The organism is Colwellia sp. PAMC 21821, from assembly GCF_002077175.1.
In the GTDB taxonomy this organism is placed as follows: Bacteria; Pseudomonadota; Gammaproteobacteria; order Enterobacterales; family Alteromonadaceae; genus Cognaticolwellia.
In genome coordinates, this window is the sequence record NZ_CP014943.1 from 4,210,018 (window position 1) to 4,440,703 (window position 230,686).

Sequence of the window (230,686 nt, forward strand, 5' to 3'; positions counted from 1 at the left end):
CAGATACAATTGGCCCATGGTTAGCCATAATAACGCCTGCATGCGCTGCTGCTATGTTGCCTACTGCAACGGCTAAACCTGTATCACCAGGAGCAAAATAAGGTACACATGCAATAGCCCCTAAGCGCATAGTCAGATACGGGGTATAAGTAGGGACACAATCAGCTAGGTTATCTAGAGGTAAGCATGACCATGCTGTAGCATAAGTGGAATGTAAATGAATAATGCAGTTATCTTGAGGGCGTTTATCGTACATAGCCTTGTGTAAGGTAAACTCTTTAGAGGCCTTACTACCGCGGATTAAATTACCATCATTATCGATAACTGACAGTTCGTCTTCTTGTAAAAATCCGAAACAAGTATTAGTCGGTGTGATGACCCAACCGTTATCAATACGAACACTCATATTGGCTGAGGCTCCAGAGGTTAAACCGCGATCGAAAATAGATCGTGCGTATTTAACAATTTTTTCTTTTGCGGTTTTTTCGTTTATCGACATGTAAGTTTCTCCAGTGCAGTTTGAAAGAATGTTTGATCACCAAAATTACCCGACTTCAATGCGAGATTGATGATAGGAGGTGTTATAGAATGTAAAATAGGAACGCCAGGGCTCACACTCTGACCAATTTCGAAAGCGGTTATGTCTAAATTATTCACAATGGCACCCGAAGTTTCTCCGCCAGCAACAATAATGTTTTTAAAGCCAGCTTTAATACAATCTTCGCCCAATTTAGCTAAGGTGCCTTCTAATAGGGCTTGTGATTTTTCAAAACCTATTTCCCTTTGTACCTTGCTCACGACTTCTTTAGAAGATGTGGTGTAAATTAACGGTGCTGCAGATTGGTTTTGCAGTGCCCAATCTAGTATTTGTTCGTAGGTTTGCGTTTTATTAAGTAGTTTAAATGGGTCGATATAAAGCGATGGGTGTTCTCGTTTATATTCAGACACTTGCAGCTGTGTCATAGCTGAACAGCTACCACTAAGTATAAGTGTTGGACCTTCAGACATCCGCGTTGATTTTTTCGATAAATCAGTGACGTATCCATATTTTGAAAATTCACTTGTTAGGTTAGTTGCTAAGCCTGAACCACCTGTTATGAGCGTGAATGCTTCTATATTTCGGCCAATAATTTCTAAATGCTCAGTGCTTAAGGTATCAAGTACTATATATCGATACTTTTGCGCCGCTTCTACTAGAGCTTGATTAAAAGATTTCTCATCTCCTTCGATACAATGATAGGGAATATTCATTGCTTTACCTTTCCCTTGAGCTTCAATGAGGCGTATCAAAGAGGAGTCTAACATGGGTGTTAAAGGGTGATCTTTTAGCGGACTCTCATTTAAGGGAGCATCGCCAACAAAAAGATGGCCCATATAAACGGTTCTACCATTAACAGGCAGCGCAGGGCAAACAATCGTGCTTTTTAGTTGTAATGCATCAAGCAGTGCGTCTATTACTGGGCCAATGTTCCCATAAGGTGTTGAGTCAAAAGTTGAGCAGTATTTAAAGTAGAACTTTTGGCATCCCACCCCTTGAAGCCAATGCAAAGCGGCGAGTGACGTTTCAACGGCACTATCAGCACTTACAGTACGAGTTTTTAGCGCAATGACTATGGCGTCATAGTCATCTAACGCAAGGTCAAAGTTATCAGGAATGCGGTTGAGCTGTAGGGTTTTTAAACCACTGTTAAGAAGAAAACTAGCTAAATCTGATGCTCCCGTGAAGTCATCAGCTATACAACCAAGAATGGGTTTCTTTAAGTAATTATTCATAAGGCTTTATTCCATCTAAATGACGATTACTAAAAAAACATATTGACTTAGTAACGCCAGTAAACTTAAATACAATGTATACATTAACTGTAGGTTAACTTATACGTTATTCATTTTGCAATACTTATATCTACTAAAATTAAGCGGTATAAAGATCAACGAGCTAGGGATGGGTCGATCAGCTTAGAACGCAAGTAATTAAGTGTGATAGCAAAATATGGGTATTCCTGATGATTAACTTAAGATTAGCAAAGTAAGTGATGGATAAATGAAGTGTCATACACGACAGCGATAAAATTTTCAAAATACATTGTTGAGATGACGATGAAATTCTAATTACGATGTTTGAATCGTCGCAATTAGCAAGCATAAATATTTAATAACTTACGATGATTGAGGCTAATATGAGCGGTAAAACACAATTTACGATTACAGTATTTCCAGGGGACGGTATTGGACATGAGGTTACGCCTCCTTGTCTTGATTTACTGAGCAAAGTTGCTGAAAAAACGGGTGGTTTTTCGTTAGATTTCATCTCTTTTGAGGCAGGGGCAGCTTACTACAAAGAAACGGGCGTATCTCTTCCTGAAAAAGCCCTTGAACACGCTAGAAAATCCGATGCGACATTATTAGCTTGCATGGGTATGCCGAGCATTCGCTATCCAGATGGCCGTGAAATTGCGCCTCAGTTGGAATTACGAGAAAAACTCGATCTCTTCGCTGGTGTTAGGCCGGTAAAAACACTCCCTGGATTACCTTTACCGTTGCAAGACGCGCGAGCTAAAAATCTAGACTTTGTATTAATTCGTGAAAGTACTGAAGGACTTTTTGCCAGTCGTAGTAACTTCACTATTAAAGGTGAGGGCGCCACTGAAGCTGCTTTTGATACACAAAAAATAAGCCGTAAAGGGTGCGAGCGCTTGTTCGATTTTGCGTTTGATTTTGCAAGAAGAAGAAAACTTAAAGGCTATGAAGGTAAGGTAACCTGCGTAGACAAAGCGAATGTATTAGGTTCGTTTTATTATATGCGTCAAATATTCGATGAAATGGCAAAAAACCACTCTGATATAGAGGCTGATCATGTATATGTTGATGCTGCTGCTCTACAGATGGTGAGTAAACCGTGGATTTTTGATGTAATGGTAACTGAGAACATGTTTGGTGACATTTTATCTGATCTGGGTGCTGGTTTGATGGGGGGATGGGTATGGCTCCATCTGCAGATATTGGTGAAAATAACGCTGTTTTTCAACCATGTCATGGCAGTGCTCCAGACATTATTGGACAGGGCAAGGCCAATCCTACAGCCATGTTTCTCTCAGGTGCATTAATGCTAGATTGGTTGGGAAGTCAATACAATAATCCAGCGGCAATTGAGGCAGGGCAATTAATAAATACCGCAGTAGAAAATGCTTATGCTAGTTCAAATATCCTTCCCTTTGAACTAGGTGGAACCTGTGGAACTGATGAAATCACGCGAAGTATTATGATAGAGTTAGATAAGCTATAAATTGCTGTTGTGGTTAACTATTGATTATTCGCATACGTCAGCAGCTATTGGTATAGCAGACTATTTATTTAGCAGTGACACGGAGAATTATTATGCTAAGAGCGTTACTTATATCTTTATTGTTTTTTATATTTATCAGCAATAAAGCCGATGCAAAACAGGTGTATCCAAAGCGACCTATTACAACAACTGTTGTTTGGTCTGCTGGCGGTGGTACTGATGCGGTAAATCGTGTGATCATGGCTGAAATGTCGAAGGAACTCGGTGTACGTATTAATGTAACTAATAAATCGGGAGGTGTGTCTGGATCAATCGGCATGAGTTCAACTTTAAGAAAGCGCCCTGATGGATATAATTTGGTTGGCATCGCAAGTTCAAATGTATCCGCAGCGGTTAATGGTGGTTGGGGAGAGAAATTCGAGGTGTGGTATCCCTTCATAGTGGGTAGTTCTCCAGACGTAATATCCGTTAAAATGGACTCTCCTTACCATTCACTTGCCGAGCTAATCGCAGCGGCTAAAAGTTCTCCTGGGAGTCTTAAAGTAGGTGCTGGGGGGTTGGGCAGTAATCATCATTTGCATTTACTTGAGCTCAATAAAGTAGCAGGTACTGATATGAGCTTTATTCCTTATCCGGGATCGGCTCCATCACAAACGGCAGCGATCACAGGAGAGGTTGATTTAGTTATAACCTCAATGGCTGAACAAGTTCAACTCATTCGAGGTAATAAACTTAGACCCTTAGCTATGTTGCATCCAGAAAAATTTAAGATGCTAGATGGAAGAGAAATTCCGAGTATTGTTGTTGATTTTCCTGAGTTAACTGATCACTTGCCTATTAGCCAAGCTATTGGTTTTGCTGTTAATAACAAAGCTTCAGCAGAGGTTAAACGCCAACTTGTTGATGCTTTTAATAAAGCAATGATCTCTAAAGAAGTGAAAGACTGGGCACAACTGAATTATTATCAGTTAAGCGGCGAATACGGAGAGGCAGCACAGCAAGTTTTTTCTCGCTTAGAGTCGCGCTTTGCTTGGTCTTTGGAAGCGCTCAATGCTAATAAGGTATCACCTGAATCGCTCAATATAGCGCGACCAAACTAATATGAAACAAGAAATTCTTATTGATGCAGATAAGGACAACAAACGCCGTGCATTATCTCGTTCGAATTTTAAAGTTGGCGTAGTGTTACTGATAATTTGTGCAGCATTTTTTGTGCATACTTTATCGTTTCCAATGACGGGGTCGTATGGTGGAGTGGAAAATCAGTGGTATGTTTCACCTGCCTTATTTCCACTAGCGGTGCTTAGTATATTAATGATATTGAGCGGAATTCTGATCATAAAGGTTTGGAAGGAGTGTGATTATTTCAATGTACGAATGGGGCATAGCGATAAAGAAACCATTGATAATAGAAAGAACCTAGATAAATGGTACGTTATCGTACTTTTGTGCCTGTATGTTTATGTATATATTCCCTCAGCAGATTTCTATTTAGTTACTTGTTTATTTGTGCTATCGCTCATTCTTCGATTTTACTTGCAACTCAGGGGTATATGGCGAGGGGTATTATATATTCATATCCCGCTGACTATTTTGCTACTAAGTATTCGAAGTATGCACAGTGAAGTTTTCAGTTGGTTTTTAAAAGAAAGTATTGTTGATGAGCCACTTATTCTTATCAATGATCTATGTTGTGCCGCGACGTTATTTTTATTACTGATCGCGAGTGTGATTAATTTAAAAAATAACCCGGCTAAATTGGTCAGAGTGTTGGTATATGGCATGTTAATACCTTTAATCTTAATCTGTATTTTTAGTTTTGTACTCTATGTACCAATGCCTGTTGAATATGGCAGTGTGTCGAGTTTTCTTAATTATTTCGTTTACGATGTTTTGGGTGTTTGATAACTATGATTGATCAGTTTTTACAATTCTTTAGTATTCTTTTTGACTTAGTTTCACAACCTAGCAATTTACTTATACTATTTGCCTCTAGTTTTATCGGGATTTTGTTTGGTGCGATGCCTGGGTTAACCGCTACTTTAGGTATCGCACTGTTGACTACTTTAACGTATAACCTAAACACCGACACTGCACTTATATCGCTGTTAGGTATGTATGTGGGTGCGGTATACGGAGGATCTTATCCTGCTATTCTTTTGAATATACCGGGTACTCCTGCAGCGGCTGCAACAGCTTTAGATGGATATCCAATGGCTAAACGTGGAGAAGGTGCAAAGGCGTTAGGCTTAACTACTACAGCATCGCTTATTGGTACACTTATTGGACTCATTTTTTTAGTCGTTTTATCCCCTGCTATTGCCGCTGTTGCTCTTCAGTTTACGTCTTGGGAATTTTTCTTATTAGCTTTATTCGGCATTATTATTAGCGGCTCAATTACCAGTCAAGACCTTGTTATAAAAGGTTGGATAGCGGGTTTCTTAGGATTGTTTTTATCCACAATAGGGCGCGATTCATTGCAATATTTTCCAAGATATACATTCGAACAAAGTCAGCTCGATAGTGGTCTAGAAGTTGTTCCTGTGTTGATTGGAGTATTTGGTATACCGCAAGTTATACGAGTATTGAGTGATCGAGAGACATTAGGTAAGCTATCGAATCTATCCCGAGTGCTACCTGAGCTTTCTACTATTAAACGTAATATTAAGCATATTTTTCGCTCTGCCTGTATCGGCGTTGGTATTGGCTCGGTGCCAGGAATTGGAGAAGATATTGCTGGGTGGGTAAGCTATAGCGCAGCTAAAAAAACATCAACTCCAGAAGAGCAAAAGAAATTTGGGAAGGGATCAGAAGCTGCTATTGTTTCATCCGAGACAGCTAATAACGCGTGTGTAGGCGGTGCATTGATCCCGCTTCTAACTTTAGGAATACCTGGCAGTCCGCCAGCAGCAATGCTATTGGGTGCTTTACTTTTACATGGTATTACCCCTGGGCCTACGGTTGAAATCGACCATCCTAATTTCTTGTTAGAGGTAACTGCTATTCTTGTTTTGGCGTCTTTTGCCATGTGGGCAAATGGGATGTTGCTAGCAAAACAAGTGTTAAAACTATTACAGGTACCTCCGCCATTATTTATTCCAGTGGTTGGTCTGCTATGTGTAATGGGTGCGTACTCTTTAGGTATTAATATTTTTAACCTTTACATTATGTTGCCCGTAGGAATTTGTGCCTATTTTTTAAGTGAAATGAAGTTCCCTTTAGCACCGCTTGTGATTGGGTTAGTGCTAGGTAGTATGGCAGATGATAGCCTCAGACGCGCTTTAATGTTATCTGAGGGGTCATTTTTACCTTTATTCGAACGACCTGTTGCCGTTCTTCTACTATTGATAATTTTGTCCTTTTGCTTAATTCAGGTTCCTTTGGTTCGACGAAGTGTAAAGGCATTTATGAGCCGCTTTTTTAAAGGTATGAATAGTCAGTAAGCGATAAAAAAATTCAAGGTGTTTTAAATAATGAATAATGTATTACGAGTAGCTTGTTCTGGTACTGGGTATTTTAGTAAGTTTCACTACGAAGCTTGGAGTAGACTCGATAATGTCGAGCTTATCGGTGTCTGTAACCGAGATATAGAGAAAGCAAAAAGTTTCGCAGAAACTTACAAGATCGAACATTATTATCAAAATTTAGAGCTGATGTTACTGGAACTTAAGCCAGATTTTTTGGATATTATTACCCCACCAGTAACACACCTTGACGCGGTGACTATAGCAGCCAAACTAGGAATAGATGTATGTTGTCAGAAACCATTTGGAGAGAACCTTGAACAGGCTCAGCAAATGGTAAAAATGGCAAAGAATGCAGGAATTAAATTAGTTATCCATGAAAACTTCCGCTTTATGCCCTGGATCCGAAAAGCTAAAGAGGAGCTTGACAGTGGGGTTTTAGGAGAGGTATTAAATGTTCAATTTAATCTTAGACCGGGCGATGGTCAAGGTAATGATGCTTATTTAGCACGGCAAGCTTATTTTCAAGATATGCCTAAGTTTTTAATCCACGAAACAGGTATACATATCGTTGATGTTTTCCGATATTTTTTCGGTGAACCATATTCTGTTTACGCTCAACTGCGTCGTTGTAATCCTGTAATAAAAGGGGAAGACGCGGGGACAGTCATCTTTCAATTCGCTGAAAACTTGCAAGCTATTTTAGATGGTAATCGGCTATTAGATCATAATAGTTCGAATACACGCCGTACCATGGGGGAATGCCAAGTTGAAGGAACACAGGGTACGTTAAATATAGATGGTGAAGGGCGTATGTGGCTTAGAAAAATAGGAGAGCAAATCAATAATGAAATACATTACGACTGGCAAGATAAAAACTTTGGTGGTGATTGTGTTTACCAAACGATAAAGCATATTGTGCAGCACTACCATCAAGACACTCCGTTAGAAAATCAAGGGTTTGAATATTTACACAATATTTTAGTTGAACAGGCTATTTATCGCTCTAATGAACAGCGCATGTGTATTGATTTAGATTTGCAGCCAAGTACTGAGGTAACACCATGAGTAGTTTATCGATAAATGATGTGACGTTTGTAGGTTCTGAACTTGTTCGGCCTGAATGTGTACTAGCAACGAAAGCAGGTAATTTATATGTCTCTGATTTTCGCGGCGGAGTTACAAAAATATCACCTGATGGACATATTCAATTTATGGGTGGTGAAGATGTGAAAGGGTTAGGTAAACTTAAACCCAACGGTATTTGTATGCTAGCCGACGGTAGTTTTTTGGTTGCTCACCTTGGAGATGATAGTGGTGGAATATACCGTGTCTATCGAGATAACAAGATAGAAGCTTTTTTAACTGAAATAGAAGGGCAACCTCTACCTCCTACCAATTTTATTATGCTTGATCATCAAGAACGTCTTTGGATTACTGTTTCTACACGTAAGTCTCCTAGGGCTAAAGGATACAATCGTGATGTTGCCGACGGTTTTATCGCCTTAGTAGATGCAGATGGGGCGCGAATTGTTGCTGATAACATTGGATACACTAATGAGGTCTATGTTACACCCGATGGAAAAACGCTTTATGCTAACGCGACGTTTGCTCGACAAACACTAGCTTTTGATATTGACGAACAAAATAACCTCTGTAATAGGCGTATTGTGGCTCAGTATGAAAAAGGAATTTATCCAGATGGTCTGACGATGGATGAAAATGGAGATCTTTGGATAACCAGTATTGTCAGTAATAGTATTTTAAAGGTTGTTCCAAAAACATCTCAAGTAGAGCTTATTGTTCAAGATGTTGAAGAAAATCATGTTGATTGGGTTGAAGATGCCTTTACTCGAGGAGAAATGAACAGTAGCCACCTTAGTACCTCAAAGAGTCTTGTTTTCAAGAATATTAGTTCGTTGGCATTTGGTGGTTTAAATCGACGCACTTTGTATCTTGGGTGTTTACTGGGGGAGTCAGTCGCTGTTTTAAATGGTACTGTGGCTGGAGTACCTCCAGCACATTGGAATTTTGACTCGGACACTGAGTAACTTATTTCTAAAAAGCTAAATTAGGCGTCTTGGTAGATAAGTAACCAGACGCTTTTGCTGTGAGGTTTCTTACTCGCTTTATCATTCTACCTTCCTTAATCTCTATTTATTACTCTTAAATACCTGGCAGATTCAAGTCTGAAGTGCATAGCCTTTAATGTGTAATGTGAACCTTGATTAATAATCCGATATAAAAATCTTTGTTTATTTGCACATTACTTGTGATGTAAAAGTCATAACATTGCAGGTTTATAGTAACCTGCAATGAGTCATGTTTTTCTGAGAAGAGTTAATTATTTAGGGGGTTGTGTTGAATTTAGTAAAAAATTGGTCAACTGTGTCGACGCCTTTGATGTCTAAAATCGAGATTACTTCTGATAGATCTGAAAAGTCAGCTCCACCGTAGTGAATACTATCGTTCTGGTATCGTCCATTCACACCATTATATTTGCTACTAATGGCGTTAGCCATTGTCCATACTTGTGATGACGGTAGATTGGCCGCTTCAAGTTTCTTCACAGAATAAGAGGTGTTATTATAACCTGGCGAGCCATTTTCTGCAGCATTTCCATCAGGAATTTTAATATAAGTCGTTTGAGCTTTAACAAAGGCTAGCGCATCTTTGCTGGTCTCTTTTTCATTCCAGGTACTATGTTGAACAACAATGAATTGCTCTTTAGTTATCGGGTTACCCATTTGAGCTAAATGGTTAAGTAAATCTTGAGTAAAATCACTTTGACCAGCTTCTGCAGCCCATACACGTCCACCTGATAAAATAGTTTTTTCAACTCGTTTTGATGTATCGGTAAGTGCCTTTTTACGTGCCATATGAGCATCGGTCCAATCGTTTTTGAACACTAAATCAAATAAAGAATTTGCAGGAACATATAAACCCGCTTGAATACCATAAGTTCCACTAACTGCAAAATAGTTAAGGTCTTTAAAAGGTTTAGCTTTTAAAATAAGATCTAGCGCGGCAATAGTATGAATATCATCAACATCAGTTTTAAGGTCAAAATTTAACAAAAGTAAATCTTTAGCTTTATCAAATTTAGGTGTATCAGCAGCATGGCTTAATAGTGAGAATAAAACAGAGGTAGTAAATAGAGTGAGTAAGTAAAGCTTCTTCATTTTTAAATTCCTTGAGGTAATGGGTTATGTATATTGTTATTAAGGCCATAAAATGGAGAGCCTAAAAACCAATATGATTTTCTAAATCTGACTTACTCGGTTACTTTCGAGTTGAAACGGCCGAATAACTCAGTGAACATGTCGTTTTAATTAAATAACGTTAATGTATACATTAATAAGTTACCAGTAACATTGGTTTGAATCAACAGTTTATTCAGTAGATTGCTGTGAGTGGATAACACTGTTGATATAAAATGTTAATGCCTGAGACCTATGAATAAAAACAAAATAAAAATAGGCCCATTACAATACATTACTGATGTTGCTCGAATGCCGAAAGTAGCTTTAATGCATAATATAAAGAATTCGAATATGGCTAAAGTATTTTCTCACATTCAAATTCAGTCAGTGCTAAGTAAACAAGACTAGATTCCTAGTGAGCGTAAAATCTTTTATAAAAAGGTAAATGTTATGCGAGCGTTGTATTTTATCATCAATATTTAATTATATTTTTTGTGAAGCAATACGTAGTTGGCTGACCTAGCTATTAAGCCGTACGTATTTAAGCCCTTGTGTTTTATTCTTCGGATGTATGTATATTCGCTTATATTTGGAAATACTGGATAGTATTCTTAGCGCAGATACTAAAGGAGATACCACTACTTTTAGCAATGACGATGTGATCATGAGAGTGTTAATTACCTGTAAGAAAATATTATTATTGTCCAATAATAATATTGCGGTTTTAGGGATACATGGAACCGCTTTATTCTTCCAGGTGTTATTACGCCAAGATTTAAGGTTGGTTAAACCGCAGCAAAGGAACTACTGTCTGATATAAATAGGGTACAACTTATCGATGCGTGTATCGATCTGGATTTGAAATTATCGATGGAGATAATATTTAAATACGTTGGTATAGACTCCTGTATTATAAATTATCAAACCTATACTTTTCGATAATACTGAGTAGATTATGCTTACCCTTCTGGCGGTGTAAACTATGTATTTCGGCTGCTTTTTTCGCATCACCAGCTCGAATAGCCGCGACTACTGCTTTATGATCATCGGTTGAATCTGTAGGCTTATCACGTAATGCAAGTGTGAAATAGCGAACTCGATGTGCCTGCCCCCAAAATTGAAGAACGACTTGTTTCAATCGAATGCTGCCGCATAAATCTAATAGACAAAGATGAAACTCTTCATCAGCTTCAGCCCACTCTTTTAGGTTGTCTTGTTGTAATGCTTTTTCCATTTTTAATGTAGGAAGTTCAAGCTGTTTAATTTCTTGTTCCGTAATCGTTTTTTGCGCTACCTTTTCAGCTAGTATTTTAGCTGCTTGGGCTTCCAGCGCGGTAATTATGTCATAAATTTCGTTCATGTCTGCAGCTGAGATAGGATTAATAAATATTCCTCTTCTAGGCCTTATTGTTATCAAACCTTCTTTTTCAAGTTGTACACACGCTTCGCGAATGGGGGTACGGCTAATATTGAGTTTTTCTACCAATACTTTCTCTAGTATTTGCTCACCCGCTCGGAACTCATTGTCCAAAATCAAAGCCCGAATTGTCTGATAGGCCTTTTCAGAAAGAGGCATAACACTGATTTTTTTTGGTTTATTCATACATGTCTTCTTTTACTAGATTCAGATGATCATTTTAATTAGATAAGTAGCTATCTACTTAGAAATCCCAAGTGCATTAGCCTTACTTTCTACTTTCGTCATTTATTATATGGAAATTTACACAAAAAATTAGAGCGTGTTTCATGATTTAATTCATCTTATCCTCATTAAACCCTGTATTACAAGGGTTTTGCGTACAGAACTGTTCTGTTAGTACCTTTGCATAATCAATCCTTACCGTGCTCTCAAGGTAGGTTATTTATAGTATGTACTTATTTTACAAGATGTGTAATTTTTTATTACTTGTAATTAGTTGTTGATTTTTAGCGTTGACATGTTAGCTATTCAATATTAATGTATGCATTAATTAATGAGTAATGTATGCATTAATTATAATATATACGCAATGGTGTGCAAGCTCTTTAGTCTAGTGTTACACATCATCCAATTAACAGTAATAAGATTAAAAGGCTTAAAACATGAATCCACATAATAAGTTTAAAAAGTCACTGTTGACAAAGAGCATATCGCTATTGCTAAGCTCATCAGTCATCATGCCGAGCATTGCACAAGAGACTCCAACCAAAGAAGGACTTGAAGTCATTTCAGTTACAGGGATCCGCGGTAGTTTATTTAACTCTATGAATCTTAAAAGAGATTCAGAAGGGGTAGTTGACGCTATTTCGTCGGAAGATATTGGTAAATTCCCCTCTACAAATTTAGCTGAATCATTACAACGTATTCCTGGTGTATCTATCGACCGAGTAAATGGAGAAGGTTCACAGATCACCGTGCGTGGTTTTGGTGCCGACTTTAATCAGGTGACACTTAATGGTCGTACCATGCCCACTGCGAATGTGCCAATTGTTGGGGCAGGTAGTAGTGGCAGTGCGTCTGGTGCTTCAGGTCGAGCGTTTGATTTTTCAAATTTATCCTCTGATGGGGTACAGATACTTGAAGTATTTAAAACCGGTCGTGCCGATATTTCTTCTGGTGGTATTGGAGCAACCGTTAATGTTGTGACACGACGTCCTTTGGGCACTTCGGGTGTGCAAGGCTCAATAAGCGCCAAAGCAATACATGATACATCGGTGGATGGAGGAAGTAGTATTACTCCTGAAATTGGTGGCTCTTTTAGTTGGGCAAATGAAGAAAATACGTTTGGTATTGGATTTTTTGGTGGTATATCAAATCGAGATAGTGCAGCAGCAGGAGCTACATCATCATCATGGAATGTTATCCCATACTCTGAGTTTCTAGGGCTAACTACCGAAGATACTATTATTACTAATGCACCGACTTCTTTAGACCAATACGTGACTTTACCAAGAGATAGCCGATACCAGTTTTCGGAATTTGAGCGCGAGCGTAGTAATGGTCAGTTAGTATTGCAGTTTGCCCCAAGTGAGAATTTGTCTCTGACAGCCGATTACACTTTTGCTGTCAATAAAGGTGTGGAAGAAAAAGTAGAATTTTATAATTGGTTCAATCGTCCTTTTACTGAGGTGGTATTTGATGATAGTCCGGTTCCAAGTACTATTTTCATAAAAGAAAGAGCAATTAATAAAGGCGGCGGAATGCCTCAGGTTATGCGAGCAACCAAAGATGAGTTAAGTTCTTTTGGCTTCAACGCAGAATACTATTTAAATGATTCACTTACGTTAACCTTTGATGGTCACTCTTCGAAGGCTGAAGTAACGCCTGATGCACCAATGGGATATACTGAATTTAACGTTGGTTTAGATCATAAATACGGTAACTCGTCGACAGATTCAGCATTTCAAGCAGTTGACTATAGTGGTGCAATTCCTGTACGTACAGTTGAGACCATATCAGGATCGACAGTTATTCGTCCTGAAATAGTAGCAAGTCAAGTTGCTAGTATGCGTAAGGTCACACAAATTAACGAAATTGATCAATACGATTTTCGTGCTGACTGGGTTTTAGATGATGGAGCAAACCTAACGGTTGGTGCCAATTATCGGACTCAGAAGAATGTTGCCGATAGAACTGACTACCAACAAACTTTAGGAAATTGGGGGTCTGAAAACCCTGGAGACGTAGAAGATTTAGCTCCTGGTTCGCTTGAAACCTTTTGTTTATCTTGTAAATTTAATGATCACACAATAGGTGGTGGAACAACTTCTGTTGGCGGATCAACTAACAATCAAGTTTATGCTGTACGAGGAAATGCTGCGGATATTTTTTCTGCACTATCGCCAGCTTATGAAGCCGGATACTCAGGAGCATCTTCTAGACCTCTTCGCGTAACAGGTAGTGCTTATGATGTGATTGAAGAGGATGTTACATCTATCTTTATTCAGCTAACGAATGAATTTCAAATTGCTGGCTTAGACGCATATTTGAATGTAGGGCTTAGATACGAACAAACCGATGTTAATGCAACAACTGAATCATCTCCAACATCTGCCATTATTTGGCAAGGCGATAATGACTTTGCTAAGTCTTCGGCGGCATCGAGTTCGGGATTCTCTTCAGATTCATCATACAGCAATTTGTTACCAAACATTGATCTTGCGATTGATCTAAATGATGAAATTAAAGTACGAGCGTCATACAGTAAAACACTTGCGAGAGCGACATATAACAATCTATACGCTAGTGACAATGCAAATGCCCCTTCAGGTCCAACAGCATTAGGAAACGTGGTAACAGGCAGTAAAGGTAATCCAGGGTTAAAACCGTTAGAATCAGATAACTATGATGTGTCTGTAGAATGGTACTTCGATGAAACTAGTTATGTTTCAGCAGGCTTGTTTTCTAAGCGTGTAAGTAATTTTGTTGGTCGAGAAACGGTGAATGGTAACTTATTTGGTTTACGCGATGCTACTTCTGGCGCACCGGGTACTCGTTCAGGTATGGCATTAGATATACTTGATAATTTAGGCGTGTTAGCAGACGAAATTAACCTATTCGCGGCAACAGTATATGTTGACCAGTTAGGCAATATGGATGATGCGATGGCCATGTTTGTGGCGAATCAAGATGCTAATGGGAATATTGATGATGCTGAATACGACCGTCTTGAAGGCAGTTTTGAGATAGTACCAAACAGCGATGATCCGTTATTTAACTTTGCTTTGAATCAACCAATCAACAATGAATCAGCTAAAATTAATGGGCTAGAGCTTCAAGCTCAGCACTTTTTTGGTGAATCAGGATTTGGCGTTGTGGGCAGTTATACTGTAGTTAACGGAGATGTTGGGTACAATATTTCTGGTGCTCCAAATATATCTCAATTTGCACTACAAGGTTTAAGTGATACGGCAAACGTCACCTTGATTTACGAAAAAGATGGTTGGTCAAGTCGCTTAGCTTATAATTGGAGAGATGAATTTCTTGCTTCAGCCAATGATGGCAGCGGATTTAACAATCCTGTCTTTGTCGAAGAATATGGCCAGTTAGATTTTAACGTTAGTTATTCGTTTAATGACCAATTAGCAGTATCTTTTGATGCAATCAATTTAAATGAAGAAAGCTCTAGATCGTTTTCGCGTTCGGAAACAGATTTACACTTTATACGTGAAAATGCAGCGCGTTATTACGCAGGCATAAGATACAAGTTTTAATAAAAGGTCAGTCAAACCGCTATTACTAGCGGTTTGACTATTTTATTCAAACGATACATATCATGTTTTTCAGTACAATAAATATTATTTAAGTGTCTTATTTGATGTAATAAAAATAAATAGGTGTTAAATGTCGAATTATATAGCATTAGATTGTGTGGCTCACCAAAACCTGAAAGTACAGAATCAATATGGTGAGGTATTTGGGGGCAACATCAATCATGCACTCGTTTATCCTACCGAAATTGAAATCCTGCACAGAGAATATCCGATTTTCTTCCGCCATAATGAAACTTCAGGTTATTACGCTGTTTGTATTTTAGGATTTGATAAAAATGAAAATCTTTTTCTAGAGAATGGTCATTGGGCAGCACGTGCTATCCCCGCTATATGTATGCAAGGGCCATTTGCACTAAAACTCACACATTACGAAAATGCTCTCCAGACCGAGGCTGACCCTATAGTTATGGTTGACCTTGATAACGTGCGCATAAATCCAAATGTTGGCGAGTCAATATTCCAAGCTCATGGCGGTTATACTCCATATTTTAAGAAGATACTTCAAGCCATGCGCAAGATCCATGTTGGAAATCAAAGTACAGAATATTTTTTTGCCACTTTAGATAAATTTAAACTGATAGAGCCTATTGAAATAAAAGTAGATTTGGCAGAGAAAGGTACTTATAACATAGCCGATCTGTTCTCGATAAGTCGTGAACGCTTGGCAGAATTATCTTCTGATGAATTGCATGAATTAAATAGTTTGGGATTGCTCGAACATTGTTTTTCTGTGGTATCCTCCGCTGGCAACATGTCGCACCTAGTGAATATGAAAATGCGCTGCCCTGTATCGCCCAAATCATAGGTAAAGACAATGAACTATGATAATACCCTTCATACAATTAAAGCGTGTCAGTTTAATGAAATAGACTTTAATGCCCTGACTGAATTAGGTCGACCGTGTTTAATAAAAGGCGCGATTGCTGACTCTCCTTTAGTACTTAAAGGCAACCAATCATTAAGCTTGGCACAAGAGTACTTACAAACTTTTTATACGCAAAAGCCTATGTTGGTTTATCAATGCGAAGCTGAGGCAAAAGGCCGATTTTTCTATAACGCACAATTTGATGGAATGAACTTCACAACAAATTTTGCGCAATTAACAGATTTTTTTAACGATATAGAACAGGATCAGCAGACTCATAGTAACAAGGCTTTTTATATCGGCTCAGCTAGACTGAATGACTACTTTCCAAGAATGCTAGAGGCTAACTTACCTATCGATAATGCCAATCTTGCTGGGCATTCAGCCCAAGCTGGAATTTGGCTTGGTAATAAAACTACAGCGGTTACTCACTTTGATACTTCAAATAATATTGCTGCCTGTATGCTTGGGCGGCGTAGATTTACTTTGTTTCCACCAGCCCAGAGTGGCAACTTATATCCAGGGCCTTTAGAACCAACACCCGGTGGACAAGTTTTAAGTATGGTAGATATCTCAGCACCCGATTTTGAACGCTACCCCAAGGCACGCGAGGCGCTTAAACATGCAATCGTAGTAGACTTAGAGCCAGGCGACTTGTTAGTTTATCCTGCATTGTGGTGGCATCAAGTTGAAGCATTAGATGACTTTAACGTGATGATCAACTACTGGTGGAATAGCACTCCTGCTTACGTCGACGATCCAATGACTACCTTATTACATGGCATGCTGAGTTTGCGTGATCGGCCACAAAGTGAAAAAGACGCATGGCAGGCGTTGTTTCAATATTACATTTTTGAAGACAAGCAGCAGGCACGACAACATTTACCTCAGCATACATGGGGAGCTTTACGAGATTTAGATGAATTAGGTGCTCGGGTATTACGTAATAAAGTGTTAAAAAAGATTAATCGATAACAATGTAAACACTTAATATTTTTGGTTTGCAGATAGGAGTTTTAGATGCAAAAGGTACAAAAGGTGGTCATCGCTGGTGGTGGTACTGCAGGTTGGGTAACAGCTGCTACGCTATCGAGTCAATTGGGCAGCCTGATTGATATCACGCTCGTTGAATCTGCAGATATTGGAACTGTTGGTGTAGGAGAGGCAACGATACCTACACACAAAGCCTTTCATCGTCTTATTGGCGTAGACGAGCAAGAGTTTATGCGAAAAACTCAGGCGACGTTCAAATTGGGTATCGAATTTAGCAATTGGGGGGATATAGGCGAGCGCTACTTCCATGCCTTTGGTCAGATTGGTCGTTCCACTTGGATGGGTGACTTTCAGCACCTTTGGCAACATGCAAGCTCACTAGGCTGGGGGGGCGAACTGCAAGATTACTGCTTCGAACTTCAAGCAGCTAAAGCAGGAAAATTTGATAAAGATAAAGCTAACTATGCCTATCATTTAGATGCAGGTTTATACGCCTCATTTTTGAGCGAATTGAGTCAAAAACGAGGTGTTAAGCGAATAGAGGGCACAATTGAAAGCATAGCTATGGATAGTGAAAATGGGCACATTAGCAACCTTGTTTTAAAAAATGGCACGAGTGTTCAGGGGGATTTATTTATAGATTGTACTGGCTTCAAAGGATTACTGATCAATGGTGCCTTGGGAGTAGGTTTTGAAGATTGGTCACATTGGTTACCTATGAACAGTGCTTGGGCAGTACAAACCGAAGGTAAAAAGGAAATTCCGCCGTATACAAAATCTATTGCGCATGATGCCAGTTGGCAATGGCGGATCCCACTACAAAATAGAGTGGGAAATGGCTTGGTTTTTTGCAGTGACTATACTTCCGAACAAGACGCGCTTCAGTTATTAACCGACAATCTTGAGGGAGATATGGTCTCCCAGCCGCGCTTACTAAAATTTAAAACAGGTAAACGTAATAAAACATGGTTTAAGAATTGTGTGGCTATCGGTCTTTCTAGTGGATTTCTTGAACCTCTTGAATCCACCAGTATTCATCTTAGTCAAATTTCAGCAACACGCTTAGTTCAAATGTTTCCTTTTAATGGCATGGACGAAGTGTTGCAAACGCATTTCAACAACTATGTTGATGGTGAGGTAGATAGCATTAGAGACTTCATCATTTTGCATTACAACTTGAATCGACGGTCGGAGCCTTTTTGGCAACACGTTGCAACGATGGACATTCCTGACTCACTTCAACATAGGTTGGAGCTATACAAAAGAACCTCTATAGCGTTTAAAAATGATCTCGATCTCTTTCGTGTTGATTCTTGGAATCAAGTCATGTTGGGACAGGGCATTAAAGTTGAAGGGTATCATCAAATGGGTCGCTTAATTAAAGATGATAACTTACGTCAAGCGTTTAACGACTTACAAGAGCACATCAATTCGACGGTAGAAGGTTTACCAATGCACGCTGACTTTTTGCGTCAATATGGAGTACTTGATCTTCACCGAAAACCGTAGATATTTTTTGCAGCTTTGAATCAACTTATAACACCCTATTTTTTGACTATAAAAGCGTAAAAATGAAAATGATAAATTAACGCAAACACGGAAGCCACTACTTGATAAAAACTTATATGGAAGATAGATATGAGTAAATATACCTCAACAAAAAGTCTGCAAGAAGCAAAATATACAGAATATTAAGTAGAACATGGTGACGCTAAGTTGGCTTTAGGGTTAAATAATATCTCAAGGATGTATTAACGTTATAGATATAAACGGGCAGCCTGTGCTGCATAATTAGTGGAGAGATTTATGCTGGAATTAACACTATAGCGTACTAAAAGATTATCACTTGAGCTTTCAAATGAAATGGGGAAAGAGAAAGTGGGCCTCGATAAATAAAAAACTCGAGACTGTTGATTGCTATTCCATTACCTAGGTGAACAAGACGTTTGCTTTAAAATATTGATGTTATGTTAAGAGTTCAAAGTATAAGAAAAAACTTAGAGAACTCTTCCGTTAGGAAATAGAAAATGATTAAAATCTGAAAATTTGTTGTTTCTCAAAGAGAATAACTTGCACAATATTAAGTACAAGTTATTTCAGGCTCATCTGTTTTATTATTCAATTGATAATAAAGTTACAGCTCTCCAACGTCCTCTTGCCCAAGCATAACCACCGTCTTCTGGTATTAAACCATTAGAAGCGACAATTGCTTCAACTTTAATTTCGTCGCCTGCTTGTAAAGAAAACACTTTCCCTGTTTTGAAATACACTTCATGAAAATCTAGCTCTGTTCTTGGGTTGGTAAAATCGCCTACTAATTTATCATTTAAAAACAACTTGTAGTGACTTTCGCCATCAAATTCAGATAAAGATACAAAACCAAGCTCAAAGTCGCCTTCTTCTTCTGCGCCTAAGGTGTAACTCGCTATTGCATATTGCGTACGAAAATCTAAATTAGCGGCATCTATGCCTAGTGAGTCAGTTTTTGGGTCATCATAAAATATAGCATTGCTTGAGTTTTGTTCATGTAAAGTAAAATCACTATTGGCGAGGAGTACTTTTTCTACATTGGGTAGATGTATAATGTCACTTGGATCCGTCAGCGCCTGACTATTCATTGTGAAAACACTTGAAGGTTTTATTGTACTTGCTTGGGTTTTCGCTTCAATAACTTCAGACTTTACTGTGTTAGCCTGCAAACTAAGTGTCGATTCTTCTGTTGCTTTATCGGCTTGAGAACAACCAAAACCAGCTAAAACAAGTGCAGCCATTAAAAGTGAATTCTTCATATGTGTTCCTTGTGTTTTATTAAAATAAATCATTCGCTGATCTCGCCTAAATAAGCATCAACTGTTTGAATAGTCCCGTCAAGGTTATGAATTAACTCAACCATTTTAATGTTACGTAAATGGGTTTTTCCGTCACTTAGCGAGGTATCATGGAAGAATAAATACCATTTACCTTTGAACTCTGCGATTGAGTGATGATTAGTCCAACCTAAAACCGGTTCAAGTACTTTGCCTTTCCAAGTAAATGGTCCGTACGGGCTTTTTGACGTGCCATATTGAATAAAGCGTGAATGACCTGTTGAATAACTAAAGTAGTAAGTATCTTTAATTTTATGTACCCAAGCAGCTTCAAAAAACTTCCGGTCAAAATCACCTTGTAGAATAGGTTGTCCAAATTCATCTTGTAGTACAACGTCTTGTAATGGTTGCGCTAAGCTTTTCATATCAGCATTTAATCTAGCTATTTTAGGCATGTAAACAGGTTCGTCATCAGCAGGGTATTTATCTTCTTCTATGTAACTACCGGTTTGCCAACGTTGTAATTGTCCTCCCATAATGCCGCCAACGTATAAGTAATATGATCCATCGTCATCTTGAAATACCGATGGGTCAATACTGTAAGCATTCTCTATTGGCTTAGCTTCAGGCAAAAAAGGTCCGGTTGGTGTATCAGCAATAGCTACACCTATTCTAAAAATGTCGTCTTTGTCTTTAGCTGGAAAATATAAATAATACTTTCCATCTTTTTCGGCAGCATCTGGCGCCCACATTTGTTTGGTTGCCCATGGAACTTGATCTACATGCAATGCTTGTCCGTGATCAACAACTTTAGGTTGAGTGTTTTCATTCACTTCATCAATTGAGAATACATGATAATCGCGCATGTCAAAATGTCCGCCAGATGAGTTTCTAACAACACCACTTTCAATATCGTGAGACGGGTAAATATACAATTTTCCATTAAATACATGAGCTGAAGGATCAGCTGTGTACATGTGCGTAACTAACGGTTTTTGAGGAAATAAAGCTTCAGGTAAATGACTTTTAAGCTCAAGGGGCATGATTTCTCTACGTTCTTTATTTGCTTTTACTAGCTGTTTTTCAGTGCTCATATCGTTTGAATTAACACTTAAGCTTATTGTCAAAGCTAATGTCAGCCCAACAGCTAACTTAACAGGATGTGTTTTAATTTTCATATGTTTCTCCGATTTTTGGGCGAAAAATCTAGTAGACATAAAAATGGATTTAAGCATTTTTATGTCTTACTAAGTTATTTAATAAGAAATTTAATAGGGTGGTAAAGCTAAATAAATAGGTTACAAACCATCCATTTGTTCTAGCTCTTTACCTTTGGTTTCGTTCACAAATTTAAGAACGAAGATTATTGAAAGGCCGGCAAACAGAGCATAAAAGCTATACGCTGCTGCTAAGCCAATTGAACCAAGCATGATAGGAAACATCATGGTAACAGCGAAGTTGGCTGTCCACTGAGTAAAGCCACTTACCGCTAAACCTAATCCTCGTATTTGGTTAGGGAACATTTCACCAAGCAACACCCACATTACCGGGCCCCATGAAAGGTTAAAAAAGAACACATAAGCGTTTGCTGAAATCAATGCAACAACACCCATAGAGCCTAAAATTAAGTTACCTGATGCATCTACATCAGCTGTCATGAAAGAAGCAACTAAAGTAGCTAGCGTAATTGTCATCCCGATTGAGCCGATAAGTAGTAAAGGTTTTCTGCCTATTTTGTCTATGTAATACATAGTGACAAAACATGCGGCAATACTTACACCACCGCTTAAGATGTTAATAAGTAGGGCGTCTGATTCTGAAAAACCAACGGCTTGCCAAAGTATCGCACCATAATAAAATACAATGTTAATACCTACTAGCTGCTGTAATGTGGCTAAACCAATACCTACCCAAACGACTTTGCGAACTTCACCGGTTTTTTTATTTAATAAGTCTTTAAAAGTTGGTTGATGATTATGTTGATTGAATGACGCTTGAATTTCGCTAAGTTTACTTTGTGCATACTCCGCACCATATAAACGTTTAAGTACGGCTAGGGCTTGATCTTCACGTTGTTTTAATACTAAAAATCTAGGGCTTTCAGGTATGAATAATAAAGCGATCAAAAATACTAAAGCAGGTAATAATTCTATCCAAAACATCCAACGCCAAGCTTCAAAATCCATCCATAAAACTGCTGTTGAAATACCCGCTATATCAGCTAAATAATAGTTACTAACAAATGCTGAAAACAAACCAGAAATAATAGCGACTTGCTGAATAGTTGCTAACGTACCACGATACTTAGCAGGTGCAATTTCACTGATATAAGCAGGCGCTAAAACAGATGCCGCACCAACAGAAAAACCACCAATAATGCGGTAAATAACAAACTCGAAAGAGCTAATTGAAACACCTGAACCATATGCACTTACGATAAATAAGACAGCTGTAATAATCAGTATAGTTTTACGACCTAGTTTATCGGCTAAACTACCAGCAACAAAAGCACCTATAGCGCAACCAAGCAACATGCTAGCTACGTTAAAACCTGTACCTACGCTATCTGAATTAAAGGCAAGCCTTAAGCCGTCAACTGTACCGTTAATTACACCACTGTCGAAACCAAATAGAAAACCACCTATGGTTGCAACAACACAAATTAAGAAGATAAATAACTTATTTTCTTTCATGGTAAGTTCTTCACTGACAACGCCTTGTGCGCCGTTATCCGTTTGATTACTGTTTAACATTTTAATCCCCCCGATCGTTAATCGATCTTTTTTATACTTTTTTAATTGTTATTAGTGGCTGATAGCGCCAGTTTATTTTTATGATCTGTTTATTAGTGTTTTTTATATGTACTTCTTATAGCTTCCATTTGTTTTTGTAATTGTTGGCTAACCGCATGAGGCATATTTGGATGTTCTAACTTATGAGCTAAAACTGCTTCACCCGCTGCTTGTGCTTCGTAATTTAAGCCGATACTTTGTCGGTTATCTTGGAAGCTCTCAACTAAATCGTCTGAATGATAGAGCTCACAACTTTTAGCACGCCAAAAATCAGGAATAACTACCGAACCTTTTTCGCCAATAATAATTGCCCAATTATGTAGTTTACATTGGAACGATGTACCTAACGTAAGATGAACATCACCCGCAGTTGCTAATATCGCTAAATCATCTTCAACGCCATTCGGTGCAAACTGTGGTTTAACATAAAAATTATCTAGCTCAGCGTCTGTAAATAAGGTCGAAATAGCTAAAGGATAAATCCCCATATCTAACAAACAACCGCCAGCTAAATCTTCTCTATAGACACGCGACTCAAGTTGATAAGGCATTGGATAACCAAAGTCAGCTTTGATCTGTTTAACTTTACCAATGCGTCCTTGTGCTACCCACTGTTGTGCTTTAATAATGGCAGGTAAAAAATATGTCCACATAGCTTCCATCAAAAATAGTTGTTTTTGCTTTGCTAAATCAAATAGTTGCTGGCTTTCTTCACTGCTAATGGTAATTGGTTTTTCACACACAACGTGTTTACCTGCCATTAATGCGTCACGTACATTCTCAAAATGAAAATTATGCGGCGTTGCTACATAAATAATATCGACATTGCGATCATCATAAACAGATTGGTAATCGCCGTAGGCATTAGTAATATTAAACTTGTCGGCAAAAGCATGTGCGTTTTCTATATTTCTTGAACCTACAGCAACAAGCTCACCGTTATCAACAAAAGTCATGTCAGCGCAAAAATCATTGGCTATGTTGCCTGTACTGATAATTCCCCAACGTAATTTTTCACCTTGCATCCCCATCTCCTCTGTTGAAATAAATAGAATTTCAATAGTTAACTCAAATAATCGTTAACCTAAAATCTTTAAAATATATATTTAATTATTAACAATGACTTGATTTAAAAGCTATGTTATTGTCAAATTAACTATATCATCATTTATTAAATAAGAAAGTATAAGGTACTAAAAAATATGAAAACAAGTACGAGAAAAGCTCAATGTCGAATACTCGTCTTTATGTTTGTGAGCCTGTTTTGTGCTGTAACAGTGGCTCAACAATTTAACGTATTGCTTTTTACTAAAACTAGTGGCTGGCACCATAAAGCAATACCTGCAGGTGTCGCCAATATTGAAGCACTCGCTAAAGAACATCACTTTAATATGGTTTGGCATGAAGAAGCATCGTACTTTAATGATAAATTTTTAGCTGATATAGATGTAGTTATATTTATGATGACCACAGGTGATGTACTTAACGAAGAGCAACAAGCGGCTTTTAAACGTTTCATACAATCAGGAAAAGGTTTTGTGGGGATTCATAGCGCTTCAGATACTGAATACGAGTGGCCTTGGTTTCATAAATTAGTCGGCAGAACTTTTGTCATTCACCCTGAAGTTCAAACGGCAAGAATGCAAGTGGTTAACACTACATTCCCTGGGATGAACCAAGTACCTAATAATATTTTATGGACAGATGAATGGTACGATTTTGGCGATGAAAACAGCAAAAATTTAAACTACCTTCTAACGGTTGATGAGAACAGTTACAGCACTCACTCTGATTGGGGAAATGGTAGAACAGGCAATGGCATGGGAGAGTTTCATCCTATTGCTTGGTATCAAAATTTTGATGGTGGACGTTCATTCTATACGGCTTTAGGACACATAAACTCAGTACATAGTAATCCTATTTTTAAACAACATTTATACGGTGGGATATATTGGGCAGCAACAGGTAAGGGGATATTAGAATAAGGACATGAGTAGTTAATTCAATAAGTCTGGTTTTATAATTCAAGTTAAATTGAAGTGAAACTAAAACCAGAACTTTATATCGATACTAGAACCATCATTATTAATAGAATAATTCGACCCAAAATACCTCTTAGGTTTTATAATTGAGTAATAAGTGCTTTTTATTGACTATTTTTAACCAAAAAACATAGAGTTCAAATAATTAAACTTTTTCTTTCATTTGAATCTTCCTTAATTTTAGTCATTATCATAATCAAGTTTTGTCGTGGTGGGATTTACCTGCTCAGAAAGTTTATAGATAAAGACTATTACCGGTAAAGGATAGAAGATATTTACAGCCGTAAAGTGGGGGGCCGATGTAATCTCTTAATCATGGTGTAAACTATTCTTTAATGATGACGATAAATAACCTTTATCGCCTGAAAATATAGTTGACGTATGCCTTTGGTTACAGACTAGCTTTTAGCATAAGAAATAGGTACTAATATATTTTCGTAATGCTAATAAAGACTCTAAATATAATTGAAATCTTTTCCGAATATTAATCAAGCTTATTACGGTTATATTGGCCTGAAAAGCCGCTTGTTATTCGGAATAAAATCACTAACTCATTGAATTTAAAGATGTAGGTGTCGGTCTTGAAAACCGGCAAGGGTTTGTAGCCCTTCTAGAGTTCAAATCTCTATCTCACCGCCACATTATAGAGAAGCCCGTTAATTCGAAAGAGTTAACGGGTTTTTTGCTATCTCAGTGTTTAGTTTTATAAAAAGGGTTTGTAGCGCTAATCCTTCGAGTAGAGTTAAAATCTCTATCTCACCGCCACATTAAGAAAAGGCGCTAATCGAAAGATTAGCGCCTTTTTGCTTTTTTGGGTTTATAAAGTGGAATTTTAGCGCTAATCCTTCGAGTAGAGCTCAAATCTCTATCTCCAGGTTTTTATTACATCCCTGTAAAACCACATAACTTCATCCTTGAAGTTAACCGACACATTAAGAGAAGCCCGCTAATTCGTAAGAGTTAGCGGGTTTTTTGCATTTATAGCCTTTATCTAAGTAAAAAAATGTCAGAAATAAGTTAAGAACTAATTTTTAGCTACTTCAAGTGAAGTAAGGTAGTTATCCCACCAAATTAAATAATCTTCGTTACTTATGCCGGTTGATAAGCCACGAAGTGCCATTTGTGTTGTGTAGTGTTTTTCAAAAAATTCGTCCCAATAAGCGATTACTTTAGGATCTTCATCTATCATACCTAGATCTTTAGTTTCTAATTGCCATCTCTCAAGCTCGGCTCTCATTCGAAGTAAGTTTGATTGGTATTTAGGATTTGCAGCTAAGTTAGTCGTTTCTTCAGGATCGTTTTTAATATCGTAAAGCTCTTCAATAGGGCGTGTTTTAGCAAAAAACTGATCTTGCATTGGCGATAGCTCACCTGCGTCGTGCATTTTCTGCATTAAGGTCAATACAGGGTAGTTAAGCTTTTTATAGGCATTAAATTGCGTATACGGCTGTTCAGGCTTGAAGTTTTTGATGTATTTAAACTGTGTATCTCGAACGGCTCTTATACGGTCATCTGTTTCATCACAGCGGTCTCGTTGTGCATAAATGTATTCTCTAGTAATTTTATCTTTACCTAAAATTACTTTGCCATCCATATAGGCTGGAACAGGTTCGCCAATTAAAGACAAGCTGGTTGGTGCTAAGTCAATTAAACTGACTAAGTCATTATTTACTGTGTTGGCTTCAATGCCTTTACCCCAAGCAATTAATGGTACTTGAATACCACCATCGTATAGCCATTGTTTATCTCTTAGCATTGCGCGACCGTGATCACCAAATATAAATACTATGGTATTCTCTAATGCACCTGCTTGTTCAAGTTCGTTGAAAAGGACGCCTATTTTTTTATCAACATGTTGAACGGTTTCAAGATAAAGCGCCCAATCACGTTTTACTATATCGTGGTCAGGGTAATAACTTGGTGGCTTAACTAATGATACATCTATTGGGTCTTCAACATCGTTAATAAAAGTACGGTGTGTTTCGCTGTAATTAATTTGAGCAAAAAACGGTTTACCTTCTCCCTGTTTTAAATATTTTTGCCAAGCAGGTTTATTTAAAATACTTTCTTTAACAGGGCCATGGGTATAAGCACCGCCTGAATATTGTATTTCACCATCCATTGCATCAAACGGCTCTACACGAGTAGCAAAATTAAAATCAGTTTTTTGTTTAGGTCCCATCAATAAATTGAAATATCCCGCTTCGCGCGTATATTCGGACAACATCTTTACCTGCTCTGGTAATTGATAGTTATCGGTTAAATGACTACGGTGATGATGAGCACCTATCGAAGTAGGGTGCATGCCAGTAAAAAATGCTGAACGAGTGGTAGAACAAACAGACGAGGTGGCAAAGGCATTATTAAAGCGCATGCCTTCCTTAGCAATTTTGTCTAAATTAGGGGTTTTAACTAATGGGTGGCCGTAAGCGCCAAGATCTAAACTAATGTCTTCTAGTACAACCCAAATAACATTAGGTTTACCTGCTTTATTTACGGCTTGCTGAGTTATAGCCTTTTTTTCAACGGTAGTTTCATTCATTGGCTTACTGGCATTATTATCGGCATAGTTACCGGCAAAGTTACATGCGGTTAAAGCACTTAATGTGATTGTTGTACAGATCAATAAAGCACTAGTCTTTGCTAAACGCTGTAGTATATTTTTTTTAGTTTTCATTTCTATTCTTCCTTAAATCATCATAACCAAATTACTTGGTTATAATGGTTATGCTGCTTAAAGATCATTAACTCGTTTACTTTGGTTTTCAATATTTACCATCTTTTGTTCTAATCTGGCGACAATGTCAGGGTGTTTGTGAGCTATATTGCTTTGTTCACTAGGATCAATGTCTAAGTTGTATAGTTGAACACCTGTAGAGGTACCGCTGTTTATATTCTTTTTGGTTTTAATAAATTTAGGCACACGATTCGCTGGGCGAATGTATTTCCAGTTATTTTCTCTAATGGCTAAGGTAAAAGGGGTTTCTTCAATTAACACATCACGGGCTTCTTCGTTAGCGTTGAAAAAACCGTTAAGTTTTTTCTGGCTATCAATAGCTTCATCGTTACCTAATTCAATATTGAGTAGTTGTGAAATAGAGGCATAAATATCAATTTGACTGGTCAATGAATCACTTACGCCAGCTTTAACTTGCTTAGGATAATATAGAATTAAGGGCACGCGAGTACCGCCTTCAAAAGCACTATATTTTCCGCCATTGTATACACCATTCGCTTTATGGTCGCCAATGAGTTTGAGTGCATCATCATCATAACCGTCAGTTAACACCGCGCCGTTATCCGAGGTAAAAATAACCAGGGTGTTATCTAATAAATCGAGTGCTTTAAGGTGATTAACAACTTCACCTGTTATCCAGTCCATTTGCACAATGGCATCGCCACGTACGCCCATTTTTGTTGCACCTTTAAATTTCTCATTGGGTACTCTTGGCACATGAATATCGTGGAATGAAAAAAATAAGAAAAAGGGTTTTTCTTGGTTGTTACTAATAAAGTTATTAGCTCTCTCTGTCAGCACTAATGGGAAATCTTCATCAACCCACTCAGCTGATTTTCCACCTTTCATCCAGCCTATTCTGCTAATACCGTTTATGATGCTTTTATCGTGTTGGCTATCGGCATTTTGGCGAAGTAGTTCTCTATTTTCGTAGCCGGTAGGGCGGTTACCTATTTTTTCTTGGTAATTGACATAAAGGGGATCATCCTTCGATAAATTTAGTACCTGATGATTTTCTAAGTACACGGTAGGAACACGATCGCCTGTTGCCGGTAGTAAAAAGCTATAGTCAAAGCCTATTTCTAAAGGCCCAGGTAACACATTACTATTCCAATCAATATCTTTTTTACCATCACCTAGCCCTAAATGCCATTTACCAACAACCGCCGTTTGATAGCCATTGTTTTTTAACATTTTAGGTAAAGTATTTTGTTCAGGAGAGATGACCATCGCAGCATCACCTTTTAATATTTTTACGTTTTTTCTAAAGGCATGTTCGCCTGTTAATAATGAATATCTTGATGGCGTACACGTTGCTGACGATGAATGTGCATCTGTAAAACGAATACCGTTTGCAGCAAGGGCATCAACATTAGGGGTGTTGACCTGTGTAGCGCCATAGCTACTTAAGTCACCCCAACCTAAATCATCAACATAAAAAATAACAATGTTAGGTTTATCCGTTGATTTTTGTTGGTTATCTTGCACTACTTCTGCTGAACAAGCACAAAGAACGCTTAATGATATGGCTAGAATTGAGGAGACTTTTACTTTGTTTAAATTAGTTAAATTAGTTAAATTTGACATGAGAAATCATTCTTATTTAGCGAGATTTAAAAGAGAGTTCTAAAATAATGTGCTTTAAATAGAGAAGGATCTCAATGTGAGATCCTTCTATTTAATTTACATATTATTTCGCATCACGGTATCAATTATTTAATTGGGCAATTGAAACATCATCAATATAAACATCAATAGGAGTGCTACCGTCAGTTGCGCTTGGCACAAAAATAATATCCCATTTCGCGCGGTCATTACCCCCAAAAGCAGCTACACCGAGAACATCTAATTCAACCAATTGCCAATCAGCATTTGCCGCTATCTCGATAGCATCAATACCTTGTTGGTCTAATAATGTATCAGTGAAGTCTCCACTTTCAGGTAAGAAGGTTTTTGTGGTATTTTTCATAATAGCATTTTCAATTTTAAATGAAGTTGCATTATTATTTTTAATCCAAAAAGAAACTTTAAAATCACCGCCTGCGGCTAACGATATATTGCCAATATTTCTTGCTGGGTTTTTATCGTATGCAACTAATACTGCATTAGTCCCTGTTGCAGCATCAGCTGTAAACTGTATTCCATCACTACCATGCTTACCGATACCTGCAATAACGTTGAATGCGCCTGTTCCATCAACAGTACCATCAGCGCCCGCACCGTTTCGCGCAAAACCATTAAGACTCTTAAACATATCTCTATTTTGCTGTGGAGCAGCCATTTTGAAGTTTTCATTCATCATTGGAGCATCTGCGCACATAGCATTTGTAAGCGTATTTATATCAACATCAACAGAGCTTGGCGGTGTAGAGCCATTTAATAATACTTCAGCCGCTTCTGAACTACCTTCGTTTACAGGAGAGAAATAAGCCTTTGCCTGTTTGGTAGTATCATCCAAAGTATCTAAAACATAATCAACCACGCTAGATGCTTCTGTACTGTTGTAGCTGTAAACAAAATCTCCACTAAAAGGTTGTGCATCATCTTGTTTAATTGGAGTGACAATAAAATTATATGATGTACAGGTTGGCACTGAAACTGTTCCTGTAACATTAGCTCCATTAAGTGTATTTAGCATAATGCTAGCGACATTTTTTGGTGGGTTGGTTACTGTGATAGTTACCGTTTCAGTTAAGCTAGGCATTTCAACAGACGTTACTGTTAATGTGGTTGAACCTAGTGCTAAACCGGTTAACATACCACTGTCATCAACACTTGCTATGCCGTTACTATCTGGAACAGACCAAGTAAAGTCTGTTCTCAAGTCTTGTCTTGCTGCATAGCTAGGTAAAATAGCAAGTGGCGCAACAATTGTGTCATCTAATGGCACATTAAAATCACTTAAGCTAATCGATTCAATAGGGTCGGGTAGCGCATTTATTTCTAATGTTAAAGTACGGCGATTTGGGTTTGCCTGCTTTTCTTCATCTGTACAATTTAAAGGATGTTGAGCCATGTTTGCACAGACGAATTGAAAACCATTATTTATCCAATAGCTAAGCGTGTAAACAGCGGCTTCACCACTGCGAATTTCTTCGTCAAATAAATAAGTATCAACAACTAATTTATTGTCATTTAAAAGAATAGGTGAATCGTTACTGCCAAAGCTTAAATTACGGTCTGCAGGGGTAACAGTCCATAATTCAGCAGTATCTTGAATGAATATTCCGGTAGAATCATCGGTGAGGGTAACGCCTCTAGAGCTGACACCTTGTAATAATTCTACTATTAAATAACGGTTTTCATCATTTTCATTATCGGTTTCAGTTGTACTGATTGTAAATGAGCGGCTTTGCATTTCTACTGCTTCATTTGAATCAAGATTGTAATTTAAACCTTCGTCAGCTCCGCAGCCAGCGAGAACTGTGCTAACAAAGGATGCTAAAATAGCTTTTTTTAGTAAGTTATTCTTCATCTTACTTCTCCAAATTTTTTTGCGTTAACTGCTTATACAAAGCAGGTACTTAATTTTATTACCCTTTATTTTTAGTGAGAAATATATTTTCATCGCTAAATAATAAAGGGTATTGGCGTATGACTAAAAAGAACCACGGATCCCAAGTCTGAACTGACGTCCAGTTTTGAATAGTTGTGTTGTTCTACTTGTATTTACGTTGTCCGTCATAGCGTTGCCTTCATCTAGTACTTCACCATTTATTACAAAGCCAGTGCTGGTTAAAAAGTTACGATTGGTGTCATCAGTTAAATTCAATGCTTGGAACGTTAAAGAAATTGTTTTATTTAACTTATAGCTAGAACTGAAATCTAAACGGCTTGTTGCATCTGACCATTCTGCCGCATTGCCATCGGCAATGTTTCTGTTAACCAGTTGAATTGAATTGTAACGATGTGCTAAACGCATCATAAAGCCATCTTTTTCCCAAAAAAGGGTGGTGTTGGCAGAATGTCTAGGTGTGTAGGGTTGTGGTAACGGGCTAACAGTTTTACCGGTTGTTACTGAGGTTTCTTTGTCAGACTCAGAATCAGCAAAAGTATAATTAACGCTTAGACCTAAACCTGAAAGAGCGCCAGGGAGAAAGTCATAAACTTGGGTGTAATTAAACTCTATACCTTGAGTTAATGCGCCTTTACCATTTCTTTTAACATCTAAAATTAGCGTGTGACAATTAAAGGTCCAAGCTTCAGAAAGGTTAGAGTGTGAACTACGATCTGGCATACAGGTTGAGCCATCAGCTAACTCTGTATATGGGGTCTCTTCCCACATTGGTAAGCCAGTAAATTCGTCAACTTTTTGTTCACCATCGTCCCCAAGTAGCGGTGTTGGTGTGAGCAATACATCGTCTAAGTTTTCTACACCTTCTAAATCATAGTTTGTTCTTAAATCCTTCCAAAGGTAGGTTTCAGCGATACTTTCAGTAAAGTTTTTCATGTCTTTACGAAAATAAGCAAAAGAAAGCAACCCAGACTCATTGAAGTACCATTCAAGCGATAAATCTAAGTTTTTTGATTCTAAAGGTTTAAGTGCTGTGTTGTTTATTTGTCCTGAACCGTTAACTTTAAAAATATCTTCATTAATATTTCCACTGGGTCTAGTATCGTCAAATCCAGGCCTAGCCATAGTTTTTGATGCAGAGAAACGACCGATTAGATCATCACTAAGTGCAAAGTTTAAATTTAAACTAGGCAAAAAAACATTATTACTTGCGCTGTCTTGATTTATTACACTTCGTTGTGAAGCATCAGTCCCTATAGGTTGTCCATTTAAAGTATTGTTAATGTTAGTAGAGCGATCAGCCCATGCTTTGATAGGATTTGTGGCATTGTTAGGAAAACGTCCATTTCTTCCGTTAGAATTTGAACTATTGTTATTAATACCAATTACATTACCTTGTGCATCATATACAACATCTAATATCTGATTGCCAAATGCTTGTAACTCGGGAGGTAAAATACCATTAACTAAATCACTTTTATGGAAGTCATAAAGAAATAACGCTTCGTAACAGGTACCCGGAGCAGGTAAATTGATTGGATATTCATTTTGATTGCCATTTGGGTAATCAAGTGGATTATCACCGCCATTTGTACTTAAGGTACAAGCTGGCAAATTTGTATTGGCAAGTTGTTGATTATAAATTAAACCACTAACATCATAAACATTGGCGTTACCTGGGTAATTAATTTTGGTATACGCTTCTGCCGCTGTTTTTGTTTTTACATAACGTAAGCCGACATTACCTGTCATAAAACCATCAAAATATTCAAAATTTAATTTTGTATATAATGCACTCACATCTTGTTCGATAACTCTTGAACCGGTTGAATCTTCTTTTGTACGAACGTCACGTCCATCGCCACTTGCATAAGCTAAAGCTTTGAATGGGTCTACTACGCCCCAACCATTTAGAAAGTCTTGACGGTTGCTTACAATGCCATCCATAAAATTATCTACTGGAAATGCACCACCACCTAAAACATCAACCATGCGTAAACTTGAAAGGCCACCCGGAATACTAATTTCTTCGCCGTTATCGTCAAGTAAACTTGTTGCGTCTGTAATGATCGTTCTTAATGAACTAACATCTTTTACTCTATTGGTGTATTTACCACCAAACTCTATTCTATTTACCCCTAAAAATTCAACATCCCAATCAAAATCTAAGAAAATTGATTTATTCGTGTCAGAGTTTTTATCAAGGTCTTGACTAACGTTTTGTACACTAAATAAGAAAGGGTCAAGTGGGTTAGTGGTATTCGGTGCTAAAGCGTTATTCGCTTGAATTGTGCCAGGTTGATAAAAAGAAAGCTGTTCGGCCACAACCAGATTACAAACACCAGATGAACAGTCAACACCAGATGGCTCTAAACTTGGAATATTAGGGGAGTTAGACACTAAAGGGGTATCTCGAGTATTCCCTTTTGGAATAAGTACTATATTCGCATTTTCTTTAGAGCCACTAGTTGTTCGTGAGTAGCCCATAGTTAAGTCAGCACTTAGTGTATCTGTTATTATTTGTTTTATGTTAAATGAAGCAAGCTTATTCTCAACTTCCTGCCCATCTAATTGACGATAAATACGGCCTTTTGAACGACGCATTAAACGTTTTTCTTGGGTATGTGTTTCTTGGTTTATTGTCCACCAATCTTCTTGTGGATCAGTATCTAAGTTTGGATCAGTCAAACCAAACTGCATGTTGTATCTGTGGTTATCTAGATCAATATCTTGTTTAGAATAATTTAAGTCAATTTGTACTTCTGTTGTTTCTGTTGGCAAAAATTGGATACCAGCAGTGGCTGATAAACGATCACGTTTATTAGAATTTAACTTATATTCAGCACTTGCTGGGGTTATAAATTCCGTTTCTGTGGTTATTAATTCACCAGTTCTAGAGTCGCGTGCTTTATTAGCAGCAGCAGAATGAACTTCATCATCCCATTCCATTTTGAATTCATCTACGCGCGTGCTTTGGGTTTCATCAGCGATAGTAAATATAAAACCTAAGTTGTCGTCCATAAATTTATCAGAGAAACTTGCTGAAATTTTACGATTAAACTCACCTGAGTAATCATTATAACGACCTTGTACTTCCACTGTTCGTTTAGGAGATTTGATAGATAAAGGTCTAACTGTTCTCAACACTATATTTGCGCCAAGTGAGCCTTCATCTTGGTCAGCAGAAGCTGTTTTTTGAACATCAATAGAAGATAAAATATCAGAAGAAAAAGAACTAAGGTCAACACTTTGGTCAGCAACTGCACCATCACCACTACCGCTTAAACCACTGGTTAATGCGATGCCATTCATTGATATTTGATTTAAAGCAGGGCCTGCACCACGTACTGATATTTTAGTGCCTTCTCCATCTTGCTCTTGAACCGTAACACCGGTAACACGCGATAGCGCATCGGCAATATTTTGATCTGTTGACTTACCTACATCTTCAGCATGAATGGAATCAACGACACCGTCAGAATAACGTTTTGCATTGATGGATTTTTTTAGACTGCTTTTGAACCCTGTTACTTCAATAACTTCAACTGCACTTTTTGGTTCTTTTTTCTCTTCATTCTCAGCAGCATTTGCGATAGGCAAAGCTAAAGATGCCAAGATTGAAATTGAAATGGCGTTCAACTTCATATATTTCATATCATATCTCCCCTCGTGAATTTTAAGTTCAAGCTTAATTCCACTTTACTTTTTATTGTTTAACTATAGCTGATTTATATATCCAACTTTTCAGATTAACCTTAAAGGTGGTTTAGCGCATTCCTTTGATTGATAATCGCACAAAGTTAAAAAAATATCTAGTTTTATTTAAAATCATATGATTTAACATATAATTAAATTAAATCTCTGTTATTTAAGGTTTATATTGTTATTTGTTGAGTTTTTCAATTTAAGCCCCAACTGTTAATATCCTTATTAGCTGGTCTTTATTGGTGTTTTTTTTAGAATTTAAGAGGTTTTTCGGTTTCCCTATTTATTTGTTTGTGTCATTATTCACTCATAGTAAGGTTTTCCTCTATTGAGGATAAATATAATTAGGTAACAAAAGATGGGTATGAACTACAAGTTAAAAGAATATAAGTTTTACAAGGTGTATAGTGCTACGCTTTTATTGTTATTTTCATTTAATTGCCTTTCTGTGCAAGATGTAACGACTAAACAGAGCTTTAATGATGGTTGGAAGTTTGCCAAAGGCGCAATAGCTGACGCAGAAAAAGAAAGCTTTAAAGATAGCAACTGGCAAGGTATTAAATTACCGCATGACTTAGCAATATTTGGTCCTTTTGATACAAAATATAATGCACGTACAGGTGGCTTACCTGTTTTTGGTACTTCGTGGTATCGAAAATCTTTTAATTTACCAACATTTGCGCAAGATAAATTTGTCACAATTACATTCGATGGGGTAATGGATAACTCTGAAGTTTATATAAATGGTCATTTTGTCGGAAAGCGTCCTTTTGGCTATATTGGATTTGCCTATGACATAACCCCCTTTTTAAATCCAATTGGGGATAATAATTTAATCGCGGTAAAGGTAGCTCCTGAAAACAATGCCGCTCGTTGGTACTCTGGCGCAGGTATTTATCGAAATACATGGATAGAAATTGACGATCAAGTTCATGTAGCAAAGTGGGGGACTTTTGTCTCAACTCCTGAAGTATCTAGAGATAAAGCAAAAGTAAATTTAAAAACTAAAGTTGTAAATAAAGGCGATGATGTTTCTATTACTTTAGTTCACACCGTAAAAAGTGAATTGGGTGATGTAGTTAAAAAAGTATCGCAAAACTATGAAATCAAAGCAAATAAAACAACTGAGTTAGCGCAAGAATTTATAATTTCAAATCCTATTTTGTGGGATGTTAATAATCCCCACAGATACCAAATTAGCACTGCCGTTATCAAAAATAATAAAACAGTGGATATCTACTCAACTCCACTAGGTGTTAGGCATATTGAGTATAAGCCTGATGATGGTTTTTGGTTGAATTGGCGACGAGTTCAAATTCAAGGGGTAAGCTTACATCATGATAATGGCCCTTTAGGTGCGGTTGTTAATAAGCGTGCAATTGAGAGAAAATTTGAAATAATGCAGGACATGGGCGCGAACTCTGTGCGTACTACACATAATCCACCATCACCTGAGTTAGTTGAGTTAGCCGATAAGATGGGTATTTTATTGCAAGTTGAAGCGTTTGATATGTGGAAAATTCAAAAACCAACTATAGATAATGGCTACCAAAAATACTTCGATGAATGGCATGAGCGTGATTTGCGCGATATGATCATTCAACATCGCAATAATCCCTCTGTAATCATGTGGAGCTCAGGTAATGAAGTGATGGAGCAAAGGGAGAGTGACGGTGCTGTAATCACAAAACATTTAACCGATATTATGCATGATGAAGACCCTACACGTTTAGTGACCAATGGTTTAAGTATGTACCCTGATTTTCTAGATAATAAGCTGGGTGACGAACTCGATATTGTTGGTTTAAATTACAAGGCTTATAAATATGCGGAAATTAAAAAGCAACATCCAGATTGGATTCTATTAGGTACTGAAACATCTTCTGTTGTGAGCACTCGAGGCGTTTATCACCTACCCATTGAAAAATACAAAAAACACGAATCAAAGTATGTTTCTAGCTATGATGTGATAACCCCACCTTGGGCTTATATCCCTGATATTGAATTTGAAAACTTAAAGAATAACCCTGCCGTTATGGGAGAGTATATCTGGACAGGATTTGATTATTTAGGTGAACCAACACCGTATGGCGGCAGAGACCATAGCAATAAAGGTTATTGGAATGGTGATTGGCCTGCTAGAAGCTCTTCTTTTGGTGCAGTGGATTTAGTTGGATTACCTAAAGATAGATTTTACTTATATCAAAGTGAGTGGACTAAAAAACCTATGGTTCATTTATTGCCTCATTGGAATTGGGAACATAAAATGGGTGAAGAAATCCCTGTTGTTGCTTATACCAATGCTGAATCTGTTGAGTTATTTGTTAATGGTAAATCTATGGGGAAAAAAGTTAAAGGTGTTGATACCGTAACGTTACCTGTTAAATTAAAGCATGATAAATCAGTGACACATTTTGAGTCTAAATATAGAGTGATGTGGAATGTGAAGTATCAACCAGGAGCCATTAAAGTTATTGCGTACAACGGTGATGAAGCTGTAGCTGAGAAAGAAATAAAAACGGCAGGTTTACCATATCAGATAGAATTAGTACCCGATCGTCATGAAATTAATGCAGATGGTGAAGATTTATCTTATGTTACTGTTTTAATCAAAGATAAAGACGGAAATTTATGCCCCAATGCTGACAATAAAGTAATCTTTACTGTTGAAGGCGCAGCGGTTATTGAAGGGGTAGGTAATGGTGATTCTGCAACGGTTGAGCCTTTTAAAGCAGACTATAGAAGAGCTTTTTATGGTAAAGCGATGCTTATTATTAAAAGTAAAGAAGAAGAGCAGGGGGTTATTAAAATAAGAGCCTATTCAGATCGATTAGTAGCGGCCGAGATCAACTTAAAAAGTATTTAATTTTAAATAAAGACCCTGTAACAGATTTCATGACAGGGTCTTATTAAACGTTGTAATAGTTGGTGCTTATCAAATCGAACCTATAACTGATTTTGTATAACTGCCCGCTCGATAGATAGCTTGATGTCGAGCAGGTATAAACTAGTATCTATAAGTTTCTAAGCTTAAGTAATTTATTTTATATAAATTTCTGCCATTCCTCGCTATATTTAATCTATATCAATTGCACACACACTCTTTTTTTATTTATGAATGAGCTTATGCCAGTCCAAGAAAAATCAGTAAAGCTTCAACAAAGAATCATTTTAGGCTTTGGCTTTTTAGCTATATTCTTTTCTCACCAGGGCTTGAGTATTTTTGCCACCCCTTATTATCAAATGACGCTGGGTGTTGATCCCATGTGGCTTGCCCTCGGCATAAAGTTACCTGCTATTGTTGTTATTTTTTTTGCACCCTATATTGGCAATCTTTCAGATATATGTCGTTCTAGGTATGGACGCAGAAGACCATTTTTAATGGTGTTTCCTTGGCTTAGTTGTGTATGTTTTGGTTGTATTTGGATGGTCCCAACGTCTTGGAGTATTAATACACAAGTTAGCTATTTTTTAGTCATGGTTACGCTATTTTATTTCGCTAATTCGTTATGGGTGATCCCACTTAAGTGTTTAACCTATGAAGCGTCGACAAACAGTCAGGAAAGAACGTCGATACTAGCATTTGTAGCTTACTTCTTTAAATTTGGAGGTATTACCTATCAATGGTTATTTCCACTGGCACAACTCAGTATTTTTGGCGGGGTAGTAATTGGTATTAAGTATGTCGGCTGGGGAATAGCGCTTATTTGTATCGGATTATTCGGCATGCTTCCTGGGCTTTTTATAAAAGAACGAAGCTATAAAAGCCAAAAGAAGAATAAGTCAATTTCAATTATGGCGAGTATAAAAGCAGTGCTCGAAATGCGGAATATGCGTATATTATTATTGATCATTATAACGCAGTTTATGCTCGGCTCTTTAGCAGCAAATATTGATTATTATGTGTTAGTTTATTACATGAACGATGGTGATATAGCTCAAGGTGCTATTTCAAAAGGCATATTATCTAGTAGTTATGCTGTAATGGGATTTGTTTCTGTAGCGGTGATAACCAAGTTATCTGCTAAATATGGCAAGCGACAAACACTCATTTGGGTTTATACATTAGGTGTTTTTGGCGGAATCATGAAATGGTTTATTTATCAGCCAGGCCAAGAATGGTTTTTAATTTTAGACGCATTGTTATGTGTTAGTGTCTGGCCTTCATTAGGGGTACTTGTTTCCTCTATGATCACTGACTTAATTGACTCAGATGAAAAAAAGCATGATTTAAGAAGAGAAGGTATATTTGTTTCTGTGCAAATGTGGACTTTACAAATCACTATAGCGATATCAGCTATTTTTTCAGGAGCAGCATTAAACTGGATTGGTTTTGATGCTGAATTAGCTAGTGCTCAAACAGATTCGAGTATTATGTGGATGAGAATATTATTAGCTGGAGGGACTATTCTATCAGCCTTAATATGTTTAATTCTTGCTAAGCAATACGATTTAGATGAACGTAAAGTATAAATCGGTAGGTAGTTAATTAGTTAATTAGTTAATTAGTTAATTAGTTAATTAGTTAATTAGTTAGTTAGGTAAATTTGGTTTTACCTAACTACACAAGCAATCATTTCGACAATGATAACCAACAGAAGAGTAATTAAGATATATCTTTTACTGAATCTCTTTCAACTAATGTTGCCATAAATTGATGAGATTGATTTACCGGCTTTTTATCATTATGAGTTAATTGTATGGACAATTGAGTGGCGTATTGTCCCATGTCATAAATTGGGTAGTGCATTGTCGTCAGACCTGGTCTGCTTGTGGATGCAATTAGCACGTCATCAAAACCCATTACTGATACATCTTCAGGGACCTTAATACCCATATCTTGTAATTCATTCATCGCCCCAACAGCCATCATGTCATTGTAGGCAATAAGCGCGGTAAATTCTGCTTTACTATTAATTAACTCTCTAGCCAATTTTTTCCCACCGTCTAATGATGGAATTCCTTCTTTAATGCAGTCAGCACTTATTTGTATGCCTTTACTAGCATAAAAATGTGTGATCCCAAAAAGTCGATCGAACGCATCAGAAATGCCTCTATCACTATTGATGATAGCAATTTTTCTATGTCCTTTATTATATAAAAACTCTGCGGCAGTGCGTCCTGCAGAAGAATTGTCTAACCAGACACAACGTGAAGATACTTCACTGATATGACGGTTGATAACAACTAATCCTGGGGTGTCTTCAACAAGGGTTAAAATTTCTTTTTGCGGTAACATTTTATTGTGTAGAATTATATTCTCACAGCCGAGTTCTTTTAAAGAGTCTATTGCATTGAACACGGTGTTTTTATCGTTAGAGTTACTCATTAGTACTCTATATTTTTCACTTAAGGCGGCATCTGAAACGCCTGTAGATAAACTCCCATAAAAAGGACTTGAAAAGTTAGGCGTAACTATGCCCATAAGTTCAGTCTTTTGACCCGCTAATGCACGGGCATTAATGTTAGGGCGATAGCCTACTTCATCAATTATTTTCTGAACTTGTTTACGACATTTATTACCTACTTTTCCTTTACCATTAATCACTCGAGATACTGTCGTAGGTGATACATTAGCAATTTTCGCTATCTCTTTTATTGTGATCATAATAACCTTTGATATTTGCAAATTTAGGGGTTTATCTAACTAATTTGGATATATAACAAAATTAACAAGATAAGTCGATATAAAGAGTAGATTTAAGTAATTTTTAGTTAAATTTCATTAACATTTTAGCAAATTCTTTACCTAGCCTAACTTGGCCTTCAGTGTTGTAGTGAACATTGTCATGTTTAGGATAATCTAACCAATTAGAATTTATACTGGTATTAACTATATCAACGTTTACATCTTCATCAGCAATAACTTGCATGGCATTTCGTACAATTTCAGGTCCTTGCTTGAATTTACCGTAAGTTGAATTTATTTGGCCTATAACAAAAGGTTTAAAATTAAATTTATGTCGAAGTTCTTTAATTAGATCCGTTAGATTTTGTTGATAACCTATGGCTGAAAACTCTTTCGATGCGTCATTCTCACCTTGTAGCCAAACCATACCGATAATTTTATAAGGCTGCTTTTGATTATCTAAAAGGGTAAGTTGTTTATTAATGTTTTCACTGAACATGGAAAATAAAGGTAAATTTTCTTTATAACCTTTCTCTGCTTTTATTGCGTTAGCTTTAGTCCAATATGGGTTCCAGGCACCATAAAGCGAAGTGCCACCATAAGCCGTTTTTAGTAATAAAAAACGTTTATTAGGGTAGGCCTCTGCAAGTGTTAAACCTATTAGCATTTCAGGTCCAAATGTTTTATATGCACCGTACTTTTTCTTATGATAATCAGATGTTTTATAGGTTAATGGTCCCGCTTCTTCATCTCTTAAGGCATATTGAACTCTGTTCTTAGTGGCGGTGATTCTGTTTTTAATCGCTTGTGATAACTCATCATAGTTGCCAGCTCCTTCCATATTTGATTGCCCCGCTAATAAAACCACATTAATTACTTGGCTGGTTTTATCTACTTCAACATTGGAGTTATTAGTGCAGGCAACAGTGGTAAAAAGTAACCCTAAACAGAAAAATATATAATTATTTTTTATATAACACACCATAAAAAAAGCCTTTTTAACATTTAAAACATAATTCAATTAAACAATATATCATTTTTAATATATGTTTTAAATACCCATTTAGGTTTATCGTTAAACTTAATTGCTTTTGGTTTATCTGTTTATTACACTTATGTATAAATATTTATTCCTAAATTATATCAATGTCTTATGGTTTTTATTTTGTTTTGTTATATTTTTTAATTTATTTTGTTTCTGATGTATTTGATTTTATATTACTGAAAACACTAAAAAGGGAAAGCGGTTGACCTTGTGTTATAAATAACCAATAATGCAAATAGTAAGTTATACCAAGGGAACAAAATTTACAAAATTTAAAAAACCTAAATAAGCTTAAAAGCATAATTATTATAATGAAGGGTTCAATATGAAAAAAATAGCAATATTGGTGACAGCACTTGCAAGTATGACTTGCCAGGCCGAGAGGTTAGCAGACAACGAAAATCGATTTTATAATCCAGCATTAATTCCTATCAATGAATTACCTATTACCTTAACGGGAGACAACTCTGCTTTAGACAGTGATTTACTGAATCAACAAATTATGCAACTTTCCGCTGATGGTGGTGGCACTATAAAAATTAGTGACGGTCAATACTACTTAAAAGACATTCGCTTGAAATCTAATGTGCACTTAGCATTTACATCTAATTCAACGCTATTACCTTTCTTGGACGAAAGTGCGACAGGTAAAAATATTATTATGTTTCATATGGGTAACCAGCAACATGTAGAAAATGTTGCGGTTACCACTACGGCTGAAGACTCTGAAGATAGTAGTCAATGGTTGAGCGTGAATATACCTAAAGGCGATTATAACGGTGTTAAAGTTTTTGAGGTGAGTGATGCAAAAAACTTTAAAATATCAGGCATAAAAATTAACGATACTTATTCTAAATTTTCAGGCGTTGTATTGAATTTACCTGACAGTTTACAGATTGCTGATATACCAACCAATGGCATAGTTAAAAATGTCAGCATAGAGAATGCACATGTTGGTTATGGGTTGGTGCAAACGCAAACAGGTAGAACGGTGCTCTTTAAAAACTTAGCAGGTAAGGGCGGTGTAACGCTAAGATTAGAAACAGGTGTTAGAGAAGTTAACCTAGTAAATATTGGCACGCTTAACGACATTGTAGGTCGTAATATTAAGATTGTTAATGGCGATACTGCCATGGTTACTTCGCCGCATAGAGTTGATCAAGGTATTATTGATGTTGAAGGTATTACGGCAATTAACTCTACTTATGCCGTGCGTGTTGCAAAAGGTTTTTTAGATAATAAACCGGGTACCGTTGACAATTTAGGTAGTTTTGATAGCCGCTCTTATATTGGCGGTATAACCGTTCAAGGTGGAGAGTTAGCGCAAGTTAAAGGTAAAGATTTACCCTTTTTTGCTTGTGAAGAAAGAAATGAAATTCGTACTAGCTGTCGTTATCCAGATTTTGAATCGTATTCAGGTCGTTCTATTGGTGTAATTAACGATATTGCCAATGTAGCCTCTGGTTGTATTGGCGGTGAAGATAATGGTTGTTATGAAATTAATTATGGTCCAATCACGCGGTTAAATGATGCATTTTTACACAGTGAAAATTTCACTTTAAATAGCATGAAAATAAGAGGCTGTAGCTTAGCCGACTTACCTGTGCCTGAGGTGTCGTGTCCAATTTTTGATGATCAAGATGGCGATGGATTTTCTGATGTTTTGGATAATTGTGTGTCGACCTTTAACCCGATGCAAAAAGATTCAGATAACAACGGTGTTGGCGATCTTTGTCAAGTTGATGCAACAGATACTGATGGCGATGGTGTATTAGATGTAGATGACGCTTTCCCAGAAAACCCTGATGAAACACTCGATACGGATAACGATGGTATTGGAAATAATGCAGATCCTGATGATGATAATGACGGTCGAAAAGATACGGTAGATGCCTTCCCACTTGACCCGACAGAAAAGTTTGATTCTGATGGTGATGGTATTGGTAATAAAGCTGACAAAGACGATGATAATGATGGTGTTCTCGATAAGGATGATGCTTTCTATTTAGATGCAACCGAATGGCTTGATACCGATGGTGATGGTATAGGTAATAATGCAGATACCGATGATGATAATGACGGTGTTGAAGATGCCTTAGATGCTTTTCCGTTAGATCCGACTCGAAGTGAAATTGCAATTATTGATGCCGATGGTGATTTAGTTGCTGATGAATCTGATAATTGTCCTGCTATTGCAAATGCAGATCAACTTGATACTGATTCAGATGGTTTAGGTGATGTTTGTGATCCAGACGATGACAATGATGGTACTGACGATGCGCTTGATGCCTTTCCGCGTGATGCCTCTGAAACTGTAGATACCGATCTTGATGGCATCGGAAATAATGCTGATCCTGATGATGATAACGATGGTCGTAAAGATACCTTAGATGCCTTCCCATTAGACCCTAATGAAAAATTTGATAATGACGGTGATGGTATTGGCAATAAAGCCGACAAAGACGATGATAATGACGGCGTATTAGATAAGGATGATGCCTTCTATTTAGATGCTTCAGAATGGCTTGATACCGATGGTGATGGTATAGGAAATAATGCTGATACTGATGATGATAATGACGGTGTATTAGATAAGGATGATACATTCTCTTTAGATGCCTCTGAATGGCTTGATACCGATGGTGATGGCATGGGCAATAATGCAGACACCGATGATGATAATGACGGTGTAGAAGATAACATGGACGATTTCCCATTTGATCCTGTTTACGGTGTTTTAGGTGATTTTGATGGCGATAACGACGTTGACCGTAAAGATATTTCATATTTTGTGCGCGCCATAGGAAACCCTGCGCTTGTTCGAATCGAGTTTGATTTTAACGGTGATGGCAGAGTACATCAAAGTGATGTTAGCCGATTACGCAGCTTGTGTACCCGAACTCGTTGTTCTGAATAGTCATTAACCAGGGATTTTATTATGAAAAATGTAATGTTAACTTTCTGTTTGCTTGTGTGTAGTTTTCATAGCGTTGCTGGGCTTATTGTTAATTCAGACGCTGACAATTATGCCATTGGGGACACCATTAACATCAACCTGAGTTTAGAAAAAAATGAACCGATAAGTAATTTGCTCGATAAAAATTTCGATATGGCTACTTACTTTATGTTTTCAGACAACAAGGGCACTTTTGATTCAGCGTATTTATCTGGTCTATACACTACCGATGTAGATGCTGATCCAATTGTATCATTTGACAGTTTATTTAAGGAATGGACCTATAGCTTAAGCACTTATGGCAGCCAAGCTCCTTTTTCACTGACCGATATGGTGCTTGGTTTGGGGACATTAAGTTTTGTTGCTACTGAAATAGGAAGGTTCGATTTTAATGTTTCTTATTTCTTTATCAGTGATTCACCAGGTTACTTTGACCAGGCTTTTGACATCCAACACTCAGTACAAATTGTTGCGAATGAAGTTCCAGAGCCTGCGAGTATTGCTTTGTTTGCTTTTGCGTTTGCTGCTTTATATAGGAAACCTAAAAAGCACTCGTTTTAGCATTAATTGAATAATTCAAACGATAATATCCAACCTAGCGCTTTGATAAGCGTTAGGTTTTATTTTTTCCTACAGGCTCAATTTTATTTACTTTATTAGAATATAAAAAACCTCTAATAAGGCTAAAAGCTCAAAGTAACAATAAGAAAGGGTACAATATGAAAACTATTGCGATATTGGCAACAGCGTTGGTAAGCATGACGTGCCAAGCGGAACGATTAACAGACAACGAAGAGCGTTTTTATACCGATCTGATCCCGACCTATGAGTTATCTGTAGAGTTAAGTGGAGACAATTCATTTCTTGATAGTGAGTTACTGAATCAACAAATCATTCAACTGTCGGCCGATGGTGGTGGTACTTTACAAATAGGTGACGGTCAATATTACTTAAAAGACATTCGCTTGAAATCTAATGTGCACTTAGCATTTACATCCAATTCAACGCTATTACCTTTCTTGGACGAAAGTGCGACTGGTAAAAATATTATTATGTTCCATATGGGTAACCAGCAGCATGTAGAAAATGTAGCTGTTACCACTACTGCTGAAGACTCTGAAGACTCTGAAGATAGTAGTCAATGGTTGAGCGTTAATATACCCAAAGGCGATTATAACGGTGTTAAAGTTTTTGAGGTGAGTGATGCAAAAAACTTTAAAATATCAGGCATAAAAATTAACGATACTTATTCTAAATTTTCAGGCGTTGTTTTGAATTTACCTGACAGTTTACATATTGCTGATATACCGACCAATGGCATAGTTAAAAATATCAGCATAGAGAATGCACATGTTGGTTATGGGTTGGTGCAAACGCAAACAGGTAGAACGGTGCTCTTTAAAAACTTAGCAGGTAAGGGCGGTGTAACGCTAAGATTAGAAACAGGTGTTAGAGAAGTTAACCTTGTAAATATTGGCACGCTTAACGACATTGTAGGTCGTAACATTAAGATTGTTAATGGCGATACTGCCATGGTTACTTCGCCGCATAGAGTTGATCAAGGCATTATTGATGTTGAAGGTATAACAGCAATTAACTCTACTTATGCTGTGCGTGTTGCAAAAGGTTTTTTAGATGATAAACCAGGTACCGTTGATAATTTAGGTAGTTTTGATAGTCGCTCTTATATTGGCGGTATAACCGTTCAAGGTGGAGAGTTAGCGCAAGTTAAAGGTAAAGATTTACCCTTTTTTGCTTGTGAAGAAAGGAATAAAATTCGTACTAGCTGTCGTTATCCAGATTTTGAATCGTATTCAGGTCGTTCTATTGGTGTAATTAACGATATTGCCAATGTAGCCTCTGGTTGTATTGGCGGTGAAGATAATGGTTGTTATGAAATTAATTATGGTCCAATCACGCGATTAAATGATGCATTTTTACACAGTGAAAATTTCACTTTAAATAGCATGAAAATAAGAGGCTGTAGCTTAGCCGACTTACCTGTGCCTGAGGTATCGTGTCCAATTTTTGATGATCAAGATGGCGATGGATTTTCTGATGTTTTAGATAATTGTGTGTCGACCTTTAACCCGATGCAAAAAGATTCAGATAACAACGGTGTTGGCGATCTCTGCCAAGTTGATGCAACAGACACTGGCGGCAATATTGAAGTTTTAGCAGGAGAGGTTATTGAAGTGGTTAAAGAGGATGAATCGTCGGCAGGAACAATGTCAGTATTATTCACAGGATTATTATTGTTATCATTGTTTCGTCGGCTAAACGGCTAAAACTATTTTAGATTGATTAATATACAGAATTTTAAAATAGCGATAGAGCTATATTTATATTGAGCTTATACTCATATTTTCCTACAAATGTTAAATGCCTTAGGAGGCAGCTGTGATCACTCATCAACCTAACTCAATTTATGCAGCTAACATAGATAGATACAAAAACATGCCTTATCTACGCTGTGGAAACAGTGGTATAAAACTACCAAGGTTATCTTTGGGATTATGGCAAAATTTCGGCTCCTGCAACGCTTATGAAAATGCCCGTGGCATGATACAAACCGCTTTCGATTCAGGGATTAATCATTTTGATTTAGCGAATAATTATGGTCCACCTTATGGCGCAGCTGAGTCAACATTTGGGCAGGTATTTAAACAAGATTTAAGCCCTTACAGAGATGAGTTATTTATCTCAAGTAAAGCTGGGTATGATATGTGGCCAGGTCCTTTTGGCGATGGCGGGTCACGTAAGTATTTAGTGTCAAGTTGCGATCAAAGCTTAAAACGCACAGGACTTGATTACTTCGATGTTTTCTATCACCACAGAATGGATATTGAAACGCCACTTGAAGAGACGATGCAAGCCCTAGACTATATTGTCCGTTCAGGTCGAGCGCTTTATGTAGGTATTTCTAATTACCAACCAGCGCAAACAAAAAAAGCCATAGAGATATTAAATAGTCTAGGTACGCCATTATTAATTCATCAGCCAAGATATAATATGTTCGATCGTTGGATTGAAAATGGATTAACTGATGTATTAAAAGAAAATGGCATTGGCTCTATTGTTTTCTCTCCGCTTGCTCAAGGGTTATTAACCAATAAGTACCTTAATGACATTCCAAAAAATTCAAGAGCTCACAGTAAAGACATCATCCACTTAAGTGAAGAGCATATTACTGCAGAAAAAATGACTAAGGTACGGGCGCTGAATGAACTGGCTATACTGCGTGGGCAAAGTTTAGCTCAAATGGCAATCGCATGGACGTTAAATAATGACGCAGTAACGACGTGTTTAATCGGCGCAAGTTCGAAAGAACAAATTATTGATTCCGTAAAAGCAATGAGTAAATTAGATTTTACCATGGATGAGTTAACAGCTATTGAGGGCATTATTAAAGAATAGAATATGAGCGCAATTATGTCCTTTGGGACCCTTTAACAAAATCTGTTACAGGGTCACTATTGGTCTTTATATATTATATTTCAAGGTGGTTATTGTGTGTTTATATTTTTACAAAGTAGAACTTTTCATGCGGTGTAACGAATTACATGCCTTAGGATATTAATTTTACCGCTCTGTTTTGTTTAATATTTGTTGTATTATTTTTTTCATTTTTATTGAGCGTTTAGGATCTTGTTTCGCAAGGTTTATCGTTTCTTCAACATCAGTCTCTAAATTAAATAATTGCACTTCAGCTAAATAGCCACGTTCAACATTATTACCGTTAACCGGCCTCATTTTTCTTTTAGATTTTTTGCCTTTCTTCGCTCTTTTACTGATTTGAATGTACTTCCAATTGTTTTCCCTTAACGATAAAGCACCGGGGGACTCTTCAATTAATAGCCTACGTGCAGATTTACTTGCATCAAAAAAAGCAGCTAAATGGTTTTCACTGTCAATTGCTTCATCTTTTGCTAGGTCTACTTTAACTAACTTTGCTAATGAAGCATAAATATCAATTTGGCTCATCAAGGCATCACTTACACCCGGTTTAACTGCATTAGGGTAATGAATGATTGTAGGAACGCGGGTGCCGGCTTCATAAGCACTGTACTTTGAGCCTCTGTATATGCCGTTCGGCTTATGATCGCCAAGTAATCTAATAGAATCATCATAATAACCATCATGTACAACAGCACCGTTATCACTGGTAAAGATAACCAAGGTGTTATCTAAAATACCGACTGATTTTAGTTTATTGACAATTTGACCTGTGATCCAATCCATTTGAACAATGGCATCGCCTCTTGGTCCCATATCCGTTTTTCCCTGAAATATTTTATTAGGTAATCGAGGAACATGAATGTCATGAAAAGAAAAAAATAAGAAGAAAGGGGACTTTTTATTTTTTTCTATAAATTGATTGGCTTTATTGGTAAAAACTGAATAAAAATCTTCATCTTTCCATTCAGCGCTTTTACCACCTTTCATCCATCCCATGCGGCTAACACCATTAATAATCGACTTATTATGTATAGTATCGGAAGTTTGTTGTTTTAAAAGTGCAGGGTAATTTTCGCCTGTAGGACGTTCGCCTATCTTTTTTATATAACTAACAGATAGAGGGTCTTCTTTAGATAAATTAAGCACATGATGATTTTCTAAATACACAGTAGGCGTTCGGTCACCTGTGGCAGGTAACAAAAAGCTGTAATCAAATCCTATTTCTAAAGGACCTGGTGATACCTTATTATTCCAATCAACGTTGCCATCACCCAGTCCTAAATGCCACTTGCCAATAACCGCATTGGTATAGCCAGCTTTACTTAGCATTTTAGGCAGTGTTGGTTTCTCTACCGAGATTATTAACGGTGCATCTCCCTTTAATATTTGCGCTTTATTTCTAATCGCATGCTCACCGGTTAATAATGAATACCGTGAAGGTGTGCATGTTGAAGATGAACTATGAGCATCAGTAAAGCGTATGCCATTTTTTGCAAGCTCATCAATATTAGGTGTATTCACGCTTGTTGCGCCATACGAACTAATATCACCATAACCTAAATCGTCTACATAAAAGATTACAATATTAGGTTTAGTTTGTACCGAAATATCATCTTTAGCTAAAGCGAAATTAGTACTTAACGCTATCGTTGCAATAAGTACATTTATACACATGCTTTTTATTGGTATATTCATTAATGGGTCCATCTACAGATTTTCGATGAGTTTACTTTCTGTTTTATAAAGTCTTTTATTTATTTGGTTTAAGTGCTCTTGCTCTTTTTTAGATAGTTTTTTTCCTTTATCTAAAACCGTGTTATAACGCTTGTATTTATTAAGCGATACATTATCTAAATCTATATTTGGAAATAATATATTGATGTTAATGTTTATTTTATAAGACTCTTCATTACTAGTATTTTTGGCTAAAATAGTTAAAGGGTAACTTCTTTTTGTTTTCAATACTCTGTTCGATATATTACGTAAATAGACTTCTTTAAAGTGAAAAACTATATCTCCCGTTTGCGCATCAATTGAAAACAGCTTGCTATATACCGACGATATAATGCTATAACTTAACTGCTTGGCATCTGCTGCATCTATATCAGGAATAAAGCCTTTACCAACGTTTTGCTTCTTTTTACTATATTGGTAAACATAATCAAGAGACTGTTTGAAAGCAGATAAGTTAGTTTTATCTTCGCTGTCTAACTGCTGTAAAAAAGCAAGTAATTCGTTTTTCTCAACCTTATTAAGCTGATTGAATATATTGTGTGCCTTTGCTGGTTCACCTTTACCTGCTTGAAATACATCATTTAAGGTTTTAGCTGAACCATCATGTAAATAGGGGGCGCTTTGCCATAGGCTGATTAAACTAGGCGTATCGAAACCATCTAAACCTTCCCCTAATCGATTACCTGAAGATTGGCTTTTTGTGCCTATATCATGCCTAACACCACTCATGCTGTCAGTATACGTTGAGCCCACATGACAAGTATTACACTGCAAATTAATAAAGTGTTTTTTCCCTTCTATGGCTTCTGACGTATAAGTACCATTAGGTTTTTTATAGGGACTTCTTGGGTATTTATCTAACGATGAAACGTATTTTGCAAGATTATCTAGCTCAATATTAATGCCGGCTTTACTTGGAAATAAATGCATATTGCTAGGTTTTACCGCATCAAATAAAAAACCGGTACCGCCATTTAGGTTAACTATTTGATCGTTAAAATCTTGTACTTCATCAAAGTTACCTGTCCAATGTAATAAACCGTGTTTCATACCTGATTTACCCCGTAAATCTATGGTGTTTCTTAACCCTTCACCCAAGTTAGATAAATCCCAGATGCGTCCATCATGGCTACCATCACTGTGGCAACTAGCGCAGCTCATATAACCTTCGCGGGATAAATGACTTTGTGTTGAATTATGAAAAATACGCTTACCTTGCAAAATATCGCTAGAAAGCAATTCATGATTAACGGTTTTCCATTGATTTTCAAATTGTAAATGGCCGTTAGCTTTGCTATTAAATACTGAAATGGATCGAGACAATTGGTTATGAGCAAATAGCTTAGAACCATCTTTACTTGGTATTAACGAAATGGTGCCTTCACCATAACTATTAAATGTAGATTGTTTATTAGGTTGATACGCATCAATCGCGGTTATTGTTTGGCTGCCCATGGTGGCAATATAAAGGATATTACCTAGCTTGTTGTAGGTGGCAGCAGAGGCAAAATCACTGTTATCAAAATCTATTTGGTAGGCTTTAATTTCTTCTTTTTTATCAAGGCTAAATGCTGAAGCAATGCTTCTAACGGTATGATCAAAGGTTAAGGCATTACCATCACGATTAAGTCCTCTAAATAAATTGTCTTTTTTACCTGGAAGCCAAAATGTATTTTGTTCAGGGTTTACTGCAATAGGCCCTAAATAATTTAGGTAACCACGGCCATTAGATAAACCGTCAGGGTCCATAATAGGAGACAAGCGTTGTTGATATTCAATACTCCATTTATCCGTGTTTACCCATTGAACAAAAGCACCTTGTTGGTTGCTTGCGATAAACTGTGGAGCGATCAATAGGTTATTATGCGGGAGAAATGCTAGGTTTCTTAAAGGGCCTTTTAATTTGATATTTCGTGTTAATTTTAATGAGCGACTATCAATTTCTTGAACCTTAGCTGCTCCACTTAACGCAACATAAACACGTTTTTTTATTTTATTAAAGGTAATGCCGTGAGGCGTGGATGCATAACCTAATGGTAGTGTTTTAAATAATTCACCTGTTTTTTTGTTGTGAATACTTAAGCTGTCGTCATCTTTATTACTTACCCATAATTGGTCATCTATTTGTATTAAAGCAACGGGATTCTTTCCTGTTGGTTGCTCATAAATAACTTTTCCAGAATCAGTGCTTATGGCTGTTAGGGTATTATTATCGGGGTTAACGACATAAAGTTGTGCTATGTGCTCGTCTAGTACCATTGTTGAACTTGAAAGAGGGCGCTCATTTGGAACGGGGTTATAAATAACTTGTATCGCTGAATTTTTAATTGTTTTCTTAGTCTTTTTATTTTTAACGATGAGCGTAACGTTATAATTATTGGCTTTATCGAATGTTGTTTTAATAGATGCAGAGCCACTAAACTCTGTATTTGGTGTGTTATTACCAAAGTTCCATGCATAGCTGAAATCTGCTGTGCTATTCATGCTTTTGACTGAAGCGGTAAACGTGACGTTATCACCCACTTTTTTAGGCTCATCAACGATTAATTCACTACTAAATTCATTTAACTGATCACCAGTAGAAAAGTAAGTAACAATTTCTTCACCTTGGTAAGCGTTGCCAACAGTATCTTTTAAGTTTGAAGTAATGATAACTTCATACGATGTATTAGTTTTTAAAGGTGCCTTAGGAACGATGTGCACTATTCCCATGCCATGACTAAAACTACTTGGCACGACTTGCTTTGTGGCTTTTTCAATAAGGTAAGTTGCGCCAAACTCTAGGCTGCCATTATCAATAAAATCTGAGAATGAAATACCAATTTTTGAAAGCAAAGATACGTTTTTCTCACCTTTTTTCGGTAAAATATAGTTAACTTTAGGGGCTGTAGTATCAGGGGGTATACTGGCAGCAGCAATGCTTAATTTGCTCCTTACATTATGGTCTGAGGTAATAACGGTTAGGTTGCCTAGCGATGAAATAAAGGCATAATCGTCAGCAGGTGGGTATTGTGGCTCTGCTCTGGTTTCTAAAGTCGCTTTATCCTGATTAACTGACCATTTTGTTAAACCAGGGTAATGGCCAATATATAAATCATCATCTTTCACATAAATGTATTCAGGCTTGAATAATTGATCGGTAGTGGCAAGTTCAATTGTTTTAATGTTTTCAACATCAGAAAAATCATAGGTGATGATTTCAGATGTTTTCGCGGTACCTCTATCACCCGAAAATGCACCATTGTAAAAACGAGAACCATAAAGTATGCCTTGATATCCTACTTTAATAGTATGTCGGTTAATCAGGAATGGGTTACTGGGATCACTTATATCAAGCAACACCATATCACCTGTTGTGCTTGCAATTGCCGTAGGTGATAAAATTAATAAGTCGCCTATCGCATGAGCAGATCGTAATACTTGATTGTATAATTTATCTTTGGTTAAGTGTTTAAGTAATCTCGGTTTTTCTAAGTTAGTTGTATCTATAATATACAAACCAGTAGAACCTGTAGGGGCAAAAGCATATTTCCCGCCTACCCAAACAGGTGAAAAACTAAAGCCGTCATAAACGGTAGATTTTTCAACCCCTGGAAAATAAAAACGAGATATAACTTTAGGTAACGTTTTAGGGTCGTCATCAAATAAAGGCCCTAAATCTAAAATTATAAAGCCGTTGCGGTTTTTACCTCTATCAGTCAAATATAAATAATCTTTATGAAAATATAGTGTATGTACTTCTCCTAAATCACCTAAATAATGTTTGTCTGACTCATTGTTGTGGTAAATATTAGGGTAGTCTCGTGAGTCGAAAACGGTTTTAGGGTTGGTAGGATCATCAACATTGTAAGCCGCTAAAGCGCCTTCACCAATACCACCACCAAAGTCAAAGCTTAACGGGGTTATTAAAAGCCCTTTATGATAAGCAACAGCACTGATGGCTTTTTCGGGATCGATCCACGAAAGAATATCCCCTGCTTTAGCGTTTAGGATCGGCTTATTAAAAGGGGCATGTACTTTATAGTCTTCTGCATATGAATTAAGTGATATAACGTTAAATACACTACAGAGTAAAACAGCGAGAAATAGGGGCATATTCTTCATAAATATATAACTGCTTATTTTTTATTAATTGTTTATTAATTTTTTTGTCAAAAATTGATGAAGTATTTTGTGTTCTTCATCCCCTCTGAAAAAGTCGTGCTTTGAACCTTCTACGATATAAAATTCACTGGATACTTGGTTATCTGTTAAGCTTTGATGCAAAATTTTGCTTTGATCCAGAGGGACAATGGGATCTTTATTTGCGTGCATAATTAAAAAGGGTGGGTCATTGGGCGTTACATAATTAATAGCACTACCTTGGCGATATAGTTGCCCATGTGTTTCAGGTGTACCGCCGAAGAGTTTAGGCACCGGAAATCTCAATAAATTCGTCCCAATAGGCTGCGAGTTTTTTCGTCGTTCAAACATTTTTAACATGTCACTAGGGCCATACCAAATAACTGCAGCTTGAACTTTACTAGAAGCATTAGTTACGCCTAAGCTTCCTTCTAAGCTAGCATCATCACCCGTTGTAGCGGCTAAAGCAGCTAGATGCCCACCCGCTGAAGCTCCCCAAATACCTATTCTATTGGGATCAATGCCATAGGTTTTAGCATTGTGTCTTAAAAAGCGTATAGCCGCTTTTACATCGTGCAATTGTGCTGGGTAGGTGTCGTGACGACTCAATCTATAATTGATTGACGCTAAAATAAAACCTTGTTCAAGTAACGCTATTTGTTTACCTAAAAGCAGTTTAGTGCCTCTTTTCCAACCACCGCCGTGAATCCAAATAACTAAGGGCATAGGTTTAGTTTGTAGATTGTCGGGAATATACAAATCGAGTTTTTGTCGCCTATGTCCGTTTTCAACATAAGCTATGTTCAGGTGTGCTTGTTCATTTTTTATATTTTTACGTTCTTTAATTATTCTATTTTGATAAATAAAGTAGGCTTTAAATTCTTTACTCGAAAGTTTGTTATCAAGATTTATATCCACATGTTCGAATATATCCCTATTCTGGGCTTTGAATTCAAACACCTCTAACAGTTTGTTTTTATTCGTATCGAGTAGATCAAATGTGTTTATTAATTCGTTCGGCGTATAGTTAATGTGATCAGCCATGGCATGCCATGAATAAGATAAAGCGAATAATAATAAATAGTTGATTTTTATTTTTTTAAACATGAAATGGCCTGCTTTATTAGCGATTAGAATTTTATTTTTTTAATATAAGCCATGTGTTCAAGGGCTTTAGCCGCACTTTGATCGAGTGCTATTTGTGAACTTACTAGCGCTTGTTGAATTTTTGAATAATCAGACGCATCGATAAGCGGGTCATATTCGTTAGGGCGTACACCCATTCCTTCCAATACAGAATACCAACTATCTGTGGCAAACAAATCATCAGTATCATGAAATAATTGACCTTGCGAACGAAATAAGTCGAGTTTTGTTTCGAGGGAATCAGGTATTGCTAAGTTTTGCCACATTTGCCAAAAAGGGGAATCAGTACGCTTGGTTTCACTGTAATGCAATACAATGAAGTCGCGAATACATTCATATTCATGATCCATTTTACGATTAAATTCATCTATCGGTGCTTGATGCAATTTTTTACTGGGTATTGTTTGCACAAAGTTAAGCATGGCTTTCATTATCAAGTAAATGCTGGTGGACTCTAATGGCTCTAAAAAACCTGATGACAAGCCAACAGCTAGACAGTTTTTATGCCACATTTTGTGTCGTTTACCCGTTGTAAATGAAATAATTCTGGGCTCTGTTATAAAATCACCAACATTTTTTGCAAGTAGATCTTGAGCTTGTTGATCACTGCAATATTGGTCGCAATATACATAGCCATTACCTGTGCGATTTTGTAATGGTATCTGCCATCTCCATCCGTGTTCATGTGCAAATGAAGAGGTAAAAGAGGGCAGAGGGCGCATCACTTTAGATTGTGCAGCCACTGCTTTATTTACTGGTAAATAATGTTGCCAATTTTCGTAGCCAATTCTTAAGGCTTTGCCTAATAAAAGCGATTGTTGGCCACTGCAGTCGATAAAAAAGTCGCCGTCGACTAGCGCTCCATTTTCTAGCGTTAATTGGCTGATATTACCCTGTGTATCTAACACAACATTTTGGACATGGCCCTTGATATGCTCAACGCTGTTATTTTGACAGTATTGAGATAAAAACTCAGCCACTAAGGTTGCATCAAAATGTAATGCATACGTGGATGCTGATAAATTAGTGGGATTTTGTGGATCAGGTATGAAAAATCGGTTTTGTTTGGCTAATGCAATAGCAGGAGAAAAATCAGTAAATTCAGACGTCCCCCCATTTAACTTGTTTTTCAGCCAATGTTGATAAAAGGGTTTACCCTCTATTTTATTGCCAACATGACCAAATGGATGCCAGTAATGACTGCCTAATTTATGCCAATCACAAAACTTAATACCGAGTTTAAATGTTGCATTGGTTTTTAATATAAATTCAGCTAGAGGAATTTTTAAGTATTCGAGCATATCTACTATAGAAGGAATGGTAGCTTCGCCAACACCAATAGTTGGTACATGAGGTGACTCTATTAAACGGATTTTGCAAGGCAGATTCAATAAGGCTCTGGATAAAATAGCCGCTGATATCCAACCAGCGGTTCCTCCTCCGACAATCACAAAGGTTTTTATTTGCTGTTCGTTAGACATTACCATCCTCTTATACTTTTCAAAAAAACAAGCTCTATACTAACACCTAGAGCTTGTTTGATTATTTAACATTATTTCAATTTTAAAACCTAAAACTTTGCAGAGACACCAATTTGGTATCGACGACCAGAATAAGCTAAATTAACCACACGCTCTCTTACATCAGCATAACGTAAGTTACTTTCATCGGTTAAGTTAATCACTTCAGCATTTATAGTGAAGTTTTCATTGATGTCATATGATGTACTAAAGTCAAATTGACCATAGTCTTCAACATGTTGAGGAATGCCATTACTGCCTAAAATAGGACCTTGACGAAATTCTAAGAAACTTTCACGCCAGTTGTAAGCAATACGTGCTTGAAAGGCATCTTTATCGTAAAAGGCGATAATATTATAAGCATTTTCAGACAAGCCTTCTAAGCCATTACCTGGTGCGACGACACCGTCTTGCGTAAATGTATCAGCATTGTCATCGCTACTGTCAGTGAAGGTATAGTTTGCTTGAATACCGAAACCACTAAGGAAGCCAGGTAAGTAATCAAAGTAATGCAAACCTGCAATTTCAATTCCGTTTACCGTACCACCGTCACGATTATTTTTTTCAGTAATTGTTTCTACTAGCGGTACTTGTATAACATTATCGTTAGCATCGAGCTTATCAATGATAAATTGATCATTTCTTTGAACAGTATTAGTAGAGATGTATGTTGCAATATCTTTACGGAAGAACGCGAGACTATATGCGTCACCATTTTCTGCGTAGTACTCTAGCGACAGGTCAAACTGAGTTGCTTCATACGGTTCAAGCGTTGGGTTACCACCCGTTTGGAATGCATCAGTTGCGCGTTCGTAGTTATATGAACGGTTTACACCGATATCTTCTATAGCTGGGCGTGTCATAACTTTAGCTGCCCCTGCTTTGAGGAAATAACCATTGTTAAAATCAAGGCTGACATTAGCGCTAGGCAAGAAATTTGAATAGTCATTTTCTTTGGTTAAAAACGCAGGTTCAGTATAGGTTGCATCAATTAAACCTCCTTCAGAGCCACCTAAAACTGAAACTACTTCCAACAGTTCAATAGCATTACCAACTGAAGAGACTTTAGTTTTTACTTGTCGGAAGCCAACATTGCCACTCCAGTTAAATAATGAATGCTCACCTTCCATATTTAGTTGCACATATAGTGCCGCAATATCTTCGGTGTTTGAAACAGTTTCATTTGGTCGAACTGACGTTTCATTCCAATTAGACTCTTTACGAATTTGGCCAATAGCATCTGTAAAAGCATTTAAATCGTTAATTAAGACAAAGTCACGAGGAAAGTTACCTGCTACATCGCTTAAAAAACCATTGTTACTGTTTATAGCAAATATACTGTCATCTAAGTCGGCACTTGAGTTACAAGTACGTACTTGCTCAGCTTCAGGCAAGGCAAGGTTCACACAACTGTCTGCAATACGATATGCCGTTTGTGACTTTTTACGCTCGCTGATTGCTATACCTGCATCAATAGAAGTAAAAATACCCTTATCTAACTGGTAATTAACATCAAATTTAATTGACTTGATTTCATCTTCTCTTTCCATTTGTGCAACGTCATTCCAATGCGCTCGAACTGCTGCGGGATCAGACCAGTCTAGGGTTGATTCCACATTAATTACATCACCTCCACGACTGTCGTAACGAATATAATCTTCATCTAAAATAAGACCAAATTCTTGATTAGCTTGGTAGCCTGGATCGCCCGGAAGTACACTTTGGTCTACACTTGCGTTAACGATATGTGGAATATAGGCACCGCGATTCTCTGTTGCTTCAGCTTTCGAGTAAGATAAATCGAGCTCAAATGTCCACTCGTCATGGAAAAGCTTACTATTAAAGCCTGTTGCTATTTGTTCAGATTCTTGACCTTCAACTTGAAAGCGGCCATCAATAGGACTTGCTGCTTTTGTTGCTGCTAAGGCTGTACCGTACTGAGATACAATAACATCAGTGAAACCATCACGTTGAGTAGGTACTTGGATCCCATTACCAAACGCTTCACGATCTAGCTTTGAATACAAAACGTCAAATGTATGAGTGAGATCATCGTTTTGAGCCCACTGTATGGTTGAGTTAGCACTCGTGCGTTTTCTAGACTCGGTATCCATTGAGTACCATGCGCGACCTGGAAACCAAATACTGCCACTAGTAACGGCATTGCCTGCTTCATCAGTAATAGGACCTGGAGCAAAAACGGTGTCGGCGGCATCAAAAAAAGCCCAACGGTTAGCGCCTGCGCTGTCTATACGGTTGGTAACATCTAATTGAGAAAGACCAAATAACACACCAACAGTATCATCTACAAAAGTATTACTCACAATTGCTGATATTTTAGGATCAACTTCTTCAGCTAGGTCATTATATTTTGCGTTAATAGACCCCGCGGCTTGAAAGCCAGCTTTATCTAAAGGTCGAGCTGTTCTGATATTTACATAGGCACCTAAACTACCTTCAGCAATATTCGCTCTCGACGCTTTAACTACATCAGCACCCGAAATGAGTTCAGAAGGTAAAGATTGGAAGTCAAACTCCCGGCCTCTGTCAGTTGTCGCAACAACACGATTATTAAGGTGAACTGAGTTAAATTTAGGGCCAAATCCACGTACGGTAACTTTTGCACCTTCACCGTTGGTACGAGAAATCATTACACCTGTGATGCGTTGTAATGATTCTGCAACGTTTTGATCGGGAAATTTACCGATATCTTCAGCAACAATACTATCTTGTATAGATGACGCGTTTTTCTTTAAATCCATTGATTCAATCAAACTGCTACGGATACCAGAAACTTCAATCACTTCAATTGATTTATTTTCCTGAGCAAAACCATACTGAGTAAATAGCGCGCTGGATATTGCTAACGCAAGAGGTAATACCTTAGTATTAATTGATTTTTTCATTATTTCCTTCCCTTAGTAAGTCCATGTAAATATTTTTTTAACAGTATTTACACTGCTAAATATTATATTTTTATTATGTATTACTAACTTTTAATAGGTATCACCCCTATTGAAAGTTAGCAACCTATTAGAGGTTATGCGCAACCATTTTGCAATGATTTTGTTGTATTATAATATTTTATTTATCAATTCATTTAAGTGTAATTTTAATGTATCTAGTTAAATTACTATTGTATCAATAACTTGTAGTGTTTTCGATGGTGGGTCTGTGGTTTTGTTGCTCTCTTTTATTGGGTTTTGCGCTATCCTTAGTCGGAGGTTTCAATGGGTGACTCTGTCCCAGAGTAAACTTATCACTCATAAGTTTCGACCAATCTCTGCTGTTTATCATGCATTACGTTTTTTTGTTTAAAACACGCAAGGTTGATCTGTTTTAATGGCATGTAACACTTCAAAATAGAAATGTATTTTAATTAATGGAGGTGTGGACTTAGCACACTCTACTAGAAACCAATTGAGTTTAAAGCGACCACTATAAATATGTCTTATTATTCTGCTTTACCAGAACATTCTATATCTTAGTTTGATATAGAACAGACAATAAATTTATCAACAGGTATGTATTAATATCTAAATTTCAGGTTGAATTTTAGTTGTGAACTAGATGCATAGTCACCTTTGTTTCTAATCAAGAGTTACCATTTATAAAAAGATGCACCTTGTACATCGTTCGCTCAGGTATCTGTAAACTCGCATTTTATCAACGTAAAATCAGAAAAAAGGTACGATACACTACGTGAAAAGGTGTTGCGTTACACGTTAGAGTTTTAAAGTTCTGGATTACAGCTTTATTGCCTATGTTTAAACGTAATATATAAGTTATATCGCTTGCCTCTAAATTTTAATTTACATGGTTAACTTTGTTTAATTGACATTTAAATCAACGGTATAACTTTTATTTTTGTGTTTTCCTTTAACCTTATGGATATTTAGTTACTATTTATTCATCACTTTTTATAGCTAATTGTTGCTTTTAATATTAAATCGAGTATCTTTACCTGTAGGTGTTGCGCGTTCCCGTCTTGCAATAAAACACGAAAAACATAAACAGATTAAATGGGATTAATAGAATGAAGAATGAAGATTTTGATCCAACAGAACACCCTCATAGAAGATACAACCCCTTAATAAATGAATGGGTACTCGTATCTCCACACAGGGCTAAACGGCCATGGCAGGGTCAAGTTGAAACATTGGATGAAGATGAAAAGCCGACTTATGATGAAAGTTGTTTTTTATGTGCTGGTAATACGCGCATTAATGGCGAAGTTAATGATCATTATGAAAAGACCTTTGTATTCACTAATGATTTTGCTGCATTAAAACAAGACACGCCAACAGTTGTTAACAATGACCCTTTATTTAAGATGGCGACAGAGCAGGGTGAAAGCCGTGTAATTTGTTTCTCTCCTGATCACAGTAAAACTTTACCACAACTTAGCGTTGGTGAAATTAAAGCCGTTGTTGATACGTGGCAAGTACAATGTCATGAACTTGGGCAAACCTATCAGTGGGTACAAGTTTTTGAAAACAAAGGTAGTGTAATGGGGTGTTCAAATCCTCATCCACATGGACAAATTTGGTCACAACAGCAATTACCTACCTTGGTTGAAAAAAAGCAAAACGCTCAACTGGCTTATCTGCAGCTTCATGGCGGTAATTTATTACAAGATTATGTTAAAAAAGAAATCGACAACGAAGAGCGCATTGTTGTCAGTAATGACGATTGGTTAGTGGTTGTGCCTTATTGGGCAGCATGGCCATTTGAAACCCTACTGTTACCAAAATTTAATGTTGCCAGAATGACTGAGTTAACGGATGCTCAAAAAGTGTCGCTGGCGGATATTCTTAAACAAATAACCATTAAATATGACAATTTATTTAATTGCTCTTTCCCATATTCAATGGGCTGGCATGGTGCACCTTACGATGGTGAAACACATGAAGAATGGACCTTACATGCGAGCTTTTTCCCACCATTACTGCGTTCATCTACCGTCCGTAAATTTATGGTAGGTTACGAAATGATGGCTGAAGCACAACGTGATTTAACCGCAGAACAAGCCGCCGAAAGATTAAAAGGCTTATCCAATGTTCATTACAAGGACAGCATATAATGAGCCAACAAGGTTTGATTAAACGATTGTTTGAAGAACAGTTTTCAATAGCACCGCATGTACTTTGTCATGCGCCGGGTCGAGTAAATGTAATTGGTGATCATACTGATTATAACGATGGTTTTGTTTTTCCTGCCGCCATTAATTACGGCACTTACATTGCTGCATCTAAACGCGATGATATGTCAGTAAATGTTTATGCTCATGACTGCGACCAAGAATCAACTTCATTTAAGCTCGATCAATTAAAATTTGATGAAGAAAAAATGTGGAGTAATTATGTTCAAGGCACCTTACAGGCATTAATGACGGTTTATCCTGATATCAAAGGAGCAAATATTGCGGTTACAGGCAATGTACCCCAGGGTGCAGGCTTAAGCTCTTCTGCAAGTTTTGAAATAGCAATTCTTAAAACATTTGCACAGCTTTATGAATTAGATTTAGATGGTATTAATGCGGCTAAATTAGGTCAAAAAGCTGAAAATAATTTTGTCGGCTGTAATTGCGGCATTATGGACCAATTAATTTCTGCCATGGGTCAAAAAGGCCATGCAATGCTACTTGATTGTAAAAATCTGTCGTTTGAAGATGCACCGATCCCTAGTAATTTATCACTGTTTATAGTTAATTCTAATGTTAAACGAGGATTGGTTGATAGTGCATACAACTTACGCAGAGAACAATGTGAGCAAGTAGCCAAACATTTTGGCAAGTCTGCACTTCGAGAAGTAACGATAGAGCAACTTGAAGCTGATAAATCGATTATAGACCTTGAACTGTATAAACGTGCACGACATGTTATCACTGAAAATACACGTACTGTTTCAGCCTTAGCAGCGTTACAAAATAACGATATAGAATCCCTCAGCGCGCTAATGAAAGCGTCTCATGCTTCATTGAGAGATGATTTTGAAGTAACGACTAAAGAAATGGATGGCTTAGTTGAGATTATCGACAATGTTATTGGTCTTAATGGTGGTGTAAGAATGACAGGTGGCGGTTTTGGTGGTTGTATTGTTGCTTTAGTACCCGAGGAAATGGTGACTAAACTGACTGAAGTTGTGAATAAAGATTATCCAGAAAAGTTTGGGTTGGCAGCAACAATTTATAACTGTAAAGCGAGTCAGGGTGCTTTTAGATAAGCTATTAAAATAGAAATTATAAAAATTATAATTAAAAATAAGAGGTGGGGGAATTATGGATTTTGCAAACAAATTGGGCACGATAGACAGCACAATTTTTATTGTTTACGTTATAGGGCTGTTATGTGTTGCATTGTGGATTTCTCGCAGTGAGAAAGCAGAAGGAGCGAGCACAGAAGATTACTTTTTAGCAGGTAAATCATTACCGTGGTGGGCTATTGGCGCTTCTTTAATTGCCGCAAATATTTCAGCGGAACAGATAATAGGCATGTCTGGCTCAGGTTATGCCATAGGTATCGCTATTGCTTCTTATGAGTGGATGGCAGCGATTACCTTGATCATAGTTGGCAAATATATGCTACCTATTTTCTTAGATAATAAAATTTTCACCATGCCACAATATTTAGAGCAGCGCTTTGATAGTAAGGTAAAAACGACCTTATCAATTTTTTGGCTAGCGGTTTATACCTTTGTTAACTTAACCGCCGTTTTATGGTTAGGTGGCTTAGCCATTGAAACCGTTGCGGGTGTTGATTGGATGTTCGGCATGATTTTCTTAGCCGTTTTCTCTGTTGCTTACTCGTTATACGGTGGTTTAAAAGCCGTTGCCTATACTGATATATTTCAAGTTGTGTTATTAGTATTTGGCGGACTATTCTTAAGTTACTTAGCACTTGATGCAGTGTCAGATGGACAAGGTGTTTTAGCTGGTTTCGGGATTCTTACCGATCAAATGCCTGAGCATTTTGACATGATTTTAAGTCCTGAAAATGAGCATTACATGAGCTTGCCGGGTATTTCGGTATTAATCGGCGGTATGTTAGTGATGAACTTCAGTTATTGGGGCTTCAATCAATATATTATTCAACGTGCTTTAGCGGCTAAAGATATAAAAGAAGCGCAAAAAGGTATCGCTTTTGCGGCCTACCTTAAATTATTGATGCCTGTTATTGTCGTCCTGCCTGGTATTGCTGCCGTTGTTTTATATCCTTCATTAACAACGCCAGACCAAGCTTACCCGTCAATGATGGCATTAATGCCAGTTGGTATTAAAGGGTTGGTATTTGCGGCCTTAGTTGCTGCTATCGTTTCTTCTCTTGCCTCAATGACCAATAGTATTTCAACTATTTTTACTATGGATTTATATACGCGTTTTAAGCCAAACAAAAGTCAACGCCATTACGTGCATGTGGGTCGTATTGCTGCATTAATTTCTTTGTGTATCGCTTTGGTTGTAGCTGAACCATTATTGGGTAAATTTGATCAAGCATTCCAATACATACAAGAGTTTACCGGCTTCTTTACACCAGGCATTGTGGTGATATTTGTGATGGGTATGTTCTGGAAACGCGCTACGTCAATGGGTGCACTTGCGGCTGCATTCGGTTCAGCTGTCTTTTCTTTTGCCTTAATGCAACTTTGGCCTGAGTTACCGTTTATGGACCGAGTTGGCTTAGTTTTCTTGCTTTGTTTGGGCCTTTGTTACCTTGTATCAATTATGGGTAAGCCAAATACACAAGATAGCAGCGTTAGTTTAGATACCGTGAGCTTTACTACGGCTAAATCTTTTAATGTGGCTAGCCTTGGCGTGATATTTATCCTTGTCGCTTTATACGCAACTTGGTGGTAATGGTATTAACTCAACAGAGATAAACCTACTTATTTATCTCTGTTTAAGTTTAATGAAGTAATCAAATAAAGGTCAACTGGGTATCCGTTGGCCTTTGTTTAATTAAAGGAATAAAGATGCAAGTATTAGTAACAGGTGGCGCAGGTTATATTGGCTCTCATAGCGTTTTAACTTTATTGGAAAATGACTATGAGGTTATTGTCTATGATAACTTATGTAATTCGAGTGCTGAGTCGATTGAGCGTGTAAAACGTTTAACAGGTAAATCAGTTGACTTTATTGAAGGCGATATTCGCGATAAAGACAAACTAATGGAAGTTTTTGAGCACCATAACATCAGTGTTGTTATTCATTTTGCCGCGTTAAAAGCGGTGGGTGAATCAACGACAATCCCCTTAAGTTATTTTCAAAGTAATGTATATGGTACGGTTTGCGTATTAGAAGTGATGAAAGAGTTTGGCGTAAATAACTTTATTTTTAGCTCTTCTGCCACTGTATATGGCGAAGAAAACGACGTTCCTTATGATGAGAATATGAAACTGGGCACGCCTTCTAGTCCTTATGGTGCTAATAAGGTAATGGTTGAGCGAATTTTACAAGATTTAGCTATTTCTGATCCTCAATTTAGAGCCGTTTCGTTGCGCTATTTTAATCCCATTGGTGCTCACGAAAGTGGTGAAATAGGGGAGGACCCAAGTGGTATTCCTAATAACTTACTCCCTTACGTAGCTCAAGTCGCGGTAGGAAAAAGAGCTAAACTCAATATTTTTGGCGGCGATTATCCTACGCAAGATGGTAGTTGTGAACGTGACTATTTACATGTGATGGATTTAGCGGAAGGTCACCTAGCTGCACTTGAATGGCTAAATAAAAATGAGTCATTTAGAGGTGTTGAAGCATTTAATTTAGGTACGGGTAATGGTGTTTCTGTTTTTGCTATTGTAAAAGCCTTTGAAAGCGCAACATCGAAAGCTATTCCTTTTGATGTTGCACCTCGACGATCAGGCGATTTACCTGCTTTTTGGGCTAATGCAAATAAAGCGAATACCCAATTGAATTGGCAAGCTACAAGAAGCTTAACGCAAATGATGAAAGATACGTGGCATTGGCAATCAAACAATCCAAATGGGTATGCAAAATAAAATGAACACCAAAAAACTATTAACGCCACAAGAAGAGCAGGCTTTAAAGCCATACCAGCTAAGCGATGGAAAAGGGCTAACAATAAAAGTGCTTGCGTTTGGTGGTATCATTTCGAGCATCACCTTAAAAGAACAAGAGTTATCGTTAGGTTATGATGATTTATCATTATATTTAGACGACCCCTTTTATTTAGGTGCCTCTGTCGGACGTTATGCCAATAGAATTAATCAAGGTGTTTTTTCTTTAAATAATCATGAATACACAGTAACAAAAACGCCTGGAGAGCATTGTCTTCATGGAGGAGAACAAGGTTTTAATAAGTGTATTTGGCAGGTCATTTATCATCATAAAGATGAGATAAAACTATATTTACATACGCCTGATGGCGATGGCGGTTTTCCTGGCAATGTCGATGTATGGCAAACTATTTCTGTAGCGGATAATCAAATAAAAATATCATTTGAGGCATCGTCTGATAAAGATACTGTGCTCAATTTAACGAATCATTGCTATTTCAATTTAAATAATGACGAGAGCTTAATTGACAATCATTATTTACAGCTATTCTCACAACATTATCTCCCGACTGATAAGGAAGGTATCCCGACAGGGGATATTAAACCGACCTTTGGAAGTTGTTTAAATTTCAACGAGCCTACACAATTAAAAGCGGTTTTATCTGATCAACATGAGCAAATTCTACTAGCAAATGGCATCGATCACTGTTTCACTTTAGATAATGATGAATCTACTCATAATCTAAATGGCAAGGTTGGAATTAATAATCGTTTAGCAGCAAAATTAACATCACCACAAAGTAATATTACTTTGTCTTTGTTTACTTCACTTCCCGGTGTACAGGTTTACACTGGCAATTACTTGGCAACACCCTTTAAGAAAAACCAAGGCGTTTGCTTAGAAGCGCAGTTTTGGCCAGATGCTCCTAATAATGATAGTTTTCCTTCGACAGTTTTATTGGCTAATGAAAAATTCAATCAAGAAATTATCTATGCTTTTAATAATTAGCGATAACTTTTTTAATATACACGTCTAAACAATAGGTTACCTCTGAAAATTATGCTTGGGTAATGAATAAATTTTATAATCTAGGATAAGTATTAATGTAAATATATGTAAGTTTTGTTTACATAAATTTATATTTACAATAAGGTTTAACGCAACACCTTGTTTGTGCCATAATGATTATGTGTTCAATTTTAAAATAAGAACGAGTAATAAAAAATGAATTTAATAAAAAGACATAAAAACACCATTATCTTAGCTGCCTTTCTTGGTACTTTAAGTACGTCGGCTGCTGCTGAACAGATTATAAAATTACAACCCTCGTCTGCAGATATGACACCGGTATTACGTGCAGCATTAGAATCTGTTACAGATGATGAGATTAAAATTATTTTAGAAAAGGGGACTTATAAGTTTCTACCTGATTATGCCGTATCAAGATATAGCACTGTAACTAATCATGGTAATGGGATGAAAAATATTATTTTCCCTTTAGACAATTTTAAATCAGTTGAAATTGAAGGCAATGGCGCTGATCTTATTTTCCACGGCCAAGTTGCTCCATTTCAGTTATACAACAATAAAAAAATTAGTATCAAAGATTTAACCATTGATTGGGATATTCCTTTTACTTTTTTATCTGAAGTTGTTGCTGTTAATGAAAAAGAAAACTGGAGAGATGTTAAACCAGCAAGTGGCAGCCACCATTGGAAATTGGTAAAAGACCAAATACAATTTCCATTAGTAGACGGTTTTTCTTTCAATGAACTAGGTAGCTCAATGGTGTGGGATAAAGCGCATAAACGTGTTTATCACAATACATCTGGCTTTAAAAGTAGACCGACTAAAGTTGAGAAACGTCCAAATGGTGTTTTAAGGATTTATGAAGAATTAAAAAATATGCCACCGGTTGGTAGCTTAATTAGTTCAAAAGGTGATAGAGATAAACACAGATATGCACCTGCTTTTCAAGTTAAGGATTCATCAAATGTTACGATTAACAATGTAAAAGTTCATCATGCTTTAGGTATGGGCTTTTTATTTGAACGTACGACCGATATCAATTTACTTAACTCTGGCGTTCATTTATCTGATGGTAGTGACCGAGTAATATCGACAATTGCAGATGCTTCTCATTTTGCCAACTGTAAAGGGCATGTATTAATTGACAATGCACGATTTGAAAACATGTTAGACGATGGTGTTAACCTTCGTGGTACTTACGTTAAAGTTGATAAAATTATTGACGAAAATACCCTTATATTAGAATTAGTTCATTATGAACAGCTGGGTTATGAATTTGCGGCTAAAAATGATGCTGTATGGTTTATTAAACAACCTAGTCCTGCACGCCAAGAAACAGGCATCGTTAAAAATGTACGTGTTCTTAACGAAAAATATACCGAATTAACTTTCAACGATAATATACCTGCAGATTTGAAAGCGGGTGATATTTTAGAAAATAAAACCTGGTATCCAACATTTACTATTCGTAATTCAACCATTATGGATCATAGAGCCAGAAACATTGTAGTCAAAACACCTTTGAAAACGGTTATTGAAAACAACTATTTATCTTCAATGATGGCGAGTATTCTATTTCGCGGCGAGACCTTTAATTGGTTTGAAGCAGGCGCTGTTGGTGACATATTAATTCAAAATAATACTTTTGAATACAATTCCTATTCGGCTGCTGAGCAAGCGGTGATGTATATCACACCAAAATTAGGAAAGACTTTTGATCAAACCGCGAGTTATGACAAAAACATTCGTTTTATCAATAATAAAATCTCTTCACATGGCGGTCGTATAGTTTGGGCTGACCGTGTAGACGGTTTATTGATCGAAGGTAATGAAATCACGCGTGATATTGATAAGCCTTCTCTTTACCCAGACGCACCTGTTTTTGATTTAGTAAATAGTAAAAATGTAATAATCAAAAATAATAGTTACAAAGGTGAATATAAACAAGTAATTAAAGCTGATAAACAATCTAAAAAATCGTTAATTAATGATCATTCTATTAAGTAATAGTCATTAATCGGTGAGGGTGAGGGTGAGGAATATAACCATGATTAAATTAGCAACAAGTTTAAGTGTAACATTATCTTTAATAGCCACTATAGGTTGTGCAGACGTTAGTAAAAATAAAACGGCAAGCACGGTAGTAAACGCAGCAAAAAAAACAGTAAATGAGCCAAATAAAAAGCCCAATATTGTGTTGTTTTTTGTTGATGATATGGGCTGGGCATCTCGTACAAGTAAAAATAGTCATTACGAAACACCTAATATAGAAAAGCTGGCAGGCGATGGTGTCGATTTTAATAGTATGTATATACCAACACCTACCTGTAGTCCAAGTCGGGCAACGTTAGTGACAGGGCAGCATCCAGCCAGAATAAAAATGGTAAGGCATATACCGCATAAACCGCAATATGGCTTTGATGAATATGGCCGCACTGAACAACGCTTTCATTATTGGGAAAAAGATCCCGCAAAGGTGCCTAGTGTTAATTGGCTAGATACTGAATATACGACTTATGCAGAAGCCTTAAAAGAGCAAGGTTATTATAATATGTTTGTCGGTAAATGGCATTTAGGTCATGAAGGGTATTTACCAACAGATCAAGGTTTTGATCAGCAACGCGGTACAACAAATTGGGGTCACCCTAAAAGTTATTATGCACCATTTTTTAAAAATAGTGATGTTTATAAAGACGTTAAAGAAGGCTACTTAACTGATAAATTAACTGATGATGCCGTTGAGTTTATTGAAGAGTTTGATCAAGATAAGCCTTTTATGTTGTCTATGTGGTATTACGGTATACACAGTCCTTTGCAGGGCAGAAAGGATTTATATGAACATTATAAACAAAAAGGTCTTTCTGATAAGGAAGCACATCATGCCGCTTTAGTGGGGGGTGTTGATGAATCTATTGGTCGAATTAGACAAGCACTTTCAGATAAAAATATTGATAAGAACACCATTGTTATCTTTTTATCTGATCAAGGGGGCTTGTTAGACAATGCACCTTTACAGGGTGGGAAAAAAATCGATACCTTATTTGAAGGCGGCGCTAGAGTACCTTTCATTGTAAGTTGGCCTGGCGTAACACAAGCTGGAAAAACCAATGATAGCGTTGTTCAATCAACTGACTTGTTTCCGACCTTAATCGAAATTAGCGGCGGTAATGTTGAAAAATACCAAAACCTTGATGGTATTTCTCTTGTTGAGACAATCAAGAATAACTCAAAACTAACACGTACTGAACCTATCTATGGTTATCGTGCATATGAAGATTTATATGCATCTGTGCGTGAAGGCGATTGGAAGTTACTTGCCTATCGAAGTGGTAAATTAAAGCTTTTTAATATTGAAAATGATATGTCAGAGAAAGTTGATTTAGCCACTGAAAATCCAATCATTGTCACAAAACTTAAAGCTAAGCTTGTGAATTGGGAAAAAGAAATGGAAGTTGAGCAGTATTCTGGTGTGCAATAACTAAAGTTAACTGTCGTTTGTTATCGACTTAATTAAAGGTTAAGTCGATGTAAACATTATTTTTTATTAACCGTAAAGGTTGATTGAAAAAGCTATGAGTGTTTGTATGTTTAAAAAATTTAGTATGATATTGATTTTATGTTCAGCAGGAACAAATTTTGTTTTTGCAGCTAATACCGATAAAGTTGATGTTACTAACGTTGAGAAAAAGCCAAACTTTTTATGGCTAATATCGGAAGATAATTCCAAGCACTTTTTAAAGCTTTATAATGAGCATGGTGCAGCAATGCCTAATGTTGAAAAGTTAGCCCAGCATGGACTTATTTTCGATAACGCTTTATCTAATGCCCCGGTTTGTTCAACAGCAAGAACCACCTTAGCAACAGGCGCTTATGGGCCTAGAATAGGTACGCAATTTCATCGTCCAGCACAAAAGGTAAACTTACCCCAAGGGCTAACGGTATTTAGCACTCAGTTAAAAAATGCGGGCTATTACACAACGAATAATGCAAAGCTTGATTATAATTTTATTGAAGATAGTAAAGAGTGGGATGAGTCTTCAAAAAAAGCACAATGGCAGAATCGCAAACCTAACCAACCATTTTTCCATATGCAAACATGGAAGGATACGCATGAACATAAATTACATTTTCCGTTAACCGACCTAGAGACTGTTGCAACAAAACACGATCCAAATTCAGTTGAATTATTTCCAATTTACCCTAATACCGAATTATTTCGCTACACTCAAGCCCGCTACTTAGATGCGCATCAAATTGTTGATAAGAAAATTGGTGAGGTTATGGCTAAACTTGAGCAGGAAGGCGAGCTTGAAAATACCTTTGTTTTCTATTTTGGTGACCACGGCGGTGTAATGCCAGCAAGTAAAGGATATATATATGAACGTGGCCTTTCAGTACCGTTAGTCGTGCGCATTCCAAAAAACTTTCAGCATTTGGTTGCTCAAGATATGCAAAATGTCAGTAATAAGCGTGTTTCGGGTATCGTAAATTTTATCGATTTTGGACCAACCTTACTAAAACTTGCGGGTTTAAATAAAGCAACGCAGCATGATGGTAGCGCCTTTATAGGCAAAAATATTAGTTTAGCGAGTGTTAACAAAAGAGACACCAGTTTTAGTTATGAAGACCGTATGGATGAAAAATATGACTTTGTTCGCGCTATTCGTGTAGGTAAGTTTAAATACGTTCGTCGTTATTTACCGCATTATCCTGATGCACTCTTTAGTGAATATCGCTACAAACAAGCAGCGGCATTAGAATGGAAAGACTTATATCGCCAAGGTAAACTTAATGCTAACCAGTCAGCATTTTATGAACCTAAAAGTGCTGAACAGTTATTTAATATTGAAACTGATCCCCATGAGATGAACAACCTTGCCAATGAACCTGCTTATAAAAATACACTTGTCTCTTTACGTACAAAATTGAACGTGCAATTAAAATCAATGCCAGATTTAAGTTTTTACCCTGAGTCTTTCTTAGCAAAAGAAGCCTTTAATGATACGGAAACTTTTGGTCATGATAACAAATCTCAGATCAGCGAATTGATTGATATTGCAAATATGCAGTATCAGCCGGTAAGTGAGTCAAAAAAAGAATTAACTACCTTACTTAATTCAAAGAATGAATGGAAACGCTATTGGGTATTAATGGTTTTAACATCTTATGGTGAGCAGGCCGCAATGTTTATACCCGATATTAAAGCATTATATAAATCTGAATTAAACCTGCTTAACAAAGCTAAAGCAATTGAGTTTCTTACACTATTTAATGAAATTGACACCGTTAAAGCTTTGACTGCAATTATCAATCAGAGCCAATCCGATATTGAAACTTTAGAGATATTAAATAGTGCTAATTATTTACACGACATGTTTTCTCTACAGTTTAATCCGCCAGAGAACACTACAGCAGATGCGGCAAAACAAAACCCTTGGATGAAACGATGGTTATCATCTCGTTGGAATCATTTACAAAGCGATAGTTTTCTTACGCCTTACTCAAAATAGTTAGTTTTATGTTGTCGATAAACTTAATAGGCAATTTTAGTTAAATATAAAAATACATAGTTATCATTGTATTATTTATAACTTTTATATTTGAATTGCCTTTTATAGATTTTTATGTGATATTTGGGTTTAGCGTTAAACCTTATTTTTTGATTGTACTTTGGAGTGTTAAAGGTGAGAAAAAACAAATTATATTTGTCGGGAATATGTTTTTCATTATTAGGGCTGTTAGCTTGTAGTGAACAAGTAACAACTGAGCCGACTAAAGAAGCAACAGCAAATATTCAAAAGCCGAATGTTGTGATTTTTTATGTTGATGATCTGGGCTATGGTGATTTATCAAGTTATGGGGCTACCAGTGTTTCAACACCTAATATTGATGCCTTAGCACAAGATGGTATTCGCTTTACTGATGCACATAGTTCTGCATCTACCTGCACGCCTTCACGTTTTTCATTGTTAACTGGAAGATATGCTTTTCGCAATAAAGCCGCTATTTTGCCGGGTGATGCACCATTAATTATTGATCATACAAAACCCACGCTCCCAAAAGTGTTTAAAGAGGCTGGGTATAAAACGGCCGTGGTGGGTAAATGGCATTTAGGGTTAGGTGATGGCTTCGTTGATTGGAATAAAGCGGTTAAGCCAGGTCCAATAGAGTTAGGTTTCGACTATAGCTTTCTACTACCAGCAACAGGGGACCGTGTACCTACCGTTTACTTAGAAAACCACCATGTAGTGGGATTAGATCCTAATGACCCAATTAAAGTAAGTTATGCAGAAGATATTAGTGATCGACCGTTAGGCACAGAAGCACCTGAGTTATTGAAAATGGGTGCTGATCTACAACATAGCGCGACCATTGTTAATGGAATTAGTCGAATAGGCTGGATGTCAGGTGGTAAAGCCGCTGAATGGGTTGATGAAGACTTCCCGTTTGTTTTTACTGATAAAGCGAAAACCTTTATGCAAGAAAGCAAAGATGAACCCTTTATGCTTTTCTTTCCGTTTTCAGATATTCACGTCCCTAGAGCGCCGAACAAAATGTTTGTTGGCAAAACTAGTATGGGTCGCCGTGGTGATGCCATTGTACAAATGGACTGGATGACAGGGCAGATTGTAGATGAGTTAAAAAAACTTGGCTTATATGAAAACACGCTCATTATTTTTTCAAGTGATAACGGCCCAGTGCTCGATGATGGCTATGATGATGCTGCAGTAGAAATGCTAGGTGATCATGATCCTTCAGGAGCTTTTAGAGGCGGAAAATACAGTGCCTATGAAGCAGGTACACGTGTACCTATGATTGTTACTTACCCAAATGGAATAAAAGTTAATGGCGATAGTGATGCGTTAGTCAGTCAAATTGATTTCTATCGCTCATTAGCTACCTTGGTTGGTGTTGACGTTCCTTCAACCGAAGCCATTGATAGCCAAGATATTTTACCTGCACTATTAAATGTTGATGGCGAAGGCCGAAGCGTTATGTTGGAAGAGTCATTTACTTTGTCACTTCGTGAAAACAACTGGAAATATATTGCACCATTCTCTGGTGAAACACCGGACTGGTTGTCTAATAAGACCGTAGAAAATGGTTTATCTAGCGAAGCGCAATTGTTTGACTTATCAAAGGATTTAAAAGAACAGCATAATGTTATTGCGCAATATCCTGACATCGCAACACGCTTAGCAGCCACGCTGACCAACATTATTAATAAAGAATAAGTTATTTGATAGCTATTAGTCTAATCACTAACACGATGATGGTTAAGGCTATAACAGCAATTAGCACTAGCTCTCTCAATTAAAAATTATAGGAGTGTTTAATTTGAAATTACATAAAATTTGCAGTATCAAATTAATCACTTTTATTTTTTTATTGCTGAGCTTTTTTGTCTTTAGTTATGAAGCGAAAGCAAATGTCAGTATTGATAGTGAAGAGTATGGTGAACTGAGCAATGGTAACAAAGTTGATTTGTATACATTAAAGGCCGGTAGTATCACCGTTAAAGTGATTAACTATGGCGGGATCATCACCGAGATTTTGGTTCCAGATAAGCAAGGTAAATTAGCGGATGTTGTGCTTGGTTTTGATAATTTAGCTGATTATGAAACTAAAAATCGTTATTTTGGTGCCATTGTTGGTCGTTTTGCTAATCGTCTTCGCGATGGAAATATCAGTATTTCGGGTATAAAACATCAGCTTTCTCTTAATCGACCGCCTCATCAAATACATGGAGGCAATAAAGGCTTTGATAAAGTCTTGTGGAATGCAAAAACTCAACAAAATGATGATAGTGCTAGCTTAACATTAAGTTATTTAAGCCCTGATGGAGAAGAAGGTTACCCAGGGAATTTACTTGTTCATGTTCGTTATACGGTTAATCAACAAAATGAATTAGTCATAAATTATAAAGCCAATACAGATAAAAAAACGGTTATAAACTTAACACAACACAGTTATTTTAATTTAGCTGCTAAAAAGAATAACAATGTATTAAAACATGATTTAATCGTACATGCCGATTCATATTTACCACTGGCAAACGATGGATTTCCTACAGGGGAAATTAAATCTGTTGCTAATACACCGTTTGACTTTAGAAAAGCTAAAGCCATTGCAAAAGATATTAATAAAAATCATACGCAATTAGAAATTGCGCAGGGTTATGACCATTATTGGTTAATAGATAAAAGCATGATTAAAATAAGGAAGCATGAATATCATGCTATAAAATCTTCACTTAATTTAGTCGCCGAATTGTCAGAAAAACAATCTGGCCGGTCGTTGCAAGTGTGGTCAACAGAAGATGGTTTACAGATATACAGCGCAAATTATTTGAATGAAAATGTTATAGGGAAATATCAACAGGCTTACTCACCACAATATGGTATTTGTTTGGAAACAGGTCAGTTACCTAATTCGCCAGCCGAAGTTGAATTTCCAACCTATGTGTTAACGCCAAATAGTACTTATACATCTACCACAGTTTATAAATTTTTAAGCCAATAAACCGTAACAACTTTGGGTTGGCTTTTTTAATTGAAAGTTGAAATTAAATAAGGTTAAAAAATGAATTTTCACCATAAAGCAGTAATTTTATTAAGTACGCTGATATGTTGTTCTAGTGTCAGTGCTTTGGCTGCCAACCAAGACCAAATAAAAACAGCCCCTGACAAAGCGCCTAATATCGTTTTCTTTATTGCTGATGATCATGGCCGCGAAGCGCTAGGGGCATACGGTAACAATACCATCAGAACACCTAATTTAGATCAGCTAGCTTCTGAAGGTTTATTGTTTGAAAATGCCTATGCAACAACAGCAAGTTGTAGTGCTAGTCGTTCTGTTATTTTAACGGGCTTGCACAACCATGCTAACGGCCAGTATGGGCATGACCATGGTATTCATCATTTTAGAACCTTTGATAAAATTAAAAGTTTGCCTGTTCGACTTGCTAAAGCAGGATATCGCACAGCTCGCGTGGGTAAATATCATGTAGGACCTGAAAAAGTTTATCATTTTGATGAAGTCTTAGAAGATTTCAAAGTATATAAGCCTGATGGTTCAAGAAATACGGTTGGCATGGCCTTAGCGTCACAAAGCTTTATTGCCAAAAAAGACAGTAAACCTTTTTTCTTATACTTAGCGACTAATGACCCGCATAGAAGCGGAAAAACCAATACGTTGGGCGATAACGTATTTGGTAATAAAAAAGATCTTGGTGAGGGAATGGCTAGGCTAAATTATGAGCCAAGCAAAGTTACCGTGCCGGATTACTTAAATGATACCCCAGCTACAAGACGCGAACTTGCAGAGCAATACGAGTCAATTTCACGTGTAGATAATACCATGGGTGTGCTGGTGCAGTCTTTAAAAGATGCAGGCGTTTATGACAATACCATAATTTTCTATTTTTCAGACAATGGCTCAGCCATGCCTGGCGCTAAAACAACCATTTATGAGCCAGGTGTTAAATTGCCATTAATTGTTAAATTACCTAAGGCTTATGCGCAACGTGCAGGCGAAAAAGTCACTGAGCTTATTTCTTGGACTGACTTAACCCCAACAGCGCTAGACTTTGCCGATGCTGATTATGATAAAGCTGATTTTAATGGCCGTACATTTAAACCGGTATTAACAAACACGAATACGAAACATGAAGACTGGAACACCATTTATGGCTCACACAGTTTTCATGAAATTACCATGTATTACCCAATGCGTATGATAAGAAGCGGTAAGTACAAATTGGTTTGGAATATCGCTAGCGGTTTAGATTACCCGTTTGCTAATGACTTATACAAATCAAGTACATGGCAAAGTACGTTAAAGGCAAATATAAATGTTTTAGGTAGCAAAACTATCGACAATTTTATTCATCGTCCTGCTTTTGAATTATTTGATTTATCGGCTGACCCCAGTGAAAGTAAAAACTTAGCTGATGATCCTGACTACTTAGCGGTTAAAGAAAGTTTAATGGCCAAATTAATGCAATTTCAAAAAGAAACGAAAGACCCTTGGGTAGTAAAGTGGTTACACGAATAAGCCTGTAGTCGGATTAAATGTACTAAATAATCTTTAATGATAAGAGCTAACAAGAGATAAGAGAAATACCTGATGAAAAAACTGTTGTTTTCAGTATTGAGTTTAACTTTTTTAATAAATGGCGCAAATGCCAAAGACTACAATGTAGCTGATTATGGCATTGTGCCCGGAGAAGACGCGAGTTATAAGCTCAATTTATTGATTAATAAAATTGGTGATGAAACCAATGCAACTATCATTTTTCCTAAAGGCCAGTATGACTTTTATCCAGAAAATGCCACTGAAAAATACCGTTATGTTGCTAACCATGACAACGGTTTAAAACGAATGGCTTTTCCACTGTATAACGCTAAAAATGTTACCGTGGACGGCGGTGGGTCTACATTCATGTTTCACGGTCGTATTGTGCCTTTCACATTAGAAAGTGTTGAAGGCGCAACATTAAAGAACTTTAGTATTGATTTTATTCGTTCATATCATGCTGAACTATCGATTGTCGAACGCAATGAGAAAGATAAAAGTTTTATTGTTGAAATCGACCCGCAGTTATATCCCTATAAAATTGAGGCTGGTCAAATTTTATTTGAACGATTTGGTCAATGGGATCCAATCGGCTCAAATATTGTCTTTGACCCTAAAACACGCTCGCCTATTTTTAACACTAACCGTTACTCAATAAGCGGCTTAACAACCCAAGTGACTAAATTAAATGAACAACGTTTAAAGTTTGAAAATATTGGCAAAGGATCACCACCACCTATTGGCAGCGTTTTAGTCGTATATGGTGTGCATCCTACGAGTCGTCTAGTTCCTGGTATTCATATTACTAACTCAAGTGATATTCATATTGAAAATGTTACGGTACTTGACGCTGGGGGCATGGCACTTATTGTTGAACGCACAAATAACATTGATTTAAATAACTTTAACGTTACGTCAGCAGAAGGGCGCTATGTCGCCACGCGTGCTGATGCAACACACTTTGTTGGTTGTAAAGGACTTATTAAAGTAGAAAACAGTATATTAGAGCACATGCTAGATGACGGCATTAACGTACATGGTGCTTATGTTAACGTCGATAGTTACTTAGGCAATAAAGAATTTATTGCCTCTATTAGTCACTTTCAACAAATGGGGCTAGTTTTTGGTGAAGCGGGCGATGAAATTGCTATTTTATCACGTGAAACAGTCTTACCCTTTTTTAAAACCTCAATCAAAAGCGTTCGCGAGATAAATGAAAAACGCTTTGTTATTACTTTAAATGATGTCCCTAAAAACATGCCTAGCGGTCCATTATCATTTGAAAACCTTACGTGGAATCCTGATGTTGTTATTCGTAATAATAAATTTAGAGAAAACCGCGCTCGCGGTGCGTTAATCACCACGAAAGGAAAAGTGTTAATTGAAAATAATTATTTTAATTCACAAATGCACGGAATTTTAATCGAAGGCGATAACAAAAAATGGTATGAATCAGGCGCGGTTCAAGACGTTACTATTCGAAATAATACTTTTGATAATATTGGGTTTTCTGGCAAAGACGCCTATCCGTTATTTGCAGCACCTATGCTAACGCCACAACAACGAATTGGCGAAGGGCAATATCATAAAAACATAACGTTTACCGGCAATACCATACACAGCTTTAATGGTTTAATGGTGCATGCACTTTCAGTTGATGGTTTAACGGTAGCCGATAACACCATTGTTTTTAGTGATACTTATCCTTCAATTGATAAATACCCAAGTATCGATTTACATTACTCAAAAAATAGTAAATTAACGGATAATACCGCTAAAGGATTTAAACGTCCGCTCATCGTATTAGTATCAAGTGACAGTGAAAATGTTATTGAAAAAAATAATACCGGCTTCAGTGATATCAATGTCAGTCACTGAGTAAAGCAGAAAAATAAATAAATCAGAACAAATAAATATTTGAGTATAAGACTCAATGTAGGATGTTAAAAATGAAAACTATAATCAATAAAATGTCATTCCTTGTATTAAGTACATTGGTAACAAGTGCCTGCACTGTTGCTAGTCCAAGTAGATTAACACCTGATGTAACGTCAGCGTTGTACAGTATTGAAACCCCATACACCATCAGTAAAGTGAGATCAGCCAACCAAAAGTCAGGTTCATACATCGTAGGCTCTAGTTACGAAGGGACTTTATTAGCGGTAGATTATGACGGTAAAGTTTTATGGGAAAATAAATTATCTGGTTACATGAATCATGACGTTTGGACACAAGATATTAACGGTGACGGTAATGACGAAATATTAACCGCCAATGCTGATGGTCATGTGTATTGTTTATCAGACAAAGGTCAATTGAAATGGTCATTTAAAGTTAACGATGCACCTATGTACTCAGTTACCACCATAAAAAAAGATAATACCTCTTATGTGGTTGCCGGTGGTTTTGATAATAATTTTTATTATTTAGACACTCAGGGTAAATTAATAAAGACCATTGCTTCGTCAACTTATTCTATTGAACAAGCGCGTCCAAACAAAGCGACCAAAGATAACCCCAAAGCACGTTCTCAACCAGCTAAACGTCATTCAATCAACTTTTTAAGAGCCCTTAAACAGGCCGATGGTAGTGAGATTTTAGCGGTGCAAGGTGTTGTTAACTCAATGCAAGGCACTGGCGCTATCTATTTATTTAACCCACTTGACGATAAGCCATTTGTTTCTAATTCATTAAAAGCAACGCGTTCACCTATTGGTGATTTACGTGTAGTGGATGTTAATGACGACGGAAATCAAGAGATACTTTTAGGCAGCACTAAAATGCAAAGCCAAGGCATCGCCTTATATGATCCTAAAACAAAGTCTCAAACAGTTATTTCATTAAAGAAACTATCACCTATATTTGCTAAATTTGGCTATCGTGTCGCACAAACTGAACTTGTTGAGTATCAAGGTGAAAAAAGTATACTTATTCTTTATGGCAATAGTTTAACTATTATTCCTGCCACCATGAAAAAAACTAAAAGTAGTGTGGTAACTGGCAAGTATTCGTTTAACGATATGTGGAAAGACCCCGCAACTAATAAAATTATTTTAGCGAGTAGTCAAAGTGGTGGTAGCAGCATTCACGTTTTAGATCTAGCGAAGCAAGGCTGGGACAAACAATTTGAAAACTTAAATCCTCCTGGAAAAATTACCGCTATTTTAAATAATATTGACAAGGTAAACCAACAGTTAACGCATTACCAAGAAACAAAATATAACCATAAACCATTACCTGTATATTTAATGTCAGATGTAAATAAGACATCAAAACAAGTGGTTAAAAAAATCACCAAAGAATACGATAGTCCGATATTCCTTGATTCAGGTAATCTGGGTACTGAAGAGTGGGACCGTTCGATTATACCGACTAAGGTTTATCAAAAAAAACGTGACCGAAGAAAAAAATATGATTTATCACAAAATGAAATATTAGAAAAAGCCAAAAAACTCTACCGTGGTGATGTTGGCGCCGCCTATTGGGGTGGCCATGGTAACGATCCATACTACCGGAGTTTAGACACCCATATTAAAACCTTAAAAGTGGCTGATGGGAAAAAATCAGTATTAATTTTTCCTGAAGTGGCTCACTACGATAAAGACTTTGAAATAATGCTAGAGGACTTTATGTTCCCTTTGGCAGAAGCGGCTCAAGAGCTCAACGGCAACTTGTTTTTAAGAAACAAACACACGTTCTGGCAATCAATGATTTATAAAAAAGGCTGGTCAAGATTACTTTCAGGTGAATTTGCCGATGTTTTTGTACCAGCAATGGAAGAAACTACCGATAAATCAATGGAATTAAGCGTTGCCGCTAGAACTGGTTTATGGGCGAGTGGGTCGGTTAATAATTGGGGTGCGCGTTTAGCTCGCGATAACACCAGTTATGATCGATTAAGACAGCATTCACATCAAATGCTGCCTAACCATGCTTTACGTCAATACATATACAGCGTAGCGAACGGCGCCACCTATATTAATAACTTCCCGGTTGACCAAGCACATATGAAAACCTTCTGGGATTTAATTGGCAAAGGCGCACTGTATGTACCTAAACCTCATGAAATATTGAGTTACTCACCGGTAAATATTGGTATGTTACCGCCAGATGATCATTACCTGGATGAAGGCAGTAATGTTAAAACAACGTCATTATTCGATCAAAAGGTTGAAGATGAAAACCCAATGGTATTCAGCCGACTTAATGGCTCATGGCCAGGGGCTCCTGTTACTGAATGGGACTTTTCACGCTATGCTGCAGGTGTTAAAGAAAGACGTTTAGGTTTCTTACCTGAATACCCGAATGGCTTAGTGTTAATCACGCCGCCACAACAGGGTGTTTTTGCTGATCACAAAGCTGCTCGAGGTGCTTTAGTTGATCATCTACACCCGATTTATAAAAATATTATGCAAGAGTATTTAACTGACGGTAGAGAGTATGTTTCTGCAGATGGTAAACAACGTTTTCCAGCAAAAGAATTTTATAAAACGGTAGAAAAAAGTATTAAGGATAAATCAAAGCTATTACCCATTACAGTTAAGGGCAATGTAGCTTGGGTTGTCGCGCAAACCTCACCGACTAACTTACGTTTAACTTTGGTTGATGGTGGTTACATTAATCCACAATCAGCATTAGCTGAGGTAACTTTTAATACAATATCACCTAAAGCCATTAAAGATATTTTGGCTGGCGATGAATTTAAAGCAACAAATGGCAAGTTGAATATTCAGTTACCAACAGGTGGATTTAGGTTTTTCGATATTACTTTAGATAAACCATTATCAGATTAACCTATTGATTAACTGCATAATTACACACGTTTCTTGTCGTTAGTTATAAGAACGCTTGGGTCTTGTAGTTTAAGGCCCAAGGAAACAGTGACAAAGAAACAGTTATAAAAAATAGTAATAGTCAATTATCAGCAATTAAAAAGTATAATCACTAAAATAATCATTTATATAAGGTAATTAGAATTTGATTTAACTTAAATTGCCGATATTTTATGGCTTTATGTGTAATATACTTTTTGATTTTTAGTCTTGATTAAAGGTACTATGTTTATAAATATCAGTTGTTTGTTGTTTGTTGTTTGTTGTGTGGTAAGTGCTCAGTTTACAAGAATCAACCGTGGATTTTTATGACAAAACGTTATGCATGAGTGATTGATGCAGCAATAAAATAAACCGACAATTGAATGGAATCATTGGATTTTAATACGTTATATATTGAAAAATATTAGTAAAATAGTCGCAACTATAGAAATTAGGTATATGTATTTTAAAGTTTTATTTATTATCCTCATGTTATCGTCTTGCACACTAACAAATGATGTTGTGCTTGAAGACATTGACTATTCAACCTCTTTTATCAACGAAGGGCAGCAGAAACTTGATATCAATTGGTGGAATAGTTTTAATAACGACGAACTGTCTCAATTGGTTTCCCAAGGTCTTAAAGATAACCTCTCTCTCAAAGCGCAAGATCTTCGGTTAAAAAACAGCGCGATTAATACCAACATTGCAGAAGCTGAGTTTTATCCTACGTTAAATTTTAATGCCAGCGCATCTTCCAGTTTTGATGATTTTGGCGATATTAGTAACTCATCTGTTGGGCTAAGCTCAAGTTGGGAACTTGATATTTGGGGTGGCATAATAGCAGTTGAAAATAAAGCGGTTTGGGATTATAAATCGCAAGAGGCTATATATCGTGCACGTGCAAACCTGGTTGCTGGTAATATCACTAATGCTTGGCTCGGCTTAGTTTCAGAGCAACAGAAAAAAATTGTCTTAGCTAATCAATTTCAACGTACACATGATGCGTTAACGATTATTTCTCGGCGTTTTGCCATGGGTAAAAATTCTGTTACTAATATTTGGCAGCAACAAAATTTATTAAAAAGCATTGAAGTGCAGCAGGAGAAAAACATTGCTGAGCTTTATATTAATCAACAAACATTAGCGCTTTGGTTAGGCATAACAACAGATAAATTAATTGAGGTAGACCTCAGTATTTTACCTCACTTACCTTCACTACCTGCAATGGGCATCCCGATGGAGGTGCTAAAGTTTCGTCCTGATATTGAACAAGCATTTGCTAAAATTCAAGCGGCTAATGAAAATTTAGCGGTTGCCATTACTGATCAATACCCTCGCATTACACTCAGGGCTAATTATTCAACTTCAAACACCTCGATAAAAGAAGTACTGGACGATTGGTCAGGAAATTTAATTGCTGCACTTACTTTGCCACTCTTTGATTCAGGGATAAAAAAATCAATTGTTGAGCAACGAAAATTAATTGTAGAAGCACTAATATTCGACTACCAACAGGTGTGGTTAGAAGCCATTGCTGCGGTGAACCAAGTCCTTGTAAACGAAGCTCAATTATCTAAAGTAGCTATAAACCTATCATCCCAGTTAGATTTGGCTAAACGGACTGAAAAACTAACCACCATTAAATATTTAAATGGTAAAACGAATTACTTAAACCTGCTTAAAGCACAAGAGAGTATTTTGTTACTGGAAAGACAAATTATCGACGCAAATAAAAAGGTCATGGTAAATCGGGTTTTATTATACAGAGAGTTAAGTCATGGCGATTTCTCACCTGAAATACTGACCAAAGATAATAATCATATTAATATAGGAAAACAGTCTTAATGGGCTTTTTAGTAGTTAAAAACAAATTATTGCCGATATGTATTCTCTTACTCGGTGGTGTAGTTGGTTACTTTATTTTAAATGCGGATGCTCAAACCTCAACTAACTTTAAAAAAAATAAAGCTAAGGGTTTACGTACTGTGCAAACCAGTGAGTTAGTTAAGGGGTCGGTTGTGCCTTTTTGGCAAGCATCTGGCTTTGTTATTCCTGCAGAGTCAGTAAACGTCTATGGGCGTGTATCAGGAAATATTGAAGCCATTAACCCGTTAGCTCTACCCGGTGGGCATCTTAAAAAAGGCCAGTGGTTAGCTAAACTTGAAGCGATAGATTTTGAATTAGCGCTGCAGTCGCAACAAGCTCAGCTAGCCCAAGCCCAAGCGAGCTTTAAACTTGAAGAAGCGGATCAAATAATAGCAAAAGAAGAGTTGTCGTTACTCAATCATCATAAAAACTTGGGTGTAGATGAATCTTTAGTTCTGCGAGAGCCACAATTGACGGTGGCTAAAGCAAAAGTATCAGTAGCAATGAATAATGTTGCAACAGCCGAGTTAAACTTAAAAAGGACAACGGTTTTAATGCCTTTTGACGGTAGTATTATGAGCAAATCTGTAGGCCTTGCGAGTAAAGTATCGAACAATACGTTGCTATTTTCAGTGGTTAATACCGACACTTATTGGATAGAAGTTAAAATACCCCATAAATTTTTACCTTTGCTTGATCGAGGACAACCTGCTGAAATATCTCAAACACGCCTTTGGGGCGAAGGGAAAACACGCCAAGCACGCTTTATTTCAATTTTACCTGAGTTAGACAGCAAAGACAGGCAAGTTAAAGTGTTACTTGCCATCGACTCTCCTAAAATTGCAGACAACAATAGCCCTCAAGTATTTATTAATGACTTTTTAAATGTAGAGCTTAAAGGTAAGCCAATTAAAAATGCTTGGGTGATTAAGCACCCTTGGCTACAACCCGACAATACTATTTGGGTAGTGGATAAAAACAGTACATTACAAAAAAGAGCGGTTGAGGTGTTGTTTAAAGGACGTGAGGTTATTTATATTAAATCGACCTTTGAAATAGGTGATAAAGCGTTAACAGAAAAACCTGGGATTGCCGCTATCGGTTTACAAGTCAAAACAAGAGAAAACAGAGGAAATAGAGTAAAAAAAGTAGCACTAGAGACAAAAGTAAAGGGCCTAACTGATGAGCGTTAATCCCATAACGTGGATGATCAAGCATAAGGTAGCACCACATTTATTGATGCTGACCTTAATCTTTGGTGGCTTGGTCATGTCGTTTATGATCCGCAAAGAATACATGCCAGAAACCTCTCGTGACACGGTTTCTGTCAGGATATCTTATCCAGGTGCTGCGCCCAGTGAAATGGAAATAGGGATAGCAGCACCGGTAGAATCTGCTCTGCAAAATATTGATGGTATTAGTCGAGTCGATACCTTTATTGGTACCGGGTGGATCAGAGTTACGGCAGAATTAGAGGCGGGTTCACATCCTCAGAAAATTTATCAAGATGCACAGCAAGCGGTAAACCGTATATCTTCTTTTCCAGCCAGTATAGAAAGGCCCAGTGTTAAGTTAGATACGCGTATTGCTGATGTTATGGAGCTTATTGTTCATGCTGATTTAGATCGTTTTGCCCTGAAACGTCTTACTGAACAAATCCGTGATCGTATTTTACAATCGCCCTACATTTCACAAGTTAAGCTTAGAGGTATTCCAAGTGAAGAAATTCATGTAGAAGTCGCTCAAACAGATTTACAAGCCTATAACTTAACCTTAAATCAAATTGCGACCATACTAAAAAAGAATGTTGTAGAGCAGTCTGCGGGTAAAATAAAAGGCGATAATGGTGATATTCTTGTCTCTGTTGATCAACGCGAGTTTTGGGCAGAAGATTTAGCCAAAGTGCCGCTTATTTCAGATAAATCTGGCGATCAAGTTACACTGGGTGAAATAGCGAATGTGACTGAAGGTTTTGCCGATATTCGTGATTTAGTGACCTACAATGGGCAATTATCGGTACAGTTAAATATTTATCGCATGGGTGAGCAAACACCGTCACAAATTGCCGATGCCATTGAAAACATGTGGCCAGAAATACTGGTTATGCTGCCACCTAATGCGGGCATTGCGATAGTTGATGACGATGCAAAAAATTATCAAAAACGCTTAAGTTTATTATTAAGTAATGCCTTTATAGGTTTGCTATTAATTTTAATAATTATGAGCATCTTCCTACAATTTAAACTCGCCTTTTGGGTTGTCGCCGGCATCCCCAGTGCTTTTTTAGGCGCAATGTTATTTTTACCCAGTTTTGATGTCTCTATCAATATGGTGTCAATGTTTGGTTTTATTGTGGCATTAGGCATTGTTGTTGATGATGCGATTATTGCCGGTGAAAATATTTATTCGCATATGCAAGACGGTATGTCATTTGAGCAAGCTGCAATCAAAGGGGCAAATGAAGTTGCTAAGCCGCTCACCTACGCTATTTTAACCAACATTGTCGCCTTTTTACCGCTGTTGTTACTGCCGGGCAGCATGAAGTTATTATTTGGCGCAATTCCTATTGTTGTTGTACTTTGCTTTGCGGTTTCTTGGGTTGAGGCGTTATTTATTCTTCCGTCACATTTGGCCCATATTAAAGAAAAAAGACCCAATAAATTTGAACAATGGTTTAGTGGTATACAAAACACATGCAATAGTAAATTAAACCATTTTATTGAAAATATTTACTTTCCACTGCTTAACAAATGTTTGAATTGGCCTAGTTTAGTTTTATCTATTGCCAGTTTTATTTTCTGCATCGTGATTGCCTATGCGCTTAGCGGAAAAATGGGCTTTAGTTTATATCCTAAATTAGATGGACGTTGGGTAAAAGCTAGTTATGTGATTTCTGAAACGACGACAGAAAAAGAAGCGTTTATATTAAGAGATGCACTCGAGAAAAGTGCGCAGTCTATGATCAAAGATAGAGCACTGCAAAGCAGCGTGGTGAGCACTCGAAGCATCATTCGCGAGAATAGTGTTGAAGTGGCTTTGTTGTTAGTTGAGAGTGAAGAGCGTGAATACGCGACAAGTGATATAAAAGAATTTTGGCGTGAACATGCAAAGCCTTTAGCTAAACTGGGCAAGTTAAGCTTTAGCGGCGCAAGGCGTGGCTCTAGTGCATTAGCTACAGCCTCGTTAACCATAGAACTTCGTCACAGTGATAGCGGTGTACTTGCACTGGCGGCTCAAGAGACCGTCGACTTTCTTGATACTAATGAATATGTTGTTGCCACCGTTAATTCAATGGAAGAAGGTAAACCTCAGTGGAAATTAACGCTTAATCAAAACGGCAGGGCCTTGGGTTTAGATGCCGCTGATTTATCAGCTCAAATGCGCGCATCTTTATACGGCGCAAGAGCGCAAAGACAACATCGCCTACGTAATGAAGTGACGACGTTAGTGAGATTACCTGAACACGAACGTACAGATGTAAATAAAATAGAGTCAATGCTAGTGCGCACTAAAGCAGGTGGTTACGCACCGCTTGGCAGCGTAGCAACCATAAATAAAGTCTTAGCACCGGGTTTTATTCTGCGTCGCAAGGGGCAACGTGTAGAAAAAGTAGGGGCTGAAATACTGCCTGAAGAAAATATACCCGCCGTAACCAAACTGGTGAGAAATCATTTGGTACCTGAACTAGAAGGGCGCTACCCAGGCATTAACGTTGTCTTTGGTGGTGATCAAGAAGAAATAGCCAACAGTGTTTCTAGGCTAGAGCTAGGAACAGGGTTTGCGTTAGCAGGGATATATATGTTATTGGCAATTGCCTTTAGAAGTTATTCTCAACCATTAATTATTATGGCTATTATTCCTTTTGGTGCTGTGGGCGCTATTCTAGGACATATGGCACTGGGGTTTGGCTTAAGTGTGGTGAGTTTAATGGGGATGCTAGCACTCGCTGGCGTGGTGGTTAACGACAGTTTGATCCTCGTGGAGTATGCGAATAAAAAAATGGCTCAAGGTCTCTCTGCAATGGAGTCTATTAAAGAAGCCTGTAGAAGGCGCATTAGGCCGATTTTACTCACGACTATTACTACGTTTTTTGGCTTAGCGCCGATGGTGTTTGAAACATCACGACAAGCTCAGTTTGTTGTTCCTATGGCGGTATCGTTAGGTTTTGGTATTTTATTCACTACGATTGTGTGTTTATTAGTCTTACCGGCTTTGTGTCTTGTTATCAATCAAGATATTAAAGAAATTAAACGTGAGGCGGCGAACCTGCCACTCATTAAAGATCAAAGCGCGCAAGACACTATTAAGGGGTAATTCATCCTAGGTGGGGGCACTAAAAACCTGATGAGCGGTTAGCATAATCAGACTTTATACATACTTTGATAGTTTTGGTTAAATTGACAATGTATTATCAATCTATTATCAAAGTATTGAGGCTTGAATAAGCAGCTGATTAATCATCATTACGACGTTAATTATTTAAGTAAGTTATTTTGTTAAATTATTTTAAGGTAAGTAAAATTTTGAAGTTTTATCATTCTTTTTATCTGGTGTTACTCGGTTTGTTCTCGGCATTTTCTATACAAGCTTTTGAGGTCGAAGAGCACAGTTTTCAAAAGGCTAACGCTATATCAAATCAGCAGTGCATTTCATGCCATGAGCAATCACAACATGATTGGCAACAATCTGATCACAGTAAAGCGATGGCGCTTGCCGATAAAACGACAGTTTTAGCTGATTTTGATAATAAACAGGTTGAGCATTATGGACAAAAAGCTAATTTTTTTATTAAAGATAATCGTTATCAAGTCACTATTTCCTATGATGATAAAACAGATACTTATCCAATAAAATACACCTTTGGTCATTTTCCACTGCAACAATATTTAGTTGAAACTGAGCCAGGGAAGTTACAGGTGTTACCCTTTGCTTGGGACGCAAGAGAAAAATCTGACGGCGGGCAGCGGTGGTATCACAACTATAGCCATGAAGAAATTCAACCTGAAGATAGGTTACATTGGCGTCAACCATTACAAAATTGGAATGGCATGTGTGCCGATTGTCATTCTGATGGCTTAGTAAGAAACTATGAGACAAAAGACAACAGTTTTGACACACTGTTCGATAATATCAACGTTGGTTGCTTATCTTGTCATGATGATATGTCTACTCATGCAAAAAAAGCGATAAAACCAAAGACGGGTACTAATTTTACAGCGTCTAATCACCGCACTGGGGTATGGCTAAGAAGTATTGGCGACAAAACTGCACATTGGCAGGGTGAAAAACGTGATAATGAGTTTATGGATGGTTGTTTTGCTTGTCATTCATTACGTGCACCATTAAACGATGGTATTAAACCTAACACGCCGTTTTTAGATCAATTTACCCCACAACTATTAGCATCACCCAATTACTATGCAGATGGTCAAATCAAAGAAGAAGTGTATGTTTATGGCTCATTTTTACAAAGTAAAATGTTTGCAGCAGGGGTTAATTGCCTCGATTGTCATGATAAACACACCATGAAATTAAAGGTAGAAGGTAACGGTTTATGCCTGCAGTGTCATGGCAGCGAGGTTTATAATGTAAAAGAACATCATCAACATGAGGATAATACGAGTGGCGCACAGTGTGTTAATTGCCATATGCCTGAAAACACCTATATGGGCGTTGATGACAGGCGTGATCATAGTTTTAAAATTCCTCGCCCTGATATTTCTCAAGCGTATAACACGCCTAATGCCTGTACAAAGTGTCATGAAGATAAATCGAATCAATGGGCAAGTGAGAGTTTAGAAAAATGGCATGGTCAACCTAAGCCATTACTGACGAGCAAAGAATATTTAATGGCATTAAATTCAGGACAAGCCATCGATATTGAGCAGCATTTAGCGATTATTGCTGATGTTCAACTTGATGTCATCAGTAGAGCCACCGCTCTACAATTACTGAGTTACACTACGCAAACAATAACGGCCGAAATTCTAGAGCCTTATCTCAGCCATTCTGAAGGGTTAATCAGGTTAAGTGCTGCGAATATCGCTACATTATTACCTCCTAACGATAAGGTGAAATACCTTTCGCCAGTGTTACAAGATCAATACAAATCAATAAGAATTGCTGCGGCACGAGGTTTAATTACCAGTGAAATATCCGCTATTGATCAACCGCTGTTCGATAAAGCATTCAAAGCATTAATTCATTCGAATGAAATTAGTAGTTGGCGCGGTGAAGGCCTTGCTAATCAAGGTGTCATTGCGATTGAATTGAATAGATTAAGTGATGCAGAGAAATCATTTATAAAGGCAATTAAAATAGATCCCTACTTTTTAACAGGTTACATTAATCTGGCCGATATTTACCGTGCTCAACAAAAGCCATTTCAAGTAGCTTCAGTGTTGTCAAAGGGGATCAAAAACAATCCTAAATCAGCCGATTTACATTACTCTTACGGATTGCACTTTGTACGTCAGAAACAGTTAGATAAAGGGATCGAACATTTTGACAAAGCCATGACCTTAATGCCTGATAATGCGCAATATGCTTATACTTATATACTGGCGTTAGATGGTGCAGGGCAGAGTGAAGAAGCCTTAACAAAATTAAAAACGTTAATCGTAAGTTATCAAAATAAGGCGCAACTGAAAGAACTAGGCTTGTACTTATCGCAAAAATTACGCAATAAAGCCTACTATGATTTCTTTTTATCTATTTAAGTTCATTTAAGGCTTCTCAGTTGTCTAAGGTGTTTTAATTGTTTACGAGATAGCAATTATATGGGAATTAATTAAATGATTGCTAGACAATCGACGGTGGTAAATTTCTGAAAGCCAAAGTTATTTATTTTAACCATTTAGAATGAGCAGTTAATTAATCTACTTATAAAGCCCGTTAATCGAAAGATTATCGGGCTTTTATCAATCTCAGTGTTTAGTTTTAGGAAAAGGGTTTGTAGTGCTAACCCATCGAGTAGAATCCAAATCTCTATCTCCAGGTTTTATTGCATCCCTGTCAAACCACATAACTTTATCCTTGAAGTTAACCGTCACATTAAAAGAAGTTCGATAACCGAAAAAGTTTTTTGTTAGATGAGTTCATTTAAATTTTATTCAATAGTTAATAAATAAGTTAAAAAGCGCTCAACCTCATAGTTTGATGCGGTTCAGTAAATTAGTATCCAGATAGTAGGGTTTGTTATTTATCACTCTACTATCTAGCCTTCAATTGACTAACCCAGCCTAAAATATGTTGGTGACTTCTAGGATTAGTTTATAAGCACTTCGCAAATATATTCTTTGAGTTTTCAATATTAAATTTATTTTCATGAGTCAGTACGAGAATTAATGTTTACCTTAGTTGATATTTCAAGATAAAAGCACCGACATTTTGTTTGTAATCTTTCTGTCATCTTTAAGTCATTATTTTGCCACATAAACTCCCTAGTCTTGTTTCATTTTTAAATGACGAGACCAAATGATGTTAAAAATTAACAAGTATAAAATAGGGCTGCTTACTGTTGCATTATCAATGGGGCTAAGCGGATGTAATTTCGACGGCGATAATGGCGAACAAGGTGTTCATGGCGCACAAGGCATTTCGGGTGTTGTTGGAACTGATGGCTCTAATGGTAGTGACGGTAAGAGTTTACCTCGTGCATTAAATGTTGAAGTGGTAGGCCGTTTTGCTACGGGTATTTACGGTAAAAGCGCCGCAGAAATTGTTCAGTTTCATAAAAATTCAAACGCTGCTTTCGCCATTAATGGCGCTGCTAATCAAATAGAAGTTATCAACTTAGCTAACCTTTCGACTACTGAAGTAGGCGATCCTGTCGCTGATGAAAGCTTAAGCTCAAGTGCTTTTACTTTTCCATTAAGCGTTTTGGTAAAGAACACCTCAGGCGTTGAGAATACCATTTTGTTAGGTGCGGTTAACTCAATTGCCATTAAAGATGATTTATTAGCCATTGCTATTGAAGGTGAGGTTAAACAAGCACCCGGCGCTATTCTATTTTATAGTCTAAATGCGCTTGGAGAAGGCACGTTCATTAAAGCGGTAGAAGCTGGCGCGTTGCCTGATATGGTTACTTTTACGCCCGACGGTAATAAGGTATTAGTTGCCAATGAAGGCGAACCAAATGCTGATTACTCAAATGACCCAGAAGGTTCAATCTCAGTTATTGCTGTTGTTGATATGGTTCCAGCAGATGTTGCAGTCTCAATTAATTTGAGCTCAGATATTGTCTTTAGTGATGATAACTTATCTCCTGAAGATTATGATACCGATGAAAAACGACTCACTATTTTAACGAAAGCAGGTGTTAAGTTTGCTGGGCCGATAGGTAATACGGTCGCGAAAGATTTAGAACCAGAATATATTACCACTGCCAGTAACAGCGAAATAGCGTATGTGTCTCTGCAAGAAAATAATGCAATCGGCATTATTAACCTTAAAGATTTAACCATTGAAGTAAAAGCGTTGGGTTATAAAGATTGGGGTAAGTATCAATTAGATTTTACTAATAAAGACCAAGTCCCTGAGTTTAAGAGTATTCAAGGTCTATATGGCATGTATCAACCTGATACTATTGCTTCATATTCGTGGAATGGTTCGACATTTATTGTTTCTGCCAATGAAGGTGATGCCAGAGATTACGACGGATATTCTGAAGAAGTGCGCGTTAAAGATATTATTGATCCCGATGAACTTAATCAAACACTGTCAACAGCGTTACAAAGCCAGTATGACGAAACGGGTGGTAGCGACTATTTAGGACGCTTAAAAGTAACCACTGCTTTAGGTGATAAAGACCAAGATGGTGAGTTTGAAAAATTATTTTCTTATGGCGCGCGCTCATTCTCCATTTGGGATAAAAACGTTAATTTAGTTTTTGATTCTGGCGATGATTTCGGCAAAATTTCATCAGCTATTCTTGGCAACAATTTTAATGCTGCACATACTGAAAATAAAGGCGATAACCGCTCGGATGATAAGGGTGGCGAGCCTGAAGCGATTGATGTTGGAGAAATAGCAGGAAGAACTTACGCCTTTATTTCCCAAGAACGCGCAGGGGACTTATTTGTATACGACATTACAAACCCTTTTAATACGGCTTTTGTTACCCACTACAATAACCGTGATTTTACTGTTGATTACGAAATGGATGATGATTTAGCTGATCCTTGTGATAGCAATGAAGGCATGGATTGCACCAAGGTGAATATGGCCGGTGATTTAGGCCCTGAAAGTATTAAATTTATATCAGCAGCAGACAGCCCAACTAATACGCCATTATTAGTGATTGGTAATGAAGTATCTGGAACCGTTACGGTTTACCAAGTAACAGAGCAATAACAAATAAAATTGCTAACGGGGTTTCAATTGATTGTGACCCTGTTACGCAATGTTAAGTGCAATGTAAAATCAACAGCAAATTAACAGGGCACTCACTTTAAATTAAATAAGCTTTACCTGTGTACTCAGGCCTTTGTTAAAATAGGTGTATCCACTAAAATATTTTAATTCAAGTATTGCCGCAATTGTTCAAGACATATTTATTAATGAACTATAACCTTCACCAGACTTTTACCAAAAGAGAAGACAACGCCTAAAATTTAAATGTCATAAAATGACAGCCTTTTTATTTTTCAATATCTCTTTGCCATATAAATACTAAATAATCAGTGTTTTATATTTTTTATATGGCCGGCCACACTAAGTCGCATATATTTTGTCTATTTTTCTACTGTTTTTCAATCGCCACCACGGCTTTAATGTCTGCGCTGTGCACTTTAATACAGATATTATTCAACTTAAATGCAATGGTCGGGTTCGCCAGTTTCTCACCCTCTGCATGCGGTGCAGAGCGTTTTACTTGAATCGCAGGGTTCGCTGCCAATACCGCTGTAATATTCGGGTTAATTGTATTTAGTGACTGCTCTAATTCAGCCATTGTTACGGCATTACCCGGCAACACTAATTCAATATGTTCCCAACCTTGTTGTGGATAAGGTTTGCTAGGAAAAGGCAGTTCAACGCAGGCAATTTTCCAGTCTCCGAGTTGTAAGGGTTCGTTCAGTGCGATGATATAAATAGGACGACCGTTAATAATACTGTCTGAGATAATGTCTCCTTTTTCTCGCCACTGTGCTAACAACGTCTGAGCGGTGGTAAGCTCATTCAATCGCAAAGCAGCATGATCACAAACAAGCGGTACGTCTTTTAGTCCTAACAGGGTTGCAAAATTGAGGATTGCTTGAGAGAAGTCTGGCCACTGAATTTTAAGTTGTTGATATTGCATAGCAATTCCTTGATGTTAATATTTGCTGATAATAGCACAGCCAAGTAGAAAATATGCGATGGTTGCCCTAACCATACCCTAACCATACCCTAACCATAGGCTCTATTTAAGCTCATTGGCTTTGCGATATTTACCTTGATAGTCAAAAAGACGGTCTTTAATACGCCAGTAATATTTTTGTTTCCTGGCAATAACAAAGTCTGGGCACGGTAGTATGTTAGCTAACTTTAATGCTTGCTCAAGCGTAGTGACTTCATACGACTCAGTAGCGCCAAGTTGTACACTTATTTTAGCGCTAAGGCGTTTAGAAAAAATATCGTTGAAGGCTTTTACTTGATTTGGCTTAGAAAAATCAAATGATTCATTGAGCTGGGTGCCTTCCTCATCATGGTAAGTGATTTTTAACTTATCAGATCCCTTCTCATTGGCCTTAGCGATAGCCTTGCCAGTAACTCTGCTTAGATTAAAGCCTGCGCAGCGTATAACTTTTGAATCTTTAAGTTTTAGTGCCTTTTTTAACATATCATCAGGGTCAACCAAGACCTCAAGGCATTGTAAACAGTTACGAGCCGCTATGTCATTTTCACCACCGCAATGTGGACATTCTTTAAATACAAAACGATAGTCACATTGGCGCTGGCTTTCTACACGATGTGCTTGCTCGTCAGAGGGATCATCAACAAGACCTTTGCATCGTCGACCGTAGTGCTCAACTAAATAACCGTCATCATCACAAATGCCCCAAAATACATTGGGAAATTCACAACTTGGGCAAACAACTTGCACAGGCTGGCTTTTACTATTGGGCTTTTTCTCACCAACTTCGGGGTGATAAAGGTCAAAATCATTGCCGGTATAGTCAATCACCAAACAATCTTTTTTGTTCTCACTCAAACGCAAACCGCGACCGATGATTTGTTGATAAAGACTAACCGATTGTGTTGGGCGTAATATGGCGATCATATCAACATGGGGAGCGTCAAAGCCGGTGGTTAATACAGAAACATTCACCAGAAACTTAATCTCTTTGTGCTTGAATGCTTTAATTAACTTGTCGCGTTCGGCGTTGTCGGTAGCGCCGGTAATTAACGCACTTATCTGCAAGGGTAAATAACTAAAAACTTCATTTGCATGTTCAACGGTGGCGGCAAATATCATAACACCTTGACGTTGATCGCTTAACTCAACAACCTGCTCAATAATACTTTGAGTCACTCGAGGATTTTTGTTTAACAGATGATTCATATCCGCAGGACTATAATCGCCAGAGGCGTTTGCACGTAGGCTACTAAAATCGTAATGCTCTATGGTGGCATCAACGAGTTTAGGCTCGGTTAAATACTCGCGTTTAATTAAGTAACGAATAGGGAGCTCATAAATGCAGTGCTCGAAAGGCCGTTTTTCTTCACTGCGCATAAAACCACGGTAATGCTTTTTATAAATCCAGCCCATACCTAAACGATAAGGCGTGGCGGTTAACCCCAATAATTTTACATCCGGATTAACTTGCATCAACTTTTCAATAATTTGTTGATACTGATTACTATTAGACTGCTTGTTTGTTGTTTCTGGTGATTGTGCTTCGGGCTGTAATTTATCTTGAGGTGGTTGATTCGGTTTTGCGTTCAACAGAGCCTTCGAGTGTTCATCAGACAAGTCAGGGCTAGGCACATTAACTCGATGACATTCGTCAATAATAATTAACGAGTAGGGCTCATTAAAATCGTCAAGGTTACGCGCTGCTGATTGTATGCTAGCGAATGTGACTTGGTGTTGAGTCTCTTTGAGTTTTAAGCCAGCAGAATAAATACCGGCAGCAACGCCGTAGCTTTCAAATTTTTGATGGTTTTGCTCGACCAATTCTTTTACATGGGTCAGCACGAGTATTTTTCGCTTGGCTAAACGTGCAAGTTCAGCAATGACCAAACTTTTACCTGAGCCGGTTGGTAAAACAATCACCGCAGATTCGTTGGTTTTTCGAAAGTGTTTAAGCACCGAAGAAACAGCTTCTTGTTGATAATCTCTAAGTTGAAAAACTTCCACGCAGTGCTGATACCTTAATAGGGAAAACAAAAGCCGTCATAATAGCAAAGTAGATGAGAAGTCCAAAACTTAAAACAAGCTTTCAAATTTATATCTCTGTTTTATATAAGAGAAACCCGTTAATCGTAAAATTAGCGGGCGTTTTTCACTTAAGATTTTTAAAAAGCGCTTGAGTCGTGCTAAACCTTCCAATAAATATAATTTTCTATTTCAACGCAACATAAATAAGCCAGATATATTAATGTTTTGTAATCTCGTTTCTGCACAGCCTAAAGCAAATTAGTTGGAAGTATTCCTGCCTTTTAAAATACCACAGGGTATGTATACACTTGTAAGCAATGGCAAACTCTAATAAGCGAATTAACCTTGCTTGGTTAATTCATTTTACTACCAAGGTGTATGGTTTATTTATTTGATTGATAGAAAAGTCTAACGATTCACCTGAAGACCAAGTTACGTGAGCACTTTCAACTTGTTTACAACTACCCAAGCCAAAATGCAGCTTAGTATTGTTACCTTGTGAAAATGGTGAAGAGGTTGCTCCAACCACTTTCTTGTAAAAGTTATTACAGGCTTTTAATGTAACAGTGGCGCCGAGCGATGTTTTCTTATTCGGAGATAAAGTAACATTTACAGCTACATAATTATTATCTTGGGCGCTCTTAGTATGGTTCATGTTGTTTTCAAACAAGTGCCAACGACCACGTTCATTTGCGTAAATAATGTCAATATCGCCATCATTATCAAAATCTACAACTTCTGCACCACCGCCTGTTGCACCCAGTTCTTTGGAAATAATGCCATGATCGTTAACGGCAGAAAAAGACGTGCCGTTTTGGTTAAGTAAAAGCAGTTGTTCAGTTTGCATTGCAGGGTTGCCATATCGAACAATGAATAGATCAGACCAGCCATTGTTGTCAAAATCAGCTACTGTTGCACTCGTTGTTTGTTCATTGATATTAAAGTTAAACTTGTCTGATACATCAACAAATTTGCCCTGCTTATTTTCTAGCAAGTAAACGGGTAACTGTTCTAGCGCTTTAGTGGTTGGAGCAGACTCTACATTATGAATAACACCGGCAGTTGGTGATTTGGTTTCTCCGGCTATTTTCCACGTGTCATTGCCTATATAGCCAATGTATAGGCCTTTTTTAGACATTTTTTTCGGCCAACCTTGGGCTTGTTGTTGGGTTAACTCAAGGTTTTTTTCACCATGTCGATCAACGTTAAATTCGACTTTTTGTTTTTTATTACCTAAGAAAACATCAAAGTGAGGGAAAGCCATTTGTAAATTTTCTAGTTTAAAATTACCTTTGATTTTTAATTCGGGAAACTCAAACTTTTCATTACGAGCAAAAAATGCGAAGCGTTTTTCTATTGGATCAAAAAAAGTTTGCTGTTCAAATTGATGTTTTGCTCGCGTTAAAAATAAGTCAAAATCGCCATCGTTATCAAAATCTATTTCTGTAATAGCACTAATGTTATTAATATTTTTTAACGGTCCAAAAACATGATTACTTATGTCGGTGAATTGATTATTACCATCGCCTCTAATAGCAACCATGTTGGCGCCACCGTAAAATAAAACATCAGCGATATTATCGTTATTAAAGTCGGTAATTAACGTTTTATAACCTAGCCATTTAGCGCGAGGTAATTTGCTATTTAATTCGAAATTGCCTTTATTATTTAGATATAAGTTGTTTGCACCTTGTGTTTGGGATTTTAATGGGAAAGCAGAAAGCAGTAAATCTAATTCACCATTGTTATCACTGTCTATAAACTTAACAGCACGACCTCTTGTTCTTTCAAAATGAGTAAATTCTCCGTGGCGAACAATATTTCTTTTTTTATCGATGCTAAAAGAAACTGGGTTACGAGGTTTTTTTCCGCCACCACCGCCTTGTGCAACAATTAAGTCTATTTTTCCATCCTGATTATAATCACTGGCCGAAATACCATGGGTATCACCGTTAATTAAATAAATAGGTGCTGAAAATTTGCCTGCATTATTCCAATAGAGCTCAGCCCTTAACGAATGCTCGGTTAAAATTAAGTCTGGCCAGCCGTCTTGGTCTAAATCTGAAACTAAGGCACTGTCCCATTTTCTTCGAGATACACCTTCTGTAGGTAAAACAGTGGTTGTTTCAGAAAATAATGTAGTTGCAGGGAGACTATTATCTGTTAATGAAATTTTAGAAGATTCACAAGCAGATAACCCAATAGCTAACAAAATTGTGCTTAGCTTTAAGTAAGTAACCGTTGTGTTATTGTTGAATGTAGCGTGCATGTTTACTCACTTTATTTTATTAAATTAAATATTGGCTAACTAAAACTAAATCTAAAACCAGAGCTATGGCTTAATAAACCGAAAAGCCTGATACTAAAAAAATATATAGGCCTGCTTTAATTACGATGACTTATATCAACGTAATTAATATTTATTGCCAATTTTAGCTTTAGCTGTTGATTGAGAAATTATAAAAATTTATAAGTGATATACAACAGAACGTCCGCCATCAATAATCAAGCTTTGCCCAGTCATAAAACTAGATTCTTTTGAGGCAAGAAATAATGCAGGGTAAGCAATTTCCTCACATGATGCATTGCGTCTTAAAGGGTGGATATCACCTAATTCCTTTCTCGCTGCTTCAGGATCTTCAGATTCATCAAACCACTTAAACGCGGCAGGGGTTTCAACCATGCCCGGGCAAAGTGCGTTTACCCTAATATTGTTTTCACCTAACTCTACAGCTAAGTTTTTAGTGAGTCCTATTATCGCGTGCTTGGTTACAGCATAAGGGAAATGATTAGGTACTATTTTAAATGAATGCACCGAACCCACGTTAACAATTGTGCCAAACCCAGCTTCTTTCATATAAGGAATAACTTGTTTACAGCAATGCCACATGCCATCTAAATTCACCGCAAAGCTCTTATCCCATTGCTCAGTCGGTGTTTCTAAAAAGCTTTTGTTTTGATAGATAATACCCGCGTTGTTTATTAAAACTGAAGGTTTACCAAGCTGGGTAACGGTTTGTTCAACCATATTTTTAACTGAATCTATACAAGAAACATCAGTCTTAACAAAAATAGCGTTAAAGCCTTGTTCGTTAAGCTTGTTAACTACCTCTGTACCTGCAACTTCATTTATATCTGCAACACAAACGCTTGCACCTTCTTGGCAAAATAATTCAGCAATTGCACGGCCAATACCGTCTGCAGCACCAGTTACAATGGCTATTTGATCTTTTAAACGTGTATTCATAAAAGCCTACTTTAGTTAATTGCATGAAATAATTGAATTAATTATATTTTCAGTACAAGTTGTCATTTATATTATGACTAGATAGTAATATAAATATTTAGAAATATAAACATCATATGTTTATATTTATTGTATCTTTGTGCTTTCGATGCTAAATTTCTAATATTAACGAGTCAAAAAATAACTTCAAAGTTAAATAATTATAATTACAGGTAAAGGTAAAAAGATGTCATTAATCGATAAGAACGTCGCTTTTTATTCACTCATTGCCGCTTTTGGTGGCTTTGTTTTTGGTTTAGATGCCGCTAACATTTCTGGTGCAATTCGTTTTATTAGCTCTCAATTTGAGTTAACGAGCTCTCAAACGGGTACCGTAGCAGGTATCGCTTTGATCGGGGTTATTTGTGCTTTATTTATTACTGGCCCTTTATGTGAACGTTTTGGTCGTAAAAAAGTATTGCTTGCTATAGCGCTAGCATATTCTGTTTCTACTATTTTATCGTCAACCGCTGTGAGCTACGAAATGCTTGTTATTGGGCGTTTTATTGGTGGTGTTGCTTTCGCATCGATTACGGTTTCAGCCATGTATATAGGCGAAATTGCTCCGGCAGACAAACGCGGTAAGTTTGTATCCACTAATCAATTAATGATCGCAGTAGGTTTATTGCTAGCTTTTGTTATTAATTATTTTTTAATTAAAATGATGGATGATATTAGCTGGATAAATAATGAAAATGTTTGGCGTTATATGTTGGGCGCTGAACTCATTGCTAATGTAATTTGGGTTTCACTACTACTTTGTATTCCTGAGTCTCCTCGTTGGTTAATAATAAAAGGGCGTAATGAAGAAGCAAAAGCTATTTTGGCAAAAATATCGTTAGATGCTGACATTGAGCCAACCATAGCTGAAGTTACAGCAAGTATAAATCTTGATAAGAAAAATTCTATTTTAGATCAACTTAAAACACTTTTTAGTATAAGAATGAGATTCGTACTTTTTCTTGCCGTAGTTTATGCGGTAGTACAGGGCGCAACCGGTATGAATGCTGTGTTGTTTTTTGCTCCGTTAGTTTTTGAGCAAGTAGGTATGAGTGTTCAAGATACTTTTATGCAAACCATCATCATGGGGCTTATTGGTGTTATTTCTACCATTATTGCGATACTTTTTGTTGAAAAATTAGGCCGCCGCTTCCTAACGCTTGGTGGCTTGTTACTTGTTGTTATTGCACATAGTTCCACGTGGTATGGCTTTAGCCAGGTCACTTATGAATTCGACGATGCTACTATGGCGAAAATAACGCAGCAACTTGCACCAGACAATATCGATACGGCCAGATTACAACCCTTGTCAGGTAAAGTTTTTAGTAGCGACGTTGATTTAAAAGCACAATTAGCTGAAATATTTGATAACAAAGAATTACCCTTAGTCAGTGGTGTGGTAATCAATGCCAGTATTAACGGCATAAATGCAGCTATGGTTTTGTTTGGAATATTTGCCTTTTTAGCAGCGTTTAATTTATCTATTGGGCCTATTCTTTGGGTAATATTCTCTGAAGTATTCCCAAACAATGTTCGAAGTGTCGCTTTACCTTTTGCTGCCTTAGTGCAAACGATTGCTTCTTGGTCAGTCAGTGAGTTTTTCCCGTGGCAATTAGAGCACTTAGGTGTGTCTAATATCTTCCTTATTTATGCTGGTATTGGCTTAATTGGCTTAGTGTTGATGAGCTTTATATTGCCAGAAACAAAAGGTAAGACGATTGAAGCCATTGAAAAAGAATTAGTGCGTAGTTAATAAACTTCAGAAATTAATTGAATAAATACATAGAGCGAAAGAAATGAATAAAAACTTATTATCGAAAGGTTATCTAATTGTCGATTGGGGAACAACTAACTTCCGCGTATTTTTGATGAATAAGCAGGGCGAGTTGGTAAAAAACAAAGAACTTGGCCTTGGTTTGTTACAGGTAAAAGATAATGATTTTGCCAATGCGCTTGAGGGGGTTTTATCTCAATGGTTAGACAACTATAAATCTCTTCCAATTATCATGGCCGGTATGGTCGGCTCGATGCAAGGTTGGTTTAACGTCGACTATGTGGAAACAGATGTAGATACAAACTTACTCGCTCAAAACTCATATCGATTCGAACTTCCTTGGGGAGCTCAAGCGATAATTATTCCAGGTGTTATGCATAAGTTATCTGCAGATCGCTTTGATGTTATGCGTGGTGAAGAAGTACAGATTTTTGGCGCAGCCAAATTAATCAATAAACGGTTATTCAGTGTTGTATTACCGGGTACGCATAGTAAACATGTGCGGGTAGTCAATGGCAAAATAACCGAAGTTTTATCATTTATGACAGGGGAGCTATTTTCGGTAATAACTGAACATACCATCCTAGGCAAAGGTTTACCTGAACAAAAATATAATCCAGAAGTTTTTTTACTTGGCGTAAAAGAAAGTAAATCAGCTAAATTAACCAATGTTCTTTTTGCTGCTCGAACCCACCGACTTTTTAAAAATATTGATGATAGTGATGTACATAGCTATATATCAGGACTACTAATTGGACATGAATTACATAGTCTAAGTGGTGGGCATATTTATATCGTCGGTGGCGAGAGTTTATGTGAAAAATATAAGCTTGCATGTAGCGCATTAACTATTGCTTTTACCTACGTAAATGGCGACGAGTGCTTTCTTGCAGGCATGACAGATTTAATCAAGGTGTTACATCAAAATGAAAAAATTTAATATAAAAAAACAATTCCCATTAATCGCTATCATTCGTGGTGTACTGCCAGAAGATGTTGTTCGTATTGCTCACATATTAATTGATGAAGGCTTTACGATGGTTGAGGTGCCACTGAACAGTCCTGATGCGCTTAATAGTATTAAGCGTTTAGTAGATGAGTTTATAACCGACAAAAATACGCAATATTATGTTGGTGCTGGTACAGTTACTACTGCGCAAAAAGCGAAAGATGTTATTGCAACAGGTGCAAACTTAATGGTTACACCTAATATGAATAAAGAGGTTATTAAACTTTCTGTTGCAGCGGGCTGTGCAACTTTTCCAGGTATTGTAACGCCAACTGAAGCATTTGATGCGCTAGAAGCAGGCGCAACAGGCATTAAAATATTCCCTGTTTCTGCCTTAGGTTTAGATGGCTTTAAAGCCTTAAACTCTGTGTTGCCAAAAGGTACTTTATGTTTTCCTGTCGGTGGCATTGATCCAACCGTTGAAAGCATGAAACCATACATAGATTTAGGTGCACAAGGATTTGGTTTAGGTTCTGCTTTATATAAACCAACCATGTCTGATGATGAAATTCGTAAGTCAGCTAAAGCATTTTTTGCTACATTTAACACGCTTGTAAACGCATAAATTAAGCGTTGTAGACCTTAATTTAATCTTTTTTCAAGATAAATTTAAGTGTTTCACCTGTTTTTTATAAAGGTATAAAATATGAAAATTACCGCTATTAGGCCTTATGTAATATGGGTTGGTACTCGCAATCAACTGATTGTAAAAGTGGAAACTGATGAAGGGTTATACGGTTGGGGCGAAGCTGGTTTTTCATTTCGTGAACAAGCCGTAGCTATGATGATAGAGCACTTCTCAAAGTTTATTATCGGTCAAGATCCGATGAATATCGGTCGTATTTGGCAAGAATGTTATCGTAGCCATTACTTTGAAGGTGGTCGAGTTGTTACCGCAGCAATGGCTGCAATAGATATCGCGCTACATGACATTAAAGGCAAAGCCCTTGGTGTTCCTGTTTATCAACTTATTGGTGGTAAACAACGTGATGTAGTGCCAGCTTTTGCAACTGTGCCGGCAGAGCCCGGTGAATTAATGATTGAACAAGCACTTCAACTTAAAGCAATGGGCTGGAAATGTATTCGTTTTATTGCTGATGGTATGGGGGCTGCTTACTCTTCATCTGGAGTTGCGCGTTTTGAACCTCGAGAGTCTATCAATAATACCGTACCTTGGCTGATAAAAGCTCGTGAAGCTTTAGGTCACGACGTGGTAATTGGATTAGAGTTTCATCACAGATTAAGTATTGGAGAAGCGGCTTCATTGTGTCAAAAAATACCGTCGGGCACTTTAGACTTTTTAGAAGAGCCTATTCGTGATGAAACCCCTGAAGCTTATGAAACCTTAAGAAAATTAACCAATATTCCTTTTGCCATTGGCGAAGAGTTTTCTTCAAAATGGCAATTTATGCCTTATATTGAACGCGAGTTAATGCAATATAATCGTTTAGATATTTGTAATGTTGGTGGCTTTACTGAAGCACTTAAAGTAGCAGGCTGGTCTGAAGCACATTATATTGATTTAGTAATGCACAACCCATTAGGGCCAATTTGTACGGCTGCTTCAATTCATTTAGCTGCTGCGGTGCCTAACTTTAGTTGGTTAGAATGTCGTTCTTCACCTTTTGAGCAATTGGGTTTTGATAACCCTGAACTCTTTCCTGTGCAGGCAACTATGGATGGAGCTAACTTTGTTATTCCAGAATTGCCTGGTTTAGGGGTAGAAGTAAATGAAGAGAAGATTGCTGAACAAAGTGCCACTTTCACCGAAGCGCCTCATCTGACAAGAGACGACGGCAGTGTAACGAATTGGTAATATTGGTAATAGCGATATAAAAGAAGGTAATGCTATTACTTTCTTTTTGTATTGCATAAGATCAAGCTGATTAATTAGCTGCTTATTTTTAAGAGTTAACATGAATAATTACCGCGCTATAAAATTTAAAAGTAGCGTAACTACTGACTAAACTTTACGCTTTATAGTTATACATTTTTACTCATGAAAAAGTAGACCGGCTAATTAATCAAATTTGTACGAAAAACCAACTTATTTTGCTGATTAAGGTAATTAATAAGGACTTAACATTGTGTTTTTTCAATGTTTAACGTAAAATTTTAATAACCTTCCTATTATTTTTATAAACGTATAACGTTTGTGTACCTATTATTATGAGTGAATTAGTTTATTACGATTTAAAGCGCGCCGCGACTATGACGCCAAGTATGCCAATACAGGTAGCTCGTGAGTTGGGTCGAAGAATTGTCGCTGGAACAATAGAAGAAGGCACGTTAATTGATGACGAAGCTTCTTTAACCGAGCGCTATCAAGTAAGTCGTGTTGTCATTAGAGACGCGGTAAAAATACTGGTAGGAAAAGGGTTGTTGGATGTTCGTCGTGGTATAGGCACCCGTGTTAAACCTCGCAGTCAATGGGTGCTTTGGGATGACGATGTACTTGCATGGCATGTTAGTGCTCCACCAAATAAAGATTTTATACGACAGCTGATGGATATTCGCTTAGCGTTTGAACCTAAAGCTGCTCGCTGGGCTGCAGAAAGAGCAACCCCAGAAGCCTTGGCTGAAATTGAATCAGCGTGCATAGGTATGGAGCTAGAAAAAGGTTCAGTTGAAAAGTTTATTATTGCTGATGCCTTATTTCACCGTTCTGTATTAAGGGCGGCTCGTAACGATTATTTAACTGCAATGGAAGGCGTTATTTACTCAGCATTACTTATAAGTGTGCAATTAACAAATAAAGATCCACGAACAAACAGCTCTTCTGTTTCTTTTCATCGAGAAGTGTATCAAGCAATTGCTGATAAAAACGGCGCCCTTGCAGAGCAGTTAACAGAGAAGTTATTAAACGATGCAATAAGACGTTTAAAAGAAGCATTTGGTAACGATTATTAAATAATAATTTACTTTGTTCATGACCCAAACTACTTTCAAATTAATTTGTCAGTTTGAAGTTGTTTGGGTTAATTTATAAGTTTTATTAGTATGAGTTATTTCTAAATTCCCTCCTAAATAGGCCCTGAGTCTTTTTCTTATTCTTTCGCGGCTATTAACCTGTTTATAAATTCATCATGAGTTAATGTTTTAGCAACATTGTTCGATAGGGCTGAAATACTTTGTCTAAATGCTTGTTCAATTTGATTAAAACTCGAAGCATCTATAAGAGGATCATAACTATTTGGTCTCACACCCATACCTTCTAAAACTGAATACCAACTATCAGCTGAGAATAAATCATACTGATTTTCGTATAACTTTCCTTGGCATGTAAATAATTCAATTTTTGTCTGTAGTGTTTTTGGGATCTCTAAATGCTGCCACATTTGCCAAAAGGGCGAATCTGTTCGTTTTGTCGTGCAATAATGTAAAACAATAAAGTCTCTAATCGCGATGTATTCATCATCTATTAATCGATTAAATTCATCTATAGGCGCCTGATATAGTTTTTTATTAGGCATGTTTTGAACAAAATTAAGCATGGTTTTCATGATCAGATAAATGCTTGTAGACTCTAAAGGCTCAAGAAACCCAGAAGACAATCCTACCGCCAAACAGTTTTTATACCAAATTTTATCACGTTTTCCTGTGGTAAAAGACAGGAACCGTGGTTCAGTTATAAAGGGCGCACTATTGCTTTTCAGTAAAGCTAACGCAGCATCGTCGCTACAATAATCACTGCAATAAACATAACCATTTCCAATTCTATTTTGCAGTGGTATTTTCCAGCGCCAACCGTGTTCATGTGCCGTGGCTTGGGTATAAGGCGGAGTAGGGTGTTCAATAGCTGTTTGAGCCGTTACGGCTTTATTTACCGGTAAATAATGCTGCCAGTTTTCATAACCAACACGAAGTGCTTTATGCATTATTAACGCTTGTTGCCCGCTACAATCAATAAAAAAGTCTCCTGATATGGCTTGACCATCAGCTAATATAAGTTTATCAACTTGGCCATTTTCATTAAGATTTGTTGCTTGGATATGGCCTTTGATTAAATTAACCCCTTTATTTTTACAGTAATCTGCTAAATATTTTGCGACTAAGGAAGCGTCAAAATGTAGCGCATAAGTTGATGATGAAAGATTGTTTTTTACCTTGGGGTCAGGGATATAAAATTTGTTTTGTTTTGCCAAAGCTATTGCAGGGGAAAAATCGGTAAACTCAAACTGTGGGTTTTCAAATTGATGTTTTAGCCAATGTTGATAGAAAAGTTTTCCTTCAATTTTGTTGCCAACAAAACCAAAAGGATGCCAGTAATGATGACCTTTTTCTTTCCAATCAATAAACTTAATACCTAATTTAAAAGTAGAGTTAGTCGCTAAAATAAACTCTTTTAGAGGGATGCGAAGATATTCTAGCAAATCTACAATAGAAGGAATGGTTGCTTCACCAACACCTATTGTGGGTACATGGGGTGATTCAACCACGGTGATTTTTACATCGGTATTTGTTAATGCTCTTGCTAATACTGCCGCTGAAATCCAACCAGCAGTGCCACCACCAACAACAACATATGATTTAATCTGTTCAGTTTTTACTTTGTCCATGTGTAATACCTGGGTTAATAATGGCTTATATCAATTAAAGTTATAAATTAAACACTGTAGAATAAATATTATAGGAAAGCCTCGCCTTATAAAAATAAAACGAGGCTTAATTGCTTTATAACAATGGCACTTAAAATCTAGCTGTAATACCCACTTGGTATCGTCTGCCAGAATATTCAAGCTTTGTTACACGTTCTCTAACATCAGCATATTCTAAAATATTAGCGTTAGTGGCGTTAACTACTTCTGCAGAAATTGTTAAATTTTCATTAATATCATAAGAAGTACTTAGATCAAGTTGACCATAATCATCAACATGTTGAGGTAAGCCGTTGCTGCCTATTCTTGGTCCTGAACGATACTCTAAAAACCCTTCACGCCAGTTATATGCCGCTCGAGCTTGAAAGCCATCGATTTCGTAAAATGCAATAACATTGTATGAATTTTCAGAGAACCCTTCTAAGCCACTACCAGGTGATTGAACATTTGGGCGTTCAAACTCACTTGCATCATCATCTTTACTATCTGTGAAGGTATAGTTAGCTTGCATACCAAAGCCACTGAGCCAGCCAGGTAAGTAGTCAAAATAATGAAGGGCTGCTATTTCAAAGCCGCTAACTGTTCCGCCACTACGATTAGACTTTTGAGTGATGGCTTCAAACACAGGGCCCCAACCGTCTATATTTAAGCCCGTATCAACACTGGTTGTTTGAGTAGAAATGAAACTGGTAATATCTTTATAGAATAAACCTAATGAATAGGCGTTACCTGACTCATCATAATATTCAAATGAGGTATCAAACTGTTTTGCTTCATAAGGTTGTAAATAAGGATTACCACCACTGGTGGCTAAATCACCTGCACGGGGGTTTTGTTGATAACTTTTATTAACGCCAGTATCTTCAAGTGCGGGTCTAGATATTACTTTTGCTGCCGCTGCTTTAATAAAAAAGCCTTCGCCAAAATCCATGTTAACGTTAAAGCTTGGTAACCATTTTTGATAATCAGACGCGACTTCTATAACAGCAGGCTCTGAATAGGTGGCTTCTAGCGCTAAACCACCGCCATCTTGTACGGGTTTCTCTATTAACGCCAAACGTTCGATGCTGTGGCCTGATGAAGCAACCTGTGTATCTACATATCGTAAACCTACATTGCCGCTCCAAGAAAAAACATCTAATTCACCCATTAAATTGACTTGGGCATAAGCGGCAAAAATTTCTTCAGTATTTTTTACTGAACTCTCAGGTCGTAATACTTCGTCAGTCCAATTGGGTTCGCCGCGAATATTACCTATTGCCGCTTTATAATCGTTAATATCATTAATTAAAACAAATTCTCGAGGAAAATTACCACTGACTTCACTTAGGAAACTGCTGTTGTTATTAATAGAGAATAAACTATCATCAAGATCTAAGAAGTTACCACACGTATTTACTACGCTACCACAACCATCTACACCAAATGATTTTTGAGATTTTTCTCTGTCAGTATAGGAAAATCCAAAATCAACAGAACTAATGAAACCGTCATCTACATCGTAGTTTGTGTCAAATTTCACCTCTAAAATTTCATCTTCAATTTCTTGATGTTGTATATCATTCCAGTGGGTACGAACTGAAGCAGGATCAGCGTAATCAATACTAGAATCTATTTGAATGACATCGCCGTTACTGCTGTCAAATTCAATATAATCTTGACCAACAATTAACCCATTTTGTTGGTCTGGCAAATAACCAGGGTCACCGGGTTTTACACTTTGATCAACATTGTTATTAACAAAGTTTGTCACTAGCGTGTTACCGCGTGGGTCAGCTGTTGCTTTTGAATAAGAGATGTCGGTGGCGAATGTCCATTTATCGACTAAATATATGCTATTAAGGCCTAAAGCTATTGTTTCTGAATCTTGTCCACGCTCCTGAAATAAACCGTCAATAGGGCTTGCTGATTTAGTCGCTTTGATTGCCGTCATGTTTTCTGAAACGATAACATCTTGCCAACCAGAAAAGTGTAGAGGAACTTGCATACCATTACTTAATGCTTGTCGACTTAAGTCGGAATATAAAACATCAAAGGTATGTGTAATATCATCATTTTGTGCCCACTGTAAGGTTAAGTTCGCACTTGTACGTTCGCGCTCTTCAGTGTCCATGGTATATGTAGCACGGCCAGGGTACCAAACTGTACCTTCTGTAACGGCATTGCCGGCTTCATCAGTAATTGGACCTGGTGCTACCGTTGTATTATCTGCTTGGAATGATGACCAATGAGTTGTACCAGCAGCATCAATTCTGTTAGTTGTTTTTTGTTTTGCAAAACCGAGTAAAACACCAAAGCTATCGTCTAAAAAGGTATTACTGATAATAACAGAGCCTTTAGGATCGTATTCTTCAGCGAGGTCGTTATATACAAAATCAAATGAGCCAACGGCTTGTAAACCGGGGCTATTGAGAGGGCGAGCAGTATTTACGTTAATATAAGCACCTAAACTGCCTTCAGCAATATTCGCTCTCGATGCTTTAATTACATCGGCACCAGAAATTAGATCAGATGGTAGGGTTTGAAAATCAAACTCTCGACCAAAATCTGTTGTGGCTATTGTTCTGTTGTTTACTTTTACAGCATTAAATTTTGGTCCCATACCTCGAACGGTAACTTTAGAGCCTTCACCGTTATTACGAGATATCATTACACCACTGATCCGCTGTAAAGACTCGGCTACGTTTTGATCAGGAAATTTACCAATGTCTTCAGCAACAATACTATCTTGGATAGAGGATGCATTTTTTTTCTTATCCATCGACTCGGTTAAACTGCTACGAATCCCTGTAACGCTAATAACTTCTATAGCTCCATCTTTTTGCTCTTGGGCAATGGTAACGTTAGAACTGAGTGCTGCGGTAATCGCAATACCGAGTGGCAATAATCTAAATTTATTTGGTTGTTTCATGTTCTTCCTTAACTTTCTTTTATCAAACGGTGTATGTCCAATAATATAAACATATGATGTATCGGTTTATGTGATGAGAGCATTATTTGCACAAGAGATCAACCTATTTACGTTGTTAATTTATCTTTAAAGTGGTTAAAAATAATAATTGATATTATATATTGCATGTCAAAACATCATATGTTTATATATGTACTACATAAATTATTGTTTTATGAATAAGTGCCGAGTTCATTGGACGATTCAACATAAAACGACAAAGTACCGTTTGGGGGCGTGAATACATGAAGAATTTTATATTTAGTGGCAGTTTACCTTTACTTGCTATTTCTGCACTGGCACTTGCTGGATGTAGTGAAACAATATCTACAGACAAATCATCGACAGAAAAAGCACTAGAAACAATTGAAGTTAAACAATCTGATAATTTTTTACCTTTGTCAGATCCTCAAAATAAAGCGGGTTGGACTTTAAATAAAGAAGTTAGCGATGAGTTTGATAGTAAATCGTTAGATGAAGATAAGTGGTATATTGTCGGTAAGCTTGATGAGAATGGCAAGCCTATATATAAAGATCCTGATCACCCAGAACGTGAAGTATGGATTGGCCGTGCACCCGCACAGTTTTCTGGACGTAATGTACGATTAGAAGATGGTATGTTAAAAATATCTACCCGTTGGGAACCTGATTTTCCTTTTGAAACGGCGCAAGGGATAGATAACGTAAAATACAAATACGAAAACTTTACCACGGCAGCAATTATCAACCGTAAACTATTTCGTTACGGCTATATAGAAGTGAGTGCAAAAGCCGCTGATGCTGAAGTATCGAGTGCGTTATGGTTTACCCGCCATGAAGAAAAAAATGGCCAGCGTAACGATACGTCATTAGAACTTGATGTTTTTGAGCATTTCGGTAGTCACCGTTTACCAGGCAAAAGTCATCGTGACCGTGATCTTTGGTGGACGGTTCATGATTGGGATCCAAAATATGGTCATGAAAATGGCAAGAACGTAACTTACACCGAAACAAAAGACTTAGGCTTTAGAGTTGCAGAAACATTCCACACTTATGGTTTTGAATGGTCAGAAACAGGACTTCGTTATTTTGTTGATGGCAAATTGTTTTCTGATGTGTCTATTGCTGATGTAGAAGCCTTTGCTAAAACAAAAGGCCGTGATAAAGGTTGGGTAATTGATAAAGCTATGCACCTTTGGTTAGATTCAGAATCTTTCCCTTGGAGAGGCTTCCCTGATTCTAAAGAAGATTTAGAAGCTAACAGTCCTGAGGGCGAAAAAGACGACGGTATTGTCGACTTTGAAATTGAATACTTAAGAGTTTGGCAAAAACCTGAGCACATGACTTATAAAGTAGATCACTAAATAATTATCGCTAGCAGTATTTGCTGTAAACATAAGTAGTTAACATCATTAGAAAACACGAGTATCAATGACTCATTAAAATTGTATCAATCCTATTGTTTGGGGTTGATACAATTTTAGACCTTATGTTTAAGCGTTATATTTAGGCCTTATCTTTAGACATAATATATTTATTTGTATTCGTGTATTAATTTTGGCCATCCACGTTATGTTTTAGATTAACAATGCCAACAGCTCAACAAAATATTTGAGGTGAAAATGAACTTTTCTCTAAAAAAACTCCTTTCTACACAAGGTTTCTCTAACGAGTTAACCAAATCAATAAAAACCGTTAATTTAACTTTTGCTAAGAAAGCTAACCTGCTTGCTTTAACCGCCAGTTTTTCTGTGCTATTTACTTCTCTGTCAGCCTATAGTGACCAAGCTACTGATAAAGCATTAAATACTAAAGAGAATGTGCTTGTTATTATGTTTGACGACATGCGTTTTGATACGTTTTCATACCGTGGTGGTCCAGTTAATACGCCTAATATTGACGCGTTAGCAAATCAGTCAGTTCGGTTTGATAATGCCATGACAACAACAGGACTTTGTTCGCCTTCTAGAGCGGCTATGTTTACGGGTCGTTGGGGACACAAAACAGGTTTAGACGATAATGTTGAACTTTATCATTCACGCTTATCCGAACTCGATCAAAAAGAGGGCGGCATAATGCGCAAAGCATCAGAAGCTGGTTACTTAGTCGGTTATGTTGGTAAATGGCATTTAGGGGCTCAGGGCACTAAATTACGTGGTGCTGAAATAGATTTAGGTCAAGGTCACGAACCTCGCGAACGCTTCACTCGCCCTTGGACTCCATATGAAAAAGTACCACAAGTTAAAGGTTATTATGAGGGTAAGTTAGACGCTAATGACGAAAAGCATGAATACTTTATGACTTTGCCTGGCGGATATGAAGATACTCAAGCCTATAGCAAAGTTGTTTATGGTAAAAACATGATAAAACAGGCGGCCAAAGACAAGCGGCCATTTTTTGGCGTGGTGAGTTTCAACCAACCGCATCCTGCTTATCGTGTGCCTGAGCCTTACGCCAGTATGTTTGACCCTATGGCCCTTAAATTACCCAAAAATCATTTAATAGAGCGGGTAAATAAACCCCTGGCGCAAGATGGAATATGGTGGCCATGGCATGATGTAGGCCATATGTCTGATTTAGATTGGCGTAGATCTCGTGCGTTTTATTATGGCGCTATCGCCATGGTTGACCGTATTGTAGGTGACTTAATTCAAACCGCAAAAGATGAAGGCATGTATGATGACCTAACGATTCTTTTGGTCGGTGACCAAGGCAGCATGCTAGGTGAACATGGCCTTTATGACAAAGGACCTTATGCTTATGACGAATTAATGCGTATGCCGCTACTGATCCGCACACCAGCACTTGCGCCGAAAATCGTTAATCGACAAGTATCTATTATTGATATTGCCCCAACCTTAACTGAAATTATGGGACTAAAGGCTGATGAAGATATAGATGGTCGTACTTTACTACCGCTAATGACAAAAGGTGATGTCGCTGATAAGGGTAAAGTAGACTCTGCGCTTTATGCTTATGAATGGTACAACGGTTCTTGGTTCGGTATTAGAGCAATTAGAACGCCAGAAATGAAGTTTGTTTGGAATCCAGGCGATACCCGAGATGAGTTTTATGATCTTGTTAAAGACCCGATTGAAAAAGACAATCAAATTAACAATAAGTTATACCGTAAAAAATTAAAAACGATGGTTGCACTATTAGAACAAGAATTAGTAAGAGTTAGCGACCCATCTGTTGAGCGTTTTCGACACCACATGAACGCCCGTGGATTACTTTAGTTCTCGCGATTATACACAATTAATATGTAGTTTTTATGCAGGAATGTTTAAGGAAAAATAATGAAAAGTAATATATCACTCAGTAAGATAGTTTTAGCGTGTTTTTGTGTCATTGCCAGTCAAGCATCGTATGCAGCTGAAGACTCACTCAACACAACTGAGAATAAAAGGCCCAATATTTTGGTTATTTTAACCGATGATATGGGCTATGCCGATGTTGGTTTTAATGGTTCAACTGATATTAAAACGCCAAGTTTAGATCAGTTAGCAGCAGAAGGCGTGGTATTAACCTCTGCCTATAACGCACACCCATTTTGTGGACCTAGTCGTGCGGGCATTATGACAGGTCGATACCCACATAAATTTGGATCGCAATTTAACTTACCAACAAGTAATCGTTCAGGCGGTTTAGGTGTACCAACAGAAGAAGTTTTTATCAGCAAAGTATTACAAGATGCGGGTTATAAAACGGGTGCTATTGGTAAATGGCATTTAGGCGAAGAAGCTGAGTTTCATCCGAATAACCGTGGCTTTGATGACTTTTATGGCTTTTTAAATGGTGGGCATGATTATTTCCCATCGAAATATAAACCTCAATATGAACGTCAGCGTAAGCAAGGTTTAAATCATAGTATCTTTCATTATCTCAGACCCCTTGAGCATAACGGCAAAGAAGTTGATGAAAAAGAATACGTAACCGATGGTTTATCACGAGAAGCGGTCAATTTTATTGAAAAATCAGCTACCAATAAAGACCAGCCTTTCTTTTTATACATGTCTTACAATGCGCCGCATTCACCGATGCAAGCTAAAGAAGAAGACATGGCAGAGTTTCCAGAAATAAAAGACCAGAAACGAAAAATCTATGCAGGTATGGTTTATGCTGTCGACCGTGGTGTTAATAACATTGTAAAAGCGCTTAAAGCAACAGGTCAATACGACAACACGTTAATTGTATTTTTTAGTGACAATGGCGGTAAGCCAAATCTTGGTGCCAATAACTCTCCATTAAGAGGGCGTAAAGGTAGCGTATTAGAAGGGGGATACAGAACGCCAATGTTTTTCCATTGGCCTAAAAACGTTCCTGAAGGAAAAACCTTTAGTTACCCAATATCTACTTTAGATTTATACCCAACATTTGCAAAGCTTGCTGGCGCTAAAATACCGGATAATAAAAAGTTAGACGGAAAAGATGTTATGCACGATTTAATTGCAGGTTCTAATCCTAGACCAGGTGAAATGATCTACGCAGTGAGACATAGAAAAGGCTTTTCAGAAGCTGCTGCTCGCAGAGACAATTGGAAAATTGTTAATACAGGTAAAGAATGGCAACTGTTTGATGTAGATAAAGACAAAAGTGAAAGTAATGATGTGAGTAGCAAACATCCGTTCATTGTTAGAGAAATGATCGCTGAAATGGAAGTTTGGAGTTGGACCAATCCACAACCTTTATGGTTTCATCATCATGAAGAAGGCACTATGTGGAGAGAAATGGGTATGCCAAGGTTTCATGAAACTTTTAATTTAAAAGGTGATGAAAAAGCGCATTAACTCTTTGAGAAATTAACTTGAGAGCTATATAGCAATGAGTAGCTTACAGTTGCCTGATTAAATCAGGTAACTGTAAGATTTTTTAAGTAAATAATTCTTTTGTATATATGAGGCAAAGAGATGAGTGTTATAAAACCGCTACTATTGTTCACTATGGTTGCACTTTCAGCATGCGCCTATCAACCAACCCCTTATAAAGTTGTACAACAAGAAAAATATGAGCAAGGAGCTTTAGCCGGTTTATATCAGTTAGGTGTTACAGAAGAGCGTATTAGTCAAAGCGAATATGTTATTACCGTTAAACTCGACGGAGGTAGTGACCCACAAAGAGCAAGAAACATGTTAATGCTACATGCATCTAAATTAGCGTTAACCAGCGGTTATAAACATTTTAAAAAGAGTCAGCTAAAAGCTGGTAGTTGGTGTAACAAAAGTCGTAATAAGGTAACAAACAAAATTTCTTTTGCAGAAGGTGGGCCTTCAGCAAAAGCAAAAGTCTCCTTTGTTCATGCCAATGAATCAAATTTCAAAAAGAATAAAACACATTTCAATGCCGAAAAACTTATTGAAAGACTAGAGCCCATTGTTAATAAGGTTATCACTCAAGAAGTGGCTGACTCTAATGCCAATAAACGCATGCGAATTTGCTGGAATAAAAGGTAATAGCTCAGAATCTAAGGCTTCTCATAACTCAATACATTATCTATCTATCAATCTATCTAACGTTACGTACATCGTCTAAAAAGCATAAAACTTATGCAAACCAATGTTTTACCTTCTCGCCTTAAACGTTATCATTATAACTACTCAATAGTAGAAATATTCTTTTTTTAGCTGATAAATAATTATTTCATCATAATAATTGTTGATATTTATAGAGTTAAAACTTTTTTAATTAAATGTTGGTCAATTTTTAATATATTTTGTTGTAAATCGAAACATCATATGTTTAACTATGTATTACTTTTACAAATATAATTTATGTGGCTGAGTTAATTTGTGTTGTGTTAATACAATTAAACTAACTATTTCCCATTGGCCAAACAAGCAGGTTAAAGACAAATGAAAATAGAATGCATAAGAACTCACCATATAAGATGCGAATTAAAAAAACCTTTTGGTTTTTCTCAGTGGTTCTATAACCAGCGTAATGTTCTACTCATCGAAGTTATTGCTGATGATGGTACATCTGGCTGGGGAGAGTGTTACGGTCCTGCTGATGTTATTCAAGCCGCGGTTGAAAAATTTTACGCACCAAGACTTATGGGAATGGATGCCCAATCTACAGAAGCTATTTGGCACCATATGTGGCGGTCGTCATTAGATTTCGCTCGTTCAGGTATCATGATGGCAGCAATGTCGGGTATTGATATGGCATTGTGGGATTTAAAAGGCAAAGCATTAAATTTAAGTGTAAGCCAATTAATGGGCGGGGCAGTTAGAAACACCGTTCCTTGTTATGCCACGGGTATGTACTTCCAAGATCTCCCTGAAGATAAATTACTCGATACCTTAGTGTCAGAAGCTGTTACCTACGCAGAGGAAGGCTTCAAGGCAATGAAAATAAAGGTTGGTAAGAACTTAGCCTTTGATGAAAAGCTTATTAAAGCCATGCGTAAAGCACTGCCAAATACTGTTTTAGCCGCTGATTCAAATCATGCTTATGATCTACCAGAAGCACTTAAAATAGCAAAAATACTCGAAGATAATGATTATCATTGGTTTGAAGAGCCTTTATCGCCAGAACATCCTGACTTATTCAGACAACTACAAGATAAAACCAATATCGCTATAGCAACCGGTGAATGTGAGCAAACACGTTACGGTTTTAAAAGACTTATTGAGCAGGGCGGTGTTCAATTAGTACAAGCCGATTTAGCTTATTGTGGTGGTCCAAGCGAAGCACTTAAAATACGCGCATTAGCATCAGCTAGTGGTTTAAACATGATACCGCATGTGTGGGGTACGCAATTAAACTTAGCAGCAGCGACACATTTCTTAGCCACAGCTTATTCTGAACCAGGGCGTGCTGAATCTAAACCCTTATATTTAGAGTATGACCGTACCGAAAACCCTTTAAGAGACAATCTTTACAAAGTTAATGTTGAAGTTAAGCAAGGTGAAGCCATTGTTCCTTCTGCACCAGGACTCGGTGTTGAAATAGATAACGACGCTTTAAACGAATTTACTATCTGTATGACGGAATCAAAATGAACGATATTCAATATAAAATGATTATAAATGGCGAACGTGTCAGTTCGGCTACTACTTTTCCAGTGATCAACCCTGATAACGAACAAACGGTTGCACACGTACCTCAAATTGAAGCCCAACAAGTTGAAGCTGTTTTAGCTGCAGCAGAACAAGGCTTCAAGCTTTGGTCTAAAGTTTCTGTAGCAGACAGAGAAAAACTCATTTTAGCTTATGCCAATTTATTGGAACAACACAAAGACGAAATTGTCGATATTCTTATTAGCGAATCAGGTAAGCCCATTGATAATGCTGAATACGATTTTGGTATGTTAGTGACTTGTTTACGTTACTTTGTTGAAGAAGCTAAACGTGTTGAACAGCCTGTTATTGTAGACCCTGATGGAAGATTTCATCATTACATTCAACGTCAACCTATTGGGGTTGCGGTAGGATTTTTAGCTTGGAACTTTCCATTACTAAACTTCGGTTACAAACTAGCGCCAGTACTTGCCACAGGTTGTAGTAGCATTATAAAACCATCACAAGTAACGCCACTTGCCACTTTAAGATGTGCCGAGTTAGCCCTAGAAGTTGGTTTTCCTGCTGGTGTTATTAATGTTATTACCAGTAATGACTATGATGTAACAAATCCATTATTAACCAGTAAAATCCCTGCTTTATTTACCATGATTGGCTCAACCAATTCAGGTGTTAAAGCGATGCAAACAGCTTGTACTAGCGTGAAACATTTTTCAGTTGAACTTGGCGGTAATGCACCTGTAATTGTTTATGATGATGCTGAAGTTAAAAAAGCAGCACACAATATTATTGACCTTAAATACGGTAACAGTGGTCAAGTTTGTGTTTCACCCAACCGTTGTTTTGTTCACGAGTCGGTTTATCAAGAGTTTATTGCTGAAGCCAAAGCGCACGCAGAAGGTCTTGTACTTGGCGCTGGACGCGGCGAAGGTCGTCAAATGGGACCTGTTATTAATGCAAAAGAACGTAAACGCATTCTTTCACTGGTAGATGATGCAGTTACAAAAGGTGCCACTTTAACTTTAGGCGGCAAAGTGCCAGCTTCTCGTACTAAAGGCTTTTACATGGAGCCTACAATTTTGACAAACGTTAGCGTTGATATGTCGGTTGCTCGAGAAGAAATATTTGGTCCTGTTTTACCTATTATTCAATTTAGTGATGCTGACGATATTATCGCTTTAGCCAATGATTGCGAATATGGCCTATCGGCCTATGTTTATACCACTAACTTAAAACGTGGCATGCAAGCAGCCAATGAAATTCAAGCGGGTAGCGTTTGTATCAATGAAGTTCATTATGCCGTGCATTTACCTCATGGTGGTTTAAAGCAAAGTGGTGTTGGTAAAGATTGTTCACGCTATAGCCTTGAAGAATACTTAACCAATAAACGCGTTTCAATTTTAGTGAATGACTAATATGAATATTTCAATTAAATCTTTATTTACTTGTGTCGCTTTTATTACTGCTTTAGCACCGTTAAGTCATGCGATGGCAGTCACTGCGGATGAAAGCAATACTAATAAGTCAGTTAAACAGCCTAATATCGTTTTACTGTTTTCTGACGATGCTGGTTATGCAGACTTTGGTTTTCATGGTAGTAAAATCATGCAAACGCCTAATTTAGACAAGCTTGCTCAACAAGGCGTTAAATTTCAACAGGCTTATGTAACGGATCCTACATGTGGTCCTTCACGAGCGGGCCTTATCACTGGTAAATATCAACAAAGATTTGGTTTTGAAGAGAATAACGTGCCTGGTTATATGAGTGAGAACTCTGCAGCAGATGGCAGTGATATGGGTATTCCTGTTGAAGAAGTTACCATGGCTGATTACCTTAAAAAACTCGGTTATACCAACGGTTTTTATGGTAAATGGCATGTTGGTGGCGCAGATAAGTTTCACCCATTAAAAAGAGGCTTTGACGAATTTTACGGGTTCAGAGGTGGTGCACGTAGCTACTTTGCTTATTCAAAAGCACCAGCGAGTAAACTAGATCTTAACGAGCGTAACTTTGGTAACTTTGAAGAACCTAAAGGTTATTACACCGATGTACTTGCTGAAGAAACTATACAATTTATAGAAAAAAACGCTAAAGAAGATAAACCATTTTTTGCCTTTGTTTCTTTTAATGCGGTTCATACACCTATGGACGCTCAACCAGAAGATCTTGCTAAATTTCCTGCCCTTAAAGGCAAGTTAAAAACATTAGCTGCGATGACTCTGGCATTAGACCGAGCTTCTGGAAAAATAATGGATAAGTTGGCCGAACTGGGTATTGATGACAACACCATTGTTATTTTTACCAACGACAATGGCGGACCAAGCGATAAAAATGCTTCAAGCAATGCACCGTTTAGTGGGACAAAATCTAATCACTTAGAAGGTGGTCTTAGAGTACCTTTCTTAATGAAGTGGCCTAATCATATTCAAGCTAACTCTACTTATGAATACCCGGTTAGCCTATTTGATCTACTACCAACTTTTTATTCGGCTGGTGGCGGTTTAACGAAAGACTTACCAGGTATAGATGGTGTAGATCTTATGCCATATATCCAACAAGACAATAACAACCGTCCACACGACGTTCTTTATTGGAAAAAAGATACCAGAGCGACAATTCGTGAAGGAGATTGGAAGTTAATACGTTTTCCTGACCGCCCAGCAGAACTTTACTATGTTCCTGAAGATATTAGAGAAGTTCATAACGTGGCGAGTAAACATCCTGAAAAAGTAAAAAAAATGTTTAAGCAGTTATTTGCTTGGGAATCAACTTTAGAACGACCGCGTTGGTTACTTAAACGTGAATTTGAAAACTACGATATTGACCGAATGGATAAGTACAGAAAAGTAGATTTAGAAAATAAAGATTAAGTAACTACGATTGAATTTAAGAATAAAAAGGGCGTTTAATTAAGTAGTAAAGCCTATACAACATAAAGAACTGGGGAGATTACATGAATAAGCATTTTAAATTGAAAGCTTTATCTGTTGCTATAATAACAACATTTATTACTTCACCGTATGCAATGGCAGCTGAAGAGGTTAGCACTGCAGTTGAAGTAAAAAAAGCTGAAGAAGTTGCAAAGAAACAAAAACCAACTCAAAACATTGAAGTGATTGAAGTTACTGGCTTTAAGGGTAGTTTACGAAAGTCGATGAATTCTAAACGTTTCTCTGACAGTGTTAGTGATTCGATATTTGCTGAAGATGTTGGTAAATCTACGGATCAAAATATTGGTGACGCATTATCACGTGTTACCGGTGTTACTGTTCAGGAAGAAGATGGTGAAGGTACAAGAATCTCTGTGCGTGGTGCCGGTCCAAGTTTAAACCAAATAACGCTTAATGGTGTTTCTTTAACCAGCGGCTTATCAGGTGGTGGCAATAATCCTTCGGCTGATCAAAGTGTTGATTTAAGCTCTTTTTCTTCAGATATATTGTCATCAATTGACGTTGTTAAAACATCATCAGCAGATCAAGATGAAGGTTCATTAGGTGCAAGTGTTATTTTACGCACCGTTAAACCACTTTCATTAAACGCGCCACGTCGTTCGTTTAATGTTGAAGGTCGTTATAATGACTTTTCACAAGAAAATGATGGCCGTATTGGTGCGAGTTTTGCTGACAAATTTCTCGATGATACCTTAGGCTTTGTTATCACGCTTTCGCATGACAAACAGAAAACCCGTCAAGATAGTTTAAATACCGACTGGGTCGATTCTACTGTACCTATTGTTGACTTATTTGCCAGTAGTGGCAGAACGGCCCATGATTTAGCTACAGGCAAAGCAATCCGCCTATTAAGTGAAGGTCAAACCGTTGAAGACCTAGCTAATTGGGATCCAGACACGCAAATAGCTGTAGATGGACCATTAGATGTTTTAGCAAGAAATTCGAGCGATTTTTCAGTTACTTCAAATGAACGTGAAAGATTTTCAGTTTCTACTGGCCTTGAATGGCAGGCTTCAGATTTTACAAATATTCAACTTGACGTTACTCACACTAAGCAAACCGTTACGACTGATTATCATAACTTTCGTCTGAACTTTGCACCATTAACCGGTGTTTCTTCAAATGATCCAGTAACCGATTGGAATGGAGTAAATTTAGATACACGTACTCTTGATAAGTCTTACAGTCGCTCATCATCTGGCTTTTTTAATCGTAACCAAGGTGAACGAGAATTAGAAACAAATGTTGTTTCATTAACGCTTGATCACGAATTTAGCGACACTTTCCGTATGGCGATAGCTGCAGGTTATTCTGGTACTGACGATGTTACTGACAACTTTGTGGGGTTAACCACGGCGACTTGGAATACAACGGGTCGTCAACTTATTGATGGTATGCCTGCTGAAATCATTGAACCTATTGGTTTAGACTGTACATTCAGTGGTGGAGATTGTACTTTTGCAATGGGTCAAACTGCGGCAGTAATTGATCCTTTCGATGGCAGTGTAACTCAAGCGACTAGTCGTTTTAATCCTTTTGATTTAGAAGCAAACCATCTTGGTGGCTTAACCTTCAGAGATAACAATCAATCAGATACCAATAAACAAATTAAAGTAGATTTCGATTGGGATGTAGACGTTCTAGATACCATAACAAAAGTTGAATTTGGTTTTAAATACTCAAACCGTAATAAAGATGTTTATACGCAAAATCAAACCGTTAACACGGGTACAGCCTTAGTTGATCGCAGCGATCCTAATATTAACTACAGTACGGTAGGTATGGGCTCTATTGGCGTTATTGACATGATGTCAGGTGAAGCCTTTCCTTACGATAATTTTGCTGAAGATTTAGTTGGAGACCGAAGCAGTGAGTTTTTTGGTGGTTGGCCAATGCTTGACGCAAATAAAGCCATTGCTGCTTTTGCAGGCAGAGACCCAGGCACTGTTGGTGTTAGTGCCAATGCACTCGGAACACGTGAAATTGAAACAGAATCGAACTCTGCTTATGTTAAAGTCAATTTTGAAGGTTTTGATGGTCGTTTAACGGGTAATATTGGTCTTCGCTATGTTAAAGACAAAAATACTGCATCGGGTGTAGGTGGTATTAACTACTATCGTAACCCTCATTTACTTGACCCGTATGATTTACTTATTGCACGTCGTTTAGGTGATATAAATGGTTCACAACCTTGTGCTGAACCAACGGCAAATATTAACCCTGATACAGGAGTTCCAGATACTCGATTTGGTTCAACTAACCAAGATCAACTAACGGGTTGTTGGGATTGGGCACTGACTCATGGTTATGATTTAAATAATTCAGACACTATTCCTTATGTTAATGGTAGCTGGGTTTTACCAGGCGGGATTAACACCAATAACTTAACCAATATTGATTATTCTGGTGCTACTCCTTTTGTTAATGAACTATTACCTTTGCCAAATCAAATTGTTGATATTAATGGTAATTTAGTTGATGTAACGAGAAGTAATCACAGAAGATTTAGTTCTAATGGCGCTATTTGGCAGTATCTAGATTTATCTACTGCTTGGACAGGTCCAAATGGCAATGTTGACTCATCAAGTCGTCGTGAAGCCTCTGTTGGTGGTTCAAATTCTGAGACACTATTACTCCCAAGTATAAATCTTAACTACATGATTAATGATGAGATGATTGGTCGTTTTGCTGCTTCAAAAACAATGGCAAGACCACAATTTGATTCATTAAACCCACGTTTACAAATTAATGAAAATATTTGGGGTCCTAATGCTGCAGGTAGTGCTGGCAACTCCGATCTGAAGCCACTTGAATCTAAAAACTTAGATTTATCATTTGAATGGTATTTCGACGAAGCTAGCCTTGTCTCTGCTGCTTTATTTTATAAAAAAATGTCTAACTTTGAAGAAACAGTTGCCACACCATTTCACTATAAAGACGTACGTTCAGAATACGACTTAACTGATGCTAATTTATTGCTTGATTATGATGAAAATCGTCAGCCTGGTGATGCAGACAACTGTATGCCACATCGTTATCCAGGTGGTTCATTAGCCAGTGAATGGAAGATTGAATGTCACACGGCCATTATTGACATCGTTAAAAATGGTAAGGGTGCAGAAATTAAAGGTTTAGAGCTTGGTTACACCCAAACCTATGACTTTTTACCTGGTATTTGGTCTGGTTTAGGTTTAAGCCTTAATTACACTTATCAAGACTCTGAAAAAGAAATTGAAACTATCGGAACAACTGGTTTAGTTACTCAACCGTTACCGCAAGCTTTTACGCCTAAGCATTCAGCTAACGCGACAATTTTCTATGAGAAAGATGGTTTACAACTGCGCTTAGCTAACCGTTTCACTGATGTACAGTTAGTTGATGATGGTGTACCAGGTGGTGCTATTTGGCAAGAATCTACCAACAGACTCGACTTTAGTTCAAGTTATGCTTTTAACAAGACATACAGCTTAACCTTTCAAGTAAGTAACCTTACCGATGAAGTGCGTCGTAACTTTTACACAAGCTATGACACACAGAATCAAGCGGGCGAAGTTGTATTCGATGAAGGTGATGCTACTGATGGCGGTGTAACTCAAGATCGTACAGTATCTGTTTATAAAAGTGGTCGTCAATACCGTTTGGGTATTAGAGCTACATTTTAATAAACGCTATAAACCATTAAAAAATAACTATAAATCTTGGTTAAATTAAACGCCGAATTATGAATTTATAAATTCAGGAAAATAATTTAATCAAGTAATAAATTGGAGTTGTAAGATGCAAACTAACTTACTTAAAAAAACAATGCTATTAACGATGATTTCTGCAGCGTTAATTGGCTGTGGTGGCGCTGACGAAGGTAAAGACTATAACTTTAAGTCGAAAAATCCTGTGCAGTTTCCTGAAGAATCATTAGTCGTAAATATTGATGAAGTTATCGGCGTGATAGAAATAGATTTATTATTCGGCGCAACAGTAGATAGCCAACCAATTGATCCAGCAGAATCAACAGTGTATGTTCGAAATTTTCGGTTCGCACCGCTTAATGATAATTTCGTAACACCACAAGCTGCTGGTAATGTAGCGAGTCAAGGTGTCTCGCCATTTTTTGTTTCAGAAGATAAAACAAAGTTAATTGTTGTTACCGATGCTTTTGACCAAGCACTTCGCATGTGTGATACCACAGATGTTCGTGGCGCCGTTGATGCTGATGGCAATAACATTGGTGATGGTGTGCGAGATTTTCCGCAATCTATTACTTACAGTGTGCATTATGTAATTGATAATGGCTTTGATTTAGCACCGGGGGTTGAGCATCCAGAACGCGAATTATTATTAACCATTAATGCCATATCAGATCCTGTTATTGAAGTTCAAGCATTTAATACTGAAGTTGCCTCAGGTGATACTACACCGATGTTATCAGCCACTTTACCTTCTTACGCTTGTAACAGTAATTTAACTTACGAAATTGTTGAGCAAACCATTGCCAGTATCGATGATGACGGCATTATAATGGGTAACAACAAAGGTGAAACTACCATTACAGTAACGAGTGAAGAAAACTCTGAACTCAATGCTACTGCTACCATCACTGTGACACCAGGATTTAACTTAGCTATCACTAATCAAGATGTTAATGATTTAGGCGCACCATTAGGCACTAAATCGGTTCCTACTTGTTCAGCGATAGGTATTACTGTTGAACCGTCTATTGTTGCTGACACGTTATCGGGTGATTACAGCTATAGTTGGATGTCTGGTACTCAGACCTTCTCTAATGAACATAGCGATGGTGCTTTCGGTGCTACTGGTCAATTCACTAACAGTTTAGCTAGTGGTGAAATGGCTACTGTAACTGTGGGTTATGATGCTGGTTATACTGGTGCAACGAGTTCAGATGACGTGCAAGAGCAAATGGTCACTGTTACTGCAGAAAGAAACTATGCCTGTGAACCGGGTGAACTGCCAAATGGCCCTACAGATCTTCTATTAAATGCTGGTAACTGGGGTCCTAATGCTACGCATGTTGCTGGTGGCCTAGATGGAACAAGTTTGTTAGTTACCTCAAATAATGATGACGCTGCACAGTTCGGTAATACGACTCGACAAGTTTGGAATGCAAATAATAACTTTCATAGCCTTACCTTTGGTCGAGGTGGTGAATCAGTTGGTAGAGTATTTAAGTTTGCTGTTTGGGCAAAGCTTTCGCAGTTACCTGCTGAATCTACTGACGAACTTAAATTAGACCATACCTTGTTGGCTTGGAACTGTGATGGTTGTGGAGTAACAGACGGTTTCCCAGGTCGTTATACAGATGGCGTTACAGGTTCTGTATCCGCTGTACTTAAGCATACTACTGATTGGCAGTTAGTTGAGTTTATTAACCCACTTACTGGCACTACAGAGTGGACAGTTCCTGCAAATTGGAACGTAAATACAGCTGCATTTCAATTCTGGGATCTATATGGTTTCGGCAATGGTGATTCAATCGAGCTCGATAACTATTCTATTGTAGAAGTTGAAGTAGAGTAATTTCTTTAACTATTAATAAATAGCCATCTTTACGGATGGCTTTTTTATAGGACTCAATAATGTTAAATAATCTTAAAGTATCGATATTACTGGTGACTTTGTTAACAGGGTGTCAGGCAACAGAAGTAAAAAAAACAAGCGCAATTAAGCCAACTATTAACAATACAGATCTAAATCAATGGGTTTATGTTGAGCCGTTGTCAGATGAGTTTAACGATAAAAGTATTAATAAAAATAAATGGGATAATGATCCAAACGACTGGGGTCCATGGTCGTGGGAGCAAGAAAATACTCAAGTAAGCGAAGGGAATTTGAATATTTCTCTAACTTATGAAGAACATGTAGCTAAACGTTGGTCTGGAAAAAAACAAAAAGTCGCTGTTAATTTGTTTTATAAGTCAGGCATTTTACGTAGCCATCAATATCAAACTTACGGCTATTACGAAGTAAGAATGAAGGGCATTCCAACATTTCCAGGTTCAAGTCCCGCATTTTGGATTTATAGTCTAAATGAAGAAATCAACGCGATGGGCCTTAAAAAATCTGAGGAAGGTAACGTCACGTATTCTGAAGTTGATATTGTCGAATTACAGCAATCAGAATGGATTCACGGCAGTTACAAAAAATATGATAGTGCCAATGTTATTGATATGAATTTGCATACTCGAGTAATTGAAAACGGTAAAGAAATTTGGAAAAGACCCGGGAAATATCCAGAGCTAACGCGTAATAAAATTCAAGCTGATTTTGACGCTCGTGACGACTTTCATGTTTATGGCGCAGAAGTTTCTAAAGAAAAAATCATTTGGTACATTGACGGGGAAAAAGTGGCCGAAAAGCCTAATGTTTACTGGCATTTACCTATGCACGTTACGTTATCTTTAGGGTTAAGACGACCACATGTTACCTATAACAATTGCCCGGATGGACTCGAACGATGTCCCGTACCAGAAGAGGCTACATCTGAAGGCTACCCAAGTGCAATGCAAGTTGACTGGGTCAGAGTTTATAAAAAACGTTAACTGAATTGAACTGAACTGAGCTGAATTAAGCTGAAATGAACTTAGCTAAACTTAGCAAGTTTTACACTATAACCATCAGTAGAAAGTATAAAATTATGTTGAATAAAGTACTTATCACAACAAGCTTGTTGTCAATTGTTTCAGCTTGCCAAGTGCAGGGTGATAATAAATTCAGCGTTGAAAAAACGCCAATTAATGCAGCCCAAACGTTAATAACTAGTACGTTAGCGCCTGCGTCGGATCAAAAAAACCAAGAGGGCTGGTTATTAAATACGAAAGTCAGCGATGAGTTTAACGCTAAAGTAATAGATGAATCAAAGTGGTACGTTCAAGGTAAAAACAAAGAATTCTATTTATGGAAAGGTCGAGCACCTTCACAATTTGCGCCTCATAATGTTAGTCAAAAAGACGGTAAATTAATATTAACCACACAGTGGCAACCAGACTATGAATTTGTCGGCCAACCTCCTAAAAAGCAAGCGGCGGAAGGTTATAAGTATGAAAACATAACCACTGCAGCTGTTATTGCACAAAACTCCTTTTTATATGGTTATATGGAAGTAAAAGTTAAAATACCAAAAGCGGCAATGACCGGCGCTTTTTGGGCGACCGGATATCATTCCGAAATTGATATTTTTGAGCATATTGGCAAGGTAAATAAAGGTAATGCAGATGTGGAAAAGAAATTTACTACTTCTATTCACGATTGGCGTCCTGGCCACCCAGCTAAAAATAAAGTTTGGAAAACAACTAAAAAAATTGATTTTAATATGACCGAAGATTTCCATGTTTTTGGTGTTGAATGGTCAGATGAATTTTTAAAAGTTTACATTGATGGGGAATTAGTCAGTAACACGCCTAAAGCTGAAATAGGAGATGCATGGGTACTGAATAACCCACTAGAGTTATGGTTTGACTCTGAAGTATTTCCTTGGCATGGCATACCTAAAGCAGAAAATTTGCCAGCAACATTTGAAGTTGATTATGTCAGAGTGTGGCAAAAGCCAAATCCAAATTTATTAGAACCGGCATTTTTTGGTTTTGAAGGGCCTTATATCAAGAAAGTATCGCCTAGACCTGATAACCGTCAAAAATATGCTCAAGCATGGTTTATCAAAGATACGGATACCCAATTTGTTTCGATAACTGATGATAAAGACTTTATGTTTTCTAGTGGCCGTAAAAGTTTAAAGTTTCAGCAAAACCAAGCCTTGTCAGGTAAAGAGATCGTCGCTTTTTCACCGAACGGAAGTGTGTCACTACCTGCTGGTAAATTCGAGTTATCTGTGGATGTATGGTTAGAGCCAAACAGTAATATAAACCAGTTAGATATAACGCTTGAAGCACCTTGGAAAGTTTTACAAGCTATTGATTTAAGGTTAGTAGAAGCGGGTAAATGGGTGAAAGTGTCAACTGAGTTTACTCGCGAAAATCCATCGGCAGAAAACGATAGGTTACGGATTATTATGTCACCAAAGCATCTTAGTGGCACAAGTAATACTGTTTATATCGATAATATAAGTATCACTAAAAAACAATAGGAGTAATTCAATGTTAATAACCCATAAGATGTTAATACCACTTGTTAAAATTGCGCTAGCGGTTATTGTTTTCGTCCCTCAACTTGTTAATGCAGAAGATAAAATCAATACATTTAGTGTTCAAGAAATACTAACGGTTGGTGAAATTCCAGTCATCAATATCGATGTAGAAGTTAGCAACAAACGTGATTTACATGTTGTTCTTAAAGACGGGAAAACCCAGCGCAATATTAAAACGATAAAAAAACCGATTAAAAATTCTGGTAAGTTTCATTTTAACTTTGATATAGATGAGCTACCACCCGGTAATTATCGTTGGAATGCTTTTATAACACCACGAAAAAAAAATGGTAATGACCGTATAGGTGATTCATCTACTCAAATGATGAAAGTAATAACGCTAGAGCAAGCGGCTATTGCCCAACAAAAATTCAAGCAGCATCAAAAAAATAATAAAGTAAATAAAGCCACAGAAAAACAAGATAATACAGCAAATAAAGACGGGTTTAAGAAAATTAGCTGGCCAAAAGACATCTCAAATAACGATGCGTATACCTTAACGGTTGATTATTTGGTAACACAAGCGAGAGATATCCATATTAAGTTACTGAACAGTGAAAACTGGGAAGAGCATGGCAAAGTAAAAATGAGCGTTAATGAAAATGGTACATTTTCTTTGCCATTTGACTCAATGCTAGAAAATTTTGGTCCTGGAAAATACGCTTGGGTATTGTCGATCACTGAAGTGGGTGAGCCTGACAATATAGTAAAAAAAATGGGGCGACATTTTGTTATTTCAAAGCCGGAGAAATAATATGCTGAATAGATTCTATCTTCTGCATGTTTACACTATTTTCATCGTTTTTATGATGACTGCTTGTCAGTCATCTATAAAAACAGAGCAAGTTAAGCAAGTAATACCACCTGCTTTTATTATGCCAGATACCGATGAAACAATAGGAAAAATTGAAATTTATGATCCAAAAGCACTCGAACTTATTACTCAAGAAACATTAATAAGTGTTAGAGGGAAAGGTTTTAATTGGGTTGAAGGACCAGTTTGGATTAAAGAGCATAATTTCCTTTTGTTTACTGATATTCCTGACAACATTATTCGCAAGTTTGATGTTGAAAATGGCTCAAGTGTTTACCTAGAAAATGTTGGTTTTAATACGCCGAGTAATAAAGGCCCAGGTGCAAATGGATTACTCTTAAATAAACAAAATCAATTAGTCATGATGCGAACTGGTAGCAGAACGATTGCGGCTATGAATGGTGATATCACTACGCCTGAAAATAGTTTTACTACGTTGGCAAGCCATTATAATAATTTGCAGTTAAATGGCACTAATGATGGCGTAATGCATAGCGACGGAAGTATTTATTTTACTGATCCTCCGATTGGCTTAGATTTTGTTTTTGATAACAACGGCCAATTAAAAGTAAAAAATAAACATGCCAAAAATAAGGATAATAAACGTATTCAGCAAACGCCTTATGCGGGTATTTATAGATTGTCTACTGCTGGAGAGTTAACGCTTTTAGATAAAACGTTAACTGTGCCAAACGGTATTGGCTTCTCACCGGATGAAAAAACCTTATATGTCGCAGTTTCTGATACCGAGGCTTCTGCATGGTTTGCTTTTGACGTACTTGAAAATGGTTTGCTAGCAAAAAAACGTGAGTTTTATAATACTCAGCACCTTATTGGTAAAGAAGGAGAGCAAGGTTACCCTGACGGAATGGCAGTACACTCTAGTGGTGTTATTTTCGCAACAGGTCCTGGCGGTGTTTGGTTGTTCGATAAACAAGGTGTGGTATTAGCAAAAATAAAAACAGGGCTGTTTACCTCCAATTGTGCGTTCAGTACTGATGAAAAATACTTATTTATTACCGCAGATGATTACTTGTTGAGCATCCCACTTAATAAGTAAACTAAAATTCATAGCAACAATAAATAGCAACAATAAATAGCAACAATAAATAGAAATAAACGTATATAAATTTGATGAGCTAAGCATGGATAAACAACAATCTAGACGAAACATACTGAAAATGTTAACTGCAAGTGTCGCCACTAGCAGTGTAGGTTGTTCGTTAATCACTGAAACACCACAGCAGCCTAAAATGCTATCAACATCGAAGCAAGATAACTGGTCTAAAACCTTCGATAGAACATGGTTAGGTGGTGAGTATTGGGCTAATCCAATGGAAGATTGGCATATTGTTGATGGCGGAGCCGAATGTAAAAATAGCAGTGGTAGCCGCACAGTTCATTCACTAACTCACCAGATTAAATATACCGCTAAAGCTTTTAAGGTCTCTGTTGTTGTAAAAGCTATTGGCACCCATAACAACGTGGGTGGGTTTGGAATACGTTTAGGTGTACGCAATGAAATTGATGAATATCGAAGTAATTGTTTTGTTCAAAAAGGCTTAGATATTGGCATTATCGGTAATAAGCTTTCCATTGATGGCAAAACAACTGCAATGAAAATGTCAATCGATGATAATGACATTGAATTGTTATTAACTGCAACACCGCAAGCGGGTGTAATGATACTTTCATTAGATGCTAGGTTAATAGCTTCCAATCAGTCTATTGGTCAATTAACCCATATGATTAGCGCTGACAAAGTAGTTGGTAACCTTGCTGTTGTAAGTAATTTCGCCTTGCGATCAAATGCACCAAAAACCGGAAATAATTGCTACAGATTTACGCATTGGGTAATGAGCGGTGATGCATTTGAGGTTAATCTAGATAACAAGTTTGGACCCATTTTATGGTCTATGTATTCTTTAAACGATACTCGATCATCAGAAGGTTTTGTTTTAAAATTAAGTGCAATTACTGGCCCATTGGGACATGAAGATAATCAGGTAGTTGAATTGCAAGTAAAGCGTTGTGGTTTATGGGAATCACTAGGGACAAGTCAATTAGACCCCGATGCATGGGTTGCTAGCTTTAGAATTGCCAATTGGGATGAAAAGACACAAGTAGAATACAGAGTTATCTATAGAGAAAAACACAATGATGGTAGTGAAACTCCTGATGTTTGGTCAGGAAAAATAATTGCTAACCCAAGTGCCAGACCACTCAGGATGGCCGCGCTAACTTGTCAAAATGATTATAGTTTTCCTTATGCTCCAGTTGTTAAAAATGTTCAAGTATTATCACCAGACATAGTGTTCTTTTCAGGTGATCAAATTTATGAGAGTCATGGTGGTTTTGGCATTGTCAGAGCACCATTTGAATCAGCGATAACTAATTATTTAAGGAAATTCTATCAGTTTGGTTGGGCTTTTAGAGAGATAATGCGAGATCGCCCAACCCTTTGTTTGCCGGACGATCATGACGTATTGCAAGGTAACTTATGGGGTGAGGGGGCGCTTTGAAAAAAGACCCCGCTGCTGATCCTACGGCTTCATTAACCGGTGGTTATATTGAAACGGTTCGCTTTGTTAATGCAGTACACCTAACTTGTACAAGCCATCATCCTGACCCTTATGATCCAACACCAAACCCGAGTGGTATCAGTTGTTACTATAGCGATATGGTTTTTGGCGATGTTGGTTTTGCAATACTCGCTGACCGGCAATGGAAAAGTGGCCCAGAGCAGGCAAATGCAATTGTAGGTGAAACAGGTGTTGATGAAGATCCACAATTTATTAATCCAGCCATTAATCCACCCGATCCTCAGTTACTCGGTGAGAGACAGGAAAAATTTTTTGAAAAGTGGGCAGCCGATTGGCGAGGCCATAAATTAAAAGCGGTTTTAAGCCAAACAGTTTTTGCTGGTATTTCGACCCATCAACCGACACCTCAGCGCTACCTTAAATATGACTTTGATAGCAGTGGTTGGCCTGCGCCCGCCAGAGATAAAGCCGTTAATATTATGCGTAAATCTATGGCATTGCATATTTGTGGTGATACACATTTGGGCTCTTTGGCCCAATATGGTGTAGCACAGCAGAGGGATAGTAATTGGTCGTTTTGTACACCAGCTATTTCAGCGGGTTGGCCAAGGTGGTGGATGCCTGATCAGATAGGTATTCCTCATAAAAATAGACCCTCCCATCGCCTTGATCAAACGGGTGAATATATTGATGCTTTTGGCAACAAAATATATGTTTATGCGGTCGGTATTCCTGAAGTAGGTAAATCTAAAAATCGTTATATAAAGGCGCACGAAAAAGGCAGTGGTTTCGGTTTTATTACCTTTGACACACAAAAGTTAACCTATACTATGCAGGCATTTCGTTACTTGGTAGATGTATCTGATGGTAATGAGCATAACCAGTTTCCTGGTTGGCCCGTCACCATAAATCAAAAAGAAAATATTGGAGAGAATAGACTCGGTTAGATATTCATAGCGAATATTTTTATTAATTAAACTCAATAAAAATATTCGCGGTTAATCTGCCTGTTTTAGGATCGTTATTTACATCGTTTAATGGCTGCTTAATATAAGCAGAATGTAGCAAGGTCGAAGGGTAAATAACTAATCTATTAGCTTTATATTCAATCACTTCTATTAATTCATAGTGTGAAGTACTGTCAGTAAAATATTTTTGTTGTGGATTACCATTAGTATTAATAAAAGCTTGTGCTTGAGCGAGATAATGCGGTTTTCTCTGTTCAGTAATGTTTTCATATCCCGTAGGTTTATGCCGGTAAATTGCTGTACCACCAAAATCCCCAGCATTTAAGTAATGCATCACCGCAAAGCTGTACTTTAGGTTATTATCAAAGTGAGGAATACATTGCAGTAGTTCAAGATCTTTTTCTTCTTGAGCCAGCAATGAATATCGTCCATCTTTTGGGTATAAGGTAAGCTCACGAGGTACTTTAAGTGCTTGATAAAAAATAGGAGCTATCGCATTAAGCACTGCCATCCCGTAATCTGAACCTACCGGTGAACATACGCCAGGGTAATAATTATTATGCGCTTTACCTGCTAAGTATTTCGAATGTACCGCCTCTTTAATTGCTTGTGATGTAGTAACTAAAAAGTCGTCAATAATGATAACAGGGGTCTTTTCATCGCCTACCTGTAGTAAAGTGTTTTTACTCTTTCTATTGATTTCGTACATAAATTTTACTTAATTGAGCTAAGTGTTAAGTCAAGGTAACTTTGTTAGGTAATATTCCAGCCACTTCGCAGCTAAACAATTGCACACTGCCACCATCTTCTTCATGTTCTGGTGTTAATGAAGCCGTGGTTACTAGCATGGTTTTTAAATCTTTTCCGCCAAAGCATATGTTAGTGACTTGCGAGGCATTTAATTGAAAGAATTGAGATAACACACCATCAGGTGAAATACGTGCAATACCATTGCCGTCCCAACGGGCGCTCCAAATAAAACCTTCACTGTCAGTAGTTCCACCATCAGGGTGACCATATTTATCGGCTAATTTACTAAATACTCGTTGGTTAGCTATTGATGACATCTGGATATCAAAGTCACAGGCAAATATTTCATTAGTAAAAGAGTCAGCGTAGTAAAATGTCTTATTATCGAGAGAAAATGTGGCTAAATTGAAAATAGCGATAGCTTCTTTTTCAATTGAAATTGCTTTGTTAGGTGTTATTTTGAATAAGCGGCCAAATTTACCCATTTCTAACTCTTTACCGTTAGCATCTGGGCTCATTAACATGGTGCCTAACCAAATATTGCCGTTGATATCGACACAGCCATCATTAATGCGTAAATTTTTGTTAGGTTCAACGTCAAGCCACAACTCCCAGCTTTGTTTTTTTACATCAAATAAGTATAAACCATCAAACAGAGACACTAACAGTAGATCAGAAAATTGCGTCAGCATTATATTTGCTGGTTGTTGTGGTGTGTCATAACACTGCAATGAATCATCTGTCAGTGAGTATTTATAAAGATGAGATTTTACGATGTCGACCCAATAAAAAGCGTTATCCATTGCTGACCAAATACAACCCTCAGCCAAACCACATTTTATGTTATGTTTTTTTTCTAAATTCAAAGTCATGTTATTAATCGCTATTTAGTTATTTCAAGAGCTTAAACAGTAGAATAAATTAAAAATACTTTTATTCATTATAAGTATGCATTAGTATGATGTTTAAGTGGTGGCAGTGCAAGTTTAAATAACGACTTTAAAATCGAATTATTGACCAAGTAATGCCGCTGAATATATTAGATCACATTTAAAAGGTTTTCACATGCTTTACGCTAAGAAAAGTATTTCGGGAGTTATATTACTCGCGACTGGTTTTATAACAACTTCATGCGCGCAAACACTCGATTTAACAGCAGCAGCTGAAACTCCTTTTTTTGTTGAAGCTACAGCGGATATTAAACTTGAAGATGCCAACCGTAGAAAGTGGGGCAATGCGGTTATTGCCGATATAGATAACGACGGTTATCAAGACTTGATACTCACCGATCACGGCTTTTCTATAAAACTATACTGGAATAATAAAGGCTCATATGGCAAAGGTATAGACCTTGTTGTTGGAGATACTCATGGCATTGCGGTTAGCGACTTTAATCAAGATGGTGTAACCGATATTTTAATTTCTCGAGGTGGTGGCTCGGGTGATAATGCAAGAAATGCCAAGCTTTATCATATCAATAATAAAAGACAAATTAGTGAAGGTGCAGAGTTTGCAGTACCTTTAAAGTTTATGCGAGGCAGAACATCAAAATTCTATGATGGCGATAATGATGGTGATGTAGACTTACTGTTATTTGGCTTTCCTGGTAATAAAAATGAAAAAGAAGTGCCTAGCTATTCATACAAAAATGATGGTAAAGGTCAGCTAGTGCTTTCTTCTTATTTACCTAAAACCATGAAAGACGGACAAAAAATATTAATAACAGATTTTAACCAAGACAATATTAGTGACTTTGTATTGTACGGCGACGGACGTATTACCTTAAACCAAGGCAATGGTGACTTAACTTTTGTTGATGTTACTGATAAATGGTTAGAGAAGAATATACTTGATGTTACGAGTATTTCAGAAATTGATTATGATAATGACGGTGATTTCGATTTATTTCTAACCACAGGAACAGAATTAAATATTGGTGAAACTTTCCACGATAGCCAAAGTAATACCTTGGCATTTTTTACCAAACGAGGCCCATTTAAGTTTAACGATTTAGTTTTGGGTGACATTCTTGAGTTAGAGAACTATCAATCTACATGGCCAATGCAAGATATTTATATTGGTGAGAGTGCTTATAAATATGAGCATCCGGGTGAATATCATCAAGGTCAAAATATTCGTTTCGTTAACAGCAATGCCTTAGGCTGGCCTGATAAACTCGATAAAAAAGGGTTGTATATTGGCTATATAGGTAACGACACTTGGCGTATAGCAGGTAACACTTGGTCTCCGACAACAGGGGTTATTCATGGTGTAAAAAGCTACCCAGTCTCTGAGCATGAAAAAGGACTGAAAAATATCTTGCTTGAAAATATTAATGGCAAGTTTGTTGATGTTACGCGTAAAGTCGGGCTTGACGAATTAACACACAGTAATGCAGCTGCCGTTGGAGATTACGATAATAATGGCTTTCAAGACTTATTCATTGTTGAAAGAGGCGATCCTTCGACACAGAACTTACAAACACTTTGGTTAAATAAAGGTGAGGGTAAATTTGAAAAAACCTTATCACATAATGTTATTTCATCAGAGCTTGGCGGCGTCGGTTTAGGGGCTGAAACTCTTGACTACAATCAAGATGGAAAACTGGATTTAGTTTTTGCTAATGAGCGCGGTAAATGGCACTTATTTAAAAACAGCTCAAATTCCAATAATACCGCCCAAAATAATTTTATTACGGTAAATGTTCCAATATCGCCAAAGCATGCTTCGCCCATTGGTGCATTGGTAAAGGTTTCTGCTTGTCAAACATCACAAATAAGAAGGGTAGGCTCGTCAAGTGCACCTTACTCTCAAAGTAGAGATACTATGATGCATTTTGGTTTAGGCGATTGTCAGAAAATTGAGAGTGTTGAAGTGCAATGGCCTACTGGTGAGCAATATAAGACAGATAGTATTAAACTCAATAGCGTACACAATCTAGATAATTTTTAATATCTTATTAATCAAAAATAGAAATAAATGTTTAGCTAAGCAAGGATGAGGTAGCTCAGTCAATCTATGTGTATATGTGTATATGTGTATATGTAAATATGTGTAAATTCGCTGGAAGCTATTGAATAAATGGCTTTTAATCGATTATTAGATTTATTTTACAATTTAGCACTGGGATATATATGTTTGATACTGTTACTTCATCAGTCAAAACAAACAACGCTTTTATTGCGCTTAACCGGTTTGGTTATGGCGCAAAGGAAGGCGAGTTAAATCAAGCTGTAAAAAATCCAAAACAATGGATTATCGAACAATTACAACCCATTGCTTTTGATAATCGCTTACCCCATTCAAATGATATTTTCTTAGATCATGAAAAATATATAAAAGAAAAAAAGCATCTCAAAAAACAAAATAATGCAAATCAAAAAAGCAATTCAATGCTTAACAATATGGCGCGAACAAATATGCGCCTTATGTCTGCAGACACTATAAATAAGGCGATAACATCGTCTAATAGTGTGAGTTGGCGTTTGCTTGATTTTTTCTCCAATCATTTTAGTGTTACGGGTAACTCACGCTTAATGAGTGGCTTGTCTTCCACGTTAGAAAGAGAAGCCATTGCACCTAATTTACTGGGTAAGTTTGAAGATTTATTATTAGCGGTTGAGCAGCATCCCGCTATGCTTATTTACCTGAATAATGAGCGGTCTTTCGGTCCAAATTCGACAATATCTAAGAAAAGAAATAAGGGGCTAAACGAGAATCTTGCCCGTGAAATTCTAGAATTACATACCTTAGGCGTTAAAAGTAGCTATACCCAATTTGACGTTATTGAACTTGCTAAAGGTATCAGCGGTTGGAGTGTATTCAACCCCAGTAAAGAGCGCAGTGTAGGGTTTACTTTTAGGTCTAATGGTCATGAACCAGGCATTCGAAAATTGTTAGGAATTTCTTATCCTTCAGGCGGTATTGCTCAAGGAGAACAAATGTTACGCGATATTGCAGTAAACCCTGCAACGGCAAAACATGTTTGTTATAAACTTGCCCATCACTTTGTCAGTGAAACACCATCAAAAAAATTACTTAATATTATGGAAAATACTTGGAAACACAGTGGTGGTAATATTAAACAAGTCATGGTGAGTTTATTTAATTCAGATGAAGCGTGGCTTGATACTCCGCAAAAATTCAAAACACCAAGAGAGTTTGTTATTTCAGCTTTTAGAGCCTTAGGTACAATTCCTCCAAAGGATAAAATGTTACTCGATAGTATGGCAACGTTAGGCCAAAAACCCTTTAATGCCGGTTCTCCTGCTGGCTACAGCGATAGTGAGAATGACTGGTTAGGGGCAAGCGCTTTAATGGCTCGGATAGATTGGTCTGTAAAACTGTCTTCTTTTCGTAGCAAAATTAATGCAGAAGAAATAATGCATATAGCGCTAGCGTTACCACCGACAACGCATACCTATAAATCGGTTATTAGAGCAGAAAGTCGTCAACAAGCTTTAACCTTATTGTTAATGAGCCCAGAGTTTCAGCGGAGGTAATGATGAAAAAATTTCAACCAACTTTAGCAAGCATACCCTCATTAGATAAACTCTCAATTGAAAATAACACCTACGTTGAGAGAACAGCGGATTTATCTCGGCGAAAATTTATTAAAATAGCAAGTGCAAGCCTAGCCGTATTGTCTTTTCCGGGATTGACGACAACAAATACGAGTGTTATCAATAGTGTTCCCGATAAAACTACCGATAAAGGCAACAACCCTAAAATAATTTGGGTATTGTTAAGAGGAGCGCTTGATTCGCTACATACGGTTGTGCCGACTTTTGAAACACAATATCAAGTGTTACGGCCTAATTTATCCACTAGTTTTAAAACACCGGTTTTACCCCTAAACCATAGCTTTGCACTACATCCTTCGTTGGTTAATTTGCATCAGTGGTATCAAGAAAAACAATTACTGCCTGTTGTCGCGGTATCATCGGGTTATAGTCGTCGCTCCCATTTTGACGGCCAAGACTTTCTAGAAAGCGGCAATGGTAAAATAGATTATGACTCCGGTTGGCTTGCAAGAGCGATTGATGTTAAAAACAAACGTGCATTGGCCGTTGCACGTTCAACACCTATAAGTTTGCGCAGTAGTGAAAATGTAAATACCTGGTATCCATCAACATTAAAAAGTGCAGACAATGATATTTATCAGTCGTTACTTGCGCTGTATCAAGATGATGAATTATTAAGAACTAACTTAGAAAGCGCATTAGAAGTAAAAGGCGTTATCGGAAATCAGAGCAATAAAAATAAACAGCAACGGGGCATTTTTGCTGCGTTAAGCAAAGCATGCGCTAAGCTACTAACCGCTGAGAAAGGCGCTGATTGCGCCATGTTAGAACTTGGTGGTTGGGATACGCATAATAATCAGGCTAATCGCTTAAGTAAAAAATTAACTGAATTAGATACCGGTTTGGCTGAGCTAAAAGCAGGCTTAGGGGCAGAATGGAAGAACACTGTTGTGATCATTGGAACTGAATTTGGTCGAACTGCTAAAGAAAATGGTACAGGTGGTACCGATCATGGTACGGGCAGTGCAATGTTTCTTGCCGGAGGCGCACTTAATGGCGGTAGGGTATTGGGTCAATGGCCTGGTTTAGCGGATAATCAATTATTTGAACAACGTGATTTAATGCCAACAACTAATAGCTTTAGCTGGATAGCCAATGTACTTGTTCAGCAATGGAAATTTTCACATGAAGAGTTATTTCAAGTTTTTCCTCATTTAACGGCGTATGATGAAAAACTCCTGATAAGCTGAAATTTACAAGTTAATGAGGTCTTTGAAGTGACATTCATTTATAAAAACCGTTTTAAACTTCACCTGCATACCACATATAACACTTTAGTACTGACAGCTTAAAATAACTCAAGGATTATGATACTGAATGACAAATATACAGACAGTTTTATTAGAAAATAACCAAGGTATGTTAGTCGAAATACTCAATTTTGGCGCTCGCATTAAATCGATTGTACTTCCTGTTAATGGGATAGCCACCGAGATGACGGTTGGCTATGCGAATGTTGAAGATTATCTAACCGATGCTTTCTATTTGGGTGCCACATGTGGCAGAGTGTGTAATAGAATTGAAGGGGGGAGTTTTGATTTAAACGGTATCAATTTTTCTCTAAACCAAAATGAAAACAAACATTGTTTACATGGTGGTGAAGTTAGTTTTGCTAGTCGATTTTGGCAGATTGAATCTTCAAATAAATCAACAGTGACATTAACGCTTATATCTGAAAACGGCGACCAAGGTTTCCCTGGCCAGCTAAACTTAACCGTTAAATACCATTTAACCGAACAGAACCAACTAGAAATCGATTATTTTGGTAAAACCGATGCTCCAACTCCTGTAAGTATTACAAATCATGCCTATTTCAATTTAGGTAATGACAGCGCTGAGATGCTAGATGTACAGATTTCAGCGTCGAACATGCTACAAAGAAAAGATAACGGTCTGCCAAGCGGTAAAATAATATCGGTGACAAATTCAGACTTTGACTTTACAGAGCCGTTTAATATAGGTGAAAGACATGCCAATACAACTGATATTAATTTACAAAAAATGGCCTGTTACGATCATTGCTACGTTTTAGATGAAGCTGACATTAGCACAGTCAAAGCTACTTTAGTGTCGAAAAACACGGGTGTAAAAATGTCGTTATTTACTAATCAACCAGCGATGCAACTTTATACTGGTGTAGCATTATCGGGTGAGTTTACAGCCTATCAAGGCCTTTGTTTAGAGGCTCAACATTATTCTAATGCCGTAAATATAGACCATTTCCCGAGCAGTATCTTATTAGCAAATGATGAATATAAACGTAAAATTATTTATCAGTTCGAATGTTTATAATATTGGTCTTATTTACTTATATTTATTCATATATTTATAGCAGAATAATAGCGAATGGTAACGAGCTAAATCAATTAATCGGTCATTAGTCACTTTGTGCAGGTTTTGGGTTGAAGGTACTTTTATGAAGGTATTGATTTGCAGGTATTGTTTTGCAGATAATAATTTATAGGTATTAGTCCATTTGTTCAAAATAAAAAAAGGGTAAAGCGCAAGCTTTACCCTTTTTTGCACAATAGCTTATGTGTAGATAACACATAAGCTATTCATTCTATTTATTAATAAAGCTTGTGGCAGTATTTCCGTTCGGTTCACGCATATCACCACGATACAAAATTAAGGTATCTTCGGGTAAGCCAATAGACATTATATTCGCTTTAGAAAAGTCAGCAGGGTAAAAACCAACTTTTGCAGACTCGTCACCAACCTCAACTTCAGACATCATCGACAAGGCTAAAATTGGCGCTGTTGGGAATATTTTATACCAACGAGTGCCTGATGGATTGTCAAAGCTATCAGGCGTAAGTGCAGCTAGTTGCTCAGGTGTTTGTACACCAACGACCTTCTTCGCTTGCAAGTCGTTTCTGGTTAATTGACTTGGTGTTTTGCCATATAAATTAGCTAAATACTCTCTGTTAGCATCAGTAATCAAATAAGTAATGTTATTACCTACTTCTGCAACAGGTGCATCAAAAACAGTTTGTCTTAATGAAATGTCACCTTTAATCACTAAGTTGTTAATGCGACCACGGGTTAAGTCACGACAGCTTGTTTTGCAATTAAATGAGCCTTTACCAACAAGTAAGGCAGTACCACTATCAATAGCTTCAATGTTTTCAACGGTTATGTCTTTCATTATTTTAGCGTGCGGTTTTAGCCAAACACCGGTAAAACCGTTGGTCACTTTTACGTTTGAAATGTTAATTTTATTCATTGACGAGAAATAAGGTCCTGAACGGTTAAAGTTGTCATTATCCGTACCATTACCGGCTTCAAGACGAACGCCAATGCCATTAAAGGCTTCAATGTTGTCAATTTCAATCCAGTCACCACCGTAAACTTGAACTACACCGTAACCGGTATGAGCATGGATAGCTTTAATGTTTTTAATTGAGCCCTTAACCGGTGTACGGCCATAAGTAGGGTTACGTTGAATAGCAAACATATCAGGAATAATTTCGCCAGAATCGTTAATAAAATCACCATTACTATTAGTAGCTAATGGAATGTTAACTTGGTTCATAGGTCTATTGAGGCTTGTACTTCCTTCAGGATTTTGAACATAACGCTCTTTTAAATAAAGTGGCGAAGAACCGAAGCGATAAGTATAAGAGCCATCTTTATAATCAGCGTCGGCAAACATTTGCACAGCAACAGATTCGGTATGATTGTCTGCAATATTAATATCTGAGATGGCGAAATTTTTAACATAAAATAAGCCAACAGGAATTGCTCGGGTTAAATTAACTACACCGTTACCATTTCCGCCAACCATATACCCATAATCATGCGGCATATTGGTTGTAGCATCTATAGTAAACTTCTCACCAGCTACGGTTGATCTTACTTCAACATTCTCAATACGATTTGCTAATAAATTACTTGGGCCATTACTGCGACCAAATGAGAATAAAAATTGACGATTAGGTTTGTTTTTATTTCTAGCATCATTTGGGCTAGTAGGGTAAAGATCTTCTTTAATCCCACGCATTTCTAAAACAACACCGGGCTCAACTTCAATTCTCACATTAGAAGGAACGGCAATATGAGATAAACTAAAACGATTTTGACCATTGCTATTAGCGAGTAATCTCACCACACCGCCATCAGTTTCATTTTTTGCCTGGTTCAACGCTGTTTTTAAACGCGCCGTGTCATTGACTGTATCAACAAACTCATTGGCTGCAATCAACTCGTTAGGCGTATCATCAAATACTTTGTTTTCAAAAAAACCAACATTAACTGTAGTCACACCAAATTCATCGGTATAACCGGTATAGCCATCTAAGTCTGTATCAAGTAGTGGGTCAACTCCTGGATCAGGTGTTGGGGTTGGATCTGGTGTTGTTACTGAGCCATAACTTACCACAGAGAGTTTTGCGATAGCTAAATTAGCACCATCTGTTGTTCTAAATCTAAAGCGAATTTTAGTTGCTGACACATTAGCATTAGCGGTAAAAGTATTTACACCAGGGTTTGCATCGCCCCAACTTTTAAGAACTACCCAGCCACTAGCGTTTTTATGTGCCACTTCCCAGCTAGTTACTTGTGAATCTGGTGAGTCACTTTGAGTAAAGCTAAATTCTAGCCCAGCACTTTCTTCAATATCAAAAATAATGTAGACATTGCTATTAGCTGCACCAACCAAAGTTGCAGTTGCCTCTTGAGTGTTATCGCTATTAAGTAAATTATTTAATGTCGTGTTTTCCCAATGAGAGCTTGGTGCGATATTAGCCGCTAGTAATAAGTTTGCCGAAGGTTCAGGCGTTGGCTCAGGATCCGGTGTAGGTTCAGGAGTAGGGTCTGGGTCAGGTGTCGGATCAGGAGTAGGATCAGGTGTAGGGTCCGGCTCTGGGTCAGGTGTCGGGTCAGGAATTGGATCAGGTATTACTGTTGATTGAGATGCGCCTGTTATAACAATTGAGTATTCATCAATTGCCAATGTAGCTCCCGGCGTTACTTGTACCCATCTAAAATCCGCAACCATATGCGTTGGTGCTGCAGGGTTTGAACCAAAAACAGTCCAAGTTTGTGGAATTGTAAATTGTTTTCCATTGGTACCGTCCACAACAAACTCTTTGTAAACCCACTTGCCGTGATCCTCAACGCTAATCTCGGTTGAGAATAAAACGCCTTCATTGCGTCGTGGAGTAATACCACCGGCGGCTAATGATTTTTCAGGGTAAATAGTATGGACAATTTTAGTATCGATAGGATTAGGGTGTGTTACTTTAACCCAAGCGGCTACTTTAAATTGTTCGCCAACATTAACCGCAGCACTTAATTGATCAAACACACCTTCAGCATTCCAATCGGCGTTGTTATTACTGTTCCAATATTGAAAACCATTATTGTTGTTGCTGCCACCAACGTTAGAACCTTTAGTCCATTCTATTGCTTTTCCAATAATAGCGTCGCTTGTAATATCAACAGTTCCGAAATTAGTATTCATGGCTCTAATGAGTGGATCTACTGAGTCGCTTTCAAAATCGGTATCTAATGAATAAGTTGAATTTTCAATGTTATAACATGCAGCATTATTTTCGACAGTAAAATTTATTGTTGCTTCATGATTCACAGCATTAGCATCGGTATAAGTAGCCGTTACCGTTGATGCACCTAGCGTTCCTTGGTTAAATTTGATTAACGCTGTTTCGCTTGTAAGGGCATTTAACGTTTCATTTTCTACCGTGATGTCTGCACCGCTAAATGTAATATCAAAACCTGCAGGGAAATCACCTTCGCTCCACATCGCTTTTAACTCAACAGGTGTACATGAAGAGATAGTTTGGTAATTAGTAGATAATAAAACGTCGCCAATAATTGGTGTAGAGGCTTCATCTGCTGAAAATGTCCATGTCAAAGCACTTTCGTCAAAGCTATGTCTACGGTTTATTTTAACGGTAAAAGTGTCGTTACTTACTGAAGATTCATCGGCGCCTATATCACCAAAAATCAAATCACCCTCGTTTACTACAATATGCTGAGAGCTTGACTCTAGTTGCGCAGTAACATTTTGCAAGTTAGTACCAGTATTAGTTATTGTGCCCTTGAAGGTATAATTATAATCGCTTCTCCCGGACCTTTCTTTTTTAACCAGTTCATAGTTTACAAAGCCTAACTCTGCACAAACACTGTTTGAAAATAACAGTCCGATAAAAGTATAAAATGAAAAAACTACTTTATTTTTAGCTAGCATTTTACTCTCCTTGTCGACGTGTTAAAGCACTAGACATTAATAGCATTAATGCTAAAACAAAAATAACAAGCGTTGAAGGTTCAGGCACTTGCTTTGCTGATAGGGCAACAGTTCCATCACTAATTAAGTCAAAAGTATCAGCATTGTATATTTCAAACAATTGTACATATGAGAGTAAATCGTTAGAACCAAGCCATTCAAAAGATATAATTAAAGAGTTTAATTCTTGGCCTATTGTTAAAGGATCATAAAGAGCAAGACCGTCTAGTATTCCAGACTCAGCGACACCAAAAATAAGCTCGGGATCTGCAGAAAAGAAATCCCAATTTAAAGGACTATTTACTAAAGAAATATTTTGAAATAGCCCATAGTCAAAATAAAAAGTAATACCATCAATGGGTTCAGTAGGACCATCATTGACGATACTGTATTGCAATTCATAATAATTTGGCAGGGTGCTATTTGTTATCTCTGCTGTTATTAACGTAGCATTCGTGAAGCTACTTGAAATTAAGCCAACCATCAAACAGGTTAACTTTATTATATTTTTACACGTTAAATTTAATTTCATTTTTATTATCCTAAATTTTATATGCGATTAATCACCAAACAACTAGTGATTCATAACCCCAAGAATTAACCTCACCACTAAGCATCTATTTTGTACTTTTTTATAGTGATGAAGCATTTTTTGCACAAGCGACAAACATCATACCTTTGCAATTGTATAACCTATATCAATATGGTACCTTTGTAAATATGATGGATGAAATGATATTTTAATAACCAGAAGCTGGGTGTTAATTAATCATAAATAAATACAAGAAAAACGATGAGTAAACTCAACTAGAGTCGAAATAATAAGGTTTTGGCTTAAAGGTACTTCAAGCAAGAAAACAAGCCTTACAGGTGCTTTGTCTTTTGCTAAATAAAAATTGGAGTTGTAATAAAGAGTGGATCAGTAATAAATTCAAATTGCATCAGCTCATTAATTTATTTAAAAATAATAGAATATTTAATTTGACCAAGTGTTTTTAAGGTTAGTGGAACTTGGATTACTAGGCCCGATTGTCTAGCATCAAGTCTTAACGCCAAAGCATCTTTATATCTAGAATCCTAAGGAATTAATTAAAATGAAAGGTTTATCTGAACAAGTTAATAGTGGCTTCGTCTTTGGTGAAGATCTTAGTGTACTTTTTGATTATGCCAAAATTAATCAGTTCGCCTATCCCGCTGTTAATGTTATCGGTACTAACTCAGTTAATGCCGCACTAGAAGCAGCAAGCGAAATAAACTCACCGATTATTATTCAATTGTCATACTCTGGTGCTGAATTTTTTATTGGTAAAGGACATAAGTTATCACCAATGGATGCTGCTATAGAAGGCGGTGTTATAGCCGCTAAGTACATTAAAGATGTCGCAAAAATTTATGGTATTCCCGTGATAATTAATACTGATCATGCCTCAAAAAAATTATTACCTTGGATTGATGGCTTACTTGCCCACAGCGAAGCGTCTTTTAAACTGACAGGTGAGCCATTATTTAGCTCACACATGATTGATTTGTCAGAAGAGACACTAGAAGAAAATATTGGAATATGTGCGGGTTACCTCAAACGTATGGCTGCAATAGGTATGACCTTAGAGATTGAACTAGGATGTACTGGTGGCGAAGAGGATGGGGTTGATAATAGCCACCTTGATGCCTCATTACTTTATACCCAGCCCGAAGATGTCGCTTATGCTTACGAGCAATTAAGTCGAGTGAGTGATTCATTCACCATTGCAGCTTCATTTGGCAATGTTCATGGCGTTTATAAACCAGGTAATGTGCAATTAACGCCTAAAATATTAAAAAATTCACAAGCTTTTGTTTCAAAAAAATATGGGTTAGGTCATAACGCTTTGAACTTTGTTTTTCATGGTGGCTCTGGCTCTGCACCAGCTGAAATTACCGAAGCTATTGGCTATGGCGTGATAAAAATGAATATAGATACCGATACTCAGTGGGCAAGTTGGCAGGGTGTTGCTACTTATTATCAAGAAAATAAAGCATTCCTTCAAAGCCAAATTGGTAACCCTTTAGGTGAAGATAGCCCAAACAAGAAATATTACGACCCACGAGTTTGGTTACGAAAAGTAGAGCAATCGATGGCTGAGCGTCTTGTACTTTCATTTAAAGAACTTAATTGCCTTGATAGGTATAAATGAAAACATAAAGTGTTCAATTCTATGTATATAGCTAGATAATGTTGAAATTTAATTATTTATATTGAGCAAAGAACTTTTAATCTATAGAAAATAAGAAATATTCATTAGTATGTATTTGATTTCTGTTAATTAACAAGTAAAAAAAAATGATTAAAATCTTTTCCGAATATTAATCAAGCTTATTACGGTTATATTGGCCTGAAAAGCCGCTTGTTATTCGGAATAAAATCACTAACTCATTGAATTTAAACATGTAGGTTTCGGTCTTGAAAACCGGCAAGGGTTTGTAGCCCTTCTAGAGTTCAAATCTCTATCTCACCGCCACATTATAGAGAAGCCCGTTAATTCGAAAGAGTTAACGGGTTTTTTGCTATCTCACTGTTTAGTTTTATAAAAAGGCTTTGTAGCGCTAATCCTTCGAGTAGAGTTCAAATCTCTATCTCACCGCCACATTAAGAAAAGGCGCTAATCGAAAGATTAGCGCCTTTTTGCTTTTTTGGGTTTATAAAGTGGAATTTTAGCGCTAATCCTTCGAGTAGAGTTCAAATCTCTATCTCACCGCCACATTAAGAGAAGGCGCTAATCGAATGGTTAGCGCCTTTTTGATTTTTTGGGTATTTAATTTTTAGTAAGATAGTTTGTAGCTGTAATCAAAATAAAACATAAATACATTGATTAGTTCAACTGATTACTAATTTGGTGATAACTTTAATAATTCGCCTTGAGCACTGTCAGTCAAAATATAAATATAGCCGTCTGGACCGGTTCTAATATCACGGATCCTTTGTTTGCGATCAGCCAACATTGTTTCTTGTTCAACGACTTTATCGTCTTCTAAACTTAATCGTCTTACACTTTTCCCTGCGAGGGCGGCGATAAATAAATCACCTTGCCATTGGGGGAAAATGTTACCTTGATACTCTGTCATGCCCGCGGGTGCGATAGATGGAACCCAATATGTAACGGGTTGCTCCATGCCTTTTGCTTCTTTGAAAGGCGAGATTATAGCGCCTGAATAATCTACGCCATGCGTAATGGCTGGCCAGCCATAATTAACGCCCGGTTTAACTAAATTTAATTCGTCACCACCTTTAGGGCCATGTTCATGCAACCAAACCTTTTTATTTTTACTGACTAATATGGCTTGTGGATTACGATGGCCAAAAGTGTATATTTCAGGTCTTACATTCTTTTGGCCGATAAAAGGGTTATCTTGTGGAATACTGCCGTCAGTGTTTATTCTCAGTACTTTCCCTAACATGCTTTCAAGCGATTGTGCTTGGTCGCGGAAATTAAAACCATCACCTGCAGTTATCAAAAGGGTACCATCAGGTAAGAAAGTCATTCTTGCGCCATGATGATGCGGAGTATTTCTACTCGAGCCGGTAAATATCACTTTAGTCTGTTGTAATGACATGCCTTGTAATGTCGCGCTGATCACTTCAACAAAGTTATTGCTTGCTGTGCCGCCGCTGTAAGATATATAAAGTTTTTGGTTTGTGGCAAAGTTAGGATCTAAAACAACATCAAATAGTCCTGCGGGGCCTGCAACATAAATATCAGGCAACCCAGAAATTTCTTGTTCAAGCAATTTACCATTTCTTACCACTCTTAAACTGCCGCCACGCTCGGTAACCAACATATCATTATTAGGTAAAAAAGCGATAGACCAAGGAAATTTCAAATTTTCAACAACGGTTGATACTTTATATTCTTTAGTTTGTGTTTCAGCATAAGTGAAAGTGCTAGCAATGAGTAAACATAAACTAATGCTAAGCTTTTTAAATAAGTGATGATTACTTTTCATTGTGATTACCTGAGTTAATGTTTTGTTTGTTATTACTATGAATATTATTACTTTGAATGTTCGTGCGTGATGTTAAAAAGGCGAAAAGCCATGCAGATAGCATACAACACACCGTGGCTAAAAATAATCCCATCGGCGTTCGCACTGCAGCTATTATTGTTAAGTCCATATTATACTGAATAAGATACATGGTCAGAGGGAAAGTAGTACACCCAGCGGCAATATACCAAGCCATTCTGTTGCCACCCATAAATTTATGCGCGTATTTAGCAACAATAAAACCCAGTAAAAATCCTGGCGCTGTTAATAAATACAACACAGGACCTAGCCCGATTAAGTCTTTAATCGTGGCGTCTAAACGAACTTCGGTGGTTATGTTAAGTCCAAATGATTGCACGTCTGCTAATACTATTTGTGTAGAAACAATACAAACAAGCAGGGTGGCAGTAATAGTTGTAAAAATAAAGAGTGCGATGGTTTTGAGCATACATTGACCTTTTTTGAGTTCCGTTAATAGGTACACAATATTGATTAAGTTTTTAACTATACACTGCTTTTAAAGATATTATATTAAGCTTGCACGAAAGGTTTTTAATGGGGGATTCAATAATATTATCAGTCAGCTCTATATAAATCATGAAAAACAGCTTGAATATGCTGCTTTCCATGGCAACGGCAATAGGAAGTGTTTATTATATACCAACTGGTAATTACCACTCATCATTGATTATATTACGCGGAATTTATATGAATTTAGAACAAGCTTTATTGGTAATCGCCAATGCTCATGGCAACGAACTACCTGTAGAAGCGATAGCAGTAGTTAAAACGAATTGGTCGGTATTTTATCCGGATTTAGAACGACTAATAGATCAATTTATCGCCGATGATACAACGCTAACTGATTTTACTGAACTTGTCACTAAACCATCATTCAATGCAATATAGGGTATTAAGATTCAAATTTATAATACCTAATATAACTTACCCAAATACTTAAACTACAGCGAAGGCAACACTGTGATATCCATTTAGGGTCACTAATACCCTAATCGCATTATCATTGAGCCATAATATGCATAGTGGTCTAATTTTTATATCAGGGCTAAGGCTAGTTTTATGGTAGGAGATAACGCTGAACCATCACTATTTGCATACTGTAATATATTTTCTTTCATAGATCGTGCCCAAAATTTCTTTACGTGTTCGGCAACAACTTTTGCCGTTTCTTCATCGGTTTTTTTGTAATTATTGTTATCGGCAATTTGGTTGAGCATGCTAACCAGGGTTTTAATTTGCGAACTACTCATGGTTATATTGTTCCTATTTGATGTTTTAAATTTGTGTAATATTAGTATAAAAAGTATGGCGACCATGGCGAGCAAAGCCAATTAAATTAAGATCAGCTTTCTTTGCTAGGGTTATTGCTAACGCCGTTGGTGCCGAAACCGCCACTAATGTGGCTATATTGACACTCGTTACTTTTTGAACCATTTCATAACTTGCCCTGCTTGAAATCAGAACAAAGCCGTACTTAGTGTCCATTTTACGTAGCGCTAAGGTGCCAATTAATTTGTCTAAAGCATTATGTCGCCCAACATCCTCACACAAGAGGATGATCTTGCCAGTGCTATCGCACCATGCCGCGCCATGAACTGCACCCGTTAAAGATTGTAATTTTTGATGTTCACTTAGCTGCGACAGTGCATGTTGAATGACTTGGGAAGAGGGCAACGCTTGTGGCGTCACACTCTTTATTGGCCGTATGGCTGTAGCCAATGACTCACTTCCACATAAACCACAGCCTGTGCGGCCCGTAAGATTACGTCGGTGGGACTTTAAATACATCATACGCTCAGAGCTAATCTCAATATGTATTTCTATACCTTTTTCACTGCTAACAAGCTCAACATGATACATTTCGGCAGCGTTATTTATAATACCTTCAGACAAACTAAACCCTAAGGCAAACTCATGTAAGTTTGCCGGAGAGGCCATCATTACCGCGTGTGAAATACCATTATAAACCATGGCAATAGGCACTTCCTCAGCGATACAGTCAAGCTTGCTTTGTGCTTGTTCACTACCTTGTTCCCAATAGTGAACAGGCAGTGTTACATGGCTTGGTGGCAATTGTTCTTTGTCTTCCAGCGTCAAAGCTAACTTCCTATGGTAGTTTTCTGTTTTTTAGGGCTACGTTTAAAATGTGCTTTTTGTTCAGCACTAAACTTTTTATAACGCGTCTGCCAAGCGGATGGTGAAGTCACTTTTTCAACCTGTACTGCCGTTACTTTATATTCAGGACAGTTAGTTGCCCAATCAGAGTTGTCGGTGGTAATAACGTTAGCACCACTTATCGGGTGATGAAAGGTAGTAAATACCACGCCACTTTGCATACGTTCACTGACTTTAGCTTTTAATACTGTATCACCAGCGCGACTGCTAATGCCTAGCCAGTCACCATCATTAATGCCTCTTTCTTCGGCATCATTAGGATGTATTTCAAGTAGATCTTCTTTGTGCATTGTTTGATTGGCGGTACGTCGTGTTTGTGCTCCAACATTATATTGACTAAGTATTCGCCCAGTGGTTAATAATAACGGGAAACGTTTACTAGCGCGATCTTGACTAGCAAGATACGGCGTAATGGCAAAGCGCCCCTTACCAATTGGAAAACTTTCCACGTGCATGATAGGTGAACCATCAGGGAACTCTTCGTTACAAGGCCACTGTATACTGCCTTGTTCATCGAGTTTTTTATAACTTACCTTGCTGAAGGTAGGCACTAATGAGGCTATTTCATCCATTATCTCAGCAGGGTGTTGATAATTCATTGGGTAACCTAAGGCATTAGACAGCTTTTGGGTAACCTCCCAATCGGCAAATTCAGCTAATGGCTTCATGACTTTACGCACACGATTTATGCGTCTTTCCGCATTAGTAAAGGTACCGTCCTTTTCCAAAAATGAAGAGCCTGGTAAAAATACGTGGGCGTATAATGCTGTTTCATTTAGAAAAATATCCTGCACAATTAAACATTCTAATGATGACAATGCTGCTTGTACATGTTGGGTATTAGGATCGGATTGTAAAATGTCTTCTCCTTGCACGTACATCGCTTTAAACGTGCCTTCAATAGCGGCATCAAACATGTTTGGAATACGAAATCCTGGTTCATTATCTAAGGTTACACCCCAACTTTTTTCGAATTTAGCGCGTAATACATCGTCACTAACATGCTGATAACCGGGTAGTTCCTGCGGAAATGAACCCATGTCGCAAGAGCCTTGAACATTATTTTGCCCACGTAAAGGGTTAATTCCCACACCATCACGACCTATATTACCTGTGGCTAACGCTAAATTCGCTATACCCATCACCATGGTTGAACCTTGGCTGTGCTCGGTAACACCTAAGCCATAATAAATGGCACCATTTTTTGCCTTAGCAAACGTACGCGCGGCAAGGCGAATTTTCTCGGCACTAACCGTGGTAATACTTGCCATAGCTTCGGGTGAGTTGACCTCATCCAAAATAAATTCACGCCATGCATTATATTCATCAGTGCGCTGAGTAATGAAATTTTTGTCTTCCAAGCCTTCGCTAATAATGACGTGCGCTATCGCATTGATCATAGCAACGTTGGTGCCAGGCTTTAAGGCTAGATGCTGATTTGCACTGATGTGAGCGGTATTAAGTAGATCAATGGTTCTTGGGTCGACAACAATTAACTCTGCGCCTTGGCGCAATCGTTTACGTAACTGTGAGGCAAAGACAGGGTGAGCATCTGTCGGATTTGCGCCAATCACCATAACGACATCAGATTTCATCACCGAGTCGAAAGTTTGTGTGCCTGCTGATTCGCCAATTGTCGCTTTTAGCCCATAACCTGTCGGGGAATGACAAACACGAGCGCAGGTGTCGGTGTTATTATTACCAAAAGCCGCGCGGATCAGTTTTTGTACTAAATAGGTTTCTTCATTGGTGCAGCGAGACGAAGTAATGCCGCCAACGCTTTCACGGCCATATTCGGCCTGAATTTTTTTAATCTTATTCGCCGAAAAGGCTATAGCTTCATCCCAACTAACGACTTTCCATGGCTGATCAATGCTGTCACGTATCATCGGCTCAGTCACCCGATCTTTATGAGTTGCATAACCAAAAGCGAAACGGCCTTTTACACAAGAGTGGCCCTGGTTAGCTTTACCGCCTTTGTACGGCACCATGCGTATAACTTCTTCGCCTTTCATTTCAGCTTTAAATGAACACCCAACGCCACAATATGCACAAGTGGTGATAATACTGTGTTCTGGTTGTCCTTTTTCAATGACTGACTTTTCCATCAGGGTTGCCGTGGGACAAGCCTGTACGCAAGCACCACAAGAGACGCAATCAGAGGACGAAAAATCATTTTCGCTAGTACCCGCACTGACTTTAGAGGCAAAACCTCGACCTTCAATAGTTAAAGCAAAGGTGCCTTGGACTTCTTCACAGGCTCTAACGCAACGAGAGCAGGTGATACATTTACTGGGTTCGAAAGTAAAATAAGGGTTAGAGTCATCAATCTTGGCATCAAGATGATTATCGCCATCAAAACCATAACGTACTTCACGTAAACCGACAGCTCCCGCCATATCTTGTAATTCACAATCACCATTACTTGAACAAGTTAAGCAGTCAAGTGGGTGATCAGATATGTAGAGTTCCATGATATTACGGCGTAATTTTGCAATGTCCTTATTTTCAGTAGATACCACCATGCCTTCTTTAACAGGTGTAGTACAAGAAGTTGGATAGCCTCTCATACCTTCAATTTGTACGGCACATAAACGACAAGAGCCAAACGCTTCAATGTTATCTGTCGCACACAGTTTAGGAATATTAATATCAGCCATAGCTGCAGCACGCATGACTGAAGTACCGGCTGCAACCGTTATTTTTACGCCGTCAATTTCAATCGCGACTGTTTCTGTTGAGGTGCTCGCAGGCGTGCCATAATCTTTATTAAAATCGATTGGCTTATTAAAGGTAGTGTTTGTTGCCGGATCAAAATAGTTAATCATGATTACTCTCCTGCGTTGGTAAATAAAAATCTTGAGGAAAATCACTGTAAGCACTTCGTACAGGGATAGGCGTCATGCTACCCATTGCACATAATGAGCCGTCAATCATAGTGTCACAAAGATCGTTAAGTAACGTCATATTCTCAACGCGTCGATCATTATTTTTTATTTTATCAATGACTTCTACGCCGCGCGTTGAACCAATTCTACATGGGGTACATTTACCACAAGATTCAACCACGCAAAACTCCATCGAAAAACGTGCTTGTTCAAGCATATCGACACTGTCATCAAAGACCACAATTCCGCCATGACCGAGTACAGCAGAAGCCTTAGAAAATGCTTCATAATCAAGCGGGATATCTAGTTTATTTACCGGTAAATAAGCCCCTAATGGACCACCCACCTGAATCGCTTTTATCGGACGGTTACTCTCGGTTCCACCTGAAAAATCATCAATAAGATCTTTTAAGCTCGAGCCAAAGGGTAGTTCAATTAATCCACCTTGCTTAACATTACCGGCTAGTTGAAAAGGTAAAGTGCCTCGTGAACGATTTGTGCCGTATTGCTGGTATGCATGACTGCCTTGGCTCATGATAAAAGGAATAGCCGCGAGCGACAGTACATTGTTAACTATGGTGGGTTTACCAAATAATCCTTCTATAGCAGGTAGGGGCGGTTTGAAGCGCACCATACCTCTTTTTCCTTCTAGCGATTCTAATAGGGCGGTTTCTTCCCCACAAATATAAGCTTCTGCGCCTAATCTCACTTCTAAATGAAATCTTTTTCCACTGCCACAAATGTCATTTCCCAAATAACCGGCTTCATTAGCAATCTTAATAGCGTGCTGTAAAATTTCATCCGCAATAGGGTACTCTGAACGTAAATAGATATAGCCTTGGTTGGCACCAACGGCTAATCCGGCAATAATTATGCCTTCGATAAGCATAAACGGATCGCATTCCATCACTAATTTGTCGGCAAAAGTACCTGAGTCGCCTTCATCTGCATTACAAACGATATATTTTTGTTCAGCAACCGCATCCCTTACCGTTTGCCATTTTATTCCGGTAGGAAACGCAGCACCACCACGTCCTCGAAGACCCGACTCTACAACAGACGTGACAATGTCCTGAGTGGATAGCGCTAGCGCTTTTTGCAAACCTTTAAAGCCATCTAAGGCTAGATAATCATCAAGAGAAACGGGGTCGATAATACCTGCACGGGCAAATGTTAGACGAGTTTGTTTCTTTAAATAAGCAATATCTTCCGTTAGTCCAAGTGAAAGTGCATGGCATGGTGGTTTTTCATTACAGATATTATGGGTAATATCTTCCATGATGCTCGCCACATCCGATGATTCTACAGGACCATAGGCCATGCGACCCTGTGCTGTTTCTATTTCAATCATAGGCTCTAACCAAAATAAACCCCGCGAGCCATTTCTTACTATTTTTAAGTCAATATCATGGCGTGATGCATACTGCGTAAATGCTTGAGCAACATCATGGGCGCCTAAAGAAACAGCCGTGCTTTCTCGTGGAATAAAAATTTTCATTGTCATTGTCTATCTCACTTTAAATCGCGGTCAACATTAGAAAGAACTTGGTCAAATTTTTCATTAGAAATACGACCATAAAGCTCATCATTAATTCTAATGTTTGGCCCAGTTGCACAGTTACCTAGACAATAAACACTATCCAAGCTGAATTTTTTATCACTCGTCATTTGATGATAATCAATATTTAGCCGTTCTTTTGCGTGTTCTTCAAGTTGTCGACTTCCTCTTGATTGACAGGCTTCAGCACGGCAAATTTGAATTTTATATTTACCCGGCGGTGATGTACGAAATTGATGATAAAAACTAATGACACCGTGAATTTCCGCGGGTGTTTGTTTTAGCTTTGTCGCTATTCGCTCAATAGTATTAGGCGCTATGTAGCCAACTTCTTTTTGAATAGCATGTAATATAGGTAACAGGGCGCCTTCTTTATTTTTTAAAGAATCAATGATGTTTTCCACATTTGATAAAGGGGAAGAAAATTCTATTTTCATACTAACTCCTGAAGGCCTGTTACAAAATAAGTGTGTGAAATAAATTGCATATTTGTTATTGTTTTTTAGTTCTTATTATAGCCTGACTATAGCACCATTGTTTTTGCATAAGAATATGAACTTTTTTTCATAAACAAGCATTTTTATTAATAGCTTTAACAGCGTAATTTTGCTTATGAAAATGATATGCCAAAGGCTGAAATCAACTTCAATGATTAGCACAAGCTAAAAATAATATACAGGTGAAAAATGACCGAGAAAGCACTGTTGTCAAAAAGAATTCAAATTAAACCCGCATGGTCATTTTATAATGAGCAAGGTGAGTATGTAGACCCTCGACTTTTCGTCTTGTTAAGTGCCGTACATAATGATGGCAAGTTGACGGTAGCCGCAACAAAATTAGGTATGTCATATCGTCATGTCTGGAATGTACTGAAAAAATGGACCGACTTTTTTGGCTCTGATTTAGTCGAACTAAAAAAAGGCAAAGGGGCATTTTTAACACCGTTAGGTGAAAAGCTACTTTGGGCTGAGCAAAGAGCTCAGGCACGATTTGAACCTCAGCTAATCAGCATTGCATCAGAATTAAATTTAGAAATACAAAAACACTTAATGGTTAAAGAGCCTTTGCTCAAAATTGCTGCAAGCTATGGTTATGCTATTGCTTTGCTACCTGATTTCACCAATAAATTTAAGCTAGACTTGCAATATAAAAGCTATGAAGAGTCAATTGATGCACTGAGTAAAGGGCACTGTAATATTGCCGCATTTCACCTACCAACCGATATTGTTAGCCAAAAGTTAATTGATATTTATAATAAATATTTCAAAGCTGATACCTATAAAGTCATTCGGTTTGTTACACGTAAACAAGGTTTGATTGTAAAAAAAGATAACCCTAAAAATATTACTAAAATTTCTGACTTAAAGCAGGATAATGTTACCTTTATTAATCGGCAAAAACATTCAGGTACGCGCTTATTGATAAATGAACTCCTTAAAAGAGCCTCAGTGGACACTAAACTTGTGATAGGTTTTGATAAATTTGAATTTACCCATTCAGCTGTCGCAGCTTATGTAGCTTCAGGTATGGCAGATGTAGGTATTGGTATTGAAACCGCAGCTCGCCAATTTGGGTTAAATTTCATCCCATTAACCACTGAACATTACGTTTTAGTTTGTCATCACAAGACCCTTGAAAAATTATCGGTTCAGCGCTTAATTACTGAAATAAAAAGTGAGAAATTTCATCAAGAGGTTGCAAAGTTAGCGGGGTATGAGTCTATTGCTTGTGGCGATATCGTTGATTTAGAAGATATGCTACCTTGGCAAGTTTAATTATTAAAGCGCTTATAATCTAGATTGCTATGATAAATATAAAACCGCTTTAAATTAAACTAAAGCGGTTTTTATTGTTGTTTTATTAGTTAAAAGTATGAAGTTTTAACTAATGGGTATTTTCAACATGGTGTTTAGCTTCGACAGGGCGAATGGTTAAGTTAGCAAAGAAAGCAATGACTAAAAAACCGGCCATAACATACATGGTGGTATTGTATAAGCTGGGTGTTGGGTCAATAGTACCAGCAGGAACTAATTCCATTAACTTGCTTACTGTTACTGTTTTTGCTGTAACAAGTTCATTTAACTGACTAACTGCGGAACCAAATTTAGCTTGAAATACTGCAGGGTCGATTTTTGAAACTAAGGCTGTTATGGCGTCATTTACAGACATATCTCTAAGATATGTAATAGCGAATGGACCTAAAACACCAGCTGTTGCCCATGCTGTTAGTAAGCGACCATGTATTCCACCTACATGTAAGGTACCAAATATATCGGCTAAATAGGCTGGTATAGTTGCAAAACCACCACCATACATAGTGAAGATAATCATTGTTGCACCATAGAACATAACTAACCAAACTGTTGATGGATCGGCACTTATTTGGGATGCAACGTAAGGTATAGATAGATAAAGAATTGTTCCTAAGACAAAGAAAAAGTGGTAAGTATTTTTTCTCCCGATGAAATCAGAAATTGATGCCCAAAAGAATCTACCGCCCATATTAAATACCGAAATCATTAATACATAAGTACCGGCAAAGGTCGCGGTAGCTACATCAGGTAATGTCGAGCCAAAAATATCTACCATCATAGTTTTAGCGACACCAATAACACCAATACCTGCTGTAACGTTAAAGCAAAGCACAATCCATAGTTTCCAAAATTGTGGTGTTTTTATCGCTTGATCAATATGTACATTGTTATGTGTGATCATACTTTTTGCAGATTCATCTTTCTCAGGAGGAGTCCAACCTTCAGGTTTCCACCCTTCAGCAGGCACACGATAGGAGAATGAAGCAATAATCATTATAATAAAATAAACAATACCTAACGTTAGGAATGTTCCTGCGGCACCCGTATCACCTGTACCGACAACATAAATACCTGCATCACCAGGCAAAGCCATATTTGCTGCTTCACCAGCCGTTGCAACAATAACTTCTACCGTACCAGTAGCTGTTTCTGCAAAACGTTTACCTGCTTCAGTTATTAGTGTTACAGCACCTTCTGTACCTAGATACGTAGGAGCAACCGCATGGAATTTTAACAAAGAAGCAATGAGTGGTGCACCGATCATTGCACCGCCACCAAAGCCCATAATGGCCATTCCCGTAGCCATACCTCGTTTATCAGGGAACCAACGCAGCAAAGTGGAAACGGGTGAAACATAGCCTAAACCTAGACCACAGCCCCCAAGCGCACCATAACCAAGGTAAACAAGCCATAATTGATGGGTAGATATACCAATACTACCGATGATAAAACCACCACCCCAAAGAAATGCGGCAGCAACACCAACACAACGAGGACCAACTTCTTCTAGCCATTTACCCGCTACTGCGGCAGATAATCCAAGAAAAACAATAGCAACAGAAAATATCCAAACCACGTTACTTAATGACCAATCTCCAGATGAACTCGTAACTACCCCTAATTCTTTAATAAGTGCAGGGTTAAATATACTCCATGCGTAAACTGAACCAATACATAAGTGAATTGCAATTGATGCTGGTGGGACTAACCAGCGATTAAACCCCGATTTAGCAATTATTTTATCTTTCATTAAGAAAGAAAAAAATCCCGCTGTTTTATTTGACATTATTTAATTCCTTTTAGCTACAACCTGATCTAAAAAAAGAGAATAATTAAACGTTTGCTTTTGTAAAAGCCTAATAGTTAAACCTAACCAAATTTTAACTATTTTGTTATGACAGGTGACAATCAATTTAATTACTTGGGTTTTATTAATACAAGTATATGAATCAAATTACATGTATCGGCTATGTATTACGAAAAAACTATAGCACTGGATTATTGCTATTGAAATATGAATAAATATTCATATTATCAGAGGTGTTTTTTAGCTGATTAGAGCCAAAAATAACAGTTAAAGAGCATCAATTAATACAGTCTGACTCGTTACCAATTTGGACGAAATATTAATAAAGGAAAGACATTATATTCGAGTATATCTTAGGGGCAAATGTGCGTTTATTAAATAATCGTTATTACTATAATTTAAACATTCCATCGCCACCAACAATTGTATACATCACTTTAGTATCAATAATTTTTTTAGGTGCTATACCAAAAATATTATCACTTAAAATTACTAAGTCAGTTAAGTTACCTACTTAAATAGTGCCTAACTCGTCTTCTTGAATCCGGCATGAGCATTAATTAACGGTATAATCTTACGGCATTCGACACTGGTCTTTACTTGTGGGACCCAACGAACAGGGTTTTTATCATCAAATGTTCTGCGGGTAACAGCAGCATAAATGCTAGCTAATGGATTAAGGGGAATAACATTCCAATCAGAGCCAGAACTTAATGTCGTGCCAGCATCTAATAAAGATTTAAGGCGTTATTTTATTAAATGCCAGTAGACTCACCATTAGCACCTTATTCAATCAGGCCATTGGTTCGCATTGCATAGATATGGATCTTAGTGGTAATCTCGTCTAACCATTTTTATGAGGTAATTCACCGTCACAAGCCTCATGACCCCAGAGTCCGCTTATAAAATTATCTTTTTATGCTTGTAAAATATCGAGTTATGAAATAAGTACAGCACAGGCTTACACTAAAATTTATTGTGAACAAAATGAGAATTATTCACATGTTTTACCTATACAATCGGGTTAAATCATCAAAACACCCCATGTAACTAAAAGGTACCAATGGATTATAAAAATATCATCGCGGAAGCTAAACGTCACAGTTTTTAACGTGTAAAAATAATTCTTGAGCCGTTATAGAAATAATCCCGAAGAAAATACCGTTATAACAGAGGCTAAAATGGTAACGAACAGTGTAAATGTTTACCATATAGCATTTACCACTCATCATTGATTATATTACGCGGAATTTATATGAATTTAGAACAAGCTTTATTGGTAATCGCCAATGCTCATGGCAACGAACTACCTGTAGAAGCGATAGCAGTAGTTAAAACGAATTGGTCGGTATTTTATCCGGATTTAGAACGACTAATAGATCAATTTATCGCCGATGATACAACGCTAACCGACGAACAAAATGCCATTTTATTTTTTGGTACATTATTATGTGCAGAATTAAAATATTCTCCTGCGTTGTCAAAGTGCTTGCAGTTATTTTCGCGCAGCGACTCGTTTTTAACACCGCTTGAAGGCGTATTTGGCGATGCGTTGACCGAATTAACCTCAACATTATTTTACAATGTTGCTAAGGGTGATACACAAGCCTTATCTGACTACATTGTTGATGGTCACCAAGCCATGTATTGCAAAGCGTCAGCGATGGAAGCTGTATTTGCACAATACGAAGTAGGCACAATTAATAAAACTGAATTAAGTGAACACGTTACTCGCTGGTTAGCCTCATTTTTAGTTATTCCAAGTATAAATAATAGTTTTTTAATTAGCGCATTAGCCGATTATTGTATCGACTATCAATTAAATGACTTTAAAGATCAGTTTATTAGCTTGTGTGAACATGGTGTCGATGACAATAACTTATTTGATGAAGACCGTTTTACACAAGAAGAAGTTAAAGCGTGGAATAGTGCTGACGAAATTATGTTGATTGAAACTGGCATTATACAGACCGACTTTAACCTTACTGAGACGTTACTGTCTTGGGTTGAAGATGAAGACAATAGCGTGCTCGACGACTTTTCAAACGAAGACAACGAAATATTTGACTCGCTAATGGGCGAAGGTGGTTTATTGTCGGATATTTTATATGACGAAAATACTATTTTAGAGAACAGCGTACCGGTTAGCTCATTACCTACCGTTGGTCGCAATGAACCTTGCCCCTGTGGCAGCGGCAAAAAATATAAAAAGTGTTGTTTACAATAAATACAATGCCGCATAGTCAATTGAATTTATATTGTTGCCGTACCACTTATATGAATAATCAAGCTTAAAGGTATGTGACTGTAGCTATGTACCTTTGGCGTTAACAATTTTTAGCCTATTCGAGCTTTAAAATAAACAATTTTAATTAATTTAAAAAGTAATAAATAATGTTGCATCCTGCTTGTCCAAATTGCCAATCTGAATACGTATACCAAGATCAACAGTTACTCATTTGTCCCGAGTGCTCTCATGAATGGAATCCCAGCCTGATTAATGATGACGATGCCGTTGTTGTAAAAGACGCTAACGGCATACAGTTATTTGAAGGTGATAAACTCACACTCATTAAAGACTTAAAAGTAAAAGGCAGCTCACTGGTATTAAAAATAGGTACTAAAGCAGTTATTAGACGAATTAAAGCAGGGAAAGATCACCAACTTGATTGCAAAGTTGATGGTGTAGGTGACATGATTGTTACGGCTAAATTTGTCAAAAAGGCATAAACACCTTCAGAGCAGTCCGTTAGATAAATGTTTGCTCTACATATTAAGCGAATAAGTCTTAAAGCCGCACAGTACTAAAAATGATATATAAATGAAAATTTTTTTACTTACACATGAGCGTGAATTACATCGGGCAACCAACACTGGCTCTCTTGCGATTGATAATGCTAATAACTTGGTTGAACGTATAGTCTGGGAAAGAGTAACTCCTAATAAAGACCTTACTCGACTAATAGAAAATAATGAGGCGGTACTGTTATATTCGAAGGGAGAACTTTTAGCAGAAGTACCATCAGCAGAGTCTGGTCTAATACCACCAGTGGCAATCGAAGAATATGAAAATATCGTTATTATTGATGGCACATGGCAGGAAGCAAAAAAAATATTTAATCAGAGCCCTTATTTAAAGAGTGCGCCAAATTTCACCCTTAAAACAGAAAAAAATTCTTTATACAAACTTAGAGCCAATCAACCTAGAGGTGGTCTTTGCACCATAGAATGTATAATCGAAGTTTTAAAACTTAAAGGGCAAGATAAAATGGCCGCAACATTATCATTTAAGTTTGAGCAATTTAATGGCTAAAGCCTTAATAGATAACGTAACAGGCAACGCTGGTATAAAAGATGGTAGTTAATAATACTTAATGTTGACCTTAACGCTAAACCATCAATTTCAATGCTAAATAGGGAGCAAGATTAAATATCATAATACCTAACTTATAGTTACCTAAATAATTAAAATATAGCGAAGGTAACGCTTTAGCATCGATACCCATTACATTACTGTGCAGATTAGCCGTAAAACGTTTAAATACGATAATAGCTAATGCTGAAAACAAGTAAACAGCCAAATTAATCACCGTACACCAACCAAAAAAAGTAGTAATTTCATTAATATCCATTATTGCTCCAATCTCTGTAAATATTGTCTAGTGTAACCATATAATTCGACTTTCTTGGGTAGTTCTAGAATTGCGCCTTAGGTATTTTTAGTCATGCTTTACTGATTCGATATGTTGACTATAGCTGATCAAAGTAGTCACCACCTCTGTGCCTGAAATAAACATTACAATACGCCAACTCGACTTGTAATGGCTCTGTCTTTAGGATTTTAATATACGGATTTAACTCCAATGTAACTGTAATAGTATTTGACAACAATAGTTCGTTGTAAAGAGCACGCTTTCGTTTTTCTAAATTAGAATATGGCATACGGATAATAATATTTTTATTACAATTTGGAGCTGCGATGGGAAAGAGTTCTTTTGCAACAAAGACTTCAAATTGACCTCCTTTATTAAATCCATATTCAGTGTTTACTGAGTAATTACCTGAGACTAGTTCATATTGGATGTGATAATAATCAGAATATTTTCCAGGGTTAATTTTGATTTCTTGTGCATTAATTTTTAAAGCGATTAACAACACTAAAATACTTGATAAATATTTCATATTATCCTTTACACATAACGAGACTGTAAAATTTTTCTTTTAGAAAAATCGGCCTCAAAAATTATTAAAAAATCAGCCTAAAATTGCGTTGTTACGCGAATTCTTAGGTAATATCCTACTATGAAATGACCTTTAAGGCTTTATGAACATAAAATTATCCGTCATTTGCACTTTGATGTCATTGTAAAGCCACACTAAGAGGCAAATAATAGATAATTAAAATAAGCGACGAGGGAGAAAAGCCACTGTTCAGCAATATCATGTCTTGTGCTAATAGTCTCAAGTGAGATCAAGTTGTAAAATTATTTCGACAGGTAGTTTGTTACGTAAAAAATAAGATTGCTGAATAACTTCAGTAATCACCGTATAATTGCCGTTATATTATCAAAGGCATTTAAGAACTCTAATGGCAGCGCAAAAACACCACACTGAATTATCTGTTACACAAATTCAACTGACTGAAGATAATACTCAAAAAAGCACATTACTTAGCAAACAACAAAGCCCGCCACAAAACACATCTAAAATAGATAAAGCCGCGCCAAAAATTGTGCTTGCAACCCTTAACGCTCGATACTTTCACACCAGTTTTGGTTTACGTTATCTGTATGCTAATTTACAAGAGTTGCAGGAGTTTTGTGAAATTAAAGAATTTATTATTCAAACACGTGCCATTGATATTGTTGAACAAATATTAGCAGGTAAACCCGATATTGTGGGTTTTGGGGTTTATATTTGGAACATTGTTGAAACTACCGATGTTGTAAGCTTATTAAAAGTTATAGCGCCTGAAATTAAAATAGTTTTAGGTGGACCTGAAGTTAGTTATGAAACTGAGCAACAAGCCATTGTTGCCAATGCCGATTATGTATTAACAGGGCCGGCAGATTTAAGTTTTTATCAGCTGTGTAAAGACATTATTAACGATGCGCCACTGGATAAAAAAATACTCAATTCGAAACCTGTTGAGTTAAAAGATCTTGCATCGCCTTATCAGTATTATACCGATGAAGACTTAACCCATCGTCTGTTGTATGTAGAAGCATCGCGTGGTTGTCCGTTTAAATGTGAGTTTTGTTTATCGTCTTTAGATAAAACCTCAGTCCCTTTTGAGATAGTGCTATTTCTAGAGCAAATGGAAATTCTGTATAACCGCGGCGCGCGTAATTTTAAGTTTATTGATAGAACCTTTAACTTAAACATTAATACCACCATGCAAATTATGCAGTTCTTCTTAGACCGAATGACTGACGATCTGTATCTGCATTTTGAAGTGGTGCCCGATCATCTACCTAGAAAGTTAAAAGAGCTGTTAGCACAGTTTCCACAAGGCAGTTTACAATTTGAAATTGGCATACAAACCTTTAATACCGACGTGCAAAAAAATATTAGCCGTAAGCAAAATAACGCTAAGTCGAAAGACAATTTAATCTGGTTAAAAGATAATACTCACGCACACATTCATGCTGATCTTATTTTTGGCTTACCGGGTGAAACCTTCGACAGCTTTAAAGATAGCTTCAATCAGCTATACCATTGTCGTCCGCATGAAATTCAAATGGGTATTTTGAAACGTTTGAAAGGTAGCCCAATCATTAGGCATACCGAAGCATTCGATTTACGCTTTAACCCTTTACCACCATTTAATATCTTAAGTACCGACAGGGTGAGCTTTGTCACCATGCAACGTATTAATCGCTTTGCCCGCTATTGGGACATGATTGGTAATTCAGGACGCTTTAAATACGCATTGCCCCATATATTATCTGATGAACCGTTTGATGATTTTATGGCGATTACCGAATGGATATTTAACAAAACAGGGCAGATACATAAAATTAACCTGAAGAAATTATTTGAGTTAATTTCACAAGCTGTTGAAGCTTTGTATCCAGAAAAACATGCCGTGGTGATTGAAAAAATCGAACAAGATTACCAAGCCGCAAAATTGAAAAGCCTGTTCAGCAGCTTGAATCTTTATGGGGTTCCAAAAACCGCAGCTACTGTTAAAAATAATTCACTGCAGCGACAACAACGTCATTTAAGCTAATGGCAGTAAATTGTTTATATTTTGTAGGTTCATAAATAGTCAGCTTAATTTCAGATAAAAGTCAGTATGAGTTTCTAACAACAATTAACAAATTCTAGCAATAAGCATTGCTAGAATATTTCGCATTATATTTATCAAATAGTAGGTTTTATGAAAGTATTAAATTGGGGAATTATGGGCGCGGGTAACATTGCTGTTAAATTAGCAGACGCGCTTGCTATCAATGATAACAGCAAACTTGTCAGTGTTTCATCTAAAAGCATGGAACGTGCGACTAAATTCGCAGAAAACTATAACATAAAAGCTTTTGATAACTATCAAACCATGTTCGATGAATCTGAATTGGACGTTATTTACGTGGCAACAACGCATAACTTTCATTATGAAAATGCGAAAATGGCATTGGAAAATAATAAATCAGTTTTGGTGGAAAAACCTTTCACTGTTAACGCACAGCAAGCTAGTGAGTTAGTTGCTTTAGCACGTGAAAAAGAATTATTTTTAATGGAAGCTATTTGGACTCGTTACTTACCAAGCATCATACATTTAAAATCATTATTAAACGCAGGGGTGATTGGTGAAGTGAAGCTTTTTGACATTTCATTTTGTAATATAGCGCCGAGTAAATATTTACCGCGTTTAATGGACCCCAAATTAGCCGGTGGTGTAACACTAGATATGGGGATTTACCCAATCACTTTTGTTAATTATCTGATGGATGAGCTACCTGTAAATGTCAATTCTCAAGCCCGTTTAGGGGAAACTGGCGTTGATGAAATGGCAACCTATCAACTGCAATTTGCGAACAAGGCCGTAGCAAATATCAATACAAGTATGAATGTATTAACTCAAAATCGCAGCATGATATACGGAGAAACAGGTTACATTGAATTTCCTTATTTTCAGCAAGGATCAAGCTTTACTATTCATACTCATGACCATACCAATGTAATTAGTAAAAGTGAGACAATACACGTTGAGAACCATGAAAATGGTTTTATCTACCAAGTTGAAGAAGTGGTGAAATGTATCAGTGAAGGTAAACTTCAGTCTGATATTATGCCTTTAAATGAAACTGTAAATACTATGAAAATGATGGATAACATGCGCAAGGAATGGGGTTTAGTGTACCCAGGCGAAGAATAACCCGTGGGTTAGTTGTTTTATTTTTAACATGCTCTTTTTACTGCCAATTAAGAATATGATCGCGGTATTAAATTTTAAATGTGTTAAATAAAAACATACAACCCACATAAAACACACATCAAAATTGCTATATTTGATTCAAGACACCTTTGTTGAAGAACAAAGGTGATATTTTCCTTTAAGAGAAGACTTTAGCTTTATTCGCTAATTATCAACACACTAGGGGTTACGTGTTACTTTAGTTTAGCTACTTCTTTGATATGCTCAGCTGAAACTCCACAGCAGCCACCAACAATTGATGCACCAGCATTAATCCAAGCCGAAACAAATTCGCAGTATTTTAGTGGCGAAATATCATTTCTTATAATTGATAAACCTTCATCATTATTAGCTTCTCGAAGTTCACCAATAGGTGGGAAATTGTTCGCGTAAACGCCAAGCTGAACTTTACCTTCAAGGCCGAGTGTTGCTAACGCTTGCTTTGCATTAATCAGCGCTGATTCCATTACTTCAACCGCACTGCAGTTAAATAATATCGCCGAAACATGCTGCCCAGCAATTTGGCTAACAGCTTCAAAAACAGTTTCTTCAGAACGTAGCTTTGATTCGGTGTTTATTTCATCTTTAACGGTGAATGCAATCCAAGTGGGTTTGCTTGTTTGTGCCGTACGGACTTTGATCATGGCCGCTTCTGCGATTGAGGATATTGTTTCGGCTAACCAAAAGTCGATATCAGCTTCTTGATTGATTATTAAAGCTTCAAGCAGTGGCTCAGCTTTTGTAACTGAAAATAAATCGGGGCGGTATGAGCCTAAAACCGGAGGAATACACCCGGCAACTAACACCTTGGAGTTTACTTTAACGCTATTACTCACATCAACATCACTCTCATCAGTGAAATTAACGCAGTCGCGAGCTATTTTAGCAGCTAGCTTGATGAGATCAGCCCCTTGCTCGTTAAATCGTTTCTCACCAATATGAAACGGCACTAATGCGTAGGTATTAGTGGTAATAATTTCAGCACCGGCATTAATAAAGTTACGATGTACTTGTGAGACATAATGGGGAGATTCAATTAACGCATGTGCTGACCATTCAGGTTGCTGAAAGGGCGCACCTATGCGTTCGAGCTCTCGACCCATGCCACCATCAAGAATTATGGGCAATGTAGCGGGTAATTTCATACTAATATGTAACTTGTGATGCTAAAAAAATTCAGAATAACCATGTGTTTTATATAAAGCAAGCGCAGACAAGGCAGTGATTAATGTTTAACTCAATGATTTCTTAAAATTAGCTAAGACATGTGATGTTAAATCATTTTTGAATAACGATGTTCAGCACACAATAATTTGAATTCTCACTAATATTTCCGCTATAAAACACATTAAAAATTAGCTTACACTTGAATTAAATTGACGTGGTCTAATTGATTCGACTACCTCAGTTAAGACATAATTGACTTAACTGGAGATATAAATGAAAAACCGTAAAACTTATTCAAAAGAATTCAAACTAGATGCAATCACCCTCGTTAGGGATCAAAACTATCCTGTAGCTGAAGCTGCTAGAAATCTAGACGTCAGTGCGCAAGTGCTTGGCCGATGGATCAAAGAAGCTGAAAATGATGATGGTCATGCTTTTAGAGGAAATGGAAAGCTTACGCCAGAGCAAGATGAAATCCGTAAACTTAAAGCCCAAGTCAAGCGCCTAGAAATGGAGCGTGAAATATTAAAAAAAGCGACGGTCTTCTTTGCAAAGGAAACGAAGTAATATATTCGTTTGTTGCCCAACATAAGAAGATCTGGCCCGTGATACTGATGTGTCGCGTATTGGGTGTAAGAAGTAACAACTATTATAGTTATCAAAAAAGAAAGGCTCAAAAGCCCATTGATACAACGCATCAAGAGATGTTGGAATGGGTAAAAGACATCGCTAAGTTTAGCGACAATACTTATGGCGCAAGACGTATTCAAAAATCCTTAAATGCACTTAGTTACCCTGTTAGCCGCAGAAAAACAGCGCAGTTAATGAAAGAGGCGAATGTTTGGGTGCGTTATAAGAAAAAATATAAAGCAACGACAAATAGCGAACACAACAAGCCCATTTATGCGAACGAACTTGAGCAAAACTTTGATGTTCAACAACCTGATCAAGCGTGGGTGCAAGATATTACCTACATCTGGACTTCAGAAGGCTGGCTATATTTGGCGATAGTAATCGACCTATACTCGCGTAAAGTTGTTGGTTGGAGCATGGGCACACGGATGAAAGCTCAACTTGTTTGTGATGCGCTCACGATGGCAATGTGGCAACGAAAACCTAAGGCAGGATTGATAGTACATTCAGATCAAGGCGTTCAATATGCGAGTCATCAATATAGGCGAATACTCAGGTTACATGGCTTTGTGGGCAGCATGAGTAAGAAAGGTTGCTGCTGGGATAATGCGGTAGCAGAGAGCTTCTTTGGTAGCTTAAAACAAGAGCGCGTACATTGGCGTAACTATCAAACCCGTTATGACGCTCAACAAGATGTGATGAACTACATAACGATGTGGTACAACAGCAACCGATTGCACTCATATCTGGGCTACCAAAGTCCAAATGTGTATGAAGGCAAAGAAAGAGAATTGAAAAAGGTAGCTTAACGAACTTAACTGGGGTGTCTGAATTTAGTTGACCAGGTCAAATATTGCAGAAACCCATATAATTACTCTAGTTTGTATTTTATAAACGAATTCCCAACAACTTTACATTGAGATTTACTATGTCTGATTCATCTATTCTAATAGTTTGTGCTAATTGCTGTACTAAAAATCGATTAGCTAGCGGAAAACTTAACGATAAGCCCGTATGTGGCAAGTGCGGTAAAGCTGTGCTTTCTTCAAAACCTATTGTGGGTAGCGATAACAACTTTAGCCGTTTTGTCACAGGTAATGGTTTACCCGTGGTGGTCGACTTTTGGGCTGAGTGGTGTGGGCCATGCAAACAATTTGCCCCTACCTATGAACAGGTTGCCGGTGAAATGTTTACCCAGGCTTGCTTTGTGAAGTTAGATACTGAACATAACCAACAAACCGCTGGTGGCTATAATATTCGCTCAATTCCTACGTTAATGATCTTTCATCACGGCAAAGAAATTGCGCGTATGTCAGGTGCTTTACCTAAAGCTCAATTTAAACAATGGCTAACTGAAAATTTACCTGCGGTTTGAAAGCCGAACAAAGCTTCATAACAAGTGAAACAACTCGTTAAGATAAATAACAAAAAAGGATTTTCGATTTCAGTACTGTACTGAAAAATTGCAGGTATTAATTATACATAGGTTGATAATAATTGGGTTATACCCGCCTCATTTATTATCTGAACACATATTCTTTTATCAATTATCGACTGATACATTATTTATTTAATTACTTTAGCTACACTGATACAGCCTTTAAAAATAACAACTCAGTAATCAAATTAGAATTAATATATGCGGCTAGCTCAAGTTATCATATTTTTGCTATTCATTTTATCTGTTTAAATAACTTTAATTGTGATCGTTTTATATCATCAATATCGTATGCTTTTGTTTCTTATCGTTTCTAGCATTCATCATATAATTTAAGCAATAAAAATATGTGGGCCTAATTTCTATTTTTGGTAGCATAATTAAACCAAATAAAGATAGAATGTAACTGATTTTTAATAAATTGTGGAATAGATTTTTTATTAAGAAATATCGCAATCGATATAACTAAATATTAAACAACTTCATTTACTTTTTCTCAAGCGTAAATAAAGTTAGATGTAACCTGATTTACTAATAAGTAAATCAGCAATATCTTTTAGATGGAACTGTAGTTACAGAGATCAATTATGAACATTTACTTACGCAATAACATTCAAATTATAGGCAAGGGTCCAATAGTAATGCTGTTCTCACATGGTTTTGGCTGTGACCAAAATATGTGGCGATATATCACCCCTGCATTTTTAGAAAGTTACACTGTAGTGTTATTTGACCTCGTGGGTAGCGGGAAATCAGATCTATCTGCCTACGATTTTGAAAAATATAGTACGCTGCACAAATATGCCGAAGATATAATAGAAATTATTGATGCGGTTTCAGACAAGCCAGTTATTTTTGTTGGCCACTCTGTGAGTACTGTAATCGGTTTGCTAGCCTCCATTAAAGCTCCCGAAAAGTTTCAGTGCCAAATTATGATCAGTCCATCACCTTGCTACATAAATGTAGATGACTATATAGGCGGTTTTTCACGCGCTGATGTTGAAGAATTATGTGATACCATTGACAGTAATTATTTAGGTTGGTCTAGCAGTATGGCACCAACAATTATGGGAGCTCCAGACCAGCCAGAGTTAGCGGTTGAGCTGACCAATAGTTTTTGCAGAACCGATCCAAAAATATCTAAACATTTTGCCCGAGTGACTTTTCTATCTGACCATAGAGACGCCTTATCACAAACCACCACACCGACATTAATTCTTCAATGTAACGAAGATTTTATAGCGCCTTGTACCGTGGGTGAATACATGAAAAAAACAATGTCAAAAGCGGAGATGTATATTATCGATAATGTCGGCCATTGCCCACACCTTAGTTCTCCTAATGCAAGTATAAAAGCTATCCAGAACTATTTAAAAAACAACCAAAATTTATGACTATAATGGATACTATACCTGATCTTGACTCGTCATTTGAATTTGCTGCCTGCGGCTTAGTTACAACTGAGGTTAATGGCACCATTCGTAGGGCTAATTCTACCTTCTGTAATTGGCTTGGTTTTAGTACCGATGAGTTAATTGAAAATAAAAAACTCCATGAGTTATTTACGATTGGAGGACGTTTTTTTCATCATACTCATTTATCACCGTTACTTGAAATGCAGGGTTCTGTGACAGAAGTTCAGATGGATTTGATCGGAAAAAAAGGCATAGTAGTTCCCATGCTGATTAATATTGTTCGGCAAGAACACGGAACTGGCCACTATGACCAATTGGCTTTTTTCATGGCTACTGATCGAAAGAAATTTGAAAGTGAATTAATTTTTGCTCGAAAATCTGCTGAAGAATCTTTAGTTTCTTTAAATGACACAAAAAAAGAACTACAAGAAAACCGAGACTTTTTAAGTATTGCCATTCGCAGCGCGCGTATGAGCGTTTGGTCACAACATATAGGTACTAATCGAGTATGGTGGAACCCTGAACTTGAGAAGTTAACAGGGCTGACTGATAATGAGTATTGGGGCACTTCAGAGGATTTTTACAACTTAATACACAAAGATGACCGTAACATTTTTACTGCTAAATTAAACAAAGCCATCAAGACAAAATCAGACTACAATATTCAATTTAGGTTACAAAGTACGGCAGGATGTTGGCTAACAGCAGAGAGTAGAGGGCGTGCCATCTACTCTGAAGCAGGGGTGGCAATTTCAATTTTCGGTATTGTCATTGATATATCAGAACGTAAAGAAGCAGAAAGAAAGCTACGCGACTTAAATCAACAATTATACACTGCTGATCGTCGTAAAGATGAATTTTTAGCCACTCTTGGTCACGAGCTTCGCAACCCGTTAGCACCGATGCAAAATGTATTAGAAATCATGCGCCTTAAAAAATCTAAGGATTCGTTTATACAATGGTCGAGTAAAATGATCGAACGCCATGTGGTTCAGATGACTCACCTAGTCGATGATTTAATGGAAACGTCGCGCATATCTCAAGGTATTATGGTGCTACGAAAACGACAAATTGATTTGGTAGAATTAGTACAAGTTGCAATAGAATCGTCACAAACTTTAATACAAGAATCCAACCAAATTTTAACGATAAAAAGCCCCAACACACCAATTATTATAGATGCAGATTCAACCAGAATTATCCAGATTATTTCTAACTTGCTAACGAATGCTGTAAAATACACATCAGACGCAGGTAAAATATGTTTGAGCGTTTACCAAGACGGAGATGAAGCCGTTTTGTCTGTTCTTGATTCTGGTATCGGCATTCCAGCAGATGAACTTTCTAACGTATTTAATATGTTCTCCCAACTTACTCCTGCACTAGAACGCTCGCAAGGCGGTTTAGGGATTGGTCTTGCGCTTGTACAAGGTTTAGTTAAGTTACATGGTGGATCTATTGTGGCTCATAGTGAAGGTGAAGAAAAAGGTAGTGAGTTTATCGTCCGATTACCCATTTCTCATGCACCCATTGAAATTAAGTCGATTATTGAAAAAGACACTCCTTCATTAGCAGATAACAAACGCATTTTAGTGATTGACGATAATGTTGATGCCACTGACAGTTTGTCATTGCTATTGGAATATAGTGGCCACACAACTGACAAGGCATACGATGGAATGAGCGGGTTTAAAATCGCAGAAGAGTTTAAACCAGAAATAATTTTATTGGATATTGGACTTCCTGATATTAATGGTTATGAAGTTGCACAAATGGTCCGTCAAGCACCTTGGGGCAAAACAATATACTTGATAGCGACAACGGGGTGGGGACAAGATAAAGATAAACAATTAGCAATAGATGCTGGTTTTGACAAGCACCTGACTAAACCTATTAACTTTCAAGAATTAAATTCTTTGCTACATACTATAGTGGCTAAAGATATAAAACTTTAATACCACCATTGCAACGCTACAGAGACACCAATCTAAAGCGTTGCAACTTATGCTAATCTCAATGGCTATGTATCAGATAAGTGTTGCTGAGAAAAAATTATTGCTCATAAACACCCTTTTATAATGGCTTTAAACGATTAACCAGCCCGATAAGTAATATAAGTTAACGTAGTAACTTAAGGACGTAACCTCAATTAATTACGATATAGCTAATCTCAATTATACAAATCAATAATTTTATTCTATGCCTTGACCTATTTAAAACTAGAACATTGAATTAACGTTATTTGTATTACTTTCTAGTTGGAATAGAGTAACAACAATAAAACACTTTATTTATTGTTGTTATGCACACTTAAAATATATTATTTTGTGGATGACAACTTTAATCATATTATCAATTTACTCTACTTTGGAAGCAAAGAGATAAAAAAGCTCATTTCCAAAGCTTTCTCTCTTAAGCTTTTAAAACGTCCTGATGCACCGCCATGTCCGGCTTCCATATCGGTTTTAAATAATAATAGGTTATCGTCTATTTTAAATTCTCGTAGTTTTGCTACCCATTTCATTGGCTCAAAGTATTGTACTTGAGAATCATGTAATCCGGTGGTTACCAGTATATTTGGGTAGTGTTGCGCCGTGATATTATCAATTGGCGAGTACGATAAAATATCTTGGTAGGCTTGCGCTTCATTCGGATTGCCCCATTCGTCATATTCGTTTGTCGTTAGCGGTATGGTTTCATCGAGCATTGTGGTTAATACGTCTAGAAATGGTACATGTGCGCCAATACCCAAATACAATTCAGGTGCTTGGTTTACTATCGCGCCCATTAATAAACCGCCAGCGCTGCCGCCAGAGGCGAATATTTTATCTTTTGCGCCATAACCTTGTGCAACTAATGCTTTTGTTACGTCAATAAAGTCATTAAAGGTGTTTTGCTTATGTGCCATTTTTCCATTGTCGTACCATGCTCTGCCTAACATTTCTGAGCCACGCACATGAGCAATAACATAAACAAAACCACGGTCGAGTAAACTTAAGGTTTGACTTGAGAAGTTAGGATCTATAGTAATACCGTAGGCACCATAACCGTATTGTAGCAGGGGATTAGTACCATCTTTTTTGAAGCTGTCGCTGCGATAAACAAGCGATACAGGAACCTCAACACCATCACGTGCGGTGATGAATAGTCGCTCTGATTGATAATCTTCTTTGTTAAATTCACCTAATACTTTTTGTTGTTTAAGCAGCTTACGCTCACCTGTTGCTAAGTCGAATTCAAATAAAGAGCCCGGTGTTGTTAAGCTTGAATAATATAACCGTGCGACTGTGCTTTCTGGCTCTGGGTTGTCTCCAAGGCAAGCGAAATAGCACGGATCGTCGAACGATAATGGGTAATGCTGACCAGCATTGTTGCCTTTAGTGGTATGAACAATAAAGCGAATTTGACCGTTTTCTCTTTCGGTGATGACAATAAAATTATGAAATATCTCTATGCCTTCAAGTAGTACATTGTTTCTATGAGGAATAACTTCTTGCCAGTTATGCATGTCAGCAACTTGATCAGCCGCAACTTTCATTAATTTGAAGTTTTTAGCTTGATGATTACTGACAATATAGAAATAGTCGCCCATTTTATCTGCGTGATATTCGTGTGCTTCCTGATAAGGCACTAAGTCAATAAATTCGCCATTAGGCTCGTCAGCACTCATTGCTAAGCAATGTGATGATTCAGTAGCGTGTAAACAAATATAAATTTTCGACTCGTCTCGGCTTTTATCTAAACTTATGTAAAAACTATGATCGTTTTCTTCATAAACCAAAACATCGTCAGCTTGTACGGAGCCTAACTTATGTCTATAAACTTGTGTACCTAATAACGTGTCTAGATCTTTTTTTACGTAAAATACCGTTTGATTATCATTAGCCCAAACAATTTGTCCTTCGGTTTCAAGGAGAACATCGGTTAAATAAGCTTCGGCTGAGTTTGCGTCTTGATTTAAGTCTTTAAAGTTAATGGTATAAATACGGCGGCTGTCAGTATCTTCCGATATGGTCATAAGTTGATCATTAGGACTAATTGATACATCACCTAAATCATAAAATTCATGATTTTCGGCACGGGCATTAACATCTAATATCAGCGTTTTATTCTCACCCGTAAAGCTTGTTGCGCGGTAAAAATTTGAGAATTCTTGCTCACCATTTATTTCGCTGTGATACCAATATTTACCGTCCTTTGCTGGTACGGTATTATCGTCTTTTACTATGCGTGCTTTAAGTTCTTGAAAAAGCGCTTCTTGTAGCGGTTGTTGTTCTGCCAATATCGCATCAGCATAACTATTTTCAGCATTTAGGTGTGCCAGTATTTTTTCATCGCTACGCTGGTCATCACGCATCCAATAATAATTATCAATACGTTGATGATTGTGTATTGTCATTTTATGGGGGATTTTATTAGCGATTGGTGCAGCAATGTTTTTGTTCGATGTATCTGACGGATCTGAAATAAATGAAGATGTTGGCACTAAGTGCTCCTAGGTAACTTATGAGGTGAATACTAAAAAAGCTAGATAAACAGTTTATCTAGCTTTTATTAATTAAGTTAGTTAATTATTAAATACAATGGATAAATTTATTTTTCCTGTAAACAACATTATAAATTTAATGGAACTGGTATAATCTTTTAAAATAACAAGTTAAAGTTAAATAAATACGGTATAAATTAACGTAATTTTACTTAGTGCCTACATTAACTGTTGTACACTAATTGCGTTACTTAAGAGCGTTACAGGAAATTAATAATGATAAGAATAAAACACAACGTGGGTTTGAACTTTACGCTACCTAATAAAAATGTTCTACAGTATGCATTGATAAGCGTATTGCTTACGTTAGGAGTAGGGTGTTCGACTGCTGACAACTTAGCTGAAGAACCAATACAGCCTGTAACTAACGAACAGCCATTAATGGGCCCTTATGAAATAGCCGCCGAACAAAACCTTCCTAGTGTCGTTAGTTACCAAGAACCTGAAGATTCACTACGTTTTATTAACGAACCTATTTTTAAATTTAACGATACAGTTTATCGCTATTTCTTAAGCCCATTAGCTAATGGCTATGAAACAGTTGTACCTGAGCCTGTTAATAACAGTATACGTAACTTTTTTTATAATTTACGTGAACCGCTTTATGCGGTGAACCACTTACTACAAGGGGAATTCTCTGAGTCGGGAAAAAGTATTTCACGTGTGCTGATAAATAGTACTGTTGGACTACTTGGTTTGTTTGATGCCGCGAATGGCCTAATGGAGCTTGAGCGTAATAAAACAACTTTTGGAGACACACTAGCCACTTATGGTGTTGGGCATGGTGTTTATCTTGTTTTACCATTACTTGGTCCATCTGATTTACGTGATACAGCATCATTAACCTTTAACTACTTTGCACATCCACTTAACTTTATCAACGACGAAGATGCTGCCACGCAGCTGTTACTAGCCGACGGCATACAAGCACAAATACCTATTTTAGCTAAATATCCTGATGTATTAGCCGATGTTGAAAATCCTTATGAGTTTGTGCGCAATTTATATATGCAAAACATACAGAGAGATGGACAAGCTCGCAGAAACGAAATTTTTAAAACCGAAATGCAAAAAAATCCTACATCGAAGTCAAATAAAACTATCAACCCGGTAGTGGAATAATTATGTTAAATAAAAAATCGACTCTTTGGGCTTATGTTATTTGTCTTGCTTTTACCGCGTTAACAGCTGTTTTAGCATGGCAAGCACAGCACTTTGAAATAGACGCCTCGGCTGACACATTGTTAGTTGACAATAATAAACACTATATTTTAACGCAGCTTGCCGATCAACGTTATGGCTCAGAAGAGTTCATATTAATAGCTTTTAAGCCCCAAAACAGCCAGTTATTTGCAACGAATAACTTAGCTACTGTTTCTAATATTGGCCGTGAAATAGAAACAATATCTCGTGTTAAACAAGTAAAAAGTATTGTTAACATGCCTATTTTTACTGCCGCAGATGTGGTTTCAGCGGATGTAAAAGAACTGACATGGGAAAAGCAGAAATTTGACGAACAAACATTATCTTTGAGTTTAAAGCAGCATCCTTTGTATGAAGGCTTACTGATTAACGATGATCAAACGGCTATGTCCTTGCAAGTAGTGTTTAAATCAGACCCAAAAATAGAGCAAATTAACCACGATATTATTGATATAAAACGTCATTTGTTAAAACGAGAACTAACCGAAAAAGAGCTTAATAGCCTTGAAAAACTGAAGAGGAACCAACAAAAACTTAATAAAAATTTAGAACAAACTCGTATCGATGAAATTGAAAGCATTCACGCGATTTTAAAACCTTATAAAAAAGATGGCGATTTTTATTTAGGTGGTAATAATTTATTGTCTTACGAGCTAATTCAAATCATAAAAAGTGACTTAGTACTTTTTGGATCATTAATTATTCTAATTGTGATTGTATTACTGTGGTTTTTGTTTAGACAATTTAGCTGGGTGATATTACCTATTGTTTGCTGTGCAACCAGCGTTGTTATGACCATTGGCTTGCTAGCCACGCTTGATTTTAAAGTCACCGTTATTTCTGCTAACGTATTTGCACTGCAGATTATATTATCGTTAGCGATGATCATTCATCTTATTGTACATTATCAAGAGCTGGTGCTAAAACACACTGATTGGTCACATAAACAATTAGTGGTAGCGACTATCAAGCAAAAAATAAAACCTTGTTTTTATGCCGGCTTAACTACCGGGATAGGTTTCGGCTCACTTATTTTTAGTGGTGTTCAACCGGTTATCAGTTTCGGTTGGATGATGGTGTTGGCTATGCTAGTAAGTTTTATTGTTAGCTTAGCTTTTTTCCCAGCATTACTATTGGCACTATTTAATAAGCAAGAGTTTGTTAAACAGCACAAGCAAATTGAACGTGGCATGAACGCAACTGCAAGTTTTGTTAAAAATCAACCCAAAAAAACAGTCATAATATCAGCTATAATTACAATTATTGGCATACTGGGTTGTTTAAAACTCACCGCAGAAAATAGTTTTTTAAATTACTTTAGCGAGTCGACAGATGTTCGAAAAGAACTAACTTATATCGACCAGGAATTTGGCGGCTCCACACCATTCGACGTGTTATTTGATATTCCTGATGAGCAGATAAAGTCAGATTTAGTTATTTCTGCAAGCACGGTACAAACGATAACTGCTATTCAAAATATGTTGGCAAAACAGCAAGCTATTGGTGCTATTACCTCAATTTCCGACTTTACTAAAATTGCGCAAGTGGTGAATGGTAAACCTTTAACAGAATACGAACTTACTGCGCTATACAAAAGTTTAGAGCCTAACTTACAGCAAGAATTATTTGGTGCTTACTTTTCGGAAAAAGATAAGCAAATACGAATTTCAATGCGAGTACAAGACAGCACTAAAGACTTAAATAGAGCTGATTTGTTGGCAGAAATTCATCAAGAACTATCGTTATTGGGCATTGAAAAACAACAGTACACGCTTACGGGCTTATTTATCCTTTATCAAGATGTATTGTCGCGCTTAGTTGACTCACAAATACTGACAATTCTCATTGTTTATGGCGCTATGGCGATAACACTGATGATCATTTTTTCGTCAGTGAAAGTGGCGTGGATTGCTTTAATTCCTAACTTAATTACCACTTCGGTTATCATGGGTATATTAGGGATTTTTGCTATTCCACTAGACTTAATGACGATCACTATTGCAGCTGTTGCTATGGGTATTTCAATGGACGATACCATTCATTATATTCATCGATATTTAGAAGAAATTAAACTGAATGAAGCAAGTAGCGATGAGTGGGTTAAACGTACGAATTTATCGGTTGGTTATGCACTTATATATACCACAACGGTGATCGTTATCGGCTTTGGTACCTTGGTATTTTCTGATTTTGTGCCAAGCATGTTATTTGGATTACTCACCAGTGTTGCGATGGTCGTCGCCTTAGTGACAGACATTACTACATTACCAGTATTATTAAGAAAGTATTTAACTAAAAGTGATGTTTAAGCAACATAACCTTTAACAAAAAAAGAGCTACATTCCTTTGTTTTAACTGATTTAATCAAAGCTCATTTAAACTAAATGAGCTTTTCTTTAGCTTAGGTTACATAACTATTTGTTCGCTAGTCAGCATTCGATATTGGTTTTAATCAGCAATAAGCTGTTATTTTCGCTATTCTAACTAGCTTGTTGTTTGGTCAAATGCAAAAATAGGCCCAGTGACGCAAGTAAAACCGCGGTACTGGAAATAATTGCAACAGGGTAGTAAAGGTTACCCGCCAAATCAAGTTGACTATATTTTATCACCATAATCAAACCTTCAATAGCAAGTGCAATGCATACTGTACCGATGAAGCGTGGAATTGTTCTTCTTAAACTTCCAATAACATCTTTTGATTCAACGCGGTTGGTATATTCTTGATTAATCACTAGAGCAAGTTCAAAAACCGCGAGTGCAATGATACTGGTATTAATGCTACTTAAGAATATTTCCATAATATCAGTGCCATTAACTATGCCTTGATATATGGTATTAAATATTGAAAATATGATAGCCGCAGCTAAACCAAAAAAGATGAAAGTAAAGACATTAGCAAAGATAATCTTTACCGTTTTAATTGTTATTAATGACATAAATTATTTCTTAAATACAAGGCGTTAAAATAAATTATCTGCCGTTATACAGCATTTATATATTTTTTCACTATTTATTTAGTAAAAAATTTTTATGATATTTTAACTTAATTAAACACTGCTACTATTTCTTGCTGTGTTGTTAAAATATTAGTATCGTTAGGGGAGAGTTTTATGGCCTGTTTTATTATAGTCTTAGCTTGTTCAATATCACCGTTTTTAAGTAGAGCATAAGCGTAGTTATTCAAATAATCACTTTGTTTATTACCGTAAGTCAGACCTTGCTCAAACCAGTCGATTGCCTCCGTTATATTGCTTTGTTCGAAATAATAATTAGCCAGTAAAAAGTAACTTAGCCAATTTTCAGGCCAAGCTTTAATCGCTTGCTGTAAATATGGAATAGCAGCAGGGCCTTTACCAATCGAAATTAAATCTTGGCTGGCACTTATATAAGTAAAGTCGTTTAATGCGCTCATGCTTTGCGTTGGCTTTAATGCTGCAACATACCAAAACTTAGCGCGTTGCCAAGTACGTTCAAACACCTTCATTCCTACTCGACGATTTTCAATATCAGCAGAATGTAAAATAAACTCTTGGGTTTCTAAGTCATAGCCTTTCACCACGGCATAATGCCAAAGTGGGTACCAAGATAAACCTAAATTTTGTAACACAACAACGGGGATTTTTTGGTGTACTAACTGCAACAGTTGCTCTAAAGAACCATTACTTGCGTAGGCAAGAAACTCTTGGTGCCTAATGGCCGCGACCATTTCTAATTGTAAACTGCCTTTTCTATTTGGGATAAATATCTGTGGGGCAATACTCTCAGGTGATAGCTTTACGCCATTGTATTCAAATATTTCGGCAAGCGTTGTAGGCCCACAGTAATAGGCTTGCTGCGAATAAAACGGCACACCTTCAATATTTGCAGTTAACGGAATATTTGTAGGGGGTTGCTGAGTAAGTTTCAACGTTTGCGGCGGTGTTGAACAGCCAATAATTAAAAAAAGGCTGGCAATTATGCCAACCTTTATTGCTTTATTAAAGATTTTAGATAGGTTCGATGAAAGAATAAGCATCGGTAATACCTAATAAATCAAGTACGGCAACTACAACCAATACAGTCACTATTGTGCCAACTATACCGCTGCCCGCAGGCGCATCGTTAATTTGCATATTCAACTGAGCAAGCTCAGCATGGGTAAGGTTATTAATGCGGTTTACGGCATCTGCAGAAGATACGCCAAGTGCAACTAATTGTTGTTGTACTTCGTTACTATCAACCATAGATAAAATCTGTTGTTTAGTAATTGCGCTACGCTGTTGTTCTATAACAACGGCAGAACTAACATTGCCAGCCATTGACGTTATTGGAAGCGTGCTAGTAAATAGCGCTGCAAATATCATGATCAAATTTTTCATTGGTTTTCCTTATGAATTAAGCGAGTTAAGTTCAGTTCACCAAGTAAAGTATACAATTTATACAACGTTAACTATTACATAAATTAATTGGTGCGATAATTTTAATTTCCACTGTACAGACTAACAGTCAGCCACCTTATCGTCTAGCTTTTCTTCGATTTTTGTATAGTCATCTTTAATATTTTCAGTACTTTACTCAGTATTTGCACAATAGTGCTATGAAACATTGTGAGATTTTTAGTTTATTTATTTTCCTTTGCATACAAGGTCACAAACCTAATGAAAAATTGTATAATCTCGACAATGGTTCGACGTGCCATTAAATGACTCAGTTTAAACAAGCCTTAACTACCTGGAAATTATAAATCATGCGAGTAGCCGTTGCTCAGTTTGCCACAGCCTTAAATTCTCAAGAAAACCAAGCAACCAGTATTCGAATGATAAATGAGGTAGCGACCTGCGAGCCAAACTTAATTGTTCTACCCGAATTTAGTAATGCTCAAGCCTGTTACGAAGACCATAATCAAACATGGCACGATGCTGTAGATATTAACGGTTCATTTTTACAACAAATAGCAAGCCAAGCTAAACAATTCAGCTGCTATATCTTGATCAACGTAACATTGCGCAGAGACTTAGCACGTGAACATCAAAACCCTGCGATTAAATCTAATATTAGTGTCACCTCATGTATGTTCTCCCCTGCAGGACAGCTTATTATGCAATCAGATAAGCCGTTATTGCTGGCACAAGAAAATGAATATTTTATCTGCTCAAATAAAGCGACAGCAATAGTAACGTCACCTTTTGGTGAAATTGCGCTGTTAGCCGGTAGCGAAGCTATTACATTCGAAGCGGCTAGAGACTTAGCTTTAGATGGGTCACAATTATTATGTAACTCACAAAGCTCATGTCTAGTTGAGCAAAGCGCTTTACATGACTTTGCTCGAGCGATCGAAAATAACGTCTTTGTTGCTACAGCAAATAAAGTTGGACAGCTTTCACCAACAGAGGACTCAAAAGCAGATATAGTGGCTGTTGGTCATAGCCAAATAATTTCTGCAAACGGTAAGGTGTTAGCGGCATTAGCACATGATAATGAAGGTTTTACTTTCGCTGATATTGACTTGGCTGAAGCAGGGTTAAACAAAAAATGTAGACCTGATGGCTCTGAGTTTTTAAGTCAACGCCGTGCTGAACTCTATCAACAGCCAGCTAGACTAAAACAGCACACGGCTACTATTGAACAAGTTATGACTAATACCTTACCAGAGACGGCCAATGTAGCGATATTTGCAACATACAAGTCTAACGATCAAGCCATAGAGGATGTTTGTCATTACATAGAAAATAACCTCAGTGACATCATTCAATTACCAGAGTTATTTTTTATTGCCGATAAAACAATGTGTAATAATGCTGAAAAACTGGCCGAAATAGAAACACTGAGTAATGAACTTATTAAAAAAATCAGTGCAGAGTTAAGACCTTTGCAATATGTCTGCACAAGCTTAGTTATTAATGGCCATCATCAGGGCGTATTAATAAACGAAAATGGTTTATTAGCAACTCAACAGCAATTACATTTTTGTAATAGATACCAGTGGACTGCATTGGGAAATGAGTTAAACATAATCGAGTTACCCTTAGAGCAGGGGAATATTAACATTGCTATGCTAATCGCTGATGACGCAAACATACCTGAAATAGTAAAAGTTGCCGCTGCAAATAACGTTAACGTGTTGTTAGTGCCTTTTGACATTCAAGAGTCTAGTGAGGTTGAATTTAGCTTGTTATCTCGTGCGGTTGAACATGGTATTTGCATCGTTGCGGCAAGCCGTGAAAAAAGCTTTGTAAATACTGATATTCCTTGTAACGACAAGCCGATAACGGGTAATAAAAACAAAATAAAACCACAGAAATCTACCGGGTTAATTGCCGATATAACCACTAACTCGGCTTCAATAAGCCAGGGAAAATCGACCAACGTCAATAACTACTTGAATATACCTTTAGCCAATATTAAGGTTAAGCACCAACATGGAAAAATTACCAAAGCCGTTATTCATCCGTTAGCGACAGTAATAAACCGTGTTCAAATAAACTAGCTGAAATTTACGTTTTGAGGGAAACATGCATTCTAGTGAACTAATTAAAGCCTTATCTAAAAGCGGGGCTGAGGATTTATCATCCTCTTTACAATGGATTAATCCGATACCTGAAGATGCTTCAGCTTTAATCAATAAAATAGATATGGCATTAAATATCGTTAAGTTCTCTCAATCAAGGCAAACTGAAGATGGCGGTGTAAAACCGTCGAGTCATCACTTAGATTCTTTGATACGCCTAAAAAATGAACTTAAAAGTATTCTAGATAATAGCTAGGAAATTTTATAAACATTATCTTTTGCGTACATAATACGACAAGCAACTGCTCGTTGGGTTTGTGCTACCTATTCTGGGCAACTTATTTTAGTCAACTTTACCGGCTTATTTGGCGCATTCTGCAAAAAAAAGTGCGGTTAAAACCAAAATTGTATATCGTTACTACTGCACCCATGAGTCTAAAAATAAATGACATTGAGTTGGCTAGAAATACACTTTGTGATTCAATTAGCACTAGAAAATTTATTTAAAGGCTCGTTATACGGTTAATCGCGCTGAGGAGTAGAGCCATGTTAAAAAAGGAAAGTACTGGGCTTATTGTTGTTGATATTCAAGGGAGACTTGCACGTTTAGTCCATGATAGTGACGTATTAATTGGCCATTGTGAAAAGCTTATAAAAGGTTCACAGGCTTTAGGCTTACCAATAATTTGTCTTGAGCAAAATCCTGATAAGCTAGGGCCGACAGTAGATGAACTCAAGATTCTACTTACCACAATTGCTCCAATACCTAAATTTACTTTTAATGCTTGTGAAGAACCTAAGTTTATAGAAGCTGTTCGAGCTGAGAATGTAGATACATGGCTAATTTGTGGTATTGAAGCACATATTTGTGCATATCAAACCGCTATTGGCCTTTTAGACTTAGGCTATAAAGTACAATTCGTTGGAGATTGTGTCTCTTCTCGAACCCTAGAAAATAAAGATCTTGGCATAAGTCGGCTAAGGAGTAATGGCGTTGATATTACAGGTTTAGAAATGTGTTTGTACGAGCTTGTGAAAGATTGCAGGTCATCAGAATTTAAGCAAATTCTTACTCTCATTAAATAGCTAAAATTATTATTCTGATTTTATGTTAAACAGCGAGTGAATAGACAGGAACTTTATATGTTGAAGGACTTATTTAAATGAATATCGATGCAACCGTAGTGGGACAAATAGTAATTTTTTCTATGTTTATCGTTGGCGCTTTAAGTTATTTCTTAGGTAAGCGTAAAACCTCGAATCCTAAAGTTGCGGCTATTATCGGAGTGATATTATGTATTACACCACCGCTAAATATTGTATACCTGATTGTGCTGACGTTAAAAAATGACGAAAATCAAGACGTACAAACGTAGATAAAAGGTTTTTGTTTGGAATGCTATCCGCGTTGGTAAATTTCAAACAGCTGCTAGCGTCACTACATAAAGTCCTTGTAAATCCAATATGGGCGTTTTCAAAAATAAACTTAAAGTTTGAGGTACTGTTCGTGAAGCACCTTATATTTTTTAACTTTAGTTCTTGTTAGATACTTTTCTTAAAGCCAACTGAACAAAGTAATATCGACCTAATATCACCATTAAAATACCACCAAGCACTAATCCAGATGACTCTATCAAACGAAGCGTTATAACTTCGCTAGTAAAAACAACTCCTCCCAGTGCCGCTATAATCGGTACAAACAACTGAACTACTGCGGCCTGTGTAACCGATAGCCCAGCGAGAGCTATGTACCAAACATAGTAACCAATACCTGAAGCAATTGCGCCAGATAATACGGCGAGAATTACCCCCATTGTAGATATATCGGCGTTGTTAAGTCCAAAGACCAGCAGAGCCAATATCAAAGGTGATGTTCTTAAGAAGTTATAAGCGGTATCACTCAGCGCATCTTTCGACTTTCGTCCTAGCAAGGTGTATAGCGCCCAGGCCACACCTGAAATACTCATTAATACAAAGCCCACTAGTGATGGCGTCGTCAAACTGGGGATAATTAAATATACAAAGCCGGTAAAGGCAAGAGCTAAACCAAGCCATTCTGAAAAATGCAGTTTATTGCCTGATATAACATTGGATATAATCATGGTAATTTGTACGGCACCAAATAATATTAATGCTCCGGTGCCTGTATCTAATGATATATAGCCAAATGAAAAGGCTACAGCGTAAATAAATAGCATGATGGCGGCAAGCCAACTGCCTTTGGGTTTGATCTTGGTTTCTTGCTGATCGGCTTTACGGGTTAAAGTTATCAATAGAAATAATATCGTTATGCCTGAAAGCAACCTTATAGTGGTAAAACTTGCGGCATCAATAGCATTTTCTCCCAGTGCTAATCTACATAGCACTGAATTTGCAGCAAAAGCGAAAAGGGCGAAAACTGTGCTTGCTATGATTTTTACAGGGTTTTTGTGCAAGATTAAATTACCTTTATGAGAAAAACGTTACATTAGCTGAAAATGAATTTTTGGTATTATACCCATGAGAGTGGGTGTTATCTCAATATTCATAGTTCAATTTAGTAATAGATATAATAAATTTTAGTAATAGATTGAATAAATCATACAACATTAGACTTGTCTAATGTATGACATGCTAATATTTAATGTGTTAGGGTGGTTTTTATTATCCGTTATCAAGGTTACTATTATTTAGATAACTGTTAGCTAACAACATATAGTGGAAACAGTAATAAACAAGCAATAACCACTCATTTTTTAATAAAATTACAGTGCTAATATCTGTTGATTATCTTATAGATTCGTTTGAACGTTAACCCTTAATAAACCTGATAGAGATTAAAAATGACTGATTTAATAATAAAGTGCTTTTTTGATGAAGTAACTAATACAGCAACCTATGTTGTTGCAGATAGTATTGCCAATGAATGCGTTATCATCGATTCTGTGTTGGGTTTTAATATGTCTTCAGGTGCAACATCGTCAGAGTTAGCCGATGAAATTATTGCTTTCATTAACACTAAGCAATGGCAGTGTCTTTGGATACTGGAAACTCATGCGCATGCTGATCATTTAACTGCTGCACCTTATCTGAAAAAAGCATTAGGTGGAAAAATAGCGATAGGACAACATATTGTCGATGTGCAAAAAACATTTAAGCCTATTTTTAATTTTACAGCTGAATTTTCCACTGACGGAAAGCAGTTTGACCAACTTTTAAAAGAGGGTGATTCGCTTAAGTTAGGGCGCTATGAAATTGAGGTCTTACATACACCAGGCCATACACCCGCTTGTGTAAGCTATATTATTGATAGCAATGCTTTTGTTGGTGATACTTTGTTCATGCCTGATTATGGTACTGCCCGTTGTGATTTCCCTGGTGGTGACGCTGAAACTTTATATCATTCTATTCAAAAGATATTTGCACTGCCAGAAAATACAACTATTTACATGGGACATGATTACAAAGCTGACGGTAGGGATAATTATGTTTGGCAAAGCAGTGTAGCTGAACAGAAATCTCAGAATATACATATTAATAGCGAAGTATCTGCTCAAGAGTATGTCGCTTTTAGAAACAAAAGAGATGCGACATTATCGATGCCAAAGCTCATTATACCGTCTGTTCAAGTTAATATACGAGCCGGACACTTACCGCAAGCCGCTGATAATGGTATACATTATTTAACTTTACCTATTAATACGCTGAAATAGGAGTATATATTTTACTAGTGCTTGTATATAGTGCTTCTCTTGTCAATTTTAGGGGGGTGTATTTAATACATAACAGCCCTCTATGAAAAATAAATTTATTTTAAAGAGGGCTGCTACATCATGGAATTAACTCAATAAGTTAATTTACTAAACCGAATGCTTTGCATAGCATCCAAGTTCCTCCAGCCATCATAAATATATTTTCAGTTAGCGATACAAAGCCAAGAGGTACGTTGCTATCACCTCCGACACAGGCACATTTTAATTCACGTTTATCTATATATACGGCTTTATAAACTGATATAGCACCCACGGTACCTATAAATAACGATACAGGGCCGACAATAAATCCTGATAGCATAGCTAGCATACCTATTCCCGCAAATGCCTCTGCGAAAGGGTATATATAAGCGTATCTGAGGTTTCGCATTGCGAGTAAATCATACGTAATGAACGAGTTTGTAAATGCATATAAGTCTCTCAGCTTTTGAATTGAAAGTATGGTCATACTATATGCAACAAAGAGTTCAATAATTTTTATTAAGCTGATACTTTCGACATAAGCGACAGTTGTTGCTATTGCCATCAAAAAAGCGACTGCAAAAATAGCTAATACAGGTGTATAAGTTGTGCCTGTTTTAACCGCTGGCCCCATGTTAAAATGTTCTCTTAGCGCATCGTGACCCCCTATTCGTTTCCCATCTATGAAGGTTTGAGGTGTCGTTTCTACATTATGCTCTTTTTTAAACTTGTCAGTATCTTCGCGAGAAGCTAATTTATGGTCATCAACCTCAAATCCTTGCCTTTCAAGTAAGTCTTTTGAACGAAGCCCGAAAGGGCAAATATGTTCACTCGTATGCATTCGATATAACGTTGCTGTCTTTTTCATTTTATTTCCTTCTTTTAATATGTTTCGATAACAAGTTATTCTTGGCTGAAACCTCTTTCAACCTTCATTAATGTTTTTTTTCTGACTTAACAAGGCTATTTTTTGATGTTATTTAGCAACCATCACCTTAAAAAACACAGTTGATGTGCAACTTTTACACCTTAACCTGAAAAAATTACAGCCAGTTAAGTAAAAAAATACGATTACTAGGCATAAATCTTGTGTTGAGTTTAATAACGCAGAATGCATGCCAAAACTAAAAAAATTAAACTTCTTAACTTCAATGTTATATTTTTAGCATGCGTTGCTGCTAAGGTTATGTGGAGAAAGTTTTGGTTAACACCTTGACGATATTCAAAACGATTTAGTAGTTTTTAAAATTTGGATATAGGAATTAATAAGAGGGGTTACGCAAATTATGGTCCTCCTTCGTCATTAGGAAATTAATAATTTTTATAATCGATAGGGTATAATTAATATTCAACGTTTATAAGAGTTAACATTATCGAGCATCAAGATATTAAAGACACTACTGAAGCGCTATTGTCTGAAGCTGTTTCAAAGTTAGTAGCGAATACAGAACTTAAAATAGCTACATTCAATTTGTTCAATTACCTTGAACCACCTAATGCATATTACGACTTCGAACGAATTTATAGTGCTGAGCAATGGCACAAAAAACAAACTTGGATTACTTCATATTTACGTGAGTATCAGCCTGATATTATTGGGTTTCAGGAGGTATTTAGTACCGAGTCTTTGAAAGCTTTAGTATTAACGCAAGGATATAAATACTTTGCAGTAGTTGATCAGCCCCAAATTATTGATGACTTTATCTATAAAAGCCCGGTGGTTGCCATTGCGTCACGTTTTCCCATAATTGAAACCTTTGCTGTACAACCAAATACTGAACTTGCACAAACCTTAGGTTTGGCAAATGACTTTTCTTTTAGTAGAAAAGTTGTCAGAGCTACCATTGAAGTGCCTCATATTGGTAACTGTGATTGTTATGTTGTGCACTTTAAATCTAAACGTTCCATGGTTGAACTTGATGAAATAAATATTAAGCGCTCCGCAGAAAAAATCATTATTGATAGCCTAAAAGCACAAGTTGCTGGAAGTTGGGGGTCAACAATTCAACGTGGTAGTGAAGCAACATTGTTAATGGTTGATATGATAGAGCGGCGAGAAACAACGAATAACCCAATGGTATTAATGGGTGATTTTAATAATACGCTTAGCGATGGTATTTTAAGTCATTTACTCACAAACACCTTACGTTTTGTTTCAGCCATCGATCGTGATGCCTATCTTGAAAAATATTGCTTAAATGATGCATGGGACTTATTTAAAGTCGCTTTGAACAATGAAAATTCACAAGAGACTGAAAATAAAGAGTTAATACCAGAAGATAAAGTAACACGTAACCCTACGCATTACTTTGGATCGGGTAGTTCGGTCCTTGATTACATATTATTATCGTGTGAATTTGATGCTAGTTATCACGATAGTCTTTATCAAGTCAGCGCCTATGATACTTATGATAGACACTTAATAAATCCTATTTTTGAACGCGACGGTGAAAGTACAGACCATGGAATTGTGTTAGTGACGTTAACTTTAAGGTCATAAAAGTCGGGATTTTAGGTTTAGTTTAGACTGTCATTTAACAACCCGTAATTTACATTTGTACTGTCTGATGACTTTGACGGCATAAATGCGACCTACATAAATACTGTTGCTTTGCCTATCGATATTATGTCAGTTATTTCCTGGTTGGAAATTCAACGATTAACTGAATTCATGTTTAATATTTCACTTATTGTTACCAAGTAAAATCCATAAAAATAACAGCACAAACTACATCAAGAACATCAATATTACTCAGTTTTTATATGCTAATTAATCAACTTGGTTTGAATCGGTATAAGTCGGTATTGAAAGCTATATCACGGCTAAATAGCGAAGTTTGTATCTCTTTAATCTGTTTGCCTATTGTTTATAAAAGCATTTATTTTACAATAATTTAATTAAGAGTTCGCAACGATAAGCTAATGGGATAGTGATCAGAAGAGTGGATATCTGTATGCACGTGGGCATTAACAACCTTTAGCCCGCGGCAATAAATATGGTCAAGATGTTTAAATAAATGGTTTAACCTTGGCTGTCGTGTCATTTTTACTTCTTCTAACGAAAACAGCTTAGCCAGGTTATTAAAGTACTTTAATCTTTTTTTATTCCAGGTATTAAAATCACCGGCCAATATTATTGGCCCATCATGATTTTTCAGTGTTTGAAACACTTGGTCTAAGTGCACTTTGAATTTTTCAAATGCTACAAAATTGATAAGATGCGAGTTAACAACTAGCAATGACTGTGCTTGTGTAGTTAAAGGGTAAAAAGTTGCCAACAACATTTTTTTTGTTTTTGAAAGCGGTTCACTGTGTTTTGACGCTGAAAAATAATGTTTATTTGCCGCAACTGTGGAGCCAGTTTTAACGCCGGTAATTATATTGGTTTTTATACTTTTGAAGCTACGCGCCATGATCCATTGGTGCTTTAACGATTCTTTAAAATGGCTATCGAAGGGGGAGTTAACAATAGCTTCTTGTAGAAGCACTAAATCTTTATCAGTCATCAGTGTGACAAAATCTTCGTGCCAACCTTTTTTCTTACATTTGTAAACATTCCACAATAATAGATCTATGTTGGGACCCAGCTGCTCTTTCGAGGAGCTACCCATGATTTTCAGTGATTCTACAGTGCTATATCGGCTTTTAATCATCAGAGCGCTGGCCTTTAACATATGGATGATAGGTAAATTAAAATAATAACATTACAGATAGGGCGAAAATAATCGAAAGAAGTTATTACGAATTTTTTTGTAAGACGCTATCCCCTTAAGATCTGATGCAATAACAGGGGTAGCATCCTGCTTCTTTTCGTCAAATAACGCGGTTAGTTTAGAATTTAGTTCGGTATCAAAACATTCCATATTAATTTCGAAATTAAACTCCAAACTTCTAGCATCCCAGTTGGAAGAACCTATAAATGACCATATATCGTCGATTAGCATAATTTTACTGTGGTCAAAAGGTCTATTATTTTTATATACCTTTATACCGTGCTCTATAATTCTAGAGAAATTTGCTGCCATAACCCAATCGACAAAGAGAATGTTGCTGTATTTAGGCACAATAATTTCGACTGACACACCACGTAAAGCTGCAGCATGCAGAGAAGTCATTAATGTTTGATCAGGAATAAAGTAAGGCGTCATGATTTTCACGCTTGTTTTGGCACTCACTAAGGCATTAATTAATGTCCATCTTATTCTATTATGATGTTCATCTGGTCCGTCTTGAATAACGCGAGCAACAATTGACTTATGCCGAGTTTGCTTTGCTGTATTTTGATATTTATTTACATTGTATTTTGGAAACTTAATTAACTCACGGGTCGCAAAAAACCAATCTTCTATAAATATCTGGCTGATCTGATCAATTACAGGACCAGTAACTTTGAAGTGAACGTCATCAATAGGGTGCTTAGATGATTTAATCACGTTATCTTGGCTTACATTCATCCCCCCCATGTAAGCAACATCCCCATCTATACAAAGTATTTTTCTGTGATTTCGAAGATTAATAAATCGAATGCTAGTTAAAGAAATAGCAGGTAAAAAACGGGCAGTTTTAACACCGAATTTCTTTAACGCTCGGTCTGATTTGTGCCAGCTATAACCAACACCAATACCGTCTAATAAAACGTTAACAATAACACCCCGTTTGTGTGCTTGTGCTAAAGCTTCAACAAACTGTTGCCCAAGTGAATCGTAATCAAATATATAACTCGATAAAACAATAAAACGCTTGGCATTATTAATTGATTGAATCATTGCTGGATAAGCCATATCGCCATTAATTAGAGGTTCAATGTTGTTGTCTGTTAGGTAATTAACGGGATGAATATTATGTCCAGCAATAATAGCTGAGTGCCAGTTACTTGGTAGCCAGTGAAATTCAATAGGCCTTACTTGATGCCGTAATTCTTGCTTAATCTTTTGTTTGAGTGTTAGTGGGTGTTTTTTTTGTGCTGAACGTTTAATACGATTTATACCAAATAACCAATAGAACATACTGCCGATAACAGGAGATAACACTACAAGACCAATCCAGGCTAAAGAAGTGCGTTCATTTTCTTTGAATAGAATTACATGTACCGATGTCATAATAGATAAGCTAATATGGAAAAAAACTATGATGGTTACCCAATGAATAGCTATCAATTCAAGTAATGCTTCAAATATTTGCATAAAACCCAACTTAAATAATGCGCTATAAATTAGCGGCTCAATCGATTATGGAAAAAAAGTGCTTAAAGAATATTACATCAACATTGACACATACCTAACCCAAAGCTTCGGTGCTAATTTTATATTCTTCACTATATTGTTAACAACTGTAGTTTCAATCGTATACTTTATAGCAATAAGTTACATTATTACACAGTTGGATACACGATATTTTATACGTAAAAACAGAGTACTTAAAAATATTAGCCCTAAAAACCTTGCTAAAAGTAACGTAAATCCCCCCCCTATATTAATGCTAATATATAGTATTTTAAGCTTTATTATTAACATAACTAAAATATCTTTTGGAGTGTTTTTGTTTATTTGTGGGCTTGCTATGCTGGTTTTACCCGGTCAAGGCTTAATTACCATGTTGATTGGTCTGAGTTTGATCCCGTTCCCAGGAAAACACAAGCTTGAAAAAAATATTCTTGCACGTAAATCAGTCCGTTTTTCTCTTAACTGGATTAGAATTAAAGCCAAAAAACCTCCCTTTATATTTGATTAAATCTGTCATTTCACCTCTCTTAAACACATTTATTCTCATTTAATTATGGTATTGAATTTAGATTTACTAAAACGCTTTTATTCATAAAATAAAAAAATTTTAGTAAGTTAACGTCTAGAACAACCGAAAATTGCACCGTATAATAGCGCGATATATTACAACACATTGTTATCTAAAATAATTAGTTTTATATAACAATAAAGTGACTCACGCATTATTTTACCCATAATGCCACTCAATTTCGGAAACGACTTAATGAACATAATAGCGATATTAATGGGGGTACTTGCCGGTGCTTGCATCGGAATTCAGGGAGGAATAAATTCGCAACTGACCAAGCATTGGGCCAAAAATTCAGTATTAGCATCTGCCATTTCGTTTCTCATTGGGGCATTAATACTTTGGCTGTTGAGTTTTATACTGCAAGTTTCAATTCCTGAGATCACCGACAAATTATCCTGGTGGCACTGGACCGGTGGCATATTGGGGGCATATTTTGTTTACTCACTGGTTTATCTCTCACCGATTTTAGGCGCGAGTATGGTTGTAGCATTAATTTTGTCGGGTCAAATATTAGCCGCCGTGGTTTTAGATCACTTTGGGCTTGCGGGTTATCCAGTTCGCTCAATTACCGAAGTGCGCTTGATTGGTATTGCCTTATTAGGTGTTGGCGTTCTTATTATCCGTAAATCATAACGGCAGGAGTAAAGATGAATATTTTTTATATATTTATGGGTGTGGCAGGAGGTATGTGTCTTGCCATTCAAGGCGGTGTGAACTCTCAGCTTACTGCAACATGGACACAAAGCCCAATACTGTCTGCTGCAATTTCTTTTACCATAGGTGCTGCTGCTCTTTTTTTGGTCATTTTATTACTTAAAATTGCTATTCCTCGAAAAATAAAAGGCACTGATTCAAAATGGTGGCACTGGACAGGAGGTCTTTTAGGCGCATATCTGGTTTTTGCTACAACCTCTCTAGCACCGGTAGTTGGCGCAGGAATGTTAGTGGGTTTAATACTGATAGGGCAGCTGAGTATGGCAATGACTTTAGACCATTTTGGTTTAATAGGCTTTGAAAAAAAACCAATTAATGCTCGTAAAATACTTGGTGTTCTAGTGTTGGCATCCGGGATTATACTTATAAGGTTTTTCTAAGCCCTTTATTTGTAAGGTTTAGAGTATACTTGAGTTTATTATCGCCGTTAATTGTACATGTTGACTAATAACAATATTGTCAGGGCCTTTACAACAAATTATAACTTGCTATAACTGCGCTAAATCGAGTGTAAATAGGGAACTAAATACATGAAAATATTTAATAAACAATACAGTCAACCTGGTACTAAGCCCGGCACAATTTCTCAATCTGATGAGGTTAATTATACCGTTAGTTTAATTGATTATAATAAAACTCATATAGTTGATCATACGGTTTTAGAACTAGCGACTTGCAGAGACTTTATTGAAAATACCAACATTACTTGGATTCATGTTCAGGGTAATCCTTCTGCAGAGGCTATGATCACACTCGCCAAAGGGCTCAATATTCATGAGTTACATATAGAAGACATACTGAACAATGGTCAACGCCCGAAAGTTGAGATTAATGAAGATCAGATATTCCTTATCCTTAATTTACCGTTAATTGATAAAAAAGTGACCAAAATAGAGCAAGTAAGTCTATTTATCACTAAAAATACACTTATCTCATTTTGTTCTGGTTCATTTATGCCATTTGAAAATGTTATCGATCGATTAATGGCCAACGTAGGAAAAATCCGAAAACTACCTGCAGATTATCTGATGTATAGCCTTATAGATACCACAATAGATTTTGGTTTTCCTCTGTTAGAAGCATATGCAGAAACCATTCAAGAAATAGAAGATGAGTTGTTAAACACAAAGGACAGGGCGGTCTTAACTCGTATTCATGCGCTAAGAAAAGAAGTGCTTTTAGTTCGCCGTCGCATATGGCCACATAGAGATCTCATTGGCGATATATTACGAGAGGAAGAAAACTCGATAATATCTAAGAACACAATATTGCACATGAAGGATTGTTACGACCATGTTGAGTCAATTAAAGACACGCTTGAGTCTTACCATGAAATGACGCAAGGACTTATGGAGTTCTATTTAACGAGTGTGAGTTTAAAGTTAAATGATGTTATTAAGTTTTTGACGATATTTACCACCGTATTTATACCACCAACTTTTATTGTCGGTATCTACGGCATGAACTTTGACGCCAGTATAAGTCCATTTAACATGCCAGAATTAGGCTGGAAATATGGCTATCTAACAGTGCTGGGACTGATGGCAATTTCAATTACCGGTATGCTGTTATTCTTCAAAAAACGGCAATGGATATAGCTTAAGTTTTCATTTATAAAAGAGTATTAAGTTACTGATATTATATATTTATGTGAATTATTCATGTAGTAGTATTCACGTAGTAGAACAAGAAATGGAATCGTAATGTATAAAGGACAACTAAAAAGTTGGAATGATAGTAAAGGCTTTGGCTTTATAGAATCGCCTGATCTCAAGCAAGACACATTCATACATATATCAACGTTAAAAGCCATGAACAGAAAACCTAAACAAGGTGATTTCATTTATTTCGAGACGGAAAATCAAGCTAATGGCAAAATCAGAGCAGTAAATTGCCGTATTGAAGGAGTAGCGGCAAAGTCGATAACTAAACGCAATGTGCCAAGGATGCATAAAAAGTCATCAGCACCAACAAGTAAAATAGTTACAACATTAGCTATAGTGCTTATTGCCGTTTTTGCTTACCAACGGTTGAATATTTCGCCTGATTCAAAACCTATACAGCATATCCAAACAAAGCCAAATATAACATTATCTGATAAAACGATATCATCGAGTCGATCAACACAGTTTATTTGTGACGGTAGACAGTATTGCAGCCAAATGACATCTCGTGCAGAAGCTGAATTTTTCACTCGACAATGTCCAAACACAAAAATGGATGGTGATAGAGATGGTATTCCTTGTGAAAACGATTCTAGATTTTAATAGTGTATGTGCATGGTGTAATAAAGTTTATGGTCGCTAAAGCAAAGTTAAGTTAAGTTAAGTTAAGTTTTTAATACTAGGTTGGCTATCGTAGTACATTTTAAAATGGCAAAATAGATGATCGGGTACCTGATAGCGTTGGTTAAACTTATAGGCCAAACCATAACAAAGGTTTTATCCTAATAAGCTGACTTTAAGCTAATTATAAGCTTTACATTCTGGCAGTGATTACGAGACAACAAGACAAAGCATTCACACACCCCACTATGTCCGATACTCTTCAGTATTGGACATAGTGGGTATAATGCTTTAAACTGGCTTCAATTGGCAAATCCTACCTGGTTATAAATAAAATGACGTTAAATAAGCCTGTACCTTTATATCCACCATATCTCGATTTATGTGATTTTGATTTAGAAGATTATCCCGAGCTAGACAAAATATTTTCGACAAATGAAGCTTGGTGGCTTGAACAATTTAACTGGGGAAAACTTTTTCTCACTTATATAGGTAGAAACAAATCTGCTCATACTTATGACAGGTTTAGAAATGACGTTGAACGTTTTCTGCTTTGGTCCTTTATTGAAAATAAAAAACCGATCGATCAACTACGCAAATCTGATTTACTCGAATACGCTGACTTTTGTTGGCAGCCACCAGTCACTTGGATTGGCACATCCAATCAAGAACGCTTTAAATTAGCTAATGGTTATTCATCGGCTAATGAACATTGGTTTCCATATAAAATTCAAGCGCCAAAAAGTCAAAAATCGCAATACGTTGTTGATAAGAAAAAATACCGTCCATCCCAACAAACACTTTCATCTATGTTTACAGCGATTATAGTTTTTTATAACTATTTAATGGCTGAAGATTTTTGTATTGGTAACCCTGCACAAATCGCTAAGAAAGATTGCCGGCACTTTATTATCGATTCACAAGTTAAAGAAATTAAGCGTTTAACGGCTAGTCAATGGCAATATGTGTTGGATACCGCCGTTGAAATGGCAGATGAAAACCCGGTATTTGAAAGGAATTTATTCGTAATTGCCTCTTTAAAGACCCTTTTTTTAAGGATTTCTGAATTATCTGAACGGCCAAATTGGTCACCAACTATGGGACATTTTTGGCAAGATGATGATGAAAACTGGTGGTTAAAGGTCTTTGGTAAAAGCCGGAAATTACGTGATATTACAGTGCCTGTTGATTTCTTGCCCTTTTTAGAGCGATATCGAGGTTCTCGAGGCTTATTAGGCCTACCGGCAAGTAATGAAAATGCGATTTTAGTTGAAAAAGTACGTGGCCAAGGCGGTATGACATCTCGACATTTACGTCGTTTAGTACAAAATGTTTTCGATCAAGCGCATGAAAATATGCGTATATCTGAAGGTGCTAATAAAGCATTGAAGTTGAAAGAAGCAACAGCACATTGGTTAAGGCATACCGGAGCCAGTATGGAAATTGAACGTGGGCGCCCTCTTAAAGATATTTCTGAAGATCTGGGTCATGCCAGTATGGCAACTACCGATACAGTATACGTGCAAAGTGAAAACAAAAAACGTGCTGAAAGTGGTAAGCGTCGTAAAGTGGATTAAAGATTGAATTTAACGCTGTGCTTATATTATTACTTCGTAGATTAAATGACTAAACTTTAGATGTTAGTTAAAGCTAGAATAAAACAATAAAAACTATTGATAAATTATGTTAGAAAGTGCCTTGATCTATTTAGCCGCGGCAATTGTTGCAGTACCTATCGCTAAACGTTTAGGTCTCGGTTCTGTATTAGGATATTTATTAGCGGGTATTTTAATTGGGCCATTTTTATTGGGTTTAGTCGGAGATCAAACCAACGTTATGCATTTTGCTGAGTTTGGTGTGGTTATGATGTTATTTTTAGTTGGATTAGAATTACACCCTTCTCGCTTATGGAAACTTAGACATTCCATTATTGGTCTTGGTGGTTTGCAAGTTACGCTGTCAACATTAATTATATTTTCTGCTTGTTTATACCTTTTAGACTTAAGATGGCAAACATCTATGGCGATAGGTTTAATGCTAGCGCTTTCTTCTACAGCTATTGTGCTACAAACGCTCAATGAAAAAGGTTGGATAAAACAAGAAGCCGGACAAAATGCCTTTTCCGTTTTACTTTTTCAAGATATAGCAGTAATCCCAATTTTAGCATTACTCCCCCTGCTCGCTTTTGCTGACTTAACTGCTACATCTAGCGATCAAGCGCATGGTAACTTAATCGAAAATTTACCTGTTTATGGCCAAGTGTTAATCTCTATTAGTGTTATTGCTACAATAATTTTAGCTGGAAAATATATATCTACGCCAGTATTTAGATACATAGCAAACACTCAACTACGCGAATTATTTACTATTTTTGCACTATTTCTGGTTATTACTATTGCCGTATTAATGCAAAAAATAGGCTTATCGCCGGCATTGGGTACTTTCTTAGCCGGTGTTGTATTAGCAGAAAGTGACTTTAGACATGAATTAGAAGCAGATATAGAACCATTTAAGGGCTTGTTACTTGGTTTGTTTTTTATAACTGTAGGTGCTTCAATCGACTTTCAGTTATTTGGCGAACAGTTCACTAATATTATTTTATTGGTTGCGGGTTTAATTCTTATTAAAGCTTTAGTGCTCTATATATTGAGTGTTTTATTTAAACTATCAGGTAAGCAGAAGTACTTATTTACTTTAGCATTAGCACAAGGTGGAGAGTTTGCTTTCGTATTAATTACGTTAACAACTTCGCTGCAAATACTGGATAGCGTTCAAACAAAGTTCGCTACTTTAGTCGTTGCCCTATCTATGTTAATGGCGCCATTATTGTTAATTTTCTACGATAAAGTAATCGATAAAAAATCTATTGATAATAGTTATGAACCTACAGATAAAATCGAACCAACAACGCACGTCATCATCGCGGGGTATGGTCGATTCGGGCAAATAGTAGGACGCTTATTAGCGGCTCAAGGTTATAGTTTATCTATTTTGGATCATAGTCCAAGTCAAATAGAGATGTTGAAGCGATTTGGTAATAAAGTCTACTATGGTGATGCTTCAAGACAAGACTTACTTGAAGCGGCAGGAGCCGAAAACGCGAAATTACTCGTTATTGCCATAGACGATGCTGATAAAATTATTAGTTTAGCAAAACTCGCTAAAAAGCATTTTCCAAATTTAAAAATTGTAGCTCGAGCCAGAGACCGAAGTCATGCATATCAATTAATGAGTATAGGTATCACTGTATTTAAAAGAGAAACCTTTGATTCTGCTCTAAACCTAGGTATTGAAGCATTAAAGTTACTCGGTAATGACGAAGAAAAAGCACAACGTGCGGCTAAATTATTTTCTGACCATGATCATGAATCATTACAAATTCTTGCTGATTTATGGGGAGATGATCATCGTTACGGCATTGCTGTTAAACAACGAAAAGAAGATCTACGGTTAGTGTTAGCCAAAGATGAAGCTGAACTAGAAAAGCTAAATACATGCCACGGTGCTGGATGTGACGACAAAATATAATTTTAAGCACTGTTTCTATTCAAAAACAAAATAGATAATCAATGCTACTTTTGCCCTACCTGATTATCTATTCTACTATTCAATTTAATAGAATATTTTTATGATTATGTGGTTAGACGTATTACGATAATTAATTATTAGGGCAAATGACTTTTGTAATTCTGCTATCGCAAAGGTAGATTTGCTTGAATCTATTTTGCCATTGCTTTATTTCTTTAGCGTTAATGTTACCTTGCCAAATTTTTTGCACATGATAAAAGCTATCTTGCCCTTGTAAAATCAGGTGTAATATTTCAGCTTTACTGCCGTCTTTCTTTGAACAGTTTGTTTGCCACATCTCGCTGGGATATAATTTATTTGGAGATGATTGAAGTGTGAACGTTGTAAACTTTTCACAAGACTCATATCCAGGTTCGTCTATCACTTGTCGAATGTCAGCTAATTTATTTATGGGTAAAGTAACACTGATAACGTAAGCATTTTTAAAACCGTCAATTGGGTGTTGCCACATTCTAACTTTATAGTTTTCTTTATTTTCAACCGACATTTGCCAACCTGCCAAAAATCCAGAATAAGGTGTGATGAGATTTTCACCCTGGTATACCAAGGTTTTATGTTCTACCACATTTGAACAGCCAGATAAATTTATGAAAGCGAGCACATAAAAAGTCATGCTTCTCATTGTTATTTTATGCATGCTAGATTTCCACAGAGGATAAAAACTATTTAATTGTTCGCTAATATATAGTTTTTTAAATTTCTTTCATATAGTTATTGTCTAACTAGTAAATTTAAAATCTAAAGTTTTCGACAGTTTAACTAGTAAGTTTCTAACTTTAAGCATAACGTAACGAAATAACCTATAAAGATTGGAGATTACATGAGCGACGAAAATTCATATGTCCCGCCAAAAGTATGGCAATGGAATGCTGATAATGGTGGCAATTGGGCAAGTATTAATCGCCCGGTGTCCGGACCAACACATGATAAAGTTTTAACAAAAGGTAAACACCCTTTTCAGTTATATTCTCTAGCGACACCAAATGGCGTTAAAGTTACCATTATGTTTGAGGAGTTACTCGCATTAGGTATCAAGGGAGCAGAGTATGATGCCTTTTTAATTGATATCAGCAATGGCGATCAATTTGGTAGTGGTTTTGTTGAAATAAATCCTAACTCTAAAATACCAGCATTGTTAGATCAAAGTAATGAGCAATCAATTAAATTATTTGAGTCTGGCTCAATATTATTTCACTTAGCTGAAAAATTTAATACTTTTTTACCAACAGATGAAAAACGTGCTGAATGCATGTCTTGGCTTTTTTGGCAAATGGGCAGCGCACCTTATCTTGGCGGTGGATTTGGACATTTTTATGCTTATGCACCTGAAAAAATAGAATATTGTATTGATAGATTTTCAATGGAAGTGAAACGCCAACTTGATGTGCTCGATAAACACCTTGAGAGCAATGTGTATATGTGTGGTGACGAATATACTATTGCCGATATTGCTATTTGGCCGTGGTATGGCGCACTCGCTTTAAATCGTTTATATGATGCTGCAGAATTTTTAGATTTATCGACTTATAAGCATGTTATGCGTTGGGCTGAAAACATTGATAAGCGCCCTGCGGTCAAACGAGGTGTTATGGTCAATAAAACTTGGGGAGAGTTATCTACGCAATTACATGAAAGGCATGAAGCTAGCGACTTTGAAAAGCGCACTCAAGATAAGCTAACTGAAGAATAGTAAATCAAAAAAGAGCGTATTCATCATACGCTCTTTTTTATGCTAATAACTTATATACCTAACGACTTACACCAGTTACTCGCGTTAACAAACTCTTTGTGAATAAAGTTAGCATCAAGGCCATATAAATCAGTTAACTGCTGTATATTTTCACCGTTACCCGTAATGTAATTAATGGTTAAATCCAATAATTCTCCCAATAATCCACTATGGTTAACTAACGCTTCTACTATTGGCTTAGCTAATGGCATGGTCTTTAAAATATCATCCATCGGGCGGCTCAATATAACTTCAATCGAACTTAATAACCCCGTTATAAATGCAAAGTCACGAATTTCAAAGAATGCGCTTTCAGTCGCAAGTGTCGCCATTAGTTTCGCTGTTATCAACGACTGCCTCGAAATTTCACTAGTTTTATTTGTGGTTAATTTAGATAAGGCTAAAATAGTAACAAATTGCTTAAGCTTGTCTTCACCTAAATACGCAGCCGCTTGTTTTAATGAGGTAATTTCAACACGTGCACCTGTTGAAACATTGTTAACTAATTTAAGTAACCCTAGCGTTAAATTAACATCATGGCCGATTATTTCTGCTATATGATCAAAATCTAGTGGTTGATTGAATGTTTCGCTGATCAAATGCAGCATTTGTGACTTAATTGGCGCTAACGTTTGCCCTTCAATAATTTCTGGCTCGTGATAAAAAAAGCCTTGGTAATAATTAAACCCAACTTCTGCTAACGATTGTAACTGATAGTTGGTTTCTACCTTTTCAGCGATTAATTTGATATCAAATGGTTTAATCCTTTCTAAAACCGGACGTATGCGTTTAGCATTAGTTATTTCTATATCAATTTTTATCATAGCAAGATATGGAAATAATACGTCCCATTTTTCATCAAGATCATATTCAGTCAACGCAACTTTATAACCTTTATCATGATAGTACTTAACAATTTTTAGCAGACGCTCACTTGCAGATTGGTGCCCTACTAATTCGATAACAATACTAGCTTTATCAAACATCAATGGGTATTTATTGATTAAGCATTTCTCAGTGAAATTTATAAAGGCTAACTTTCCTAAACTAACTGATTGAATATCCCCCTGAAAATGATTTTGTATAATCAGTTTTGAGCTAGCGATGTCTTGATCAATTTCTGGAAATTTATTTTTGGGGCTATCTCTAAATAAAAGTTCGTAACCAACCGTTTGATGATTTCTGTCAAGTATAGCCTGACGGGCAATGTAACTTATTTGCATAGGAAGATTATTTGAAGACTTATTGTATTTAAAACATACCTCATTATGCATGTTATTGAAAAGTAATTAATGAAAATTTCGCAAGTTTCTGACTTTAATAACCCGTCATTAAGTGAAATGTTATAAAAAATACCTTTAGGTAGGGGCAAACCGCGAAATAGTCGTATGTAAAATATCTAGCGTTAGTACATCGCCGTACATAACACCTGGAATAAATGGCGCGAGGATTTCAAGTTGATTTAAAGGCTGGAAGTGCTCCGTTTTGGTATTTACTTGCGGTTGATAAATTAATGCTGGAAATGATTTCGATTTTACTAAGATATGACATCGATAAAACTTAAAATCTTCTGGTGGAATATCTTCATGCCATTTTACTTGCTTAAAATAGTGGTCATCATGCTTTAATATAATCGAGCTACAGTGAAATTGTGCATTTATAGTTGCAGGATAAAATCCAGATAGTTCAAGGCCTAGTGCACGAAAAAAAGAGGTTTGGGCAGCAATGGTCCCTTTTGGGAAACGAGGGTCATTAGCAATACCTGACGCTACTTGATGCCCTTTTACCACCGTAAATTTAAATGTAGCCATTGTGTCGCACTGTTTCAATTGTCTTTCAGTAAACGTAGGTGTTATTTAGACCCATGATATATCCATAGTATCGCTATTTAATCATTAGCTCTGCTACTTTATAGTTACCGTCAATATTGTCGACATCTTTCAGTTTTAATGCGCGTGTGATAATTGGTAATACATTTACGTTTTCAAATGCTTCAACTTGCACGTTTTTTCTAAATGCTGGTCCTATGGCAATAAAAATAGCATTTAACTCAGGTTGAAACTTTGAATCGTAGCCATGGGTTTCAGGCTTTATAGTTTTTTTACCATTCTCAAAAATATAGGAAGGTAAAGCTTCAATAATAACATCAGGGACCGCGGCAGTTTTGCGGTTTAACTGCCAATGTTTTGGGAAATTAGGGTATTGGTAAATACGATAATTTTCTTTACCGGCAACTGTTTTATTATTATTTAATAGTTGAACGGTTTGTTGTAAATTGCTATCACTATCACTATACAAATAAAGTTGTGTAGAGCCATTAATAGCCTTCACACCTTCGACAATGTTTTCCTGCCATTTGATTACATGGTCTTTATCAATTTTTGTCATACCATGATCGGAAACAATAACTAAATTAACCTCTCCATTAAACTCTTGGTTAATTTGATCGACAAAATTACCCAGTAAGGTATCAAGTTTACTAATAGCGTTAATAAGTTCTGGCGAGTTTGCACCGAACTCGTGCCCTGCATCATCTACACTGGCAAAGTAACCAGCGATAAAATTTGGACGTTCAGCTTCGGGCAGACGTAACCATGTCAGTATTTGTTCAAGTCTGTTTTCATTGGGAGTGAAGTGATCATAAGGATAATAATAACTGGCCGTGTTGTTATCTATCGCGGTTTCTGATTCAGGCCAAAAATAAACGGCAGATTTATTACCCTGCATTTCATTGATATGCCAAAGTGGATCTGCGGTAAGCCATCTAATATCGTTTTTTCCAGCACCAAATTTATATGACTTCCCAATATCTCGATGGAAAAACGAATTATGCACTATGCCATGATTTACAGGATAACGACCCGTGATAATACTTAGGTGATTAGGGAAGGTTTTACTTGGGTAAACCGGTAACAAAGCCTTAGCACTAGTGCCCTGCTGAATAAGCGACATTAATGTTTTGGGTTTATATTGCTCTATATAGTGTTGAGCAAAACCATCGATTGATAATAATATCAGCGGTGTTTTAGCCCAACCTACGGAAGAAATAAAACAGCCCAAAAGTATACTTGCTTTTAGATTCATTCGTTACTACCAGTAAAATATGCCCAATCTTAATAACGATTAAGATAAGGTATTAACTATTTTATTACAAGCTAGCATTGGTATTTCGCTTTTTATAATTGAATATTTATAGCTGTTTTATTTATGAGCGCCTACGTGACATCGAGAGGAAGTAGAAAAGTGATCGATATTTAATGACGAGCTATTCAGGTATAGGCTGTTTGATTTAGTAGAAATCGCGGGGTAATTTATGAAAGTTATCGTGCCTCTACTGATGAGCTATTTAAAGCACTAACGCACAACGATGTTATGGGTTAGTGCTTTGACCATATTTAAATAAGGTTATTTAAATAGATCTAAAATATTGACCAAATCTTTTTTACCGTGCGCAATTTCGTCTGGTGTTAAGCCAGATAGTTCATGTGGAAAAACTAACCATTCTGATGACTCATGTACATAATAATCAGGTACTAAATCTACTTTAGAATTTGTTGGCTTATACCAAGGACAGGCTATTCTTACATCTGTTGGCATATTGTTGCGGGTTAACTTTTTCATTTGAGTTATTAACGCATCAATACTGCGACCAGAGTCGAATACATCATCCACAATTAACAGCCCATCATCAGCATTTGCATTTTCAATTATATAATGTAAACCGTGAACTTTAATTTCTTTGCTTTGCTGATTAATACCGTAATAAGAAGATGTTCGAACGGCAATATGGTCAGTTTCAACTTTTTTAAAGTCAAAGTATTCTTGTACTGCGATGCCGATAGGTGCACCACCACGCCAAATACCAACAATAAATTGTGGTCTAAAACCGTCTTCATAAACCTTCGCAGCAACACGAAATGAATCTTCAAGTAACTCTTGCGCTGTTATAAATCGCTTTTCCATCGATGAGTTAACCTCATTTAATTAATTTTTAGAGTAAGGGTTATTATAACGTGATTTTTACCAGCCTGAGTAGCACAGTTGAAAAAATTATAGATTTTGATCAATAAATTGAATTTGTTGGTAGATAATATTTACTGCTGAGAGAAAAAAAGCGCGATTTATGTTTTCATAAGTATCAGTTATCTGGTGATAGTTTTTGTGACATCCAACACCAAAATAAATAAACGGAATACTTTGTCGATAAAACACCCCATGGTCACTCGCGAGTTGCCACTTTATATTTTTGTCAGCACATTGATTTCGTTGTCTAAATCCTTGCTTTAATTGCAGAGCATAATTTTTCTGCTCAAAGGCTAATGCTTTCTCTTTGCCCAATAGATCAGTTATGCCTCTACTTATATATCGTAAATATTTTGTCTTCGCATTGCCCGCTATCATATCAAGGTTAATGTTGAGTACTATTTTATCTAATATTAGTGCGTTTTGTTTTATGAATGCCTTTGCGCCGTTTAAGTTAACTTCTTCTCCGTTAGTGAATAAAACTATCACGCTGTATCTTAACGGAGAATGTTGTAGTTTTTTTGCATAGTATAATAATGCAGAGGTACCTGAGGCATTATCGTCAGCGCCGTTATATATTTTATTGCCACGGCCACCAATGTGATCAAAATGAGCGGAAAGAACGATAAACTTATTTGGGAACTCAGTACCTTTAATTAATCCTGTAACATTATGGCCTTGAGTAGAGTTAAAAAGGCCTGGAATAGAAAAAGGGGCTAAATATTGGGTTGATAGTGATTTTATGTTGTTTTTTTTAAGTTGGTCAACAATATAATCTTGGCTTAATTTACTGCCCTTTGTGCCAATTCGACGTCCTTGCAACTTATCTGATGATAAATACTGTAAGTGTTTTAGCACCGCTTCTTTTGGACTATTCACTAACCCAGTAGTTGAAAGGTTTTGCCTACTGCAGGCTGTACTCGTCATGATAACAAAGAGTAAAAAATACGATTTTAAATTGATCATGGTAATTTACTATTGTTCTCAATTTTTTTTAATATATTTAACTTCGCTAAGTATTGTTCGTCGAGTTGAGGACTACGGTTTTTAGCTATGGCTTTTTTAACATAGTATTCAGCTTTTTTAATGTTATTTAGCTTGTAATAAACTTTAGCCAAACCAAAATAAAATTCATGGATATTATCATTAAGTTTTATGGCTTTTTTATAATGAGATATCGCCTGGTTATAAGCACCTTTATAGAACCTTTCATCAGCCAGTAGCGCGTAATAATAAGGATTACTAGCACGTTTGTGCATGATATGACTATCAAGTATCCTTGCTTCATCGTATAAACCATTAAGGTGCAACAACATACTTAAATTAGCCATTGCGGTTAAATTATTTTTGTTCAGGTAAATAGCATATCGATAGGTATCAATCGCACTTTGTTGGAAGCCTTTAAAACGGTACAAAATACCTAAGTTACCCCAAGCAGAAGAAAAGTAAGGATCAAGGGAGGTAGCTTTTTTTAAATAAGCGTAGGCTGAGACATAATCTCTATTAACCATCGCAGTAGCACCTTTATTATTGTAGAACATCGCAAGCACATTATTTTTATAGATTTTACGTTTTGGAAATGACTTTTTATTAACAAAGGGATCAAAATCAATTTCAATACCTGTTCGCTGCCAAAGTACCACTTTATCAGGAAAGCTTTCCTGTAAAACAGTTAAATTGATGTGCCCTGTGAGCATGTTGACACGTCCATTGCGAACCCAATACTCAGGCACTTCAACACCTTGAAAAGCAACATTTAATTTTGCTTCTTGCGCTATCGCATAAGCCATAATAGTGAGTGATAAACAATTAGCCTCTTTGTTTTTAAAGGCTTGGGCAGCGACAACATTGGCACCAGATTCATAGGCTAAATTGATGTTTTCTGGGCTAAAAAATTGTTGAAGTAATTTGTGCGCTTTTTTACGAGTATCACGTTCAAAACTAATACTTTTTGCCATACTTTTCATTTCTTCACTCAAGGCGAAAATTTCAGCTTCGGTCTCTACTCTGACCGCTTTGTAACCTTTAAATTTTTCATCTAAAAATTTATTAGTATGGCTTGCAGCATTATAGTTTTGGAGTTTGCTGGCTGATTGACAGGCCGTTAAGGATAAAAATATTGTGACTAGCAACGAGAGGTTTGATGAGTTTTTCATATACCCTCCTAAAAACAGATGATTTACGTTGTATTAATCATATGCCTGTTCATTACATTACGCTCGATTTTTAATCGACTATTAATAAAAAATTACAATTTATTAGCAATAGTTTTTAACCCCTCTATGCCTGTTATATATGTACTCATTCGTCTCAGCTTACAATTTTAGACAAGTAATTCAAACTATTCCCTGCTATGCTGCACTCTATTGAATTTTATACTCTTTGTGGCCTTTAATTTATGAAAAAAACACTCGCCGGATTTTTTACCGGAAGTGCTATTGCCGTAGCTATAATCATAACGACTACGAGCTATCAGTTATACAAAAACAAATATGCCACCATTGACGCGCAACTCAAGGAAATATCAGGTATTGAGTTTGATAAAAGTATGAAGCTGTGGGCAATAAATGATGGCGGGGATGATGCAAAGTTATACCAATTGAATAAGTCTGGAGATATTGAAAGAGAAATTACCGTCACTAATGCGAAGAATATTGACTGGGAGGATATGACACAAGATGATTTTGGCCACTTCTTTTTAGGCGACTTTGGCAATAATGACAATCTACGTAAGTGGTTGACGATATATAAAATTGAAAATCCTATAGATATTAAAGGTGAAACAACACAAGCAGAAATTATTAAGTTCAAATACCCTGAACATACTAGTTTTCCGCCTAAAGCTGACGAAATGGAGTTTGATGTTGAAGCGTTCGTTTTTTATAAAAAGCATCTTTATTTATTTACTAAAAATAGAACGGTCCCTTTTAACGGCATAACTACTTTATATAAAATTGGTGATCATGCTGCCAATTACGATGCAATAAAAATAAATAAATTTAAGACCTGTACTATCGCTGTAAAGCTATGTTGGATAACTTCAGCCGCTTTAAGTCCTAACAAGAAAAGATTAGCATTGTTGGATTCTCAACGTATTTGGCTATTTGAAAATTGGCAAGGAGATGACTTTTTTTCTGGAGATAAATATCGTATTGACTTAGGTATAGTTACACAAAAAGAAGCGATTACTTTTCTTGATAACGATAACATAGTGTTCACTGATGAAGAGTTTCTCGGTATTGGCAGAAACGCTTATGAAATTAATCTTAATGACGTAAAAAAGAACAAACTCTAAATTAAGTAACTTAATGGCCTATTTAGAGCAGGATAAAAGGTGTAAAAATACTAAAATATGCACCGATAGTTATACTTTATCAGTAAAGTCTTCAAACTCTCATCAGTCAATGATGCTTAAATAATTACACCACAGGCATTGGCAGATAGTTATCTTGCATTTTAATTCTTTCAAGCCAATTACTTATGGCTGAAAATTTTGATAACTCAAATCCGCCTTCATCTGCGACATGGGTATAGGCAAATAACGCTATATCGGCAGTGGATATTTTATTACCTGTTAAATAATCACTTTTCTGCAATTGCTGCTCCATCACCTTAAGTGCTTTATAGCCACCTACCTGCTTTGATTCATACTCAGCGCGCCTATTTTCAGGTAAGCCAAGGTACTTTGAGATAAATCTAGCGACAGCAATATAAGGTTCATGACTATATTGCTCGAAAAATTGCCATTGTTGTACTTTGGCTAATGCAAAAGTTTCATTGGGTAATAAATAACTCCCATGCGCTAAATAATTAATGATAGCGTTCGACTCAACTAAGCAACGGCCGTCATCTAATTCCAAAAGTGGTATTTTCCCGTTATTACTTTTACTGAGAAAACTTGCTGTAGTGTTATCACCTTTAAGTATATTTATCGGTAACCATTGATATTCTATGTTTAATAAAGCACAAGTTAACTGCACCTTATAGCAATTACCTGATTGACTATCACCATATACCTTCAAATTAAATTCCTTTCTCATAAAGAATGCTATGTAAAATAATGCGTTAGTTCTATAGTTATTATATAGCTCATAGTAACTAAACTACCAGGAGAACACTATGATGACAAAACTCAACGGTTTTGCCAAAGGTGAAGTTATTAATTATAAACAATGGACCGATAACGAATTTTCGATCACGGTAAAATCAGAAATCGGTCCTTATGTGGCGGGACAGTTTACAAAATTGGCCCTGCCCGATGAAAACGGTAACTGGCTTAGACGCGCCTATTCCTTTGTTAACTCTCCAAATCATAGCCAAGGTGCAAATTGTATGGAGTTTCTTATTATCGATGTTCCTAATGGCGATTTAAGTCCTAAACTTGGGCAACTACACCTAGGTGATGAAATTTATGTAGGTGAAAAGCCTAGTGGCTTTATGACCCTAGCAGAAATTCCTCAAACAGCGACTAACCTTTGGTTACTTTCAACAGGCACCGCCATAGGGCCATTTTTGTCCATATTGGCTGAAATAGAAACTCAAAGTCGCTTCGACAATGTTATCTTAGTTCACGCTGTTAGAACTCGGCAAGAATTAGTCTATCAAGAATTAATTGAAAAATTTAAACAAGAATATACTGGTAAGTTAAGTTATCTGCCGATAGTTTCACGCGAGAAACATCAGCATATAATGTCTGGACGAATTCCTGACTTATTAAAAGACGGTAGCCTAATGCAGGCTATTAACTTAACGCCAAATAAAGAAAGTAGCTTTTTCTATTTATGTGGAAATCCTGCAATGGTTCACGACACACGAGATGTATTACTTGAATTAGGTTTTCAAAAACACTTAAGACGATCTGCTGGACATTTTAGTTTTGAGAACTATTGGTAATTGAGCAATTACTGATTCTTGATTACTGGCTATCGTAAAAGTCCCTGCTTAAAAGTCACCTGACATTATTTGCCATGGTCTAAAAATTACTAACTATGGCAGTAAGGTTTACGTTATTTTCATATCAATCAGCGCATGATCAGCCATAAAAATATGGCTAAATACAAACAAAAGCACAGATAAAAAACACTCATCTCATGTCATAAACTTCTGTTTAAATCGTTATATTAAAGCTCTTTTTTGCTCTCTTATCTTGGCCTATTATCTTAGCTTTTTTTATCAGGATATAATGAATAATTAAATTTTAATCATGTTGCTATATGTCGTTTAATAGTCGTTTTTTAGTTTAAACACCTCGTTAAACAAAACATAAAGTAAATTTATTCAGCTAATCTATCTGTAAAAAAGTGATATAAATCACAAAAACGCTCCTATAAAACCACCTAATAACTCTATAGATAAAACTATTTGTATCCTAAGCGATAACAAATATAAATTTAAACATTACAAAACACAAAAATTAATAAGCCTTTATTACTTGAACCTCAAAGTAAGTGAATAGTCACTCCGAAACAATATAGAGTTACCGGAGTTGCCATATAAGATATTTACAGAGTTATTAGGGTTGTAGTATAATCACACATAATAACCCTGGGAGTTACTATTGCATTTACTTTAGGGGTTATTAGGGTTAGACTAAATTAAAGGCGAAACTCAGGAATTACTATGAAATATCCCGTATTGGTTTTACGTAATAATGAAGAGAATAATTACCTATTTTCAATTGTTGATTTACCGGGTTGTCAGGTGAAAGCTACAACAATGGATGAGGGATTTTTATTACTAAATGAAGCGATGATTTCACACTTAAAAGTATTAGTTGAATATGGTGAGCAAGTGCCACATGCAAAAACTATTGAAGAGCATATGTTACTGTCTGTTGCAGCCTCTCCGATTTGGGCTGTGCTTGATTTTGACATTGTGCCCTATATGGGTAAAAGTCATAAAATAAACGTAACCTTACCTGAGTTATTAATAAAACAAATTGATGATCGGGTGGCTAAATCTTCACAATACAAAACCCGCTCTGGCTTTATCGCAATGGCATGTTCAACAGAGTTAGCAAAACGGAGTTAGCAAAACAGAGCTAAATAAGAATATGAATTTAGTCTTTTAAATAATGAGGTTTTATAAAATAAAACAAATAATTATTATTCAAATTAAATTTATAAGTCAGGTAAAATAGAAAGATTAAAAAAATTTATATAGGTGAATCAATTGACCATTGAAAATGCAAACTTACTGCTACTTAGCAGCTCTCGTGTTGGTAACACAGAATACTTACACCATGCTTTAGCGATGATAAAAGCAAAACTTGAAGGTGTGACTGAATTATTGTTTATCCCCTATGCGGGAGTCACATTAAATTATGATGACTATACGGCAAAGGTTCAAAACGCATTAGCTGAAATTGGTATTAAAGTAACAGGTATCCACCAATATGATGACCCGATCATCGCAATTAACTCGGCAAAAGCCATAGCTGTTGGCGGTGGTAATACTTTTCATTTATTACACCAGTTATATCAACACAAGTTAATTAAGCCCATTCAGAACAAAGTGGCTAAAGGTACACCTTATATAGGTTGGAGTGCTGGTTCAAATATTGCTGGGCTTACTATTCGTACAACCAATGATATGCCAATTATTGAACCGTTGAGCTTTGATGCCTTGCAACTTGTTGAATTTCAGCTGAACCCACATTATACCGATCACAATCCTGCGGGTCATAATGGGGAAACTCGTGAACAACGTTTGGCTGAGTTTATGGTGCTTAATCCGACGACAGCCATTGTTGCGATTGTGGAAGGTACGGCATTAGATATTATGCAAAACTCGATGAAACTTGTTTCAGGTTTACCTGAAAAATTAACTGAAGCGAATGGTTTTCTATTTAAGGCGAGTCAGAAGACAGTTATAACGCCTGATGATAACCTAGACTACCTACTGTAAATTTATTTAACCAACTGTTTTTATATCAATTTACATATTAATATTGCGAAGTTAATAGTGAAATATCTATACGCTTCGCCGCGTTAGTAATATCTTTATCAAAAGGTAAAACTGCCAATTTAGGTATTGGTAGTAAGGTAGTTAACTCACTAATATTTTCAGTTAAATATGGCATATCTTCTGGGCAATTAGCTATCCAGCCCAAGCATTTCAAGCCATCAGCTATAATAGACTGATAAGTTAATACTGCATGGTTTAAACAACCTAGCTTCATATTAACGACAAGGATGACATCTTGTTGGCTTGCTTGAACAAACTCGGATAAAAACTTTCCTTGCCCAAGCGGTAAGCGCCAACCACCAGCACCTTCACATATCACAATGTCAGCCTCTAATACTGTAACATTTTCATAGCCAGCTTGAATATCAGTTAAACCAATAACTTGTTGTAACTGAGCTGCAGCTATATGTGGGGCAATAGGCTGTTCGAAAGCAATGGGGTTAACTTGAGTAATGGGTTGCTGGCAATTAGATTGCTTAAGTAATAACAAGGCATCTTCGTTTACTAAATCATTATTAATGCGTTCGCAACCCGCAGATATCGGTTTATATACCGCCACTTTTTTATTTGTATTAACAAAGGCGTGCGCAAGTGCTTGCGCTGCGTAAGTTTTCCCCGCGTCTGTGTCGGTGGCGGTAATAAATAATTTCAACATAACAGCTGACTCTTTAAATTAGTAACGAATTCTGCAACGATTAAATTTTAAAAGCTTAATCGTTTAACTTCACAATAAGGCCTGAAAAAGCTTTATAAGTTGCCGGGTATATACCACTTGGCTCTATAAAGTCTTGATAGCTTTTAGTCATTTTTTGCCACTTATCTTTACCCGCAAGCCCTTTGGCCTGCTTTTTAGGTACATGATTCGCACCCAGGCTTTTCAATTCATGTGCTAAATGTAAAACATTTTCATATTCTAATACTATATCTTGCTGTTTAAAATCCAATAGCTTGCGATCAGTGCCGTCAAATAATGGTCTAATATCAGTTTCTGCTTTAAAGTCGATTACGTGTTGGTCATTATCAACTTGTGCCCAAGCAGACTTTAATTCAAATAAAGTGCCATCAATTAAAGTACTAAAAACAAACAGGCCACCGGGTTTTAATACTCGAATGACTTCATTTAGCACTAAATCTAGTGGGTCACACCACTGGATCATAAGATTGGAATAAACTAAATCGATACTGTTATCTTGTAATGGAATTTTATATGCGTCGGCTTCTAGCCAATGAATGCTTTTATTACGATTATCTTTAGAAAAATTTAGCATTTTTTTCGATATATCTACACCAATAACTTGTTGATAACGACTTGCCAAAAGGTCGGTAAAAAAACCAGTACCCGCACCCAAATCTAACGCAGTTAAATCATTGCGATTAGGTAACCAAGGCATTAAATGCTTACCACAATAGCGTTGTAAACGCGCTGAAATGTCATAAGAAGTACTAGCTGAGCCAAATGATCTCGCTATCTTAAAACGGTTAGTCTTTTCAGACATTATGCTATAACCTCATTGATACAATTAGCTAAGTAATTGATATCTTTAATTTCATGTTTCGATGTTACGGTTACGCGTAACCTCGAACTATTATTTGGAACAGTAGGAGGACGGATGGCACTGAGCCAAATACCCTTATCTCGTAATTTTTGACACACAGCAAGTGTTGCAACTTCATCGCCAATAACGATGGCATGAATTGAAGATGCATTTTTAATTAATTGTACTTTATTGCTGAGTTTTGACGCAAGTAATTGACTCAATTCTGTAATTTTTTCGCGTCGCCAATGCTCACGTTGAATGATTTCAATACTCTTTTTTGTTGCCCAAGCTAATGCCGGAGAAATAGCCGTGGAATATATATAATGCCGAGAAAAATTAACTAAATAATCAGCGAGTAATTCATCACAAGCCACAAAGGCTCCGCTGGTGGCAATACTTTTGCCAAAGGTTGCCATAATCACGTCCACTTCTGCAACGCTACTACTTCCTTCACCTTTATTACCTACAACGCCGATACTGTGGGCGTCATCTAAATATAATAAGGCTTGGTGTTGCTGTGCTATTTTAGATAATTGTTCTACGTCGGCCTGATCGCCGTCCATACTAAAAACGCCTTCAGAGACAATAACCTTGTTTAACTCGTGACCCGTATTAATGGCTGCTTGTTGGCTTTGTGATAAAAATCTTTGTAGTTGTGCAGTATCGTTATGTAAAAAGCGTTTTACTTTAGCATTACTTGATAAAGCACCATCTATTAATGACGCATGACTAAGTTTATCTAAATAAAGTTGGCAACTCTCATGCCCTAATGCGTGCATTAGCGCGTTATTGGCCGAAAATCCGCTAGCAAATAACAAACATTTGGGCTTGTTTAACCAATCACAAATGTCATTTTCTAATGCTTGATGTGCATAAGAATAGCCAGTAATTAAACTAGAACCGCTAGCGCATGTGCCAAATCTCTCAGCCCCTGCTAACAATGCTTGGTTAATTTCTGGATGGTGATTTAAACCGAGATAGTCGTTAGAAGAAAAGTTTAAGTAACTTTTATCGTCGATTTTAACATAACGACCATTTTGCTCAGCAACACATTGTCGCACACGATAACGTGTGCGCTGTTTTTGTTGTGCAATATTTGCGGATAAAAAATCAAACGCCATAAAGGTTAGTTTACGGCGTTATAAAATAGATCACTATTTTGTTGATCAACAACAGCTGTTTTAATTTTTGCTTCGTCTACTTCTGAACTCGCAATAGTTTCGGTATTAATACCTAAACGATCAAACAACATCATGTCTTTATTTGCTTCAGGATTACCCGTAGTCAATAATTTACAACCGTAAAATATTGAGTTGGCACCGGCTAAGAAGCACATTGCTTGCATTTGTTCATTCATCGCATCACGACCTGCTGATAAACGTACATGACTTTTTGGCATCATAATACGTGCAACCGCAATACAGCGGATAAATTCAAAATGATCTAAATCATCAACGTCAGACAACGGCGTACCTTCAATTTTAACCAGCATATTGATCGGCACACTTTCTGGTTGTGGTGAAAGGTTGGCAAGTTGTGCTAATAATGACGCTCGGTCTTTACTTTCTTCACCTAAACCAACAATACCGCCACTACATACTTTCATACCAGAACTTCGTACATTGGTTAAAGTGTCTAATCTATCTTGATAAGTACGAGTGGTGATAATTTGATTATAATGCTCTGGCGAAGTATCTAAATTATGGTTGTAATAGTCTAAACCGGCACCTTGCAGTTCATCCGCTTGATCCGCAGATAACATCCCTAATGTCATACAGGTTTCTAGCCCTAAAGCTTTAACACCTTTAACCATTTCCACTACTGCAGGCATATCTCTTGCTTTAGGGTTACGCCATCCAGCGCCCATACAAAAACGAGTTGAACCTTGATCTTTAGCCACTTGCGCTGCTTCAAGCACTTTTTGAACTTCCATCAAACGTTCTTTATCGATGTCAGTTTTATAGCGTGAGCTTTGCGAGCAGTATTTACAATCTTCAGGGCATGCGCCAGTTTTAATTGATAATAAAGTGCTGACTTGGACTTCATTTGGATTAAAGTTTGCTCGGTGAATAACTTGCGCCTTAAACATCAAATCATTAAATGGCATGTCAAACAATGCTTTAACTTCTTCTGCTTGCCAGTTATGGCGAGCTTCACTGCTACTTTGGTTGATATTATTAGCGGCAGTAGTAGACCTAGATTCACTTACTGCTGATGTTTGTTGTGTCATAGTTATTCACTCGTTTTGAAATTGCATCTAGTATTATTAACGGGTAGTCTATGCGTCAACTGCAAGATGTCAACTAATTTACTTAACCAAGCCTTACATATGAACAAAAAACAAACAGAAAGTCTAGAATTTGATAAAAACCATGTATGGCATCCCTATACTTCGATGTCTAAGCCATTACCATCCTATTTGGTAGAGTCTGCCGAAGGCGTCTATATTAACTTGGCGAGTGGCGAGAAACTTGTTGATGGCATGTCATCTTGGTGGTCTGTACTGCACGGTTATAATCATCCTGAATTAAATCAGGCGTTAATTAAGCAAACCGAAAAATTTGCTCATGTTATGTTTGGTGGTTTAACACACGAACCTGCCATTACCCTCGCCCAAACATTAATTGAGCTTACGCCTAAAGGCTTAAATAAAGTATTTTTGAGTGACAGTGGCTCAGTGTCAGTTGAAGTGGCGTTAAAAATGTCACTACAGTACTGGCACAGTAAAAATAAGCCTGAAAAGCATAAAATCCTGACCGTAAGAAATGGTTATCATGGTGATACATTTGCTGCTATGTCGGTATGCGACCCAGTTAATGGCATGCATCAGTTGTTTGAACCTGTTTTAATGAAAAATTTATTCGCTCCAGCGCCTAAAACCACTTTTGATCAAGCATGGGATGCGTCTGACGTTGATGAATTATCGGCAATGTTTGCTAAACATCATCAGGAAATAGCCGCATTTATTATAGAACCTATAGTACAAGGTGCTGGAGGTATGCGCTTGTATCACCCTAATTATTTAAAAACCTGCCGAGCACTTTGTAACCAATATAACGTTTTGTTGATTGCTGATGAAATCGCTACAGGACTAGGGCGAACCGGTAAGTTGTTTGCCTGCGAATGGGCAGATATTAGCCCTGATATTATCTGCTTAGGAAAAACCTTAACGGGTGGCTACATGACACTAGCAGCAACTTTATGTACTGATGAAATAGCCAACTCCATTAGTGATGGCGAAGCAGGTTGCTTCATGCATGGCCCGACTTTTATGGGAAATCCACTAGCCTGTGCGGTTGCAAATGCGAGTTTAAAAATATTAAAACGAAATGAATGGCAAAAACAAATAGCTGATATTGAATGCATTTTAAAAGATGAATTAATGCCATTAATAGATCACCCAAGAGTGGCAGATATAAGAGTATTAGGTGGAATTGGTGTCGTTGAAGCAACTGAATATGTTGAGATGGCGGTAATACAGAAGCGGTTTGTTGAATTAGGCGTTTGGATACGCCCTTTTGGACAACTTATCTATATTATGCCGCCATTTATCAGCAACAAAGCGCAACTGAGTTTACTGATAAAGGCGATAAGCACCGTATTAGATGAGGATAATTGTTATAAACGAGATTAAATAAATAGCATTTAATCTCGAGTTATTGTTCTTAAAATAAGAATATTAGACAATTTTAGCTTCTGAAATTTGAACCAATATAAAGCTCACCCAAGCGATGGTGATCACTAGTAATAATAATATATTAAAGTGCTTACTATCGCTTTTACGGCGGCTACGATATTTATCAAGTATTAAACAAAAATAACTGCTTAATGCACTTAGCCATAATACTATATACAAATACCCCGTTAATGGTGTCAGCCAAAATTTTCTAATTTCAATATTATGATAGCGTAATATCCCATAATCAGCCTCCGGTGCAGCATAATAAGAGACAATTAAAGCAACAACGAACAACCCCCACCCCACAATAGCTAAAACCCTTAACAAATAAGTCCATAAATCAGCAGTATTCCTACGCTCTTTTCTCGTATTTTTCATACTTCATACCGCCTTTTATCTCTAATTGTATTTTTTCTTTTTATAAAGACAAGATTTAGCAATTATTACTTGTTAAACCTTACAAGCAAGGTAACATATCAATCCTTAAAATTAGAGAACATTTTTGACAAAAAAGAGGTTTTAATGTCAGTCATTGCAATTACTGATATCTTGGCAGGAAAATATCCTGTTAATGAATCAATTACTATCCATGGTTGGATCCGCACCCGTCGTGATTCTAAAGCAGGTATTTCATTTTTAGCGGTTCATGACGGTTCATGTTTCGACGCTATTCAAGCAATTGCTCCTAACAACTTGGATAATTATCAGACTGATATATTAAAACTTACGACAGGTGCTGCAGTAAAAGTTACCGGTATTTTGGTTGAGTCACCAGGTCAAGGTCAGTCGTTTGAGTTACAAGCAGAGCAAGTTGAAGTATTAGGTTTAGTAGAAGACCCTGATACTTACCCTATGGCAGCAAAACGTCATAGTATTGAATTTTTACGTGAACAAGCACATTTACGTCCGCGCACTAATATTGGCGGAGCAGTAACACGCGTTCGAAATACTTTGGCACAAGCAGTACATCGCTTTTTACATAGCAAAGGTTACTTTTGGATCAGCACACCGTTAATTACCGGTAGTGACTGTGAAGGCGCTGGCGAAATGTTCCGTGTTAGTACCCTTGATATGGAAAACTTGCCATTAAATGATCAAGGCAAAGTTGATTACAGCCAAGACTTTTTTGGTAAAGAAACATTTTTAACTGTTTCTGGTCAATTGAATGTGGAAACCTATTGTTGTGCCCTTTCTAAGGTATACACTTTTGGACCAACTTTCCGTGCTGAGAATTCAAATACTACCCGTCATTTAGCGGAGTTTTGGATGATTGAGCCGGAAATCGCTTTTGCCGATCTATCTGATGCTGCTGATCTTGCTGAAGAAATGTTAAAATATGTTTTTCAAGCCGTGCTTGATGAGCGTGCTGATGACATGGCATTTTTCCAACAGCGTGTCGATAAAACAGTGGTAGATAGATTAAACTCTGTGATCAACAACGACTTTGTTCGTTTAGACTACACAGACGCGATCACTATTTTAGAAAACTGTGGTAAAAAGTTTGAAAACAAAGTGGCTTGGGGTGTTGACTTAAACTCAGAGCACGAACGTTACTTAGCTGAAGAACATTTCAATGGCCCGGTAGTTTTACAAAACTATCCGAAAGATATTAAATCTTTCTACATGCGTTTAAATGATGACGGTAAAACGGTTGCTGCGATGGACATTTTAGCACCAGGCATCGGCGAAATTATTGGTGGTAGCCAGCGTGAAGAACGTTTAGATGTTTTAGATAAACGTTTAGCAGAAATGAACTTAGATCCTGCAGATTACAGTTGGTATCGTGATTTACGCCGTTACGGCACTGTTCCACATTCAGGTTTTGGTTTAGGTTTTGAACGTTTGGTTGCTTATGCGACTGGCATGCAAAATGTTCGTGACGTGATCCCTTTCCCAAGAACGCCAAATAATGCATCATTCTAAATTAGCGTAAAGCTAAATAGGTATCGCATAAAATAAAAAACCCTCAGCCGAGGGTTTTTTATTAAGTGAAAATTGATGAACCTAAACGGGTAAAGTAAAATTTTAAAATAGTTTTACCAATTTGATGGGCTATTACTCGTGCTTTGTAAGTTAAAAGTAACTTACGTACTCTTCAAGCCCTTTACTACTTTTCAATGGCAACTCTTTAGACTCTTCACCAATATATAAGAAACCAACAATTTCCTCATGAAGTTCAATATTTAAGCGTTCTTTCACTAATGGATGATAGCTCATTTCACCGGTGCGCCAGACCGAGCCTAAATCTAAACATGTTGCTGCCATCTGCATTGCATGCACTGCGCACCCTGCCGCTATTAACTGTTCTTGCTTAGGTACCTTAACGTGCTGATGAAACTTAGTACTAATAACAATAATTAAAGGCGCGCGAAAAGGCATTTTAGCGGCTTTTTCTATTTTAGCTTCATCACCACCGTCACTGATCGTTGCAGACTTAAACGCCTTACTTAACTTGGTCAAGCTTTCGTCTTTTACTACGGTAAATCGCCAAGGTGTTAAACCTGCATGGTCAGGTACACGCATACCCGCTTTGAGAATATTATCAATGATCTCTTGATCAGGTGTATTACCGTGCAAATGAGGATTAGACTGACGAGTATGTAAAAACTCTAATACATTCATAAAATTGTAAATTCCTTTAGTTTAATATCCTTAGGGCCAAAAACGAACTGATGAATATAGCGGTCAAATATACTGAGTTTTACAAGTCAAAAATCACAGTAATATAGATGCTATCTGTTTGTTATCATATAGATTAAATAACTTTTGTCATTAATTAATATGACTTTACTCTTTTTATTGCCTTTATATACATCGCTATTATAAAAATAGCGTAAATATATAGATAATAGAACGTGCGAGTGGATAAATGCTTTCAATTTAACTTACTGACAAAAATAGTTACATTTACGACTATTTAAGCGCGTCAAATTTAAGTAGCATATGGCTATCAAAAACAAAAAAAGCTTGTAGACAACGTTTTATGAAAGAAAATAAAAGTACCATAGCAAGAATAACCTTCGGCTTATTTAGTTTGCTCAACACCTCTCGCAAGATTATTATTAATTTAGTATTTTTTACTGTGCTATTAATTTTTATTATTGCTATTAGCAGTGGTGAAAAAAGTATAGTTGTTAAGCCCGGCTCAGCGCTTGTATTGAATATAAGTGGGGACATTGTCGAGCAAAAACATGATATAGACCCAATGGACGCATTTATCAGTGAAGCGCTTGAACAACCTGATACTGCTCCTGAAGTCTTGTTGGCTGATATATTAGCCGTGATCAAACATGCAGAAAACGATGACAACATCAGTATGATGGTGTTGGAGTTAAAAAATATGCAAGGCTCAGGTATTACCAAGTTACGTGATATCGCCGAGGCACTCATCGAATTCAAACAAAGTGGTAAAAAAATAATTGCTGTTGGTGAACAATATAGCCAAAACCAATATTACCTAGCAAGTTATGCTGATGAAGTTTGGCTAAATCCAAATGGATGGATGCTGTTAGACGGTTACGGTCGTTATCAACTCTATTTTAAATCTGCATTGGAAAAACTTTCAATCAGCCAACACGTTTTTCGTGTCGGTACTTATAAATCAGCCGTTGAACCTTATATACGTGACAATATGTCTGACGCCGCTAGAGAAGCTAACCAGTTATGGCTTAACGATTTATGGCAACAATACAAAATAGATGTTGCTCAGCAACGTAACTTTGCAGTCAGTAATTTTGATGAAGACGTTGATGTTTTAGTCACAAAATTAAAAGCAGCCAATGGTAATGTTGCTGAATATGCTTTAGCAAATAACTGGGTCGATGCTTTAAAAACGCGAGAACAAATCAGGCATGACTTAATTAATACCGTTGGGAGTGATGGCGAAGATGGTTATAAAAGCATCGCCTTTAATAATTATTTAACGGTTATTAATTCAAAAGTTTCTTTTGATAGTATTGACGGCGATAAAGTTGCTGTTATCGTAGCCAAAGGCACTATTTTAGATGGTAATCAAAAACCAGGCATAATAGGCGGTAGTTCTACTGCAGCTTTGTTACGCGAAGCCCGAGAAAATAAGGCTGTAAAAGCAGTTGTACTTCGTGTTGATAGCCCAGGTGGCAGTGCATACGCTTCTGAAGTTATTCGCCAAGAAGTAGAATTATTGAAGGCGGCCGGCAAACCTGTGGTGGCTTCAATGGGGACTTACGCAGCGTCAGGTGGCTATTGGATATCAGCATCAGCTGATAAAATTTATGCTTCTCCTACAACGATTACCGGTTCAATTGGTATATTTGGTTTTTTCATGACTTTTGAAAATACGTTAAGCAAATTAGGTATTCATACTGATGGTGTTGGTACTACAGATATTGCTGGTTTTGGTTTAACACGTGAATTATCACCGGGTATGGCAAATATCGTGCAATTAAATATTGAACGCGGATACCGCGATTTTATTGAGCTAGTGGCCAATAATCGAGATATGACAACCGAACAAGTTGATGCTATTGCTCAAGGTCGAGTATGGTCAGGTTCAAAAGCATTAGAACTTGGTTTAGTTGACGCCTTAGGTAATATTGATAACGCTATAGAAGCTGCAGCTGAACTAGCAAACTTGCAAAGTTACGATAGCTTATTAATTGAACAAGAAAAAAGCCCTCGTGCGTTATTCTTACAAAGCTTGTTTGGCCAAGCATCTATCTTGCTGGGTGAACCATCTAACATTGAGTATAGTGGAAACAGTATCACTAAAATTCTTAGTCAATTATCACTAGAGCTTAAGCAATTAGCACAATTAAATGATCCTCAGGGTATCTATTCATTTTGCTTAGCCTGTGAAGTCGAATAATATCAGGTATTCACTAATTTTATCTTAAGCTAAAGCCTCGAATTATCGGGGCTTTTATTTGATTGAACGCTTACTTTTTCTAGAAAGTCTATTAATCCTGTGTGTTACAATCCTGAGTAATTATATTTATACTTTGGCAGTTATAATTATGCCAATTTCACATTAAGACTTCAGCTATGAGAAAACGCATATATATTGCTTATACCGGTGGCACAATTGGTATGAAACCCAGCGAAAATGGTTATATTCCACAGAAGCAGCATTTAACTGACGCTATCATGAAAATGCCCGATTTTCATCGTGAAGAAATGCCAGAATTTACCATTAATGAATATCATCCGTTAATCGACTCATCGAATATGTCACCTGCTGACTGGCAACATATTGCGAATGATATCAAGCAGCATTATGATGACTATGATGGATTTGTAGTGCTACATGGTACAGACACCATGGCTTATACCAGCTCTGCGCTTTCATTTATGTTAGAGAATTTAAGCAAACCCGTCATTGTTACAGGTTCACAAATACCTTTAAGTCAATTACGTTCCGACGGACAAGAAAACTTACTTAATTCACTCTATATTGCTGCTAACTACCCTATTAATGAAGTGGGTTTATATTTTAACAATAAGCTATTTCGAGGGAACCGCAGTATAAAGGCTTATGCTGATGGCTTTAATGCCTTTGACTCACCAAATTTACCACCTTTGTTAGAAGCGGGAATTAACATAAAGTTGATTGAAGGAAAAATATCGGAACCGGTATCCCAGCCATTGAAATTAGCACAAATTACGCCACAGCCAATTGGGGTTGTGCACTTATATCCCGGTATATCAGTTGAACTGATTAAAAATATCATTAAGCAACCGGTCAAAGCGTTAATTATTCGCAGTTACGGGGTAGGAAATGCACCGCAAGATCAAGCGATGTTAGATTGTTTAAAACAAGCAAATGAAGCGGGTATAGTTATTGTAAATTGCAGTCAGTGCATTAAAGGTACTGTCAACATGAAAGGCTATGCAACGGGCAACGCTTTGAGTAACATCGGCGTTATTAGCGGCCATGATATGACCTTAGAAGCAACGTTAACTAAATTACATTACCTGCTAAGTAAAGAATATAGCCACGCAAAAATTTGTCAATTGCTCGAAGTCAGTTTACGTGGTGAATTAAGTTAAGTTATTGCGGGTAGTTTTAAGTAATCAGCTGGCAGTTTTTAATTGACAGCTGATTACTCATCTATTTATTGAAAAATAGGCTTTATTCTTTCTAATAATACTAAATCTTGTTGTCCAAGCTTGCCTAACATTAACCACTGAGCAAATTTATCAGGTAAATCAATTGTTGCACCTGAAGACATTTGCGCTTGCATCAAGTTAACTTGTACTGTCATACGGCGTTGTTGTAATTCACTCGGCGAAGGTATACCAGATAAAATCTCAAGCTCTAACGTCGCATCTTCTCTATCGAACTCTGTTGCGTTATTCGCTAAATCTTTTAATTTTTTCTGCCAAATTGCCGAGAGTTGTAAATAGTTATTGTGCTCGGTAAAGCATTTATCATTACTGATACTTTCTTCAAGTATCGAAAATAAATAGCCCCACTGTCGCTTTTCATTCTCGGTTTTAAAATCAACAATTTTCTTAGCAATCAATTTTTCTTTGGCACTAATTTGTTTTTCAAGATTTAGCATTTTAGGTTTTTGTTGCGTAACATCTCGATGTAGAGACTGCAATGCTTGTTCAAAATTTTGCAGTTCGTTTAATTCTGTTACTTGCGAAAATTCTGCTTCAAGTTTAGTAAACGTGCTTTCTAACTCAGCCGCCTTAGCGGTTGTAGCCGACTTTTCTTGTAAACTTTTTTGATCTCGTTTAGCAAAAATATCATCATTAATTTTTCGAAAGCTTTGCCAAAGTTTATTTTCTATTTTAGGACCAGCATAGCCTGTGTTACGCCACTGTGTTTGCAATGACTTCACTTGATTAACAGCGGCAAAAATATCGTCATCTGCGAGTAACTTTTCTGCGTTTAAAATAAGTTGCTGTTTTAATGTTTTATTTTCTTGATGAAATACTTTAATCGCAGATTTTATTGGCTGTATAACTAAATTAAATTGTTCGTTAATTTCTTGATAAACAGCGCGATCAACCTGCCCAGCACTTTGCCATTGTTTTATGATCTGGTTTAGTTCAGTTTCTACATTTTTAAAATCTACTGCTGTACTATCGCCGTCATTATCTTTCGACGGCATTAATTGCTCAGCGAGTAATTTTGCTTGTTCAACAAATGATTGACGGGTAATTAAATGCTGTGCACGTATTTTTTCTTGTTCGGCAAAAAATAATCGACAAGGGGTAAATGCCGTTTCACATAACTTATTAAACTCAGTATTTAAACTTTGTTCAGCATCGTCATCAGCATGACCTAAACTGTTCCAAATTTTACGATATTGTTTAACTTTTTCTGCTTGCTCATTAGGATTATCAAGTGGTGTTTCTACTATAGCTTTAATATCTGTTAATAATTGCTGTTTACGAGGTGTTGCGATGTAGTGTTCCCAGTCAGCTAATTCTGCAATTTTTTCACTGAGTGAATCATAATCTTTTTGAATTCGGTATTGCTGCTGTTCAGACAACGCATTAAATAATTGTTTAGCCTTTTTAAATACACCAAATGCAGCGTTATATTTACCAGCAGCAATTAATCTTCTAACATCATGAAGTTTTTTCTGTGTGACTGAAAACTCTTGTTTTTGTGCTAGTTGTAAAGGTTTTATTGCTTGACGCCAGTTACGCTGAATTTCAGTGGCTGCGTTTTTAATTGAATCAGGTAATGTCCCTGATGAATTTTTCTCAGCATTTTTCCAATCTGCTAACCACGCATGATAAACAGGCAGTCGCTCATTCATTTCTATAACAGTTATTGGCATTGCTAGTTGTGATACTTTTGAAATTAAATGCGTCGCGTCACTAACCGATTGTGCAATTTCAGGTAATTGCTGCAGTTTTTGCTGTTGTTGGCAAATTTTAGCAATAAATGCGTTCTGCTCATCTTTAGTTAGCGAAGAAGCAATAATTTCACTGGTTAATTTATCGAATAGCGTTTGATATTGTTGCTCTTCAATCTCATCATTTTCAAAAATACTTGTCGTTAAGGTTTGGTCAATGATTGTTAAGGTTTTATCAAAATGAATACGCGCCTGTTGTTTTTTCTCACTAAGCTCACGAGAGATTTCAGCTTGTGCATGCTGCTCAGCTTTAGCGACAAAGAGTTTATCAAGCTGTGAAACTATCGTGGTATGTTTATCGGTAAATACTGAAGTTTCTAGCGCTTCAAAACAAGAAAAGTCAGCGACTAGTGCTTGCCACTCTTGGTTAAGTAAAGCTCTTTTTTCAAGATATACTTTGTACTCGTATTGATCTTTTAAGGCTTGCAATTTAGCTAAAACTAAATTGACTTTTTTACGCAATGCAATGGGTTGATCGATAGCAAGTTGCAAAACCGCAATTTTTTCAGACAATTGCTGTGTAATTTCGGCCTGCTGTGATTTTTTCTTCAGTTTTTCTAGGGTATCTAAGTCATCAACTTGATTAATAATATACGCTTGAACCTGAACGTTCTGCTTTTGGCCAAAAAGGTTGATCAATAACTGAGGCTTTAATGCCGGTTTGCTCAATTGATCACTAAGTTGATTTTTAGTTGCCAACTTTTCAAATAACGCGATAATTAAATTGGGGTTGTCGGTTAATTTCAACCAATGTTCATAAAAACTATAATCATTATTGCTGGCAATATAAGTAAGCTTTTCTTGTTCAGAAAGGTTAATAGCATCTTGGTCAGTTAAAATAGCGGCTACTTTGTTACTCGCATATTGTTTAACTTTAGCCATGGTATTTTCTTGACTATGGGTTAACCAAGATTGAAAGTTATCGAGTTTTATTAATGCAGCGCGTCGAACATTCTCACTATCGTCTGTTTTAGCAAGGCCTAGAATAATTTCACGTTGCTCTGGCTCTGCTAGTGATAAGCTAGTGTTTATCGCTTCAACGCGTACCGTACTGTTTTTATGTTGCCATTTCTTTTTTAAAAATTTTGAAAAAATCATATATCTGAAAACCTAGCTATGTCATTACTGTCTTGTGCTGGAGGGAAATCTGAACGTAGTTCGCGTTTTGTTTTTATGATCATCTCACCTTTAGGGCTAATAGAAAGGGTTTGATCTGAGTTTAAATGTTTAGATTGATAAGCCATGGTAATTTGTAAAGCACTCATTTGTTGCTCTTTAGCAACGGCCGTGCCTTCTGGCCACTTACCAGTTTCAGCGGCACATTTTAAGCGCAAATACATTTCTTCTGACATATTGTCGACTAACTGAATGATATCCATGAACATCTCTTTTGAATAAAGTTATTTACGATTGGCTTCGCTTGCTTAATATAAGTCTGACCCGGGTAATAATATAAAGAATAAAACCTAAAATAGTACTTGTGATAGCCGCAACATACTCCCAAGTGCCTGGTTGAGCATCTTGCCAATATAGAAAAAGGAAACCACCACAAAATAACAGCATGGCAATAAAAGAATGCGTCATCAATTGTTGTGATTTTGCTACGGTGCTTATTCGTTTTAAGCTTGCGATTTTATCAGCATCTAGCGTACTTAAGTCTATTTGACAATGCTCACAGATCTTTGCTTTATCCGATATTTTTTTCTTACAACTTGGGCAATTTATAACGGCCATTTTTCTACCTCTATTACGATGCTTTATTTTACCTAAAAAAAACGCCCTTGCGGGCGTTTTTTACAATAATTGTTAATTATTTTTTATTTTGCTCTTCTAAACGTTCTTCCCAGAAATCAGCATTTTCAATTTTTAGACTTTTCGGGTCAAAAGTGTAAACTTCTACACCTTCTTTTTGCTGTCTCTCATAGTCTTTTAAGGCTTTAATAGCGGGTTTTGCCATAAAAAATATCACCAGAATGCCAATAATATTTAACCATGCCATCATACCAACACCAACATCACCCATGCCCCACGCAATATCAGCTGCTTTAACCGTACCATAGAAGGTCGCAACCATTATTAGCAATTTCAGTAAAAACGTTAAGGCTGGAAAATTAAAAGTGCGTTTGATATATAAAACATTATTTTCTGCAATAAAGTAATACGCTAATATAGTGGTGAAAGCGAAGAAAAATAATGCAATGGCAATGAAAGGTTTACCGAACCCAGTCAGCATACTTTCTACCGCGATTTGGGTATAGGCAGGACTGTTGGCAGCAATATCACCCGCAATATTTTGCACAATAAAACTACCTGAACCTTGTAACTGTACATTATAAGACTGCGTGATCAATATCATAAACGCGGTGGCAGTACAGACAAATAAGGTATCAATATATACCGAAAATGCTTGTACTAAACCTTGTTGTGCTGGATGGTCGACTTCTGCAGCAGCTGCAGCATGAGGACCAGTACCTTGACCTGCTTCATTAGAGTAAACACCCCGTTTAACACCCCAACCAATTGCTGCACCTACACCTGCCATAGGAGAAAATGCATCTGTTATGATCAACATAAATACATCACCTAAACGATCAATATGTAAAAAGATCATCACACAAGCAATAATGATGTAGGCCAAGGCCATAAATGGCACCACTACTTGTGTGAAGTTAGCAATACGCTTAACACCACCAAAAATGATAAAACCTAGAATAAGCACGATAAAAACAGCCGTATATAACTTGGTCATTTCAATAGGACCGAGTGCCGTTTCAACAATATTACCTGAACCAAACACCATGGTAACCGCTACACCAATACTATTTGACTGCACCGTTGGTAACAAAGCGCCACAAGCAATAATGGTAGCTATGGCAAAAATCCAAGCGTACCATTTTTGCCCCATGGCTTTTTCAATATAATAAGCTGGACCACCACGATATAAACCGTCTTGCTCTTCTTTATATATTTGTGCATTGGTCGATTCAATGTAGGCTGTAGCAGCGCCTAAAAAGGCGACAACCCACATCCAAAATACTGCACCAGGGCCACCAAAACCAATAGCGGCGGCAACACCAGCAATATTACCCGTACCAACACGACCAGATAAAGAAACGGCTAAGGCTTGAAATGATGAAATACCTTTTGCTGAACTTTTACCGGTAATAAGCAGTCTCCACATTTCACGAAATTGTCGAACTTGTACAAATCGAGTGATAATAGAGAAAAATAATCCAGTACCCAGGCAAAGGTAAATCAATGCCGGGCTCCAGATGATGTTATTTAGTGTATTTACAATTTCTTGCACTGTAGACTCCTAATAATTATTATTTTTTTAAAGTTTTTGCGTTGTAAAATATAACAGTGTTAGACAGATAAACTATCGTAAATCACCCACTACATGAAAAATTGCTGTAAGAAAATCGCGTCCAAATAAGCTACTACGCTCATCTGACCAACCGACACTATAGTCTGGTAATAAATCATGATCTTTAAATGGCATTTCAACGGTATAGGCTAAGCATTTAAACTGCTCTCCTACCCAATTAGCCGCAACAGTTAAATTGGCTTTACCCGGCTCGTCTTTATCATAGCCTTTGTCATCTTGAAATTCTGGTGTTATTGCTAAAAGCACATTTTTGAATTTGTCTTCAAGGCCTTTAATACGATCGTTATATGATGGAACACCTTCACTACCTGCGACAAAGTTAAAAGGTATAGCTTCATCACCGTGAATATCTAAATGCATATCGACACCCGTAGCAAGCATCTTCTCACGCACAAGGTATACTTCAGGGCTACTTTCCATTGAAGGTGTTTGCCACTCACGATTTAAATTAACACCTTTTGCATTTGTACGAAGATGACCACGCACAGAGCCATCAGGATTCATGTTAGGCACTAAATAAAATACTGCGCTATTCAATAATGAACGTGCAACACCGTCATCTTCATCTAATAAGCGATCAATAAAGCCTTCCATAAACCATTCAGCCATAGTTTCGCCCGGATGTTGACGTGCAGTTATCCAAATAACTTTTTTACCTTCGCCCTCTTCTCCTACTTTTAGTACCGACATATCACGGCCATCAAGCGTCTGCCCCAAGACTTGTAACTGACAATCAATATCTAATTGTGCACTGTGAATTAAGTCTTGGTGGCGTTCATAACTGTAAGGTGCAAAATAAGCGAAATATGTTGAGTCGTGCTCAGGTGTGAAAGTAATGGAGAGGTTTTCACCATCAAATTCTGTTGGCACGCGAAACCAATGTTGACGGTCATAAGAGGCAACGGCTTGATAATCTTTCCAACCTTCCACATAAGCAGACTTACCCGCATTGTTTAAATGCATAACATGTTGGGTATGTTCAGTATTATGTAGTTTAAAATGAAACCATTGGTAAAATTCTGATTGATGGTCTTTTTTTATAGCCAATTGAATATTGCTAGGATCTTGCGCTGAGATAACATCGATATTACCTGAGTCGAAGTTTGATGAAATTTGCATAAGGCATTCTTCTCATTATTTTTTTGATGGCCTTAGTGTACACAAACACGTAAAAGATCAGAAGACTAAAGACTCCTTAAATACAGACCAATTTCAGAAGAATAGCCAAGTGAACGACCAATAATGGTATTTTCTTCATTTAAAACATAATAACTTGGATATCCTATCACTTGAAAATCGGCTTTTACTGACTCATTACCTAAAGCAACCGGAAAGGTTAATTGATGATTATTAGTGAATTTTTTAACTTCTTCAACGTCAACAAAATCTAGCGCAACCGCGATCACATTCAACTCTGGATTTTTTTGATAAACACTTTGCAGGTTATCAATACTAAAGTTACACACTTGGCACCAAGGCGCAAAAAAATAAACAATAGTTTTTTTTCCGTCAGCATGCAACATTATATCGTTGTTCATTAGCGTTTTTAGTTGATGCGTAGCAGGCTCAACATCTGAACTAGTAGATAACATACTCATTTCTCGTAACATAGAAACGGCATTAAAAATCAATATAAAAACAATTGTTTGTATTAATAAATTACGGATCAAAATAATGACTTCCAATAAACTTTACCATCGTATTAACTTAGACCGGCTTATTTAAATATCTGTTCACCATAATCATTAATTTATTAAACGCAAGCAATTTATCAGCTAGTAACACTTATTAAATCTTCGTGTTTTTTGCGGTAAAGTTAGCCGTATTAGACTGTGACAAAGATAGGAGATAAAAACTGACAAGCTTAAAAATTACATTTTAAACTTTATACGTAACACTCAGTTTTAGTTCATGCATACTGTATGTAGTGGCATAGTTAATTGGGATGAATAATCTATAAATCACAACCTAAAAATGTAACACGTAACTAAATAAATTAAATTACACAGCCTTATCAATAGTTTAAATATAAAGATACTTTTAAGACTTCAATACTTATCAATGTACGAATATGTTTTAAATCGTGTATTTGGTAACAAAAAAAGGTAAATATCATAGCGTAGAGATATTAAATATCGCTAGTTAAAGGTTTTTCTTCAATGAGATCTGTGGTTAATCCTTCAATCAGCTTCGTACAATTACCAGTTAGATAAGTTATCAATAGTAAGGAGTAAGAATTCACTGTTATACCAATATCAGTGAACGGCATTACTTTTTCAAGCTTATCCATATTTGTATACCTTTGTGTCTTTCCTACCTCAAATGGTCGATGTTAACACTAACTAAATAAGTGTTAATGTGAATAAGGCAAGTTCGATTTTTATCCGGGATATTCGGAAAAAAGTCCAACAAGTGTAAACAATATTCAGCGGGGAAAGTGTTGTAAATTCCCGTTATTACCCTGCCGAAATTTAACCCTACGAGTGCCTTAGCACTCCTAAACAAGTAAGGAATAATCATGCGTGAAGCAGTTATAGTATCTACCGCCAGAACCCCAATGGCCAAAGCCTTTCGTGGTGCCTTTAATGACACCGAAGCTCCTGCGTTATCTGGTCACGCGGTTGAACAAGCCGTCAAACGCGCAGGTATTGATGGTGCAGAAGTTGATGACGTCATTATAGGTTGTGCTGCCCAGCAAGGTACTCAAGGTTATAATTTAGGGCGTTTAACAGCAACCGCTGCTGGCTTGCCAAACAGTGTGCCAGGTATGACGCTTGATCGTCAGTGTTCATCCGGGTTGATGAGTATTGGTTTTGCGGCTCAAAATATTATGATTGGTTCAATGAATACCGTTGTGGCCGGTGGTGTTGAGTCTATTTCAATGGTGCAAAACAAACATAAAAACACTTTCCGTAATGTCTCTAAAAAAGTCTTGTCTCATTCACAACATGCCTACATGCAAATGATTGAAACCGCTGAAGTTGTAGCGAAGCGCTACAACATTTCACGTTTAGCACAAGATGAATATAGTTTGCAATCTCAACAACGCATTGCAGCAGCACAGGAAAATGGCCTTTTCGATGACGAAATTGTAGCCATGGCTTCAACCAAATCTGTATTTAATCGTGAAACCAAAGAAGTTACGTTTGAAGAAGTTTTACTCAATAAAGATGAAGGGAATCGCCCTTCTACCACGCTTGAAAGTTTACAAAAATTAGAACCTGTTTGGAAAGATGGTCGTGTGGTTCCCCAAGGTGAATTTATTACTGCAGGGAATGCAAGCCAATTATCAGATGGTGCCTCAGCCTGTGTTGTTATGGACTCACAATTAGCGGCTAAAAAAGGTTTAACGCCAATGGGAATATTTCGTGGCATGGCCGTTGCCGGTTGTGAACCCGATGAAATGGGGATAGGTCCCGTTTATGCCATTCCTAAACTATTAAAGCAGCATGGTTTATCCATTGAAGATATTGGCTTGTGGGAAATTAACGAAGCTTTTGCTTGTCAGCTAATATATTCGCGTGATTATTTAGCCATAGACAACAACAAGCTTAACGTTAATGGCGGCGCTATCGCAATTGGTCATCCTTTTGGTATGAGTGGTGCTCGTATGGTCGGCCATGCACTTATCGAAGGAAAGCGTCGCGGTGTTAAATATGTTGTGGTGAGTATGTGTATCGGTGGTGGAATGGGTGCTGCAGGTTTATTTGAGGTTTGTTTATAAGCCACTATTCTTATAAATAATAACTTA

Annotated in this window: 164 protein-coding genes and 1 pseudogene (1 of these 165 cut by a window edge); 96 read left to right on the forward strand and 69 right to left on the reverse strand. The window is 37.0% G+C overall.

Annotated features, from left to right (window positions below):
* Together A3Q33_RS17760 and otnK are read right to left on the reverse strand one after the other, a co-directional pair.
* Positions 1-499: the 5' portion of a class II aldolase/adducin family protein gene (locus A3Q33_RS17760; protein ID WP_081181113.1), read on the reverse strand. The gene continues 140 nt to the left of window position 1, outside the view; 499 of the gene's 639 nt are visible here — the first part of the coding sequence; its start codon is at positions 497-499; the stop codon falls past the left edge of the window.
* Complete coding sequence (otnK, locus tag A3Q33_RS17765) at positions 490-1,773, reverse strand: 3-oxo-tetronate kinase (protein ID WP_081181114.1); 1,284 nt, start codon at positions 1,771-1,773, stop codon at positions 490-492. Before otnK ends, A3Q33_RS17760 begins: the two co-directional genes overlap by 10 nt.
* Before the next feature lie 404 nt (positions 1,774-2,177).
* Between otnK and A3Q33_RS17770 the strand changes: the two are divergent.
* The 6 genes and pseudogenes from A3Q33_RS17770 (at position 2,178) to A3Q33_RS17795 (ending at position 8,798) form a co-directional block, all read left to right on the forward strand.
* A pseudogene (locus A3Q33_RS17770) lies at positions 2,178-3,283 on the forward strand (isocitrate/isopropylmalate dehydrogenase family protein).
* A 92-nt stretch (positions 3,284-3,375) separates the two neighbouring features.
* Entirely contained in the window at positions 3,376-4,383 is a 1,008-nt protein-coding gene (locus tag A3Q33_RS17775) for a tripartite tricarboxylate transporter substrate binding protein (protein ID WP_081181115.1), read from the forward strand.
* Between the two features lies 1 nt (position 4,384).
* Entirely contained in the window at positions 4,385-5,188 is an 804-nt protein-coding gene (locus A3Q33_RS17780) for a tripartite tricarboxylate transporter TctB family protein (RefSeq protein ID WP_081181116.1), read from the forward strand.
* 5 nt (positions 5,189-5,193) lie between these two features.
* Entirely contained in the window at positions 5,194-6,726 is a 1,533-nt protein-coding gene (locus A3Q33_RS17785; RefSeq protein ID WP_081181117.1) for a tripartite tricarboxylate transporter permease, read from the forward strand.
* A gap of 30 nt (positions 6,727-6,756) precedes the next feature.
* Complete coding sequence (locus tag A3Q33_RS17790; RefSeq protein WP_081181118.1) at positions 6,757-7,815, forward strand: Gfo/Idh/MocA family protein; 1,059 nt, start codon at positions 6,757-6,759, stop codon at positions 7,813-7,815.
* Positions 7,812-8,798 (forward strand): SMP-30/gluconolactonase/LRE family protein, encoded by a 987-nt coding sequence (locus A3Q33_RS17795; protein ID WP_081181119.1) that lies wholly within the window; start codon positions 7,812-7,814, stop codon positions 8,796-8,798. The genes A3Q33_RS17790 and A3Q33_RS17795 overlap by 4 nt, the downstream gene beginning before the upstream one ends.
* Before the next feature lie 297 nt (positions 8,799-9,095).
* Here A3Q33_RS17795 and A3Q33_RS17800 read toward each other — a convergent pair whose 3' ends face one another.
* Positions 9,096-9,929 carry a hypothetical protein gene (locus A3Q33_RS17800; protein WP_081181120.1) on the reverse strand — a complete coding sequence of 278 codons (834 nt, stop codon included), beginning with the start codon at positions 9,927-9,929 and terminating at the stop codon, positions 9,096-9,098.
* A 931-nt stretch (positions 9,930-10,860) separates the two neighbouring features.
* Complete coding sequence (locus tag A3Q33_RS17805; RefSeq protein WP_081181121.1) at positions 10,861-11,553, reverse strand: GntR family transcriptional regulator; 693 nt, start codon at positions 11,551-11,553, stop codon at positions 10,861-10,863.
* 479 nt (positions 11,554-12,032) lie between these two features.
* Here A3Q33_RS17805 and A3Q33_RS17810 point away from each other — a divergent pair, with 479 nt between their 5' ends.
* From A3Q33_RS17810 to A3Q33_RS17825, 4 genes are all read left to right on the forward strand, one after another.
* Positions 12,033-15,143: a TonB-dependent receptor gene (locus tag A3Q33_RS17810; RefSeq protein WP_081181122.1), complete on the forward strand. Its 3,111-nt coding sequence runs from the start codon at positions 12,033-12,035 to the stop codon at positions 15,141-15,143.
* A 130-nt stretch (positions 15,144-15,273) separates the two neighbouring features.
* Positions 15,274-16,008, forward strand: coding sequence for a SapC family protein (locus A3Q33_RS17815; RefSeq protein WP_081181123.1), 735 nt, complete (start codon positions 15,274-15,276; stop codon positions 16,006-16,008).
* Positions 16,009-16,017: 9 nt separating this feature from the next.
* Positions 16,018-17,043 (forward strand): cupin-like domain-containing protein, encoded by a 1,026-nt coding sequence (locus A3Q33_RS17820; protein ID WP_081181124.1) that lies wholly within the window; start codon positions 16,018-16,020, stop codon positions 17,041-17,043.
* A gap of 45 nt (positions 17,044-17,088) precedes the next feature.
* On the forward strand, positions 17,089-18,570 hold the full coding sequence (locus A3Q33_RS17825) for a tryptophan halogenase family protein (RefSeq protein WP_081181125.1): 1,482 nt from the start codon (positions 17,089-17,091) through the stop codon (positions 18,568-18,570).
* 605 nt (positions 18,571-19,175) lie between these two features.
* Here the strand turns inward: A3Q33_RS17825 and A3Q33_RS17830 are convergent.
* The 4 genes from A3Q33_RS17830 to A3Q33_RS17845 all read right to left on the reverse strand — a co-directional run bounded on the left by A3Q33_RS17830 (position 19,176) and on the right by A3Q33_RS17845 (position 23,685).
* Entirely contained in the window at positions 19,176-19,850 is a 675-nt protein-coding gene (locus tag A3Q33_RS17830) for a hypothetical protein (protein WP_155866802.1), read from the reverse strand.
* Between the two features lie 29 nt (positions 19,851-19,879).
* Positions 19,880-21,046, reverse strand: a complete 1,167-nt coding sequence (locus A3Q33_RS17835) for a glycoside hydrolase family 43 protein (protein WP_081181127.1) — start codon at positions 21,044-21,046, stop codon at positions 19,880-19,882.
* A gap of 120 nt (positions 21,047-21,166) precedes the next feature.
* Positions 21,167-22,561 (reverse strand): sugar porter family MFS transporter, encoded by a 1,395-nt coding sequence (locus A3Q33_RS17840; RefSeq protein WP_231295868.1) that lies wholly within the window; start codon positions 22,559-22,561, stop codon positions 21,167-21,169.
* 152 nt (positions 22,562-22,713) lie between these two features.
* Positions 22,714-23,685 carry a Gfo/Idh/MocA family protein gene (locus A3Q33_RS17845; protein ID WP_081181129.1) on the reverse strand — a complete coding sequence of 324 codons (972 nt, stop codon included), beginning with the start codon at positions 23,683-23,685 and terminating at the stop codon, positions 22,714-22,716.
* Positions 23,686-23,862: 177 nt separating this feature from the next.
* On the opposite strand from A3Q33_RS17845, the gene A3Q33_RS17850 reads away from it, so the two are divergent.
* Positions 23,863-24,645, forward strand: a complete 783-nt coding sequence (locus tag A3Q33_RS17850; protein WP_081181130.1) for a ThuA domain-containing protein — start codon at positions 23,863-23,865, stop codon at positions 24,643-24,645.
* 1,081 nt (positions 24,646-25,726) lie between these two features.
* Here A3Q33_RS17850 and A3Q33_RS17855 read toward each other — a convergent pair.
* The 4 genes from A3Q33_RS17855 to A3Q33_RS17870 form a co-directional block, all read right to left on the reverse strand.
* Positions 25,727-27,379: a sulfatase family protein gene (locus tag A3Q33_RS17855; protein ID WP_196797997.1), complete on the reverse strand. Its 1,653-nt coding sequence runs from the start codon at positions 27,377-27,379 to the stop codon at positions 25,727-25,729.
* Positions 27,380-27,436: 57 nt separating this feature from the next.
* Positions 27,437-29,026, reverse strand: coding sequence for a sulfatase family protein (locus tag A3Q33_RS17860; protein WP_081181131.1), 1,590 nt, complete (start codon positions 29,024-29,026; stop codon positions 27,437-27,439).
* A gap of 121 nt (positions 29,027-29,147) precedes the next feature.
* Complete coding sequence (locus A3Q33_RS17865; protein ID WP_081181132.1) at positions 29,148-30,914, reverse strand: Ig-like domain-containing protein; 1,767 nt, start codon at positions 30,912-30,914, stop codon at positions 29,148-29,150.
* Positions 30,915-31,037: 123 nt separating this feature from the next.
* The gene (locus A3Q33_RS17870) at positions 31,038-34,607 is read right to left on the reverse strand and encodes a TonB-dependent receptor (RefSeq protein WP_081181133.1); all 3,570 of its coding nucleotides are present in this window, start codon (positions 34,605-34,607) and stop codon (positions 31,038-31,040) included.
* 415 nt (positions 34,608-35,022) lie between these two features.
* On the opposite strand from A3Q33_RS17870, the gene A3Q33_RS17875 reads away from it, so the two are divergent.
* The gene (locus A3Q33_RS17875) at positions 35,023-37,524 is read left to right on the forward strand and encodes a glycoside hydrolase family 2 TIM barrel-domain containing protein (RefSeq protein WP_155866803.1); all 2,502 of its coding nucleotides are present in this window, start codon (positions 35,023-35,025) and stop codon (positions 37,522-37,524) included.
* Positions 37,525-37,784: 260 nt separating this feature from the next.
* Entirely contained in the window at positions 37,785-39,131 is a 1,347-nt protein-coding gene (locus A3Q33_RS17880) for an MFS transporter (RefSeq protein WP_196797998.1), read from the forward strand.
* Between the two features lie 133 nt (positions 39,132-39,264).
* Here A3Q33_RS17880 and A3Q33_RS17885 read toward each other — a convergent pair whose 3' ends face one another.
* Together A3Q33_RS17885 and A3Q33_RS17890 are read right to left on the reverse strand one after the other, a co-directional pair.
* On the reverse strand, positions 39,265-40,266 hold the full coding sequence (locus tag A3Q33_RS17885) for a LacI family DNA-binding transcriptional regulator (RefSeq protein ID WP_081181136.1): 1,002 nt from the start codon (positions 40,264-40,266) through the stop codon (positions 39,265-39,267).
* Positions 40,267-40,369: 103 nt separating this feature from the next.
* A complete protein-coding gene (locus A3Q33_RS17890; RefSeq protein WP_081181137.1) occupies positions 40,370-41,272 on the reverse strand; it encodes a sialate O-acetylesterase in 903 nt (300 codons plus the stop codon).
* A 385-nt stretch (positions 41,273-41,657) separates the two neighbouring features.
* Between A3Q33_RS17890 and A3Q33_RS17895 the strand changes: the two genes are divergently transcribed.
* From A3Q33_RS17895 to A3Q33_RS17910, 4 genes are all read left to right on the forward strand, one after another.
* Positions 41,658-44,249, forward strand: coding sequence for a thrombospondin type 3 repeat-containing protein (locus tag A3Q33_RS17895; RefSeq protein ID WP_231295722.1), 2,592 nt, complete (start codon positions 41,658-41,660; stop codon positions 44,247-44,249).
* A gap of 21 nt (positions 44,250-44,270) precedes the next feature.
* Entirely contained in the window at positions 44,271-44,849 is a 579-nt protein-coding gene (locus A3Q33_RS17900; protein ID WP_081181138.1) for a PEP-CTERM sorting domain-containing protein, read from the forward strand.
* A 158-nt stretch (positions 44,850-45,007) separates the two neighbouring features.
* Positions 45,008-46,576, forward strand: a complete 1,569-nt coding sequence (locus A3Q33_RS17905; RefSeq protein ID WP_081181139.1) for a thrombospondin type 3 repeat-containing protein — start codon at positions 45,008-45,010, stop codon at positions 46,574-46,576.
* 112 nt (positions 46,577-46,688) lie between these two features.
* Positions 46,689-47,705 (forward strand): aldo/keto reductase, encoded by a 1,017-nt coding sequence (locus tag A3Q33_RS17910; RefSeq protein ID WP_081181140.1) that lies wholly within the window; start codon positions 46,689-46,691, stop codon positions 47,703-47,705.
* A gap of 165 nt (positions 47,706-47,870) precedes the next feature.
* On the opposite strand, the gene A3Q33_RS17915 is transcribed toward A3Q33_RS17910, so the two are convergent.
* The 5 genes from A3Q33_RS17915 to A3Q33_RS17935 form a co-directional block, all read right to left on the reverse strand.
* Positions 47,871-49,442, reverse strand: a complete 1,572-nt coding sequence (locus A3Q33_RS17915) for a sulfatase family protein (RefSeq protein WP_081182756.1) — start codon at positions 49,440-49,442, stop codon at positions 47,871-47,873.
* Positions 49,443-49,454: 12 nt separating this feature from the next.
* On the reverse strand, positions 49,455-53,585 hold the full coding sequence (locus A3Q33_RS17920; RefSeq protein ID WP_081181141.1) for an Ig-like domain-containing protein: 4,131 nt from the start codon (positions 53,583-53,585) through the stop codon (positions 49,455-49,457).
* Positions 53,586-53,609: 24 nt separating this feature from the next.
* A complete protein-coding gene (locus A3Q33_RS17925) occupies positions 53,610-54,710 on the reverse strand; it encodes an alpha/beta hydrolase (RefSeq protein WP_081181142.1) in 1,101 nt (366 codons plus the stop codon).
* Between the two features lie 23 nt (positions 54,711-54,733).
* Positions 54,734-56,230, reverse strand: coding sequence for a tryptophan halogenase family protein (locus tag A3Q33_RS17930; protein ID WP_231295723.1), 1,497 nt, complete (start codon positions 56,228-56,230; stop codon positions 54,734-54,736).
* An 89-nt stretch (positions 56,231-56,319) separates the two neighbouring features.
* Positions 56,320-59,175, reverse strand: coding sequence for a TonB-dependent receptor (locus A3Q33_RS17935; protein WP_081181144.1), 2,856 nt, complete (start codon positions 59,173-59,175; stop codon positions 56,320-56,322).
* A 1,130-nt stretch (positions 59,176-60,305) separates the two neighbouring features.
* Here A3Q33_RS17935 and A3Q33_RS17940 point away from each other — a divergent pair.
* The 18 genes from A3Q33_RS17940 to A3Q33_RS18025 all read left to right on the forward strand — a co-directional run bounded on the left by A3Q33_RS17940 (position 60,306) and on the right by A3Q33_RS18025 (position 92,428).
* A complete protein-coding gene (locus A3Q33_RS17940; protein WP_081181145.1) occupies positions 60,306-61,352 on the forward strand; it encodes a UDP-glucose--hexose-1-phosphate uridylyltransferase in 1,047 nt (348 codons plus the stop codon).
* Positions 61,352-62,494 carry a galactokinase gene (gene galK, locus A3Q33_RS17945; protein ID WP_081181146.1) on the forward strand — a complete coding sequence of 381 codons (1,143 nt, stop codon included), beginning with the start codon at positions 61,352-61,354 and terminating at the stop codon, positions 62,492-62,494. The genes A3Q33_RS17940 and galK overlap by 1 nt, the downstream gene beginning before the upstream one ends.
* A 55-nt stretch (positions 62,495-62,549) precedes the next feature.
* Positions 62,550-64,124 carry a sodium/sugar symporter gene (locus A3Q33_RS17950; protein ID WP_081181147.1) on the forward strand — a complete coding sequence of 525 codons (1,575 nt, stop codon included), beginning with the start codon at positions 62,550-62,552 and terminating at the stop codon, positions 64,122-64,124.
* A 116-nt stretch (positions 64,125-64,240) separates the two neighbouring features.
* Positions 64,241-65,266: a UDP-glucose 4-epimerase GalE gene (gene galE, locus A3Q33_RS17955; RefSeq protein ID WP_081181148.1), complete on the forward strand. Its 1,026-nt coding sequence runs from the start codon at positions 64,241-64,243 to the stop codon at positions 65,264-65,266.
* A gap of 1 nt (position 65,267) precedes the next feature.
* Positions 65,268-66,293, forward strand: coding sequence for an aldose epimerase family protein (locus A3Q33_RS17960; protein ID WP_196797999.1), 1,026 nt, complete (start codon positions 65,268-65,270; stop codon positions 66,291-66,293).
* A gap of 216 nt (positions 66,294-66,509) precedes the next feature.
* Positions 66,510-68,321 (forward strand): right-handed parallel beta-helix repeat-containing protein, encoded by a 1,812-nt coding sequence (locus tag A3Q33_RS17965; protein ID WP_081181150.1) that lies wholly within the window; start codon positions 66,510-66,512, stop codon positions 68,319-68,321.
* 40 nt (positions 68,322-68,361) lie between these two features.
* Positions 68,362-69,792, forward strand: a complete 1,431-nt coding sequence (locus tag A3Q33_RS17970) for a sulfatase (protein WP_081181151.1) — start codon at positions 68,362-68,364, stop codon at positions 69,790-69,792.
* Between the two features lie 106 nt (positions 69,793-69,898).
* Positions 69,899-71,824 (forward strand): sulfatase family protein, encoded by a 1,926-nt coding sequence (locus A3Q33_RS17975; RefSeq protein WP_196798000.1) that lies wholly within the window; start codon positions 69,899-69,901, stop codon positions 71,822-71,824.
* Positions 71,825-71,998: 174 nt separating this feature from the next.
* Complete coding sequence (locus tag A3Q33_RS17980; protein ID WP_081181152.1) at positions 71,999-73,549, forward strand: sulfatase family protein; 1,551 nt, start codon at positions 71,999-72,001, stop codon at positions 73,547-73,549.
* Between the two features lie 103 nt (positions 73,550-73,652).
* The gene (locus A3Q33_RS17985; RefSeq protein WP_196798001.1) at positions 73,653-74,837 is read left to right on the forward strand and encodes an aldose epimerase family protein; all 1,185 of its coding nucleotides are present in this window, start codon (positions 73,653-73,655) and stop codon (positions 74,835-74,837) included.
* Between the two features lie 60 nt (positions 74,838-74,897).
* Positions 74,898-76,370 (forward strand): sulfatase family protein, encoded by a 1,473-nt coding sequence (locus A3Q33_RS17990; RefSeq protein WP_081181154.1) that lies wholly within the window; start codon positions 74,898-74,900, stop codon positions 76,368-76,370.
* Positions 76,371-76,442: 72 nt separating this feature from the next.
* Positions 76,443-78,269 (forward strand): right-handed parallel beta-helix repeat-containing protein, encoded by a 1,827-nt coding sequence (locus tag A3Q33_RS17995; protein WP_081181155.1) that lies wholly within the window; start codon positions 76,443-76,445, stop codon positions 78,267-78,269.
* A 71-nt stretch (positions 78,270-78,340) separates the two neighbouring features.
* The gene (locus A3Q33_RS18000; RefSeq protein ID WP_196798002.1) at positions 78,341-81,184 is read left to right on the forward strand and encodes a PQQ-binding-like beta-propeller repeat protein; all 2,844 of its coding nucleotides are present in this window, start codon (positions 78,341-78,343) and stop codon (positions 81,182-81,184) included.
* 480 nt (positions 81,185-81,664) lie between these two features.
* Positions 81,665-83,053, forward strand: coding sequence for a TolC family protein (locus tag A3Q33_RS18005; protein ID WP_081181156.1), 1,389 nt, complete (start codon positions 81,665-81,667; stop codon positions 83,051-83,053).
* Positions 83,053-84,267 (forward strand): efflux RND transporter periplasmic adaptor subunit, encoded by a 1,215-nt coding sequence (locus tag A3Q33_RS18010; protein ID WP_081181157.1) that lies wholly within the window; start codon positions 83,053-83,055, stop codon positions 84,265-84,267. The genes A3Q33_RS18005 and A3Q33_RS18010 overlap by 1 nt, the downstream gene beginning before the upstream one ends.
* Entirely contained in the window at positions 84,257-87,388 is a 3,132-nt protein-coding gene (locus A3Q33_RS18015) for an efflux RND transporter permease subunit (protein WP_081181158.1), read from the forward strand. Before A3Q33_RS18010 ends, A3Q33_RS18015 begins: the two co-directional genes overlap by 11 nt.
* Before the next feature lie 209 nt (positions 87,389-87,597).
* The gene (locus A3Q33_RS18020; protein WP_231295724.1) at positions 87,598-89,793 is read left to right on the forward strand and encodes a cytochrome c3 family protein; all 2,196 of its coding nucleotides are present in this window, start codon (positions 87,598-87,600) and stop codon (positions 89,791-89,793) included.
* A 757-nt stretch (positions 89,794-90,550) separates the two neighbouring features.
* Positions 90,551-92,428: a choice-of-anchor I family protein gene (locus tag A3Q33_RS18025; protein ID WP_081181159.1), complete on the forward strand. Its 1,878-nt coding sequence runs from the start codon at positions 90,551-90,553 to the stop codon at positions 92,426-92,428.
* Positions 92,429-92,816: 388 nt separating this feature from the next.
* Here the strand turns inward: A3Q33_RS18025 and A3Q33_RS18030 are convergent, their stop codons facing one another.
* The 4 genes from A3Q33_RS18030 to A3Q33_RS18045 all read right to left on the reverse strand — a co-directional run bounded on the left by A3Q33_RS18030 (position 92,817) and on the right by A3Q33_RS18045 (position 98,685).
* Positions 92,817-93,374 carry a VOC family protein gene (locus A3Q33_RS18030; protein ID WP_081181160.1) on the reverse strand — a complete coding sequence of 186 codons (558 nt, stop codon included), beginning with the start codon at positions 93,372-93,374 and terminating at the stop codon, positions 92,817-92,819.
* A 102-nt stretch (positions 93,375-93,476) separates the two neighbouring features.
* A complete protein-coding gene (locus A3Q33_RS18035) occupies positions 93,477-95,417 on the reverse strand; it encodes a DEAD/DEAH box helicase (RefSeq protein ID WP_081181161.1) in 1,941 nt (646 codons plus the stop codon).
* 379 nt (positions 95,418-95,796) lie between these two features.
* Positions 95,797-97,707, reverse strand: coding sequence for a CRTAC1 family protein (locus A3Q33_RS18040; protein ID WP_081181162.1), 1,911 nt, complete (start codon positions 97,705-97,707; stop codon positions 95,797-95,799).
* A 198-nt stretch (positions 97,708-97,905) separates the two neighbouring features.
* Positions 97,906-98,685 carry an SDR family NAD(P)-dependent oxidoreductase gene (locus tag A3Q33_RS18045; protein WP_081181163.1) on the reverse strand — a complete coding sequence of 260 codons (780 nt, stop codon included), beginning with the start codon at positions 98,683-98,685 and terminating at the stop codon, positions 97,906-97,908.
* Between the two features lie 226 nt (positions 98,686-98,911).
* Here A3Q33_RS18045 and A3Q33_RS18050 point away from each other — a divergent pair, with 226 nt between their 5' ends.
* From A3Q33_RS18050 to A3Q33_RS18070, 5 genes are all read left to right on the forward strand, one after another.
* Positions 98,912-100,477, forward strand: coding sequence for a sugar porter family MFS transporter (locus tag A3Q33_RS18050; protein WP_081181164.1), 1,566 nt, complete (start codon positions 98,912-98,914; stop codon positions 100,475-100,477).
* Between the two features lie 43 nt (positions 100,478-100,520).
* Positions 100,521-101,438, forward strand: coding sequence for a 2-dehydro-3-deoxygalactonokinase (locus A3Q33_RS18055; protein ID WP_081181165.1), 918 nt, complete (start codon positions 100,521-100,523; stop codon positions 101,436-101,438).
* The gene (locus tag A3Q33_RS18060; RefSeq protein WP_081181166.1) at positions 101,425-102,072 is read left to right on the forward strand and encodes a 2-dehydro-3-deoxy-6-phosphogalactonate aldolase; all 648 of its coding nucleotides are present in this window, start codon (positions 101,425-101,427) and stop codon (positions 102,070-102,072) included. The genes A3Q33_RS18055 and A3Q33_RS18060 overlap by 14 nt, the downstream gene beginning before the upstream one ends.
* Positions 102,073-102,153: 81 nt before the next feature.
* Positions 102,154-103,323: a mandelate racemase/muconate lactonizing enzyme family protein gene (locus A3Q33_RS18065; protein WP_081181167.1), complete on the forward strand. Its 1,170-nt coding sequence runs from the start codon at positions 102,154-102,156 to the stop codon at positions 103,321-103,323.
* A 353-nt stretch (positions 103,324-103,676) separates the two neighbouring features.
* Positions 103,677-104,417 carry a FadR/GntR family transcriptional regulator gene (locus A3Q33_RS18070; RefSeq protein ID WP_081181168.1) on the forward strand — a complete coding sequence of 247 codons (741 nt, stop codon included), beginning with the start codon at positions 103,677-103,679 and terminating at the stop codon, positions 104,415-104,417.
* A gap of 137 nt (positions 104,418-104,554) precedes the next feature.
* On the opposite strand, the gene A3Q33_RS18075 is transcribed toward A3Q33_RS18070, so the two are convergent.
* Complete coding sequence (locus A3Q33_RS18075) at positions 104,555-106,066, reverse strand: tryptophan halogenase family protein (RefSeq protein ID WP_081181169.1); 1,512 nt, start codon at positions 106,064-106,066, stop codon at positions 104,555-104,557.
* A 130-nt stretch (positions 106,067-106,196) separates the two neighbouring features.
* Positions 106,197-109,016, reverse strand: coding sequence for a TonB-dependent receptor (locus A3Q33_RS18080; RefSeq protein ID WP_081181170.1), 2,820 nt, complete (start codon positions 109,014-109,016; stop codon positions 106,197-106,199).
* A 284-nt stretch (positions 109,017-109,300) separates the two neighbouring features.
* Here A3Q33_RS18080 and A3Q33_RS18085 point away from each other — a divergent pair, with 284 nt between their 5' ends.
* From A3Q33_RS18085 to A3Q33_RS21105, 15 genes are all read left to right on the forward strand, one after another.
* Positions 109,301-110,398, forward strand: coding sequence for a family 16 glycosylhydrolase (locus A3Q33_RS18085; protein ID WP_081181171.1), 1,098 nt, complete (start codon positions 109,301-109,303; stop codon positions 110,396-110,398).
* 258 nt (positions 110,399-110,656) lie between these two features.
* Positions 110,657-112,273 carry a sulfatase-like hydrolase/transferase gene (locus A3Q33_RS18090; protein ID WP_081181172.1) on the forward strand — a complete coding sequence of 539 codons (1,617 nt, stop codon included), beginning with the start codon at positions 110,657-110,659 and terminating at the stop codon, positions 112,271-112,273.
* A gap of 60 nt (positions 112,274-112,333) precedes the next feature.
* Entirely contained in the window at positions 112,334-113,824 is a 1,491-nt protein-coding gene (locus A3Q33_RS18095; protein ID WP_081181173.1) for a sulfatase-like hydrolase/transferase, read from the forward strand.
* A 120-nt stretch (positions 113,825-113,944) separates the two neighbouring features.
* Positions 113,945-114,487 (forward strand): hypothetical protein, encoded by a 543-nt coding sequence (locus A3Q33_RS18100; protein WP_081181174.1) that lies wholly within the window; start codon positions 113,945-113,947, stop codon positions 114,485-114,487.
* Positions 114,488-114,886: 399 nt separating this feature from the next.
* Positions 114,887-116,038, forward strand: coding sequence for a mandelate racemase/muconate lactonizing enzyme family protein (locus tag A3Q33_RS18105; RefSeq protein WP_081181175.1), 1,152 nt, complete (start codon positions 114,887-114,889; stop codon positions 116,036-116,038).
* Positions 116,035-117,471 carry an aldehyde dehydrogenase family protein gene (locus tag A3Q33_RS18110; protein ID WP_081181176.1) on the forward strand — a complete coding sequence of 479 codons (1,437 nt, stop codon included), beginning with the start codon at positions 116,035-116,037 and terminating at the stop codon, positions 117,469-117,471. The genes A3Q33_RS18105 and A3Q33_RS18110 overlap by 4 nt, the downstream gene beginning before the upstream one ends.
* 1 nt (position 117,472) lies before the next feature.
* A complete protein-coding gene (locus A3Q33_RS18115; protein WP_081182765.1) occupies positions 117,473-118,927 on the forward strand; it encodes a sulfatase-like hydrolase/transferase in 1,455 nt (484 codons plus the stop codon).
* A gap of 83 nt (positions 118,928-119,010) precedes the next feature.
* On the forward strand, positions 119,011-122,670 hold the full coding sequence (locus tag A3Q33_RS18120) for a TonB-dependent receptor (RefSeq protein WP_081181177.1): 3,660 nt from the start codon (positions 119,011-119,013) through the stop codon (positions 122,668-122,670).
* 115 nt (positions 122,671-122,785) lie between these two features.
* Complete coding sequence (locus A3Q33_RS18125) at positions 122,786-124,543, forward strand: Ig-like domain-containing protein (RefSeq protein ID WP_081181178.1); 1,758 nt, start codon at positions 122,786-122,788, stop codon at positions 124,541-124,543.
* 59 nt (positions 124,544-124,602) lie between these two features.
* Entirely contained in the window at positions 124,603-125,565 is a 963-nt protein-coding gene (locus tag A3Q33_RS18130) for a family 16 glycosylhydrolase (protein WP_081181179.1), read from the forward strand.
* Positions 125,566-125,660: 95 nt separating this feature from the next.
* Positions 125,661-127,106 carry a family 16 glycosylhydrolase gene (locus tag A3Q33_RS18135; RefSeq protein WP_196798003.1) on the forward strand — a complete coding sequence of 482 codons (1,446 nt, stop codon included), beginning with the start codon at positions 125,661-125,663 and terminating at the stop codon, positions 127,104-127,106.
* A 10-nt stretch (positions 127,107-127,116) separates the two neighbouring features.
* Positions 127,117-127,920: a hypothetical protein gene (locus A3Q33_RS18140; RefSeq protein ID WP_081181181.1), complete on the forward strand. Its 804-nt coding sequence runs from the start codon at positions 127,117-127,119 to the stop codon at positions 127,918-127,920.
* Between the two features lies 1 nt (position 127,921).
* Positions 127,922-129,040, forward strand: a complete 1,119-nt coding sequence (locus A3Q33_RS18145) for an SMP-30/gluconolactonase/LRE family protein (RefSeq protein ID WP_081181182.1) — start codon at positions 127,922-127,924, stop codon at positions 129,038-129,040.
* 85 nt (positions 129,041-129,125) lie between these two features.
* The gene (locus A3Q33_RS21100; protein WP_353615508.1) at positions 129,126-130,502 is read left to right on the forward strand and encodes an alkaline phosphatase D family protein; all 1,377 of its coding nucleotides are present in this window, start codon (positions 129,126-129,128) and stop codon (positions 130,500-130,502) included.
* Complete coding sequence (locus A3Q33_RS21105) at positions 130,499-131,470, forward strand: hypothetical protein (protein ID WP_353615509.1); 972 nt, start codon at positions 130,499-130,501, stop codon at positions 131,468-131,470. Before A3Q33_RS21100 ends, A3Q33_RS21105 begins: the two co-directional genes overlap by 4 nt.
* Before the next feature lie 22 nt (positions 131,471-131,492).
* Here the strand turns inward: A3Q33_RS21105 and A3Q33_RS18155 are convergent, their stop codons facing one another.
* Both A3Q33_RS18155 and A3Q33_RS18160 read right to left on the reverse strand, forming a co-directional pair.
* Positions 131,493-132,200: a DUF6445 family protein gene (locus tag A3Q33_RS18155; protein ID WP_081181183.1), complete on the reverse strand. Its 708-nt coding sequence runs from the start codon at positions 132,198-132,200 to the stop codon at positions 131,493-131,495.
* A 25-nt stretch (positions 132,201-132,225) separates the two neighbouring features.
* On the reverse strand, positions 132,226-133,113 hold the full coding sequence (locus tag A3Q33_RS18160; protein WP_081181184.1) for an SMP-30/gluconolactonase/LRE family protein: 888 nt from the start codon (positions 133,111-133,113) through the stop codon (positions 132,226-132,228).
* 193 nt (positions 133,114-133,306) lie between these two features.
* Here A3Q33_RS18160 and A3Q33_RS18165 point away from each other — a divergent pair, with 193 nt between their 5' ends.
* The 4 genes from A3Q33_RS18165 (at position 133,307) to A3Q33_RS18180 (ending at position 139,116) form a co-directional block, all read left to right on the forward strand.
* Positions 133,307-135,193 carry a CRTAC1 family protein gene (locus A3Q33_RS18165; protein WP_081181185.1) on the forward strand — a complete coding sequence of 629 codons (1,887 nt, stop codon included), beginning with the start codon at positions 133,307-133,309 and terminating at the stop codon, positions 135,191-135,193.
* A 182-nt stretch (positions 135,194-135,375) separates the two neighbouring features.
* Positions 135,376-136,743, forward strand: coding sequence for a DUF1800 domain-containing protein (locus A3Q33_RS18170; RefSeq protein ID WP_081181186.1), 1,368 nt, complete (start codon positions 135,376-135,378; stop codon positions 136,741-136,743).
* Between the two features lie 2 nt (positions 136,744-136,745).
* Positions 136,746-138,014, forward strand: coding sequence for a DUF1501 domain-containing protein (locus tag A3Q33_RS18175; RefSeq protein ID WP_081181187.1), 1,269 nt, complete (start codon positions 136,746-136,748; stop codon positions 138,012-138,014).
* A gap of 127 nt (positions 138,015-138,141) precedes the next feature.
* Positions 138,142-139,116 carry an aldose epimerase family protein gene (locus A3Q33_RS18180; RefSeq protein WP_081181188.1) on the forward strand — a complete coding sequence of 325 codons (975 nt, stop codon included), beginning with the start codon at positions 138,142-138,144 and terminating at the stop codon, positions 139,114-139,116.
* Between the two features lie 271 nt (positions 139,117-139,387).
* On the opposite strand, the gene A3Q33_RS20765 is transcribed toward A3Q33_RS18180, so the two are convergent.
* A complete protein-coding gene (locus tag A3Q33_RS20765; protein ID WP_081181189.1) occupies positions 139,388-143,035 on the reverse strand; it encodes a hypothetical protein in 3,648 nt (1,215 codons plus the stop codon).
* A 1-nt stretch (position 143,036) separates the two neighbouring features.
* Entirely contained in the window at positions 143,037-143,606 is a 570-nt protein-coding gene (locus A3Q33_RS18190; protein WP_081181190.1) for a PEP-CTERM sorting domain-containing protein, read from the reverse strand.
* A gap of 562 nt (positions 143,607-144,168) precedes the next feature.
* Between A3Q33_RS18190 and fbaA the strand changes: the two genes are divergently transcribed.
* Entirely contained in the window at positions 144,169-145,248 is a 1,080-nt protein-coding gene (gene fbaA / locus A3Q33_RS18195; protein WP_081181191.1) for a class II fructose-bisphosphate aldolase, read from the forward strand.
* A 691-nt stretch (positions 145,249-145,939) separates the two neighbouring features.
* Here fbaA and A3Q33_RS18200 read toward each other — a convergent pair.
* Both A3Q33_RS18200 and A3Q33_RS18205 read right to left on the reverse strand, forming a co-directional pair.
* Positions 145,940-147,055, reverse strand: a complete 1,116-nt coding sequence (locus tag A3Q33_RS18200; RefSeq protein ID WP_081181192.1) for a PQQ-dependent sugar dehydrogenase — start codon at positions 147,053-147,055, stop codon at positions 145,940-145,942.
* On the reverse strand, positions 147,045-147,542 hold the full coding sequence (locus tag A3Q33_RS18205; RefSeq protein WP_081181193.1) for a hypothetical protein: 498 nt from the start codon (positions 147,540-147,542) through the stop codon (positions 147,045-147,047). The genes A3Q33_RS18200 and A3Q33_RS18205 overlap by 11 nt, the downstream gene beginning before the upstream one ends.
* 260 nt (positions 147,543-147,802) lie before the next feature.
* Between A3Q33_RS18205 and A3Q33_RS18210 the strand changes: the two genes are divergently transcribed.
* Positions 147,803-148,003 (forward strand): hypothetical protein, encoded by a 201-nt coding sequence (locus A3Q33_RS18210; protein ID WP_155866807.1) that lies wholly within the window; start codon positions 147,803-147,805, stop codon positions 148,001-148,003.
* Between the two features lie 146 nt (positions 148,004-148,149).
* Here the strand turns inward: A3Q33_RS18210 and A3Q33_RS18215 are convergent, their stop codons facing one another.
* The 5 genes from A3Q33_RS18215 to A3Q33_RS18235 are packed head-to-tail and all read right to left on the reverse strand — an operon-like array spanning position 148,150 to position 154,173.
* Positions 148,150-148,365 carry a formate dehydrogenase subunit delta gene (locus A3Q33_RS18215; RefSeq protein WP_081181195.1) on the reverse strand — a complete coding sequence of 72 codons (216 nt, stop codon included), beginning with the start codon at positions 148,363-148,365 and terminating at the stop codon, positions 148,150-148,152.
* A gap of 25 nt (positions 148,366-148,390) precedes the next feature.
* Positions 148,391-149,212: a formate dehydrogenase accessory sulfurtransferase FdhD gene (fdhD, locus tag A3Q33_RS18220; protein ID WP_081181196.1), complete on the reverse strand. Its 822-nt coding sequence runs from the start codon at positions 149,210-149,212 to the stop codon at positions 148,391-148,393.
* A 2-nt stretch (positions 149,213-149,214) separates the two neighbouring features.
* Positions 149,215-152,118, reverse strand: a complete 2,904-nt coding sequence (fdhF, locus tag A3Q33_RS18225; protein WP_081181197.1) for a formate dehydrogenase subunit alpha — start codon at positions 152,116-152,118, stop codon at positions 149,215-149,217.
* Positions 152,111-153,682, reverse strand: coding sequence for a formate dehydrogenase beta subunit (locus A3Q33_RS18230; RefSeq protein WP_081181198.1), 1,572 nt, complete (start codon positions 153,680-153,682; stop codon positions 152,111-152,113). The genes fdhF and A3Q33_RS18230 overlap by 8 nt, the downstream gene beginning before the upstream one ends.
* 8 nt (positions 153,683-153,690) lie before the next feature.
* Positions 153,691-154,173 carry a formate dehydrogenase subunit gamma gene (locus A3Q33_RS18235; protein ID WP_081181199.1) on the reverse strand — a complete coding sequence of 161 codons (483 nt, stop codon included), beginning with the start codon at positions 154,171-154,173 and terminating at the stop codon, positions 153,691-153,693.
* 249 nt (positions 154,174-154,422) lie between these two features.
* Here A3Q33_RS18235 and A3Q33_RS18240 point away from each other — a divergent pair, with 249 nt between their 5' ends.
* A complete protein-coding gene (locus A3Q33_RS18240; RefSeq protein WP_081181200.1) occupies positions 154,423-155,511 on the forward strand; it encodes a substrate-binding domain-containing protein in 1,089 nt (362 codons plus the stop codon).
* Positions 155,512-155,620: 109 nt separating this feature from the next.
* Here the strand turns inward: A3Q33_RS18240 and A3Q33_RS18245 are convergent, their stop codons facing one another.
* The gene (locus A3Q33_RS18245) at positions 155,621-157,336 is read right to left on the reverse strand and encodes an OFA family MFS transporter (protein WP_081181201.1); all 1,716 of its coding nucleotides are present in this window, start codon (positions 157,334-157,336) and stop codon (positions 155,621-155,623) included.
* 546 nt (positions 157,337-157,882) lie between these two features.
* On the reverse strand, positions 157,883-158,044 hold the full coding sequence (locus tag A3Q33_RS21110) for a hypothetical protein (protein WP_353615532.1): 162 nt from the start codon (positions 158,042-158,044) through the stop codon (positions 157,883-157,885).
* A gap of 568 nt (positions 158,045-158,612) precedes the next feature.
* Here A3Q33_RS21110 and A3Q33_RS18250 point away from each other — a divergent pair.
* The 3 genes from A3Q33_RS18250 to A3Q33_RS18260 all read left to right on the forward strand — a co-directional run bounded on the left by A3Q33_RS18250 (position 158,613) and on the right by A3Q33_RS18260 (position 160,670).
* Entirely contained in the window at positions 158,613-159,584 is a 972-nt protein-coding gene (locus tag A3Q33_RS18250; protein ID WP_081181202.1) for a DUF1186 domain-containing protein, read from the forward strand.
* A 167-nt stretch (positions 159,585-159,751) separates the two neighbouring features.
* The gene (locus tag A3Q33_RS18255) at positions 159,752-160,087 is read left to right on the forward strand and encodes a zinc ribbon domain-containing protein YjdM (protein ID WP_081181203.1); all 336 of its coding nucleotides are present in this window, start codon (positions 159,752-159,754) and stop codon (positions 160,085-160,087) included.
* Positions 160,088-160,178: 91 nt separating this feature from the next.
* On the forward strand, positions 160,179-160,670 hold the full coding sequence (locus tag A3Q33_RS18260; RefSeq protein WP_081181204.1) for a tRNA-uridine aminocarboxypropyltransferase: 492 nt from the start codon (positions 160,179-160,181) through the stop codon (positions 160,668-160,670).
* 76 nt (positions 160,671-160,746) lie between these two features.
* Here the strand turns inward: A3Q33_RS18260 and A3Q33_RS18265 are convergent, their stop codons facing one another.
* Together A3Q33_RS18265 and A3Q33_RS18270 are read right to left on the reverse strand one after the other, a co-directional pair.
* Complete coding sequence (locus A3Q33_RS18265) at positions 160,747-160,989, reverse strand: DUF6868 family protein (RefSeq protein WP_081181205.1); 243 nt, start codon at positions 160,987-160,989, stop codon at positions 160,747-160,749.
* 118 nt (positions 160,990-161,107) lie between these two features.
* Complete coding sequence (locus A3Q33_RS18270) at positions 161,108-161,539, reverse strand: hypothetical protein (RefSeq protein ID WP_081181206.1); 432 nt, start codon at positions 161,537-161,539, stop codon at positions 161,108-161,110.
* Between the two features lie 406 nt (positions 161,540-161,945).
* Between A3Q33_RS18270 and A3Q33_RS18275 the strand changes: the two genes are divergently transcribed.
* Together A3Q33_RS18275 and A3Q33_RS18280 are read left to right on the forward strand one after the other, a co-directional pair.
* Positions 161,946-163,589 carry a B12-binding domain-containing radical SAM protein gene (locus A3Q33_RS18275; protein ID WP_081181207.1) on the forward strand — a complete coding sequence of 548 codons (1,644 nt, stop codon included), beginning with the start codon at positions 161,946-161,948 and terminating at the stop codon, positions 163,587-163,589.
* A 150-nt stretch (positions 163,590-163,739) separates the two neighbouring features.
* A complete protein-coding gene (locus A3Q33_RS18280) occupies positions 163,740-164,735 on the forward strand; it encodes a Gfo/Idh/MocA family protein (protein ID WP_081181208.1) in 996 nt (331 codons plus the stop codon).
* A gap of 233 nt (positions 164,736-164,968) precedes the next feature.
* Here the strand turns inward: A3Q33_RS18280 and A3Q33_RS18285 are convergent, their stop codons facing one another.
* Complete coding sequence (locus A3Q33_RS18285; RefSeq protein WP_081181209.1) at positions 164,969-165,919, reverse strand: homocysteine S-methyltransferase family protein; 951 nt, start codon at positions 165,917-165,919, stop codon at positions 164,969-164,971.
* Between the two features lie 295 nt (positions 165,920-166,214).
* Here A3Q33_RS18285 and A3Q33_RS18290 point away from each other — a divergent pair.
* The 4 genes from A3Q33_RS18290 to A3Q33_RS18305 all read left to right on the forward strand — a co-directional run bounded on the left by A3Q33_RS18290 (position 166,215) and on the right by A3Q33_RS18305 (position 171,382).
* A protein-coding gene (locus A3Q33_RS18290) for an IS3 family transposase (RefSeq protein WP_155866728.1) occupies positions 166,215-167,383 on the forward strand; the annotation gives its coding sequence in 2 pieces (ribosomal slippage) (positions 166,215-166,461 and positions 166,461-167,383; 1,170 coding nt in all).
* A gap of 119 nt (positions 167,384-167,502) precedes the next feature.
* The gene (trxC, locus tag A3Q33_RS18295) at positions 167,503-167,949 is read left to right on the forward strand and encodes a thioredoxin TrxC (RefSeq protein ID WP_081181210.1); all 447 of its coding nucleotides are present in this window, start codon (positions 167,503-167,505) and stop codon (positions 167,947-167,949) included.
* Positions 167,950-168,599: 650 nt separating this feature from the next.
* Positions 168,600-169,406: an alpha/beta fold hydrolase gene (locus tag A3Q33_RS18300; protein ID WP_081181211.1), complete on the forward strand. Its 807-nt coding sequence runs from the start codon at positions 168,600-168,602 to the stop codon at positions 169,404-169,406.
* Positions 169,407-169,411: 5 nt separating this feature from the next.
* Complete coding sequence (locus A3Q33_RS18305; RefSeq protein WP_081182768.1) at positions 169,412-171,382, forward strand: PAS domain-containing hybrid sensor histidine kinase/response regulator; 1,971 nt, start codon at positions 169,412-169,414, stop codon at positions 171,380-171,382.
* Between the two features lie 407 nt (positions 171,383-171,789).
* On the opposite strand, the gene A3Q33_RS18310 is transcribed toward A3Q33_RS18305, so the two are convergent.
* Positions 171,790-173,826, reverse strand: a complete 2,037-nt coding sequence (locus A3Q33_RS18310) for a S9 family peptidase (protein ID WP_231295870.1) — start codon at positions 173,824-173,826, stop codon at positions 171,790-171,792.
* A gap of 363 nt (positions 173,827-174,189) precedes the next feature.
* On the opposite strand from A3Q33_RS18310, the gene A3Q33_RS18315 reads away from it, so the two are divergent.
* Both A3Q33_RS18315 and A3Q33_RS18320 read left to right on the forward strand, forming a co-directional pair.
* Complete coding sequence (locus A3Q33_RS18315) at positions 174,190-175,095, forward strand: MlaA family lipoprotein (protein WP_081181213.1); 906 nt, start codon at positions 174,190-174,192, stop codon at positions 175,093-175,095.
* A 2-nt stretch (positions 175,096-175,097) separates the two neighbouring features.
* Entirely contained in the window at positions 175,098-177,485 is a 2,388-nt protein-coding gene (locus A3Q33_RS18320) for an efflux RND transporter permease subunit (RefSeq protein WP_081181214.1), read from the forward strand.
* 171 nt (positions 177,486-177,656) lie between these two features.
* Here A3Q33_RS18320 and A3Q33_RS18325 read toward each other — a convergent pair whose 3' ends face one another.
* From A3Q33_RS18325 to A3Q33_RS18335, 3 genes are all read right to left on the reverse strand, one after another.
* Positions 177,657-178,112 (reverse strand): hypothetical protein, encoded by a 456-nt coding sequence (locus A3Q33_RS18325; RefSeq protein WP_081181215.1) that lies wholly within the window; start codon positions 178,110-178,112, stop codon positions 177,657-177,659.
* A 107-nt stretch (positions 178,113-178,219) separates the two neighbouring features.
* Positions 178,220-179,191, reverse strand: coding sequence for a PA2778 family cysteine peptidase (locus A3Q33_RS18330; RefSeq protein WP_081181216.1), 972 nt, complete (start codon positions 179,189-179,191; stop codon positions 178,220-178,222).
* The gene (locus A3Q33_RS18335; protein ID WP_081181217.1) at positions 179,163-179,534 is read right to left on the reverse strand and encodes a PA2779 family protein; all 372 of its coding nucleotides are present in this window, start codon (positions 179,532-179,534) and stop codon (positions 179,163-179,165) included. The genes A3Q33_RS18330 and A3Q33_RS18335 overlap by 29 nt, the downstream gene beginning before the upstream one ends.
* Before the next feature lie 368 nt (positions 179,535-179,902).
* On the opposite strand from A3Q33_RS18335, the gene A3Q33_RS18340 reads away from it, so the two are divergent.
* The 4 genes from A3Q33_RS18340 (at position 179,903) to A3Q33_RS18355 (ending at position 183,039) form a co-directional block, all read left to right on the forward strand.
* Entirely contained in the window at positions 179,903-181,642 is a 1,740-nt protein-coding gene (locus A3Q33_RS18340; RefSeq protein WP_081181218.1) for a nitrilase-related carbon-nitrogen hydrolase, read from the forward strand.
* A gap of 25 nt (positions 181,643-181,667) precedes the next feature.
* Positions 181,668-181,919 carry a hypothetical protein gene (locus tag A3Q33_RS18345; RefSeq protein WP_081181219.1) on the forward strand — a complete coding sequence of 84 codons (252 nt, stop codon included), beginning with the start codon at positions 181,668-181,670 and terminating at the stop codon, positions 181,917-181,919.
* A gap of 290 nt (positions 181,920-182,209) precedes the next feature.
* Positions 182,210-182,749 (forward strand): isochorismatase family protein, encoded by a 540-nt coding sequence (locus A3Q33_RS18350; protein ID WP_081181220.1) that lies wholly within the window; start codon positions 182,210-182,212, stop codon positions 182,747-182,749.
* A 77-nt stretch (positions 182,750-182,826) separates the two neighbouring features.
* Positions 182,827-183,039 (forward strand): hypothetical protein, encoded by a 213-nt coding sequence (locus A3Q33_RS18355; RefSeq protein WP_081181221.1) that lies wholly within the window; start codon positions 182,827-182,829, stop codon positions 183,037-183,039.
* A gap of 156 nt (positions 183,040-183,195) precedes the next feature.
* Here A3Q33_RS18355 and A3Q33_RS18360 read toward each other — a convergent pair whose 3' ends face one another.
* Positions 183,196-184,098, reverse strand: a complete 903-nt coding sequence (locus tag A3Q33_RS18360; RefSeq protein WP_196798004.1) for a DMT family transporter — start codon at positions 184,096-184,098, stop codon at positions 183,196-183,198.
* A 387-nt stretch (positions 184,099-184,485) separates the two neighbouring features.
* Here A3Q33_RS18360 and A3Q33_RS18365 point away from each other — a divergent pair, with 387 nt between their 5' ends.
* The gene (locus A3Q33_RS18365; RefSeq protein ID WP_081181223.1) at positions 184,486-185,355 is read left to right on the forward strand and encodes an MBL fold metallo-hydrolase; all 870 of its coding nucleotides are present in this window, start codon (positions 184,486-184,488) and stop codon (positions 185,353-185,355) included.
* A gap of 139 nt (positions 185,356-185,494) precedes the next feature.
* Here the strand turns inward: A3Q33_RS18365 and A3Q33_RS18370 are convergent, their stop codons facing one another.
* Entirely contained in the window at positions 185,495-186,244 is a 750-nt protein-coding gene (locus A3Q33_RS18370) for a MauE/DoxX family redox-associated membrane protein (protein WP_081181224.1), read from the reverse strand.
* 543 nt (positions 186,245-186,787) lie between these two features.
* Between A3Q33_RS18370 and A3Q33_RS18375 the strand changes: the two genes are divergently transcribed.
* Positions 186,788-187,876 (forward strand): endonuclease/exonuclease/phosphatase family protein, encoded by a 1,089-nt coding sequence (locus tag A3Q33_RS18375; RefSeq protein WP_231295725.1) that lies wholly within the window; start codon positions 186,788-186,790, stop codon positions 187,874-187,876.
* Positions 187,877-188,270: 394 nt separating this feature from the next.
* On the opposite strand, the gene A3Q33_RS18380 is transcribed toward A3Q33_RS18375, so the two are convergent.
* Positions 188,271-189,029 carry an endonuclease/exonuclease/phosphatase family protein gene (locus A3Q33_RS18380; RefSeq protein WP_081181225.1) on the reverse strand — a complete coding sequence of 253 codons (759 nt, stop codon included), beginning with the start codon at positions 189,027-189,029 and terminating at the stop codon, positions 188,271-188,273.
* Between the two features lie 51 nt (positions 189,030-189,080).
* The gene (gene cls / locus A3Q33_RS18385) at positions 189,081-190,559 is read right to left on the reverse strand and encodes a cardiolipin synthase (RefSeq protein WP_081181226.1); all 1,479 of its coding nucleotides are present in this window, start codon (positions 190,557-190,559) and stop codon (positions 189,081-189,083) included.
* A gap of 58 nt (positions 190,560-190,617) precedes the next feature.
* Here cls and A3Q33_RS18390 point away from each other — a divergent pair, with 58 nt between their 5' ends.
* The 7 genes from A3Q33_RS18390 to A3Q33_RS18420 all read left to right on the forward strand — a co-directional run bounded on the left by A3Q33_RS18390 (position 190,618) and on the right by A3Q33_RS18420 (position 197,696).
* Positions 190,618-191,106 (forward strand): hypothetical protein, encoded by a 489-nt coding sequence (locus A3Q33_RS18390; RefSeq protein ID WP_081181227.1) that lies wholly within the window; start codon positions 190,618-190,620, stop codon positions 191,104-191,106.
* 255 nt (positions 191,107-191,361) lie between these two features.
* Positions 191,362-191,802, forward strand: coding sequence for a DMT family transporter (locus A3Q33_RS18395; protein ID WP_196798005.1), 441 nt, complete (start codon positions 191,362-191,364; stop codon positions 191,800-191,802).
* 14 nt (positions 191,803-191,816) lie between these two features.
* On the forward strand, positions 191,817-192,263 hold the full coding sequence (locus A3Q33_RS18400; RefSeq protein ID WP_081181229.1) for a DMT family transporter: 447 nt from the start codon (positions 191,817-191,819) through the stop codon (positions 192,261-192,263).
* Positions 192,264-192,413: 150 nt separating this feature from the next.
* Complete coding sequence (corA, locus tag A3Q33_RS18405; protein ID WP_081181230.1) at positions 192,414-193,481, forward strand: magnesium/cobalt transporter CorA; 1,068 nt, start codon at positions 192,414-192,416, stop codon at positions 193,479-193,481.
* Positions 193,482-193,586: 105 nt separating this feature from the next.
* Positions 193,587-194,150, forward strand: a complete 564-nt coding sequence (locus tag A3Q33_RS18410; protein WP_081181231.1) for an excalibur calcium-binding domain-containing protein — start codon at positions 193,587-193,589, stop codon at positions 194,148-194,150.
* A gap of 353 nt (positions 194,151-194,503) precedes the next feature.
* Positions 194,504-195,745: a tyrosine-type recombinase/integrase gene (locus A3Q33_RS18415; protein WP_081181232.1), complete on the forward strand. Its 1,242-nt coding sequence runs from the start codon at positions 194,504-194,506 to the stop codon at positions 195,743-195,745.
* Positions 195,746-195,851: 106 nt separating this feature from the next.
* A complete protein-coding gene (locus A3Q33_RS18420; RefSeq protein ID WP_081181233.1) occupies positions 195,852-197,696 on the forward strand; it encodes a monovalent cation:proton antiporter-2 (CPA2) family protein in 1,845 nt (614 codons plus the stop codon).
* A 130-nt stretch (positions 197,697-197,826) separates the two neighbouring features.
* On the opposite strand, the gene A3Q33_RS18425 is transcribed toward A3Q33_RS18420, so the two are convergent.
* Positions 197,827-198,393: a hypothetical protein gene (locus A3Q33_RS18425; RefSeq protein WP_081181234.1), complete on the reverse strand. Its 567-nt coding sequence runs from the start codon at positions 198,391-198,393 to the stop codon at positions 197,827-197,829.
* Positions 198,394-198,576: 183 nt separating this feature from the next.
* Between A3Q33_RS18425 and yghU the strand changes: the two genes are divergently transcribed.
* Positions 198,577-199,446 carry a glutathione-dependent disulfide-bond oxidoreductase gene (yghU, locus tag A3Q33_RS18430; RefSeq protein ID WP_081181236.1) on the forward strand — a complete coding sequence of 290 codons (870 nt, stop codon included), beginning with the start codon at positions 198,577-198,579 and terminating at the stop codon, positions 199,444-199,446.
* A gap of 50 nt (positions 199,447-199,496) precedes the next feature.
* Here yghU and A3Q33_RS18435 read toward each other — a convergent pair whose 3' ends face one another.
* The 6 genes from A3Q33_RS18435 to A3Q33_RS18460 all read right to left on the reverse strand — a co-directional run bounded on the left by A3Q33_RS18435 (position 199,497) and on the right by A3Q33_RS18460 (position 205,664).
* Positions 199,497-200,708 (reverse strand): EAL and HDOD domain-containing protein, encoded by a 1,212-nt coding sequence (locus A3Q33_RS18435; RefSeq protein ID WP_081181238.1) that lies wholly within the window; start codon positions 200,706-200,708, stop codon positions 199,497-199,499.
* Between the two features lie 135 nt (positions 200,709-200,843).
* Entirely contained in the window at positions 200,844-201,296 is a 453-nt protein-coding gene (locus A3Q33_RS18440) for a hypothetical protein (protein ID WP_081181240.1), read from the reverse strand.
* Between the two features lie 73 nt (positions 201,297-201,369).
* A complete protein-coding gene (locus tag A3Q33_RS18445) occupies positions 201,370-202,569 on the reverse strand; it encodes an alkaline phosphatase family protein (RefSeq protein ID WP_081181242.1) in 1,200 nt (399 codons plus the stop codon).
* Positions 202,570-202,890: 321 nt separating this feature from the next.
* Positions 202,891-203,448, reverse strand: a complete 558-nt coding sequence (locus A3Q33_RS18450) for a phosphoribosyltransferase (RefSeq protein ID WP_081181244.1) — start codon at positions 203,446-203,448, stop codon at positions 202,891-202,893.
* Between the two features lie 87 nt (positions 203,449-203,535).
* On the reverse strand, positions 203,536-204,474 hold the full coding sequence (locus tag A3Q33_RS18455) for a M20/M25/M40 family metallo-hydrolase (protein ID WP_081181246.1): 939 nt from the start codon (positions 204,472-204,474) through the stop codon (positions 203,536-203,538).
* Positions 204,471-205,664: a tetratricopeptide repeat protein gene (locus tag A3Q33_RS18460; RefSeq protein WP_081181248.1), complete on the reverse strand. Its 1,194-nt coding sequence runs from the start codon at positions 205,662-205,664 to the stop codon at positions 204,471-204,473. Before A3Q33_RS18460 ends, A3Q33_RS18455 begins: the two co-directional genes overlap by 4 nt.
* 242 nt (positions 205,665-205,906) lie before the next feature.
* On the opposite strand from A3Q33_RS18460, the gene A3Q33_RS18465 reads away from it, so the two are divergent.
* Positions 205,907-206,803 carry a hypothetical protein gene (locus A3Q33_RS18465; RefSeq protein ID WP_081181250.1) on the forward strand — a complete coding sequence of 299 codons (897 nt, stop codon included), beginning with the start codon at positions 205,907-205,909 and terminating at the stop codon, positions 206,801-206,803.
* A 124-nt stretch (positions 206,804-206,927) separates the two neighbouring features.
* On the opposite strand, the gene A3Q33_RS18470 is transcribed toward A3Q33_RS18465, so the two are convergent.
* A complete protein-coding gene (locus A3Q33_RS18470; RefSeq protein WP_081181252.1) occupies positions 206,928-207,530 on the reverse strand; it encodes a glutathione S-transferase family protein in 603 nt (200 codons plus the stop codon).
* A 97-nt stretch (positions 207,531-207,627) separates the two neighbouring features.
* On the opposite strand from A3Q33_RS18470, the gene A3Q33_RS18475 reads away from it, so the two are divergent.
* The 3 genes from A3Q33_RS18475 (at position 207,628) to pepE (ending at position 210,414) form a co-directional block, all read left to right on the forward strand.
* Positions 207,628-208,401, forward strand: coding sequence for a ferredoxin--NADP reductase (locus tag A3Q33_RS18475; protein WP_196798006.1), 774 nt, complete (start codon positions 207,628-207,630; stop codon positions 208,399-208,401).
* A 726-nt stretch (positions 208,402-209,127) separates the two neighbouring features.
* On the forward strand, positions 209,128-209,538 hold the full coding sequence (locus tag A3Q33_RS18480; RefSeq protein WP_081181254.1) for a type II toxin-antitoxin system HicB family antitoxin: 411 nt from the start codon (positions 209,128-209,130) through the stop codon (positions 209,536-209,538).
* A gap of 141 nt (positions 209,539-209,679) precedes the next feature.
* Complete coding sequence (gene pepE, locus A3Q33_RS18485; RefSeq protein ID WP_196798007.1) at positions 209,680-210,414, forward strand: dipeptidase PepE; 735 nt, start codon at positions 209,680-209,682, stop codon at positions 210,412-210,414.
* Between the two features lie 37 nt (positions 210,415-210,451).
* Here pepE and bioD read toward each other — a convergent pair whose 3' ends face one another.
* Genes bioD through bioB form a run of 4 tightly spaced genes read right to left on the reverse strand, consistent with a single transcriptional unit; the run spans position 210,452 to position 214,119 of the window.
* Positions 210,452-211,129: a dethiobiotin synthase gene (gene bioD, locus A3Q33_RS18490; protein ID WP_081181256.1), complete on the reverse strand. Its 678-nt coding sequence runs from the start codon at positions 211,127-211,129 to the stop codon at positions 210,452-210,454.
* Positions 211,130-211,184: 55 nt separating this feature from the next.
* Positions 211,185-211,970: a malonyl-ACP O-methyltransferase BioC gene (bioC, locus tag A3Q33_RS18495; RefSeq protein ID WP_081181258.1), complete on the reverse strand. Its 786-nt coding sequence runs from the start codon at positions 211,968-211,970 to the stop codon at positions 211,185-211,187.
* Complete coding sequence (locus tag A3Q33_RS18500) at positions 211,970-213,133, reverse strand: aminotransferase class I/II-fold pyridoxal phosphate-dependent enzyme (RefSeq protein ID WP_081181260.1); 1,164 nt, start codon at positions 213,131-213,133, stop codon at positions 211,970-211,972. The genes bioC and A3Q33_RS18500 overlap by 1 nt, the downstream gene beginning before the upstream one ends.
* 5 nt (positions 213,134-213,138) lie before the next feature.
* Entirely contained in the window at positions 213,139-214,119 is a 981-nt protein-coding gene (gene bioB / locus A3Q33_RS18505; RefSeq protein ID WP_231295871.1) for a biotin synthase BioB, read from the reverse strand.
* A 222-nt stretch (positions 214,120-214,341) separates the two neighbouring features.
* Here bioB and bioA point away from each other — a divergent pair, with 222 nt between their 5' ends.
* Positions 214,342-215,646, forward strand: coding sequence for an adenosylmethionine--8-amino-7-oxononanoate transaminase (bioA, locus tag A3Q33_RS18510; protein ID WP_081182778.1), 1,305 nt, complete (start codon positions 214,342-214,344; stop codon positions 215,644-215,646).
* 45 nt (positions 215,647-215,691) lie between these two features.
* Here the strand turns inward: bioA and A3Q33_RS18515 are convergent, their stop codons facing one another.
* Positions 215,692-216,069, reverse strand: a complete 378-nt coding sequence (locus A3Q33_RS18515) for a hypothetical protein (protein ID WP_081181264.1) — start codon at positions 216,067-216,069, stop codon at positions 215,692-215,694.
* Between the two features lie 144 nt (positions 216,070-216,213).
* Between A3Q33_RS18515 and asnS the strand changes: the two genes are divergently transcribed.
* The gene (asnS, locus tag A3Q33_RS18520) at positions 216,214-217,614 is read left to right on the forward strand and encodes an asparagine--tRNA ligase (protein ID WP_081181265.1); all 1,401 of its coding nucleotides are present in this window, start codon (positions 216,214-216,216) and stop codon (positions 217,612-217,614) included.
* 150 nt (positions 217,615-217,764) lie between these two features.
* On the opposite strand, the gene A3Q33_RS18525 is transcribed toward asnS, so the two are convergent.
* The gene (locus tag A3Q33_RS18525) at positions 217,765-218,313 is read right to left on the reverse strand and encodes a nitroreductase family protein (protein ID WP_081181266.1); all 549 of its coding nucleotides are present in this window, start codon (positions 218,311-218,313) and stop codon (positions 217,765-217,767) included.
* Between the two features lie 361 nt (positions 218,314-218,674).
* On the opposite strand from A3Q33_RS18525, the gene sppA reads away from it, so the two are divergent.
* Together sppA and ansA are read left to right on the forward strand one after the other, a co-directional pair.
* A complete protein-coding gene (gene sppA, locus A3Q33_RS18530) occupies positions 218,675-220,537 on the forward strand; it encodes a signal peptide peptidase SppA (RefSeq protein WP_081181267.1) in 1,863 nt (620 codons plus the stop codon).
* A 176-nt stretch (positions 220,538-220,713) separates the two neighbouring features.
* Positions 220,714-221,718 (forward strand): asparaginase, encoded by a 1,005-nt coding sequence (gene ansA / locus A3Q33_RS18535; RefSeq protein WP_081181269.1) that lies wholly within the window; start codon positions 220,714-220,716, stop codon positions 221,716-221,718.
* Positions 221,719-221,783: 65 nt separating this feature from the next.
* Here the strand turns inward: ansA and A3Q33_RS18540 are convergent, their stop codons facing one another.
* The 6 genes from A3Q33_RS18540 to A3Q33_RS18565 form a co-directional block, all read right to left on the reverse strand.
* Positions 221,784-224,645: a DUF349 domain-containing protein gene (locus tag A3Q33_RS18540; protein ID WP_081181270.1), complete on the reverse strand. Its 2,862-nt coding sequence runs from the start codon at positions 224,643-224,645 to the stop codon at positions 221,784-221,786.
* Entirely contained in the window at positions 224,642-224,926 is a 285-nt protein-coding gene (locus A3Q33_RS18545) for a YeaC family protein (RefSeq protein ID WP_081181272.1), read from the reverse strand. Before A3Q33_RS18545 ends, A3Q33_RS18540 begins: the two co-directional genes overlap by 4 nt.
* 25 nt (positions 224,927-224,951) lie before the next feature.
* On the reverse strand, positions 224,952-225,281 hold the full coding sequence (locus A3Q33_RS18550) for a hypothetical protein (RefSeq protein WP_081181273.1): 330 nt from the start codon (positions 225,279-225,281) through the stop codon (positions 224,952-224,954).
* Positions 225,282-225,357: 76 nt separating this feature from the next.
* Complete coding sequence (locus A3Q33_RS18555; RefSeq protein ID WP_081181275.1) at positions 225,358-226,854, reverse strand: alanine/glycine:cation symporter family protein; 1,497 nt, start codon at positions 226,852-226,854, stop codon at positions 225,358-225,360.
* 72 nt (positions 226,855-226,926) lie between these two features.
* Positions 226,927-228,054 (reverse strand): M14 family metallopeptidase, encoded by a 1,128-nt coding sequence (locus tag A3Q33_RS18560; RefSeq protein WP_081181276.1) that lies wholly within the window; start codon positions 228,052-228,054, stop codon positions 226,927-226,929.
* A gap of 65 nt (positions 228,055-228,119) precedes the next feature.
* A complete protein-coding gene (locus A3Q33_RS18565; RefSeq protein WP_081182781.1) occupies positions 228,120-228,527 on the reverse strand; it encodes a TlpA family protein disulfide reductase in 408 nt (135 codons plus the stop codon).
* Positions 228,528-229,453: 926 nt separating this feature from the next.
* Here A3Q33_RS18565 and A3Q33_RS18570 point away from each other — a divergent pair.
* On the forward strand, positions 229,454-230,659 hold the full coding sequence (locus A3Q33_RS18570) for an acetyl-CoA C-acyltransferase (protein ID WP_081181278.1): 1,206 nt from the start codon (positions 229,454-229,456) through the stop codon (positions 230,657-230,659).
* Positions 230,660-230,686: the final 27 nt, after the last annotated feature.

Bases quoted from the DNA above. Each gene is read 5' to 3' on its own strand.
- A3Q33_RS18100 (WP_081181174.1), top strand. From the start codon at position 113,945: ATGAGTGTTATAAAACCGCTACTATTGTTCACTATGGTTGCACTTTCA.
- A3Q33_RS17775 (WP_081181115.1), top strand. From the start codon at position 3,376: ATGCTAAGAGCGTTACTTATATCTTTATTGTTTTTTATATTTATCAGC.
- A3Q33_RS18565 (WP_081182781.1), bottom strand. From the start codon at position 228,527: ATGTTATCTACTAGTTCAGATGTTGAGCCTGCTACGCATCAACTAAAA.
- A3Q33_RS18210 (WP_155866807.1), top strand. From the start codon at position 147,803: ATGAATTTAGAACAAGCTTTATTGGTAATCGCCAATGCTCATGGCAAC.
- A3Q33_RS18310 (WP_231295870.1), bottom strand. From the start codon at position 173,826: ATGACAATACACAATCATCAACGTATTGATAATTATTATTGGATGCGT.
- A3Q33_RS18350 (WP_081181220.1), top strand. From the start codon at position 182,210: ATGTTAAAAAAGGAAAGTACTGGGCTTATTGTTGTTGATATTCAAGGG.
- fdhF (WP_081181197.1), bottom strand. From the start codon at position 152,118: ATGATTAACTATTTTGATCCGGCAACAAACACTACCTTTAATAAGCCA.
- A3Q33_RS18265 (WP_081181205.1), bottom strand. From the start codon at position 160,989: ATGGATATTAATGAAATTACTACTTTTTTTGGTTGGTGTACGGTGATT.
- A3Q33_RS17845 (WP_081181129.1), bottom strand. From the start codon at position 23,685: ATGCAAGGTGAAAAATTACGTTGGGGAATTATCAGTACAGGCAACATA.
- A3Q33_RS18480 (WP_081181254.1), top strand. From the start codon at position 209,128: ATGAAATATCCCGTATTGGTTTTACGTAATAATGAAGAGAATAATTAC.
- A3Q33_RS17810 (WP_081181122.1), top strand. From the start codon at position 12,033: ATGAATCCACATAATAAGTTTAAAAAGTCACTGTTGACAAAGAGCATA.
- A3Q33_RS17785 (WP_081181117.1), top strand. From the start codon at position 5,194: ATGATTGATCAGTTTTTACAATTCTTTAGTATTCTTTTTGACTTAGTT.
- A3Q33_RS18215 (WP_081181195.1), bottom strand. From the start codon at position 148,365: ATGAGTAGTTCGCAAATTAAAACCCTGGTTAGCATGCTCAACCAAATT.
- A3Q33_RS18065 (WP_081181167.1), top strand. From the start codon at position 102,154: ATGAAAATTACCGCTATTAGGCCTTATGTAATATGGGTTGGTACTCGC.
- A3Q33_RS18165 (WP_081181185.1), top strand. From the start codon at position 133,307: ATGCTTTACGCTAAGAAAAGTATTTCGGGAGTTATATTACTCGCGACT.
- bioB (WP_231295871.1), bottom strand. From the start codon at position 214,119: ATGCCATTTAATGATTTGATGTTTAAGGCGCAAGTTATTCACCGAGCA.
- corA (WP_081181230.1), top strand. From the start codon at position 192,414: ATGAAAATATTTAATAAACAATACAGTCAACCTGGTACTAAGCCCGGC.
- A3Q33_RS17805 (WP_081181121.1), bottom strand. From the start codon at position 11,553: ATGAATAAACCAAAAAAAATCAGTGTTATGCCTCTTTCTGAAAAGGCC.
- A3Q33_RS18380 (WP_081181225.1), bottom strand. From the start codon at position 189,029: ATGATTAAAAGCCGATATAGCACTGTAGAATCACTGAAAATCATGGGT.
- A3Q33_RS18205 (WP_081181193.1), bottom strand. From the start codon at position 147,542: ATGCTCAAAACCATCGCACTCTTTATTTTTACAACTATTACTGCCACC.
- A3Q33_RS18025 (WP_081181159.1), top strand. From the start codon at position 90,551: ATGATGTTAAAAATTAACAAGTATAAAATAGGGCTGCTTACTGTTGCA.
- A3Q33_RS18240 (WP_081181200.1), top strand. From the start codon at position 154,423: ATGACCGAGAAAGCACTGTTGTCAAAAAGAATTCAAATTAAACCCGCA.
- A3Q33_RS18345 (WP_081181219.1), top strand. From the start codon at position 181,668: ATGCATTCTAGTGAACTAATTAAAGCCTTATCTAAAAGCGGGGCTGAG.
- A3Q33_RS17795 (WP_081181119.1), top strand. From the start codon at position 7,812: ATGAGTAGTTTATCGATAAATGATGTGACGTTTGTAGGTTCTGAACTT.
- A3Q33_RS18550 (WP_081181273.1), bottom strand. From the start codon at position 225,281: ATGGCCGTTATAAATTGCCCAAGTTGTAAGAAAAAAATATCGGATAAA.
- A3Q33_RS18475 (WP_196798006.1), top strand. From the start codon at position 207,628: ATGATGACAAAACTCAACGGTTTTGCCAAAGGTGAAGTTATTAATTAT.
- A3Q33_RS18340 (WP_081181218.1), top strand. From the start codon at position 179,903: ATGCGAGTAGCCGTTGCTCAGTTTGCCACAGCCTTAAATTCTCAAGAA.
- A3Q33_RS18515 (WP_081181264.1), bottom strand. From the start codon at position 216,069: ATGAAAAATACGAGAAAAGAGCGTAGGAATACTGCTGATTTATGGACT.
- A3Q33_RS17970 (WP_081181151.1), top strand. From the start codon at position 68,362: ATGATTAAATTAGCAACAAGTTTAAGTGTAACATTATCTTTAATAGCC.
- A3Q33_RS18320 (WP_081181214.1), top strand. From the start codon at position 175,098: ATGTTAAATAAAAAATCGACTCTTTGGGCTTATGTTATTTGTCTTGCT.
- A3Q33_RS18200 (WP_081181192.1), bottom strand. From the start codon at position 147,055: ATGAAAAGTAATCATCACTTATTTAAAAAGCTTAGCATTAGTTTATGT.
- otnK (WP_081181114.1), bottom strand. From the start codon at position 1,773: ATGAATAATTACTTAAAGAAACCCATTCTTGGTTGTATAGCTGATGAC.
- A3Q33_RS18425 (WP_081181234.1), bottom strand. From the start codon at position 198,393: ATGCATAAAATAACAATGAGAAGCATGACTTTTTATGTGCTCGCTTTC.
- A3Q33_RS18365 (WP_081181223.1), top strand. From the start codon at position 184,486: ATGACTGATTTAATAATAAAGTGCTTTTTTGATGAAGTAACTAATACA.
- A3Q33_RS18255 (WP_081181203.1), top strand. From the start codon at position 159,752: ATGTTGCATCCTGCTTGTCCAAATTGCCAATCTGAATACGTATACCAA.
- A3Q33_RS17915 (WP_081182756.1), bottom strand. From the start codon at position 49,442: ATGAATATACCAATAAAAAGCATGTGTATAAATGTACTTATTGCAACG.
- A3Q33_RS17880 (WP_196797998.1), top strand. From the start codon at position 37,785: ATGCCAGTCCAAGAAAAATCAGTAAAGCTTCAACAAAGAATCATTTTA.
- A3Q33_RS18325 (WP_081181215.1), bottom strand. From the start codon at position 178,112: ATGTCATTAATAACAATTAAAACGGTAAAGATTATCTTTGCTAATGTC.
- A3Q33_RS17800 (WP_081181120.1), bottom strand. From the start codon at position 9,929: ATGAAGAAGCTTTACTTACTCACTCTATTTACTACCTCTGTTTTATTC.
- A3Q33_RS18560 (WP_081181276.1), bottom strand. From the start codon at position 228,054: ATGCAAATTTCATCAAACTTCGACTCAGGTAATATCGATGTTATCTCA.
- A3Q33_RS18410 (WP_081181231.1), top strand. From the start codon at position 193,587: ATGTATAAAGGACAACTAAAAAGTTGGAATGATAGTAAAGGCTTTGGC.
- A3Q33_RS17865 (WP_081181132.1), bottom strand. From the start codon at position 30,914: ATGAAGAATAACTTACTAAAAAAAGCTATTTTAGCATCCTTTGTTAGC.
- A3Q33_RS18040 (WP_081181162.1), bottom strand. From the start codon at position 97,707: ATGCACGCTACATTCAACAATAACACAACGGTTACTTACTTAAAGCTA.
- A3Q33_RS18260 (WP_081181204.1), top strand. From the start codon at position 160,179: ATGAAAATTTTTTTACTTACACATGAGCGTGAATTACATCGGGCAACC.
- A3Q33_RS18000 (WP_196798002.1), top strand. From the start codon at position 78,341: ATGAAAACTATAATCAATAAAATGTCATTCCTTGTATTAAGTACATTG.
- trxC (WP_081181210.1), top strand. From the start codon at position 167,503: ATGTCTGATTCATCTATTCTAATAGTTTGTGCTAATTGCTGTACTAAA.
- A3Q33_RS18500 (WP_081181260.1), bottom strand. From the start codon at position 213,133: ATGGCGTTTGATTTTTTATCCGCAAATATTGCACAACAAAAACAGCGC.
- A3Q33_RS18230 (WP_081181198.1), bottom strand. From the start codon at position 153,682: ATGACAATGAAAATTTTTATTCCACGAGAAAGCACGGCTGTTTCTTTA.
- A3Q33_RS18115 (WP_081182765.1), top strand. From the start codon at position 117,473: ATGAATATTTCAATTAAATCTTTATTTACTTGTGTCGCTTTTATTACT.
- A3Q33_RS17840 (WP_231295868.1), bottom strand. From the start codon at position 22,561: ATGAAAGAAAATAAGTTATTTATCTTCTTAATTTGTGTTGTTGCAACC.
- A3Q33_RS18420 (WP_081181233.1), top strand. From the start codon at position 195,852: ATGTTAGAAAGTGCCTTGATCTATTTAGCCGCGGCAATTGTTGCAGTA.
- fbaA (WP_081181191.1), top strand. From the start codon at position 144,169: ATGAAAGGTTTATCTGAACAAGTTAATAGTGGCTTCGTCTTTGGTGAA.
- A3Q33_RS17790 (WP_081181118.1), top strand. From the start codon at position 6,757: ATGAATAATGTATTACGAGTAGCTTGTTCTGGTACTGGGTATTTTAGT.
- A3Q33_RS17870 (WP_081181133.1), bottom strand. From the start codon at position 34,607: ATGAAATATATGAAGTTGAACGCCATTTCAATTTCAATCTTGGCATCT.
- A3Q33_RS18005 (WP_081181156.1), top strand. From the start codon at position 81,665: ATGTATTTTAAAGTTTTATTTATTATCCTCATGTTATCGTCTTGCACA.
- galE (WP_081181148.1), top strand. From the start codon at position 64,241: ATGCAAGTATTAGTAACAGGTGGCGCAGGTTATATTGGCTCTCATAGC.
- A3Q33_RS18095 (WP_081181173.1), top strand. From the start codon at position 112,334: ATGAAAAGTAATATATCACTCAGTAAGATAGTTTTAGCGTGTTTTTGT.
- yghU (WP_081181236.1), top strand. From the start codon at position 198,577: ATGAGCGACGAAAATTCATATGTCCCGCCAAAAGTATGGCAATGGAAT.
- A3Q33_RS18235 (WP_081181199.1), bottom strand. From the start codon at position 154,173: ATGAAAATAGAATTTTCTTCCCCTTTATCAAATGTGGAAAACATCATT.
- A3Q33_RS18280 (WP_081181208.1), top strand. From the start codon at position 163,740: ATGAAAGTATTAAATTGGGGAATTATGGGCGCGGGTAACATTGCTGTT.
- A3Q33_RS18415 (WP_081181232.1), top strand. From the start codon at position 194,504: ATGACGTTAAATAAGCCTGTACCTTTATATCCACCATATCTCGATTTA.
- A3Q33_RS18125 (WP_081181178.1), top strand. From the start codon at position 122,786: ATGCAAACTAACTTACTTAAAAAAACAATGCTATTAACGATGATTTCT.
- A3Q33_RS18140 (WP_081181181.1), top strand. From the start codon at position 127,117: ATGTTAATAACCCATAAGATGTTAATACCACTTGTTAAAATTGCGCTA.
- bioA (WP_081182778.1), top strand. From the start codon at position 214,342: ATGAACAAAAAACAAACAGAAAGTCTAGAATTTGATAAAAACCATGTA.
- A3Q33_RS18010 (WP_081181157.1), top strand. From the start codon at position 83,053: ATGGGCTTTTTAGTAGTTAAAAACAAATTATTGCCGATATGTATTCTC.
- A3Q33_RS18395 (WP_196798005.1), top strand. From the start codon at position 191,362: ATGAACATAATAGCGATATTAATGGGGGTACTTGCCGGTGCTTGCATC.
- asnS (WP_081181265.1), top strand. From the start codon at position 216,214: ATGTCAGTCATTGCAATTACTGATATCTTGGCAGGAAAATATCCTGTT.
- A3Q33_RS18460 (WP_081181248.1), bottom strand. From the start codon at position 205,664: ATGAAAAACTCATCAAACCTCTCGTTGCTAGTCACAATATTTTTATCC.
- A3Q33_RS18545 (WP_081181272.1), bottom strand. From the start codon at position 224,926: ATGGATATCATTCAGTTAGTCGACAATATGTCAGAAGAAATGTATTTG.
- A3Q33_RS21100 (WP_353615508.1), top strand. From the start codon at position 129,126: ATGGATAAACAACAATCTAGACGAAACATACTGAAAATGTTAACTGCA.
- sppA (WP_081181267.1), top strand. From the start codon at position 218,675: ATGAAAGAAAATAAAAGTACCATAGCAAGAATAACCTTCGGCTTATTT.
- A3Q33_RS18300 (WP_081181211.1), top strand. From the start codon at position 168,600: ATGAACATTTACTTACGCAATAACATTCAAATTATAGGCAAGGGTCCA.
- bioC (WP_081181258.1), bottom strand. From the start codon at position 211,970: ATGTCTGAAAAGACTAACCGTTTTAAGATAGCGAGATCATTTGGCTCA.
- A3Q33_RS18155 (WP_081181183.1), bottom strand. From the start codon at position 132,200: ATGTACGAAATCAATAGAAAGAGTAAAAACACTTTACTACAGGTAGGC.
- galK (WP_081181146.1), top strand. From the start codon at position 61,352: ATGAGCCAACAAGGTTTGATTAAACGATTGTTTGAAGAACAGTTTTCA.
- A3Q33_RS18085 (WP_081181171.1), top strand. From the start codon at position 109,301: ATGAAGAATTTTATATTTAGTGGCAGTTTACCTTTACTTGCTATTTCT.
- A3Q33_RS18180 (WP_081181188.1), top strand. From the start codon at position 138,142: ATGACAAATATACAGACAGTTTTATTAGAAAATAACCAAGGTATGTTA.
- A3Q33_RS18120 (WP_081181177.1), top strand. From the start codon at position 119,011: ATGAATAAGCATTTTAAATTGAAAGCTTTATCTGTTGCTATAATAACA.
- A3Q33_RS18070 (WP_081181168.1), top strand. From the start codon at position 103,677: ATGAGTGAATTAGTTTATTACGATTTAAAGCGCGCCGCGACTATGACG.
- A3Q33_RS17850 (WP_081181130.1), top strand. From the start codon at position 23,863: ATGAAAACAAGTACGAGAAAAGCTCAATGTCGAATACTCGTCTTTATG.
- A3Q33_RS18160 (WP_081181184.1), bottom strand. From the start codon at position 133,113: ATGACTTTGAATTTAGAAAAAAAACATAACATAAAATGTGGTTTGGCT.
- A3Q33_RS18330 (WP_081181216.1), bottom strand. From the start codon at position 179,191: ATGCTTATTCTTTCATCGAACCTATCTAAAATCTTTAATAAAGCAATA.
- A3Q33_RS17995 (WP_081181155.1), top strand. From the start codon at position 76,443: ATGAAAAAACTGTTGTTTTCAGTATTGAGTTTAACTTTTTTAATAAAT.
- A3Q33_RS17855 (WP_196797997.1), bottom strand. From the start codon at position 27,379: ATGAAAACTAAAAAAAATATACTACAGCGTTTAGCAAAGACTAGTGCT.
- A3Q33_RS17925 (WP_081181142.1), bottom strand. From the start codon at position 54,710: ATGTTTAAAAAAATAAAAATCAACTATTTATTATTATTCGCTTTATCT.
- A3Q33_RS18135 (WP_196798003.1), top strand. From the start codon at position 125,661: ATGTTGAATAAAGTACTTATCACAACAAGCTTGTTGTCAATTGTTTCA.
- A3Q33_RS17830 (WP_155866802.1), bottom strand. From the start codon at position 19,850: ATGAAGAATTCACTTTTAATGGCTGCACTTGTTTTAGCTGGTTTTGGT.
- A3Q33_RS18045 (WP_081181163.1), bottom strand. From the start codon at position 98,685: ATGAATACACGTTTAAAAGATCAAATAGCCATTGTAACTGGTGCTGCA.
- A3Q33_RS17965 (WP_081181150.1), top strand. From the start codon at position 66,510: ATGAATTTAATAAAAAGACATAAAAACACCATTATCTTAGCTGCCTTT.
- A3Q33_RS17820 (WP_081181124.1), top strand. From the start codon at position 16,018: ATGAACTATGATAATACCCTTCATACAATTAAAGCGTGTCAGTTTAAT.
- A3Q33_RS18275 (WP_081181207.1), top strand. From the start codon at position 161,946: ATGGCAGCGCAAAAACACCACACTGAATTATCTGTTACACAAATTCAA.
- A3Q33_RS18075 (WP_081181169.1), bottom strand. From the start codon at position 106,066: ATGGACAAAGTAAAAACTGAACAGATTAAATCATATGTTGTTGTTGGT.
- A3Q33_RS17780 (WP_081181116.1), top strand. From the start codon at position 4,385: ATGAAACAAGAAATTCTTATTGATGCAGATAAGGACAACAAACGCCGT.
- A3Q33_RS17950 (WP_081181147.1), top strand. From the start codon at position 62,550: ATGGATTTTGCAAACAAATTGGGCACGATAGACAGCACAATTTTTATT.
- A3Q33_RS17990 (WP_081181154.1), top strand. From the start codon at position 74,898: ATGAATTTTCACCATAAAGCAGTAATTTTATTAAGTACGCTGATATGT.
- A3Q33_RS17930 (WP_231295723.1), bottom strand. From the start codon at position 56,230: ATGTCTAACGAACAGCAAATAAAAACCTTTGTGATTGTCGGAGGAGGA.
- A3Q33_RS17895 (WP_231295722.1), top strand. From the start codon at position 41,658: ATGAAAAAAATAGCAATATTGGTGACAGCACTTGCAAGTATGACTTGC.
- A3Q33_RS18060 (WP_081181166.1), top strand. From the start codon at position 101,425: ATGAAAAAATTTAATATAAAAAAACAATTCCCATTAATCGCTATCATT.
- A3Q33_RS20765 (WP_081181189.1), bottom strand. From the start codon at position 143,035: ATGCTAGCTAAAAATAAAGTAGTTTTTTCATTTTATACTTTTATCGGA.
- A3Q33_RS18080 (WP_081181170.1), bottom strand. From the start codon at position 109,016: ATGAAACAACCAAATAAATTTAGATTATTGCCACTCGGTATTGCGATT.
- A3Q33_RS18355 (WP_081181221.1), top strand. From the start codon at position 182,827: ATGAATATCGATGCAACCGTAGTGGGACAAATAGTAATTTTTTCTATG.
- A3Q33_RS18090 (WP_081181172.1), top strand. From the start codon at position 110,657: ATGAACTTTTCTCTAAAAAAACTCCTTTCTACACAAGGTTTCTCTAAC.
- A3Q33_RS18145 (WP_081181182.1), top strand. From the start codon at position 127,922: ATGCTGAATAGATTCTATCTTCTGCATGTTTACACTATTTTCATCGTT.
- A3Q33_RS18445 (WP_081181242.1), bottom strand. From the start codon at position 202,569: ATGAATCTAAAAGCAAGTATACTTTTGGGCTGTTTTATTTCTTCCGTA.
- A3Q33_RS18440 (WP_081181240.1), bottom strand. From the start codon at position 201,296: ATGGCTACATTTAAATTTACGGTGGTAAAAGGGCATCAAGTAGCGTCA.
- A3Q33_RS18285 (WP_081181209.1), bottom strand. From the start codon at position 165,919: ATGAAATTACCCGCTACATTGCCCATAATTCTTGATGGTGGCATGGGT.
- A3Q33_RS17835 (WP_081181127.1), bottom strand. From the start codon at position 21,046: ATGAAAATTAAAACACATCCTGTTAAGTTAGCTGTTGGGCTGACATTA.
- A3Q33_RS18270 (WP_081181206.1), bottom strand. From the start codon at position 161,539: ATGAAATATTTATCAAGTATTTTAGTGTTGTTAATCGCTTTAAAAATT.
- A3Q33_RS18570 (WP_081181278.1), top strand. From the start codon at position 229,454: ATGCGTGAAGCAGTTATAGTATCTACCGCCAGAACCCCAATGGCCAAA.
- A3Q33_RS17905 (WP_081181139.1), top strand. From the start codon at position 45,008: ATGAAAACTATTGCGATATTGGCAACAGCGTTGGTAAGCATGACGTGC.
- A3Q33_RS17935 (WP_081181144.1), bottom strand. From the start codon at position 59,175: ATGAAAAAATCAATTAATACTAAGGTATTACCTCTTGCGTTAGCAATA.
- A3Q33_RS17960 (WP_196797999.1), top strand. From the start codon at position 65,268: ATGAACACCAAAAAACTATTAACGCCACAAGAAGAGCAGGCTTTAAAG.
- A3Q33_RS18170 (WP_081181186.1), top strand. From the start codon at position 135,376: ATGTTTGATACTGTTACTTCATCAGTCAAAACAAACAACGCTTTTATT.
- A3Q33_RS18050 (WP_081181164.1), top strand. From the start codon at position 98,912: ATGTCATTAATCGATAAGAACGTCGCTTTTTATTCACTCATTGCCGCT.
- A3Q33_RS17885 (WP_081181136.1), bottom strand. From the start codon at position 40,266: ATGATCACAATAAAAGAGATAGCGAAAATTGCTAATGTATCACCTACG.
- A3Q33_RS18245 (WP_081181201.1), bottom strand. From the start codon at position 157,336: ATGTCAAATAAAACAGCGGGATTTTTTTCTTTCTTAATGAAAGATAAA.
- A3Q33_RS18015 (WP_081181158.1), top strand. From the start codon at position 84,257: ATGAGCGTTAATCCCATAACGTGGATGATCAAGCATAAGGTAGCACCA.
- A3Q33_RS18175 (WP_081181187.1), top strand. From the start codon at position 136,746: ATGAAAAAATTTCAACCAACTTTAGCAAGCATACCCTCATTAGATAAA.
- A3Q33_RS18370 (WP_081181224.1), bottom strand. From the start codon at position 186,244: ATGAAAAAGACAGCAACGTTATATCGAATGCATACGAGTGAACATATT.
- A3Q33_RS18450 (WP_081181244.1), bottom strand. From the start codon at position 203,448: ATGGAAAAGCGATTTATAACAGCGCAAGAGTTACTTGAAGATTCATTT.
- A3Q33_RS18305 (WP_081182768.1), top strand. From the start codon at position 169,412: ATGGATACTATACCTGATCTTGACTCGTCATTTGAATTTGCTGCCTGC.
- A3Q33_RS17975 (WP_196798000.1), top strand. From the start codon at position 69,899: ATGTTTAAAAAATTTAGTATGATATTGATTTTATGTTCAGCAGGAACA.
- A3Q33_RS18250 (WP_081181202.1), top strand. From the start codon at position 158,613: ATGAATTTAGAACAAGCTTTATTGGTAATCGCCAATGCTCATGGCAAC.
- A3Q33_RS17900 (WP_081181138.1), top strand. From the start codon at position 44,271: ATGAAAAATGTAATGTTAACTTTCTGTTTGCTTGTGTGTAGTTTTCAT.
- A3Q33_RS18525 (WP_081181266.1), bottom strand. From the start codon at position 218,313: ATGAATGTATTAGAGTTTTTACATACTCGTCAGTCTAATCCTCATTTG.
- A3Q33_RS17860 (WP_081181131.1), bottom strand. From the start codon at position 29,026: ATGTCAAATTTAACTAATTTAACTAATTTAAACAAAGTAAAAGTCTCC.
- A3Q33_RS17940 (WP_081181145.1), top strand. From the start codon at position 60,306: ATGAAGAATGAAGATTTTGATCCAACAGAACACCCTCATAGAAGATAC.
- A3Q33_RS18105 (WP_081181175.1), top strand. From the start codon at position 114,887: ATGAAAATAGAATGCATAAGAACTCACCATATAAGATGCGAATTAAAA.
- A3Q33_RS18465 (WP_081181250.1), top strand. From the start codon at position 205,907: ATGAAAAAAACACTCGCCGGATTTTTTACCGGAAGTGCTATTGCCGTA.
- A3Q33_RS17815 (WP_081181123.1), top strand. From the start codon at position 15,274: ATGTCGAATTATATAGCATTAGATTGTGTGGCTCACCAAAACCTGAAA.
- ansA (WP_081181269.1), top strand. From the start codon at position 220,714: ATGAGAAAACGCATATATATTGCTTATACCGGTGGCACAATTGGTATG.
- A3Q33_RS17825 (WP_081181125.1), top strand. From the start codon at position 17,089: ATGCAAAAGGTACAAAAGGTGGTCATCGCTGGTGGTGGTACTGCAGGT.
- A3Q33_RS18030 (WP_081181160.1), bottom strand. From the start codon at position 93,374: ATGCAATATCAACAACTTAAAATTCAGTGGCCAGACTTCTCTCAAGCA.
- A3Q33_RS18190 (WP_081181190.1), bottom strand. From the start codon at position 143,606: ATGAAATTAAATTTAACGTGTAAAAATATAATAAAGTTAACCTGTTTG.
- A3Q33_RS18335 (WP_081181217.1), bottom strand. From the start codon at position 179,534: ATGAAAAATTTGATCATGATATTTGCAGCGCTATTTACTAGCACGCTT.
- A3Q33_RS18110 (WP_081181176.1), top strand. From the start codon at position 116,035: ATGAACGATATTCAATATAAAATGATTATAAATGGCGAACGTGTCAGT.
- A3Q33_RS18130 (WP_081181179.1), top strand. From the start codon at position 124,603: ATGTTAAATAATCTTAAAGTATCGATATTACTGGTGACTTTGTTAACA.
- A3Q33_RS18435 (WP_081181238.1), bottom strand. From the start codon at position 200,708: ATGCAAATAAGTTACATTGCCCGTCAGGCTATACTTGACAGAAATCAT.
- A3Q33_RS18055 (WP_081181165.1), top strand. From the start codon at position 100,521: ATGAATAAAAACTTATTATCGAAAGGTTATCTAATTGTCGATTGGGGA.
- A3Q33_RS18315 (WP_081181213.1), top strand. From the start codon at position 174,190: ATGATAAGAATAAAACACAACGTGGGTTTGAACTTTACGCTACCTAAT.
- A3Q33_RS17890 (WP_081181137.1), bottom strand. From the start codon at position 41,272: ATGGTGTGTTATATAAAAAATAATTATATATTTTTCTGTTTAGGGTTA.
- A3Q33_RS17920 (WP_081181141.1), bottom strand. From the start codon at position 53,585: ATGAAGAATATGCCCCTATTTCTCGCTGTTTTACTCTGTAGTGTATTT.
- A3Q33_RS17875 (WP_155866803.1), top strand. From the start codon at position 35,023: ATGAACTACAAGTTAAAAGAATATAAGTTTTACAAGGTGTATAGTGCT.
- bioD (WP_081181256.1), bottom strand. From the start codon at position 211,129: ATGTTGAAATTATTTATTACCGCCACCGACACAGACGCGGGGAAAACT.
- A3Q33_RS18540 (WP_081181270.1), bottom strand. From the start codon at position 224,645: ATGATTTTTTCAAAATTTTTAAAAAAGAAATGGCAACATAAAAACAGT.
- cls (WP_081181226.1), bottom strand. From the start codon at position 190,559: ATGCAAATATTTGAAGCATTACTTGAATTGATAGCTATTCATTGGGTA.
- A3Q33_RS18400 (WP_081181229.1), top strand. From the start codon at position 191,817: ATGAATATTTTTTATATATTTATGGGTGTGGCAGGAGGTATGTGTCTT.
- A3Q33_RS18455 (WP_081181246.1), bottom strand. From the start codon at position 204,474: ATGATCAATTTAAAATCGTATTTTTTACTCTTTGTTATCATGACGAGT.